This window comes from Chitinophaga varians (genome assembly GCF_014529945.1).
GTDB classification, from domain to species: Bacteria; Bacteroidota; Bacteroidia; order Chitinophagales; family Chitinophagaceae; genus Chitinophaga; species Chitinophaga varians.
The window spans coordinates 1-230686 of record NZ_JACVFB010000008.1 but is presented as its reverse complement, the minus strand read 5'-3'; the positions used below and the strand labels follow the sequence as shown (position 1 = coordinate 230686).

The 230686-nt window shown below is 49.2% G+C and carries 226 protein-coding genes and 2 tRNA genes (1 of these 228 cut by a window edge); 146 read left to right on the top strand and 82 right to left on the bottom strand.

Annotated elements, in window-relative coordinates; all coding sequences use genetic code 11:
- The 5 genes from ICL55_RS32040 to ICL55_RS32020 form a co-directional block, all read left to right on the top strand.
- Positions 1-318, top strand: the final stretch of a protein-coding gene (locus ICL55_RS32040) for a TonB-dependent receptor (RefSeq protein WP_223151668.1). Its footprint begins 2472 nt before the window's first position; 318 of the gene's 2790 nt are visible here — the last part of the coding sequence; the start codon falls outside the window, past its left edge; its stop codon occupies positions 316-318.
- 4 nt (positions 319-322) lie between these two features.
- Entirely contained in the window at positions 323-1075 is a 753-nt protein-coding gene (locus ICL55_RS32035) for a GLPGLI family protein (protein ID WP_188105520.1), read from the top strand.
- Positions 1076-1194: 119 nt separating this feature from the next.
- Positions 1195-1461, top strand: coding sequence for a hypothetical protein (locus ICL55_RS32030; protein WP_188105518.1), 267 nt, complete (start codon positions 1195-1197; stop codon positions 1459-1461).
- A 403-nt stretch (positions 1462-1864) separates the two neighbouring features.
- Complete coding sequence (locus tag ICL55_RS32025) at positions 1865-2404, top strand: hypothetical protein (RefSeq protein WP_169227871.1); 540 nt, start codon at positions 1865-1867, stop codon at positions 2402-2404.
- A gap of 282 nt (positions 2405-2686) precedes the next feature.
- Positions 2687-3223, top strand: a complete 537-nt coding sequence (locus tag ICL55_RS32020; RefSeq protein ID WP_188105515.1) for an AAA family ATPase — start codon at positions 2687-2689, stop codon at positions 3221-3223.
- On the opposite strand, the gene ICL55_RS32015 is transcribed toward ICL55_RS32020, so the two are convergent.
- The gene (locus ICL55_RS32015) at positions 3218-3658 is read right to left on the bottom strand and encodes an acyl-CoA thioesterase (protein WP_223151667.1); all 441 of its coding nucleotides are present in this window, start codon (positions 3656-3658) and stop codon (positions 3218-3220) included. The genes ICL55_RS32020 and ICL55_RS32015 overlap by 6 nt on opposite strands.
- 233 nt (positions 3659-3891) lie before the next feature.
- On the opposite strand from ICL55_RS32015, the gene ICL55_RS32010 reads away from it, so the two are divergent.
- Positions 3892-3976 (top strand) — tRNA-Ser (locus tag ICL55_RS32010).
- Between the two features lie 83 nt (positions 3977-4059).
- Positions 4060-4608: a hypothetical protein gene (locus ICL55_RS32005; protein ID WP_188105513.1), complete on the top strand. Its 549-nt coding sequence runs from the start codon at positions 4060-4062 to the stop codon at positions 4606-4608.
- A gap of 62 nt (positions 4609-4670) precedes the next feature.
- On the opposite strand, the gene ICL55_RS32000 is transcribed toward ICL55_RS32005, so the two are convergent.
- From ICL55_RS32000 to ICL55_RS31990, 3 genes are all read right to left on the bottom strand, one after another.
- Entirely contained in the window at positions 4671-6233 is a 1563-nt protein-coding gene (locus ICL55_RS32000; protein WP_188105510.1) for a DUF6770 family protein, read from the bottom strand.
- A 33-nt stretch (positions 6234-6266) separates the two neighbouring features.
- Entirely contained in the window at positions 6267-7718 is a 1452-nt protein-coding gene (locus ICL55_RS31995; RefSeq protein WP_188105508.1) for a M48 family metalloprotease, read from the bottom strand.
- 456 nt (positions 7719-8174) lie between these two features.
- Positions 8175-8423 carry a hypothetical protein gene (locus ICL55_RS31990; RefSeq protein WP_188105506.1) on the bottom strand — a complete coding sequence of 83 codons (249 nt, stop codon included), beginning with the start codon at positions 8421-8423 and terminating at the stop codon, positions 8175-8177.
- Between the two features lie 853 nt (positions 8424-9276).
- Between ICL55_RS31990 and ICL55_RS31985 the strand changes: the two genes are divergently transcribed.
- The 7 genes from ICL55_RS31985 (at position 9277) to ICL55_RS31955 (ending at position 14369) form a co-directional block, all read left to right on the top strand.
- Entirely contained in the window at positions 9277-9906 is a 630-nt protein-coding gene (locus ICL55_RS31985) for a hypothetical protein (RefSeq protein ID WP_188105503.1), read from the top strand.
- A 186-nt stretch (positions 9907-10092) separates the two neighbouring features.
- Entirely contained in the window at positions 10093-10458 is a 366-nt protein-coding gene (locus ICL55_RS35515; protein WP_343067907.1) for a helix-turn-helix transcriptional regulator, read from the top strand.
- A 347-nt stretch (positions 10459-10805) separates the two neighbouring features.
- Positions 10806-12356: a hypothetical protein gene (locus ICL55_RS31975; protein ID WP_223151665.1), complete on the top strand. Its 1551-nt coding sequence runs from the start codon at positions 10806-10808 to the stop codon at positions 12354-12356.
- Between the two features lie 14 nt (positions 12357-12370).
- Positions 12371-12853: a TlpA family protein disulfide reductase gene (locus ICL55_RS31970; protein WP_188105497.1), complete on the top strand. Its 483-nt coding sequence runs from the start codon at positions 12371-12373 to the stop codon at positions 12851-12853.
- A gap of 223 nt (positions 12854-13076) precedes the next feature.
- Positions 13077-13334 carry a hypothetical protein gene (locus ICL55_RS31965; RefSeq protein ID WP_188105495.1) on the top strand — a complete coding sequence of 86 codons (258 nt, stop codon included), beginning with the start codon at positions 13077-13079 and terminating at the stop codon, positions 13332-13334.
- Between the two features lie 294 nt (positions 13335-13628).
- Positions 13629-13877: a hypothetical protein gene (locus ICL55_RS31960; protein ID WP_188105493.1), complete on the top strand. Its 249-nt coding sequence runs from the start codon at positions 13629-13631 to the stop codon at positions 13875-13877.
- Positions 13878-14108: 231 nt separating this feature from the next.
- Positions 14109-14369: a hypothetical protein gene (locus tag ICL55_RS31955; RefSeq protein ID WP_188105490.1), complete on the top strand. Its 261-nt coding sequence runs from the start codon at positions 14109-14111 to the stop codon at positions 14367-14369.
- Between the two features lie 501 nt (positions 14370-14870).
- Here ICL55_RS31955 and ICL55_RS31950 read toward each other — a convergent pair.
- The 9 genes from ICL55_RS31950 to ICL55_RS31910 all read right to left on the bottom strand — a co-directional run bounded on the left by ICL55_RS31950 (position 14871) and on the right by ICL55_RS31910 (position 27528).
- Entirely contained in the window at positions 14871-17528 is a 2658-nt protein-coding gene (locus ICL55_RS31950) for an alpha/beta hydrolase family protein (RefSeq protein ID WP_188105488.1), read from the bottom strand.
- A gap of 146 nt (positions 17529-17674) precedes the next feature.
- Positions 17675-18964, bottom strand: a complete 1290-nt coding sequence (locus ICL55_RS31945; RefSeq protein WP_188105486.1) for a thioredoxin domain-containing protein — start codon at positions 18962-18964, stop codon at positions 17675-17677.
- Positions 18965-18993: 29 nt separating this feature from the next.
- Complete coding sequence (locus ICL55_RS31940; protein ID WP_188105483.1) at positions 18994-20436, bottom strand: RagB/SusD family nutrient uptake outer membrane protein; 1443 nt, start codon at positions 20434-20436, stop codon at positions 18994-18996.
- Between the two features lie 16 nt (positions 20437-20452).
- Complete coding sequence (locus tag ICL55_RS31935) at positions 20453-23830, bottom strand: SusC/RagA family TonB-linked outer membrane protein (protein WP_188105481.1); 3378 nt, start codon at positions 23828-23830, stop codon at positions 20453-20455.
- Between the two features lie 138 nt (positions 23831-23968).
- A complete protein-coding gene (locus tag ICL55_RS31930) occupies positions 23969-25087 on the bottom strand; it encodes a FecR family protein (protein WP_188105479.1) in 1119 nt (372 codons plus the stop codon).
- Between the two features lie 181 nt (positions 25088-25268).
- Complete coding sequence (locus tag ICL55_RS31925; protein WP_188105477.1) at positions 25269-25811, bottom strand: RNA polymerase sigma factor; 543 nt, start codon at positions 25809-25811, stop codon at positions 25269-25271.
- 193 nt (positions 25812-26004) lie between these two features.
- Complete coding sequence (locus ICL55_RS31920) at positions 26005-26613, bottom strand: dihydrofolate reductase family protein (RefSeq protein ID WP_188105475.1); 609 nt, start codon at positions 26611-26613, stop codon at positions 26005-26007.
- On the bottom strand, positions 26610-27014 hold the full coding sequence (locus ICL55_RS31915) for a hypothetical protein (protein WP_188105473.1): 405 nt from the start codon (positions 27012-27014) through the stop codon (positions 26610-26612). Before ICL55_RS31915 ends, ICL55_RS31920 begins: the two co-directional genes overlap by 4 nt.
- Before the next feature lie 28 nt (positions 27015-27042).
- A complete protein-coding gene (locus ICL55_RS31910; RefSeq protein ID WP_188105471.1) occupies positions 27043-27528 on the bottom strand; it encodes a VOC family protein in 486 nt (161 codons plus the stop codon).
- A gap of 139 nt (positions 27529-27667) precedes the next feature.
- Here ICL55_RS31910 and ICL55_RS31905 point away from each other — a divergent pair, with 139 nt between their 5' ends.
- The 3 genes from ICL55_RS31905 (at position 27668) to ICL55_RS31895 (ending at position 30516) form a co-directional block, all read left to right on the top strand.
- Entirely contained in the window at positions 27668-28663 is a 996-nt protein-coding gene (locus ICL55_RS31905; RefSeq protein WP_188105469.1) for a GlxA family transcriptional regulator, read from the top strand.
- A gap of 14 nt (positions 28664-28677) precedes the next feature.
- Positions 28678-29457 carry a helix-turn-helix transcriptional regulator gene (locus tag ICL55_RS31900; protein ID WP_188105467.1) on the top strand — a complete coding sequence of 260 codons (780 nt, stop codon included), beginning with the start codon at positions 28678-28680 and terminating at the stop codon, positions 29455-29457.
- A 78-nt stretch (positions 29458-29535) separates the two neighbouring features.
- Entirely contained in the window at positions 29536-30516 is a 981-nt protein-coding gene (locus ICL55_RS31895) for a S41 family peptidase (protein ID WP_188105465.1), read from the top strand.
- Here ICL55_RS31895 and ICL55_RS31890 read toward each other — a convergent pair.
- The 6 genes from ICL55_RS31890 to ICL55_RS31865 all read right to left on the bottom strand — a co-directional run bounded on the left by ICL55_RS31890 (position 30463) and on the right by ICL55_RS31865 (position 35275).
- Positions 30463-31035, bottom strand: a complete 573-nt coding sequence (locus ICL55_RS31890) for a dihydrofolate reductase family protein (RefSeq protein WP_188105462.1) — start codon at positions 31033-31035, stop codon at positions 30463-30465. The genes ICL55_RS31895 and ICL55_RS31890 overlap by 54 nt on opposite strands.
- 76 nt (positions 31036-31111) lie before the next feature.
- Positions 31112-31822 (bottom strand): hypothetical protein, encoded by a 711-nt coding sequence (locus ICL55_RS31885; RefSeq protein WP_188105461.1) that lies wholly within the window; start codon positions 31820-31822, stop codon positions 31112-31114.
- Between the two features lie 48 nt (positions 31823-31870).
- Positions 31871-33235, bottom strand: coding sequence for an MFS transporter (locus ICL55_RS31880; protein WP_188105459.1), 1365 nt, complete (start codon positions 33233-33235; stop codon positions 31871-31873).
- A complete protein-coding gene (locus ICL55_RS31875) occupies positions 33225-33833 on the bottom strand; it encodes an isochorismatase family protein (RefSeq protein WP_188105457.1) in 609 nt (202 codons plus the stop codon). The genes ICL55_RS31880 and ICL55_RS31875 overlap by 11 nt, the downstream gene beginning before the upstream one ends.
- 9 nt (positions 33834-33842) lie before the next feature.
- On the bottom strand, positions 33843-34271 hold the full coding sequence (locus ICL55_RS31870; RefSeq protein WP_188105455.1) for a MarR family winged helix-turn-helix transcriptional regulator: 429 nt from the start codon (positions 34269-34271) through the stop codon (positions 33843-33845).
- 176 nt (positions 34272-34447) lie between these two features.
- Entirely contained in the window at positions 34448-35275 is an 828-nt protein-coding gene (locus ICL55_RS31865) for a glycoside hydrolase family 16 protein (protein WP_188105453.1), read from the bottom strand.
- 220 nt (positions 35276-35495) lie between these two features.
- On the opposite strand from ICL55_RS31865, the gene ICL55_RS31860 reads away from it, so the two are divergent.
- Positions 35496-37010 carry a glycoside hydrolase gene (locus ICL55_RS31860; RefSeq protein WP_223151664.1) on the top strand — a complete coding sequence of 505 codons (1515 nt, stop codon included), beginning with the start codon at positions 35496-35498 and terminating at the stop codon, positions 37008-37010.
- Positions 37011-38145: 1135 nt separating this feature from the next.
- Complete coding sequence (locus ICL55_RS31855; RefSeq protein ID WP_188105451.1) at positions 38146-41523, top strand: M43 family zinc metalloprotease; 3378 nt, start codon at positions 38146-38148, stop codon at positions 41521-41523.
- Positions 41524-41577: 54 nt separating this feature from the next.
- On the opposite strand, the gene ICL55_RS31850 is transcribed toward ICL55_RS31855, so the two are convergent.
- Positions 41578-42165, bottom strand: coding sequence for a histidine phosphatase family protein (locus tag ICL55_RS31850; protein ID WP_223151663.1), 588 nt, complete (start codon positions 42163-42165; stop codon positions 41578-41580).
- Positions 42166-42267: 102 nt separating this feature from the next.
- Between ICL55_RS31850 and ICL55_RS31845 the strand changes: the two genes are divergently transcribed.
- Entirely contained in the window at positions 42268-42441 is a 174-nt protein-coding gene (locus ICL55_RS31845) for a hypothetical protein (protein ID WP_188105449.1), read from the top strand.
- Positions 42442-42443: 2 nt separating this feature from the next.
- On the opposite strand, the gene ICL55_RS31840 is transcribed toward ICL55_RS31845, so the two are convergent.
- Positions 42444-43334, bottom strand: a complete 891-nt coding sequence (locus ICL55_RS31840) for an NAD-dependent epimerase/dehydratase family protein (protein ID WP_188105447.1) — start codon at positions 43332-43334, stop codon at positions 42444-42446.
- A gap of 126 nt (positions 43335-43460) precedes the next feature.
- Here ICL55_RS31840 and ICL55_RS31835 point away from each other — a divergent pair, with 126 nt between their 5' ends.
- Together ICL55_RS31835 and ICL55_RS31830 are read left to right on the top strand one after the other, a co-directional pair.
- The gene (locus ICL55_RS31835) at positions 43461-44534 is read left to right on the top strand and encodes a class I fructose-bisphosphate aldolase (RefSeq protein WP_188105445.1); all 1074 of its coding nucleotides are present in this window, start codon (positions 43461-43463) and stop codon (positions 44532-44534) included.
- A gap of 20 nt (positions 44535-44554) precedes the next feature.
- A complete protein-coding gene (locus tag ICL55_RS31830; protein WP_188105443.1) occupies positions 44555-44917 on the top strand; it encodes a VOC family protein in 363 nt (120 codons plus the stop codon).
- Positions 44918-45002: 85 nt separating this feature from the next.
- On the opposite strand, the gene ICL55_RS31825 is transcribed toward ICL55_RS31830, so the two are convergent.
- Together ICL55_RS31825 and proB are read right to left on the bottom strand one after the other, a co-directional pair.
- Positions 45003-46247: a glutamate-5-semialdehyde dehydrogenase gene (locus ICL55_RS31825; RefSeq protein ID WP_223151662.1), complete on the bottom strand. Its 1245-nt coding sequence runs from the start codon at positions 46245-46247 to the stop codon at positions 45003-45005.
- Positions 46248-46259: 12 nt separating this feature from the next.
- Positions 46260-47294: a glutamate 5-kinase gene (proB, locus tag ICL55_RS31820; protein ID WP_188105441.1), complete on the bottom strand. Its 1035-nt coding sequence runs from the start codon at positions 47292-47294 to the stop codon at positions 46260-46262.
- 179 nt (positions 47295-47473) lie between these two features.
- On the opposite strand from proB, the gene bla reads away from it, so the two are divergent.
- The 3 genes from bla to ICL55_RS31805 are packed head-to-tail and all read left to right on the top strand — an operon-like array spanning position 47474 to position 50448.
- Positions 47474-48367: a class A beta-lactamase gene (gene bla, locus ICL55_RS31815; RefSeq protein ID WP_223151661.1), complete on the top strand. Its 894-nt coding sequence runs from the start codon at positions 47474-47476 to the stop codon at positions 48365-48367.
- Between the two features lie 36 nt (positions 48368-48403).
- Complete coding sequence (locus tag ICL55_RS31810) at positions 48404-49084, top strand: response regulator transcription factor (RefSeq protein ID WP_188105439.1); 681 nt, start codon at positions 48404-48406, stop codon at positions 49082-49084.
- A 2-nt stretch (positions 49085-49086) separates the two neighbouring features.
- Positions 49087-50448 (top strand): HAMP domain-containing sensor histidine kinase, encoded by a 1362-nt coding sequence (locus tag ICL55_RS31805; protein WP_188105437.1) that lies wholly within the window; start codon positions 49087-49089, stop codon positions 50446-50448.
- 154 nt (positions 50449-50602) lie between these two features.
- Here ICL55_RS31805 and ICL55_RS35510 read toward each other — a convergent pair whose 3' ends face one another.
- Positions 50603-50734, bottom strand: a complete 132-nt coding sequence (locus tag ICL55_RS35510; RefSeq protein WP_281392647.1) for a hypothetical protein — start codon at positions 50732-50734, stop codon at positions 50603-50605.
- A gap of 445 nt (positions 50735-51179) precedes the next feature.
- On the opposite strand from ICL55_RS35510, the gene ICL55_RS31800 reads away from it, so the two are divergent.
- From ICL55_RS31800 to ICL55_RS31785, 4 genes are read left to right on the top strand one after another with little or no spacing between them, the layout of a single operon-like run.
- Positions 51180-52286, top strand: coding sequence for an efflux RND transporter periplasmic adaptor subunit (locus ICL55_RS31800; protein ID WP_188105434.1), 1107 nt, complete (start codon positions 51180-51182; stop codon positions 52284-52286).
- A gap of 7 nt (positions 52287-52293) precedes the next feature.
- A complete protein-coding gene (locus ICL55_RS31795) occupies positions 52294-55374 on the top strand; it encodes an efflux RND transporter permease subunit (protein ID WP_188105432.1) in 3081 nt (1026 codons plus the stop codon).
- Positions 55375-55379: 5 nt separating this feature from the next.
- Positions 55380-56639, top strand: a complete 1260-nt coding sequence (locus ICL55_RS31790; RefSeq protein ID WP_188105430.1) for a TolC family protein — start codon at positions 55380-55382, stop codon at positions 56637-56639.
- Between the two features lie 4 nt (positions 56640-56643).
- Positions 56644-57198, top strand: coding sequence for an outer membrane beta-barrel protein (locus ICL55_RS31785; protein ID WP_188105428.1), 555 nt, complete (start codon positions 56644-56646; stop codon positions 57196-57198).
- A 70-nt stretch (positions 57199-57268) separates the two neighbouring features.
- Here the strand turns inward: ICL55_RS31785 and ICL55_RS31780 are convergent, their stop codons facing one another.
- The gene (locus ICL55_RS31780) at positions 57269-57724 is read right to left on the bottom strand and encodes a hypothetical protein (RefSeq protein WP_188105426.1); all 456 of its coding nucleotides are present in this window, start codon (positions 57722-57724) and stop codon (positions 57269-57271) included.
- 83 nt (positions 57725-57807) lie between these two features.
- The gene (locus tag ICL55_RS31775) at positions 57808-58896 is read right to left on the bottom strand and encodes an alkene reductase (protein ID WP_188105424.1); all 1089 of its coding nucleotides are present in this window, start codon (positions 58894-58896) and stop codon (positions 57808-57810) included.
- Between the two features lie 88 nt (positions 58897-58984).
- Between ICL55_RS31775 and ICL55_RS31770 the strand changes: the two genes are divergently transcribed.
- The 3 genes from ICL55_RS31770 to ICL55_RS31760 all read left to right on the top strand — a co-directional run bounded on the left by ICL55_RS31770 (position 58985) and on the right by ICL55_RS31760 (position 61103).
- Positions 58985-59863 carry an AraC family transcriptional regulator gene (locus ICL55_RS31770; RefSeq protein WP_188105423.1) on the top strand — a complete coding sequence of 293 codons (879 nt, stop codon included), beginning with the start codon at positions 58985-58987 and terminating at the stop codon, positions 59861-59863.
- A 65-nt stretch (positions 59864-59928) separates the two neighbouring features.
- Positions 59929-60198 carry an ArsR/SmtB family transcription factor gene (locus tag ICL55_RS31765; RefSeq protein WP_168872777.1) on the top strand — a complete coding sequence of 90 codons (270 nt, stop codon included), beginning with the start codon at positions 59929-59931 and terminating at the stop codon, positions 60196-60198.
- Positions 60199-60341: 143 nt separating this feature from the next.
- A complete protein-coding gene (locus ICL55_RS31760) occupies positions 60342-61103 on the top strand; it encodes an SDR family oxidoreductase (RefSeq protein ID WP_188105421.1) in 762 nt (253 codons plus the stop codon).
- Between the two features lie 166 nt (positions 61104-61269).
- On the opposite strand, the gene ICL55_RS31755 is transcribed toward ICL55_RS31760, so the two are convergent.
- Entirely contained in the window at positions 61270-62700 is a 1431-nt protein-coding gene (locus ICL55_RS31755; protein ID WP_188105418.1) for an aminotransferase-like domain-containing protein, read from the bottom strand.
- A gap of 49 nt (positions 62701-62749) precedes the next feature.
- Positions 62750-64189: an aminotransferase-like domain-containing protein gene (locus ICL55_RS31750; protein ID WP_188105417.1), complete on the bottom strand. Its 1440-nt coding sequence runs from the start codon at positions 64187-64189 to the stop codon at positions 62750-62752.
- 94 nt (positions 64190-64283) lie between these two features.
- On the opposite strand from ICL55_RS31750, the gene ICL55_RS31745 reads away from it, so the two are divergent.
- The 4 genes from ICL55_RS31745 to ICL55_RS31730 all read left to right on the top strand — a co-directional run bounded on the left by ICL55_RS31745 (position 64284) and on the right by ICL55_RS31730 (position 66613).
- Positions 64284-64640, top strand: coding sequence for a nuclear transport factor 2 family protein (locus tag ICL55_RS31745; protein WP_188105414.1), 357 nt, complete (start codon positions 64284-64286; stop codon positions 64638-64640).
- 11 nt (positions 64641-64651) lie between these two features.
- Positions 64652-65089, top strand: a complete 438-nt coding sequence (locus ICL55_RS31740; protein WP_188105412.1) for a carboxymuconolactone decarboxylase family protein — start codon at positions 64652-64654, stop codon at positions 65087-65089.
- Between the two features lie 125 nt (positions 65090-65214).
- Positions 65215-66126, top strand: coding sequence for a DNA-3-methyladenine glycosylase family protein (locus ICL55_RS31735; protein WP_188105410.1), 912 nt, complete (start codon positions 65215-65217; stop codon positions 66124-66126).
- Position 66127: 1 nt separating this feature from the next.
- Entirely contained in the window at positions 66128-66613 is a 486-nt protein-coding gene (locus tag ICL55_RS31730; protein WP_246496767.1) for a methylated-DNA--[protein]-cysteine S-methyltransferase, read from the top strand.
- Positions 66614-66959: 346 nt separating this feature from the next.
- Here ICL55_RS31730 and tnpA read toward each other — a convergent pair whose 3' ends face one another.
- On the bottom strand, positions 66960-67421 hold the full coding sequence (gene tnpA / locus ICL55_RS31725) for an IS200/IS605 family transposase (protein ID WP_188105404.1): 462 nt from the start codon (positions 67419-67421) through the stop codon (positions 66960-66962).
- Positions 67422-67683: 262 nt separating this feature from the next.
- Between tnpA and ICL55_RS31720 the strand changes: the two genes are divergently transcribed.
- The 7 genes from ICL55_RS31720 to ICL55_RS31690 all read left to right on the top strand — a co-directional run bounded on the left by ICL55_RS31720 (position 67684) and on the right by ICL55_RS31690 (position 73984).
- Positions 67684-69096: a pyridoxal phosphate-dependent decarboxylase family protein gene (locus ICL55_RS31720; protein ID WP_188105401.1), complete on the top strand. Its 1413-nt coding sequence runs from the start codon at positions 67684-67686 to the stop codon at positions 69094-69096.
- Complete coding sequence (locus ICL55_RS31715; protein ID WP_188105398.1) at positions 69089-70000, top strand: EamA family transporter; 912 nt, start codon at positions 69089-69091, stop codon at positions 69998-70000. The genes ICL55_RS31720 and ICL55_RS31715 overlap by 8 nt, the downstream gene beginning before the upstream one ends.
- 123 nt (positions 70001-70123) lie before the next feature.
- On the top strand, positions 70124-70564 hold the full coding sequence (locus tag ICL55_RS31710; RefSeq protein ID WP_188105396.1) for a GNAT family N-acetyltransferase: 441 nt from the start codon (positions 70124-70126) through the stop codon (positions 70562-70564).
- A gap of 95 nt (positions 70565-70659) precedes the next feature.
- Positions 70660-71220, top strand: coding sequence for an NUDIX domain-containing protein (locus ICL55_RS31705; RefSeq protein ID WP_188105393.1), 561 nt, complete (start codon positions 70660-70662; stop codon positions 71218-71220).
- A 25-nt stretch (positions 71221-71245) separates the two neighbouring features.
- A complete protein-coding gene (gene rlmB, locus ICL55_RS31700; RefSeq protein WP_188105391.1) occupies positions 71246-72052 on the top strand; it encodes a 23S rRNA (guanosine(2251)-2'-O)-methyltransferase RlmB in 807 nt (268 codons plus the stop codon).
- A gap of 108 nt (positions 72053-72160) precedes the next feature.
- Positions 72161-73009, top strand: a complete 849-nt coding sequence (locus tag ICL55_RS31695; RefSeq protein ID WP_188105388.1) for a hydroxymethylglutaryl-CoA lyase — start codon at positions 72161-72163, stop codon at positions 73007-73009.
- A gap of 3 nt (positions 73010-73012) precedes the next feature.
- Positions 73013-73984, top strand: a complete 972-nt coding sequence (locus tag ICL55_RS31690; protein ID WP_188105386.1) for a GSCFA domain-containing protein — start codon at positions 73013-73015, stop codon at positions 73982-73984.
- A gap of 169 nt (positions 73985-74153) precedes the next feature.
- Here the strand turns inward: ICL55_RS31690 and ICL55_RS31685 are convergent, their stop codons facing one another.
- Entirely contained in the window at positions 74154-75611 is a 1458-nt protein-coding gene (locus ICL55_RS31685) for an MFS transporter (protein WP_188105384.1), read from the bottom strand.
- A gap of 141 nt (positions 75612-75752) precedes the next feature.
- Here ICL55_RS31685 and ICL55_RS31680 point away from each other — a divergent pair, with 141 nt between their 5' ends.
- Positions 75753-78017, top strand: a complete 2265-nt coding sequence (locus tag ICL55_RS31680) for a patatin-like phospholipase family protein (RefSeq protein ID WP_188105382.1) — start codon at positions 75753-75755, stop codon at positions 78015-78017.
- An 88-nt stretch (positions 78018-78105) separates the two neighbouring features.
- Here the strand turns inward: ICL55_RS31680 and ICL55_RS31675 are convergent, their stop codons facing one another.
- The gene (locus ICL55_RS31675) at positions 78106-78702 is read right to left on the bottom strand and encodes a MiaE family protein (RefSeq protein ID WP_188105381.1); all 597 of its coding nucleotides are present in this window, start codon (positions 78700-78702) and stop codon (positions 78106-78108) included.
- A gap of 81 nt (positions 78703-78783) precedes the next feature.
- Between ICL55_RS31675 and ICL55_RS31670 the strand changes: the two genes are divergently transcribed.
- The 9 genes from ICL55_RS31670 (at position 78784) to ICL55_RS31635 (ending at position 87046) form a co-directional block, all read left to right on the top strand.
- Entirely contained in the window at positions 78784-79899 is a 1116-nt protein-coding gene (locus tag ICL55_RS31670) for an aminotransferase class I/II-fold pyridoxal phosphate-dependent enzyme (protein WP_188105379.1), read from the top strand.
- Between the two features lie 54 nt (positions 79900-79953).
- Complete coding sequence (locus ICL55_RS31665; protein WP_188105377.1) at positions 79954-82383, top strand: penicillin acylase family protein; 2430 nt, start codon at positions 79954-79956, stop codon at positions 82381-82383.
- A gap of 78 nt (positions 82384-82461) precedes the next feature.
- Positions 82462-82537, top strand: a tRNA-Lys gene (locus ICL55_RS31660).
- A gap of 378 nt (positions 82538-82915) precedes the next feature.
- On the top strand, positions 82916-83122 hold the full coding sequence (locus ICL55_RS31655; RefSeq protein WP_188105375.1) for a DUF6876 family protein: 207 nt from the start codon (positions 82916-82918) through the stop codon (positions 83120-83122).
- Between the two features lie 94 nt (positions 83123-83216).
- Positions 83217-83312, top strand: coding sequence for a DUF6876 family protein (locus tag ICL55_RS35685; protein ID WP_425489549.1), 96 nt, complete (start codon positions 83217-83219; stop codon positions 83310-83312).
- 349 nt (positions 83313-83661) lie between these two features.
- Entirely contained in the window at positions 83662-84078 is a 417-nt protein-coding gene (locus ICL55_RS31650) for an AtpZ/AtpI family protein (protein WP_188105372.1), read from the top strand.
- Complete coding sequence (locus ICL55_RS31645) at positions 84059-84814, top strand: hypothetical protein (protein ID WP_188105370.1); 756 nt, start codon at positions 84059-84061, stop codon at positions 84812-84814. The genes ICL55_RS31650 and ICL55_RS31645 overlap by 20 nt, the downstream gene beginning before the upstream one ends.
- Positions 84815-86062: 1248 nt before the next feature.
- Positions 86063-86323, top strand: coding sequence for a hypothetical protein (locus tag ICL55_RS31640; RefSeq protein ID WP_188105368.1), 261 nt, complete (start codon positions 86063-86065; stop codon positions 86321-86323).
- A gap of 78 nt (positions 86324-86401) precedes the next feature.
- Positions 86402-87046 carry a DUF3667 domain-containing protein gene (locus ICL55_RS31635; RefSeq protein ID WP_223151660.1) on the top strand — a complete coding sequence of 215 codons (645 nt, stop codon included), beginning with the start codon at positions 86402-86404 and terminating at the stop codon, positions 87044-87046.
- Positions 87047-87187: 141 nt separating this feature from the next.
- Here the strand turns inward: ICL55_RS31635 and ICL55_RS35330 are convergent, their stop codons facing one another.
- The 3 genes from ICL55_RS35330 to ICL55_RS31620 form a co-directional block, all read right to left on the bottom strand.
- Entirely contained in the window at positions 87188-88132 is a 945-nt protein-coding gene (locus ICL55_RS35330; protein WP_425489548.1) for a zinc-binding dehydrogenase, read from the bottom strand.
- 103 nt (positions 88133-88235) lie between these two features.
- Entirely contained in the window at positions 88236-88826 is a 591-nt protein-coding gene (locus tag ICL55_RS31625; protein ID WP_188105362.1) for a Crp/Fnr family transcriptional regulator, read from the bottom strand.
- Between the two features lie 12 nt (positions 88827-88838).
- A complete protein-coding gene (locus ICL55_RS31620) occupies positions 88839-89510 on the bottom strand; it encodes an ArsR/SmtB family transcription factor (protein WP_188105359.1) in 672 nt (223 codons plus the stop codon).
- Between the two features lie 73 nt (positions 89511-89583).
- Between ICL55_RS31620 and ICL55_RS31615 the strand changes: the two genes are divergently transcribed.
- A complete protein-coding gene (locus tag ICL55_RS31615) occupies positions 89584-90963 on the top strand; it encodes an alpha/beta fold hydrolase (protein ID WP_188105357.1) in 1380 nt (459 codons plus the stop codon).
- Between the two features lie 94 nt (positions 90964-91057).
- Here the strand turns inward: ICL55_RS31615 and ICL55_RS31610 are convergent, their stop codons facing one another.
- Both ICL55_RS31610 and ICL55_RS31605 read right to left on the bottom strand, forming a co-directional pair.
- Entirely contained in the window at positions 91058-91486 is a 429-nt protein-coding gene (locus tag ICL55_RS31610; RefSeq protein WP_188105355.1) for a nuclear transport factor 2 family protein, read from the bottom strand.
- 490 nt (positions 91487-91976) lie between these two features.
- Positions 91977-92456 (bottom strand): hypothetical protein, encoded by a 480-nt coding sequence (locus ICL55_RS31605; protein WP_188105353.1) that lies wholly within the window; start codon positions 92454-92456, stop codon positions 91977-91979.
- 652 nt (positions 92457-93108) lie between these two features.
- Between ICL55_RS31605 and ICL55_RS31600 the strand changes: the two genes are divergently transcribed.
- Genes ICL55_RS31600 through ICL55_RS31590 form a run of 3 tightly spaced genes read left to right on the top strand, consistent with a single transcriptional unit; the run spans position 93109 to position 94993 of the window.
- Complete coding sequence (locus tag ICL55_RS31600) at positions 93109-93966, top strand: DUF4373 domain-containing protein (RefSeq protein ID WP_188105351.1); 858 nt, start codon at positions 93109-93111, stop codon at positions 93964-93966.
- Complete coding sequence (locus ICL55_RS31595) at positions 93941-94660, top strand: P-loop NTPase family protein (protein ID WP_188105349.1); 720 nt, start codon at positions 93941-93943, stop codon at positions 94658-94660. Before ICL55_RS31600 ends, ICL55_RS31595 begins: the two co-directional genes overlap by 26 nt.
- Positions 94661-94681: 21 nt before the next feature.
- Positions 94682-94993 (top strand): transposase, encoded by a 312-nt coding sequence (locus ICL55_RS31590; protein ID WP_188105347.1) that lies wholly within the window; start codon positions 94682-94684, stop codon positions 94991-94993.
- Between the two features lie 71 nt (positions 94994-95064).
- Here ICL55_RS31590 and ICL55_RS31585 read toward each other — a convergent pair whose 3' ends face one another.
- A complete protein-coding gene (locus ICL55_RS31585) occupies positions 95065-95535 on the bottom strand; it encodes a hypothetical protein (RefSeq protein ID WP_188105345.1) in 471 nt (156 codons plus the stop codon).
- Positions 95536-95609: 74 nt separating this feature from the next.
- On the bottom strand, positions 95610-96104 hold the full coding sequence (locus ICL55_RS31580) for a hypothetical protein (protein WP_188105343.1): 495 nt from the start codon (positions 96102-96104) through the stop codon (positions 95610-95612).
- Positions 96105-96425: 321 nt separating this feature from the next.
- Between ICL55_RS31580 and ICL55_RS31575 the strand changes: the two genes are divergently transcribed.
- The 26 genes from ICL55_RS31575 (at position 96426) to ICL55_RS31450 (ending at position 120953) form a co-directional block, all read left to right on the top strand.
- Complete coding sequence (locus ICL55_RS31575) at positions 96426-96680, top strand: hypothetical protein (protein ID WP_168872813.1); 255 nt, start codon at positions 96426-96428, stop codon at positions 96678-96680.
- Positions 96681-96683: 3 nt separating this feature from the next.
- Positions 96684-97094: an N-acetylmuramoyl-L-alanine amidase gene (locus ICL55_RS31570; protein ID WP_188105340.1), complete on the top strand. Its 411-nt coding sequence runs from the start codon at positions 96684-96686 to the stop codon at positions 97092-97094.
- A 29-nt stretch (positions 97095-97123) separates the two neighbouring features.
- Positions 97124-97537: a hypothetical protein gene (locus tag ICL55_RS31565; protein ID WP_188105339.1), complete on the top strand. Its 414-nt coding sequence runs from the start codon at positions 97124-97126 to the stop codon at positions 97535-97537.
- Between the two features lie 107 nt (positions 97538-97644).
- A complete protein-coding gene (locus ICL55_RS31560) occupies positions 97645-98817 on the top strand; it encodes a DUF2586 family protein (protein WP_188105337.1) in 1173 nt (390 codons plus the stop codon).
- Positions 98818-98849: 32 nt separating this feature from the next.
- Positions 98850-99269 (top strand): hypothetical protein, encoded by a 420-nt coding sequence (locus ICL55_RS31555; protein WP_188105335.1) that lies wholly within the window; start codon positions 98850-98852, stop codon positions 99267-99269.
- A 40-nt stretch (positions 99270-99309) separates the two neighbouring features.
- A complete protein-coding gene (locus tag ICL55_RS31550; RefSeq protein ID WP_168872818.1) occupies positions 99310-99621 on the top strand; it encodes a hypothetical protein in 312 nt (103 codons plus the stop codon).
- Between the two features lie 210 nt (positions 99622-99831).
- Positions 99832-101655 carry a tape measure protein gene (locus ICL55_RS31545; protein ID WP_188105333.1) on the top strand — a complete coding sequence of 608 codons (1824 nt, stop codon included), beginning with the start codon at positions 99832-99834 and terminating at the stop codon, positions 101653-101655.
- A complete protein-coding gene (locus ICL55_RS31540; protein ID WP_188105330.1) occupies positions 101652-102212 on the top strand; it encodes a DUF6046 domain-containing protein in 561 nt (186 codons plus the stop codon). Before ICL55_RS31545 ends, ICL55_RS31540 begins: the two co-directional genes overlap by 4 nt.
- Positions 102205-103479 carry a hypothetical protein gene (locus ICL55_RS31535; RefSeq protein ID WP_188105328.1) on the top strand — a complete coding sequence of 425 codons (1275 nt, stop codon included), beginning with the start codon at positions 102205-102207 and terminating at the stop codon, positions 103477-103479. The genes ICL55_RS31540 and ICL55_RS31535 overlap by 8 nt, the downstream gene beginning before the upstream one ends.
- Positions 103433-103897, top strand: coding sequence for a hypothetical protein (locus ICL55_RS31530; RefSeq protein ID WP_188105326.1), 465 nt, complete (start codon positions 103433-103435; stop codon positions 103895-103897). Before ICL55_RS31535 ends, ICL55_RS31530 begins: the two co-directional genes overlap by 47 nt.
- 4 nt (positions 103898-103901) lie before the next feature.
- Positions 103902-104126 (top strand): hypothetical protein, encoded by a 225-nt coding sequence (locus ICL55_RS31525; RefSeq protein WP_168872823.1) that lies wholly within the window; start codon positions 103902-103904, stop codon positions 104124-104126.
- Complete coding sequence (locus ICL55_RS31520; protein WP_188105324.1) at positions 104123-104416, top strand: hypothetical protein; 294 nt, start codon at positions 104123-104125, stop codon at positions 104414-104416. The genes ICL55_RS31525 and ICL55_RS31520 overlap by 4 nt, the downstream gene beginning before the upstream one ends.
- Positions 104403-104699: a hypothetical protein gene (locus tag ICL55_RS31515; protein WP_188105322.1), complete on the top strand. Its 297-nt coding sequence runs from the start codon at positions 104403-104405 to the stop codon at positions 104697-104699. The genes ICL55_RS31520 and ICL55_RS31515 overlap by 14 nt, the downstream gene beginning before the upstream one ends.
- 41 nt (positions 104700-104740) lie before the next feature.
- Positions 104741-105586 (top strand): nucleotidyltransferase, encoded by an 846-nt coding sequence (locus tag ICL55_RS31510; RefSeq protein ID WP_188105320.1) that lies wholly within the window; start codon positions 104741-104743, stop codon positions 105584-105586.
- The gene (locus ICL55_RS31505) at positions 105583-106068 is read left to right on the top strand and encodes a hypothetical protein (protein WP_188105318.1); all 486 of its coding nucleotides are present in this window, start codon (positions 105583-105585) and stop codon (positions 106066-106068) included. Before ICL55_RS31510 ends, ICL55_RS31505 begins: the two co-directional genes overlap by 4 nt.
- The gene (locus tag ICL55_RS31500; protein WP_188105316.1) at positions 106065-106928 is read left to right on the top strand and encodes a hypothetical protein; all 864 of its coding nucleotides are present in this window, start codon (positions 106065-106067) and stop codon (positions 106926-106928) included. The genes ICL55_RS31505 and ICL55_RS31500 overlap by 4 nt, the downstream gene beginning before the upstream one ends.
- 11 nt (positions 106929-106939) lie before the next feature.
- Positions 106940-107395, top strand: a complete 456-nt coding sequence (locus tag ICL55_RS31495) for a hypothetical protein (RefSeq protein ID WP_188105314.1) — start codon at positions 106940-106942, stop codon at positions 107393-107395.
- 23 nt (positions 107396-107418) lie between these two features.
- Positions 107419-109806, top strand: a complete 2388-nt coding sequence (locus ICL55_RS31490) for a glycoside hydrolase family 16 protein (protein ID WP_188105312.1) — start codon at positions 107419-107421, stop codon at positions 109804-109806.
- A 31-nt stretch (positions 109807-109837) separates the two neighbouring features.
- Entirely contained in the window at positions 109838-110086 is a 249-nt protein-coding gene (locus ICL55_RS31485; RefSeq protein WP_188105310.1) for a hypothetical protein, read from the top strand.
- A 201-nt stretch (positions 110087-110287) separates the two neighbouring features.
- The gene (locus ICL55_RS31480; RefSeq protein WP_223151659.1) at positions 110288-111667 is read left to right on the top strand and encodes a hypothetical protein; all 1380 of its coding nucleotides are present in this window, start codon (positions 110288-110290) and stop codon (positions 111665-111667) included.
- A gap of 216 nt (positions 111668-111883) precedes the next feature.
- Positions 111884-112459, top strand: a complete 576-nt coding sequence (locus ICL55_RS31475; protein ID WP_188105305.1) for an RNA polymerase sigma factor — start codon at positions 111884-111886, stop codon at positions 112457-112459.
- Between the two features lie 79 nt (positions 112460-112538).
- On the top strand, positions 112539-113483 hold the full coding sequence (locus ICL55_RS31470) for a FecR family protein (protein WP_188105303.1): 945 nt from the start codon (positions 112539-112541) through the stop codon (positions 113481-113483).
- Between the two features lie 83 nt (positions 113484-113566).
- Positions 113567-117064 (top strand): TonB-dependent receptor, encoded by a 3498-nt coding sequence (locus ICL55_RS31465; protein ID WP_188105302.1) that lies wholly within the window; start codon positions 113567-113569, stop codon positions 117062-117064.
- A 17-nt stretch (positions 117065-117081) separates the two neighbouring features.
- Positions 117082-118620, top strand: a complete 1539-nt coding sequence (locus ICL55_RS31460; RefSeq protein ID WP_188105300.1) for a hypothetical protein — start codon at positions 117082-117084, stop codon at positions 118618-118620.
- A 4-nt stretch (positions 118621-118624) separates the two neighbouring features.
- Positions 118625-119530 (top strand): hypothetical protein, encoded by a 906-nt coding sequence (locus ICL55_RS31455; protein WP_188105298.1) that lies wholly within the window; start codon positions 118625-118627, stop codon positions 119528-119530.
- Positions 119531-119549: 19 nt separating this feature from the next.
- Positions 119550-120953: a DUF5689 domain-containing protein gene (locus tag ICL55_RS31450; protein WP_188105296.1), complete on the top strand. Its 1404-nt coding sequence runs from the start codon at positions 119550-119552 to the stop codon at positions 120951-120953.
- 30 nt (positions 120954-120983) lie between these two features.
- On the opposite strand, the gene ICL55_RS31445 is transcribed toward ICL55_RS31450, so the two are convergent.
- Positions 120984-123413: a mechanosensitive ion channel family protein gene (locus ICL55_RS31445; protein WP_343067906.1), complete on the bottom strand. Its 2430-nt coding sequence runs from the start codon at positions 123411-123413 to the stop codon at positions 120984-120986.
- 273 nt (positions 123414-123686) lie between these two features.
- Between ICL55_RS31445 and ICL55_RS31440 the strand changes: the two genes are divergently transcribed.
- The 4 genes from ICL55_RS31440 to ICL55_RS31425 all read left to right on the top strand — a co-directional run bounded on the left by ICL55_RS31440 (position 123687) and on the right by ICL55_RS31425 (position 126785).
- A complete protein-coding gene (locus ICL55_RS31440) occupies positions 123687-124037 on the top strand; it encodes a hypothetical protein (RefSeq protein WP_188105291.1) in 351 nt (116 codons plus the stop codon).
- A gap of 305 nt (positions 124038-124342) precedes the next feature.
- Positions 124343-125239, top strand: a complete 897-nt coding sequence (locus ICL55_RS31435; RefSeq protein ID WP_188105289.1) for a pentapeptide repeat-containing protein — start codon at positions 124343-124345, stop codon at positions 125237-125239.
- A gap of 11 nt (positions 125240-125250) precedes the next feature.
- Positions 125251-126018, top strand: coding sequence for an ABC transporter ATP-binding protein (locus ICL55_RS31430; RefSeq protein ID WP_188105287.1), 768 nt, complete (start codon positions 125251-125253; stop codon positions 126016-126018).
- Positions 126018-126785 (top strand): ABC transporter permease, encoded by a 768-nt coding sequence (locus ICL55_RS31425; RefSeq protein ID WP_188105285.1) that lies wholly within the window; start codon positions 126018-126020, stop codon positions 126783-126785. Before ICL55_RS31430 ends, ICL55_RS31425 begins: the two co-directional genes overlap by 1 nt.
- Positions 126786-126858: 73 nt before the next feature.
- Here the strand turns inward: ICL55_RS31425 and ICL55_RS31420 are convergent, their stop codons facing one another.
- Positions 126859-127308, bottom strand: a complete 450-nt coding sequence (locus ICL55_RS31420) for an SRPBCC family protein (protein ID WP_188105283.1) — start codon at positions 127306-127308, stop codon at positions 126859-126861.
- Positions 127309-127614: 306 nt separating this feature from the next.
- On the bottom strand, positions 127615-127857 hold the full coding sequence (locus ICL55_RS31415; RefSeq protein WP_188105281.1) for a hypothetical protein: 243 nt from the start codon (positions 127855-127857) through the stop codon (positions 127615-127617).
- 108 nt (positions 127858-127965) lie between these two features.
- Between ICL55_RS31415 and ICL55_RS31410 the strand changes: the two genes are divergently transcribed.
- The gene (locus tag ICL55_RS31410; RefSeq protein WP_188105279.1) at positions 127966-128904 is read left to right on the top strand and encodes a hypothetical protein; all 939 of its coding nucleotides are present in this window, start codon (positions 127966-127968) and stop codon (positions 128902-128904) included.
- Positions 128905-128992: 88 nt separating this feature from the next.
- Here the strand turns inward: ICL55_RS31410 and ICL55_RS31405 are convergent, their stop codons facing one another.
- The 3 genes from ICL55_RS31405 to ICL55_RS31395 all read right to left on the bottom strand — a co-directional run bounded on the left by ICL55_RS31405 (position 128993) and on the right by ICL55_RS31395 (position 132288).
- A complete protein-coding gene (locus tag ICL55_RS31405; RefSeq protein ID WP_188105277.1) occupies positions 128993-130309 on the bottom strand; it encodes a hypothetical protein in 1317 nt (438 codons plus the stop codon).
- A gap of 52 nt (positions 130310-130361) precedes the next feature.
- A complete protein-coding gene (locus ICL55_RS35610) occupies positions 130362-131747 on the bottom strand; it encodes an aminopeptidase P N-terminal domain-containing protein (protein WP_188105275.1) in 1386 nt (461 codons plus the stop codon).
- Positions 131748-131847: 100 nt separating this feature from the next.
- Entirely contained in the window at positions 131848-132288 is a 441-nt protein-coding gene (locus ICL55_RS31395) for a DUF2147 domain-containing protein (protein ID WP_223151658.1), read from the bottom strand.
- Positions 132289-132453: 165 nt separating this feature from the next.
- On the opposite strand from ICL55_RS31395, the gene ICL55_RS31390 reads away from it, so the two are divergent.
- The gene (locus ICL55_RS31390) at positions 132454-133194 is read left to right on the top strand and encodes an acyl-CoA desaturase (RefSeq protein WP_188105272.1); all 741 of its coding nucleotides are present in this window, start codon (positions 132454-132456) and stop codon (positions 133192-133194) included.
- A gap of 101 nt (positions 133195-133295) precedes the next feature.
- Here ICL55_RS31390 and ICL55_RS31385 read toward each other — a convergent pair whose 3' ends face one another.
- The 3 genes from ICL55_RS31385 to ICL55_RS31375 all read right to left on the bottom strand — a co-directional run bounded on the left by ICL55_RS31385 (position 133296) and on the right by ICL55_RS31375 (position 134692).
- Complete coding sequence (locus ICL55_RS31385) at positions 133296-133754, bottom strand: cold-shock protein (RefSeq protein ID WP_188105271.1); 459 nt, start codon at positions 133752-133754, stop codon at positions 133296-133298.
- Positions 133755-133861: 107 nt separating this feature from the next.
- Complete coding sequence (locus tag ICL55_RS31380) at positions 133862-134137, bottom strand: RNA recognition motif domain-containing protein (RefSeq protein ID WP_188105268.1); 276 nt, start codon at positions 134135-134137, stop codon at positions 133862-133864.
- Between the two features lie 192 nt (positions 134138-134329).
- Positions 134330-134692, bottom strand: coding sequence for a hypothetical protein (locus tag ICL55_RS31375; RefSeq protein ID WP_188105266.1), 363 nt, complete (start codon positions 134690-134692; stop codon positions 134330-134332).
- Positions 134693-134823: 131 nt separating this feature from the next.
- Here ICL55_RS31375 and ICL55_RS31370 point away from each other — a divergent pair, with 131 nt between their 5' ends.
- Positions 134824-135318 carry a hypothetical protein gene (locus tag ICL55_RS31370; RefSeq protein WP_188105264.1) on the top strand — a complete coding sequence of 165 codons (495 nt, stop codon included), beginning with the start codon at positions 134824-134826 and terminating at the stop codon, positions 135316-135318.
- Between the two features lie 51 nt (positions 135319-135369).
- On the opposite strand, the gene ICL55_RS31365 is transcribed toward ICL55_RS31370, so the two are convergent.
- Both ICL55_RS31365 and ICL55_RS31360 read right to left on the bottom strand, forming a co-directional pair.
- Positions 135370-136893 (bottom strand): aminotransferase class V-fold PLP-dependent enzyme, encoded by a 1524-nt coding sequence (locus ICL55_RS31365; protein WP_188105262.1) that lies wholly within the window; start codon positions 136891-136893, stop codon positions 135370-135372.
- Positions 136894-136895: 2 nt separating this feature from the next.
- Positions 136896-137558 carry a DUF4395 domain-containing protein gene (locus ICL55_RS31360; RefSeq protein ID WP_188105260.1) on the bottom strand — a complete coding sequence of 221 codons (663 nt, stop codon included), beginning with the start codon at positions 137556-137558 and terminating at the stop codon, positions 136896-136898.
- A gap of 195 nt (positions 137559-137753) precedes the next feature.
- Between ICL55_RS31360 and ICL55_RS31355 the strand changes: the two genes are divergently transcribed.
- From ICL55_RS31355 to ICL55_RS31340, 4 genes are all read left to right on the top strand, one after another.
- Positions 137754-138791, top strand: coding sequence for a sensor histidine kinase (locus ICL55_RS31355; protein ID WP_188105258.1), 1038 nt, complete (start codon positions 137754-137756; stop codon positions 138789-138791).
- Positions 138784-139461: a LytR/AlgR family response regulator transcription factor gene (locus ICL55_RS31350; RefSeq protein ID WP_188105256.1), complete on the top strand. Its 678-nt coding sequence runs from the start codon at positions 138784-138786 to the stop codon at positions 139459-139461. Before ICL55_RS31355 ends, ICL55_RS31350 begins: the two co-directional genes overlap by 8 nt.
- Positions 139462-139614: 153 nt before the next feature.
- Positions 139615-140220 (top strand): hypothetical protein, encoded by a 606-nt coding sequence (locus ICL55_RS31345; protein ID WP_188105254.1) that lies wholly within the window; start codon positions 139615-139617, stop codon positions 140218-140220.
- Between the two features lie 9 nt (positions 140221-140229).
- A complete protein-coding gene (locus tag ICL55_RS31340) occupies positions 140230-140988 on the top strand; it encodes a leucine-rich repeat domain-containing protein (protein ID WP_188105251.1) in 759 nt (252 codons plus the stop codon).
- An 82-nt stretch (positions 140989-141070) separates the two neighbouring features.
- On the opposite strand, the gene ICL55_RS31335 is transcribed toward ICL55_RS31340, so the two are convergent.
- Both ICL55_RS31335 and ICL55_RS31330 read right to left on the bottom strand, forming a co-directional pair.
- A complete protein-coding gene (locus tag ICL55_RS31335; protein ID WP_188105249.1) occupies positions 141071-141463 on the bottom strand; it encodes a RidA family protein in 393 nt (130 codons plus the stop codon).
- Between the two features lie 129 nt (positions 141464-141592).
- Positions 141593-142162 (bottom strand): Crp/Fnr family transcriptional regulator, encoded by a 570-nt coding sequence (locus tag ICL55_RS31330; protein ID WP_188105247.1) that lies wholly within the window; start codon positions 142160-142162, stop codon positions 141593-141595.
- 138 nt (positions 142163-142300) lie between these two features.
- Here ICL55_RS31330 and ICL55_RS31325 point away from each other — a divergent pair, with 138 nt between their 5' ends.
- Complete coding sequence (locus ICL55_RS31325) at positions 142301-142465, top strand: class I lanthipeptide (RefSeq protein ID WP_188105245.1); 165 nt, start codon at positions 142301-142303, stop codon at positions 142463-142465.
- A gap of 51 nt (positions 142466-142516) precedes the next feature.
- On the opposite strand, the gene ICL55_RS31320 is transcribed toward ICL55_RS31325, so the two are convergent.
- The 4 genes from ICL55_RS31320 to ICL55_RS31305 all read right to left on the bottom strand — a co-directional run bounded on the left by ICL55_RS31320 (position 142517) and on the right by ICL55_RS31305 (position 144749).
- Positions 142517-142963 (bottom strand): GNAT family N-acetyltransferase, encoded by a 447-nt coding sequence (locus tag ICL55_RS31320; protein WP_188105242.1) that lies wholly within the window; start codon positions 142961-142963, stop codon positions 142517-142519.
- A gap of 29 nt (positions 142964-142992) precedes the next feature.
- On the bottom strand, positions 142993-143733 hold the full coding sequence (locus ICL55_RS31315) for a YggS family pyridoxal phosphate-dependent enzyme (RefSeq protein WP_188105240.1): 741 nt from the start codon (positions 143731-143733) through the stop codon (positions 142993-142995).
- A complete protein-coding gene (locus ICL55_RS31310; RefSeq protein ID WP_188105238.1) occupies positions 143730-144452 on the bottom strand; it encodes an AAA family ATPase in 723 nt (240 codons plus the stop codon). Before ICL55_RS31310 ends, ICL55_RS31315 begins: the two co-directional genes overlap by 4 nt.
- A gap of 66 nt (positions 144453-144518) precedes the next feature.
- Complete coding sequence (locus ICL55_RS31305) at positions 144519-144749, bottom strand: thioredoxin domain-containing protein (RefSeq protein WP_188105236.1); 231 nt, start codon at positions 144747-144749, stop codon at positions 144519-144521.
- A gap of 139 nt (positions 144750-144888) precedes the next feature.
- On the opposite strand from ICL55_RS31305, the gene ICL55_RS31300 reads away from it, so the two are divergent.
- A complete protein-coding gene (locus ICL55_RS31300; protein ID WP_188105233.1) occupies positions 144889-145566 on the top strand; it encodes a class I SAM-dependent methyltransferase in 678 nt (225 codons plus the stop codon).
- Here ICL55_RS31300 and ICL55_RS31295 read toward each other — a convergent pair.
- A complete protein-coding gene (locus ICL55_RS31295) occupies positions 145563-146030 on the bottom strand; it encodes a hypothetical protein (protein WP_188105231.1) in 468 nt (155 codons plus the stop codon). The genes ICL55_RS31300 and ICL55_RS31295 overlap by 4 nt on opposite strands.
- Positions 146031-146066: 36 nt before the next feature.
- Between ICL55_RS31295 and ICL55_RS31290 the strand changes: the two genes are divergently transcribed.
- Both ICL55_RS31290 and ICL55_RS31285 read left to right on the top strand, forming a co-directional pair.
- Entirely contained in the window at positions 146067-146564 is a 498-nt protein-coding gene (locus ICL55_RS31290) for a hypothetical protein (protein WP_188105229.1), read from the top strand.
- Positions 146565-146719: 155 nt separating this feature from the next.
- Entirely contained in the window at positions 146720-147235 is a 516-nt protein-coding gene (locus ICL55_RS31285) for a GNAT family N-acetyltransferase (protein WP_188105227.1), read from the top strand.
- Positions 147236-147304: 69 nt separating this feature from the next.
- Here ICL55_RS31285 and ICL55_RS31280 read toward each other — a convergent pair whose 3' ends face one another.
- The gene (locus ICL55_RS31280; protein ID WP_188105225.1) at positions 147305-148792 is read right to left on the bottom strand and encodes a S8 family serine peptidase; all 1488 of its coding nucleotides are present in this window, start codon (positions 148790-148792) and stop codon (positions 147305-147307) included.
- Positions 148793-149090: 298 nt separating this feature from the next.
- On the opposite strand from ICL55_RS31280, the gene ICL55_RS31275 reads away from it, so the two are divergent.
- On the top strand, positions 149091-149597 hold the full coding sequence (locus ICL55_RS31275; RefSeq protein ID WP_223151657.1) for a GNAT family N-acetyltransferase: 507 nt from the start codon (positions 149091-149093) through the stop codon (positions 149595-149597).
- A 32-nt stretch (positions 149598-149629) separates the two neighbouring features.
- Here the strand turns inward: ICL55_RS31275 and ICL55_RS31270 are convergent, their stop codons facing one another.
- Positions 149630-150553 carry an alpha/beta hydrolase gene (locus ICL55_RS31270; protein WP_188105223.1) on the bottom strand — a complete coding sequence of 308 codons (924 nt, stop codon included), beginning with the start codon at positions 150551-150553 and terminating at the stop codon, positions 149630-149632.
- A 106-nt stretch (positions 150554-150659) separates the two neighbouring features.
- Between ICL55_RS31270 and ICL55_RS31265 the strand changes: the two genes are divergently transcribed.
- Positions 150660-151016, top strand: coding sequence for a winged helix-turn-helix transcriptional regulator (locus ICL55_RS31265; RefSeq protein WP_188105221.1), 357 nt, complete (start codon positions 150660-150662; stop codon positions 151014-151016).
- A gap of 87 nt (positions 151017-151103) precedes the next feature.
- Positions 151104-151277, top strand: coding sequence for a hypothetical protein (locus ICL55_RS31260; protein ID WP_188105218.1), 174 nt, complete (start codon positions 151104-151106; stop codon positions 151275-151277).
- 55 nt (positions 151278-151332) lie between these two features.
- Here ICL55_RS31260 and ICL55_RS31255 read toward each other — a convergent pair whose 3' ends face one another.
- Positions 151333-153771 (bottom strand): SEL1-like repeat protein, encoded by a 2439-nt coding sequence (locus ICL55_RS31255; RefSeq protein ID WP_188105215.1) that lies wholly within the window; start codon positions 153769-153771, stop codon positions 151333-151335.
- 119 nt (positions 153772-153890) lie between these two features.
- Between ICL55_RS31255 and ICL55_RS31250 the strand changes: the two genes are divergently transcribed.
- The 5 genes from ICL55_RS31250 to ICL55_RS31230 all read left to right on the top strand — a co-directional run bounded on the left by ICL55_RS31250 (position 153891) and on the right by ICL55_RS31230 (position 156199).
- Entirely contained in the window at positions 153891-154250 is a 360-nt protein-coding gene (locus ICL55_RS31250) for a DUF4180 domain-containing protein (RefSeq protein ID WP_188105213.1), read from the top strand.
- A 53-nt stretch (positions 154251-154303) separates the two neighbouring features.
- Positions 154304-154867 (top strand): hypothetical protein, encoded by a 564-nt coding sequence (locus ICL55_RS31245; protein WP_188105211.1) that lies wholly within the window; start codon positions 154304-154306, stop codon positions 154865-154867.
- A gap of 12 nt (positions 154868-154879) precedes the next feature.
- Positions 154880-155428, top strand: coding sequence for a hypothetical protein (locus tag ICL55_RS31240; protein ID WP_188105209.1), 549 nt, complete (start codon positions 154880-154882; stop codon positions 155426-155428).
- A gap of 3 nt (positions 155429-155431) precedes the next feature.
- Positions 155432-155869 carry a hypothetical protein gene (locus ICL55_RS31235; protein ID WP_188105207.1) on the top strand — a complete coding sequence of 146 codons (438 nt, stop codon included), beginning with the start codon at positions 155432-155434 and terminating at the stop codon, positions 155867-155869.
- Between the two features lie 192 nt (positions 155870-156061).
- Complete coding sequence (locus ICL55_RS31230; protein WP_169227743.1) at positions 156062-156199, top strand: hypothetical protein; 138 nt, start codon at positions 156062-156064, stop codon at positions 156197-156199.
- A gap of 90 nt (positions 156200-156289) precedes the next feature.
- On the opposite strand, the gene ICL55_RS31225 is transcribed toward ICL55_RS31230, so the two are convergent.
- The 3 genes from ICL55_RS31225 to ICL55_RS31215 all read right to left on the bottom strand — a co-directional run bounded on the left by ICL55_RS31225 (position 156290) and on the right by ICL55_RS31215 (position 158309).
- The gene (locus tag ICL55_RS31225) at positions 156290-156577 is read right to left on the bottom strand and encodes a thioredoxin family protein (protein ID WP_188105203.1); all 288 of its coding nucleotides are present in this window, start codon (positions 156575-156577) and stop codon (positions 156290-156292) included.
- Between the two features lie 90 nt (positions 156578-156667).
- Positions 156668-157633, bottom strand: coding sequence for a helix-turn-helix domain-containing protein (locus ICL55_RS31220; protein WP_188105200.1), 966 nt, complete (start codon positions 157631-157633; stop codon positions 156668-156670).
- A gap of 4 nt (positions 157634-157637) precedes the next feature.
- On the bottom strand, positions 157638-158309 hold the full coding sequence (locus ICL55_RS31215) for an ArsR/SmtB family transcription factor (protein WP_188105198.1): 672 nt from the start codon (positions 158307-158309) through the stop codon (positions 157638-157640).
- A gap of 85 nt (positions 158310-158394) precedes the next feature.
- On the opposite strand from ICL55_RS31215, the gene ICL55_RS31210 reads away from it, so the two are divergent.
- Positions 158395-159105: an ATP-grasp domain-containing protein gene (locus ICL55_RS31210; RefSeq protein WP_188105195.1), complete on the top strand. Its 711-nt coding sequence runs from the start codon at positions 158395-158397 to the stop codon at positions 159103-159105.
- 17 nt (positions 159106-159122) lie between these two features.
- Here the strand turns inward: ICL55_RS31210 and ICL55_RS31205 are convergent, their stop codons facing one another.
- Together ICL55_RS31205 and ICL55_RS35325 are read right to left on the bottom strand one after the other, a co-directional pair.
- On the bottom strand, positions 159123-160340 hold the full coding sequence (locus tag ICL55_RS31205) for a TCR/Tet family MFS transporter (protein ID WP_188105193.1): 1218 nt from the start codon (positions 160338-160340) through the stop codon (positions 159123-159125).
- A gap of 159 nt (positions 160341-160499) precedes the next feature.
- Positions 160500-160670 (bottom strand): hypothetical protein, encoded by a 171-nt coding sequence (locus ICL55_RS35325; RefSeq protein WP_246496764.1) that lies wholly within the window; start codon positions 160668-160670, stop codon positions 160500-160502.
- Here ICL55_RS35325 and ICL55_RS35680 point away from each other — a divergent pair.
- Positions 160593-160817 (top strand): GNAT family N-acetyltransferase, encoded by a 225-nt coding sequence (locus tag ICL55_RS35680; protein ID WP_425489547.1) that lies wholly within the window; start codon positions 160593-160595, stop codon positions 160815-160817. The two genes, ICL55_RS35325 and ICL55_RS35680, sit on opposite strands and share 78 nt — an antisense overlap.
- Positions 160818-160821: 4 nt before the next feature.
- Here the strand turns inward: ICL55_RS35680 and ICL55_RS31195 are convergent, their stop codons facing one another.
- On the bottom strand, positions 160822-161160 hold the full coding sequence (locus tag ICL55_RS31195; RefSeq protein WP_188105189.1) for a hypothetical protein: 339 nt from the start codon (positions 161158-161160) through the stop codon (positions 160822-160824).
- 154 nt (positions 161161-161314) lie between these two features.
- On the opposite strand from ICL55_RS31195, the gene ICL55_RS31190 reads away from it, so the two are divergent.
- From ICL55_RS31190 to ICL55_RS31165, 6 genes are all read left to right on the top strand, one after another.
- Positions 161315-161965 (top strand): sigma-70 family RNA polymerase sigma factor, encoded by a 651-nt coding sequence (locus ICL55_RS31190; RefSeq protein ID WP_188105186.1) that lies wholly within the window; start codon positions 161315-161317, stop codon positions 161963-161965.
- Between the two features lie 87 nt (positions 161966-162052).
- Complete coding sequence (locus tag ICL55_RS31185) at positions 162053-162640, top strand: RNA polymerase sigma factor (RefSeq protein ID WP_188105184.1); 588 nt, start codon at positions 162053-162055, stop codon at positions 162638-162640.
- 79 nt (positions 162641-162719) lie between these two features.
- Complete coding sequence (locus ICL55_RS31180; protein WP_188105182.1) at positions 162720-163895, top strand: FecR family protein; 1176 nt, start codon at positions 162720-162722, stop codon at positions 163893-163895.
- Between the two features lie 115 nt (positions 163896-164010).
- Positions 164011-167628, top strand: a complete 3618-nt coding sequence (locus ICL55_RS31175; protein WP_188105180.1) for a SusC/RagA family TonB-linked outer membrane protein — start codon at positions 164011-164013, stop codon at positions 167626-167628.
- A gap of 10 nt (positions 167629-167638) precedes the next feature.
- A complete protein-coding gene (locus tag ICL55_RS31170; protein WP_188105178.1) occupies positions 167639-168988 on the top strand; it encodes a RagB/SusD family nutrient uptake outer membrane protein in 1350 nt (449 codons plus the stop codon).
- A gap of 6 nt (positions 168989-168994) precedes the next feature.
- A complete protein-coding gene (locus ICL55_RS31165) occupies positions 168995-170218 on the top strand; it encodes a TlpA disulfide reductase family protein (protein ID WP_188105176.1) in 1224 nt (407 codons plus the stop codon).
- A gap of 81 nt (positions 170219-170299) precedes the next feature.
- Here ICL55_RS31165 and ICL55_RS31160 read toward each other — a convergent pair whose 3' ends face one another.
- The 6 genes from ICL55_RS31160 to ICL55_RS31135 form a co-directional block, all read right to left on the bottom strand.
- Positions 170300-170752 (bottom strand): SRPBCC domain-containing protein, encoded by a 453-nt coding sequence (locus tag ICL55_RS31160; protein ID WP_188105174.1) that lies wholly within the window; start codon positions 170750-170752, stop codon positions 170300-170302.
- A gap of 182 nt (positions 170753-170934) precedes the next feature.
- Positions 170935-172008, bottom strand: coding sequence for a 3-isopropylmalate dehydrogenase (leuB, locus tag ICL55_RS31155; RefSeq protein ID WP_188105172.1), 1074 nt, complete (start codon positions 172006-172008; stop codon positions 170935-170937).
- A 10-nt stretch (positions 172009-172018) separates the two neighbouring features.
- Complete coding sequence (locus ICL55_RS31150; RefSeq protein WP_223151656.1) at positions 172019-173542, bottom strand: alpha-isopropylmalate synthase regulatory domain-containing protein; 1524 nt, start codon at positions 173540-173542, stop codon at positions 172019-172021.
- 18 nt (positions 173543-173560) lie between these two features.
- Positions 173561-174157, bottom strand: coding sequence for a 3-isopropylmalate dehydratase small subunit (gene leuD / locus ICL55_RS31145; protein WP_188105169.1), 597 nt, complete (start codon positions 174155-174157; stop codon positions 173561-173563).
- Between the two features lie 38 nt (positions 174158-174195).
- Complete coding sequence (gene leuC, locus ICL55_RS31140; RefSeq protein ID WP_188105166.1) at positions 174196-175599, bottom strand: 3-isopropylmalate dehydratase large subunit; 1404 nt, start codon at positions 175597-175599, stop codon at positions 174196-174198.
- 665 nt (positions 175600-176264) lie between these two features.
- Positions 176265-177050, bottom strand: coding sequence for a DeoR/GlpR family DNA-binding transcription regulator (locus ICL55_RS31135; protein WP_246269622.1), 786 nt, complete (start codon positions 177048-177050; stop codon positions 176265-176267).
- A gap of 341 nt (positions 177051-177391) precedes the next feature.
- Here ICL55_RS31135 and ICL55_RS31130 point away from each other — a divergent pair, with 341 nt between their 5' ends.
- The 12 genes from ICL55_RS31130 (at position 177392) to ICL55_RS31075 (ending at position 192041) form a co-directional block, all read left to right on the top strand.
- Positions 177392-180559, top strand: a complete 3168-nt coding sequence (locus ICL55_RS31130) for a SusC/RagA family TonB-linked outer membrane protein (RefSeq protein ID WP_188105164.1) — start codon at positions 177392-177394, stop codon at positions 180557-180559.
- 24 nt (positions 180560-180583) lie between these two features.
- Positions 180584-182131 carry a SusD/RagB family nutrient-binding outer membrane lipoprotein gene (locus tag ICL55_RS31125; protein ID WP_188105162.1) on the top strand — a complete coding sequence of 516 codons (1548 nt, stop codon included), beginning with the start codon at positions 180584-180586 and terminating at the stop codon, positions 182129-182131.
- Between the two features lie 2 nt (positions 182132-182133).
- On the top strand, positions 182134-184386 hold the full coding sequence (locus ICL55_RS31120; RefSeq protein WP_188105160.1) for a glycoside hydrolase family 20 protein: 2253 nt from the start codon (positions 182134-182136) through the stop codon (positions 184384-184386).
- 44 nt (positions 184387-184430) lie between these two features.
- Complete coding sequence (locus tag ICL55_RS31115; protein WP_188105158.1) at positions 184431-185750, top strand: gluconate:H+ symporter; 1320 nt, start codon at positions 184431-184433, stop codon at positions 185748-185750.
- Between the two features lie 21 nt (positions 185751-185771).
- Entirely contained in the window at positions 185772-186236 is a 465-nt protein-coding gene (locus tag ICL55_RS31110; RefSeq protein ID WP_168872885.1) for a RidA family protein, read from the top strand.
- Positions 186237-186289: 53 nt separating this feature from the next.
- Positions 186290-187327, top strand: a complete 1038-nt coding sequence (locus ICL55_RS31105) for a sugar kinase (protein ID WP_188105156.1) — start codon at positions 186290-186292, stop codon at positions 187325-187327.
- Positions 187328-187338: 11 nt separating this feature from the next.
- Positions 187339-188409 (top strand): dipeptidase, encoded by a 1071-nt coding sequence (locus tag ICL55_RS31100; protein ID WP_188105154.1) that lies wholly within the window; start codon positions 187339-187341, stop codon positions 188407-188409.
- Positions 188410-188563: 154 nt separating this feature from the next.
- Complete coding sequence (locus ICL55_RS31095; protein WP_188105152.1) at positions 188564-189460, top strand: helix-turn-helix domain-containing protein; 897 nt, start codon at positions 188564-188566, stop codon at positions 189458-189460.
- A gap of 84 nt (positions 189461-189544) precedes the next feature.
- Entirely contained in the window at positions 189545-189997 is a 453-nt protein-coding gene (locus ICL55_RS31090; protein WP_188105150.1) for a hypothetical protein, read from the top strand.
- A gap of 19 nt (positions 189998-190016) precedes the next feature.
- Positions 190017-190688, top strand: a complete 672-nt coding sequence (locus tag ICL55_RS31085) for a DUF998 domain-containing protein (RefSeq protein WP_188105148.1) — start codon at positions 190017-190019, stop codon at positions 190686-190688.
- A 215-nt stretch (positions 190689-190903) separates the two neighbouring features.
- Positions 190904-191164, top strand: coding sequence for an SDR family NAD(P)-dependent oxidoreductase (locus ICL55_RS31080; protein WP_188105146.1), 261 nt, complete (start codon positions 190904-190906; stop codon positions 191162-191164).
- 73 nt (positions 191165-191237) lie between these two features.
- Positions 191238-192041, top strand: a complete 804-nt coding sequence (locus ICL55_RS31075; protein WP_188105144.1) for an SDR family oxidoreductase — start codon at positions 191238-191240, stop codon at positions 192039-192041.
- A 78-nt stretch (positions 192042-192119) separates the two neighbouring features.
- Here ICL55_RS31075 and ICL55_RS31070 read toward each other — a convergent pair whose 3' ends face one another.
- Positions 192120-192902: a fatty acid desaturase family protein gene (locus ICL55_RS31070; protein ID WP_188105142.1), complete on the bottom strand. Its 783-nt coding sequence runs from the start codon at positions 192900-192902 to the stop codon at positions 192120-192122.
- 284 nt (positions 192903-193186) lie between these two features.
- Here ICL55_RS31070 and ICL55_RS31065 point away from each other — a divergent pair, with 284 nt between their 5' ends.
- From ICL55_RS31065 to ICL55_RS30995, 15 genes are all read left to right on the top strand, one after another.
- Positions 193187-193366, top strand: a complete 180-nt coding sequence (locus ICL55_RS31065; RefSeq protein ID WP_188105140.1) for a class I lanthipeptide — start codon at positions 193187-193189, stop codon at positions 193364-193366.
- Positions 193367-193427: 61 nt separating this feature from the next.
- The gene (locus ICL55_RS31060; RefSeq protein ID WP_188105138.1) at positions 193428-193625 is read left to right on the top strand and encodes a class I lanthipeptide; all 198 of its coding nucleotides are present in this window, start codon (positions 193428-193430) and stop codon (positions 193623-193625) included.
- A 63-nt stretch (positions 193626-193688) separates the two neighbouring features.
- A complete protein-coding gene (locus ICL55_RS31055; RefSeq protein WP_188105136.1) occupies positions 193689-193847 on the top strand; it encodes a class I lanthipeptide in 159 nt (52 codons plus the stop codon).
- Between the two features lie 11 nt (positions 193848-193858).
- A complete protein-coding gene (locus tag ICL55_RS31050; protein WP_169227717.1) occupies positions 193859-194035 on the top strand; it encodes a class I lanthipeptide in 177 nt (58 codons plus the stop codon).
- A gap of 55 nt (positions 194036-194090) precedes the next feature.
- Positions 194091-194291, top strand: a complete 201-nt coding sequence (locus tag ICL55_RS31045; RefSeq protein ID WP_188105134.1) for a class I lanthipeptide — start codon at positions 194091-194093, stop codon at positions 194289-194291.
- A 30-nt stretch (positions 194292-194321) separates the two neighbouring features.
- Positions 194322-194513, top strand: coding sequence for a class I lanthipeptide (locus ICL55_RS31040; RefSeq protein ID WP_188105132.1), 192 nt, complete (start codon positions 194322-194324; stop codon positions 194511-194513).
- A gap of 79 nt (positions 194514-194592) precedes the next feature.
- Positions 194593-194775: a class I lanthipeptide gene (locus ICL55_RS31035; protein ID WP_188105130.1), complete on the top strand. Its 183-nt coding sequence runs from the start codon at positions 194593-194595 to the stop codon at positions 194773-194775.
- Between the two features lie 71 nt (positions 194776-194846).
- The gene (locus ICL55_RS31030) at positions 194847-195047 is read left to right on the top strand and encodes a class I lanthipeptide (protein ID WP_188105128.1); all 201 of its coding nucleotides are present in this window, start codon (positions 194847-194849) and stop codon (positions 195045-195047) included.
- 130 nt (positions 195048-195177) lie between these two features.
- Complete coding sequence (locus tag ICL55_RS31025) at positions 195178-196383, top strand: lanthionine synthetase LanC family protein (RefSeq protein ID WP_188105126.1); 1206 nt, start codon at positions 195178-195180, stop codon at positions 196381-196383.
- Between the two features lie 33 nt (positions 196384-196416).
- Positions 196417-199557, top strand: a complete 3141-nt coding sequence (locus ICL55_RS31020; protein ID WP_188105124.1) for a lantibiotic dehydratase — start codon at positions 196417-196419, stop codon at positions 199555-199557.
- Complete coding sequence (locus ICL55_RS31015) at positions 199558-201756, top strand: peptidase domain-containing ABC transporter (RefSeq protein WP_188105122.1); 2199 nt, start codon at positions 199558-199560, stop codon at positions 201754-201756.
- Positions 201757-201787: 31 nt separating this feature from the next.
- Entirely contained in the window at positions 201788-202309 is a 522-nt protein-coding gene (locus ICL55_RS31010; RefSeq protein ID WP_188105120.1) for a beta-barrel domain-containing protein, read from the top strand.
- Between the two features lie 147 nt (positions 202310-202456).
- A complete protein-coding gene (locus ICL55_RS31005) occupies positions 202457-203659 on the top strand; it encodes a WG repeat-containing protein (RefSeq protein WP_188105118.1) in 1203 nt (400 codons plus the stop codon).
- 20 nt (positions 203660-203679) lie between these two features.
- Complete coding sequence (locus ICL55_RS31000; RefSeq protein ID WP_188105116.1) at positions 203680-205977, top strand: WG repeat-containing protein; 2298 nt, start codon at positions 203680-203682, stop codon at positions 205975-205977.
- Entirely contained in the window at positions 205967-208372 is a 2406-nt protein-coding gene (locus tag ICL55_RS30995) for a WG repeat-containing protein (protein WP_188105114.1), read from the top strand. Before ICL55_RS31000 ends, ICL55_RS30995 begins: the two co-directional genes overlap by 11 nt.
- A 112-nt stretch (positions 208373-208484) precedes the next feature.
- On the opposite strand, the gene ICL55_RS30990 is transcribed toward ICL55_RS30995, so the two are convergent.
- The 4 genes from ICL55_RS30990 to ICL55_RS30975 all read right to left on the bottom strand — a co-directional run bounded on the left by ICL55_RS30990 (position 208485) and on the right by ICL55_RS30975 (position 215485).
- Complete coding sequence (locus ICL55_RS30990) at positions 208485-209996, bottom strand: SusD/RagB family nutrient-binding outer membrane lipoprotein (protein ID WP_188105112.1); 1512 nt, start codon at positions 209994-209996, stop codon at positions 208485-208487.
- 17 nt (positions 209997-210013) lie between these two features.
- On the bottom strand, positions 210014-213589 hold the full coding sequence (locus tag ICL55_RS30985) for a SusC/RagA family TonB-linked outer membrane protein (protein ID WP_223151655.1): 3576 nt from the start codon (positions 213587-213589) through the stop codon (positions 210014-210016).
- 105 nt (positions 213590-213694) lie between these two features.
- The gene (locus ICL55_RS30980) at positions 213695-214876 is read right to left on the bottom strand and encodes a FecR domain-containing protein (RefSeq protein ID WP_188105109.1); all 1182 of its coding nucleotides are present in this window, start codon (positions 214874-214876) and stop codon (positions 213695-213697) included.
- 78 nt (positions 214877-214954) lie between these two features.
- Positions 214955-215485, bottom strand: coding sequence for an RNA polymerase sigma-70 factor (locus ICL55_RS30975; protein WP_188105107.1), 531 nt, complete (start codon positions 215483-215485; stop codon positions 214955-214957).
- A gap of 160 nt (positions 215486-215645) precedes the next feature.
- Here ICL55_RS30975 and ICL55_RS30970 point away from each other — a divergent pair, with 160 nt between their 5' ends.
- On the top strand, positions 215646-216596 hold the full coding sequence (locus tag ICL55_RS30970; RefSeq protein ID WP_188105105.1) for a gliding motility protein GldB-related protein: 951 nt from the start codon (positions 215646-215648) through the stop codon (positions 216594-216596).
- 38 nt (positions 216597-216634) lie between these two features.
- Positions 216635-217459: an alpha/beta hydrolase gene (locus ICL55_RS30965; protein ID WP_188105103.1), complete on the top strand. Its 825-nt coding sequence runs from the start codon at positions 216635-216637 to the stop codon at positions 217457-217459.
- On the opposite strand, the gene ICL55_RS30960 is transcribed toward ICL55_RS30965, so the two are convergent.
- Both ICL55_RS30960 and ICL55_RS30955 read right to left on the bottom strand, forming a co-directional pair.
- Positions 217449-218114 (bottom strand): hypothetical protein, encoded by a 666-nt coding sequence (locus ICL55_RS30960; protein WP_188105102.1) that lies wholly within the window; start codon positions 218112-218114, stop codon positions 217449-217451. The genes ICL55_RS30965 and ICL55_RS30960 overlap by 11 nt on opposite strands.
- A gap of 191 nt (positions 218115-218305) precedes the next feature.
- Positions 218306-218521 (bottom strand): hypothetical protein, encoded by a 216-nt coding sequence (locus tag ICL55_RS30955; protein ID WP_188105100.1) that lies wholly within the window; start codon positions 218519-218521, stop codon positions 218306-218308.
- Between the two features lie 119 nt (positions 218522-218640).
- Here ICL55_RS30955 and ICL55_RS30950 point away from each other — a divergent pair, with 119 nt between their 5' ends.
- Complete coding sequence (locus ICL55_RS30950) at positions 218641-220521, top strand: M1 family metallopeptidase (RefSeq protein ID WP_188105098.1); 1881 nt, start codon at positions 218641-218643, stop codon at positions 220519-220521.
- Here ICL55_RS30950 and ICL55_RS30945 read toward each other — a convergent pair whose 3' ends face one another.
- Both ICL55_RS30945 and ICL55_RS30940 read right to left on the bottom strand, forming a co-directional pair.
- Complete coding sequence (locus tag ICL55_RS30945) at positions 220522-221718, bottom strand: alpha/beta hydrolase family protein (protein WP_188105096.1); 1197 nt, start codon at positions 221716-221718, stop codon at positions 220522-220524. It abuts the gene before it with no gap.
- Positions 221719-221749: 31 nt separating this feature from the next.
- Positions 221750-223030: an OmpA family protein gene (locus tag ICL55_RS30940; RefSeq protein WP_188105094.1), complete on the bottom strand. Its 1281-nt coding sequence runs from the start codon at positions 223028-223030 to the stop codon at positions 221750-221752.
- Positions 223031-223182: 152 nt separating this feature from the next.
- Here ICL55_RS30940 and ICL55_RS30935 point away from each other — a divergent pair, with 152 nt between their 5' ends.
- On the top strand, positions 223183-224244 hold the full coding sequence (locus ICL55_RS30935) for a cytochrome-c peroxidase (RefSeq protein WP_343067905.1): 1062 nt from the start codon (positions 223183-223185) through the stop codon (positions 224242-224244).
- A gap of 4 nt (positions 224245-224248) precedes the next feature.
- Positions 224249-224737: a molybdopterin-dependent oxidoreductase gene (locus ICL55_RS30930; protein WP_188105092.1), complete on the top strand. Its 489-nt coding sequence runs from the start codon at positions 224249-224251 to the stop codon at positions 224735-224737.
- Position 224738: 1 nt separating this feature from the next.
- On the opposite strand, the gene ICL55_RS30925 is transcribed toward ICL55_RS30930, so the two are convergent.
- Positions 224739-228317: a DOMON domain-containing protein gene (locus ICL55_RS30925; protein WP_188105090.1), complete on the bottom strand. Its 3579-nt coding sequence runs from the start codon at positions 228315-228317 to the stop codon at positions 224739-224741.
- A 13-nt stretch (positions 228318-228330) separates the two neighbouring features.
- Complete coding sequence (locus tag ICL55_RS30920) at positions 228331-230496, bottom strand: T9SS type A sorting domain-containing protein (RefSeq protein ID WP_188105087.1); 2166 nt, start codon at positions 230494-230496, stop codon at positions 228331-228333.
- Between the last annotated feature and the right edge of the window lie 190 nt (positions 230497-230686).

Genomic DNA, 230686 nt, shown 5'->3' with positions numbered 1-230686 from the left:
TCAGAAAGGTGGTTTCTCCCCTGGAAATTCCAGATAGAATCAGATGTGATCTGCAATTTCAGGCAGAAGACAAACGTGTTTACCGGTAATAACAACGTGATACAGTGGAATGCTGCCATCGTGAAGAAGTTTGGCAAGAAGGACGCGCTGGAAGTGAGAGCGGCCGCGAAGGACATCCTGAACCAGAACATTGGTTTCAGCCGGTCTGTCAACAGTAACTTCATTACTCAGAACACGTATTCCACTATTGGTCGTTATGGCATGCTCAGCGTGATTTGGAATTTCAACAAAGTAGGTGGTGGTCTGGCTAAAAACTAATCTCATGAGAAAGATTTTTTTGTATAGTGTTTTATTGTTGCTGTGCCATGGTGTGCAGGCACAGCATACCGTTTTCCTGGATAAGGGACGTATTGAGTTTGAGAAGAAGCAGAACATACATGCGCTGCTGGATGAAATGTGGGGTGATGGGGATGGACAAAGCTGGAAAGAGCTGGAGAAAAAGATGCAACCCAAATTCAAGACTTCCTATTTTGATCTGGTATTTAGCGGAAATGTTACGTACTATAAGCCCGGGCGGCAGCTGGCGGAGAACAATCAAATGCGTGAATGGCCGGCCGAAAAGAACGTAGTGTATACAGATCTTGCGGGGCAACATTATGTTGCGCAGAAGCAAGTGTTTGACCGGCTTTTTCTACAGGATGATTCCACGCGTGCCGTGCGATGGAAGATCACCGATGAAACGCGTAAGATAGCGGGCTTCGATTGCAGGAGGGCGAATGCCGTGATTATGGATTCCATTTATGTAGTCGCTTTTTATACCGATGCTATTGTGACCCCTGGAGGCCCGGAGTCTTTTTCAGGGCTTCCCGGGATGATATTGGGACTGGCCTTGCCACATGAGCATATCACCTGGTTTGCCACCAAAGTGCTGGTAGACGAGGTGAAGCCTGAAAGCCTGAAGCCGCCTGCGAAAGGCAAGAAAGTGACCGGTACAGAGTTGACGGATAATATGTCGAAAGCCTTGAAAGACTGGGGGAATTGGGGCAAGGTATACCTGAAAACAGTGCTTTTTTAGCGGACTGTTGCGTTAGGGGCCTTAACAAAATATTATGATAAGGAATTCTTAAAACTGTCGCGGTTGGCCCGGAAAGGCGTCATTTTTGTTTTTTAGCCATCGAACTAAAAATTTTAACCATGGCTAAACAAACCGTACAAGCAGTGAAGAATGAAATCCAGGAACTGGCAATCGGTAATTACAAAAGTTATTCAGAACAATATGAATCAACAGCGCCGGATACATTGATGAGCGTGCAGGAATTGGCGAAAGGATATTGGGATTGCCGGGACTATAAAGAGGTAGTAAGAGATGAGAAACTGGGAATTAGTTTGGATGACTACCAACTTTGGACAAAGGAGGCTCATAGCCAGTTTTTAAAGGCCCATGGCCATTCACTCAACTAGATATTTCTCCGTAGGAGAGAGGCGATAAGTCCAGCATTACCGGGCTTATCGCCTTTTTATTTTTCCTGAAAAATAAATTTGTTTTTGTATTGTTATTCTACTTACCTTCGTAACCCTGAGATATTTTATTTGTTACTTCATAACCATAGCCTCACTACTTCATAACTGATTGCCATCCTCAAGGGCAGGTGTGCTGACAGGCCAGTCGGAACATCTTCAAGAAAACCTTTAGCAAAAAGATACTACTGCTGTCGCAGCGAAAGGAGTAAGCCAGCCTCGTAAGGCGAGGACAGGGATATTTGTCAAGATGATGTGCATTTTGTTACAACAAAGGACCTGAGAAATGAAAGTTTCGCGGCGAGCGGGCAGTGATTGCCGATAACACTTTAAAAACCCAGGTAACATGAAAAAAACACTTTGTTTGTTGATGGTCCTGCTATCAGCGGGACTGGAAGTTTTCTCCCAAGCCACGACCATATCTGCCGACGCCAATTTGTACAATGAGCCGGATCTGGTAACGAAAATTTTTGGCAAGGATAAAGGAGCCTTATACGATGAATTTCTACAGATCTCTCCTGTAGAACAGAAGGCTTTCACCGATGCCTTTCTGGAGTATGAAGATGAAAAACGCCCCTGGCTGGCGGAACGAATCGCTTTACTACGGATGTATAATCAAGAGTTTTCCTGTCTGGATGAAATGAAGATGAACAGTCTGACCAAACAACTCATTAACAATGATCTTGAATTTGGCCGTCTGCAAATGCGTTATTTCCGGCGCATGAACAGAATACTGGGCGCTACCAGGGCTGCTAAATTTTTCCAGATGGACAATTACCTGGAACAGTCTTCCAGAGCGTATCTACAAAATGATCTGCCTTTCATCAAAGCGTTGGAATCAGATCGTCAGGTGTTTTCCAGTGCAAAGCCGGTAACACGTTGGTAAGATGGATATTTACCGCTGACTGTAGTGCAGAAAAGGACTTGTGATCTGTTGTTTTTAACTCACCGTTATTTGTTCCCCCCACCTTTCCCATTATTGTACCCCAAAGACATCATCTAATGGATGATTTGACTTTCGTCCATTGTTTGTTACCTTTATCCCAGGTTCCCGGGGCAGAAGCCCTGGGCTACATTGTTGATCAGGTATCATTATGCCTCTTTTTCTGAAGATGAATAGCCACATCATCATTTAGCCTTCTTTTTTATTTTCCATTTATTTATTGTTATGATCAGACACAACGGGTATGTATTTACCGGTGGTCCGGGTGCGGGCAAAACATCGGTGATTACGGCCCTTGCAGCAAAAGGATTTGCGGTGATACCCGAATCCGGAAGACAAATTATTCAGGAGCAGGTAGCCAGCGGGGGAGCAGCATTGCCCTGGGCCAATAAGGAACTGTTCCGCGACAGGATGCTGGCAGCGGCCCTGCGGGATTTTGAGCAGCAGCCCATTGACGGGCGGCCGGTGTTCTTTGACCGGGGTATTCCCGATCTGATCGGCTATTCGGCATTGGAAAACCTGCCGGTACCTGCGGTATTGCAAACGTCAGCCACTACCCTGCGGTACCATCCGCGGGTGTTTATATTTCCGCCCTGGAAGGAGATTTACCAGGGCGATACAGAACGGAAGCAGGACTATGCCACGGCTGTGGCCACTTACGAGGCCATGCAGACGGCTTATACCGCTCATGGGTATAAGCTGGTGACCGTGCCTTTTGGCAGCGTTGCCGACAGGGTAGCTTTTATTCTGGATAACTTATGACGTCGTTTCGGTGAAGTCCTCGCTGCGGGGGAGGCTCCGGAATTTTTCCATCAGTTCATCCGACAGCGCGGTGAGTTTCCGCAGTTTGGTATCTATCCAGGCGCCGTCTACGTTTACCACGGCCGATTTGATGCCGTCTTTCCGGTATATCTCATGGCGCACAGACCAGCGGGAGCCGTCGGGGCGGCATTTGGTCAATTCGCAGGTGACACGGAGCGTATCGTTGGCGTTGGCCTCCCGGAGGTAGATGGTTTCTTCCCGGAAGAGAATGGGGCCGATGTGCAGCTCCAAAAAATGGCGGGCGTCCATTCCTACTTTCTCGAGCATGGCCAGTCGGGCCTGTGCGGCAAAGTCAGCATAGGCAGAGTGCCGCAGGTGCATATTGGCGTCTATCTGAGACCACATGACGGGTCCTTCAAAGAATATATTGTCCATCTCTAAAATTACGGAAAATGAACATGCCCGCCAGCGGGGCTAATCACTTGTCACTCAGAGTGCTATATAATGCTAAAAATGTATCGGCGCTGAAAGTGATTGCTATGGCTGATTTGACGGTGTTTTGCTTGCTGTTCGGCAGCAGGGGCGGTTGATTCCCGAAATAAATTTTTTAAAAAAGCGGGCAGAAAATTTTTTTTACATCATTCCCTTTTATACATTTGCGGTCTCACGGAGAGTTGGCAGAGCGGTCGATTGCGGCAGTCTTGAAAACTGTTGACTGTAACAGGTCCCGGGGTTCGAATCCCTGACTCTCCGCAAGCTTTAAGCTCTGTTGTTGCAAAACAGCGGGGCTTTTTTCCTTTAAGCGCGATAGTAAATTTTAACCCGAAAATCATATCATGAAAAAAATCTTACCTCTCCTGCTGGTGTTGTTTTCAGCTGTCTTGTTTTCCTGTGGTAAAAAAAGTGACGACAAAGCTTCCCCTGAAGCTGATGCCACCTGGAAACTGGGCGACTACACTTATGTAAAAGGCACCTCGGCGCAGTCATCCTCCCAGGGACCTTCCGACGGCCTGATCACCGCCATCGCTGTGAGCACCGTTGGTACCGGTGGCAGCTACGGAGCTTTCTCCGGTAGCGCGCTCACCATCACCTTTCACGGTCACCTCGGCGAAGGACAATATACCCTCGGTTCGGACGAGATGCTGGCCGCAGACCCCAATAACAGGATCATTGTGATCAACTGCACCGTGGGCACTGCCGTGAATACCGGCGCTGTCATGTACTCCTACGGCGGTACCGCCGCTACTGCCACCGTCACCAGAGACAAAGACGGTAAGTTCCATGTGAGTCTGCCCACCACCACGCTGACCAAGAAACTGGAAGTGCTGGGAGGGATACCATCGGCGAAAGCGAGTTATGAGTTGACCGTGACGAATGCGTATTAAACGTTATCAAGCGATATAAAAAAAGGGATCCCACGGGATCCCTTTTTTTATGTGCAGCTGTGTTACAGCGCTTCTATCGAAAACTGCCTTGACTTCTCTTTTTTATCATATTCCGCTACCAGGATGTGCCCTTCTTTAGCCGGGTAGATAAGGGTTTCTATATTGCCCTTTTTGCGGGGGATGGTGCGCAGTACCTTCTTCGCATCCACCTGATAGAGGGTAATGTTTTTCTGCTCCGTGATGATCAGATACGTCGCCTTCTTCTCGGGAGAGTGGACGCTGTAGTAGGCTTTGTTGTCTGTCATCTCCATGGTGATCTTCGCTGCATAGCCGCGGCTGTTGGCTACGTTAATGCTGTTGTCGAGGGACAGGGCGCCTTCCGGCGTTTGTTTGAGTACCATGGCTTCCCGGAAGGTGAACTTCCGGGTACCACCGAAGCCCAGAAAATACAGCGGCGGTATGATCAGCGGCAGGGTAGCTACTTCGGCTATCACCAGTCCCGTATTCATGGTACGTTTGGCGGCGGTGCCGGAGAAATAGGTGTTGCCGGAAAAATCCTTGAATGACGGACCTGCCGCCAGGAAAGACTTGTTGTGGTGAAAGCGGCCTTTTGTGTTGGTGAGCTCCTTCTGATCTTTCCAGTAGGTATAAACGGGTTTAAGGCTGTCACGGCCACGTCCGTCGACGTTCAGCGTGAACACGCCCATATAACGCCCTTTCGCAATAGAGCGGAGGAAAACGGGCCCTTTCCCTCTGCGTGGGTTAATGATGGTGCCGGACACGAAAGGTTTGCCGGTAGCCGGGTTGTTGGTGAAAGCCAGTACCCGGAGCGGGTTGCCTTTTTTATCTTTCAGGTTGTAACGGGAGATGGTGGTGCTGTCATCGAGGCCGTAACCCTGGATAGCGTAGCCGCCTTCCGCAGTAGGGTCGTTGTGGTGGACCAGGAAGTAAACATCGTGGCCGGATACCAGCATGTTGTAATCGGCTTCTTCGAGGCCTACTCTTTTATGCCAGATCTGGTTGCCGTTTTTGTCGTAGGCATAGAGGAACTTGCCGCGGTCATCACCGAAGAAACAGGCGAAACCTTTCCCGTTAACGTTGCTGACCCGCAGGGATTCTTTCATGCCGCCTCCTCCGATGGAAGACGAAGCATTGTTGAAGTTACCCCTCAGGTCGGTGTTTACCTTGATGGTATTGGTTTTTAGCATTTTTCCGGTAAGGTCGATGAACTGCGTGTATACGGCGAGGTAACCTTTGTTGATCGCCTCTTTTTTGTCCCGCCGGTGGTTGTACGTATAGCCGAGGAGGTTACTTTTCAGATAGGCCAGGCAGAGCACATCCTGCTCAAAGGCCACCGACTGCAGGTCGAGCTTCATCTCCCGGAAGTTCACCTTTCCGATGTCGTTGAGGTTCTCATCCATGATGGTGAGCTTGTAGTTGAACGAGTCTTTGTCGGCCCGCTCCAGCTCTGTGAAGACGAGGTAGCCGACCAGGGCGCCGTCTTGCGTAATAGCGCGCATGGAAGACGAGATTTCATTGCCTACTTCCCGGAATACGCGGGTTTGTGCATGGGTGCTGCCGATGACTGACAGCAGCAGGCCACATGCGATGATAACATGTTTCATGACGGTAGTTTGGGATAAATGATGGGTTACAGTTTATTTTTTTGAAAACGGTGTGGCGAATTCGCAGTACAGGCTGTTGGGGTAGCTGGCCGTAAAAGATTTGGCCGCCGCCTTTTGTTTGTCATTATCGTCGGCATTGGACACGAGGGTATGGACCAGGGATTTGAATCCATGCTCCGCGGGTGTCATGCTGCTCCAGAAAGGCGCCTGCTGCAGGGCGTTGTGGAACGCTTCCAGTTTCTCACGGGGCATTTGCTCGAACATCATTTCCAGCTCGTAGTAGCTGTTGGAGATATATTCCTTGGGTTTTACCGCGATGGCATTGAAGCGGCCCAGTTTCTGGTCCGCGTAGTACAGCCCGGACATCACGTTGCTGAACATAAAATCGTACCAGGGGTCGGTATTGCCGCGGTCTTTCTCCAGGCAGATGCGGTACAACGCCGCCGTCATGTTGCCGTTGCAGTAGATGCTCCAGATCATCATCTTCATGGCTTTGTCCCGGAGGCTGGCGGGGATGGGCGTCAGCGGACCACTGGTCTGTTCGTGCTTCGTTTTGTTGTACCGCTCCTGGCAGTCGGGGTGCGTCTTCAGGGAGTCGGCCAGGCCGGCGGTGGTGGTATTGAAGCTGTAAGCTTTGGCGGAGAGGCCTTTGGTGCGCTTCACCATCCAGCTGTCTTCCACTTGTAACTGATACGCCGCGAAGTATTCCTTCAGCGGTTTCCTCAGCGGCTGCCGGTATTGGATATCGGCGCTGTCCAGTCGCAGGAATACCGTAGGGTCGATACCGATATGGCTGTTCTTCAGCAGGATAATGGCCATAGAATCAGCATCCCCCTCATGATACCGTTGGTGTTTGCTCCTGTCGAAAGAATAGCCCTCAAATACCTTCTTCAGGCGGGTAAAGCGTTCGTACCGGGAGTCGAGCACGGCGTTCAGGGATTGTTTGTATTCGTCAGAAGAAAACCATTCCGCGCGTTTCTTCATGCCCTCCTCCGGATGGCTAAGCGCATTATGCGCCATCTCATGCGCCAGCACCAGCGCCAGTTCCTCCCGGGTGCGCGAGAAAGCCAGCAGCCCCACATTCACCGCCAGGAAGTTGCCGCCGGTAGCATACGCGTTGACAGACGTAGCGCGGTCTATTAGCAGCATCGGGGCCTGCGGAAACAGCTTCGGATTAGCTTTGACAATCTGTTTGACAATGTCATCAAGATAAGAATGGATTTCCGCCTCGTACAGGTAGCCGTCGTTGTCAATGGCTTCCGTCACAAATTCGGTGCGTTCGTTCCAGATATCGCGGTATTTTTTCTGGGTCTCCTTGTCTTTGTAGACAGCAGGGCAGGTCCAGGCTTTCTTCAGGGAGTCTTTCTGCTTTTCGTAATAGGCATGGGAAAGGTCCTGGAAATTGTAAATGGGCTTCGTTTGGGCTACAATACTTTGACAGCACAGCATCAGGGCTGACAGGGTAAGGGATCTGCAGGTTGACATGTTTTTATTTCGTAGGTATTGGGCGCAAAGATATTAAAAAATGGATAGGTTGGGAGTGGAGGGGGAAAGTTAACGGCTTGGACCTGGTGGAGTGGGCTCAAGCCGTTAAATTTAGCTTTGTATCCTGGAAGCTCTTTCTTTTAAGATTTGTGCTTCTCAGAGATATTGGAGCAGTTGATTAAAATGGAGCATAGATATCCCGTAAAGGGCACCAGGGCGACCCACAAGGAACCCCTTGGATGGTAGACGCCTTTTCTTGTTTTATAGGGGAGCCATTAGGCTGGAGAGTGAAAGGCTCCTCCAAATCGCAAACATCTATACGACAGACGTAAATTTTATCGTTTACATTTGATTTAGCTGCATAGGCACCGGCCAAAGTAGTAATCACTGCAATCGCGGATAATAAAACTGTTATCTTTTTCATGATTGTGAACTTTGGAATAATAAAGCAACTAATTAAAATGGGTGATAGACATTCTTTACAGTGCACAGCGTCGAACTGCAAGCTGTAATAATGGTAGATACCTGTTGCTGCCCTACCGGTGCGCCATTAGGTAGAAGTGTTGCATTTAATGCAATATCGCAGACATTATTTTGTAAGTTACAGAGATAGACTTTATCGTCTACATTCGATTTGACTGTATAAGCACCTGCCAAACCAGCGATCGCAGCAATCGCGGAAAATAGAATTGTTACCTTTTTCATCATTTTAAATTTTGGAGTGATAAAAAGTGTCTACTATTTTAAGGGTGTTCGACTTCCCCCTTCAGCTATATGGCATAACGATGGTACCTGTCGATATGTGCACTAGCTCCATGTAAAAAATTTATTGAAGCATTTCCACAAATGAACGAAGTCTGGAATGCTACTATTCAATTCGGCTTTGTCTGGTGGTATAGAACAAATGTGTGCCTGTTAACGATATTATGGCCCTTTAGTTACAGATGAGTACATAGGCTATTTTTGGGGTAAAGATCTAAGTTTGGCAATGTATCTCTTGGTATGCTTCGTGAATCTTTCCGGGTAGTGTTAATAAATGGTAACCTGGTGTAGTGTCTTAAACCTTTTGGTACTTTGGGTTTTATCAAGTACTGATTAATTTTTGTTGGTTCTTTTCGGGATTTGTTCGTCAATTATGCTTTGTTAGTATCGGCTTAAAAGTTACGTCAATTCCCACAGAGATGCAATTTTATCAAGCAACAGGAACCGGCCGCTATTTTTTGTAAGCTGAAAAATGTGAGGGTACTTGGAAGGGGTTAATCTGATTTTTACTGCTCTTCGTTTAATGCTACCGCTATTTTGCGTCCTTAAAAGGCCTTTTTACAAAAAAGAAAAAAAATTTAAAAAATATTTTTTGGATCACATTGATCTTCCTGTATGTCGTTCTGATGAAAATTTGTTCATTTTGTTAGTTTTCCTGATAAATAGAAATTTGAAAAATCAAAATGATTTTTAGTTTATCATTTTTAAAATTCATCTTCTGTAGGCTTTTCTGTATGGAATTTGGAGATGTGAAACCAACCGTTATATTTGCGTTTAACTAAAACTAAAACTGTTTATGAGTAAAGCGCATTTTACTATTGGAGATGTGGTGGATTGTCCATTGCATGATGATGCCAGTGTCATGTTTGTTCGTGGTATCAATACAGAAAGAGAAGAATTGTTGTTGGCTGATGCGCCCGTAGGGGGGCATACCATTTGGATGCATTTCAGAGATGTGGAAGGCATACCACTTACACCTCGTGTATTGCAACTTGCAGGGTTTATGCCTGTAACAGGTAAGAATGGATTGTATGAAGCAGGAAATGGTCTGCGGTTACAGCGCCAGGGAAATGGCTACTACGTGGAAGACGTATATGATGAGTCATCCGAACCACTGGTGATGGAAACAATACACGAGTTGCAACATTATTATACCCTGCTGCTGGAACAGCCGCTGCGTATTAATGGTGTCCACCACCCGATGCCACTGACAGAACTATGTCCTGACGATATGGTTGCATTTTACTACTGGTTTACCTATCAATGCAGCGATGGCCGTTTCGTAGAGGACGTCACCTCCCAGCACCCGCTTTCTGCCATAAGTGCATTGCGCGTGCATGAAGACAGTGGTGTCGTACTACTCAACTGGCAAACGATCTCCTATGATCAATATCTGAGCTTTGATCAGCCCCGGACCGCCAGGTAACTTATTATCGACTCAACAAGTAACAGGCGGGGAGTTCTCTCCCTGCTTTTTGTCTCATAATCCTTACTGCGACTATGATGCAGCCGGTTTCTGTTGCTTAAAAAACTTGGCTTACCTATTGAAAATCCACCAAAAATGTCTTAACTTTTAATTGCGATTGCAACTTTAGAGTAAACCGTATATCGCATGATGTATTGCCAATACCCTCATAACCATCAATTGATGAAACTGACAAAGTTCCAAGAGAAAGCTATTATTAAGACCAAAGCATTCATCGACGAACAGCCCCCAAAAAGAATAGATATACAGCACCTGGTCCACTTTTCTGGTCTTAGTGAAAGCAAACTAACAAAAGGATTTAAAATGCTCTACCACGTAACCATTTATCAGTATCAGCTTGAACGCGCTATGAACTATGCCCGAAAGCTCCTGCAGGAAGATCATCAGGTGAAAGAGGTGGCGATTACTTTAGGGTATAGTACCTCCGGCAGCTTTGCGCGTGCGTTCCATCGTGTGTTTCAGGAGACGCCAGGAGAAGTGAAGTGGCAGTAAGTTACCGGTTTCCGTAAAAAGGTTACGGTTTTTGTTTTCGTGTTGTTGTTGGAAGGAATAGAAGAGTTGATTAATTTGCATGAAGAAAATAACCGTTGAAAGATTATCTCTCATTAAAAAATCAAATTGGTTAGATGGTGTGTTTTTAAATTAATGGAAACCCAAACTTAGCGTTACTTTATTAAAGTTGTTTTTAAATCCCTTTTTGTTATTCACTGCTAAGATGTAACTAACAGTTTAATATTTCCTGAACACCTGTAGATTATTGGGTATTGCCTACCTGACGGAGATGTCATGGATAAAATAATCTATAGTATGCTAGTATGAACAACAAAACCCTAAAAAATATGCAAGAAGCACCTGTATTTGTTTGGAAAAGTGAATCTATTTTGAATCATGTGGCCTTCAAGGAGTTTGTTTGGAAAGATAGGTTTAATAGAACGCTAATTTATTCGTGTGCGATTGCCGTTGTTCTGCAATTGTGTGTGTTTATATATCTTTTCCCAGTGGCGTTTTTTATTAACGCTGACTCTTATCAATACCTTATAAGTGCTTCGCAAAACAGGCTAATTGATATTTATCCAATTGGATATCCAAAGTTTCTTCGGTTGTTTAGTGTGTTTTCATCTAGCGCTGTATGCTTGGTAGTATTTCAGTACGTTTTTGTTCAGACTGGAATTGTATTACTGCTGTTTACTTTGTATTATTTTTTGGCATTGCCAAAGTGGGTGAAGATATCACTGTTGGTGTGTATGGTTCTAAATCCTATTTTTCTATTCATGGCTAATTATGTTTCAAGCGATGCCTTATTTTTAGGTCTTAGTATATATTGGATTTTAATTCTGATCTGGATTTTGAATCGTCCTTCGTGGCGGTTGATTATCGGGCATGCGGTAGTTATTGCACTAGCTTTCATCGTAAGATATAGTGCACTGTTTTATCCTGCTGTTTCATTGGTCATATTTCTGCTTTGCAATGCAGGAATTAGGCAGAAGATAACGGGTGTTTTTTTGATGGCTATTTTGATTGGAGTATTCATTGGAATGACAGGAATCCAGTATAAAAAAATCACGGGGGAATTTCAGTTCTCTCCTTTTTCAGGATGGCAACTTGCTAATAATGCTATTTATGCCTACAAGTTTGTGCGTAAAGAAAATAGAAGAGATCTACCGCCTAAGTTCAAAGATTTAGACAAGGATGTTAGGAATTATATTGATTCAACAAGGGATCTTGCAAGGTTTCCTATGGAAACACTCCGAGCAAACACTTTTTATATGTGGATACCTAATTCCCCATTAAGGATTTATATGAACCATGGATTAAAAGCAGACAGCTCTGATGCAGAGAATTTTAGGAGATGGGCAAAGGTAGGCCCATTGTATGGGGAGTATGGAAGAGAGATTATCAAGGCCTATCCCGAGGTGTTTTTGGGAACGTTTGCTAAAACCAATTTTATAAAGTATTATTCTCCTCCTGTAGAGTTTCTTGGTTTATATGGATTTAGTAACGATACTATACCTGGTATAGCAAAGAGTTGGTTTGGATATAGTAAAAGCGATGATAAAATTATAGGTGAATATAGCAAGAAAACTGTGCGGTTATTTTCCTTTTTTCCTATTGTGTGGGGAGTGATGATTGCTCTCTTTGTTGTGATGAGTACGTCATTTGTTTTTTTGGGAGTAAAGAAAGATGATAGAATGTTATACAATATATGGATACTATTTACTACTTATTTATTATGTAACATAGTATTTAGTGTTTTTGCGTCAGCTATTGCTTTACGATTCCAGATTTTTTCACTCATTCTTTGCATAAGTATGAATTTCTTAATACTAAGTTACATGCTTAAAAAAGGAAGGGAGATGGATAGTCGTAAGGTTGTATATATGAATTATTGATTACAAGGTTTTTTATGAAGCAGATATTCTGGGTTTCTATTATATTCATCTTCTATCAGTGTAAGCAGTATTCACTTACCCCTGTGGTGGGTGACTCGATGCCCTCAATAGATGTATTGTTAATGGATAGTTCTACTGTGATTAACACTTCTAAAATGGAGGGGAAGAATTCATATGTGTTACTTTTCTTTGAGCCAGATTGTCCACATTGTCAAAAAGAAATTGAAAGCATCCTTAAAAATATTGAATCATTTGACAATGCGAAGTTTTGCTTTTTGTCAATTTCCTCTTTTCCCGAAATCAAAAATTTTTGTAAGCGTTATGATATAATCAGATATCGTAATGTTGTGGTTGGTAGGGATACAGCAGCTGCTTATGCCAAATATTTCAGTATTAGGGCTGTTCCTCATACCAGTATTTACACAAGCGATCGGAGATTAAAAAAGATCTTTGCGTCCTCAGTTGACGCAAAAGAGTTAATATCTGCGCTTAAATAGTCTCGATCGGATACTTGATGAAAAAAAATGAATGTCCTTAAGTGGAAAGGAGTTTTCAATCGGATTTGCCAGAAAGCCTATAAACAATTAAATCCTATATGTACAAGTTTAGCTAAATGTAGGTAGTGAAATGGTACCATCAATACTTCGTTTTAGCATAGGGAGTAGTCGAACACCCTTATAAAAAAGTAGACATATTTTAATTCCTTCAAAATTTACAATCATGAAAAAGGTAAAAGTTTTGTTTTCTGCATTTGCAGTGTTGGCATTTGTTGCTGCTGTAGTTGCTGTAAAAGCTAATCCTCAGGATACCATCTTCGTTCCAGATCCATCTGATCCTCACCCCACTATTTGTCCTGTTGCGGTGAATCTGACATTGCTGCCGAATGGTACTCCTGTATCATTAATTGCTACTACAGTTCAGAATGACCCAATCGCTCCGAATTTCTGTTCATTGAGAAGTGTTTATCAACCTCAATAATAGACAAGATAGCATAAGGGGGCTGGCATTAAAGCCAGCCCTTTTTGGTTTTAAATGAATGAAAAATGTCAACCGATATCCATTGGAATATATTTGCAAAATGTTATAGGTTTTAGATCATGTTTGTTAAAAGGAGTTTATAAGCTATAATTAGAGGAGTTGAAATGAGAGGTTTATGCTTTTGTTTGTTTATAGAGTCGTATTGAATATTAAGTTATTCTTGTGTATAAAAATGGATAGGTAAGGGATAAGGAATCGTTGTATTAGATTTTTGTCACATTAAATATATAGGCAATGAAAAAGATAAAAATGCTATTGTGTGCATTTATGTTAGTTATGGGTGCAGCAGGGGTGTTTGCCGCCAAAGCAAGTTTTCTTGATAGAGTTTATACCGTAGATTGGTTAACTAGCCTCTGCACAGTAACTATCAATGCAACTCTACTTCCTAATGGTCAAGGGCAGGATATGGTGGTTACTCTTATTTATGGAAGTCCGGTTTCCATGACTGAGTGCACATTAAGACCTGTATATCCACCCTTTTGAATCTATGACTTACCTCAATATATAATTTTCGAAAAGAGTTTGCAGATATGAATTTTGTTGTAAAGAATTTCTGATTTTTCTCGTGCCATAGGAAATCTGCGATTATAAAAAATGCCCTTGTGGTCTTTGCTTTATATTGAAAGGGGCAAACAATATTACTTTTTAGCCGTCGAGTGATCGGTTTATCCTTATAAAATGATAAAATGTTCTAATCCGTCAAAATTGACAAGTATGAAAAAGATAAAATTCTTATTTTCTGCATTACTGGTAGTTGCATTTGTTGCCGGTTTTTTTGCGCTAGAAGCAAATCCGCAGGATACACTCTTTTTAAAGGATCCCGCGCAACCTAATGCCACTGTTTGTGACTATATGGTGAATGCGACATTGCTCCCACATGGAGCTCCCATACTTACTACGGAGGCTACTATCTTTTCTGGCCAACCTATTGATGCGAATCACTGTACATTTAGGAATGTTTATTCGCCTTTCTAACAGGATAGCATGAGGAGGCTGGCTGGCATTAAAAAGCCAGCCTCTTTTAGTACATTGTCCAGTTCTGAAACAAGTTGACCCCGAAAGATATGTTATGAATGAGTGAATCCCAACTACCCTGTTGGTCCTACATTTGCTATTGCAAATGATCTCTTTTCGGAATATAGGAAATTTATAGGCTATATAGCACTGGTTATGTCATAATATAATATTTGATATGGACTGACCAATTGCGAAGGTGTTTTAGTGTCCGAATTATTTCTCTTGTCAATATCTATCCAATTTGATCGAACTATAAGGAAGACCTTTGGTTTTTGGTGTTGCAAAGTTGTTGTTGGACCCTCCTGGGGTTGGTTTGCTTTGTAACGTCGAATGGCTGGAGGTTTTTAAGCATATCAAGATTTGATACCCATGTTTCGGATTGCCTAAGTTAAATATAGGTTGCAGTGGTCCTCCCTTTAAGATTCCCTATTTTGAGCTTAACGTGGATTTCTTCTTTTTCTAGTCTTCAGTGTTTATCGACTGATTCATCCATGCTGGTTCTGGCGCATCTTTAAGAAAATGATCGAGGTATTCACTTAGACGTTTGGCGAAATCAAGCTGGTTTTCTTTTTTGTTTATTGCGTGAGCCTCTCCTTTATAGGAGATAAGCCAAGCCGGTTTGCCGAGTTTTCTCAGAAGTATAAAGAATGCTCTACTTTGATAGTCTTCAACATTTCTGTCTTCTGGATTGTGAAGGAGTAGTAAGGGAGTCTTAACATTTTTTGCAAAAAAAAGAGGGGAGTGATCTATGTATATTTGAGGATTCTCCTCCGGAGAGTATCCTATTTTCATCTGACCGTATTGCACGTAGTCTATCTTTGTTTGGCCGAATGAACCGAGCATTAATGAAACTGAAGTGAGGTCTGACGCGCCTGCTCCGGAGACAGCTGCGGTTATCGGTCGTTGGATATGTGTGATAATGTAGTCAGTTTCCCAACCCCCTAAACTCCAGCCCGTCATAGCTATTTTTTTGAGATTTACCCAGGAGAAGTTTGATAGATAGTCCATGGAAGTGTTAATGGTACTGAGTATTCCCTCTCCTGTTTTATATGGTGTTGTATTCATATCGGGTCTGAAAACAAGATAGCCGTGGCTGGTATAATATGGGATGTTTAAAGTCCCTGGTGTTAGGTCCGCATTTGGGAATGTGTTTATCTCATTTGTGATCTGGTCATAATAGTAGAATATTATAGGGTACGACCGGGTTGAGTCAAAATTTTCAGGTTTGTAAAGTATGCCCTGGTATTCCCTTCCGACACTATCCGAATAAGTATGAAGCTCGGCAGTAAGCCAATTGTAGTTTTTTTGTGGCTGTATGTTAGATATTCTTTGAAAGGTCTTTAAATCCTTGCTATAAAAGTAATTCGGGGCATCATTGAATTTTTCTTTTTTTACAAGATATCCGTTCCCTGATTTTGCTCTGCAAAAATCAGTTGATGGAAGAGATTCATATTCATAAAAGAATCTTCCTGTTGCATCCTGATTCATTGATAGGGGATTTAAACTGATAGGATTTTTTAAGGAAAGAGTGTAGTACCCTCGGTTCTTTGTTTTTAAATCGAAGGCTTTTAGTATCAATAGATCTTTGCTATTGTAGCTTCTGGTTTTACTCGTAAATCCGTTTTCCGGGTTCTCAATTGGATTGAAGATCATTTTTTCTTTTTTGCCCAAGCCATTGGTTAAGCAAATGGCTTGGTTGGATTGGGCTAGGTCAAAACTCCATATATCATTTACATCACTGATTAAAACTTTGGGTTTGTCGTTCAGCCACCCAACAATCTCGCCTGGTACTCTTCTAGGAGCAGGGTAATCTTTAAACAGGGAAGAGAACATGGCAGAAGAATCTGTATTGCTCAGGCAGATTTCCTTTGCTGATGCAATATTGTAGGAGTAGAATTTTCCTGTTTCTGTTTTATAATAGACCAGAAATTTGTTATCTGGTGAAAATGTGAATTTTTGTAACATATCGATACACTTTTCACTAATAATAGTCTTCTTTCCTGTTTGAATATCGCATATACCATATGTAAAAGTAAAACTATTGTCATTTGCGCCTCTGGGGTCGTACTTTCGGTTGGAAATGTATACACAGTAGCGACTATTGGGTGTCTGGAAGCTATAAGGTTCTATGGCTTCTTCCATTGAAAGGAGCCTGGTTATTTGACTCGAGTGAACATTAATGGATGTAAGATAAAATCGTGGTTTAAAGTTAGGGCCCATCATTCCTCCTTTGAAACGACTTAGTAGATATATATCTTTATAGTTCCATATTTCCGGATTGCTTGCTATTGTTTTTTTTCTTTTTTTCTCCGCTAAATCAAATATCAATAATTCACCATTTGGAGAAAATCTCCAGTTCATTCCTGCCTCTATAACCAAATTTGTATCTATTGTTGGAGAGTATGAGTTGAGTAATTCTTTCGCGGATTGATCTTCTGTTTTATAATACCATATTGCAATACTATCTTTCTTTCTTGAGAAGAAGGATAGCTGTTTTGATTCTTTGTCAAATATCAATTGGCTGGTAGTTGGTCCTTTATATATGTTCTTTATTTTGTAAGTTCCTATTGTTACCCAGGATAATATTTCCAAGCTTGTTTTTTTTTCTCTGGCGACTGTTATGAACGATTTTTTGTCGGGACTTGTGTGAAAGCTCTCAATCGAATCATATTGTAAATAGACGCTTCCTTTTATCGATTCGATAAATAGGCTTTTCTTTTTGGTTTCTATATACATTACAACGGGACTCTCTGACGTGTTAATGATCTCATATTGACCTACATTGGGTATCTTTCTTTCTTTATTTTCATATAAATCGAGAATTAATAGGGTGTCTAATATCTTTCCCATTGCGAATCGGCTGTTCGTTGTAAAACTTGTGCTGTTTAGATCAATGTATTTCCAGTGCCGCGTTTGATCAGTGGATAAGATTACAGTTGTTTTTTTTCCGACAGGATCGTTTGTTACCTGGTAGCAGACGTAATTTCCGTCGTCGCTTATTTTTCCATTGGTTACTGATGGCCAATTGTCCGCGCTATTAAAATCTAGCGAAGGTTTCTGGGCGACGGTGAGTTTAAATACTAAAGTGATGAGGAAAAGAAGGCTGTGTCTTTTCATGGTCATTTTATTTACAGGCAATAACATTCTGATTAGAAGATACAAAAAATTTTTGTTCTTTCAATTGACGTTGGCATAGATATGAGACATTCCAATAGAGATAAATTGAACATTTTGTTGCCTCTGAAATCGCTATTTAGCTTATTTTACTGAAGTTGGTTATCAGTCCAAGTCGGAATCCCTTTTTTCATTTTTTCCAAACATTCTTTGTATGTGTTCGAGTTTTTTTGATCATTTTTTGCTTCTGCCATGTTTAATGCTTTTTCCTCAAATTGGAGCGCTTTTTCTACATGACCTGCTTTGTACAGGACATTAGCATAGGTATCTATGTGAACGTAGTTGGATGGATTTTTCTCCAGATCTTTTTCCATGTATGAAATGGCTTTGTTCAATGCGTAGTGATCATTGCTTCGCTCGAAAAAATAGTACCAGACTACAGCATTTATATCCCTAGATATACCCAGCAATTCCGTTCTTTCTATGAAGCCTTGCGTTACTCGTTTCCAATCCTTTTTTTCTATATAGTAATCAATTTTTCTGAATATAATACTTGCTTTTGCATTCATTCCCCAGTTGCGAGATAATTTATTTTCCAAAGCGGTCCAATTAGGTGTTCTATTTTCTGAGGCACTTTTTTTTATTTCTGGTTCAATGAGATCGCGTCTAATTAGGTAGTTTATCAAATATTCTGATGCTCCTCTTTCGTGGAAGAGGCTGTCCGATTCTTCTTTGTTTCTGTAGATGTAAGAAATAAGGCTGTCTTGAGTTGTATAAAGAGAAGGAAATTCTCTGATAGTCTCCAGAAAATCGGGATTGAGAACTGATTTGATTTCCTTGTTGTCCCAGGTAATAGAGCGATACTTTTGGGCTACTTGCTCAGATGCTGTTTTCTCGTTCAGTAGATTGAGATAATGTGCTAACTTTAGCAGAGACGGCCCCTTCAGTTGTCCTTTGGTGTATTGGGCGTACAGGTGTGTGAAGTTCTCATTGGGATCGATTGCTGCTTTGGAGATTTCTATTATTTTATTTATATTTTGTACACCTTTCTCTATTCCCAATAGATTTCCATCCACGTCAAGAAATAAAAATGTAGGAACCCCAGAAATTTTGTATTTTTTTTTAATTTCTTCTGCGAAAGGATACATTCTTTTTATTGACTCGTTGTCATTTTTACCAGTATCGAGTTGCAGTTTCGTGGAAATGTAATTTCCATTTAATATCTCACTCACTGATTCTTTTGAAAAGACAGGATCCATCATTTTACAGTTAGTACACCACGTAGCGTATAATTCTATAAATATTTTTTTATTTTCCAACTTGGCTTTAGATTTCATTTCTTGGTAGGTCAATCCTTCTATAAAGTTTGTTCCGCTATTTTGGGCCTCCAGAAATTTTGATAATGAAGTTAAAATTATTAGTAAGATATATTTTTTCATGTTTATTGGATTAGTTATTATAAATCGAATTAGTAGCCAGTGTTTTGAGTTAGGTTTTTATTTAATAGCATTTCCACATTTGGCACAGGCAATAGCGACTGGTAAGGTTGCCAAGTTCCTCCTTTGTAGGTTTGAGCCATTTGCATAGTTGCGTCTATCGTACCAGATCGCTTTAGATCAAACCAACGATGCCCCCACTCGCAAAATAGTTCGACCCTTCTTTCCTGCAGAATTTGTGAAGTGATGGTACTTGCTGTGCTGGAGGGAATTGGGGAAAGACCAGAACGTCTGCGTACCGCATTTAGGTCATCCAGTGCTCCGGAAATATTTCCCTGAGCAGCCCGGGCCTCGGCTCGAATTAGATATTGTTCCGCTATTCTGAATACGATACAGTATTCAGTGACACTGCTACTGTTAACATCTGCTTTGTATTTTGCAATAAACGGATAGGATTGCAAATTGGTGTTAAATAGTCCGGTCCAGTTTCGTTTTCTTAGGTCTCCATTTTCAAAGCTGTTCATAAGTGGTGAGGATGCATAGAAGATCTTGTTGCCATTTCCAGGCGCTGAAGTTAATAGATAGACCGCCGCCTCGTCGGTATTGTATCCTGCTTTTACCGGCTGGAGTGCCCAGATGGTTTCCATACTGTTTTTCAGAAATACTTTGTCAGGTGGAAGTAGTGTGTATAGAGTAGTTTTGTCGATTACTGCTGTTGCATATTTTTCCGCTACGGCATAGTTTTTTCTGTAAAGTTCTACCCGAGCCAATAGAGATTGAACAGTCGCCAGATTCGGACGTAACCTATCAACCGTAGTTTTGGAGATTGTGCCATCTAAATAGTTGTCATCCATGTCGCCTAAGGATGTTTCCAAATCAGCTACAATCTGCTTATATACAGCGTCGACGGAGGATCTTTCTATTGAAGCGTTTTTTGTATAGTCCGTGGTGAGAACAATGGGAATGTCTCCATACAGATTGACAAGATAGAAATAATAGAAGGCTCTCAGGAAATAAGTTTCTCCCAGTAGTCTTTTTTTGATGTTGCTGATAGAGCTAGATTTTCCTATACCCTCAATTGCTGCATTTATTGTATATATTCTAGGGTACAGATTGGTCCAGTAATCGCCATTGCCGAAAGATTTTGTGTTATTGTCAGCGGGATCCAGCTGATTCCTATAGTAAGCGAGGTAGTTGACCTTATTTATATCAAACAAGACCAGATTATCTGAGGATAGTTCCATTAGTAAAGAGGTAGAGGTAATCCCTCCTCCAGTAAAATCTGATCCCATCATCGTCGCATATATTCCTGTTATCACAGATGCAGCTGTATTGTCGTTTTGATATACATTGTCACTACTGATGCTGTTTATGGGAGGGTCTATTGCCAAGAATTTCTTGCAACTGCTTGCTTCAGTTAAAAGTGTGAAAATTGTGACTGTAATGATGGCGTATATTGTAAGCTTGTTTTTCATCTGATTGAATGTTTATTTATAACCCAAATTGTATTCCGAATGTGATTGTCCTCAGGGTGGGTAAGTTTAGGAGAGTTTGTGTCTCTGGGTCAATTCCATAGTAGTTGGTGATGGTGAAAATGTTTTGACCAAGAGCATATATTTTAGCATAAGATATTTTGGTTTTTTTTATCCAGCTTTGTGGTAGGTTATAAGATAGTGATATGTTTCTTAATCTAATAAATGAGGCGTCCTGGTAAACGACATCACTCTGCGATAGAGCGTTGTACGAAGCGTTGTTTAAAGTTGAGGGTTTTTGATATGTTTTTTGATCTCCAGATTTCTGCCAATATTGATCCAGTATTACACTTGGGACATTCAGCATTAATCCTGGCGATCTTCCGAACATTGTGTATAAGCCACTGGGACCGACTTGTTTTACAAATTGGAAGAGAAAATCTAAAGTGAAGTTTTTATAGTCAAATTTGTTTGATAACCCTCCAAACCATTTTGGATTCGTGTTTATTATACTTGTTCTGTCGTTTACAAGGCTAGGGGTAGAGGTTGCTTTCCCATCAGCTGTACGATATTCGTAAAGACCTGTTTGAGGATTGACGTCAATAAAGGGAATCACTTTCCTGATATTAACGGGTTCACCTATAACGTAGGTTCTGGCGAGGGTACTTTTTTCCAGTCCGTCGAATCTCGTCAGTACATTTTTATTTGTGGTGAAATTGAGAGAACTATTCCAGCTTAAAGATCGGTTTTTGATGATATTAGCATCTATTTGAAGTTCTAAGCCAGTGTTTTTAATGTTAGCGTTTATATTTTGGTTGATGGTAGTGAATCCGGTTGTATATCCTAGCGGATATCCTATTAGTTGATTGTTTGAATTGTTAATATAGTAGTTGCCACTAAAAAGAATACGATTGTTGTATAAGCCGAGGTCAATTCCTATATTTAGTTTTCGTGTTAGCTCCCATTGCAGATAGGGGTTTGCATGTCCAGTTGGTTGCAGACCAACAGTTTGCTGATACGGGATTCCTGTTGATATATTGTTGTAAAGGGTTAGATATTTGTAATCTCCAATTTGGTCATTTCCTGTTGTTCCATAGGATATTTTAAGTTTACCAAAGCTCAGTGGTTTAAAGTTATTAGTAACAAATTTTTCGTCTCCAAATAGCCACGCTCCCGATGCGGAATAGAAGTTGGAGAATCTATTTTCAGAGCCAAACCTGCTACTTCCATCTCGTCTACCTGAAAGTGTTAGTATATATTTGTCAAGATATCTAAGGTTGAGGCGACTAAATGCTGCATCGTACCTATATGTTGATTGCAATGTACTGTATACAGATAAATTGGATGCGGACTGAATATTGGGAACTAATAGATCACTTGCGAATACCTGACCTATTATTGCAAGTACAGAGTTTTTTGTTTGTTGAAGTGAGGCACCAATTAAGCCATCAAATGCAATATGATTGAAGTTTCTTTTATAAGTTATTTGTGGTTCGATCGACCATGACGTTATAGATTTGTTAGCAGTAATATTACTCCTGACATCAGCCACTATTCCCGGATTGAAAGAAGATTGCGGTACTAGGCCTATTTCAGTACCTTGAACTTTATTGTAATTGAGGGCAGTTTTAAGATCTAATCCTGGGATTATTGTATACGATATTTCAGATGATCCGACTAGATTATTCGTCTTAATAGTGTATTGTCTTTGGAGAATACCAAGGGGGTTGTCAAAGCTATAAGTTCTTAATGAAGGTACATATCCCCAGTTTAAACTACCGTCCCTATTATAAAGTGAGGGGGCGTTGGGAGGAGTGATGAGTGCTTGAGTCATTAGATCCCCATAAGCCAGGTTGTTATTGTCTTCAACGTAGGTGGTTGATATATAGAATCTGAATTTTTGATTATTGGAGGTATGATTGATGTTAGTATGTACATTTACTTTGATGTCAGCAAAATCGCCAGGAAAAACGGTAGTTTCCTTTAGATAACCCCCGCTTACCAAAAATTGCGTGTTGTTGCTTCCTCCTGAAATAGATCCCTGAAGATTAGTAAATCGAGCTGTTTTACCTACCAGTTCTTTTTGCCAGTTAGTTGTTTGTGTTGTGTCCCAAGTTCCATTGATGTCATAGTCGGTTGGTGTTATGCTGGCGTTGTCATTTTTTTTAGCTGTTTTGCGTAATGCTATGTAGTCTTTTGTATTCAGTACGGGTAGGAACTTAGGGACTTTCTCGAAACCGGTTTGAAGATTAAGGTCTACTTTTGTCTTTCCGGATTTTCCTTTTTTGGTGGTGATTAGAATGGCACCATTGGCTGCCCTTGATCCATAAATAGCTGTGGCATCTGCGTCTTTCAGTACAGTAATGCTTTCAATATCGCTGGGGTTTATATAATTCAACGCACTACCAGTCCCTAAAAATGCTGAGGCAGATACCGCAGGAGGAAGGTTGTTGGGACTATAAGGGACCCCATCTACTACAAAGAATGGGTCGGTTCCTTGCGCGAGACTATTTATCCCTTGAATATTGACTGATACCCTGCCGGCTGATACCCCACTTGCCTGTCTTATAAATAGACCCGGGACACTGCCAGACAGCGCAAGAAGCGGATTAGACACTGGTTGATTCGCTATCGTCTCCGCTGTCACCGTCGCCACATTCCCAGTAGTATACCGCTTCGTCGTCGTGCCATACGCAATCACCTGCACCTGGTCCAACGCCGTATTCAGCTGCTTCAGCACCACGTCAACGGATCCCTGTGAAGCTTTTATTTCACGAGACAAATACCCAATATAGCTAAACACTAACACCGCAGCAGCATTTGTCTTCAGAGAATAGGTGCCATCGGGTTTGGTGACCGTACCGGTACCGCCGCCTTTGATGCGGATGCTCACGCCTACCAGTGGTTGGCCTTTATCATCACGTACACTACCTTGTATATACACCACTTTAGTAGAGTCAGGACCTCCGTTATCGAACGTGAGAAAATCAGCGGCGGACAAGTCGGTACGCGGTTTACGCGTCACAACAATAACGTTATTCTCGATAGTATAGGTGAAAGGCTGATTCTCGAAGATCTTGTCCAGGGCCTCGGGGACGGAGTTCTCCATGAGGTAGAGGTTTACCGGCTTGGAGTCGCGGAGGTTGTCAGACTCCACGAAGAAGGAGTAGCCGCTTTGTTTGCGGACGGTCTGGAGGACTTCCCGCAGGGGCGTGTTGGTGGCGGTCAGGGATATCCGTTGTGAATAAACGCTGGCAGTTACCTGCAGGTTGAATAAAAACAAAAATGCGATTAGTTTCATGGCCACTATGATTTTGAGAGCGTGACGGCTCTGTCGGGAGGGGATTTTTCGAAAAGAAATATCCATCCCCACCTTGGTGGGTACTTTATATTCCATATCTTTGTTTGGTTGAAAATTGTGAAAAAATTGTTAGTGCAGTGTTTTTGCGAAATTCAATCCTGCCGGGAGTGTTGCGAGCACTTCCGGTTTCGTTTTAGTAAGCGTTTTTGACTGTGTTAATGCCTTTGGTTGATGTTACTGAACGTTGATTTTTCTTCCGTCAATTTTGAATGTTAGTTTACTTCCCGTTTCAATGATTTTGATGACTTGCAGAAGATTTAGACTTCTCGGGATTTCTGCGTCAAATCGTCTGTTGTTCGTAAGGGTGTTGTTGTAGGTGAAATCAACATCGTACCATCTTCCAATTTGTTGAAGAACTTCTTTTAAAGGGGTACCATTAAATACAAACAAACCGTCTTTCCATGCTGTGACGTCTTCGGCTTTGACTGCCTTTACTTGTAAATCGTTACCAATCAGGGTAGCTTGCTGACCAGGCTGTAGCGGGTGGGTCGTGGATGAGGAGAGGGGGGTGATTTCCACACTGCCCTCTGCCAGTGTAGTAATGTCGGGTTGGTGGAGATAACAGCATACATTGAAATGCGTGCCGGTCACCTTGATGCTTTGTTGCATGCTGGAGACAATAAAAGGTTGCTGGTGATTCTTTGCGACTTCAAAATAAGCTTCGCCAATTAATTGAACCCGGCGCGTAGCGCCTGTAAAAGGTACAGGGTACGTAATACTACTTTCGGCGTTCAGGAAAACCCTGCTGCCATCAGGAAGGACCACCTGGTACTGACCACCTCGGGGGGTGGTGATCGTATTGTACACAGGCCGGTCTCCCGATAGTTTTAATGGTTGCCTGGTGGTATAGTTATAATTCAAAATTCCGGTGTTGTTTTGTTGTGCCACTACGCCGGGCGCCGCCAGAATACTGTCCGGCGTATTGCCCAGCGGCACCTGTGTGCCGTCAGACAGTGTCAACATGGCTTTGTTGCTGCCCGGCCGGATAGCGGCCATCATCTTGTCCTGCACGGTAATGGTGTTGCTCGTCTGCATATACACAGTGTAAGACAATACAGACATAAACGCTACCGCGGCAGCCATCAGATACCAGGCACTCGGCGTTCCATTTCTTCCTATCTTCAACCTGGCCCAGATCAGCCGTTTGATGCTGGCGTAATCTACATTATACGCCACCGGTTCCTGCTGCCGGCAAAGAGCAAGGTACCAGTCTTCTACCAGCGCCTTCTCCTCCGGTGTGCAATCACCTCGCTCCACACGGTCCAATAAATCTTTGGTTTCCTGGTCGCTCATACAAAGTTTTAGTTAGATGAATACATTCACAGTGACTATTTCAAAAGAATGGGATCGGACAGTTTCATAATCTCTTATACCTTTAATACGCGGAACTAATTAGTTGGTGTAATCGAGATTATTAAATCTTTAACTTTTTGTAAACAATGCATTTCGTTTTTACAAATCATTTAGAAATCGACTAGAAGTAACTCAGCTTCGTCCGCAATATTCTAATGGCATTGTGGATCTGCTTACGCACCGTCTCGGTAGAGGTACTGGTACGCTCGGCAATGGTCTTGTAGTCACAATGCTGCTTGCGGCTCAGCTCAAATGTCAGCCGCATACGCTCAGGCAACCGTGAGATCTCCATCTCTATCTGCCTTTGCAGTTCCCGCTCCCGCACCTGTATATCCGTACACTCCGATGCACACACGTGGTGCTTTAAGCTGGACAGATACTTCTCCCGCACCTTCTCCCGACGGAAATTATTGATAATGCGATTACGCAACGTGGTATACAGGAACAACCGCAACGGCGCCGTTTCCTGAATACTGCCATGACGAATTAATGAATGAAAGGTCTCCTGTACCACATCCTGGGAAGAACACTCGTCTCGAAGCATCCGCAATGCATGCCGGTACAGAATCGCCCAATAACGGTTGTAAATCTCTGTGAAACATTCAACGATGCCCTCGTTATAACCGGCAACCAGATCACTATCACTTAATTCTTGGTAGGTCATAATCCATTTAAATGATTGGGGTGGCAGGAATAAATTAAATGGTGCCACTTATAACCAACGAACGACTATCAAAATGACGTGGTTGTAAATCAATTGTTAATTCAAAAAAAATGGGGTAATGGTTTACTATATCGTACAGGGGGATACGAAAAAGAAAACCAGCCGTGGTGGCTGGCTTTCGAAGAATTGAATGTTATGCGACGGGAGCGGGGGACGGTTTTTTGTTCACAATATACCTGAACCAGACTACCCCCGACTTAAACGTTTGCATCTGCTCCAGCGTCATCGATACCTTGTCCGGCCCACCGGAAAACATCGGCATGCCCTGGCCCAACACTACCGGATGCACCCACAGATGGTACTCGTCCACCAGCCCCAGATCACCTAAGGCGCCCACCAGTTGCCCGCTACCATATACCAGGATGTTCTTCTCCGGACCCGGCCGCGGCTCCTTCAACAGCGCCACCACCCGCCGCAGGTCGCCCTTCGCCCGCCGGCTGTTACTCCACGGCAACACGTCCAGCGTCTTCGAATACACGACCTTCTGCGTGGTATTCAGCATCACGGCATAGGCAATATCCTCCCGCGGGAAAAACGAGTCTATCTCCACCTGCTGCCAGTAAGCGGCCATAGCTTCATAGGTGTTCCGACCCAGCAACAGGGTATCAGCCCCGGTCAGATCTCTGGTCAGCCGCTCACTCATATCGGAGCCCCAGCTACCCAGATGCCAGTCCAGCTCCCGCTGCCGGCCAGACATAAACCCGTCCAGCGACAGGTTCATGGATACAATTACTTTCCTCATACTACGTTTAAGGGGTTATTTTGCCGGCGATGACGGGCATAATAGATCTGCCTTCCTAACAATGAACTGGGGATAGATAAAGCCGCGCCCAGCAAAGGGTACCAGGCAGGGCCATAGCCCTTCATGGCAATCATCCCGGCCAGCCACATCACCACCCCGATGATACCCATGGTCCACGTGGCGGCAGAAGCCTTTGACCGCGCAATGGCGGCGGCCAGCCAGGAACCCAGCACCTGAAAAATAAAGCGGTACGCGGTGGCCAGTAACAACAGACCGGCGTCGAACATCGGCACGCCATAGGGAGGATATACATGGGTGACGTGGAAAATATGGTCGGTGCCGACCGACAGGAGCGTGATCACCACCATACCGGTAATAATGGCTAAGATAAGGCGTTTCATATGAGCTGTATTTAACTTGAGATAAGGGTTATTTTCCGTCAAAAGCGTCCTGTAAGCCCTGCATGTCCAGTTTCTTCATCCCCATCATGGCCTGCATGGCACGGCCTGCTTTTTGCCGCTCCGGAGCGCCGAGCAGCTTTCCCAACAGGGTAGGGACCACCTGCCAGGATACGCCGTATTTGTCCTTCAGCCAGCCACACTGACTTTCCTGGCCACCGTCGGCGGTAAGACGGTCCCAGTAATGGTCGGTCTCCTCCTGCGTCTCGGTGGAAATCACAAACGAAATAGCTTCATTAAACCTGAAGTGCGGACCTCCGTTCAGCGCCACAAACGACAGGTCTTCCAGCCGGAAGGTGGCTGTCATCAGCGTGCCCTCAGGCAGTGGTGAACCGGCAGGATAACGGTTGATCCCTCCAACTTCTGCATTTTTAAAGATACCCTGATAAAAATTAATAGCGTCTTCTGCATTGTCATTAAACCACAGAAAAGGTGTAATTTTTTGCTCGTTTTTCATAATTGTTGCATTTTGTGTGTGAACTTTCTACATCAAAGGTATCCCACTGCCCGCTACGCGAAGGGGTGGTATAGAGACATTCATGGGGTACTTTGCGACTTTTTATATCCGTAACTTTAAGCATAAACACCCCGGTTATATGAAACATGTATCCATCCTTGTGCTCAATGACGCCGTAATGGCCAGTATTGTAGATCCTCACATGATGCTCAACGGCGTAAACGGCTTTCTCGAAGATGCAGGTAAATCGCCGGCCTTTAAACTGCAGCTGCTGGGCCTCACCCCCATGGTGAAACAGTACAATGGCCTGTTTAGTGTACACACCGATAAAATGCTGAAAGAGGTAAAACGTACAGACCTGGTTATTATCCCGGCTATCGCCGGAGATTTTGAAGCTACCTTGTACAAAAACAGGGAATTCATCCCCTGGATTATCCACCAATATAAGGAAAATGGCGCAGATGTGGCCAGCCTCTGTTCCGGCGCTTTTATGCTGGCCGCCACCGGCCTGCTCAACGGCCGCGAATGTTCCAGCCACTGGGCCTCGGCCAACCTGTTCCGGCAACTGTTCCCGGAAGTGATGCTGGTCAATGGTCGCATCGTCACGGAACAGGACGGCCTCTTCTCCAGCGGCGGCGCCAACTCCTACTGGAACCTGCTGCTGCACCTGGTGGAGAAATACACCGACCGCGAAACCGCCATCATGGCCTCCAAAGTATATGCGCTCGATATCGACCGCACCAGCCAGTCGCCCTTTACCATGTTCAGCGGACAAAAGAAACACGAAGATGCGCCCATCCGCCAGGCACAGGAATTCATTGAAGCCAATATCCACCAGCGTATCTCCGTGGAAGAGCTGTCCGACCGCTTTGCCATCGGCCGCCGTCACTTTGTACGCCGCTTTAAAAAGGCAACAGACAATACACCTCTGGAATACATCCAGCGGGTACGCATGGAAGCGGCTAAAAAGAAGCTGGAATCCAGCCGCATGAACATCAACGAGGTGATGTATGAAGTAGGATATGCTGATAGTAAAGCTTTTCGTGCTATCTTTAAAAAACTAACGGGCATGCTGCCGGCAGATTACCGGCTGAAATATAACAAAGAAGCAGCGGTGGAAGTCAGCAGACGTTAGTCATTCGTTATATCATGGAACAACTGGGCAGCGGCACTTTTCTGGGTAAAAACAAAGTCAATTATCATCTTTCCGGCATCATCTTATCGGAAACAGTATACCACGCAGCGGTGTCGGAAGAATGGCACCACCACGCCAATCCACACTGTTCTTTAGCGCTGGAAGGCGGCAACCTGGAACATCGTCGCTTTAGCCGGCAGGAGGTGCTGCCGGGTAAGCTGGTCCGCTATGCATCGGGAGAAGAACACCGCAACCTGCAAACGCTGCACCCCTCCCGTAACCTCAATCTCGAAATAGAGCCCGCCTTTTTGACGGCTTATGGCCTGTCAGCATCCACCTGGGACAGCCTGCCGGAGCACGACCTGCAACTGGCCATTCTGAAGTTATACAAGGAATGCACCCTGGTGCCAGGCCATGATACGCTGGCACATTCCATCCTGCTGCAACACTGGGGACCGCCGCTGAAGGCGGGTAAAGGAACGCCCGCATGGGTGGCGCGGCTGCGGCAATTATTACATGATCAGTGGGACGTGCCCCTTTCGCTCGACACGCTGGCGGCTGAAATAGGTGTTCATCCGGTAACGCTCTCCAAATATTTTCCGGTATATTTTAAAGGCACCATGGTGGAGTATCTCCGGAAAATAAAAGTAGGCAGATCACTGGCACTGGTCCGCAATAAAAAACAGTCCCTCACCGCTATCGCGCTGCAATGCGGCTTCTTCGACCAGAGCCATTTTATCCGCAATTTCAAACAATACACCGGCTATCTGCCCGGTGCTTTCCGCAAGTTGTAATTTTCTTCCTTCGCGCTAATCCTGTGCAATTTTGGCTGTCGGCCGAACGGTAGCTTTGTGATACTAATCGATGTCAACATGAAAAAATGGTATGGCCTCATGGCACTTAGCCTGTGCCTGTCAACCGCCTATGGTCAGATGGTCACTCCCGCTGAAAAACAGGCAGTGCTCCGCCAGTCGGCACAGCTGCTGGAACAACACTATGTATATCCTGACAAAGGCAAAACGCTGGCCGCTGCTTTGCTGCAGCAGGAGCAACAACTGACGCAGGGAACGGACAGTGTGGACGTTTTCGCCAGAGCCGTCACCAGTCTCCTGCGTAAAACGGTGAAAGACGGCCACGTATATCTGCGTTACAACCCGGAAATGATAAAAGAGCTGAAAGCACCACCGGCAAAGGGCGACAGCGCCAAAGACCCGTTTCATTACGACGAAAGGGCCGTCAACATGAATTTCGGTTTTATGGAGGTGAAGATATTACCGGGTACTGTCGGATACATCCGCCTGTCGGAGATTAACCTGTCGCCCAATAGTGTGGACGTGCTCAAAGCGGCGATGACATTTGTGCAGCACACCAAAGCGTTGATACTGGACCTGCGCGACAATGGTGGCGGTGGCAGCGCTATCGGTATGGTGGTGGAAGGATATTTTGTAAAAGACGGTACGCCGTTGCTGGAAGTGAAAAGTCGCGATGGAAAAAATGAGGTGATGAAAGCAGCCACGCTGAGCGATACAAAACCTTATGAGAAGCCGTTGTACATCCTGGTGAATAATCGTACTGCCTCCGCGGCAGAAGCCATCGCTTTTGAACTGCAACACCTGAAACGGGCGGTGATAGTAGGACAGCGATCAGCGGGCGGGGCGCATATGAATGATATTTTTCCGGCGAACGATCGCTTCCTGTTGTCGGTGTCTGTTGCGGCGCCGGTGTTTCCGGGCACAGACCATAGCTGGGAGCTGACGGGCGTTCAGCCTGATATAGCGACGGCCAACAGGGAAGAGGACCTACCGGCGGTATTGGGGTTGATAAAAAAGGACCACGATACCGCAGGAAAATGAGGTAGCGCTGACCAGCTTTACGGGCAACTGCTGGTGCAGCTGATGAAAGATAGGCAGGCCTTTGCCGATAGCCATGGGATTAACAAACAGATGAAACTCGTCGATGAGATGTTCCTGTATGAGGCTGGCAGCGAAACTACTTCCCCCGTAGGTGATGATATCCCCTCCGGGGGATTTTTTTAGCCGGGCCACTTCTTCGGTCAGGTTTTCGTTGACGAGGACGGTGTTTTTCCAGCCATGTTCTGTTTGTGTACGGGAGAAGACCACTTTGTCGAGATCATTCATACGATGCGTATATTCGTCGGCGATATCGGGATCACCGGCACGGGCTGTCCATGCAGGAATGAACTGGTGGGCCAGTTTGCGGCCTATCAAAATGAGGTCTACCCGTGCGGTAAGGGCCAGTACATAATCTTTCAGGGGTTGGTCCCATTCACTGACCAGCCAGCCGGTATTGCCGTGTGCATCGGCCACAAAGCCGTCTACACTCACCTGCATCTGAAGTATCAGCTTTCTCATGGTTATGTTTTTGAGGATGCTGATACAAACTTACAGGTTAATAACATTTTTCACCGGGTGTGAATCCGTCAAAACCTTAGAACAGGATGTATTTGGCGTGATAGGTTTCAAATGGCACCAGCGTGTCCATCACCGGCAGCGGCCGGATAGGAATGATGGTGTCTGTATGTTCGGTGGGCCTGTCTTCTCCGTCATAAGCCTCCGTGCTCCGGGTGTAACGACCGGTAGAGAGGTTGTACTGTTCGCTGACGATCAGGCCCTGACCATCGGATTCATTACGGCTGTAACCGATTAATTCAAAGCGCTGATGTTGGTAGCGGTAAAGGTACTCCGCCATGCCGCGCAACAACGATATCCGCACGGTCAGCACGCCTTTGCTAACAAGGACAGAGTCGAGGGTGATGGCGTCATGGGCGCCTTCGCCACCATCCGGTAGTATCGCCGTTTCAGAGGTCGCCGCCAGTTGATGTTGGCCATCGGGCCGGCCAAACAGCACCTGGAGGCGATAAGGCTGTTGGGCGGAGGTGGTATCGTGCATCACCACAACGGAGTCGCTGATATTGTCTTTGTTGAGATCGCCGGTGGCCGCGCAGATAAATACGTTGTAAAGTGTTGGGCCGTCAGGGATGGCGGCAGCTGGTGCTACGCCTGGCGTGTCCACGGGTTCGGGAACTGTCGTTTGTACGGTATCGTTAGTGCCGGTATTTTCCGGGCGGCTATGGCAGCCGGTGGCTGTCATCAGGTATATGGCGGGTAACCAAACAACCAGGGTAATGTTTCGCTTCATCTTATCAGGATCATGATTGATTGCCGCCAAACTAACGAAAATAAATGATTACCGCAATGACAGCTCCCTTTTGCGGCCGATAGTCGGTAATAGCAGCAGTACCATCAACACACAGCTGGCGGTGGTAAACCATACCACGGTATGAAAACTGCTGTCTGTTACCCCCTGATGATAGAGTGTTTTCATTTGTGATCCGGAAACGATGGCACCGATATAACCGAAAGTACGGTAAAGCCCAAACGAAACGCCGGTACGTCCGGCTGGCGCTTCTTCGTGTAGCCATGCCTGGTTGGCAATAGGATTGATGCCGGTGGACAGGCCTACCAGCACCGTAATGCCGATCAACAGGTACATCGGCATGCTGGCGTGAACGAAGAACAACGCCATACAGGCAACGATCATACAACCAATGCCGGCCACGTTTTTTACCAGCAGGCTGTTGTGCCGGGAGATGAGTAGGCCTGCCGCCGCGGACACCAACGACATCGGCAGTAACAAAAGGCCGGTACGTGCAGGCGAGATCTGTTTTACACTTTCCATCCACTGTGGCAGCGAAAACAACATCAGGTACATCACATAACTGGTGGCCATCGCACTCAGGTACACCAATAGCAGCGATGGTTGTTGCACAAATAAACGCACGTCAATGAATGGACTGGCTTGTCTTCGTTCCCAGAGGATGAGCAGTAATAGCAACACGACTAACAACAACGTACCTCCCGGTGAGAACGAACGATGCAGCAGTAACAACAGCAGGTTGAGCAACATGCCGCTGAACAGGAGGATGCCCATGATGTCCAGTTTCTGCGGCAGTTCCCTGATACTGACCGGCACTGTGGCTGGCGTGTCTGGCAACGCACGCGCCAGCCACAGTGATATCAATACCCATGGGATGTTGATGAAGAATATACCTTTCCAGCCAAACGTCTGCGATAGTAAGCCACCCAATACAGGACCCAGTACCATACTGCCCAGGCCCGATACCGCAATGATGCCCAGTACGCCGCCGGGCACGGGTTCGCCGGCTTCGGCGTATTTTCTGTTGACCAGCGCAATAGCAGAAGGGTAGGCGGCGGAAGTGCCCAGGCCCAATAAAACACGGGACACGATGAGCCAGTCGAAAGTAGGCGCTACGGTGCCGGTAATGCCCGCTAGCAGCACCAGCAGGAACCCCAGCTGGTTCACCTTTTTAGGGCTGTACAAATCAGCCAGCCTTCCCATGAGCGGTTGCCCGATGGTGGAGGTGAGATATAATGGTGTGATCAACAGCGCGCCGTCACTGATATTACGGCCAAAAGACTGACAGATGGTGGTCAGCGCCGTGGCCAGCATGGTGGAGTTGAGCGGGTTCATCATGGTGCCCAGCACCAGTGGCGTGATAAACCTGACGGATATACGTTCTTTATTTTTCACGTAAGCTCAGATGATGCAGGATATCTGCGGTGGTACCTGTTTCACCGATACGAGGGAGGATATATTTCAGGCTGTATTCGTGGCAGGCCAGTTGCAGGTCTGTCATGGCGTCGGTGGCAAAGGTGATATTGAATCCGTTTTCGTTAGCGCTTCTGGCGGTGCCTTCTACACCCACACTGGTGGAGACGCCGGCGAGTACAATATTGGTAATGTTTTTCTCGCGCAGGATGCCCAGCAGTGGCGTATTCGGAAAGGCGCTCCAGGTGCCTTTGGTAATGCGGATGTCTTCCGGTTGCACGTTGATTTCCGGAGCGATGTCGAAGAAGCCGGCGGCCTTCATGGCTTCGAGTTGTTGCTGTTGGGCAGCCGGTTCTTTAGGCAGGCCATTGTCGACATCGGCCCGCACCAGCATGGCAGGGGAGCCTATGGGGTTTACGTTGACCACTACCACGGGCAGGCTTGCTTTGCGGAAGCCAGCAGCCAGCTGTGCAGCGTGATGAATAATGTCTTTCGCCGGATGGGCGGTTGGACGCCCATAGACGCCCATCTGCAGGTCGATCAGCACCAGGGCGGTGTTTTTGTCGATACTTGTAATCATGTTTCCGTTTTATTTATAGTCTGCAATTTTGTTGAGCAGCGGCAGTACCGCCGTCAGCAATTTTTTCTCTTCTCTGGATAATGTCTGATCAATGGCTTCCGCCAGCCATTCGTCCCGTTCATGCCGTGTCTTCTCTACCATTTTTTTTCCTTTGGGGGTGATGGTCACGCTCATCTTACGTTTGTCTTCCGGCGATTGTGTGCGGGTGATGAGTCCCCCGGCTTCCAGCGTATTGAGTATCTGTGACATGGACTGGTTTTTTACCTTTACCAGCTCTGCCAGTTCAGACGGAAACATAGCACCCTGTTGATATACATAGGACAGCGTGGACAACTCGCTGAGCGAGAATCCTTCTGTAGAGTATACCTGCTTGCGCAGCCGCTTGTTGAGGTTGGAAATACTAAGACGCAGGGACGAGGCGGTAGCGAAATTGTCCATGTTATATATAAAGTGATTTTATGTAGTTAAATTAATAAGTTTACCTTACAAAATTAATTCGGGAATTTTTATCCACCAAAAAAAATTAAAAACGCAGGTATTCATCTGCCGAAGGCTAAAAAACAAAAAGGTCAGGGTGGAGTGCCCTGACCTTTTTGTTTAATATGTTGATTACATCATTGATACACCTTCACCCAATCCACGATCATCTGCACCGGCAGGTCTTTCGGATTCACTTTACCCACCCAGTTGCCGCCCAGCTGCTGGTCTATCAACAGATAAAAGGGTTGATCATAAGGCCACTGGGAAGGATCTACGCCTTCCACACGGGGATAGGTGAAAGTTTCTTTTCCATTGACGAGGAAAACAATTTTATCCGGGGTCCAGGAGATGCCGAAGACATTGAATTCGCCATTACGCAGGGCTGCTTTGCCGCCGTGGGGCGGTTTTTCTGTCTGTTTCAGGTCGAGTGTATAATAGGAGTGCGTAGTCTGATAGATGATGCTGTCATAGTTAAGATGTTCCATGATGTCTATCTCGCCGTTGCGGGGATAGGCGCCGTATTTATTGTTTTCTGCCAGCATCCAGATGGCGGGCCAGGCGCCCTGCGCGCATTCCAGTTTCGCACGGATTTCTACTTTCCCGTACTGGAAAGCGAATTTCCCTTTGCTCCAGATGCCGCCGGTAAGGAAAGGCCTGGGGTCTTTGGTCGTGTCGGGATTATGGATGCCACGGAGGTACAGCTTTCCGTCTTTCAGGGCGTAGCAGCGGTCGTCGCTGGTCATATGTTTGCCCCAGTCGGCGTGATTGGGCGGGATACGTGTCCATTTGGTCGTGTCCAGCGTAGAGCCGTTGAAGTTATCTTCCCATACCAGTTGCCATGATAGTTGGGCGCGGCCTTCCGGCTGTATATACAAGTGCTGCTGCTTCGCTGTAGCGGGCCGCGAGGTGTTACATGCCGACAAACCGGCCAGCAATGCGGAGAGTAAAAGAATGTATTTCATGGTTCACATTTATCAGGGCTATTAATTTTGTGTTATGAGTGCCTGTTTTTGTAAAAGTATAGTTTTTGTTAACTAAAATAATCACTATTTTTAGGAAAGAAGCAGATAGATACCTGTGTTTTGACTGTCGGTGCCAGTGGACAACTTTTGGAAAAGTATAGATATTTTAAACTTATAATGCGCTTTACCCTATTTCCATAAAACCCAAACCCTCGTAACAATGAAAAAAAATCTGCCAGGAATTTCCTTGTCCTTGCTGGCCATGGTATTGGCCTCCGCATGTTCCAAAAATATGCGGGACGATCTGAAAACCGCTGCCGACGGTAAACTCTCTAATCAGGTGGTCGCTGCCGCAGTCAGCACCGACACTGCCAACATCACCCTGAACTGGGGCACCACCTATCAGCGCATCGAAGGCTTCGGCGCTTTTGCCGGCCGCGCTACACCTTTCTTTGAGTCACCCAAACGTGACAGCATCATGCAGCAGCTCTGGGGCACCGACGGCCTGCAGCTGAACATCGTCCGTGGTGAAGTGATGTACCACTATCCGTTCGACAAAACTACCGGCACGGTCACCATTCAGCCGGCAGGTACCACCATCGACATGGACGCTGCCAGCACCGTCTATCAGGCACTCAACACCAACCAGAAAGCGCAGCTGGCGCAACTCTGGATACTGAAGAAACTGAAAGAGCGCTATCAGGTACCCATTATGATCGCCAGCACCTGGACACCGCCGCTGTCGATGAAAAACAACACCTCTCAGGAGAGCGCTAAAAACTTCAACGGTCTTAACTACAGCTGCTGCTCCACCGACTTCGCCAACTATGTGGCCGGCTTCACCAAATCGCACCAGAACGAAGGCATTAACTTCTACGCGGTATCCCCGAGCAATGAGCCGGAGAACGTGTTCTCCGACTGGCCGGCTTCCTATTGGACCGCTTCACATCTGGGACAATTTATTACCAACAACCTCCGTCCTGCGTTAAATGCTAAAGGACTGAACTCCGTGAAAATCATCTCTTCCGAAAATGCCGCCTGGGGCACGGCCAACAGCTTCCTGTCGGGGATGGACAAAAGCAATGTGGACATCCTCGCTGGTCACGGCTATGTGGAAATCGGAGACCTCATCCTCGGCAAACGCGGGCTGAACCCCAATCCGCAAACATGGAATTATGCTACCGGCAACCGGCCTACCTGGGTAACAGAAGCCTGTGACGACAGTGGCGTATACGATGCTACCATGACCGGCGGTTTGAAGCTTGCCATTAACATGCACAAGTTCCTCGCAGAGTGTAACGTGAACGCCTATGTGTATTGGTTAGGTATGCTGGCTATCCGTAACAACGAATCCCTGATCTGCACCAACGGTGACGGCTCACTGGATTATCCCAAAACCTATGACGTAATGGGACAATACTCCAGATTCGTACATGCCGGTTATTATCGTTTTAACTCCGCACTGGCCAACAACTCCACCCTGAAAGTGTCTGCCTGGAAAGATCCGGTTACCGGCAAATTCAGCGTAGTGATAGTGAACCCCGGTGGCGCTGAAACCCGCACCCGCCTTAAGTTGGCAGGTTTTGCCAGCAGCCAGGTCACTTCTTATCTGACTGCTGATAACACCACTGCTCACTGGCAGCAAAGCGCACCGGTGCCCGCACAGGCTGATGGTAGCTTTGTAGTGGTAGTACCACCTACCAGCGTTATTACGTTCACCGGAACGGCACAATAATATAACGATCAATAAAAACTATAACACCTATAAAACCCATGAAACCCATGAAACCCAGGGCTAAAGCCCTGGGCTACGATGTTGCTCAATTTCTTTAACATTAGCAGCTTATAATTTACGCAGGATAATAATATTGGTCTGATCCCTTTGCGCGAAATCCTCGTAAACGTTGGAGTGCATCATCGAAAGAACCTGAAGAACATCGTAGCCCAGGGCTTTAGCCCTGGGTTTTATGGTTTTATGGTTTTATGGTTTTATGGTTTTATGGTTTTATGGTTTTATGGTTTTATGATTTTATGATTTTATGGTTTCATACGTTTCATGCGTTTCATGCGTTTCACGCGTTTCATGGTTTCGTGCGTTTCATACGTTTCATGATTTCGTACGTTTCATACCTTTCACGCGTTTCATGGTTTCATACGTTTCATGATTTCGTACGTTTCATACCTTTCATGCGTTTCATGGTTTCGTGCGTTTCATACGTTTTATGGTTCCATACGTTTCATACGTTTCATGATTTCGTGCGTTTCATCCGTTTCATGGTTTCACGCGTTTCATGGTTTCGTGCGTTTCATACGTTTTATGGTTCCATACGTCCCATACGTCCCATACGTTTCATGGTTTTACACGCTTTATGCATTTTATACCTTTCATTCATCTCATACGTCTCATGGATTTCATCCGTTTTATAGAATATGAAATCTCTCCATCATCCCCCCATATTTACCTAACGGACACCACTACCCGTTTTTTAACCCGGTTAATATCCGCCTATAAGTCATCAATTTCATGGCAGCTTGTTAATCTGTACTCCGTTAAATTCGTATAGCTGTTGTATGTAGAGAGCATAAATCGAAGATCTGACGCCTGTGATATCAACCAAATAGAATCAATCTGCTCTTGTTTGCCTATACCCGGCTCTCACCGGTATTGACGGGTTACGCTATCCTTATTTCCATTTTCAACCCATAAAAAACCACTTTATGAAATAGAATTTTTCCCTCTGCCAAAGACACCCCGTGTCTATGTCAACCCATTTCCTGCTGCCATGCGCAGCTATTACTGCTATTACACATACTGCTGCGGCATGCTGCCGCGGATAGTAATTACTGTGTCCACATTTTAAACCAATTATATGTCACCTTTATCACGAAAGATAATAACGCTATTGTTATGTCTGGTGGTCGGCTATGCGGCAAAAGCCCAGCAGACGCCGGGACTGCCACCACTTCCGGATCACTGTACCTCTTCAAAAGCCATGCAGGAGCTGTATAAAAAACATCCCGCTTCCCGGCAGGCTGCTGTTAATCAGGAGGCGCAGATTAAAAAGATCATTGCCGGTATGCGCCAGCAGCGGGCGGCGCTGGCCGGCCCTGTGCAATATACTATCCCGGTAGTATTCCACGTCAATGATCCGGTGAATCCTTACAAGGTAACGATGGAACAGGTCCGTTCTGCTATTGATATCCTTAATCAGGATTACAACCTGCTGAACAGTGATTATTCCTCCATTGATCCGCGCTTTATCGGACTGGCGGCCAATCTGCATATCACTTTCCGCTTAGCGGACATTGATCCGCAGGGCAATCCTACCAATGGCGTCACCTATCATTTTAATGACCTGGATGGTCGCTCTCCTGATGGTACGGGCGCTGCGGTAAAGAGCATCTCTTACTGGCCTGGTGAAAAATACCTTAACATCTGGATTGTAAGCGAGGTAGAAGAGAAAGGCGTGTATAACAATTCCGGATGGACTTACCTGCCGGACAACTGGGTGGCTGCCAACCATCTGGATGGTGTTGTTTACAACTGGCGTTATCTGGGCGCTCCCGGTGTGGGCAGCTCTGAAAACTTTCAGCCCAATATGAAAAGGGTGCTGACCCACGAAGTAGGTCACTTCCTCAATTTGCAACATACTTTTGAAAACGGTTGTTCCGCTCCCGGCGATGAGGTAGACGATACGCCACCTACACAGTCGAACTTCGGCGGTTGTAACCTCAATGCCAACTGGTGCGGCGCTGTGGCCAACACAGAAAACTATATGGACTATTCTTCCTGCCCCAAAATGTTCACGGCGGGGCAGAGCGACCGTATGCTGGCGGCTTTGACCAGTAATATCGCGCAGCGAAACAACCTGTGGAGCGCCACTAACCTGGCCGCCACCTTGTTGCCCGATACCGTAAAAAGACTTGTGCCGAACTTCACCCTCTTCAATGAGAGCGATGTCAATAACGGTAGTGTTACGTCAACGGATACACTGAAATTAGTAGGCGGCGCGGTGTTTGCGGTTAGCAGCGGTAACCTGGTAGCCGGTACGCACTTTACGGCACAGAATGTACCTGCCGGCCTGACGGCGCAGATCCAGGTGATCAACAACAAAACGGCTGTACTTACATTTACCGGAGCGGCTAGTCAGCATGCAGCGGCCAACAACACCGACAGCGTAAAAATCACTTTCCTGAATGCGGCCATACAAGGCGGCACGGGCTCACTGTACCGCAACTACATAGTTTTCGGTATTCATTTCATCGATCCGTATAAAATTGTTTATACAGACATGACTGATGTGACGATCACCAGCGGCAACCCATGGCAGTATATTAACTTTGGTGTTGGTGATGCCGAATATGGTGGTTGGTTCGATAGCAACAAACTCCGTTTTGAAACCTATCAGAAATCTGCTGTCTGTGAAGGTACTACCCGCAATATCTCACCGCTCGCGGCCAATACTATCATCGGCGATACTTCCAACTTTGTGGCAGGCGGTGCTTATCCTAATGAACATGATATCTACAGTGCTGCCTATACCAAATGGGCGGGTAAAACAGCTTACATCGGCCTGAAATTTACCCTGAATGGTAAACCGCGTTATGGCTGGATGCGCATCACAGTATCTGCTGATGGCAGCAATTATACCATTAAAGACTACGCCTGGAATAATGCACCCAATGGCAGTATCAGAACAGGCGATGCCGGCAAGGCCACTGTTTCCTGGTCCAGGACAGCTTTCCGGGAATCACTGCCTAATGATGGTGCGCTCCCCGATACCGCCGAAGTGAGCATATTGGGTAATACTTTTGCCATCAGTTCCGGCAACTTCGTGGCCAATACGCACTATACCGTGAGCAATCTGCCTGCAGGGCTGACGGTGCAGCTCAGGGCGCTGAATAATACCACCGCGCGTTTTGCCTTTGTGGGTAAAGCTACCAGTCACGCTGCGGCCAACAGCGGCATGACGACTGTTACCTTCCTGCCGGCGGCGTTTAGCACTCCGCAATCGCCGGACAGTAGCCAGAAACAGCTGAGCATCAGTTTCCGTGATCCTTACCAGATCAAATATGTAGATGTAGATGATGCTACCTACACCATCAATACAACGAATAACTGGTACTACTTCCTCGTGGATAACAACGCCGATGCGGCTTATGGTCTGTGGGCTGATAGTGGTAAACTGCGGTTAGAGACCTATAAGAAACCGATGGTGGCGGTAGGCACTACCAGGAATATTGCCATGTTGGCGGCAGGTACCGTCATCGGTGATTCGTCCAACTTTGTGGCGGGCGGTGATTATCCGCTGGAACATGACCTGACCAACACATCGTATACCGTCTGGAAAGGCCAGACAGCCTATGCCGGATTTACTTTCTCCACCGGCGGGGAAACCTTCTATGGCTGGTTCCGTTTCAAAGTGAACGCCAACGGTAACAGCTATACGCTGATGGACTACGCTTACAATACGCTGCCACGCGGCAGTATCAAAGCGGGACAAACAACATCTGCACCTTCGCAGGATACCGGCTTCCGCGTAACGGATTATTGCACTGCCAGCACGGCATTGAATTACAATAGTATCACACGCGTGCGTTTCGCCAATCTGGACAACAGCTCGCAGTGGGACGGTTACAAAGACTTCACGGCATTATCCGCTACTGTGGCTGCCGGACAATCCTATCCGTTGCAGATCAATCTGGGAGTGGAATACTGGCCGGACATTTCTGTGGCCGTATGGATCGACTGGAACGGTGATAAACAACTTAATGATACCACTGAAAAAGTCTATGTAAAACGCGGCAGCGGTCCGTTTAGCCAGACTATCACGGTGCCTGCCAATGCGAAGACGGGCGCCACGCTGATGCGTGTACGCATGGGCTACGGCAGCAACGTGAAACCCTGTGGCGTGGACGCTTATCAGGGAGAAGTGGAAGATTATAAGATAATGGTGACAGGCGGTTCTTCCCTGATGATGATGAAGGAAGTAACGGACAAACCTAAACTTACTGCTACCAGCCCGTTTGATGACCGCATACAACTGTATTTCCAGTCCATCTGGGAAGGGCCGGTGATCGTGCGGTTATATGGTCTCGATGGCCATATCGTGAAAGAGCAAAGGGAGCAGGTGATCAAAGGCATGAACAGATTACAGGTGAACAGTCTTTCTTCGCTGCCATCCGGTGTTTATCTGATAGATATCTCCCGTGGTTTTGAACGCATCAGCGTGAAAGTGGTGAAGTAGTTCCTGACTGACCAACCAATATAGGGCGTCTCATCAACAGATGAGGCGCCTTTTTTATGAGGCGGATTCCAGGTGCTCCACGCAGTTGAAGAGCGGGCATTCCCATTTGCCGTCTATTAACTCCAGGTGGGTGATAGAGGTGTTTTTCATGGGTGGCGGCGGTGGGAGGTGGGGCAGCAGGTGGGCCAGCATTTGCCGGATAAAGCTGCCGTGGGTCACGAGTATGATTTGTTTTCCTTTTTCTGTGGTGATGAGTTCATCCAGAAAAGACATCCCTCTTTCCAGTACGGAGGCATTAGATTCCATACCGAGGTCCTGCATTTTCCAGTCGGGCCCCCATTTTTCCAGTCGTTCTGCTTCGGTGGTGCCTTCTATCAGTCCGCCGCCAGCTTCGCCGATGCGGGTGTCCTGCCAGATAGTATCGATGCCCAGTTGTTCAGCCAGAATAGCTGCTGTTTGCCGTGCACGGATCAGATGACTGGAGCAGACGATGTCCCATGGTTGACCGGCGAGGCGTGATCCCAGTTTACGGGCCTGTTCCAGTCCTTCTTCATCCAGCGGAATATCGGAATATCCCTGCAGTCGGCCGGCTTTGTTCCAGGATGTACTACCATGACGAATAATTGCAATACGGGTCACCATAATTGTCTGCTCGTTTTTTTAGGGTAGCAAAGATAAACAACAGCAACCGTAAATTCAGGCTTATGAGGCGGAAAGCGCAGGGATATTCCATATTTTTGACATATGGAAACAATGATTATACCCGCTGAGAATAGTCCAAGACCCGAAAATACCGAAACACAGCCGGCAGAGCCGGTCATTATACATGATGGCTCCGGCGGAGCTTTTGAAGGCACGGAAACCGTATCAGAAGAGCGGGAGGATGGGCCGGAGCGGGAGAAGCCCCGGCCATATTGATATTAGTCGCGTTCACTTTGCACGATCGTTGACAACAGGTTGTTGTGTACCGGTAACCAGCCCAGGCTGCGGGCAGCTACGGCCGATACGATACTGTTGGAGCCCAGCCCGAAATGTGCGCCCTCCATACCCCAGCGACGTATCGCTTCCGCTATGGTGATGGACGCTGTTTTACCACCGAAGCCCAGTGATTTGCTGATGGCGGCCGCTATTTCTTTCAGGGAATGAATACCATTTTCTGCATAGTAGAAACTACCGGAGGGTGCCTGCTCCAGCGCCAGCAGGTATAGATTGGCCAGATCTTCAATATGCACATTGGACCAGCGGTTTTCGCCGGTGCCGATATGTACGCCGTGACCCGCTTCCCGCGCGGCTTCCGTTAGCATGGGCACCTGTGCCGAATCTTTTTTGATGCCGGTGCCGGTACCATATATCATGGTCGGACATATCACCACGTAGTGGCCTTCAGCCGCCAGGACGGCCCTGTCTATCGCCACCCGTGCGGCTTTTTCCAGTCGCGGGTTTTTAGGAATAAAAGTAAATGGTTCGATGTTGGCGTAGGCGCCCCGTGCTTTATCGCCTGCAATACTGGAGCCGGAGGTATGGATGAATTTTTTGCCGGTGCCGGCCAATGCTTCCAGGATGGTGGCCACCACATAAGGATCGTCTGCCGAGGCGGTGTTGATCACCACATCTGCCGCTGCCGCTTCCCGCGCAATGACGGCCTCGTCATCCAGTGAGCCGGCGATGGGCTGTATACCTGCAGCCGTCAACGCCGGAAAATCTTTTTCGTTTCTTGCCAGTCCATTGACCCGATAACCAGCATGCAGCAACCGGGCCGCCACGGAGCCACCGATATAGCCGGTGACACCCGTCATGAATATTGTTTTCATCTGTTGTTTACTTTAAAGAATGATGATCAAATACGGTAGAAGCGAGTGTCCATCAGAATTTTCCTGGCGATGTTTTTGTGCGGGATTAAATCCTTACATTTAATCTAACCAAAAAAAGATTCTGTTATGTTATCCTTGGAAAATATCAGTGAGTTGCTGGGTAAAGATAGCGATATACTTTTACAACACGAAAGCAAGACCATCTCCAAAGACATGCTGCATCTGCCCGGGCCGGATACGGTCAATCGTATCTATCAGCCTTCCAGTCGTAACCCGCAGGTGCTGCGGAGCCTGGGACAGCTGTTTAACAACGGCCGGCTGGCTGGCACCGGTTATATGTCCATCCTGCCGGTAGACCAGGGCGTAGAACACAGCGCCGGCGCCTCCTTTGCAAAGAATCCTGCTTATTTTGATCCGGAGAATATTGTGAAACTGGCCATAGAAGGCGGTTGCAATGCCGTTGCTTCTACTTTCGGGGTGCTGGCTTCCGTATCGCGCCGTTATGCGCACCGTATTCCGTTCATCGTTAAAATCAATCATAACGAACTGCTCACCTATCCGAATAAAGCGGACCAGGTGATGTATGGTACCGTGCAGGAAGCGTGGAACCTCGGCGCCGCGGCGGTGGGTGCTACCATCTATTTCGGCTCCGACAATGCCGACCGGCAACTGGTGGAAGTGGCGCAGGCTTTTGAACTGGCCCATGAGCTGGGAATGGCCACCATCCTGTGGTGCTACCTTCGCAACGATGCCTTCAAAAAAGATGTAGACTACCACCTGGCAGCAGACCTCACGGGGCAGGCCAACCATCTCGGGGTGACCATCCAGGCAGATATCATCAAACAAAAACTGCCGGAAGTGAATGGTGGTTACAAAGCGCTCAATACCGGCGCGTCTTCCTATGGTAAACTGGATGAACGTATCTATACGGAACTGACCTCCAATAATCCGATCGATCTTTGCCGTTATCAGGTGGCCAACTGCTATATGGGGCGTATGGGACTGATCAACTCCGGCGGCGCCTCACAAGGTGATGCGGACCTGGCCGATGCCGTAAGAACGGCGGTGATCAATAAAAGAGCCGGTGGCGTAGGACTGATCTCCGGCCGTAAAGCTTTCCAGCGGCCGATGAAAGACGGTGCTGCGTTGTTGAACGCTATTCAGGACGTGTACCTGAATCAGGAAGTAACGATTGCCTGATCATACTAAAATGATAAACCATGACTCCGGAATGTTCGGCTACTATTTTTTCTGTCAGTAATTTAGCAGCGGCTATTAAGTATTATGTAGATACGCTCGGTTTTTCCATCGATTTTGAATATGGGGCGATCGCCGGCCTGAAATACGGCAACGTGCTCTTACAGTTGTCCGGGCCTGATCTGATAGGCAACAGGAACGCCACCGGAGAAGGAAATATGTACATTTTTTGTGATGAAGTAGATGCCTATTTTCAGCAGATCTCCGCTAAAGGTGCGCAGGTGATCGTAGCGCCGGAAGATCGTGCATATGGCATGAGAGATTTTGCCATTAAGGATGCGGATGGCAACATACTGGCATTCGGGACGGAAGCCGTTAAGAAATAAATTATATCAATAAGATATCATTAAGCAGGCTGCCTGGAAGTATAACAGCTTCCGGGGCAGCCTGTTTTTTGTATGTTTAAACAGTTTATCTCACCTGTCCGCTGCCATACACAAACCATTTCTCTGTCACCAGCTTTTCCAGGGCAAAAGGTCCGCGTGCATGCAGTTTCTGGGTGGAAATGCCGATTTCAGCGCCCAGTCCAAATACGCCGCCATCAGTAAAACGGGTGGAGGCGTTAACATATACCGCTGCAGCATCTACGGTATTCAGAAACTGTTCACTGACAATAGGATCACGGGAGATAATCGCTTCTGAGTGGCGGGAAGAAAACGCCTGTATATGCGCCAGTGCAGCGGTTGTATCAGGTACTATTTTGATGGAGCATTGCAGCGACAGGAATTCGCGGCCGAAATCTTCCGGTTGTGCCTGATGCAGATGTGGGTATTGTTGTGCTTCCAGTAGCGCGTAGGCGGCAGGTTCGGCGTAGATGTCCACTTTATATGCGGCCAGCTGCGGCGCCAGCAGGGCGATGAAGCCTGCGGCTACCGGTTCATCTACCAGTACGGTATCGAGTGCATTGCATACGGAGGGGCGTGATACTTTGGCATTGGTGACGATAGCGGCTGCCTGTTCCAGGTTGGCGGAGCGTTCCACATAGGTGTGGCATACGCCGGCGCCGGTTTCGATCACCGGTACGCGGGAGTGCTGTCGGACGAAGTCGATCAGCTGCTGTGAGCCACGCGGGATGATGATATCGATATATTGCGAGGCGGTCAGCATTTCGGTGACCAGCGCACGATCGGTAGGCAGTAGTTGTACGGCGTTTTCATCGGTGTCAAAAACGCGCAGTGTTTCCTGTATGAGCGATACGAGGATGGTGTTGGTATGGATGGCATCGGAGCCGCCGCGCAGCACGCATACATTACCGGAGCGGATACAGAGGGCTGCTACGTCTACGGTAACGTTGGGGCGGGACTCATAGATAACGCCTACCACGCCGAGGGGCACTGTTTTTTTCTGTATCAGGAGCCCGTTTTCGAGATGGTTTTCCAGCAGCAGCTGATTGGCCGGGTCCGGAAGCCGTGCGATGTCCAGCAGACTGGCCGCGAGGCTGCGGATGCGTTGAGCATTGAGCAGCAAACGGTCTTTCTTGGGGTCTTCATCCGGCATCAGGTCCAGATCTTTTTTGTTCTCCGCCACGATAGCGGGGATACTTTCATTCAAAGTACGGGACAGCTGTTGCAGGAGCGCCTGCTTCTGCGCATCGGGCAGGGTACGGATGGATGCCGTGGCCTGCCGGGCCTTCTCTAAAAGGGGCTTAATCGTCATGATACATTACATTTATAACAGCACAATATCATCGGCATGTGCTACTTCTGTGTTTTGAGCTTTGTGATTTGTTTCCAGTATATCGGAAGATATCTTGGCCCTGCCTACGGCAATGGCTATATTATCTTCGTTGATGATCTCTATCACTTCCCCGCATTCAAATTTCTCTAATACCTCTTTCACGCCCACGGCGAGCAGGCTGTGACGCTTCTCCAGCGCCTGTTGCGCGCCGGCGTCGATCAATATCCTGCCGGTAACGAGGCTGCCGCTGGCGAGCCATTTTCTGCGGGCAGGCATGCTGCAGGGCTGCGGCAGACAGAGGGTGCCTGTTTTACCGGCGATGGCGTTGAGGATACCGTCGTTGGTACGGATACCGAAGATCACCACGCGGATGCCCATGCGGGTCGCCAGTCGGGCGAAGGTGAGCTTGGACACCATGCCTCCCAGTCCCAGCGCCGACTTTTCCTTGTCGGCCAGCGATAGCGCCGCTTTATCGATCACGTCGATCTGCGGCACCACCTTGCCTTCGCGGTCCAGTACACCGGCTACGCTGGTGCTGAACAGCAGGAGGGAGGCGCCGAAACCTACCGCAATCAGCGTGGCCAGTTCGTCGTTGTCGGAGAATTTCAGCTCCAGGCTGCTCACCACATCGTTCTCATTGGCGATCGGGATGATATTGTTGGCCCACAGTTCTTCGTAGGTACGCTTCAATTGCAGGAACTGGTCCCTGTTGGAGAAGTGCTGACGTTCGCAGAGGCTCTGCGCCACGGCAATATTATAGGGAGCAAAATAGCGGCTGTATTTACTCAGCAGCAGCGGGTTGCCGATGGCGGCAGCTGCCTTACGCTGACTGATGGTGCCTTCATACTCCTTCATGTATTGTTTGCCTGCGGCCACTGCACCGGAAGACACCAGCACAATATGATATTGCTGATGCAGTTCCGCGACCTGCCGGGCGATGCCGGCTATGACAGTTTCGTCCAGATCACCGTTGGCATGCGTGATAGACGCTGTACCGAATTTTATGACTAGTATTGGTTTGCTCAAAGCCTTTCGTTTTAAAGGCTAAAATTAATATCTGATCCCGGAAATTCTAAATGTAAAATAAAACACACACCCTATTGGCTAAAAAATGTGAACAGCTGGATAAATAACGGTTAAATCAGCGCAATAGAACAGCGGTATTTAAATACCTTTGTCATCCTGACAATTTTTAATCTCTTTTTATGTTCATGCGCCCATTTGCCCGTCTGGCTATCATGCTGATATGCCCTCTCATGTCCATCGCCCAAACAAAAAATACGGTCCCCCTGCAATTTGCTGCTATCAGCGAAGCGGCGAAAGGTAAGGTCGGCGTCTCGGTCTACCTGCTGGAAACAGGCCAGCGGTTTGGCTACAACAGTATCCGGCAATTTCCGATGCAAAGTGTCTACAAATTCCCCATCGCCATGGCAGTATTGCAGCAGGTCGACAAAGGGAAGCTGAAGCTCGACCAGCCCATCAGGGTGCTGCCTTCGGACTATATCCCTCAACAAGGCATCAGTCCCCTGAGGGACAAGTACCCTGCCGGCAATGTGGACATATCGGTAGCGGAACTGCTGCGCTACAACGTGGCCGAAAGCGATGGCTCGGCCTGTGATGTGCTGTTGCGCATTATTGGCGGCACAAAGGTGGCCAACCAATATGTGCATAACCTGGGCATCAAAGACATGTCCATCGCCCTGCCGGAGAAAATACAGGTGCCCAATGAACCGATGCAGTACCAGAACTGGAGTACCCCCGATGCCATGACAGCCTTGTTTAAAAAGTTTTACACGGGCCACGTATTATCTGACAGCAGCTATAACTTTCTGCTCGACCTGCTGGTGAATTCCGGGCCCGGCGCTAAAAGACTGAAAGCCCAACTGCCGAAAGGTACCGTGGTAGCGCATAAGACCGGCACCTCCGGCACGCAAAACGGCCTTACCCGCGCGACCAACGACGCCGGCATCATTACGCTGCCCAATGGTCAGCACCTGATCATCTCCGTATTTATCAGAGACTCCTACGCGGACCAGGAGACCAGGGAGAAGACCATCGCCGATATCGGAAAAGCGGCATGGGACCATTTTGTGCATTAAGAAAGAAAAAATGGATAGCTTTGGCTTTTCTGCATCATGAAGATTTTAGTCATAGAAGATGAAGAACGCGTAGGAGCACTTATCCGCCGCGGACTGGAAGAGCAAGGTTATACCGTTACACTGGCATGGGACGGGGAGGCAGGACTGAAACTGGCGCTGGGCGGCGGTTTTGATCTGGTCATCACCGATATCGTGTTGCCACGTATCAACGGACTTGAACTCAGTCGCGCTATACGGGCAGCCCTGCCGTCCATTCCCATCCTCATGCTGACAGCACTGGGCACTACCGATGATAAGGTAGAAGGCTTCGATGCCGGCGCTGACGACTACCTCGTAAAACCCTTCGATCTGCGGGAGCTGCTGGTGCGCATCCGCGCGCTGCTCAAACGTACCCCCGGCCCGGTGACACCCCAGTCCGCCGTGCTCAGATATGCAGACCTGGAAATGGACCTGCAGACAAAAAACGTTACCCGCAATGGTCAGGAGATCAGCCTCACCCCCAAAGAATTCCGCCTCCTGGAATTTATGTTGCAGAACAAAGAAAGAGTGCTCTCCCGCGCAGAGATAGCGGAGAAAGTATGGGAAACACATTTCGATACCGGCACCAATTTCATCGATGTATATATTAACTACCTGCGCAAAAAGGTAGACAAAGCATTCGACGTAAAACTGATCCATACCAAACCCGGTATGGGATTCATTTTTAAAGCAGGCTGACCATGAAGATCCGTAACAGGCTCACCTTATTGTTCACCGGTATGATAGCAGCCCTGTTGCTGCTCTTCGCCTGGGTAGTCTATGTTTCATACTCCCATGACCGGGAAGATGAATACTACAAAACCCTGCAACAACAAGCGGTTACGAAAGCCAATCTCCTGCTGGACGCGAAAGTCAGCCCCGAAGTATTACAACTGATCTATAAAAACACCGCCGGCTCCCGCTCCCAGGAGGAAGTCGCCGTATATGACACGGCATTTAACCTGTTATACCACGATGCGGTGAACATCGATAAAGTAAAAGAAACCAGGCAGATGATCGAAGAGATCATCAAAAACAGGGAGATCACTTTTCATACAGGACGCCTACAGGTAGTGGGTTTCCTCTATCCTCATAACGGTACCGACTATATCATCACCGCCGCCGCAGAAGATGAATACGGGCTGCGACAACTGCAACATCTCTTTCGCACCCTGGCCATCACCTTCCTGGTAGCAGTGGTGTTCGTGTTCCTGGTAGCACAGTTTTTTTCCCGGCAAGCCCTGAAACCGGTATCTGATATGGTCGACAAGGTGGAAGACATCACTGCCACCAACCTGGACCTTCGCCTCGCCGCCGCCGGCAAAGACGAAATCGCCGAACTGGCGCAGACCTTCAACCGGATGCTGGACCGCCTGGAACAATCTTTCGACGCACAGAAACAATTCGTCTCCAATATCTCCCATGAACTGCGTACACCATTAACCGCTATGATGGCGGAATTGGAGATCACCGCCTCCCGTGACAGGCCCGCAGAAGAATACCGGCAGTCTATGCGCCATGCCATCGCTGACGCGCAACGGCTGGTAAAACTATCCAATAGTCTGCTTGATCTGGCGAAAGCCAGCTACGATCCATCCGAGATCAATTTCCGGGAAATCCGGCTGGATGAAGTATTGATGGATGCACGCAGCGCCATCCTCCAGGCACATCCTGAATATAAAATCAATGTCGTGTTTGAAGAAGCCGACGATGATGACATGGTGTCCGTCAATGGCAACGAATACCTGTTGAAAGTAGCATTCATCAACCTGTTGGAAAATGGCTGTAAATTTTCTACCCCGCCCGAAACCACGGTGACGGTCACCTGGTTCAAAGCACATACCATCCTGCGTTTTGCTGATGAAGGTATCGGCATGTCGAAAGAAGACCTGCCGCATATTTTCACACCCTTCTATCGGGGAGATAACCGCCCCTATGCCGATGGCAACGGTATCGGCCTGTCGCTGGCCCTCAAAATTGTGCGCCTGCACAAAGGGAATATCAGCGTGGTGTCTAAACCGGGGCATGGCACGACCTTTACGGTGGAGCTGCCGCATATTTAGGGTCCCCAGTCCCCAGGGCTGAAGCCCTGGGCTAGGATGTTGTTCAGGCTTTTTCATGGCGATAGGTTTTTACTAATTGAGGATTTTCTGGCCTTGCCATTTCCAATTTCCAATTTCCAATTCCCAGGGCTTACGCCCCGGGCTAGGATGTTGTTCAGGCTTTTTCATGGCGATAGCTTTTTACTAATTGAGGATTTTCTGGCCTTACCATTCTCAATTCCCAATTCCCAATTCCCAATTCCCAGGGCTTACGCCCTGGGCTAGGATGTTGTTCAGGCTTTTTCATGGCGATAGCTTTTTACTAATTGGGGATTTTCTGGCCTTACCATTCCCAATTCCAAGGGCTTACGTCCCGGGCTGCGATGTTGTCAGGCTTTTTCATGGCGATAGCTTTTTATTAATCGAGGTATTTCCTTTCCTTTTACATTCCTTTTTTCGATGTTAAAGGCTGGAGCAATCAGGCTAATGTTTCCAGTGATTAACGCTCCTTTAGGGTTATCCTTTGCTTTAGCACCTGATTCATTACGATACCTGAACAACAACGTAGCCCAGGGCTTCAGCCCTGGGTTGTTGGTTCGTACAAATGCAATACAGCGCATAGAAAAATTCCCATTCATCCCGCGTCTAATGAATTTCTAATAACATTCTAAACCATCTCTAACGGCTGCCTTTGAGCGCGGCACGTACTTTTGCCGCGCTTACTGTAACAGATACACGAAAAACAGATCGTCATGAAAAGGTTTACTGCAGCTTGCGGCGCGGTATTGATGGCTGCGTCCTGTCATCATCCGGAAAAAGAAAAAGAAACGGTAACATGGGAGAACAGGGGAGATACGGTGGTGGTGCCTGCCACGGCTCCTTTATCGGCCAGGCTGCGCCTGTTTACGGTGGCGCAAAAGCCTTACCAGCTGCAATTATTGACCGCCGGCATTGTAAAAGCTATTCCTAATAATTATGCCGAAATAGCGGCCCCTTTTGCCGGCAGAGTGGTGAAGGCGTATGTGCGTTTGGGTGAGAAAGTGAACGCCGGGGCGCCATTGTTTGCTATTTCTTCGCCTGATTTTTATGCTGCACAAAAAGCGTGGTTCCAGGCGAATCAGTTATGTCAACAGGCGGTGCGGGCACAGCGCCGGCAGGAGGACCTGCATCTGCATGGGGTAGGTGCTGCCCGCGATCTGGAAGAGGCCAATACCAACCTGGCGGTACAACGGCAGGAGCTGGAGAATGCGGCGGCGGCACTGAAAGTATTTAATGTCGACCCGCAACAGCAGATACTCGGTGAACCACTGATTGTCAGAGCTCCTATTGCGGGAGAAGTGATCAGTAATAAACTGGTCATGGGACAGTTCCTCAAGGGAGAAGACGGCCCGGTGGCCGTGGTGGCTCAACTGGCGCAGGTATGGATAGCCGGACAGGTAAAGGAAAAAGACCTGCGGTTTATGCATGAAGGCGATGCGGTACAGATGCAGGTGGCGGCGTTGCCGGATACTACTTTTACCGGTACGGTCTTCCATGTGGGGCGTACCATCGATGAAAACACCCGCGCGGCGGATGTGCTGATGTTGTGCAATAATCCTGCGCATCAGCTGAAACCGGGCATGTATGCGAGCGTCAGCTTTAAGGACGCGCCGGAGACAGTTGTGACTGTTCCCGCGCGGGCAATACTGCAGGATAATGACTACAGTTATGTGCTGGCGGAAGTACGGCCGGGGACCTATGTGCGCCGTAAAGTGACTACCGGCGAAACGGCCGGGCAGCAGGTGGTGATTCGCGGTGGCCTGCAACCCGGCGATAAAATTATAGGCGACGGCGCCTTCTATCTCTCAGCAGTAAAATAAGCGGCTTATGAAACAACTGATCGATACAGCTATACAAAAACGTTGGCTGATGGCAACGCTATTTGCTTTACTCGCCGCCGGTGGCTGGTACAGCTGGCGGCAGCTGTCGGTGGAAGCTTATCCCGATATCGCGGATGTTACCTCTCAGGTGGTGACGCAGGTACCCGGACTGGCAGCGGAAGAGGTAGAGCAACAAATTACGATACCCCTGGAACGGGCACTCAACGGTATGCCGGGCATGCATGTGATGCGCTCTCGTTCTACTTTCGGCCTCTCTATGATCACCCTCGTTTTTGAAGATGGGGTGGATGACTACTGGGCACGCCAGCGCATCAAAGAACGGCTGGGCGATGTAACGCTGCCCTATGGCGCTCAGCCGGGACTGGACCCGCTGACATCGCCCATCGGCGAGATTTACCGTTATATCATTGAGAGTGATCAGGTAGACCTGCGGACGTTGACCGATCTGCAAAACTGGGTCATCATTCCTCGTATCAAACAAGTGACCGGCGTAGCCGACGTGACCAACTTTGGTGGCATCACCACCCAGTATCAGGTGGAGCTGGACCCGCAGAAGCTGGAGCAGTACCATCTGCCGTTACATACCGTTACCGAAGCGATCAATAATAATAACAGCAACAGTGGCGGCAGCGTGCTGGAACGTGGTGACCTGGGGTATGTGGTGCGCGGTATCGGTCTGATGAAATCGCTGGATGATATTGGTAAAACGGTGATACAATCACAGCAGGGAGTGCCTCTCTTTTTGCAGGACATCGGAAAACTGCGTTATGGTAACCTCGAACGCAAAGGAGTGCTGGGTTTTACAGATCATCAACGTCACTACAGCGAAAGCATCGAGGGCATCGTGTTGCTGCTCAAAGGGCAGAATCCTTCCAAAGTGCTGGAGGGCGTGCATAAAGCCGTGGAGGAGCTGAACAACGGCGGACTGCCACCCGGCGTGAAAATTCATACCTTCCTCGATCGTACTGCGCTGGTGAATACCACGCTGAATACGGTCACGCATACACTGCTGGAAGGTATGGGGCTGGTGCTGCTGGTGCTCATCGTTTTCCTCGGCAGCTGGCGCGCGGCTTTACTCGTGGCGGTGACCATTCCCCTGAGTTTATTGTTTGCTTTTATCCTGATGCATTTCACGCACATACCGGCCAACTTACTATCGCTGGGCGCTGTGGACTTTGGCATCATCGTGGATGGCGCCATCGTGATGACGGAGACGATGTTGCGGCAGCGGGAAGACCATCCCATGGCGCTGCTGGAAGAAAAAAGCTTTGCCCAAAAAGCGCGGTCGGTGGCGCGTCCGGTATTTTTTGCCACGCTGATCATCATTACCGCTTACCTGCCATTGTTTGCTTTTGAACGGGTTGAAAAGAAACTCTTTACCCCGATGGCTTTCACCGTGGGCTATGCGCTCCTGGGGGCGCTGGCTGTGGCCCTGCTGCTGATTCCGGGCATGGCGTATATGCTTTACCGTAAGCCGCAGAAACTATATCATAATCGCTGGCTGGAGAAGCTTACCAACGGCTATCAGCGACGGATGGAGCGGGTGATGGAACGCCCGCGGCAGATATGGGCGCCGCTGGCGCTGATATTGGGCGCCGCCGTGGTGCTCAGCATAACGGTCGGCAAGGATTTTCTGCCACCGCTCGATGAAGGCTCTATCTGGCTGCAGGTACAGCTGCCGCCCGGCGTATCGCTGGGCAAGGCCCGCGAAATGGCTGACACGCTGCGCCAAAGGACATTGCGGCATCCGGAGGTGACCTATATGATGACGCAGACAGGCCGTAATGATGATGGCACCGATCCTTTCACGCCATCGCATTATGAATGCTCGATCGGGTTACTGCCGTATAAAGACTGGCCTTCCGGTAAGACCAAGCAGGACCTGATCAATGAACTGGCGGCAGACTATGCCGGTATGCCGGGATATACCGTGGGCTTCAGCCAGCCGATGATCGACGGGGTGATGGACAAAATAGCCGGGGCGCATAGTGAGCTGGTGGTGAAAGTGTATGGTAAGGATTTCCGCGAAACACGACGTACAGCCCAAGCCGTGATGGCTACCCTGGCCACCGTGCCTGGCGCGGCAGATCTGGCCATTGATCAGGAGCCGCCGTTGCCACAGCTGCAGATACAGGTCGACAGAGCAGCTATTGCCCGCTATGGCCTCAACATCAGCGATGTAGCGGAGCTGATAGAAGTGGCGGTGGGCGGTAAGGCGGTAGGACAGATATTCTCCGGCGACAGGGTATATGATATCAGCTGTCGTTATCAGGAAGATGCCCGTAACACACCGGAAAAGATTGGTAACCTGATGCTCACCAACGGTGATGGGGTGAAGATACCATTGTCGCAGATAGCGAAAGTGCAGCTGGCCACAGGCGAGAGTACTATTACGCGCGAGATGGGCCGACGGCATCTGACCGTGCGGCTGAACCTCCGCGGCACCGATCTCACCACTTTCCTGCGTACGGCCCAACAGCGGATCGATCAGCAGGTGAAATATAATAAAGACAATATCAGCATCGCGTGGGGAGGACAGTTTGAAAACAGAAACCGCGCCTATAGCAGACTGGCGATCATCGTACCGGTGGCGCTGGGGCTGATGTTCATCTGGCTCTATGCCGCCTTTGGCGTGGCCAGACAGGCAGCGCTGATCCTTACCGTAGTGCCGTTGGCGTTATTCGGAGGCATGCTGGCGCTGAATGTACGCGGTATGACGCTCAACGTGTCATCTGCCGTGGGCTTTATCGCCTTGTTTGGCGTAGCTATCCAGAATGGGGTGCTGATGGTGTCACAGATGAATCAGTTGCGCGGTGAGCTACCCTCCCTGAAAGTGGCGGTGATACAGGCGGCGAAGGACCGTTTCCGGCCGGTGCTGATGACCGCCACCGTGGCGATGTTGGGGTTGCTGCCGGCATCACTGGCCACCGGCATCGGCTCCGATGTACAAAGGCCGCTGGCCACCGTGATCGTATACGGACTGCTGTGTTCCACACTGATCACGCTGTTTGCCCTGCCGGCACTGTATTACCTGACAGAGAGAAAAGGTGTTAACGAAACAAATTGATTTTTATGAAGACAAGATGGCTGTTGTTTTTATGGCTTTTATATAGCGGCATCGTTGCCGCACAGGAAAAACAGCTGGACTTTACCACTTATCTCTCTGGTGTAAGGCAGCACAACCTGGGTTATGCCGCGGAGAAATTTAACATGGACGTGGCAGCTGCCAACGTGCTGATGGCGAAAGTTTTTCCGGACCCGGAAATCAGTGCCGGCGTATTTGACAACGGTCAGCGCAGGATGCAGCAGGGATACGGTGTCAGCAGCAGTATCGGTTATACGCTGGAGCTGGGTGGTAAAAGGCGCGCACGGATAGGCGTGGCCAAAAGCGAGCAGGAAGTGACCCGTTACCTGCTGGAAGACTACTTCCGCAACCTGCGGGCAGACGCTACGCTGGCGTTTTTAAATGCCATGCAACAGCAACGGTTATACGATATTAAAATGGAGGCGTATCAGTATATGTTGCAGCTGGCGCAGGCAGACAGTATCCGCTTCAAAGCAGGCCTGATTCCCGAGGCCGACGCGCGGCAGTCGCGCGTAGAAGCGGGGATGCTGCTCAATGAAGCATTTGGCGTGGCGGCAGATATGAAAACGGCGCAGGTGCAGCTGCATGAGCTGATGGGCGCCTACCGCGGCGATACGCTGACAAGCCCTGTAGGTGATATGGCCCGCTTCGAACGAAAATTTTCGTTGCCCGGGTTGGTCAGTCATGCGCAGGACGAGCGCGCCGACCTGCTGGCGGCCCTGCGGCAAAAAGATGTGTCGGTGAAAACGCTGCAGCTGGCAAAGGCGGCGAGGATGATAGACCTGGGCCTGACCCTCGGGGTTAACAACGCTGCGGTGGTGACTAACGTCGTCGCACCTACGCCGTCGATGAATACAGTGTCGGCGGCGATTAGCCTGCCGCTCAAGTTCTCTAACCGCAACAAAGGAGACCTGCTGGCTGCCAATGCCGGTGTACGGCAACAGGAAACAGTGTATCGGCAAACGCTGTTGCAGGTACAAACGGAAGTGACCACGGCCTGGTTTAGCTACCTCGGCGCCGGCCGGCAGCGGGAACAGTTTGATAACGGTCTGCTGGAAGAAGCCAAACGGGTACTGGAAGGCCGCCGGTACAGCTATCAGCGGGGAGAAACTTCCCTGCTGGAAGTGCTCAATGCGCAGCGCACGTACAACGATGTGCAACAACAATATTATGAAACCATTTATCGTCACGCCTCCGCGCTGGTGGAACTGGAAAGGGCTGCTGCGGTGTGGGATATTCAATTCTGATCGTATGAAAATAACAACAGGTATTTTTTTGTTGCTTTTTGTGGTGGCGGGCGCCATGGCGCAGGAGTTGCCGTCCTTCTCCCTGCAGGTAAAAGCAGGAATGCAACTGCCACGGATATACGGCGCTGATAAAGACAGTATCGCCGGCTATGGGAAAGCCGGATGGATGGCGGGATTGAGCGCATTATCGCCTTTGGGGAAGTGGGTCGCTTTAAAACATGATGCCTTTTTGGTTGTTCAGAAAAACGAATCGCGGCTGGATTTGTTTCCGGTGAGCATCGCGTACCGGAAATACAACCTCGAGGTATTTGGCGGGCCATATATGGGCATTCTGCTGCGGTCCGATAATTATGGCAACGGCAGTATGGACAAGGGGTACGCTACCAAAAATGATTGGGGGTTTACTATCGGCGCCGGTTATACGTTTCGCAAGCGGCTGAGCGCTGAAGTCAGGTATGTACAAGGATTTGCACCATTGGTGGAGAATGCCGGAACGAAAGACCCGTTAAAGGCGCATCGCCGGTATGTAGCGTTTACACTGGGGTATACCTTATTTTGATATTTGGTTATTTTGTTATTGACGCTTTAATGCGATGATGCTGATTTGAAATATCAAAATATTAAAATGTCTAAATAAATACTTTCTGGTATTCGCTTTCAATATCTGTGATATCGATATTGGCAACTTTTTTACCATCGAACAGAAACACTTCCCAGGTATATTTGGGGTCATCGAGATCGATGACAGTGGAGCCACCATCCTGGTGGCGGAACGTGATTTTGCCGCCTTCGGCCGTAACGGATTTGAGTGCTTTGTTCCGGAGAAAGTCCTGGCAGTCGCTGATACAGTTTTCGCTGTCGTTGGCGAGCGCATAAAAACTTTCGTCACCGTTTTCCTGTTTCAGTTTTTCCTGTTTATGGCTGTCAGGTGTATAGAAAACAGCGCAGGGTTCTGAAATCACGCTCACCGCAGCGTGCGCAGGTGGTGCGGTATCGGTGGGTTGGTGTGTGTCAGGCGTATGGTGGCAGGCCATCAGCGCGAGCAAAGCAACGGTCAACAGGCAACGATTTTTCAAACGATACATGGGCGGTTATTTGTTTGGCATATAGGCTTGCGTGGCCCGGTTGTGGGCAACGCAAGCCTTAAAGATAAACAAAAATTGCCAGCTTAGGTAGTAGCGCAGACGGCCATGCAGGGGTAGTCGATTAGCCCTTTGGCGCCGCCTTCGTAGAAAGTAGACTTGTCGGCGGGTACAAAGGGTTGTTGCTGCGTGATGCGCGCCACCAGATCAGGGTTGGAGATGAACGGTCTGCCGAAGGCGATGAGGTCAGCGCTGAACTGTTGCAGTGCATCCTGCGCGGTATCAGCAGTGTAGCCACCTGCCAGGATGAGCCACTGGTGGAACTGTTCCCGCAGCAGGGCAGTAAATGCCGGCGGGATAGGCGGGTGGCCGTTGGTAGACTGATCAGAGAGATGAATAAAGCGGATTTTCATCTTATCCAGTTTGGCGGCCAGATAACAATAGGTGGCGGTTTCTTCTTCGTAGGGAGAGAGGCCGTTCAGCGAAGCGAAAGGCGAAAAGCGCACGCCCACACGGTCGGCACCGGCGATGGCCACCATGCCTTCCAGGATACGGAGCGGCAGCCGGCAACGGTTTTCAATGCTGCCGCCATATTGGTCCGTTCGTTGATTAGCAGCAGGATGAATAAACTGTTCCATCAGGTAACCGTGGGCGGCATGCAGCTCTATGCCGTCGAAGCCTGCTGCCAGTGCGTTACGGGTGGCCTGCATATGCAGGTGGTACATCTCTTCCACGGCTGCTGTTGATAATGCCTCTGGTACCGGTAATGATTTTGTGCCGGCCGGCGTGGAGATAGTGCCCGCTGCAGCGATGGCGGACGGCCCCACCGGTGATAATCCGCCGGGGATGTTCAGGGGATGGCCAATGCGGCCGGAGTGCACCAGCTGTATGAATATTTTACCGCCTTGCTGATGTACCGCATCAGTGACGTTTTTCCAGCTGGCCACTTGTTCCTCACTGTAGATACCGGGAAGGAGGGAGATGCCCATGCCATTGCGGCTAATCACGGTGCTTTCAGCGATGATAAGGCCGGCGCTGGCGCGCTGGGCATAATAACGGGCTACCAGCTCGCTGGGCACGCCTTCCTTTTCTACCCTTCTTCTGCTCATCGGCGCCATCACAATCCGGTTGGCCAGCGACAGGGCCGGTGTGGCTATTGGTTCCAGTAGTTTCATAATTTTTTACTTTGCTGTTGCAAAAGTAGCGGCGCCCGGAACGGTGCCATCGGTACAATCCGGGGATTCTGTTGTAATTTTGGAGGCTATGGGAGAGAGAAACCTGCATATGCCCTTTGAATTGTTTGAGGCAGATATGAGCGAGTGGGAGTCACGCCCGCTGATTTATTATTTTTTTGAGATCATCCATATATGGGAAGGGGAAGGCACCCGCGTGGTGAACCAAAACCGCTTTCCGTACAAGCCTGGCAGCGTGATCCTTTTTACGCCCCGCGATTGCAGAGGCTTTGAAATAACGAAGCCGACCCGTTTTACCTCGGTGCGGTTTTCCGGGAATTTCCTCGAGAAACAACATTCCGGCGAAGAGCGCCGCCGCATCTGCGAATGGCTCAAACAACTGGAGTACGTTTTCTTTCAGCACAACCGGCATGAGCCGGTGCTCATCAAACATACAAATGATTGTAAGATGATTACGGCGCTGATCCGGAACATGGTGCAGGAATATCAGCAACGGCCGCCGTATTATGAGGCCAACCTGCAGCTTTATGTGGCGCTGTTACTGAATATTATTGCCCGCAATGTATCGGAAGAGGTGGAGATGGCCGGAACGGAAGGAACGGAGCCGCTGATTGGCCGGATGATCGCACATATCCGTCAGCATATTTATTATCCTGATCAGTTGAAATTGGAAACACTGGCAGCAAAGTTTAATCTCTCTGTGAATTATATTGGTGAGTTCTTCAAGAAACAAACAGGGGAGAGCATCCAGCAGTTTATGATCCATTACAAGTTAAAGCTGGTGCAATTGCGGATAGAAAACAGCGGACTGACAATCGGGGAGATCGCCGATGAACTGGGTTTTACCGATGAGAGTCACCTGAGCCGGCTGTTCCGTAAATACTATGGTATGAGCCCGGCGATGTACCGTCGTCATAAACTTGCGGAAAAAGCGGGCACTACTGCGTAGTCATCTTCCGAAAAAAAATTCATTGAAAAATTTCAATGTTTCAAAAAAAGCATTACTTTTGTGTCATGGATGTGGGAATTATAGAAAAAGCAGCAAATGCCATAGCCGATAAACACAGATTATCCATTATTATGGAAATCGCCCAGAAGGGCAGCATAGTATGCGGTGATGTTTGTTGTCTTTGTTCCTTGTCGCAGCCTACTGTTTCGCATCACGTGAAGATCCTGGTAGACAGTGGTGTATTGAACTCCATTAAAAACGGACGTATTGTGGAGTTGACGATCAACAAGGAGATGATGAAACAATTATCATTGTTCTTTTTACAATTAAGCTGATTAAAACAGCTTTTTTTATCGGCTAAAACATCGATAGTTTTAAATAAATAAATATCCGATAAAACGAATAGAGACGGGCATCTCTATTTTTTTGCCGGAAAACATTGATACTTTTAAATAAATCAATTACAAGAACCACTAGCATGGACCAGCTTAGAAACAAGACCGCCATTATCACGGGAGGTAACAGCGGTATCGGATATGCAACAGCAACTGAATTTTTGGCGAAAGGAGCAAAGGTATTGATAACCGGTCGGAATCCGGGTGCGGTGCAACGGGCCGTACATGCACTCGGTTTTCCGGCGGAAGGAATAACAGCAGACCAATCTAAGCTGGAGGACTCAAAGAAGCTGGCAGAGTACGCGCGTAGTCGTTATGGTAAGGTAGACATCCTGTTTATCAACGCCGGTATCGCGAAGTTTGCCCCTTTTGAAGGGGTAACTCCGGAGATGTTCGACGAGATCATTGACATCAATTTCAAAGGGGCCTTTTTTACTGCGCAACAGTTACTCCCTTTGCTGAACGATGGAGGCAGTATTGTTTTTCTATCCGCCATTAACGCCTACGCAGGCATGCCGGGCACCACGGTGCTGGCAGCCAGTAAAGCGGCGCTCAACGCTGTGGCCAGAACACTGGCCAGAGAACTGGCGCCCCGTAAGATAACAGTTAATGTAGTGAATGCAGGGCCTATTGATACGCCCCTGATCGAAAAAATTGGTGTCAGCCATGAAGAGGCCGGCGCTATCAGAAATAAAATGACGGCCAGTATTCCGCTGGGACGATTGGGAGAGGCAACAGAAGTGGCCAGTCTGGTGTCCTTCCTCGTATCTGACGAAGCAAGGTTTATAACCGGCGGAGAATATAGCATAGATGGTGGCCTTTTGGTCCACCCGGGAATCAATTAATCATTTTGTTATTTTGATATTTAGTTATTTAGGATAGCTGTTTTACCTGGCAGTTCATAAATAACCAAATATCTAAATAATAAAATATCAAAATGATTCGGTTTTGCTTGCCGGGCGCTGGTCGTGTTTAGTGTTTCACACCAGTGTCCGGCAGCATTTTTTAACCCTACTGCATTTTATGGATCAGTTTACCGATCGTTTTTAGCCCTTCTTCCACCTGTTTGCTCCACGGATTACCATAGCTGATACGCAGACAGTTGTTGTACCGGTTCTGCAATGAAAAAAGGCGGCCGGGGCAGAAGGCGATCTTGTGTTTCAGTGTTTGTTGGAACAGCTCAAATGTATTGATATGGTCTTCCAGTTCTACCCACAGCACACAACCGCCCTGGGGGCGTGTTACACGGGCGCTTTCCGGGAAATATTCACAGATGGCCTGCGCATAACGAAGACTTTGTGTATGCAACAACTTACGCAGGTTGCGCAGATGGAAATCATAACGGCCTATCTCCAGAAAATGTCCGGCGGCCGCATGGGTCAGCGAGGTGCAGGAAATAGCATGGTGATGTTTCATGCGCAGCACCTTGTCTTTGTATTTGCCGGGCATCGTCCATCCAACGCGATAGCCCGGCGCCACTGACTTAGACAGGGAGTTGCACAGCAGCACATTGCCCTGTGTGTCGAATGTTTTGCAGGTAAGCGGGCGCTGTTTACCAAAATAGAGATCGCCATAGATATCATCCTCAATCAGTGCGATATCGTATTTCTCCACGATTTTTACCAGTTCCTGTTTGTGTTGATCAGGCATGCAACAACCGAGTGGGTTGTTGAAATTGGTCACAAACAGACAAGCTTTGATTTTATGCCGCGGAATGGCTTTGTCGAGATAGTCGAGGTCCACGCCGGTGATAGGATTGGTAGGCACTTCCAGCACTTTGAGGCCGAGGCCTTCAGCCAGCTGCAGTGCGCCGTAGTAGGAAGGACTCTCCAGCGCAATCGTGTCTCCCGGTTGGGTGGTGGCGGTGAGGCAGAGGGTGAGTGCGTCCATGCAGCCGTGGGTAGTGACCACATCATCGGCCGTATATACTTCGCCCCATCCGAGCGACAGCCGGGCGATCTGATTGCGGAGCAGTTCGTTGCCCTGCAATGGTTCATACCCGATGCCGCCAGCCTCTTGTTCGCGCAGGGCGTGGACCACTGCCTTGGCCATTTTAGCGGAAGGGAGTACGCTGACCGGCAGCGTGGCGACAGAGAACTTCAGGATATTATCGTTGGTGATATGACTGAATACTTCCATCACCATATCACTGACGGTGACATCGCTGGCTGGTTTTCGTACAGGCGCGCACGTGCCCGGCATGGGCGCCATCCGGCGTGCGTTGCGGCAGATATAGTAGCCTGATTTGGGGCGGGACTCTATCAGTCCTTTCCCTTCCAGATGATAATATGCCTGAAAGGCGGTCGTCAGGCTGATGCCCTGTTGTTTGCTGAGCATGCGTACAGAGGGCAGTTTTTCCCCCATTTTCATGACGTCTTTTTCTATCATCTGTTCTATTTTATCTGCAACCTGCAGATACAGATGGTCGGCAGTCTTGATCATAACCCTGAAAATCTGATATGCTCCAAAAATACAAAATGTAATCTGATATTTATCTGCGGCCGTCCAGTTGCTGGCGTATCAGTTTACCGATCGTTTGCACGGCCCAATGCTGATCATCGTCAAACGGATTGGCGTTAGACAGCCGCAGGCAGTTATTGTACTGCTGCTGGCTGGAAAACAGGCTACCGGGCGTGAAAGCGATTTGCTGCTGTAGTGCTTTGCGATGCAGCTCCCAGCCGTCGACTTTCGGCGGCAGCACCACCCACAGGCTAAGACCGCCTTCGGGACGGGTGAGCCTTGTGTCGGCCGGGAAATAATGTTGTATGGCGCGGCTGATCTGTGCCTGTTGTGTGCGGAGCGCCTGCCGCAGCGGTTTTAGATGGAGGTCCATCCGCTGCTGGTCCAGAAACCGTGTCAGCACCAGTTGAGGCAGCAGCCCGGTGGCGGCGGAAGACATGAACTTCAATCTCGCCAGTCGATCATGATGGCGCCGGCTGATGATCCAGCCTATCCGCAGGCCGGCGGCAATACATTTGGAAAAAGAGGAGCAGTACAATACCAGATCTGCGCGGTCATAACTTTTGATGGTACGCGGCCGCTCCGCGTTGAAGTGCAGATCGCCGTAGGCATCGTCTTCGATGAGCGGGACCTGATATTGTTCTATCAGGCGTGCCAGCTGCTGTTTGTGGCGGTCCGGCATGCAGCTGCCCAATGGATTGTTGTAGTTGCTGATGATGAGGCAGGCCGTTACCTTCTGTTTCTTAAAAGCTGTTTCCAGCTGCTCCAGACAGATGCCAGTAACCGGATCGGTCGGTATTTCGAGCGCTTTCATGCCCAGGTTCTCGATAGATTGCAGCAGTCCCACGAACGTCGGTGATTCAATGGCGATGGTGTCACCAGCTTTGGCCACGGCGCGCAGGCAGATGGTGGCCGCTTCGATGGCGCCATTGGTGACGGTGATATCTTCCGCCGCCACGCTGCCGCCCCATGCCAGCGACAACCGGGCGATATGCCGCCGTAGCGGCAGGTGACCGTCGATATCACCGTAAGGGATATACGTATTTTTCTCTTCACGCGCGGCCTGCCGTAATGCTTTATTGAGCTTGGCCACCGGCAGCAGGCTGATATGCGGCGACGCGCCTATCAGCGACACGATGCCTTTGATGGCCACCGTATGGCGCACCAGCGATACCCGCTCGCTGACTTTCACCAGCGCAGGCGTGCGTGATGGCGCCGATATCTCCGGTAGCTGCGGCAGCTGCTGCCGGGAATAACTGACGTAGTAGCCCGATTTCTCCCGTGCTTCCACCCAGCCTTTTCTTTCAAGATGTACATATACCTGCAGGGCCGTGCTGATGCTGATGCCATGTTCTGCATGCAGGCTGCGCACCGACGGCAGCTTGTCGCCGATACGATAGGTGCCGTTGATGATCATGGTTTCAATCTTATCAGCCAGCTGCTGGTATAAAAAGTCTTTCCTGTTGTTCATCTCCCGAAAATAAAATCTGTTATGGTTAAAAGTAAGCAATTCTGTATCTGTTCTGGTGTCTTTTTTTGTGATTATTTTGTGCTAATCATTGCTTATGAACACTACTATCCACACATTAGCGCAACAGTTGGTGGCCCTTTGCCGGGAATGGAAGTTCCTGGAAGCGCAGGAAACATTATTGCATGAGGACTGCCTCAATATAGAGGCCGACGGCCGCGTGGTCCACGGACGGGAAGCCATTATGGCCAAAGAGAAAGCATTTCTTGACAACATTGAAATCATCCATCTGCTGGAAATATCTGATCCGGTGGTGGCAGCCGGATACTTTGCGGTACAGTTTCACTCAGAGCTGACAGTAAAAGGTATTGGTCGCCGTTCGCGTAACGAGATCATCGTCTATGAAGTGAAAGACGGCAAAGTCATCCGGGAACAGTTTTTTTATCATGTGTAAATCAAATCGGCATGGAATCCAGGATGGACGTTTCGAAGCTATTCCCTGCAGGCTTTCAGGCGATGTTGGGACTGGAGGAAGCACTTAAAAAAAGCGGCATTGATAAAACATTATATGCACTGATCAAGATAAGAGCGTCGCAGATCAACAGCTGTGCATTTTGTATCAATATGCATACCCGTGATGCGCGTGCGGCCGGAGAAACGGAGCAACGCATCTATTGCCTGAATGCATGGCGGGAGGCGCCTTTTTTCACGGAGAAGGAGCGCGCAGCGCTTGCGCTCACAGAATCAGTCACACTCCTGGCCGATACGCACGTGCCTGACGAGGTATTTTCCACCGCTACGGCTGTCTTCACTAAAGAAGAGATGGCTGTTGTAACCATGGCCATTGTGGTGATCAACGCCTGGAACCGTATTGTCGTTACCTCTCGCACGGCGGTCGGTTAGTGACACCGTGATGTCGGGTGTAGTTATTTAGAAGTCTCCACGGGCAGGAGCTTCTAAATAACGACGCCAAAATGACAAGAATCGGGTGGTGTCTGTGATTGGTTTCAGTAATTTTGCAAATGACCATGCAAAAGATAAAGATCCCGGTGAATGACCCTGCCAACTTCTCTTTTCAGGAATGCCTGCATTTTCTGGGCAGGTCCGACAAAGAGTGTTTGCATTATATCGTTGACGGAAAGTTGCGCAGGATGTTACTGGCAGGAGGAGAGCCTGTGGTGGTGGAGATTGCTCCCGCCGATGATGCTGCTTATCTTGAAGCGACGGTACTGGCGCCGGTAGATACTTTTTTCCCGGAGGAAGACATACAGGATTTTGTTACCCGATGGCTTCACCTGGATGCTGACCTACGCGATTTTTATGATTACACGCAGACAGACCCGCTGCTGCGCGGACTGGCGGCTGAATACCGCGGCCTGCGCCTGGTAGGCATGCCCGATTTGTTTGAAGCCATCACCTGGCCTATTATCGGTCAGCAGATCAATCTTTCCTTTGCCTATACGTTGAGGCAGCGTTTTATTCATCACTTTGGTTATCATGAAGCCGTTAACGGAACAGATTATTATCTTTACCCGCATCCTGCCGTCATCGCTTCCCTGTTGCCCGAAGCGCTGACCCCGATGCAGTTTTCCCGCAGTAAAGCATTGTACCTTGTTGAGACGGCTAAAGTGATGGCCAGCGGGCAACTGACAGCGCAGACAATGGCTTCACTGGACTATACCGCCGCACGCGACCTGCTGGTGGCATTGAAAGGAATTGGTAACTGGTCAGCCAACTATACGCTGATGAAATACAGCCGCTTTCCGCAGGCGGTACTGCTCGAGGATGTAGGACTACAAAACGCCATCCGGCAACGGTTGCAGCTGCCAGCTAAACCATCGATGGCACAACTGCAGGAATATGCCCGGCCCTGGCAACAACATGCGGCATACGCCATCTTCTATTTGTGGCGCTCTTTATTACCCCCATTAAATGTTTGATATGGAAGCAGCATTATCACATCTTCGTATAGATACTCCCGTTGGGCCACTGCTGATTAGTGGCACCGATACATATATACAAGCCGTTAACTTCACCGAAGAAGCAGCCACAGCTTTCCCTCAGCCACCACACCTGCTGCTCGAATGCGCACAACAGCTGCATGAATACTTCGCCGGTGACCGCAAAGTATTTGAACTGCCCATTCAGCAACCCGGCACCGATTTTCAACAAACAGTATGGGAACAACTGACACGCATCCCTTTCGGTCAGACGATCTCCTATCTGCAACTGGCCCACCGTATCGGTAATCCTAAAAGCATCCGCGCCGTAGGCACCACCAACGGTAAAAACCAGCTGGCCATCATCGTGCCCTGTCACCGGGTAATCGGCGCCAACGGCATGCTGGTAGGCTATGCCGGCGGATTGTGGCGCAAACGCTGGCTACTGGAGCATGAGCGGCTGGATTTGTTTTCGGGGTTGATGTGAATGAATTGAACCCATATCCCGTAACCCAGGGCTGAAGCCCTGGGCTAAGATGTTATTCAGGTTTCTTCGAGTGGGGTATGCTATCATTTATGTAGCGTAGCGTTGTCGGTTGCAGTCTTTGCCCCGGGGATTTTGAATGCTTGTCTTTGTCAATGATCATATTAATCCATTCCATTCAAATTTTGAGCATTATGCATAACAGCATCCTGGTTTCATGATCTCAGATAAAAGTCATTCTTTATAAATGATTGAATTCCTAATCCTAAAGAAATTGAATAACATCTTAGCCCAGGGCTTTAGCCCTGGGAACCTGGAATGTTCGGAACGTTCTCCAACGAATTAGGAATCAAAGCAAGGGTTTAAATGAATGAGAAGCATCAAGAGGCATTTTATAGTTATCCAGTATTGTTTTGTACTCATCCTGAAATGATTGTCGTTGATGGTGCTTTTCCTGATTCCGGATATAGCGGGTTACTACCGGAACATGTGACAACGAATAGGAGAAAGCCCCATATCCCTCTTGCCACCTGAATGGCTTGGGCAAAACGTAATGGTCATTAATCCAGCGAGCGGAACTGCCTTTAACGGACTGCGTCAACGACGCAACTGACTCCACAGGATTCATGCGAACAAGTATATGCACGTGATCGGGCATGCCATTGATAATTAGACATGAATGTGATCTGTTGTTGATGATACCTGCCATATACTTATACAGGTTTTGCTTAAAGCTGTTATCAATTAATGCGGCGCGGTATTTCACTGCAAATACAATTTGCAGGTGCAGTTGGGTAAAACAATGGCTCATTGGGGTATGATTTATTTTATGGTGAATGTATGCGTTTTTTATCACCGATCCTCCGAAAACCTTATTGGGCTCCGGTTTGATTTCAAAAGAATCGATCTTCGACTTCAGTTTTAGGGTTGTTGATATACCCCGGGGATTTAGCTGCGGAAATCTGATATGCTCAAAAAACACAAAACTGAATCTGTTTTAATACCTTTTTTATGTGCAATTTTGAGACTTGAAAAAGTTGAACCTATCCATTCCCGTTTAAACCGCCTATATAATGAAGCTTCAGGAAGATTTAAAACATACGGACCGCCTGTTACAGTTGACCAAAGAATTCAGCAGTAAATTTTTATCCTCACTCGACCGGCTGGCGGCAGACAAGGTGATTGACATACCGGTGAGGCAGACGATACCTGCGGAAGGTGTGGGCGGCGTGGCGGCACTGGAACTGTTCCGGCAGCAGTATGGCAATGCTATCACAGCGGCCGTGGGGCCGCGGTACTGGGGTTTTGTAACGGGAGGCGTAACGCCGGCGGCCCTGATGGGCGACTGGCTGGCGGCTACCATGGATTTGAATTCATCAGATAAAGGCTCTGCTGCTTTTGCCATAGAAACAGAAACCATTGCGCTGCTGAAACAGCTGTTTGGTTTGCCGGATGCATTCCTCGGTTGTTTTGTAACCGGCGCCACTATGGCCAATTTCACAGGCCTGGCGCTGGGGCGGCAATGGCTGGGGCAACAACGGGGTATCGACATTGGCAAACAGGGGATGGCCGGATTACAGGATTTACAGGTCGTTTCCTGTGTGCCACATTCCAGTGTCACCAAATCGATGGCCATGCTGGGCCTGGGCCGTGATAACGTGGTGAAGATACCCGCGTTGCCCGGACGGGAAAGTGTAGATATCGATGCGCTGCGCACCTATCTGGAATCCCGCAAGGGCCAGCCGGTGATGTATGTTGCCAGCGCAGGAACTGTGAATACGGTGGATTTTGACGATATCGCGGCTATCGTGGAACTGAAAAAACAGTATCCTTTCTGGTTGCATGTAGATGCCGCCTTCGGCGGATTTGCGGCCTGCAGTGAGCACTATCGTCATCTGCTGAATGGCTGGGAAGAGGCTGACTCCATCACCATCGATGCACACAAGTGGCTGAACGTCCCTTACGATGCTGCCATGATTTTCTCGCGGCATCCGGCATTGCAGGTGGAAGTGTTTCAGAACGCAGGCGCCGCTTATCTGGGTGATCCTGCAGAAAATTTCAACTTCATCAATCATGTACCGGAAAACTCACGGCGGCTGCGTGCTTTGCCGGCGTGGTTTTCGCTGATGGCCTATGGTAAGGATGGCTACCGGCATATCGTGGAAGAGAATGTGGCGCAGGCGCAACAGCTGGGCGATCTGCTGGCGCAGCATCCGGCCTTCCGGTTGTTATCGCCGGTGAGGATGTGTGTGGTGTGCTTTACGCTGAACGTGCCGACTGATGAACAGGAAGAAACGGTGGACCGCTTCCTGCATGCGCTCAACGCTACCGGCGTGGTGTGCATGACACGCACCGTTTACGCTGGTCAGCCGGGCATCCGCGCCGCACTGGTGAACTGGCGCACGACGGCCAACGATGTACAGTTGGCCTATCAGACCATGAAAGAAGTTGCTGCTACCATTTTGAATCTACATACATATGCGTAAACCAAGCACCAATGCTTATATCGCATTGGCTATTGTAAGTATCTTTTGGGGAACCACCTATCTGGCATCACGAATCGGTGTCAGACATATCCACGGAATTATGCTGGCGGGTATTAGGCAGGGAACTGCCGGTTTGCTGCTCACTGGTTTTTTCCTGTTGAAAGGATATAAGCTGCCGGAGAAAATTGTACTGTCCAAACTCTTTGTAATGGGCCTGTTGATGCTGGTGGGCAGCAACGGACTCATGACATGGGCCATGCAGTATATTCCCAGCGGGCTGGGAGCGGTGATCAGCGCTACCGTACCGATCTGGATTACCATCTTCAGCTATTTCCTGGTGAAGAAAACCCGTATCAGCATACAGTTGCTGGTGGGCATGTTACTCGGATTTGCCGGTGTGGCGGGGATCTTCTACAATTATTTGTCGAGTCTCATGAATCCTGATTTTCGCTTCGGCATTATGTTGTCCATCTTCGCGTGCATTTGCTGGGCACTGGGTTCCGTGCTAACAGCCAAGTGGGCCTTAGGGGTGAACTATCTTTTCGGCGCCGGTTTTCAGATGCTGTTCAGCGGTATTGTGATGCTGTTGATTGCCACCGTGTTCATGGGGCAACAGTTCTCCGCGGAGAGTTTCACGGCAGAGTTGTGGGAAAGCCTGTTATACCTGATACTGATAGGATCTATTCTCAGTTATTCGGCTTATGTGTTTACACTGAATAATCTGCCGCCATCGCTGGCATCTGTATATGCGTATATCAATCCGATTGTGGCCGTGCTGTTGGGATGGATGCTGTTGAAAGAGAACCTGACCTGGCTGATGGGCCTTTGCAGCCTCGTGACGGTCGGTGGCGTGTATCTGGTCAATGACGCGGTTAATAAAAGCAAACGCCAACAACTGCAATAAATATTTAAGGTAGAAGTTAAGTCCGATGCTCGCCCCGGTTTTTACCGGATGAGCATCTTTTTTTTGTCCGATGAAATGCGCTAAATTTAAGGCAGGTTATCCCGCAAACATAAATTAGATCTTATGGAAGTTGTCCAGGCATCAGCCATGCATACCAACGAAGTAGCCGTATTATTCGATGCATACCGCAGCTATTTTGATCAGGCGCCTGATTTCAAAGGGGCGCTGGCTTTTATCAGCGAAAGATTCAAACAGGAAGACAGCATTATTTTTGTGGCTTTTGACAAAGACGAGATCGTGGGTTTTGCCCAGTTGTATCCGTTGTTTACCTCTCTGGGCATGAAGCGGGGATGGCTGCTCAACGATGTGTATGTGTTGGAAGAGCATCGCGGCAAGGGTGCCGGTGGCGCGCTGGTGGATGCTGCCGTGGAATATGGCCGGAAAACAGACGCCGCCTGGGTGATGTTACAGACTTATGTAGCGAACAACGGCGCACAGAAACTTTATCAATCCAAAGGCTTTAAGAAAGATACCAACTCCTTCTATTTCTACCTGACGCTCTGATTATTTTGTTATTTTGTTATTTCGATATTTTGTTATTTTGGTCATTGCTGCTTTAACGATGAAGCATATTAATAATAAAATAACTAAATAATTAAATGATCAAATATAATAATCCCTGGACAATACATTCCAGCGAGGTAAGATATGATAACAAATGGATTCAGGTGATTCACCATGAAGGGTTAAACCCGGCTGGTGGCCCCGGCATTTATGGAGTGGTACATTTTAAGAACCTGGCCATCGGTGTGGTCGCGTTGGATGATCAGCAGAACACTTACCTCGTGGGGCAATATCGTTTCCCGTTGAAAAAATTCAGCTGGGAAATACCGGAAGGCGGTGGTCCGCTGGGAGAATATCCGCTGGATACAGCGAAGCGGGAGCTGTTGGAGGAAACAGGCCTCGTCGCCGGGCGCTGGGATGTGATCTGTGAGCTGGCGGTATCCAATTCCGTGACGGATGAAACAGGGGTGGTGTTCCTGGCACGGGAGCTGGAACAGAGAACAGCAGAACCGGAAGATACAGAAGAGTTGTTTGTGAAAAAATTACCGTTTGAAGAAGTTTATCAGATGGTTAAAAACTATGATATCACAGATGCCATCTCCGTGGTCGCTATACAGAAAATAAAGCTGATGATGCTGGAAGGGGAGCTGGATTGACAGAAAAAGCGTTTCTTTGCAGCAAATGGAAAGAAAATTTAACGCTTTCAAAGGTGAAAGAAGACCAGGTGGGCCCAAAAGGCCTGCCAGCCCGCGTCCGAAGCAGTCGTCGCTGATTATTGGCCGGCAACCGGTGATGGAAGCCCTCAACAGCGGCAAGCCGATAGAACGTATCTATATGCTGCGCTCCGCCACCGGCGACATTATCCCTCAGATCAAAGAAAAGGCCCTCGCCGGTAATATTCCCATCAATGTAGTGCCGGTAGAGAAACTCAACGGCCTCACCCAGGCTAATCACCAGGGTGTTATAGCCCTCACCGGCCAGGTTACCTATCTCGATTTACAGGATGTGATCTCTCATGTGATTGAACAGGGAGAAACACCTCTCTTTCTTATCCTCGATGGTATTACGGATGTCCGTAATATCGGCGCCATCGCCCGCAGCGCGGTATGTTGCGGCGCACAGGCCATCATTATCCCCGATAAAGGCATCGCGGCCCTCAACGAAGAAGCCATGAAATCCTCCGCCGGCGCGCTGGAGAAAATAGCGATCTGCCGTGTGAACAGCCTCCTGAAAGCGATCGATACCCTGCATCTCAATGGTATCAAAGTCCTCTCCAGCGAAATGGAAACAGCCATCAAACTTTATGACTGCGACCTCCGCGAGCCGGTGGCCGTGATCATGGGGTCTGAAGACAAAGGCGTATACCCTGCACTCGTCAAAGCATCCGATATATTATTCCGCATACCGATGGCGGGCAATTTTGAATCGTTCAACGTATCCGTGGCCGCGGGAATCATCCTTTATGAGGCCATGAAACAGCGCAGTTAATTACGAATTGCGGATTACGAATTACGAATTGGGAATTCTTTGTAAGTTTGGGTATACTATTTACTAAAACACCGCAGTTCGTAATTCGTAATCCGTAATTCGTAATTGATGAAACTAGTCGAATGTCCGCGTGATGCCATGCAGGGATGGCACAGGATGATCAGCACGGAAGAAAAGGTCAACTACCTGCAGGCGCTGCTCAAAGTTGGTTTTGACACCCTTGACTTTGGCAGTTTTGTATCTCCCAAAGCTATTCCGCAGATGGCAGACACCCGCGAAGTGTTGTCCCGCCTCGACCTGTCGGCCAGCAAAAGTAAACTGTTAGCTATCGTGGCGAATGTAAGGGGCGCAGAAGACGCGATGGTTCACGAGGAAATCAACTACCTCGGCTTCCCGTTCTCCGTGTCCGAAACATTTCAGCTGAGAAATACCAACAAAACCATCGCTGAGTCGCTGGAACAGGTACAGACCATGCAGGAACTCTGTATCAAAAACGGTAAAGAACTGGTGGTATACATCTCCATGGGCTTCGGCAATCCTTATGAGGACCCCTACAGCCCTGAGATCGTGTTACGCTGGGTCGACGAAATGGCGAAAATGGACATCACCACCATCTCCCTCGCAGATACAGTAGGCGTAGCCAATCCGGAAGTGATCACCAGCCTGTTCCGGCAACTGATACCGGCCTATCCCCGCGTTGAATTCGGCGCGCATTTTCATTCTGCCCCCCACAACTGGCAAGAGAAAGTGCAGGCCGCCTGGGAACAGGGATGCCGGCGTTTCGACAGTGCTATCAAAGGAATTGGCGGATGCCCGATGGCTAAAGACGAACTGGTGGGTAACCTGTCTACAGAAAATATGATCTGGTTCTGTCAGCAGCACCAGGTGCCGCTGACCCTCGATATGACCGCCCTGCAGGCCGCCCAGCAGCTGGCAGACGTGGTGTTTAAAGATTAACACATGCAATTTCACCTGAGTTTCCCGGTAGATACCATAGCGCCGGGCATTCAATATACCGATAAGATCATGCTCATGGGCTCCTGTTTCGCAGAAGAGATAGGGGCCAAACTGCAGGAGCATCGCTTTAATACCCTCCTCAATCCACATGGTATTCTCTTTAACCCGTTGAGCCTTACCCATGCACTCACTACCTACCTGGACGGCAAAGTGTATACCCGGGAAGATCTCTTTCAGCATCAGGACACCTGGCACAGCTGGGACCACCACAGCCGCTTTTCCGGTACTTCCCCCGAAGCGGTGCTGGAGCAGATCAATACCGCACAACAGGCAGCCATGCAGTCGCTGGAGCAGGCCGACTGGCTGGTGCTGACATTAGGCTCAGCTCACGCTTATTTCCTGAAAGAAGGGAGCCACCTGGTGGGCAACTGCCACAAGGTGCCGGCAGCGAGCTTCTACAAAAGACTGCTCACCGTGGAAGAGATCGTGACAGCCCTCGATAACATGATGCACCGGCTGTTTTTCCGCAACAGAAAAGTTAATATACTCTTCACCGTTAGCCCGGTACGGTATGTCCGTGATGGCGTGGTGGAAAACAATCTCAGTAAAGCGGTACTGCTACAGGCGGTACATCATATGGTGAACAAGTTTTCCCGCCTCTGGTATTTTCCGGCTTATGAGCTGGTGATCGATGACCTGCGCGATTACCGTTTTTATAAGGAAGACATGGTGCATCCTAATGAAACGGCTGTCAATTATGTGTGGGACCATGTGGTGAAATCTGCTGTCCATAGCGGCAGTCAGCCTTTAGTGCATACTATTGCGGAAATCAACAGGGCGGCTCAACACCGGCCATTTAATCCGGAGAGCAGCCAACACCAGCAGTTCCGTCGTACCTACGCCGCGAAAGTAAAACAGCTGATGCAGGCACACCCGTACCTGCATCTCAACGACCTCCACGATTTTTTTATTTAGATATTTAAATATTTGGTTATTGTGATTTACGGATTTCCTGATTTACGAATTTTGGAATGTCGGGGATTATAGTGCGAAGACAACAAAAAATCAAATGATATAATTTAAGGTAGTCTCCTCTTTGGTAAACCCCGAAATCCCAAAATTCGTAAATCAAGAAATCCGTAAATCAAATTTCCGCATTCTTATTGTCTTTCATATATACCAGGCCTATCGCGAAACAGATAACAGCCACGGCTATAGGATAAATCAATCCGGCCAGGTGATTGCCGGTTTTGGTGACCAGGATAGTGGAAATGGTGGGTAACAGTCCACCGAAAACGCCGTTGCCGATATGATACGGCAGCGACATCGACGTATACCGTATCCTGGTAGGGAACATCTCCACCAGAAAAGCCGCGATGGGCGCATATACCATGGTCACGAACACCACCTGTACAAAAATCAGGAGCACCAGCATGGCCATGCGTGTATTGTCCACCGTTAGTTCCGATTTGCCTTCGCTGATACGGAGCACGCTGCCGTCAGCATAGGTATGCACCTTGGTGGTATGCTGCACAAATTGACCTGCGTCATTTTTGGACTGGTTGCTTTCAATCTTATACAGTTCCGTCAGTTCCGTTTTCTGTTTCACATCACCGATGGTGTCCATGGCCTTGTAGATCGGATAGTAGGCCAGTGCTGCGATGAGCATACCCGTCAGCATGATCTTTTTCCGGCCGATGCGGTCGGACAGCGACCCGAAGTAAATAAACAGCGGTGTGCCCAGCAGTAGCGCCAGCGCGATGATGATATTAGATTGCACAAATTCGATGTTCATCGTTTTCTGAAGAAAAGAAAGCGCATAGAACTGTCCGGTATACCACACCACGCCCTGCCCCATCGCTGCACCGAAGAGGGCTATCAGCACCAGTTTCAGGTTTTCTTTATTGCCAAAGCTTTCTTTGATGGGATTAGCCGATGTTTTGCCCTCTTTTTTCATCTGGATGAATAAAGGGGATTCCTGTAAGCGAATACGGATGTAGTAAGACATGATCACCAGCAAAACGGACAACAGGAAAGGGATACGCCAGCCGTAGTTGTTAAAATCGGCCGGGGTCATCACAGTACGGGTGATCAGTATCACGGCCAGTGACACGAACAGTCCGAGGGTGGCGGTGGTCTGAATGAAGCTGGTATAGTAGCCGCGGCGATTGTTGGGGGAGTGTTCCGCCACATAGGTGGCTGCTCCGCCATATTCGCCACCCAGCGCCAGGCCCTGTAATAAGCGTAGCAGCAGCACCAGCATGGGGGCCAGTACGCCGATGGTATGGTAACTGGGTATCAGGCCGATAGCGAAAGTAGAGCCGCCCATGATCAACAGGGTAAGGAGGAAGGTGTATTTACGGCCTACCAGGTCACCGAGCCGTCCGAAAACGATGGCGCCAAAAGGCCTGACGATGAAGCCTACAGCGAAAGTAGCCAGTGTGGCGATATACGCCAGTTCCGGATTGCTGGGCGGAAAGAACTTTTCCGAAATAATGGCCGACAGGCTGCCGAAAATGTAGAAGTCATACCATTCTATCAGTGTACCGGCAGAAGAGGCCATGATCACCTGCCAGATAGTTTTAGTCCCGGTTTGTTGCATTATGCGAATTTTTAAGCGATGGGTTTTTTGGGTTGTCGGTTGAAGGGAAAAAGATAGGAAATAATTATTATGGGTGCAAGTGTTGGCACCAGAATCTTAAACGGAATAAAGCCTTATCTTTAATTACAGCCGCAATAAACTATGATGAACCAGGGACAGTTATTACATTTCAGCAGACTATTTTTTGCATTTTTATTCGGACAGTTGTTTTTCTGCACGGGCCTGCAGGCGCAGCAGCCTGCCCATAACGGGCCTAAGATCGGGCTGACGCTCAGCGGCGGTGGCGCCCGCGGGCTCGCACACATCGGCATTCTCGAGGCCATAGACAGTGCGGGGCTTAAAGTCGACTATCTCACGGGAACGAGCATGGGTAGTATTGTAGGCGCACTCTATGCCATGGGCTACTCCGGCGATTCCATCGAAGCCGTGGCCCGGCGGCTGGACTGGAACAGCTTATTTACCAATCAGCCGGTGTTGACAGATATTTCCTACGAAGAAAAGAACGAGTACAACAAATATATTATCGAGATACCTTTTGAATACGGCCGTCCGAAGCTGGCCTCCGGCGTTATCTCCGGAGAAGCGCTGTGGCTGGAGCTGGCGAAGCTCAGCTGGCCGGTGAAGGATAAAAAAGACTTTTCCACATTTGATATTCCCTTCAAATGTATTGCCACAGATGTGGCCACCGGCCAGATCGTTACGCTGGACTCAGGAGAGATTGTCACGAGTATGCGTGCCAGTATGGCCATTCCCTCCATCTTCACGGCCGTGAAAATAGGGGACCGTAAACTGGTGGATGGCGGCGTGGTGCGTAACTTCCCCGTGATCACCGCCAAGGATATGGGCGCCGATATCGTGATTGGCTCCAATGTAAGCGGGGGACTGCGTAAGGCCGAACAGCTGGTCACTCCTTTTGATATCCTGTACCAGCTGGGTTTTTATAAAGATGCCGCTGATTTTGAAAAAGCCCGTAAGCTGTGCGACATCTATATCCCGATCAGCAATGAATTGGAAAACTATTCCGCCGCAGCCTTCAACAGTGTAGACTCTATCATCGAGATTGGTAAAAGGAAGGGACGGGAGATGTATCCGGTGTTCAAACATCTGGCAGACTCGTTGAATGCGCACCTGGCAAATGTGAACAGATTGCCCTTTTCGGCCGATGTGGAACTGAGCAGCATTCATGTGTCGGGGTTGGTACATTCTGATGAGAAGTTTTTCCTGCAAAGGCTGCATCTGAAGCCTGGCGGCTGTTACAGCAACGCGCAGCTGCGCGAAGCCATCCAAAGGGTATATGGCACCCGCTTCTTCAAACAGATCACCTATAACCTGCATCCGGAAGGATATGGGCAATACAGGATGGAGATCGCAGCGGAAGAAAACCCGCTGACATACGTGAAGTTTGCCATCAACTATAACACGCTTACCGGCGCCAGTGCCATCCTTAACCTCACGCAACGGAATTTTATCGTGCCTAACTCCCGTTCTTTTGTGAGTGTGGCCGTCAGTGAAAACCCACGGCTGGAAGCTCAGTACTTCAAGTATCTGGGACGCAGCCGTAGCTTTGGTTTTGGGCTGGGTGCCTATTATGAAAACACGGCCCTGACGTTTTATGATGAAGACCTGACCAAGATGCAGCCTTATCGCAATAAATACGCGAATGTAGACATCAACCTGCAATATTCTCCCAGCGGTAACATCGCTTTCGGCGCGGGTACACGTTGGGAATATATCAAATACAAACCGCAGTACTCGCCTTTTGTGGAAATAAGAGGCAGTACCAATCAGCTGAACAGCTATGCTTTTCTGGGTGTGAATTCGGTGAACCGGAAGGTGTATCCTACCAGCGGGCTGCTGCTCAACATAGAGGGAGGGTTCATCTACAACCAGCATTCCGGTATTAATGTTAACAATAGCGGTTTCCCGCTGGACCTTGACAGTGCTGGTGTCCGGTTCAATAACTATCAACGGCTGCTGGTCAATGCAAAATATTATGTGCCGCTGGGGCGGAAATCAGCTTTACAGTTTAATGGTAATCTGGGATGGAATTTTAATTATAACGAATCCGTGGTGAGTGCTTATGTGGTAGGCGGGATGAACGATGTGATCCGCAACCAGGTGCCGTTCGTGGGGGTGTTTGAAGGGGAGGTGATGTCTTCAAAAGTAGCGGCGGTGCAGGCTGCGTGGCAATATGAAATTATACGGAAGTTTTATGCGATACCCAGAGTAGGAGCAGCTTTGTATAACAGCAGCCTGATTGGCGCCCAAAGCACTTACAGCGGGTTGACGGGTTACGGGCTGGGAGCGGGTTACGCCAGTTTCCTGGGGCCTATAGAAGCCACGATGATGTACAGTGACCAATCGGGTAAGCTGAAGTTTTATGTGAACCTCGGGTTTAATTTCTGATTTTTTTCATTTTGATATTTTGATATTTCATGGGGTTCTTTCCTTGCAACAACCCGGTGAAATATCAAAATATCAAAATAAAAAAATGCTAGTGCATGCGGTCGCCGCGCACTTCAATATTTTGCAGGATTTCGGCTTCCATTTTCAGCCATTCCTCCCATCTTTTGCGCACTTTTTCTTCCGGGAAATATTCATTGGCCAGATCGATAAATAACCTGTAGTGGCCGGCTTCGGAGATCATGAAGCGACGGTAGAATTCGCGCAGGTATTCGTCTTCCAGTCCTTCGCTGAGGAGGCGGAAACGTTCACAGCTGCGGGCTTCGATGAGGGCGAAGATCAGCAGGGCATCGAGGAAGGCATCATCAGCGCTGCCGCCTTTGACGCGGTTGTCCATGAGGGCGTTCACATAATCATCTTTCCGTTGTTTGCCCAGCGGGAGCCCTCTTTTCTTCATCTCGGCCAGTACCTGCCGGAAATGTCCCCATTCTTCCGTCACGATAGGTGCCAGTTCCTGTACCAGTTTTTCTCTTTCCGGATTGCGCTGGATAAGGGAGATGGCGGAGGAGGCAGCTTTCTGTTCACAGTAGGCATGGTCCGTGAGGATATCCTGCAGAGAAATAGCTGCGAGATTCACCCAGCGGGGGTCGGTAGGTAATTTTAATCCGAGTATGGATACTTTGCTCATGTTTTCGCTTTCTGGTATTGGTTATTTTTGTGGTGCGAAGATAGTATTGAATCTGTTAATTTGCTAAAAGCCCATTTGTATATGCACAGAAGTCCAGAGCCCTTTTTATTGCAACCGTTGTTACAACGGCGCGAACATCATTCCTTCCGGGAGTTGCGGTTACCGGGTCAACTTGTAGATTTCTGTTCCAACGATTATCTGGGACTGGCGCGTAGTGCGGCTTTACAGGAAAAGATAAGGGAGTTGCAGCAGGAGCGGCCGGTGTCGCACGGCAGTACCGGTTCGCGGTTGCTGGCGGGCAATTATCAATGGATCAATGATGTGGAGGCGGATTTAGCGGCTTTTCATCAGGCCGATGCCGCGTTGATTTACAATTCCGGTTATGATGCTAATCTGGGCCTCTTTTCCTGTGTGCCGCAGAAGGGGGACACCGTGGTGTATGACCAGCTGGTGCATGCTTCTATCCGTGATGGCATGCGTTTGTCCAACGCGCAGACTTTTTCTTTCCGGCATAATGATATGGAGGATCTCCGTAAAAAGATCAACAACGCGGGTGGCAACTGTTTTGTGGCGGTGGAGTCAGTTTATTCCATGGATGGTGATATGGCGCCGTTGCAGGCCATTGTGTCGTTGTGTGAAGAATATGGGGCGCACCTGATCGTGGATGAAGCCCATGCCACCGGTGTGGTGGGACCAAAAGGCGCGGGCCTGGTACAGGCATTGGGGCTGGAAGACGCCTGTTTCGCGCGGGTGCATACCTTTGGAAAAGCGGTCGGCTGCCATGGCGCCGTGGTGTTAGGTTCTGCCACGCTGCGGGATTATCTGATCAATTTTTCCCGGTCGCTGATTTATACCACGGCCTTGCCGCCTTCGGCCATCGCCGCCATACAGGCGAGCTACAGCCTCTTTCCTTACATGGACGAGGCCCGTGAGCAACTATCGGCGCTGGTCCGGCATTTCCGCACCGGCGTACAATCGTTGACGTTATTGCCCGGGGATACGCCTGTTCAGGGCGTTTTGACAAAAGGCAACGAGCATACCCGTACCATTGCCGCGATGCTGCAATCGGCCGGCCTGGATGTGCGGGCGATACTGCATCCTACGGTGCCCAAAGGTGAGGAGCGGCTGCGGATCGTGCTGCACAGCTTTAATACCATGGAGGAAACAGACCTGCTCATAAAAGTCTTATTGCATTAGCTCGTTTGATGAAAAAATAGCGTATTTTACATATATACATCCGAGCTACTATTTATGAGAATCATCCCAGCAGTTATCACCGCAGCCGTTACATTATCGCTTACCTATGCGCTCAGCAACAAAATAGGTGTGCTTCCCCCGATGGGAAAATTGTTAAGCCCGCAGACCGGTTTCTGGCAGAATGCAGAAGTGATAGGAGAGCGGCCACATGAGAACATGGTGCTCCCCGGTTTGACCGGTAAAGTGGAAGTATGGTACGATGATCGTGCCGTGCCGCACATCTTTGCGGAGAACGAGGCGGATGCCTACTATGTGCAGGGGTATGTTACCGCGCGTGACCGTCTCTGGCAGATGGAGCTGCAGACTTTCGCTGCCGCCGGCCGGTTATCGGAGGTGCTGGGGCCTGGCCTGGTGAAATATGACAGGGGTAAGCGCCGCGATGGGATGGTGTATGCCGCAGAGAGGTCGGTAGCGGTGATGGAAACGGATCCTGCCACCAGGACAGCCATCCATTCGTATGCCGACGGGGTGAACGCCTATATCGCCCAGCTCACGCCCGCCACGCTGCCGGTGGAGTACAAGATCCTCGATTATAAGCCGGAAAAGTGGGACGTGATCAAATCTGCCCTGCTGTTAAAGTATATGTCAGCCGATCTGGCCGGGTTCTGCAATGACCTGGAATATACCAATGCCCGCCGGCTGTTTTCCATGGCTGATTTCAACCTGTTATATCCCGATTTTCAGGACACCTTATATCCGATTATTCCCCGAGGGACGCCTTTCGCAGCCGCTTCTGCCAAAGCAGTGGCGCCGCCCGACAGCGTGTTGGCCATCGATGCGGCTTTTATGAAGTTTAAACAGGACAAGCCTGATCCGGCCAATGGCAGCAACAACTGGGCCGTAGCCGGCAGTAAAACCCGCTCGGGCGCCCCCATTCTCTGTAGCGACCCGCACCTCGGACTCAGCCTGCCTTCCCTCTGGTATGAGGTGCAGGTGCATACCCCGGATATGAACGTCTACGGCGCCTCCCTGCCGGGCGCTCCCGGTGTGATCATCGGCTTCAATGATCACATCGCATGGGGTGTTACCAACGGAGAAGAAGATGTGAAAGATTATTACCGGATGCAATTCCGCAACGGTAAAAAAGAATACCTGTTCAACGGCAGCTATCGCGCGGCAGACCTGCGGGTAGAGGCCATCAAAGTGAGAGGCGGCGCTACCGTTTATGATACCGTGGCCTACACCGTGTTTGGCCCGGTAGCATACGATAATACCTTCCCTGAAAAGATAGCCGGGCAGTCTTTCCTCGCCATGCGTTGGAAGGCCCTGGATTCCTCCAATGAGCTGCGTACCTTCTACCGCCTCAATAAAGCCCATAATTACGACGACTATCTCGATGCGCTACGTACCTTTACCTGCCCGGCGCAAAACTTCGTATTTGCCGATAAAGCGGGCGACATCGCGATCTGGCATAATGGGCAGTACCCGTTACGCTGGCAGGACCAGGGTAAATGGATTATGCCGGGCAGCGACAGCACCTACGCCTGGCAAGGGTATATCCCCCATGCCGAGCTGCCACATATCAAAAATCCGGAACGAGGCTTTGTCAGCTCCGCCAATCAACGGCCTACAGACAATACCTATCCTTATGTGCTGTATAGCGCCGAATATGATCTGTTCCGCGGCGAGCGGATCAACAACCGGCTGGGTGAGATGAACCAGATCACACCGCAGGACATGATGACGCTTCAGAATGATAACAAAAACCTGTTTGCCGCCGCAGCGATGCCACTTATCCGCAAACATATGGATACCGCCGCGCTCACCGATGCGCAGCGTCCTTACTGGCAGCTGTTGACGCAATGGGACTGTGTCGCTTCTCCGGACAGCAAAGCGGCGACAATTTTTAATGCCCTGTGGGAGCATCTGTCAGATACGATTTTCCGCGATGAACTGGTGCCGAAAGATTCCACCATATTAGCCATGCCGCAGTCTACCACTACCTTGCTGATGTTGCTGCGTGACAGCGCCGTGCACTTCGTGGACAATATCAACACGCCGCAGAAAGAAACATTGTCAGGCCTGGTGTTTGGCTCTTTTACCTCCATCACCAAAGAAATGGCGGAATTGAATAAAGCCGGTAAACTGGAGCTGGGCAAAGCCCGCGGTACTAATATCCGTCACCTTACCCGCGTCATTCCCGCCTTCAGCGCCATGCACCTGAATACCGGCGGCGGAAGACACATCGTTAACGCCACCAGAGACACCCACGGCCCTTCCTGGCGCATGGTGGTGCAGCTGTCAGATAAGACAGAAGCCTATGGTATTTATCCCGGCGGACAAAGCGGTAATCCCGGTAGCCCGTACTATGACAACGCGGTGAATGACTGGGTAGCCGGTAAATATTATCTGCTGCACGTGTTCGACCAGCAGGAAAAAGATGACCCGCTCATCCGCTACAAGGTGGTGTTTACAGGCAAATAGGAAAAATTTTTAGAAAAGTATTTGGAAGAAAAATATTTATTCCTATCTTTGCACTCCGTTAAACAAACGGGGTGTTAAGATTCCGTAGCTCAGTTGGTAGAGCAATACACTTTTAATGTATGGGCCCTGGGTTCGAGTCCCAGCGGGATCACCACTAAATCATCAAAGGAAATTAAAGCCGCTTAAATCGTAGGATTTATGCGGCTTTTCTGCTTTTGGTGTGAAAAGATAAATCATATCAAACGAATCTGAAAGGATACAAAAAAGGATACAGTAAAAAAACTAAGTTTACTGTATCCTTTTTTCTGGTAGATGCTTATCAGTAAAGGGTTTTAGGACTTGCAAACCGAAACAAACCAAACAAAACCCAAACATCGGACCATAAAACTTTATGAGTTATAAAAGTAAGTCAAGATTTATCAATTCTTTTTCATCTTCGCTAGGATAACAAAAATCCTGATGGTAAAGCTACGAGCTGCTCGCAAAAATATAGGCCCTGTTCCTAATTCTTTGACAATTAAAACGTTAAATTATGGAACAGAAAAGAATTACCGCAAATACCGATGCTGTCAATCGTTTAATGGGATTTACAGGAACGAGAAATTGGTACCAGCATGGTTTTGCCGGAAAGCTGCTTATGGATGGCTTACGGGAACTGCGGGATGTCTTTTCATATTACTGGCTGATAGATGATATTTTGTTACTTACAATTGCGCTATCTGAACCATTCCAAGTATGAAAGTTGGGACGGATATGGGAAGCGGAAGAAGGAAAAGAAGAGCTGGACCTGCTTGCTGTTTTATACTTACCCACGATGACGGTAATGGAAGAGTATATTTCAACATGAGTATTCTTACAGTGATTTCGAGGCAGATATTGTAAAACTGTATTTCTGTAATAATGTGCTGATGCTTCCATCAGAGTATTGATTATAGGGAAGCTTCGGCCCTCTTTTATTACAATATAAATTAAGCTCTTCGCCCTGCAAGCATTGATATTTGTTACTTTTTATGTATATTGAAACCATTATTATTTTCTGATTTGCTTGAATGAAACATTGAAAATCTATTCATAATAAGAATAAAAAGCTTGAATGAATTGTATCCCTATTTATAAATCAACCGAGAGCCAAGCTCACTTCTTTCAGTTATATTTAACGAACCTTTTCGAGAGGACGTGCTCAAATACCAATATTCCCTTATTGCTCGTTTCTCAAACTGAATTTATATGAAAAACTGTGTTTTATTAGACGCATTGCTAAAAGAATACAAACAATAAATGAGAGTTGAATTTGATATACCAGACGAAAAAGTTCAGAACCTAAGCCCCAATGGCAAGAGTGCACTCATACAATATAGCAAGAAATTGACTGAGGATATAGTCGATGAAGCTTCTCGTATTGAAGCAAGTAGGCGCAGTCCAGATACAAACACTGAGATTACCGCTGCAATCATTAATGATGCCGCTCATTATTCCAGAAGGTTCGTTCCTAAGCCGACAAAAAGTAAGTGGACTAAGATAATTCAAATTGCTTCCTTTGTCGCAACCATGATAGCAGGTGCTATGCTTGGTAGTATATTAGATACTACCAAAGTCAAGACACTAAACGAAATCATATGGTTCCTTATTGTGTTTTTACTTGCAATAGTATCGGCAGCTTATCTAATTTTTAATAATGAGAGCAATGGACAATAGAGATATATACAAGGAAAAATTGACACCATCGGCGAAAGTAGCATTGGAGGAAGCTGCGGAAGAGGTGTCCAATAAAATTTTTGATAGGGCAATTGAAATTGCTCAAACTAGAAAAACCTTTGAGCAAGAAATTTCACTTCGGGATATTATTGAAGCAAAGGAACAGTTTTTGGATTTCAGGATAAAACGGGAAAGGTCTGAATATCTTAGAAGGAAGCTATCCTTGGTGATCTCGTTCGCTGGCGCTTTTTATGCACTCGCCGGAATGCTTATTTATCTGTTTCAGAGTAATAAGTTTGACCTGAAATCTGATTTAGGCCTACTCGTCTCAGGAGTTGGGGTTTTAACGATGCTTTCTGCAGCCATATATGTGTTACTGATGTATAAAAGGTCAGTTAATGACAATCGCGAGCAAAGAATGGTGGAATCATTCGATTTAAAGACAAACTATGACATAGTTAATAGATGGCAGATAATAGAGAAACTGGCTGGGTCAATCATGATAAAGCAAGGGCTTTCAGTAAACAATGTTAGGTCAATTAATTCGATAATTAATTTCTTATCATCACTATTCGCCAACGATAAAGATAGTATTATTATGTTAAAGAGACTTCTGTTGGCTCGGAATAAAATCGTCCATGAAGGATATCAGCCATCGCGCTCGGAGAAAACAGAGTTAATTAATTTTTCCAATTCTATGATAGAGAAGTTGGAAGACATGCAAAAAAGCAGATAGTTTTTCCTTCTTTGAAAACGTGCTTAAAAGCCAGCGACGCCATAAGGCGCCACTGGCTTTTAGATTTAATCCGACTACATTCTCTGTTTTTTTCCGTTTTTACTGGATACGCTACTTTCTCATAAAGAGAAAAGGGAATGCCATCCCTGTATTCGATGCCAACGCACAGGCTGCTGCCCAACATGCCCAATCGCCTTGGCCACCATCTACCATTCCTCTCTAACATCTACCTTTATGGGTCGGTAAGAACACAGGTCCCGTTTTTCAAACACTAAAGCTAATAAAAGCCACCCGCCCGGAATATGAACGTCTTCGCCTCCGGTTGGGTAAAAAATCTCCACCGGCGCTTTTGCCGGCCCTTCCCAAACGTTGCAGGCGCCAGTCGTATTCCTTTGCTCAAAGCTTTCACTATCCGCTTATGCTGCTTATCCGACGCTCTAGTTTGAAAAAAATGCTACCAGTGCCTCTTTCAAACCATCCCCAAAGATGGTCTAGTCGCTCAGTCATTCCTATGGTATCCATGAGCGAATTGGCTACCTGAACAGCAAATGGCCTAGTAAGTGCCCGGTACCGGAGACAGCGGGTAGGTAGGCTTGTCCCAATCGTTCGCTACCTGAGTAAATCACCGGGATTGACTAGGACATGGTTGCAGGGTTTCTCAGGTAATACAAAGCCATATCAAAAGCGTGTATGCTTTACCGTTCCAATTAGCAATATAATTAATACTCGTTTGTGCTTATTTAGCAAGGGTTTTCGTATCTTTGTAATGTTGAAAAGTTCTTTTAATCCACTACAAAATAAGCTAATCCAGAAGGATACAAAATCGGATACACTAGCTTAAAAATCCTTTGAAGATAGCGGCAATTAAGCCTTTGATATAGTCCCAGCGGGATCACAGAAATTCGAGAAGCCTGCGCGAGAGCGTAGGCTTTTTGTTTTTTTAGTCGTGTGTTTAGTCGAGTTCCGGCATAACCGCTATTTCTTTTTTGTTCTTTATACAGGTTAACGCGCTTTAATGAGTGTACGAAAAACTATATAGAAATTCACCTCCCATCGGCACCATTACATCATCCTGTTATTCTCGTAAGAATGCCTTGCAAACGCCGCCCGCTGAGATCATGGTCAGTAATTTTATCTAGCCTGTTTTTTGTCAGCAGGCCATGGCCGGGTTACTTTTCATCGTAAGCTTTAAGATCGCCATGAATTTACACTCAAGTGTAGGGCTTTACAAGAAAAAAGTCAGGATTTTTGGCGGAAATCCAGATTATGAGCCTATCAAGTACTGACACTAATGATCTACTGAAAAGAAAAAGCCGTATTCAGGGAATACTGGTTGGATTCCTGGTACTGTGTATGATAATGATTGTATGTGTTTTGATGATTAAAGAGAAGAAGGTGGTGTATATCGCCCCGATGTTTTCATTGTCGCTGGTCTTTTTCCCTTTATTTCAACAGCTGAAAGCTATTAAAAAAGAGCTGCAATCCCGTGCAGCTGATTCCGCTAAATAATTTTTTACGATGAATTGCAAGTCATGTAATGCGGCTGTTGCTGATAAGTTTTGTGGACACTGTGGCAATCCGATCGCATTGAAGCGAGTAGATAGCCATTATATCATTCATGAGGTGCAGCACGTGCTGCATTTTGAGAAGGGAATATTGTATACGATCAGGGAACTGTTGATACGCCCCGGAGTAAATATCAGGAGGTTCCTTACAGAAGACAGGAGCCGGCTGGTGAAACCGGTCATTTTCCTTGTCATATGTTCGTTGCTGTATACGCTGATTACCCATTTCTTTCATATCGAGAAGGACCATTACGTAAGCGACGCTATACGGTACGAAACCTTTGCTGCCCTCACCACATGGATAGAAGGGCATTACGGCTATGCCAATATCATCATGGGTCTTTTTATCGGCGCCTGGTTGAAATTGTTTATGCGCAAAAGCGCGTACAATTATTATGAAGTACTGATCATGTTATGTTTCGTGATTGGCACGGGGATGTTGATATATGCGTTGTTTGCACTGGTGCAGGGTATCAGCGGGAAAAATATGAAGCTGACATCGGAAGTGGTATCGCTGTTATACAGTATGTGGGCCATTGGTCAGATATTGGGCGGGAAGAAAATAAAGGGATATGTTTTGTCACTGGTGGGTTATATATTAGGCATGGGATCGTTCTGGCTGGCAGTAGAATTGTTGGCCTGGATAATAGATCGGTTCAAGGATTAATATTGCGCAGTCATCCCGGCCACGAACGGCGGCAGATACGTTTCTGATATTCTTTTCCTGGAAGAGGTTTTTCAGTAAAGGATTTAAGATCCTATGAACGCTTATTGTTTCACCTGGCTATAGAACGACAGCTTCAACATCTTACCTGCTGCCGGAATTTTCCACATACAGTACAATCTTACCATCCACTCGCTGCTGTATTAGTTTGTCAACGGCTTGCGATATACTGCTCCAGGGCAGCTCGCTGTCTATAGGTGTCTGGAGGCTTCCGGCTTTCACCATGGCGGCAAGACGCTCCAGCGATGGCGTGCTTGGATACATGGGTTCGCGCCCCAGCCATATGCATTGTATGCGATGTAACGGCCATGCAGCCGAGCGGACGTTTATGCTCGTAGCCTGACGTGCAGAGTTGCCAAAATTGACGCAGATGCCGTTACGCGTCAGCGTAGTGAGTGCAGTGGCCAGGATGTCACCGCCTAAAGAATCCCAGATTATATCATATTCGCCGGCGTTTTTGGCTTCGTCTATATTCTTAAAAACAGTGACTGTATTGATGTTATCTGTTTCCAGTTGATGTGCCAATTCTGTACGTCTGCTTATGGCAAATACTTTTGCACCAGCCATGGCAGCCAACTGACACGCAAAACGCCCAACCCCGCCCGCTGCACCAGTTATCAGAACACGTAGGTGTTGAATATTACCGCTGGCTTCCAGGCAGTCCAGGGCTGTAAGTCCGGCTATCGGCAAACAAGCTGCCTGTGCATCCGTAAGGGCTTCCGGAATTTCAGCCATCAGCGCACCGGGGGCCACAAGATACTCCGTCCACGATCCCTGCGGTATGTAGCCAAACACGCGCGTACCTGCTTTGGGGGTGCTGCCATCCTCGGCCGCTTTTACTACAATGCCCGCAAAATCCCATCCTGGTATATAGCTTTTTGTTGCTGCCAGCGCGGTACGGGTTTCGCCTTGATTGAGGGTAAAGGTGTTCACTTTTATCGGTGCCTGATGGGGAGAAGGGGTAGGTAGGGCCGTCTTTCGAATCGCTAAGCCCGGAAAGGTATTGGGTGTAGTGAAAATGGCTTCCATCTCCAGTTCCGTGGGCGAAAAATTATTTTTCATATAGCTTATTTTTTGCCCAAACTACAGAGAGACCGCAAAGGAATTGTTGATTTGCATCAACAAATAACTCCTACTTATTTGTACTTCTCAATCTGCTTAACGTCTCTTTCGTTATCCCGAGATAATTGGCAAGGATATGATGCGGTATTCGCAGAAACAGCTCCGGGGAAGTTTGGATGAGCCGCTCATACCGGATTTGGGGTGTTTCATAGTAAGACGCTACCAGTCGCTCCATTGCATAACATGCCGTGTGTTCTGCCAGATGTCTGCCTGCTTTCTGCCATGAAAAAGAGCTGTCAAATAACTTCAGCATGCGGTCAGCATCCATACAGATCAAAGTGGTTTTCTCAACGGCAATGATATCCATCTCGCCCGGCTTTTGCGTCATAATACTTACATAGTCTGTCACAAAATCATGCTCAATCGCAAAGTCAAATGTGCGTTCAACTCCGTTAAGATTTTTTACCCATCGAAAGCAACCTTGTAAGATAAATCCGATTGTTTTACATTGTCGGCCTGCTCTGTGAAAATATTCCTTTGTATCAAATTGTTTGATATATAATAGCTCATTCAGTAACTCCCAGTCCCGCTCCTCAAATGTTGCCAGTTTACTTAAATATGATTTTAGCGGCGCGTAATCTGACAGGTTATCAGTATCCATGAATGTAATTTTCTAACCAAAATACTCCTGTATCTTTTTTTCTCCCGTAGCAGTAATGATAACGGCCCTCGAATGCCGTGTTCTCCTTATCCAGTCGCCCTCCAACATGAGGTCCAGCAAGGCTGCGCCCAGGGCGCCGGCGATATGATAACGCCTTTCTGTCCAGTCGAGACAGGGCCTTAAAAAGATGCGACGCTGTTGCCGGACCTCCGGCAAATTAATGCCTAATTGCAACAACCATTTTTCCCCTTTGGAGGTCAGTTCAAAATTATTTGCTTTACTGATGATCACCCGTTGTTTCAATAAACTATCGGCGATGGCAACGCCTGTTTTTCCGGCCAGGTGATCATAACATGTTCTGCAATGGGCCACCGCTGCATGGTGCTGATGGCTGACCATCTTTTTTTGTTTTTCGTTGGGGATAAGATGCGCAATGGCTTCTATGGCATAAGCCACCTCCTGCCTGGAAAACCGGTAGTACCTGTGCCTGCCTTGCTTTTCGGCGACCAGTAAGTCTGCCTGAACGAGCTTGCTGAGGTGCATGCTGATGTTCTGGGGGGAGGTATTGGTGCTGATGGCCAGTTCTGTGGCAGAATACGCGCTGCCGTCCAGCAATGTCCATAAAATGAGCGCCCTTACCGGGTCACCAATCAGGGTGGCGATCTGACCGATTTGTGTTTCCATGGTCATTCATAGTTAAGTTCAGAATGAAGTATTAAAGATAATGCTTTATCACCTTTGATAGCAAAATGAGTATATGAAGAGGGGTATCATTTTACTATTCCTGACTTTTTTCTATCAGATCAATACACATGCACCATCAAAAGATACACTGTTTATGAAGAGCTATGCTGTTTTAAAGACTGCCAGTCATATTCCGGGGTTGAATATTGCTTTGCTGGAAGCAACGCCCACCAGGATGTCGACTGATTATCCGGTACTTTTTATTCACGGATCTTCTTTCCCGTCAGCGCTGGCCTTTGGTTTCAGGATGAATCACTATTCCTGGATGGACCATTTGGCAGAGAATGGATATCCGGTATTCGCCCTGGATTTTCCCGGCTACGGCCATGCCGATCGTTATCCGGAGATGCTGACCAATACGGTCACTGATGCACCGCCGGGGAGGGCCACCAGCGTTTATCTGGACGTAGACAAGGCGGTGGACTTTATTTTAGAGAGAACGGGAAAAGACAAAGTGTATTTAATCGGCCATTCCTGGGGAGGATCTGTGGCGGCCCTGTATGCCTCCAGGTACCCGGATAAAATTGCAAAGCTGGTTTTATTTGCCGCTATCACTGCCAGACAGGATACTTCCCTTCCTGAAAAAATCACGCAACCTTATGAAGCGCTGACGCCCGCCCAGAGAATAGCGGACATGAGAAGCCTGACGCCTGCCACAGCGCCATGCCGGCTGGCGCCGGAGATTTTTGATACCTGGGGAGATATCTGGTTGCAATCTGATCCCCTCGCGGCAAAATACCAGTCAGACAGTGTGCGGTTTCCTGCTGGTCCTTCGGCGGACAGAGAAGCGCTATTACATAATATCGCTTACTACCATCCGGAGGAGATACGGGTCCCTACGCTGATCATCAGAGGGGAATGGGATACTTACCCCGACAACCAGGATGCGGAGAAACTTTTTGTGTCACTCAAAAATGCACCACAGAAAAAATATGTGGTCATTGAAAAGGGAACGCATGTGATGCACCTGGAAGAAAGCCGGCTGCAGCTGTATACGGAGGTGACTCATTTTCTGCAACAGGGCCAACAAACCGGCAAACACGCTGTAGCCGTTATTTTCGAGGTCATCCCCGCCGATGGGCACAAGCAGGAGTACCTGGACATTGCGGCCGCCCTCAGGCCTCAGCTGGAAAAAATAGATGGATTTATTTCTATCGAACGCTTTCAGAGTATTTATCATCCTGAAAAAATACTGTCGTTATCCTTTTGGGCAGATGAGAAGGCGATTGAAGCGTGGAGAAATATGGAAATACACCGTGCGGCCCAGTGGAAAGGCAGGCAATATGTGTTCAAAGACTATCGCCTGCGGGTGGCACAAGTGGTGCGGGACTACGGGATGTTTGACCGGCAGGAAGTGCCCGTTGACAGCAGGTCTTTTCACGGGAAAAAGTAGTATGGTCACCGATAAAAACCAAAGCCGCTTACATCATGGGACGTAAGCGGCTTTGCGGTTCGGGTATACAACGGATCTAAAGTGATGCATTTACTCAGGCCATTCTTTCCTGAATAGGCTTCAGTTGGTAAGCCTTGTAAAAGAACCTGTCGGCTTCATGCTGATCTGCCGCGAAATTGACCACTTCCACAATTTTACCATCCTTGATTTTCCACAGCAGGCACCACAACATATCTACGTTGTTGCCGTCTTCGCGGGTGCTCCAGCCACGGTGGCAATCAATGACGTAGTGGTCGTTTACGCCCAATACGATGGGGTCTGCCTTGAATCCTGATTCGCTGAGCTTTGAGAAGTAGGCCAGTACTTCTGTGATACCTTTTTTAGTGCCGCTCATGGGGTGATGTCCGGGAATCGTCCATGTTACGTCTTCTGCCACTACTTCTTTCATGGCTTCGGCGTCAAACTTGCTGTAGGCGTCAAAAAATTTACCGATGATCTCGAGATTAGGGTGTTGTTGGCTCATGGACAATTTGTTTTTCTTCAGATAATGAGTGTTGATAGTTTACATAAAGATCTGACAAATAATATTTATTTGTATATATATGGAGATGAAATCACATAAAAGTAATTTTTGCTGGTAGAAAAGTGTGCTGAAAATGTCGAAAAAAGACGTGCTTATTTATGGGGGCAGACTATGTTTTTTGAGCAAAAAAACAGGGTAGATAATTTGCCTGAAAAACATGGGTGACAGGTGCCCGCTGAAATAGCGTGCAGAGATGGTTGGAAGTTGCGAAATGATGTCTGGTAAGGTGTTTCGAAGGAACGCTCCGATTGTTTTCTTATTTGTAATTACCTGCTAATAATTACAAACAAGAAAACAATTTTTTTGTATGTTTATATCGGTGTGGAAAAGCTGTTTCAATAAAAATATTACTACGCAAAAACAATCGTAAGGAAAGACGTATCTTGTACCTGTAACCTCAAAAATATGTGGCAAATGAATAGTGAAAATATCAGGAAACAACCAGTTGCAATTGACCTTTCAGTTCTTTTATCTTTTCTTGAACGGCCTGTTCAGCTTCGTCCAGCACAGTATCAAGATCCCGTTTCTTTTTGCGGTCATCCAGCTGGAACTGTAATTCCGCCAGACGGCGGAGAATTACCGAAAGATATGCCTCGTTCCTTATGAGCTGCGCGATTTGAAATTCGCGCCAATACGAGATGATTTGTTTTTGAGCTTCTACTAATTCCCTTAAAGTCTCTTTCTCTTTGTCGTTTGTAGCATCACTGCCTGTTGTTTCATGAAAAGCTTCAGACACGGTTTTGCCTACTATGGCCGCGGCTTTCTCTTTTGTTTCCTGCTCGATGTACTTCCTGTTAAACAGATAGTTGAGATTCTGTCTCGACATGCCAAGCATTTCAGCAAATTCGTTTACCTGATAGTCGCTTGATTTAACAAGTTTTCTGAGTGTATCGCCTTCGTTTTTTGACATTGTTTTTCAAAAAAAATGGGTAAATAATGAGACAAATATATTTTGTCAAACGACAAATATTCTTTTACTTTATACTGTCAATTAATTAGATAATGGTTGGCGCAAATGTAGTCAAAAAAAGGAAAGTTCGTTGATTAACCCCCATTTTGATACTGGTCGAATGTAAAAGACATGACCATTCCGTGTAAACCCTCATTTTTAACCTTCAAACTCCTTTATCCCAAAGACAGCAGACAATGAATACAAGTGCTATGTCAGACAATTTAGAGGTTTCCACAGCAGCCCGGACGCATCCGTTTTTTTGACGTCCACCATCCCTGCCGTCAGGAAATACCTGCTTATCCTATAATGAAACCCGCCGGCAGACATGTCGGACACCCTCATGGATACATGCATAATATTATTTGTTAACCCGGTTGGAAAACCGCAAAAATTATACAGGATGCAAGCCTGAATGCACAACTGCACGGAGCGCATTTTTTGAATGCCGCCCCGACAATAATTCAAAGCAAATATTAACTATACCTGCCCGCCCGGAGATTCCTGATGGAATGTCCGGATACCGGCACTTTTGAAACAAGAAGTTGAAATAGACAGTGCAGGCGTTACCTATAGCCGGCACCGTGATTGTTTGATTATAAACCAATATTCAATGGCACGACCAATTGCAGAAGGGTTGATGTATTTTCCCATGGACGTGGATCTCTTTGACGATCCCAAGTTGTTGATGGTAGAAGAGGAGCACGGTATCCAGGGAGGATACATTGCCCTCAGATTGTTATGCTGGATTTACCGGCAGGGATACTATACGAACTGGAATAACGAGATGTCCTACATCTTCGCCAAACGTATCGGTAATGCCGTTACCGGCGCACTGGTAACGGCGGTGGTACATACACTGGTGAAAAGAGGCTTTTTTGATGAACGCATGTATACGGAGTTTGCTATTCTCACCAGCAAAGGCATCCAGAAACGCTGGCAGAAAATTATCCGTGACGCCAAACGGAAGGCCGTGATTAACCCCTTACATAACCTTGTCGAAGACCTGGATAGCGACGAGACGGCATTTCTTCCGGAAGAAACCATGGCAGCCACGCCATTAATGCCACAAAGTAAAGTAGAAGAAAAAAAAGAAGAGGAAAATAAGGAATATCCATATGGCGGAGCCGCATCGGTAAATACAAAAACGACGGCCGCTACAGCGGCCATGCCTCCCCCCGCCGCCGCGTGGCCCCCCTCCGTTAGTCCCACCCTGGAAGCCGTGCAGCAGTTTTTCGCCGCCGCCGGCGCCAACCGCGAAATGGCCAATAAGTTCTGGAACAAATGGGAAGGACTGGGATGGGTGCAGGGCTATACGCCTATCCGTAACTGGACCGGCTTTGCCAATAATTTTATTGCTAATTATCACTTCAACGAGACAAAATATGCAGCATCCGGAAAAAAGAACAAATCAACTCAACAGCCTGCAGGAGTTATTACCCCAGGTGTCAGGAAGTTTGGGCAACTCTGAGCTGAATAGCGCCCTCAGTAGTGGTGATCAACCAACGGTATCTCCTTATCATCAACAGCCTGCTGCCATGCAATGGGACAGTCGTACTTTATTCAATTTTATATTAACGCGTACCCAGGTAGTGCCAGACGGATTTAAGGTAGATGATATGAACCGGGAAGCGGTAAAAGCCCTGTGCTGTTATTTTACAGACGATCCGGCTTTCGAGGCCATGGCCGCCGACGGACAATCGTGGAAGCTCTCCAAAGGGCTGCTCCTGTTTGGAAACGTGGGGACGGGCAAAACAACCCTGATGCGGGCGTTCAATAAAAATCCCCGCCGCTGTTACCAGGTGGTGAATTGCCGTCGCCTCAGCGCCTTGTTTGCCGAGCAGGGACATGATATGCTCTACCGATACAGCAGTCCGGTACCGTTGCCTACGGCGGCGGATACTTTCTATCATCGGCACGCCGGTATCTGCTTTGACGACCTCGGAACGGAAGAACTAAAGAAAAATTACGGTAACCAGGTAAATGTGATGGCCGAAATCATGCTCAACAGATATGATAACCAGCAAACGCCCTGGCATCATACACATATCACCACTAACCTGACAGCTGCTGAAATTGAACAGTACTATGGTACCCGTGTGAAATCCAGGATGCGGGAAATGTTTAACATGATTACCCTTGACGGAGAAGACCGCCGCAGGTAACCAGGAAAATAGCTTAGAAACATGAGAGGACAACAATCGCTCTTCAATAGCTTTGTGACCAAGCAGGAGGAGAAAACAGTAAGAAAAGGACGCTCGGCAGATATGATCGCCTTACGTGATGAATGTTTGCTATACAGGTATTATTACTACATCAAGTTGCAGGGTAGGAGGTACGATGTGGCTATCCAGGAGTTATCAAAAGAATTCTGGGTGAAGGAAAGTAATATCATTTACCGCATGCAATGTAACACCAGCCGGCTGGAACAGATCATGAAACAGGAGCAGCCGGCTATCAAACAGTTGCGGCAGCAATACCCCTGGTGGACCTGGTGACGGGAGGCAGAGGGTATAAAAAAAGGGACGCAGTAGGCTGCGTCCCTTTTTTTATATCATCAATTAAATGATCATTTCCCTTTTTCCTCTATCCTGATATTACCGTCGTCAAAATTAGTGTTAATGGAGATATATTCATTACCACGGACTACGTCGGCGAGTACCGAATTTGGGTTTTTAGGCGCAAATTTTTTGTCAAAAAATGTTTTGTAGATCTTGGCCAGATAATCCTTATTTCCATATATGAGCACCTCACCGACCAGTTTGGTCTCAGGATTAACCGCATATCGGATGTTAAGGTTCACCCGGCTGCTATCTGTAGCGTCGTTAAAATATTGCAGATAAGTTCCTTCTACAATCAAATCCGGACGATGAATGATAATCAAATTAAATAACTTGGTTACTTGTTCATTTAATACAGAAGCCTCCTTATAAGAAACGCCAATGAGCTTGTTGTTAATAGTTTGTGCGTTTACGTTACTGCAGATGAGTACAAACAATGCGGCCAACATAAACCGGCATATCACAGAATAAATTTTCATTTTAACTAAAAATTATATTTAGTAAAGGTAATGAATAATTTATTAACAATATGTATGCCGTTTTTATGGAATGTTTACGCCCGAAACAGAAAATCCGCCGCCGGACGGGATGTGGTGCTGCCAGGGAGTGTTGCCACGCTCTCTTCAAAGGTTAGGCTATACGATAAAGATCTTACCCGGAAGGTATCCTTTCTGTCTGCGGTCTCTATTTTGGTCCGCACGAGCGGTGCACAGCTGCCGTTGCTCCACCCTTGTAATAACTGATGAAGTTTGGTTTCGATTTCGTAGTAGTCCAACGCGGTCTGTTTGTCGATAAAATCGGTGCTGCCACTTTTAGTGACCGAAAAAGCCAGTTTGCAGCTCAGTATACCGCTGGCCGTTTGTTCACGTTGCGCCAGGTTTTCAAATTCAAAAGTGGTGAAATCAATAAATACACAAGGCCATACATCCGGTTGTCCTTTGTAGTTGTCCAGCTGTTGTAATTCCGGAAAGACACCTTTTATTTCAGGAATGTTGGTGGTGATGCGCGTTTCCAATGCTGCATACATGTTTGCGAATAAACTGTTCATTTTTGCTGATTTAAGTATTTAATAGGACAGTATTTATCCTGGTGATAAATCATCTGTTTAATAACAGCAAATTTCCATGGAATAAGCCTCTTTTTGAAACGCGCTTTTAATGATTAAACAATCTCTTGTCAATGATTATACAATGATTGTTTAATCATTGTTTCCCGATTTTTTAAGTGCCCGGATAGGTTGTTTCTTTGTATTGTTAATCACCTGTAACGATAACAGGCACCCCAAAAAAGAACCGGACATAGTACATAAGGTGTAAACAAAAAATGGGGACATGATGACGAATGTGAAACTGATAATAGTGAGCACCGTATGGAACTACTGAATATATTATTACAAATTGATCCTGCCGGGAATATCTGGCAGCGGCTCGGCGATCAGGCCTTTTCGATATTAGTGCTGGTGGTAATCGCCAGGATATTATGGAAACGCCAGATCAAACTGGAAGATCGTCTTACACAATATCTGGATGAAGACAGAGATAAGATGATGGGCGTTATTGACAACAACACCAAGGTGATGGAGCGGCTGGAAGAAGTACTCGACAGTAATCACCCCAAAATGTGAGCGATGAGACGCATTGATTTTATTGTCATCCATTGTACGGCCACCCCGCAGGATACTAAGCCAGCTGCCATTCAGCAGTACTGGAAACAACAATTAAAATGGAAAAGTCCCGGCTATCATTATCTGATAGACAAGTTCGGCGCTTCCATTCAGTTAGCAACGGAGGACCGTATATGCAACGGTGTTGCCGGGCATAATGCCTACAGCATTCACGTTAGCTATATCGGTGGCGTAGACGCAGCAAACAAACCGTTGGATAACCGGACAGACGCACAGCGTAAAACCATGAGAGAACTTGTATCCCGTTTAAAGCAACAATACCCCGAAGCGCGGGTGCAGGGACACCGGGACTTTCCATTTGTTAAAAAAGCATGCCCCAGTTTCGATGCACGCAGAGAATTCGAAGATTTATAAACCCTATACCTATGTCTTTTTGTAAAAAAATGAGATTGAAAATCAAATGGGCTTTACAGCAGTTTGATGAGCATATAGACGAATATGCGACAGAGGCGCTGCGCATCACAAAAGCTGTGAAGCGTGCACTGGAAAGCCCATTGGCAGATGTCCTGGAGACCATCATCCCCGGAGATACGGATACCCTGCTGAAGAATAAAATATTGCAGGCGCTGGAAACAGGTATTCATACCCTCAGCATTGTACAAACCTGCCAGCAGCAACCTACGGTAGAGGAGAAGCTGATTTGTTTTGTAACAGAGCTCAGAAAAACATCTCCGGCCTTACAGGAAGCGATATTGCAAAAGCTGCAAAGCATAGTGTTACGTGAGCTGGATGGCAATACCAAAAAACAACACCTGTACGATCTGTTCAGCCAGGCTAAATACAGCAGCGTCAAATAACAATTTCAACATCCATAAATAACTGCATCCTGCCAGCAAAAAAACACCAAAGGAGGTGATTGGACAAGTGCGGATGTAAACAAGTACAATGATTAAAATAGACTAAAATGGGATTACCAAAAGTAGAAGTTAAATTAGGAAATGGCAACCTCGGTAGAAGTGTTGCAACTGCTGATGGTGTAGCAGGACTGGTACTGACCGGTGTAGCCGCCACCGGCCTTCCGTTAGGCACGCCAAAAGTTATCTTCAGTTTAAACGACGCGGAGAACCTGGGCATCACCAGCGCCGGTACCAACGCCAGCGCATACCGCCACATTAAAGAGTTTTATGACCTGGCAGGTGAAGGCGCAGAGCTGTACATTATGCTGGTGGCCGATACGGTGACGCTCACCCAAATGGCCGATCTGGCAGACGCCAACAGCGCTAAAAAACTGCTGGACGCCGCACAGGGCCGTATCAGATTACTGGGCCTCACCAGAAAACCGGCTGCCGGCTACACACCGGTATTGACCGACGGTATCGATAAAGACGTACTGGACGCCACTACCAAAGCACAGCAACTGGCACTGGCATTCGCCGCCCAGTACAAACCCGTTCGCATCCTGATTGAAGGCCGGGCAGTAGATACGGAAAATATCGCCCAGTTAAAAGATCTCCGCACTCTTTCCGCCAATCATGTAGGCATCGTGATCGGTAGTACTGTGAACGATGCAAGTGCCTCTGTAGGCCTGGCATTGGGCCGTGCTGCGGTGATTCCTGTACAGCGCAACCTGGGCCGCGTAAAAGATGGCGCTTTACCCGTACTGGAAGCTTTCGTGAACACCAAAAAAGTAGAAGATTTTACTGCTGCTGATCAGGTGCATGACAAAGGATATATTTTCCTGCGCGCATTTGTTGGCCGCTCTGGTTATTACTTCAATGATGACGCTACCTGCGCTCCTGCAACGGACGACTATAGCCAGCTGGCACTGGGCCGTGTGATCGACAAAGTGACCCTGCTCTGCTATCAGACGTATCTCGAAGAACTGAACGATGAAATAAAAGTAGATGCACAAGGCAGAATCAGCGTGCCGGTGATCAAGTACCTGCAGGGTAAAATCGAAAACGCTGTCAACACTGCGATGGCAGAAGAAATCAGCTCCTTTAGCGCCTATATCAATGCTGACCAGAACGTTATCAGCACGGGTAAAATCACGATCGCTGCATCTGTTGTTCCGGTAGGATATACCAAACAGATTGAAGTGTTGCTGGGCTTTGAAAATCCTGCGCTGAACAAATAAATCTGATTGTATAATATTTAAAAGTCTAAAATATGTTTGATAGTAAAGAATGTACCTGGGCCAATATGAAAGTGGTGGTAATGGGACAGGAGTTAACCGGTATCAGGGGCATTAAATACAAATTGTCGCAGGAAAAAGAACACCTGCATGGCGCTGGCGACGAGCCCATTGGCATCCAGCGTGGCAAACGCACCTACGAAGGGGAGATCAAATTGCTGAAGTTTCAGTTCGACCGGCTGGTGGACATCGTTCGCCTGGCCCAGGGAAGAGATCTGCTCGATTTCAGTGGCGACATCGTAGTGGCTTATGTGAAAGAAGATGGTTCCCTGCCACGTACCGATCTGATTAAAGGTTTCCAGTTTAAAGAATTTGAGAAAGGCTGGGAACAGGGTGCCAAATTCATGGAGATCACCCTGCCTATTATTTTCATGGGCCTGCAGCAGAATATCTAATCATCCATTTTGAGTATTCATCATTATCAATATTAAAATCATGACAATAGAAAAAGCAGTAAAGATCACAAATGAGCACATTCAGGCCTGGAAAGAAAAGTATAAAGATGTCTTCAAACTGACTGCTGCTGATGGTAAGGTCGGGTATTGCAGAAAGCCCAACAGGGACGAAGTGAGCTATGCGATGACACTGATTTCAGGTGATCCGCTGGCATACCACGAAACAATTTTGAAAGCCACCTGGTTGGGCGGTGATGAAGCGATAGTGGAAGACAAGTCCTATCTCTACGGTTTGGGCGCACAGCTGGACAAGCTGCTGGATGCAAAAAAAGTAGAAGTGGAAAAGCTCTAAGCGAGGCGTCCGGCGATTTTGAAAGTAATCCGCTGGGTTATATACAAACGCTGTTTGAATATTATTTGCCGCAGGTAGACACCTCGCAGCTGACAGATGCGCAATGGGCGCAGAAGTTCGCGCAACTGCATGATATAAGGCAAAAAGAGTTAAAAGGACAGTCCATCAGATAAGGGCTGATCTGAAAGTAAAGTAAAAAAGAGTAACGATATGAGCGTAGGATTTGGAGAGATGAACGAAGCTGCTATTGCTGCGTTTGGCAAGGTGTCTGATTGGCAGCGAAAGGTGATTGCCAACAATGGCACCATGAGCATGTCCATCGGGGAAATTCAGAAAAAGCTGGAGAAGATAGAAGCCTTACGCAACAGTTCCAAATCCATGACCTCAATTGTTGCACTGGATAGGGTAAAGGCTGGTTTGCAAGGCAGGATCGACAGCGTCAATACATTCAGCAGTACCATCAATGAACTGAATAAGGCTACTGCTGCCGCCAGTGAGATGGCGACGTCACCTGCCCTGTCAGGCCCTGCTGATGCGGCCGGAGAAGGGGGAAAGAAAAAAGGAAAACTGGAATTCGATTTCCCGGCCGATAAAATTATCAGTGGGGCCTCCAGCCTTCTCAAAATGGGCATGGACATCCAACAGACGGAACTGGCGTTTAAGAAGTTCACCGGAAATGCAGCAGACGCCAAGGGAATGATTGCTGACCTACAGGGCATGGGAGCCAGCACACCTTTCAGGACCAATGAACTCATTGCGAATGCGCAGGGGTTAATGGAGAATGGGGTGGCGGCCAAAAATGTGATCCCCACTTTAACAATGCTGGGGAATGTCAGTGGCGGCAACAAAGAGAAAATGGCCGAGCTGGTGAAGACCTACGGTAAAATCACAGAAACCGGTAAGCTCACTTCGGAAACGGTGAAGGAATTGACAGCGGCAGGATTTAATCCGCTGGAGCAAATCTCGGCGAAAACCGGTATTGAAGTGGAGAAGCTGGAGAAGCGCCTGAAGGCCGGAAAAATTTCAGCGGAACAACTGACCACCGTGATGGCAGGTACCGCTTCTGGTAACGGGGCCTTTGCCGACGGCATGAAAGAACAAAGCGAGTCTGCCACGTCCAGATGGGAACAGTTTAACGACATTTTGCAAACTGCCCAGACAACGATCGGATCGGCGTTATTACCTATTGCTACCGACTTTATTAACAACGCCTTGATTCCAATCGCTACCTGGTTGCAAACCGCGGCGGTATGGGTCTCTGAAAACTCCACCTGGCTGGGCGTCCTTGCTTCCATGATCGGAAGCCTGGTGATCGCCTATAAATTATGGGAGATGGGACAGGCGGCGGTGAATTTTGTTATGAGCATTAGTACTGTTGGTCTGATAGTAGGAGGTATCATTGCTTTGGTGGGGGCCGTTATTTATTGCTGGAACACTTTTGCCGGATTCAGAGGCATGATACTGGGCGTATGGGAAGGGCTAAAAGGTCTCGCCATGCTGATAGGGCATCTCGTCATCGATAGTATAATGGGAATGGCGAATGGCATAACCGGGATTATTAAGACGATCCAACTCATGCTCAAAGGTGAATGGAAGCAGGCCTGGGAAGCTGGAAAAACAGCTGTCTCCGATCTGACAGGGTTCACTGCTTTAAGAAATGCTGCTGATAATGCTGTAAAGATCGGTTCAGCCGTTAAAGATGGATTTGAAAAAGGCGCGGGCGCTCCCAAAATAAAACTGGGCAATCCGCTGGGAATTCCAAAGGTGCCGGAAGGCTTTACCGGAGCCGGCAATACGGCCAGTGGTGGAAAAGCCGATAGCCCAAAAGCGCTAAGCGGCCTGAACACGGCGAAAGATAGGGCAGAAGGTATTACCGGTGGTGGTAACAAGAATATTATCATCAACCTACAGAAATTGTTTGATAACATCAATATCAGCACCACCCAGCTGAGAGAAGGAGTGAACGACGTGGAGCAAATGGTAACAGAAGCCCTGCTTCGTGTATTAAATAGTGCAAACGCCATCAACATATGACAAGCAAGCTACTTTTAGAGAAATACTTTAAAGATGTCTGGAATTACAATCCACCACCTTTTGATATCATACATAAGCCGGGTAATCCAACGAAAGGAGGTAAGGCCTCGTCTTATTATGGAAGGGAACAGTTCGGCCGACCGTATTTTATGCCGGTAAGTCTCGGCCCCAATCCATCGGGACCGGCATTACAACTTCGTAATCCTGTTATAAAAATATCCGGCCGCAAAACAATTGTGGAAACATCCATGGTAAATAGCATCGGTACCGTAAAAGAGCTGATTAGCAGAGAAGATTACAAAATTAATATTAAAGGAATTATTGTCAGGGAAGATAATATGTTTCCTATTAATGAAATCAAGGAGCTTGATGACTACTACAAGCGAAATACGGTATTGTTTCTCAGAAGTGTGTTGACAGATCTTTTTTTGGATAAGGGGCAGGTTGTCATGACAGACCTTACCTGGCCCGAACTCGTGGGAATAGAGAACGTAAAGCCGTACGAAATAAATCTGGTTAGTGATAGTCCCTTTAAACTTTTTTTAGATAATGTTTAAACTTACCTGCAAAATACGAATAGGTCAGCACTTCTTCACGGACGTAAATGAAGTGAAAGTAAAAAGGAGTATTTATTCTTTCGTAGATACCGCCACTATACGGATCCCTACTTCTGCCGTGCTGTATAAAACGGGCGAATTGACTACCGCATCAATACTTGAACCAGGAGATAACACCAGAAGTGGAAAATCTGCTTTTTCGGAAGAGGTGATGGAAAGAGCGGCAAGAAGAGTGGCGGAGAAAACAGGATCGTTCTTTAAGGTCGGAGATGCAGTGGAGATATGGTTAGGCTATGATGATGAAAATGAACTGGAGTTTGAGGGTTTCGTAAGCAGAATAGATTTTACCACACCCTGTGTGATCGAATGCGAGGGGTATAGCTGGCAGCTACGAAACAAGGTAATTACACAGGAATTTCCGGCCTTGAAGAAACTGCAGGAATATCGTGAAAAAGATCCTACATACGAGAACCCGCCTAAAACGACCGTTAAGGACGTACTGAATTTCATCCGTCAAGGTACGGATATCGTGCTGAGTGATAAGATCCCAAATATCCCACTTGTAAAAATGAGCTTCAATGGTGAGACAGGATTGGAAGCATTGGAAAAATTGAAAAGAGAGGCTTTTGTTACCATCTATTTCAACGGGCCGGAATTATATGCCGGGTTGAAGGATTTACAGCCAGGGAAACAGGCCGTCCGTAACGAGAACAGAAAATGGACGGGGAAAAGGTTTGAACCCCTGAAATATAAGGAGATCAAAGACCCTGTGAGGTATGGTATTGGTTTGAATCTTGTCAGCAGCGAACAATTGAGATATAGGAAGGCCATTGATGCCCCCTTAAAGGTGAGAGTGATCCATTTTACCAATAGAAACGTTGCAGAAGAGGTGACAGTTGGCGAAAGGGGCGACATCAGGACGTTTTATGTACCCGATGTGGATCCGGACAAAGAGTTGAAAGGGCCGAAGGGGTCGAAAGAGTTGAAAGGTTTGAAAGAAGTGGCGCTCAAAAGACTGAAAGAGTTAAGTTATGATGGTTATGATGGGAAAGTGACAGCCTTTCTGCAACCATTTTCAGCACCAGGGTTTGCCGTATCATTAAGGGATAGAAACTATAATGACCGGGATGGTGTATATGTGCTGGATAGTACGGAGGTAACCTTTGGTACCGGTGGCGCCAGAAGGGTTTGTGGAATTGGGGATAAAATAAGTAAGAAAGATGAACAAACAACAGGCACAACTGGTACAGGGGCTAAGAAAGCTTAGTCAAACACATGCTACCATTATTCCGGCAACGGTACTTGAAGCGGATGAAAAAGCCGGCGTGGTGGACGTACAGCTGGCTACCGGACTACAAATTGCCAATGTCCGCCTGCGTTCCGTTGCGGGTGCGCATGACGGGATAGCGGCTATCCCGCCAAAAGGCTCCAGTGTTTTGATCGGCCGTATCAATGGCAGCGATGACTATGTCGTCATCAGCACCGAAAAAATTGAAAAGGTAAAATACAACGCTGATAAAAAATACATGGAGTTTGACAAAGATGGTTTGTTGGTCAGCAATGGTAACGACACCCTGAAAAAGTGCCTGGATGACCTGCTGGATGAAATCGTGAAAATCTATGCACCCATGAACAAGGCGGCGTTTGTTGCTATCAAAGATCGTTTATCCAAAATTCTAAAATAATACCATGCCACTGAATAAAAGCACATTAGCCGCAGATATTAAAAAGGTATTCAAAGATGTAAAAGATGCAGACGCTGATGAAGAACAGAGCCTGGAGATGTTTTGCAGCAAATTGGCGGAAGCGGTGGATACCTATGTGAAAACCGCGCAGATTAATTACACGGCCGGATTAACGGCGCCCCCTAATGGGGGACCGGTAACAGGCGTTTTTAACGGTCAATTATCATGAAAGATATATTATTTAATAAAGACATCGATCTGGATATCAGCAATGAAGACCTGGTCATCGGCTTTAGCACGTTGCAACATCAGGAAATGCTGCTGATCAATAACAAAGGGTCCTTTAAGGAATTTCCGACAGTAGGCATAGATGCCTTCGGTTACCTGCAGGACAACAACATTGGCGATCTGCTGCGCGAATTGGAAATGCAGTTTGTGGAAGATGGTATGTTGGTAAGATCAGTGGATATTACCGATAAAGGGGAACTAAACATAGACGCAGTATATGGAAACAGTTGATATAAAACCGCATCAGTGCCTGTTGGATATCGCCATGCAGACAAAAGGCGGGATAGATACGCTCTTCGAGTTTGCCAATACGAATGAACTCAGTATTACCGATAATCTGATACCTGGTAAATATTTACTGGTACCGGACGTGGAGGTGACTAATAAGAGAGTATTTCAATATTTAAGGGATAACAGGATCTTCCCCGCCAATGCGTTTACCGCTGAGGACGACGCGGCTATAAAAGGCGGCATCGGGTATATGGGAATACAGATTGATTTCCGGGTAAGTTAAAACCAGACGCAGAAAAAGAGCGTAACAGAACAATATTTATTATGGCAAGAACAATAACTGAAATACAGGAAGATATCATCGGCAGGGTGAAGACATCTGCTACCTTAGCGGGCCTTACCAGTACCAGTAAAACAGCCATCTGGCGCATGTGGACATATGTGGTGGCCGTTACTGTGTGGGCGGTGGAAAACCTCTTCGACCAGCACAAGAACGAAGTGACCAGCCTGATTGATGAACGCTCCCCGCATCACCTGCGGTGGTATGCCAACAAAGCTAAAGACTTTCAGTATGGCGCCGAACTGGTACAGGACGAAGACTACTACGATACCACAGGACTGACAGAAGACCAGATCAACGCCAGAAAGATTGTGACCTTCTGCGCGGTAGTGGAACAAACCAGGGGCTTGAAAATGAAGGTGGCTAAAATGAGCGGAGGCGATCTTGCCCCATTAACCCTGACAGAACTGGACGCTTTCGAGGAATATATGCAGCGCATTAAAGATGCCGGCGTCAATCCGCTGATCGTGGAAAGCCGCGATGCAGACAGCCTCAAGCTCTCACTGAAAATTTATTACAACCCGCTGGTACTGGATAAAGACGGCGTCCGCCTGGATGGCGCTGACTCCGAGCCGATACTGAATTGTATTAAAACCTACCTCAGGAACCTGCCCTTTAACGGCGTATTCGTACTGTCCTACCTGGTAGATGCTTTACAGAAAGTAGATGGTGTGGTGATCCCGCACATCGTACAGGCACAGGCCAGTTACTCTGATGTGCCGTTTACTGCCTTTGACGTGAAATACAGTCCGGATGCAGGTTACCTGAGAATAAAATCGCCGAAGGACGATCTGCATATTGAATACCTCCCTCAAAGTGTAATTATATGAGCAGGATTTACGAAATAGACTTCCCCAAACTGGTGAGATTACTCATGCCTCCCCAGTTGCGCAAGATGAGACATGTGGCATGGCTACTGGCGTTGTGCAATCCGGTGAACTACTTATATCAGCAGTTCAGACGTAACCGGGACGCCAATCTTTACCGGTTAAAAATAACGCCACAGGTAGTATACCTGGAAAGACTTTTAAACGACCGGTACGACATTTCGCTGAGAAGGATTAAAATCAGGGATGGTATGATCTACGAACCGGTTTATCTCTATCAGGAGATTGAACAGAAGCCGGTCTATCTCTGGCAGGAATCCGAAAACAAGCCGCTGTATCTGTACACCGAAGAGGAGGTGGGCAGCAACCCCGTGAGTTTTTATGTGTTCACCCCGCGTAACCTGTCTTTTGACGAAAACGAGATGAGCGCTTTAATCAATAATTACAAATTAGCTGGTAAGACTTATAAAATACAAAGAGCATGAACAGAGTAGAAGAATTAACAAACCTTGGCGGATTCCCGATGACCCAGTATACGCTTGACTTTATGCAGAAGTCTTACCGCGAATCGCTGGGAGCACTGGCCCGGCTGGTAGGTAGCGCGGTAATAGTGTCCGGAATGGAGGATAATGGTAATACTGTGGCGAATGGATGGATCAGTTATAATGGTGAACTGCTGCCGTTTATCGGTGGCGCCAAACAATCCACCTGGATTGTGGAAGAGCTGAAAGAACCCCGGAAATTTGCCGATCTGGTGGACCGTAATGTATATTTTACCAGACAGGCGCGCTTTGCTGCCGGTGGAATCGCCTACAGCAGCTTACAACGAATAGATACCCTGCTGGGATTAAAAGGCACCATCGCCTCGCTGGAAACCAGGCTGGGACAACGCATCGACAATGTCTGGAAAAGAGGGGATGTGATAGAAGTGGATTGCAGTAAAGCCTATTTACAGGCCAATTTCGATAGTTCCGGTTTAGGTATCAATGAAAGGACCGGATGGGCTATCTGTAACGGTGCAAACGGCACCAGAAACCGCGGCGGCCGATTTGCTGTAGGATACGATCCTACCCAGCTGGATTATAACGATCTGGGAAAATTGGGCGGTAAGGACTGGGTGTCCCTGACGGCAGACCAGAACGGCCCGCATAGCCACAATTATACCGCCGTACGGTATGACAATGAAACCTGGGGTGATGGTGCAGAGGAAAACAAATATGGCCCCGGATGGTTACTAAGTCAGGGCAGGCTCGGTAACAACAGCACCACGTCTGTTTCCGGATACGGCTCTCCGCACGAAAACCGTCCACCGTTTTTCGTTACCCTGTGGATTATGAAACTTTAAAGGAAATTATTATGGCCATTCAATCAAGAAATAAACTGAAATCCTGGTTTCAGACGGGTGCATATCCAACACAGGTGCAATTCTGGGAGTGGTTGGACAGTTTTTTACATAAAACGGAAGACCAGATCGGGATCGATAATATAAGCGGGTTGCGACAGCTGCTGGCAGCGAAGGCAGACCAGGAGGCGTATGCCACGCTGTATCAACTGCTCCAGGAAACTATCGCCCGCACGGCTAAAATAGTGCGCACCGATATTACCAGCCCTATGTCCGACAAAGATTTAAATACCCTGTATCCCCAGGCCGCCAAAGGTACACAGGTGATTTGCCCGCAAATTACCGGTGGTGGCGAATTGTATGAGAAGTACGACGACCAGAACGATAGCTGGTTCAGGCTCTACATGACAAAGGGAGCGAGCAACAGTCCGGGCGTAATCATGAACATGGAACTGAATAATTTCGTTTAACCGACACTGTTAAAAGTTGTAATATGAATTTTGAGCTTAAGAAAATCAATTGGATACCAGGTAAAGAAGCTACGCAGTTGCAGGTGATGACGCTGAAGGTCCGTGAAGCAAAGGCCGCTGATGAAGAGCGTAATTATACCACTATCAGCAAGGCATTAATGGTATTGCCTGATGGTACAGTGTTTAATCCGCCGGTTATCAATAACCTGAAAAGCGGGGAGACCTATGTTTTCAGACTGATCAACAATGATCCTGCCGGAGGGAAGCTGGATATGGTGTTTAATGCACCCACTGAATTTAAAACGGCAGCCATTCAGCAGAAATATTATCATAACTCAGAACTGATTTATAGTAAGCCTGGCGGCAGCTTCAGAGATGCTATGCTGCCAATGAAAATCGGCGCGTATTATTCATTGGAGTATTCCATGAATGACTGGTTCGGAAATTTTACGAACTGTAGTTCCAGTGGCAGTACGGTAAAGGTGCTGGATAGTATCGGCGTGAAAGTGGTGAAGAAAGGAGATGGTGTCATTGTGCCCATCACCCTGGCGGATATCACCAGTAACACCGGAAATAAATATTATTCCATTGGCGTGCACTTTTATGTGGCGGCGGCAGATTTGCCTGCTACCGGTGAATGGCCGCTCATTTCGGCAATGGCAAGTGGTGAAAACGGGATATATGTGTATGTAGACTGTGCAACACGTAAAATTCGGTGGAGGCACAAAAGTGCTGCAGCAACGGAAGAGATCATCAGTAGCGGGACTATTACCCCCGACAGCTGGAATAAAATACTGGTGTTTCGGGCAGTGGACCCTGCACAGTCCAAAATGTGGCTGAACTATGTGGACACATCTACCGGGCAATTCACCAATGCTTCTGCCTTTGTGGATACCGGTCTCCATAACCTGGAAATTGGCAATAAAACGGTGGATAACAGTACTGTCATGAGTGCGGTGGGCGGAGTATTCAAATATGTTTATTTCACGGACGTCATCATGGACGGGAATATAGCCGGGAAGTACCAGGATCCCCCTTATCCTGCCGGTATCCTGGAAGACTATAACAATCCCGCCAATAAATACAGGATACTCCGGAAAAATATGATCGTCCTGGACAACAATCGCATTGTATGTACCGTACCGCCCGACGCTCCGGTGGGCCGCAAGAAATTTTACATAGAAAACAGCACCGGCGTAACGACGCCGATGGACATAGAGATATTGCCCGATGCAAAGGCATTGGCCCCAATTGTGGCTGATTTTGAAAACAATCCCACGGAGGCCGGACGTACCGTCGTCAACGCATTTTACCCGATGGCAAAGGCCTGGGGCGGCGCCAACGGCGGGGTGGCCCCTGAAAATATCTATCTGCAGGATGGCCTGTTGGTGTTTGAGGCACATGGTGATTCGTACGATGGGGAGTTGCAGGGTTATAACAGAGACGGCAGTCCCAAAACCCATGACATCCCCAATGACCCGCAGTACGGTAGTCTCTGGACGACCAGAGTCGGTGCAGTGATGTCTACGAAGGAATATTGCGGCTATGGCAGCTATAGGATCACAGCGAAGTTACCGGAAAATATAGGCGTAGCACCCGCCTTCTGGACTTTCCACTACGGGGAAGTATATCCGCAGGACCCACGCTATGAACAGCTGCTGGCACAGGGTTTACACCGACAGGGAAGTTATGGCGATGGTTATTACATCGTTGAAAACAACGAAATTGATATTGAGCTGCCCAGTCATAATGCTATGTATGTTTTCGCTACCGTGGCCGAAATGCTGACGCCTAACTACAACATCGTGTGGAATGGTGAACTGGTGGCCGTTGCCAGTGATCCGGACTTTTCCAAAAACGGGACGTGGAAACTCATAAATGCCGCGAAACCCAATCTGCCGGAGAGCTGGGTGAAGGTCAATGATGAAATACAACGCCTTCATCAGCCTACCAAAACAAATATGAAGTGCAACAACTGGAAAGGTGAGCTGGGCGGCGGTAACGGCTTTACATTTGGCACCGATCCCTTCCAGGATGAATACCTGGCCATGCTGACCAGCCTGGATAAAAATGTGTGGGACGGTGAGTTCCATGAGTTCCGGTTCGACTGGTATGCCAACAAGGTCGAGTTTTTCGTGGATGGTGTAAAGGTACAGGTGAATAATCATTTTGTGCCGGATGTGCCAGGCAGATGGACCGTAGGGCTGTGGTTCCCTTCCAAACCGGACCGCAATGAACCCTGGAAAGTAGACCCGCTGGGCGCATGGGCTGGCCCTGTGGCAAACTGGAGATATCAGAAGATGCAGGTAAGCCGTTTGTCTTTTGATCCGTTTACGGATGCTGTGGCCGGTGGCGCCAACCGGTTAGTAGGAGAAACCTATCCTTTTGCCGGCTTTAAACAATTTGTATAATACTGTTAACCCCTTTTTAAAATATTGAGTAATGAAAAAACTATCAGTAGAGATCTTGCCAAATAAAGTAATTCATGCTAAATGGGAAGAGCCCTATTATAACGCGCTCGGAGAAATGGTCGGATATGGAAATCCGATGCGTCGTGCCCTGACGCCCGATTCATTGGCAGACAGGGCATTTGTGGAACAGGAAGGCGGAGAGCTGGAGGCTTATGCAAACATTGCCTGGAAAGACCTGCCGCTGCCCGCGCCGGCAGAAAACGGTGGCGCCGGAATGTAATCGTTGCAGCCAACTGATGGTTAATGTTATCCCTTTCAATGTACTCTAAATAATTCAGCCTGCACTGATCATTCATCCACGGAGAAAGATGATACCGGTTGGCTGTCTCAATAAAAAAATATGGCTTTACAAAACAGAAACAGGCTTAAATCCTGGTTTGAAACAGGAGATTACCCCACCCAGCAACAATTTTGGGATTTGATGGATTCTTATTTTCATCTGACCGAAGACCAGCTGGCCATCGATAATGTAAACGGGCTGCGGGCATTGCTGAACGCTAAGGCCGACCAGGAAGCTATCGCCAATCACGTGGCTAATCAGAACAATCCGCACGGTGTGACAAAGGCACAGGTAGGCCTGGGCAATTTGCCCAACGCCGTGTCTGATGCTACCGACCAGAACAAATCTGATGTACTGGCTACAAGCGCGGCGGTATACCAGTTGGCCGACAACATGAAACAGCAGGGCAATTCACTCAGATCTGAAATGGACGAGAAACTGCTCACAAAAGCGGACCTGGACACCGCCACCGGTAAAATACTCATATCGCAACTGCCGGACGCCGTTTTAGGCAATGTGAAATTCAAAGGCTTTTATGCTGCGGTAAAGAATCTGGTCAGCTCTTCGGATACTACCATTGATGGTAAACCATTACCAGCTGCCAGTGCTGCCAACCTGGGTTGGTATTTTCTGATCAACGAAGCCGGTAACTACAATGGCGAAGCCTATAAAACCGGCGACTGGATCATCAGCAACGGCAGTAGCGGTTGGAAAAAAGTGAGTAACACCGATGCGGTGGTTTCAGTGAATAATAAAATCGGCGCCGTTGCACTGGATAAAACAGATGTGGGACTAGGCAATGCAGACAATACAAAGGACATAGATAAACCCGTTAGCACTGCCCAGCAAGCCGCACTGAACCTGAAAGCGAATAATGCGGAGGTAGTCCACCTCACGGGCAACGAGACCGTAGGAGGCGAAAAAACGTTCGGTAATTTTGCTTTCTTCAATTCCTCTATCGCTTTAAGTAAATCTGGTGGCTATAAAAATACAGGCAGCGGATATGCCATCTATGGCAGTAATGCCGGACTGGCCATTAAAGACTCTGCCTTGTCTTACGACAGCTATCTAAAATTTTCCAATACAGGCGCCCGGACATTTAACTTCCCCGATAAAAGCGGCACGATTGCTTTAACAACGGATCTCCCGGCTTACGAAGAAGGGACCTGGACGCCTACTTTCGATACCTCTTCGTCTCCGGATTATAAAATATGGAGGTTTGACCAGGCCAGGTATGCAAGAATCGGAAAGATAGTGGTGATCACACTGGAAATTTTATTACAACGTTTTCAGGTGACCTCCGGTCTGCATCTCCTTATTTTCAAAGGATTGCCCTTTGTGCCTGCATCAACTTCATTACGCGGATTTGATAATGCCAGCTCAGGCCCGGATACCAACATAAAACGTTATGCAGATGTTACAAGCATCAATTTCATCAGGTTTTGGGATACCATATATAATACGGCAAAACAGGATGATGTGGTATGGATCAGACATTTGCATACCTATATGAGCATTTAATGTGAGAGGGGATGTGTAGCGATGAGAAGGCCTGCGGGGTAGGGGCCTTCTCTTTTTGTGTTTGTACCTATCAACCTGCCGGGTGTTTTCTTAACGAAAGCATAATATTACCGCAATAAACCGCACCCGTATTGAAAATCCCGTGGTGACGGAATGCGGTCTCTCCGCATCCCTCCGGCATTTGAAATAAAAAGATGTTTACTTTGTGGCAACTTTATGAGCGCCAGACGTACAACTGCCATGAATGATACCGACCTTTTGCTTCGTATCCAATGCTCCGATATGAAGGCATTCGATTTGTTGTACAATCAATACTGGCATCCCTTGTTCAGCTTCGCCAATAAACTGCTCCGCTCTTATGATGATGCACAGGATATCGTGCAGACGGTATTTGTTTCCATCTGGGAAAGGCGCGATACCATCACCATACAGCAATCCCTCGAGAGTTATCTCTTCCAGGCGGTACGGTTTCAGTCAATTAAGAAACTGGAATCACTGCTAAGTTCACCCGAACAGATCGACCGGATTCAGGAAGACCTGCTGCCGGTATTTGACGGTATCCTGAACCGTTTACAGGAGCAGGATCTGTCCAGGCAAATACAAAAGGAAATAGCCGGGCTTTCTCCCCGCACCCGCGAAATTTTCCTGTTAAGCAGACAATACAAACTCAGTATTGGCGAGATCGCGCTGAAACTGAGCATCTCGGAACAAACCGTTAAGAATCAGCTACACATTGCCTTGAAGGCCTTACGGCATAGCATCGCCCTGGTGCTCATCTTTTACGCCAATTAATTTGGTAACAATTCCTTAACCTGCTTTCACCGGTACTACCCATCCGCTTTCAGCACATACTAATAGAGAATCGACTATTATGATGCAGCTGCAGCGGTTAAAAAACATTGTCAGTAATTATTTGTCCGGCCAGTCTTCAACAGAAGAAAAAGCTATCGTTGAGCACTGGTTCAGGGAGGCGAAGGAGGCATCTGATAAAGATACCGACCATGGGCAATACAATGAGAGAAAGATGATCGCCTTACGAAATATTAAGGCTGCTATTCAAATGAACCCCGGAAAACAGTATCGTCTGAGATGGGCCATGGCAGCTTCTGTAATCAGTGTCATCTTCGCGGGGTATTTGTTCAGAAATAACCTCCGGAATATCATGGGTGCGCCGGCCATGTATACCGTGGTGACCAACCAGCACCAGGTCCGGGAAATAATATTGCCTGATAGTTCCGTGGTGGTATTGAATGTCAACAGCCGGCTTCGTTATCCCGAAAAATTCAATAGCCACAGAAATGTTGAGCTCAGTGGGGAAGCTTTTTTCGACATCCGTAAGAATTCCACGGCGGCGTTTACCGTAAAAGCATCACATCTGGATGTGAAGGTATTGGGAACATCATTTGTGGTGTCAGACGATCGTGCCACTGAAACAGCCCGGGTGACGGTTAAAACGGGACGTGTTCAGGTAGTTGTTCCGGATGCGCGGCAGGAACCGCTTTCCATATTGTCAGCCAGCCAGCAATTTACGTATGCCGTTCGGCGCAGGGAAGGAAAAACAGAAAGGGACGTCGCTGTTAATACTGAATGGACCTCGCAATTGCTGGTATTCAGAAATACGCCATTAAGAGAGGTGTTTGCAGCCATGGAAGGAAGTTTACAGGTGAAGATCGTTTCCCGCAACGAGGAAATTAACAAGCGCACTTTTACCGGATCTTTTTTGAAAGAGGATGACATAGCCGGAATCCTCAACATCCTGTCCCTTTCTTATGGGCTGAAAATAAAGCAAACTGGTAACCTGATCGAGGTGAACTAATTCCGATACATATAAGAACGAAAATTTTTTAAATCATGATCAATGATGGAGGGGAACTTATGCCCGTAACTAAACGAAAAAAAATGAAAAAAGAGATGGTCATTCACATTTACCGGATGTTATGGAAGAGAGAATATTTACTCCTGTTGCCTTTGTTGCTGTTGTTTGCTGTATTGGGTTTCGGGCAGGATGGCGTCGGAATGGCAAAATATGATATTTCATTTTCAGAGAATACACTGGAAGAATGTATCGATGTACTGCAAAAACAAACCGGTATGCGGATCTTTTACGAGGCGTCTGAAGTAGATAAAGTAAAGAGGCGATATACCAGGAGTTTCCGTCAGGCGACATTAAAAACAATTGCTGGTTATTTGCTGGACAATACTTCGCTGGCATACAATATCGTGGACAATAAAAAGATGGTGATAGGCAGAAAGCTGCCTGCTGTGGATACACATACGCAACATGAAACAGATGCTTCGGGTGAAGCATATATCATCAAAGGCCGCGTAGTGGATTTTGAAACCGCTGCGCCATTGGCCGGTGCTTCTGTTAAGCTGGATGGTGCATCCAGGTCCACCGTCAGCGATAATAAAGGGTATTATGCCATTAGCGGAGTGAAGGCCGGCGAATATACGTTGCAGGTAACGTATATCGGCTACTCGTCTTTTATGGAGCCGGTCCGGCTGAGTAATAGTCTCACCTACGACGTGCGTATGCAGGCCGGTGGTGGAGCGTTGGGAGAAATTGTGGTCAGCGCGGCCGGCAGGAAAGTACATAACGTAGCGCATACCACCGACAGGAAAGTATTGGAGAGCATCAAAAGCGCGCAGTCAGTCGTGTCGGGGATTTCCTCCCAACAGATTTCCATGAGCGCCGACCGCAATGTGGCCGAGGTGGTGAAGAAAATCTCCGGCGTAACGGTAAAAGACGACAAATTTGTCATCATCCGCGGGATGAATGAGCGATACAACCTGACCTACCTCAATGGCAACATCGCTCCCAGTACGGAGCTATACTCCAGGGCTTTTTCGCTGGACCTGCTCCCGAGCAGGATCATCGACAGGATCATGGTATACAAATCTCCGGCACCCGATCTGATGGGCGATATGACGGGAGGCGCTGTCAAAATATTTACCAAAGATGCAAAAGCGGTAAAACATTTTGATGTAGAGCTGCAAATGGGATATCGGCCAGGTACTACTTTCAATGGTAAATTTATGACCTATCACGGGAGCGGTACGGATTTCCTCGGTTTCGACAACGGCGTCCGGAAATTGCCTGCTACTGTACCGGGCTATGGTGACTTCACCAGGGCCGGCATTTCCCAGAAAGAGTACGCGCAAAGCTTCAGTCCTTATCTGCAATATGGTTACAAGACGGCGCTGCCGATGCTGCAGTTGACGGCCAATTACTATAATACATTTAAAATCGGCGGTAAAAGTCTGGGTATGCTGAGCTCCCTGAGCTATAAGACAGAAAGCCAGCAACTGGATATAGATCGTGCTGCCAGTTTTTGGGGAAGCGATGGCAACGGCAGGCGCACCCATGAAACGACCCGCGAATCCCAAAGTATGGAAACCGTGCAGCTGAACCTGCTACAGAATTTTACCTATAAGCTGCGGGATAGTAGCCGGCTGTTTTTTAAAAACTATTTGTTGCAACAGGGACAGGCTACTACCGTGGTACGCACGATTAAAAACAACCAGTATGTGGTGGGTGATGCAACAACAGATCTGACGCACCTTACCGGTGTAAACTGGAAGGAGCAGACCTATGGTTATAATGTATACGAACGCAATATCATTTTAGGGTATACCCAACGATTTTTATACGCTGCCAACTTCGGCGGGGAGCATTATTTTACAAAAGGTAAACAGCTGCTGGAATGGAACCTGGGCTATACCTTCAGTCGTCAACTGATACCAGACCAGCGGGTGGTCCGTTTTAATCAGAACCGCCAGGACGGAGGAGGCGCCAGAGGATTCGGACAAACAGAGGACCTCGGCTGGGTGGCTTCTTACCGGTACATCAAAGGTCCTGACGATATAGAAAACAGAAATAATAATCTGGAACGGGGAATGATATCGCGCACCTGGTCGCGGAACAATGAAAATGTTTACAACGGTGCTGTTGACTATACCCATAAAATAATGCCCTGGATGACCGTTAAAGCCGGTACCTATCAGCAATGGAAGTCAAGGGTGTTATTTCGCCGCGCCTATACCCTGAACGAGGGTGATCTGAACTCCGCCGGCTATCCGGAAAACGCGAATGCTACCATCGGGAGCAATGGCCAGTACATGGATTTCAACAAGGTATTCTTCACAGAGCAGGACCTGGGAAAAGTCTGGAGCACAGATTATCTGAAAGACGATGGCAGCGCGCTGAAAGTGTTTGACCGTACCAGCGGTAGTGACGCCTATACCGCCACGGAACAGCTCAACGCCGGTTATGTAGCGCTTAGTCTCCTGCCGCTGAACGGTAAGCTGGATATTTATGGTGGTGTGAGAGTGGAATATGACCGTCAGCAAGTAGCAGGCGCCATACCTGGTTCTAATCAGGGCAGCATCAACTATCCTGTATTGGTAGATAATAAAACCACTGACTATCTTCCTTCGGTAAACATCAGCTACCGGCCTGTTCAGCAGTTGGTGGTCCGCGCAGCATACGGAAAAACCGTGAACCGGCCGGAGTTCCGGGAGTTATCGCCCTATAAGGAACTGGACCAGCTGAACAATCAGACGGTGCAGGGTAATCATCTTTTAAAACCAGCCAATGCTACTAACTATGATGCGCGCATAGAATGGTATCCCCGGAACAACGATAAGGCAGAGACATTCAGCGTGGGCGTTTTTCATAAAGAACTGACCAGCCCTATCGAAAGAATGATTACGCGCAATCTCTATTTCGGCGGCCCTGCCAGCATCAGTTTTGGCAATGCGGATAAAGCAGTCGTACAGGGAATTGAAATCGACCTGCGTAAAAACCTTGGATTTATCCCGGCACCCTTTTTTAGGAATCTTTCCTTCATCGGTAACCTGAGCCTTATCAAAAGCGAAGTAAATAAAAGTCTTGATACTTCCGTGCTCAGAAATCCCGATCCTGCGATGAACCCGCATTATTCCCGACAGCTACAGGGACAGGCGCCTTATGCATTGAACCTGGGCTTATATTATGACAATGCAGGTACAGGAACTAAACTGGCGCTCTCCTGGAATAAGATAGGCCCACGTATTTATGCCGCGGCCAACGGCGCGCCATTCAGCGTGAAATACCAGGGCACGGTGCCGGTGGTGGTACAAGGCAACCAGGGAAGTCTGATAGAACTGGAACGGGAGGCGCTGGACCTGGCGTTGACACAGCGTATCATCAAAAGCCTGCAGGTCAAGTTCAGCGCCCAGAATATCCTCAATCAGCCGGTCCGGATGGCAGAGGATGAAAACTTTACCTACAAGTACGAAAAAGCGCGCATAAAGCGCACCGGTGATGCCTATCAAAGTGATACCGATGGCGACATGATCAGCAGTGAATATAAACCCGGCAGCCATTTTATTTTATCGGTGACCTATTCGTTTTAACATTCAATTCCATCTACATGAAGTATAGCATCATACATCAGTTAACAGGACTGTTACTGGGGAGTTGCTTATTGAGCTCCTGTTATAAAACAGATAATTTCAAAAACACGCTGGATACCTTACCGCAGGTAAGCTATCAGACAGGATACAGCTATCGCGCCAGTTATACCGTTGGCGATACCATGACTATAACAGGCAGACTACAGCCTAACAATGGGCTGAAGATAAAGATTGGTCAGGAGGATGCAGTGATTGTGGTGGCAGACAGCCTTCACTTCAGGCCTTTCACCGGCGACAGTGCCAACATCCCCATGGATTGGGTGAAAGTGCTGATAACGGATAACATGGGCTCCGGCGCCAATATTCCGGTAACCATTACTTCGGGAGGACATACCATTAACGCGGCAAGTATCAACATCTATGGACGCTATGGCGAAGGCAGTTTTAAAAAGGGACTGTCACTTGCGGTACATGCTGATGTGACCAGCCCTTACAATGTATTCCTGCATTGTGTCAATGGGAAAGGAGACCTGTACTTTTATGAAGTTACCACCGGTAATCTTCAGCATATTAAGAAAGATGGTACCACCGAAACGCTGCTGACAAACGAACAGTTGACCGGCGGATTGTATCATATTAAAACGTTTACAGCCGGCGGAGTGAATCCACAGGGAACAAAAGCCTGGGTATCCGTGCAGACAGATACGAGCTTCATTTTTGCGGAAGCCGACCTGGCTGCTAAAACCGTCAAAGTATTAAACCATACCCACACCTATACCGCTCCTTATTCAGGCGAAATCGGGCAGGTGAATGTGAAGGTGAAAGCCATCTACCCTGACAGCAAAGGCAATGTCTTTGTGGTGACGCCCGGCCTGCTGTGGGGACAGGAAAAGGATTATGGCGCCGTGGCAAAATACAACAGTGCAGATGGTATGTTGAGTTATCAGTTCCGGACAGGCATGTCGCCGGCGGAGCTGCCGGGAGTGGACATGAGTGATCCGGAGAATCCTTATACACCGGTATTGCCGCTTATACTGCCGGATGAATCAGTGATGTACGTACCGGGTTACAACAAACTAATGCTATACGATCTGCAAAGCAGGGCAATGATCAAAACGGTAAAAATACAGGGAGAGCAGACAGGCATCTTACCTAACAGTTACACCGGTGCTTTGAGTGGTGTCAGAATTAATTTCAACAGTTACCTGGGAAACAACAGTGCTCCGGAAACCGGTTTCGGCTTTTTACCCCGGCCGGGCCGGAAGCTGATATTCCTGCTGTATCAGTATCTGGATGGAAAACCATTAGGTATGGGCAGTGGGAATATGGCACCGTTGGTAGGCGGCCCCAAATGGATGGCCTTTGATTTTACAGAAGACCGTACCTATCAATATGCACCGACAGCCGATTTGTCCGGCTTTGCCTTTGAACCTTTTGACGCGCCCGGTAAACCGAGAAGCATATTCTCTGATCAGTTGCTGAATTACGATGAGGAAGGTCATTTGTATGCCACCGCCGATGGACGTAAAAAAATTGTAAAGACCATTTTAAAATAACATCATGAGAACACGTTTCTATGTGCTTGTCGGGTATTGTATGGTGATGCTGATATCGGCCTGTAATAAGGAGATACAGCCGGTGGTGCCCGAAAACGGGAATAGCAGCAAAGCGAATTTTTATTCTTCTTCCGATGTGCTGGCATTATATAATATGGGAGGCATCGGGTTGTTTGTGGATGTTCCGGTGGTGAAAAGAAGTGGAATGATTCCTTTTTTAAACCTGAGTTCCAGCCCGCAAAAACTGGAATATCCCACCGTATACAGTTCGGTGCCGGCCATTGTGTATACCAGTTTTAGGGATGGTGCGCATCAATTCCGGTTTAACTATATGGTCCCCGATACTGCTACTACGATGGAAGGTATCCTGCCCAACAGGATGCTGATCGATAGTGCCGTTACGCTTAATCGCGGTGCGCAGGCGCTGTTTTATCTCGCAGATAAACCGTTGACGGCAGAAGAGCAGGAACCCGCTTTTCAATTACTCCGGGTACAATTGAATGGAGCTTCCCAAACCGATACCAGTATGGTTGCGCTTTATATACTGCATCAGGCGCCAGATGCAGGGCCGCTACGTTGCCGCAGCGTATCGCGCGACGGCAGTCTGAATGAGGCGAAAGTGCCGGGGATACTCACCTACGGACAAGCCACCGATATCATCCTGTTCAATACTAAAGAGGCATCGAACGGACTTTTGGGCCTGCGTTTCTACGATGCCGTTACGGGGCAGGAGCTGATAAATACTGCCGTGCCGGCCAATGGAGGACATGGTTATGTACTCGCTGTACAGGGCTTTAAAAATACTCATCAGTTTAAAGTACCGGTTGGTATAAACCAGGACAAAACTATTAACTACAGCACCAGGACCGTTACAGCCAATCTGCGTACCGGCTTAAGACAACTGTGGTAATCAGGTAAAATTGATATCAATGAATTATATAACATACAACAAGATGCTGTCAGTGCTGGTCATTACATCCTTTCTGTTTGCCGCCTGTACGAAGACCGACGCACCAGACCTCAGTCCCGCCGCCTTTGGCGCCAAAACCATCAGCATTACCCAATTGAAAGCCCTGAGCGTAGCTGCGGAGGTACGTTTGCCGGACGGGGCCGACGGCAAACAGATAACAGGCGTAGTGATTTCTGACCGGGAAGGAAAGAACACCGATCCCAAAACCATTATCCTGCAAAGCGATGGTCAGGATACTGCAGGGATCGTGGTGCTGCTGGATTCCATCTCCCCTTTTAATCCCGGCGATTGGGTGGCGATCAACGCCTCAGGCCAGAAGCTGCAGCGGCAGCACGGAGAGGTGGTCTTAAAAGATGTTCCGCTTTCCCGTATACAGCATATCGGTAAAGGTATCGTGAAAATTGTATCCGTTTCAGTGGCGGAGGCAGTTGCCAATGCCGACAGATGGAACGGTGCGCTCGTCCGCTTTTACGATGGCAGCTTAACAGGCGGCGATGGTAAATTCAGTGGCATGCTGAGTTTTAGGGAAGCGGATAGCAGTGCTGTTGTCCAATCGCAGGTGATGCCGGGGGCGGCGTTTGAAAACACTGTCTATCCCACAGGGATCAGCACCTTTACCGGTATTTTAAGAAACAATGAAAACAATCCCTATATACAGGTCCGAAATGCTGCCGATGTCAATAGTACATCTGTTACCCGTATGGTAACAGACGAGATGAACATCTACGGCATGAATAATCAGCTTTATTGGGAGAATCCGAATATTACCACTGGTAGTTCCATACTTGAAACAGGGGTGTCGAGGTATACGGTAAAGGATATTGTCGGTAATTTGCCCGCCTTCGCATCAGACGCGGGTTTCCTGCCTGCTAAAAGGAGCTACCTTTATCTTATCCTGAAACAACCGGCATTTGTCTGGGACCTTAGAAGCTCATTGGAGCTGACAACGCAACCCGGTATTAAGGAAATCCGCGTCACCTTTGCAGGAAGCAACTTCACCGGTTTGATGACTAAAAGTGGCAATGACAAGATCATCGTCAATCCGTTTAACCCCACAACGGATAGTTTCAAAGTGGCTTTGCACTATACTATTGGTAGTTATGTGACCGATACCGTCTCTGCGGCCTATTCGGAAACCGGCAAACTATATACCGCGGTATTCCGTGTACCGGCGAGGCGGGAACTATTCAGGGCGGTATCCGAATCAGATGCCTATTGGTACAAGACATGGGTCGACGAGTTCCTTCAGGAGCCCAGGTTCAGCATCGTTAATTATTCTGACCGCGTTGATCCCAATCAGGACCCATGGGCATTGCCGGCATCGGCTCCTATTATTATTACTAAAATAGAATATGGGTATTAGAAGGAACTAAAAACACCTGATGCGGGGTGGTCACCCCGCATCAGCCGTACCCTGCTGATCTTGCGGGAAAATATGCACATCCTGTTGGGGGAAAGGAATAACAATGTGATGCTGGCGGAATGCCTGGGTGATAGCGGCAATCAGGTCGCTTTTAATGTCGACGGCTTCTTTAAGGCTGCGCACCCAGAACAGCAACTGGATATCAATCGAACTTTGATTAAACTCTCTGAAAAGTACCTTAGGTGACGGGGTGGTCAGTATCCGTTTGTCCTGATGAAGGAGCGTTGTCAGGACCTCTGTGGCTTTGTCAAGGTCTGTGTCATAGGATACGCCTACTGCTATCGTCATTCTGCGTTTATGGCCGTTGGCGGTCCAATTGAGCAGATGGGCCGTCAATAAGTCTCCGTTCGGCATGATAAGATCGGCCCCATCCCAGGTGGAAATGGTACTGCTGCGAAAACCAATTGATTTTACGGTCCCGGATTGTTCTTTGATATCAATGATATCTCCTACGTTAATGGGTTTCTCGAATGCGATGATCAGTCCACTCACCAGATTGTTGACCAGCGACTGCAGGCCTAAACCGACGCCTACTCCGATGGCGCCGAGAAACAGGGCTACGCGGTTCATCGGAATACCTGCGGCGGCGAAGGCAAATAATACACCAAGGGTGATAATGGAAATTCGAATGAGTAATATCCAGCTGCCCAGACCCACCCGCGCCTTTGCGGCGGTGCCGCTGGCAGAGAAACTTCTGTCGGAAGCAAAGAAAGAGACGATCCTGGATATAATAACAGACAGCATGACTATGGCCACAAACAAGATGATGTTGTTGATAGTAAAGGTAAATTCTCCTACCTGCCGCTCTGCGGAAAGGAAGGCCTGGAATGGGTCGGTCATTAATTTGAAGGCGTAGAAGTTGCGGCCAAATAATACGCACCAGCCAATAATCAGCAGGAGATAGAAGAGTGGATGGGCGCGGTTTCCTACCTTCTGGAAATTGATATACATAGATGCCGGCTCTGAAACGGTGTATACAATAGTACTTACTTCCAGTGCTTCATTGATAATCCGTACTGTCCAGAGAAAAAGGATGGCGATGACAGCATTAAAATATCCGCTTGTCAGCAATGTTTTAGACAAATTGTAACGCCCGGTCAGGTTGGCCACGATGGCAGCCAGTTCCAGTAAGATCATCAGGCCAATGGCGTAAACGATCCATTGCTCTTTCAGCGCAGCTCTGTTACGTTTAGACAGTGCCGAAGTACCCAGTGCTATTCCGGCGAGCGCCAACAGCAGCATCAACCAACGCTCCGGCCGGGATGCCTGTAGTATCAGGTTGTCCAGACAGGCCAAAAAGAACAATGCCAGCAGAGACAGCCAGAAACGCATCCAATACCGGCTGATAAAGCCCCGAAAAACAAAAGCCAGTGAAAGGGCCGGCAGCGACCAGCACAAACAGGTAAAAAGAAACGGTTGCGCAACAAACAGAAATTGGAATAAACTGAGTACAACAATGATTGCCGATAACAGCGGAAACCGGAATAACAATCTGTTTTCGGTTTGTGTGTAGGCTGATTTGGCGCTCATTGTCTTCAGCGTGCTAATATAAAACGTAGCGAAACACACCAGGAGAAGGGTTATGAAGACCTTGCCCTTATTATCGGCAACATAAAATTGAAAGGTTAACAATGTTTTCTCCCGGGAGTAATACAAAATTTCACGTAATGACCTGGCCTCCCGTGCCGGCTGCCATAAGGCGGGAAACTCGCTGTCAAAAGTTTTGGCGTAAATAGCCAGCTGGTAATGCTCTATTTCTTCCATTTTAGTGTTGATGTCAAACAACAACGTATTGGTGGGTTCCCGTAACTCCCCAATGCTAATAGTGGCCTGTTTCAGTAAACTGTCTATGGGAGCAAGTCCATGGGCAACAGTTCTCATCTTTTTGATGTATTTGACCAGTTGGGCCGAATCGTTAGGGAATGTAAAAATGGCAGGATCGGTAGATAATGAATCCAGTTCATAGGAGAAAGAGGTCAGATTGGTATGGTGTCTGTCCAATACCGTCTTTATCGCTGTCACTTGTTTTTGCAGAACGAGCAACAGATTGTAGGAATTGGTAAGGTTGCGATATGATTGGGCGCTGCCCCTGTTGGTGAATATACCGTCTCCCGCCAGCTCCGACCATGTTTTTATCTTCTGCAGGGAACTTTTCATGTGGTTGGTGTCGATGCCTGCCCGCAGGTAGTTTTTGGCCCGCTGGAGTATCCTGTTGGTTTCGTCAAAGATTTGTTCCTGACGATGCGCAACCTTCTCTGCCGCAAATGCTTCAACTGACTTTCTCGATGCTGATTTTCCAAATTGCTTTAGCCCCTCTACAAAACCGGAGGCAGTGCTGTCGGCTTTTTGTTTTTCACTGCGGTGGGTAGTATCCTGTTGTTGGGCATAACAAGGAATCACAGTTAGTAAAAGGCATACAATAATACAACAGCCACAAAAAGACAGGCCAGCGGATAGATATGAAAATTTGCGCATGGGGAATTGGATCTGTAAGGTTCGGTTTTCTCAATTTGGTACTTTAAGATAATAAAAAACAGCAAAATTACGGCTCCCGGGGCATGCTGCCTCTGGCCGGATATCGGTCGCTGCGTTTGGAGGCCCTGTTCTCCTCAGTTATCAGGTGGATGCACTACGATTGTGAAACCATAAAAAGCATTATTTTTATAAAAAAAGATGAAACAACTATTTTTATTGCTGGTGCTCACCGTTGCAGGCCTGGTAACGAAAGCCCAAACCTCAAAAGAACTGATTGGAAAATGGAAACTGGTGAAGGAAACGAAAGACGGAGTAGTCACAGAACCCAAGGATACCTATCAGGTATTTGTGGAAGGTGGCGTTTTTCAGGGGATCAACGGCAGCAAAAGCCGTAAGGGGTCATGGACATTGTCACCAGAAAATGACTACCTCACTATTAAAATCAGCATCATCTCACTGAAGTTTAAGGTAGAGTATTTTGATGCCAGGAAAAGAATCATCAGTAACGATAAGACAGGTACGCTGGAGTACGAGAAAGTATCCGATTAATATATGATTATTATGACGAGGACGGCTTGGTACCCCTCCGATTCATAAACGGCTATAAGCAGTTGTTCGATACGGCTGGCAGGAAATTTCCTGCCAGCCGTCTGTATTTTATAACGGGCCTTACCAAAAGCAGGAGCGGGGCGGTGAAAGTATTGAAAATCTAAATTGTTAAAAATCAACCTTATACAACCAGTGGTTGTTAAAATACAACCCTAAGTAGCGGTTATACAACCAAGAGGAGCGGCGTTTTTACCGCTTCTGAAAAAGAACCCAAATATCTTTGCTGTATCGAAAAAAACAAATCAATGGAAACTAAGATCATCGGTAACAAAATCGCCCAGGCACGCAAAGCAATCAATATGTCGCAGGCGCAACTGGCTCAGCAGCTCTTCATCAGTCCGCAGGCTGTCGGGAAATGGGAGCGGGGTGAATCGATCCCGGACATTATTACCATGAACCGGGTGGCGCAAATGTTGGGGGTGGACCTCAACTATTTCTCGGAGCATTTCCAGTCGGCCACCGCTGATGCTGTAGCCAGGGAATTTTTGGAGGAGCCGGCAGCGGAGTTGCCACCCGCGAAGCCGGAAAATAAACACAGCTGGAACATGTCCATGGGCAACTGGGTGGATGCTGACTTTTCCGGGTTGAAGCACCTGCATGAAAAATTCAGTTCCTCCAACATGCAGCGCTGCAAATTCATCGGGTCGGAGCTGTCGGAGTTGCTTTTAAAAGGCAATCATATCGTTAGCTGCGATTTTTCCGGTTCTGATATCAGCAACAGCCATTTCCAAAGCTCTCATCTGGACACGAATATCTTTAAGGACTGTTCGCTGAAAGGGGCGGAGTTTTCCGGGAGCCATATTAAAAGCTGCAATTTCTCCGGGACGGATCTGACCGGGGCAACTTTCAAATCCAGCAGTTTTCAGAAAAGTACGATGGTGAATGCCATCCTGAATGGTACTTCGTTTATTCGCTCTTCTATCACCGATCTGGTGTTTGAAGGGGTGTTAGCGGACTGTTCTTTTGATAACTGTGCCTTTTCGAAGGTGACCTTCCAGAACACCATCCTGACAAATACATTCTTTAAATGCAGAAGCCTGAAGCAACTTCGGTTCGTTGAATGCCAGGCTGACCGCATAACGTACGAGTTTCTGAAAAACGGAAAAGCGGACGTCAGTGGTATCACATTGTTAACAGCATAGCAAACAATCACATGTCACAAAATGGAAACGCGATCTCTGTAAAGGGATTAAAAAAGTCTTACAAGAATCTCCCTGTGCTGACAGGCGTGGATTTAGAGGTAAAGAAGGGGAGTATTTTCGCGCTGTTGGGCACTAACGGGGCCGGCAAAACGACGATCGTCCGGATACTGGCCACGCTGCTGAAACAAGACAGCGGGAAGGTCACTGTCAACGGATTTGATGTAACGTCACAACCTCAGCAGGTGCGGCAGTCGATCAGCCTGACCGGACAATTTGCCGCGGTGGACGAGGTATTGACCGGGCGGGAGAACCTGTTGATGATGGCCCGGCTGCGGCATCTTCCTCATCCGGACCTGATCGCCGATAGCCTGCTGCAACGTTTCGGCCTTACAGACGCGGCCCATCGCCGGGCATCTGGTTATTCCGGCGGTATGCGCCGCCGGCTGGACATCGCCATGAGCCTGGTGGGCAACTCACCCGTGATATTCCTCGATGAGCCCACCACCGGCCTGGACCCCGAAGGCCGCCTGGAAGTATGGAAGATCATTGAAGAGCTGGCCGGTAGCGGTACCACGGTGTTTCTGACCACGCAATACCTGGAGGAGGCCGAACAGCTGGCCGACAGGATCGCGATCCTTCACAAGGGCCGGATCATTGTGAATGATACGCTGCAGGAACTGAAGAAATTGTTCCCGCCCGCCAAAGTGGAGTACGTTGAAAAACAGCCGACGCTGGAAGAAATTTTTCTCAATATTATTGGCCAAAAAACTGAAATATAATGGAAGCAATAAGAAACAATTATCTCGCAGACATGGGCGTGATGCTGGGTCGTTCCATGCGCCATGTTTTTCGCAGCATGGACACTATCATTACCGTTACCATTATGCCGATAGCCATGATGCTGCTGTTCGTGTATGTATTGGGGGGCGCTATCCAGACAGGCACGGATAATTATGTGAATTATCTGTTGCCCGGTATACTACTGATCGCCGTGGCCAATAGCATCGGCTATGTATCTTTCCGGCTGTTTACCGATGTGCAGCGGGGCATATTTGAACGTTTCAACTCCATGCCCATTGCGCGTTCCGCGGCGTTGTGGGGACATGTGCTGACCTCCCTGGTGTCTAACGTGATGTCTGTCACGGTGATTGTACTGGTGGCGCTGCTCATGGGGTTTCGTTCACCCGCCGGCGTGCTGTCATGGTTGGCTGTGGGCGGTATACTCGCCATGTTCACCCTCGCGCTCACCTGGGTGGCGGCGATAGCCGGATTGTCTGCCAAATCAGTAGATGGCGCCAGTGCTATTGCCTATCCTATCCACTTTCTGCCACTGGTCAGCTCTGCGTTTGTGCCCACTAAGACGATGCCTGCCGGCGTTCGTGCTTTTGCGGAAAACCAGCCATTGACCCCGATGGTGGAAGCGATACGCGCACTGTTGTCCGGACAGCCGGTTGGTGGCGAGATCTGGCTGGCACTCGCCTGGTGCCTCGGTATTATGCTCGTGGCTTATGCGTTGGCCATGCGGGTATACACGAAACGGGCATAGGTCATAAAATAACGAAAGCCACATAAATCATTGGATTGATGCGGCTTTGGTGTGATAAGTACTTTCCTGAAAATCATGCATCCGGTATCTCGGGCTCCACTAATTTCGCCAGTTTCTCCAACGATTCCTGCCAACCCAGATAACACATCTCTACAGGGATGACAGCGGGAATTCCTTCCTGTGTAATTTTTATTTCTGTGCCGGCTATTGTTTTCCGAAGCGATACGGTGGTCGTCATTTCTCCCGGCAGGTTGGGATCTTCAAATTTATCGGTGTATTTCACCAGCTCTCCGGGCTTCAGTTCCAGGTAAGTGCCGCCAAAAGAATGGCCGTTACCGGTAGTGAAGTTGTGGAAAGAGGCGCGGTGTTTACCACCTGCTTTTGCGTCCAGTTCATGAACGGTGCAGAGGAAGCCATAAGGAGGCAGCCAGGCAGCGAGGGCCAGTGGTTCGATAAACGCACGATATACTTTCTCCGGAGTTGTCTTCAGGACTCTGTGCAGTGAAACAGTATTGTTTGACATGAGATATGTTTTTGGTTTCCTACTCATGTGGCTTTTCGGTTCCGCCCGTTTTTGAAATGGTTGCTGCTCCATTTATTGGCTGTTGATTTCAGCACAACAAAGATGCTAAGAAGATAGCATTTGGAGGGAGGCAGCGTAGGACAATTTAGCGGGCTGTTTGCGACATAATTGGAGGACGTTGCCTTTTTTAAGACAACGTCCTCCTTATATTAATTGTTTAACTGCAAAGAAGCCGGACCGAATTCTTCAGTGATGAACAAACATTAATCGACAGTGATCTTTTTTCTGTATCCGGTTGATACGGCTTCAAATCCCCTGGATCCTCACAAAACAACCGTTTTGTTCCCAGAACCACTGCCGGTTGATGCCCACATATCCGACAACGTTACTTCCTAATACCGCCACGGCTGTTTTGTAATCGGGATTTTGGGAGATCATCTCCATGCGGGCGCTCATTTCCGCCGCGGTGGTAGGGTATCCCAGCTGATGGGTTAAACCGGCGAGGGAGGTGGTATCATCGATATTAAAATCCCGAATAATGACTTCCATGCAGGATCGTTTTTACAGGTTAACGAATGAAACGGAAAGGTCGGACTTTCTGCTAAAAAATCGGCTAAAGGGATATTTTATTATCTTACGGTTATCCTAAATATATCTATGAAACAAATATTACCGCTTGTAGCATTATTGTTTGTATTAAATGCCTGTACCAGCACAGACCGCACGCTCGACATCCCCAAGGTTGTCAGTACCTCCAGAACAACGGAGCACCAGCAAATACCGGGAACAAGGATTTTCATGGTGATACCAAAAGGGTATACGGTTTCCGGGACCACTATCAGAAAAGCAGATGGAGCGGATATCATGTTGATAGAGTCACGGGGACGGGCACTTGATAAGGAGAAGGACCTGGCGATGGCGCCAAAAGAGACCCCTGCGGCCGTGACTTTTTTCCAGAAAAACTTTATGCTAAATGATCATCTGGCCAATATCCAATATGGAAAAGTCAGAAAACAAAAAGTAGAGAAGATAAGCTTAGTGACGGGTGATGATAGTTTTTTGGTGGCGGCGTTGTGTGAAATGCCGGAAAATAATACGGTCGACAGGGAGGAAATTGTCAATGCACTAAAGACAATAATAGTTGATAAGTCCGTCAAGCTGGATGATGCCGCTTTAAGGAATTATACCCTTGATTTTACGCGTTCCGCTTTTCAGTTTAGAAAAGATGCTGCCGGTGTTTTTTATTATACGGAAGATGGTAAAGGGGATGCTCAACATAATGTTGTAACAACAATGGGCCCGCTGCCGGCCATGCCACGTGTAGAAGACATGAAAACTTGTGCCAGAGCGCTTATGAAGCGGGTAGAGGCTGTGGTGGTCGTAAAAGCCCGGACAGAGAAAGTGGTCAGCATTCAGGGAAAGCCTGCTTATGAGATCACGATGAACATGGAACTGGATGGTACCTCCCAAAACGTGTATCTGTTGGTGTTAGGAAATACGCAATCTGCTGCTTACTTTTTAGGATATATTGATGATGACAAACCTGCGTTATGGAAAGAATGTAAAGAACTGGCCCAAACTTTTCAGCTTAAATAAACCAATAAACAAATAAACCAATAAACAAATAAAGAGAAACCCCTTGCAGACAAGCGTTTGCAAGGGGTTTCTCTTTTAGGTCATCTGTTTATTTACCAGCTCCTGCTTTGATCAGGTCTGCCGGTGTAATCTGGTTGCTCAGCAAATAGCCGAAAGCGTCCCATCTTTTCTCCGGCTGTCCGGCGGGAGTTTTAGCATCGATATAGTTTTTGATCAGCTCCTGGCCATAATTGTAGTTGATCACATAACTACGGTTTTTGCGGATGAACTGTAATCCTTTTCCGGCTGCCTCCTGATTGAGCAGCGTGTAATTCAGCAACCACTGCACGGCGGAGGAATCGTTCATGGTACCGTTCAGCATGCCCCTGGCTACCTCATTACGGGCGTAATTGAGACGGCCTTTGATGTCCAGCGCCTTGAAATAGGTGGTGATGCCGGTAGTATCGAGGCCGGCCAGCGGCAGCAATACATTTTTGGTATAGGTAGTTTTCTCTTCACCAGGGAACGCCAGTTCAATGCCATAGTTGGCGCTGCCTTCTGCAATCAGCGACTGTGGGCTGAAGAGCGGATACAGGGATATTTCTATCCAGCCTTTGTCGTGGTACAGGTTTTTTTCCAGCAGCATATTGTATACATGGTGACCGGGATAACCTTCATGGCAGCCGAGGTCGATGGCTTTCTCTATAAAAATGCGGAGATCGGCGCTCACCTGGATAAGGCTCTGGTATTTTCCTTTGTACCAGTTGTAGCCCATCCAGGGCTTGCCGCTAACGTATTCCAGCGTAAAATTCTCAGAAGGGGGGAGCGGGTAATGCTGCAAGGTGCGTTTGCGCGCTTCGGCAATAGCTGTTTTAAAGACGGTGTCCAGTTTGTCCGCCGGGATAACGAAGCGGTTGGCCAGTTGCTGAAAACGCGCCGCTACCGGTCCTTTCCCGGGCAGGAGGCTGTCCAGCTCCGAGATAAGCAGCTGATAATGTTCTTCCGGGTATACGGGAGCTACTGCGCCGAACAACTCTTTGGATTCTTCGTCAAATGATTTGTATTCACCGGAGAATATGCGGATACGCCGACCGAAAGCGGTGAGCTGCTGCGTGATCCAATTGGCGCGCACGCGCAGCGTATCATTGGTGGTGGTACCGGCGATGTCATGCAACGCCTTTTTGAGCGTGTCCACTGCTGCGAGGAAGCTGTCTTTCGGGAACGAATCCTTTTTGGAAGCAGGCTTCAGGGAGTCTGGTCCGTAGTAGGCGTCCACAAAATCGGTATCATATTGACCGATATTCAGTCCGAGGCGCACGTACTGTTGTGCCAGCTGGTCCAGTTGTTGTTTCTCGTGGTCCTTTTCCCTGCCTGTATTGCAGGCGAATAATAATAGGAGCGGCAGCAGCCACAGGGTATTTTTCATGTATAAACGTGTATTTATAAAGTAGCCCGGGATGTTAGTCCCGGGCATGTATTTAAGCGATGAGGTCTTCGATTTCGGTCGCGGTCTTAGCGAAGGGGCGTCCGAGGATGCGGCTGCCGTTGGCGGTGATCAGGAAGTTGTCTTCCAGCCGTACGCCGCCGAAATTGTCGTAGGCGGCCAGTTTATCATAACAGATAAAATCGCGGTGTTTACCTTCCGCTTCCCAGGCGGCGTTGAGGAGGGGATTGAAGTAGATGCCCGGTTCTATCGTGAACACAAAGCCTTCTTCCAGTTCGCGGCCGAGGCGGAGCGACTTTAATCCGAAGTCCTTACTTTTCTTCAGTTCATCTGTATAGCCTACATATTCTTCGCCCAGGCCTTCCATGTCGTGGATATCGAGTCCGAGCATATGTCCGAGGCCACAGGGGAAGAAGAGCGCGTGGGCGCCTGCTGCCACGGCCTCTTGGGCATTGCCTTTCATCAGGCCGAGGGAGATCAGTCCGGCTGCGAGTTGTTCGCAGGCCAGGAGGTGAACGTCTTTAAAACGGATGCCGGGCCTTACAGCATCAGCGGCGGCTTTATAGGCGTTGTATACGATGTCGTAGACTTCCCGCTGGGTGGTGGTGAATTTTTTGTTCACGGGATGGGTACGGGTAAGATCGCCTGCATATCGCATGGTGTTTTCGGCGCCACAGTCGCAGAGTACCAACTGGCCGTCGCGGAAGGCCGTTTTATGCGGATGGTTGTGCAGGAACTGCCCGTTGGCCGTCAGGATAACGGGAAAGGATATATTACCGCCGGCAGCGATGGCCACGGCCTGCAGCCCACCGGCGATCTCCGTTTCGGTGACACCGGCAGCGGCCAGTTCCATGGCTTTGAGCTGCATGTCTATCGTGGTATTCACGGCGATCTCTATCTGCGCTATTTCTTCGGCCGTTTTGATGGCACGCTGACGGATGACTGCTTTTATTAACGTAACGGATACACGCTGCGCTACCGCTGCTGCCGGAATATCCAGCCAGGCGGAGAGCTTCAGGGTATGTTCCGGCCGGTAGGGTGGCAGGAAATGTACCGGCCGTTGTTGCTGTACGGCCTGCGCCAGAAAATTTTCCAGCTGCGACAGCGGTCTTATGTCTGTCACCCCTGCGCGGGAAGCCGTTGCTGCCAGCGAATCTACGGGGCCTGTCCACATGATCTCTTCCACGGTGGCTTCATTGCCGAATAATATTTCCCGGTTATTATCAATGTCCAGTACAAATGTGAGTCCGGGCCTGTCGATGCCGATGAAATACAGGAAGGCGCTGTCTTGCCGGAAAGGATAGATATTATCCCGGTAGTTCATGCCGCTGTCGTCATTGCCGGGCAATAAAATAATACCGCTGCCCAAATCAGTTTGCAGCCGGGTTCTTCTGTTGGTATAAGTCTCCTTTGAAAACACTTGGTGATGATTTAAGAGCGTTAAAAATAATCAACAATTACCGATGATGGATAAATGGGTTAAAATGGGCACAGAGGAGGTTAATAATTGCATAGGTGCGCTATGGCCGCGTGAATATTGCGGTCCTGCCCAGCAACGGCGTACCGATGTATCCTCTGAGTTCCAGTTTATCCCCTTTCAGCGTCATGATACTGCTGTATGTCTTGCCACTTTTAGGATCGTAGACTTCACCGTCTACCCATTTCCCTTTTTCAAATTTGAAGCCGGTCAGTATCACCAGGTTCATAATAGAACGCTCCCGCAGTTTGGCATCTTTGTTTTTGGTGTCCTTCCTGGGCGTTTTTCCATCTGCTTCGTACGGGTCTTTCATCCATACCAGTTTACCGTAATATTTTCCGGAAGACTCGTAAATCTCCACTTTACCGTCTTTTTCCGGATTAAGCCATTGTCCGTTGATAGCGTTGGATGATTGTGAAAATCCTGCCAGACTGGCTATGCATAACCCTAATACCAATGTCAATTGTTTCATATGTTTCATCATTGCTGTAAAAATTAGTACCTGATTTTTTTTGAAGATAGCTATTTACCGTTTTCTTAACAACTAAAGGGCTACATTTACCATCTTACTCATTGGATAGCGCTTTATATTTTCATTTATTCTACTGGCATATTTGAGATTTATTTCCCGCTTAAAAAAATTTCAAATATGGTGGTATTCATCTTTTTCGGTGCCGTCTGGTACCTTTCGTTATTTTCGCAAACGTTTTTCCAGCACAGATATGCAGCACATGGGGCATTTACCATGAGTAAAGGGTGGGAGCGGTTTTTCTTCCTGTTTACTTATATCACGCAAGGCTCGTCATATATGAGTCCCCGGGCTTATGGCGTGATGCACAGGTTGCACCATGCACATACAGATACAGAGTTGGACCCGCATTCGCCTTCCAACTCGTCCAATATTTTTTCGATGATGTGGAGCACAAGAACAGCCTATCAGCAGATTCTTCACAATACTGTGGAAGTGGAAGACCGCTACACCAAAAATCTCCCGGAGTGGAGATGGTTTGACAGGTGGGCCAATAGTACGCTTTCCCGGTTGTTATGGGTAGCTGCTTATGTGTTGTTCTTTGTTGTATTTGCCACCAATCCGTGGCAGTATTTGTTGTTGCCGATTGTGGTGACGATGGGGGCTTTTCACGGGGCCATTGTTAACTGGTTTGCACACAAATATGGTTATATCAATTTCCGGTTGAGGAATACGGCCATGAACCTGTTATTCGTGGATGTATTAATGTTGGGGGAGTCCTATCATAATAACCATCACAAACATCCATCTTCTGTAAACTTCGGACAGCGTTGGTTTGAGGTGGACCCGGTATATCATGTCATCCGGTTATTGTCTTACTTAAAGGTCATCCGGCTGGCTTATCAGCCCAGGCACGCCTGAAAATACGGAAGCCGGATAACAACATTTATACCTGTAGTTCGGTATAATATTGTCAACTGGCTTCTGGTAATCTCAGGTTTATTTCAATAAATACGGATGGTTCAGAGGGTGCTTTTGGTACCGGGACCAACTTTCTTCACCGCCGTGGCGTTGTAGCCTTTGGCGTTTCTCTCCCGGATGAAAGATACTTTGTCTCTCTCTTTTACAGGTTCGGACACCTCATTAATATGGAAGAATATACTTTCCCTGGATTTATCGTCCGTAATGAATCCAAATCCTTTGGCGGTGTTAAAGAAAGTAATCATACCTGTTCTGATGGGGTCTTCCGGAGGCCGTGGGGTGGCGCCGATCACGATGTCTTTTGAATCTATTTCCGTTTTCCGGGTTTCTCTTGGAGGAGTGTCAGTAAGGTTGCCGTTTTCATCGACATACGCCAGCATGTCTTCCAGGCTCTTGCCTTTGTCATTATTCAACTTTCGCTCCTTCATTCTTTGCGCCTTGTCTTGTTTCGCTTTCGCTTTTTTGTTTCTGTTTTCTTTTTTGGAAAAAGAATCACCCATATTGAACTGGTTTTAGTTAAATCGCATTATTGCGTAATTGCCCCTTCAGGTTATGTTGACATAACCTGTTGTCGAAATCTGTTTATTAAAAGGAAAAGGACTAATAATTAGTACCTGGACCTTGGGAAGCGTTCTCTTTCAGTTCTGGGCCGGGCCTCATTAACAACGATCGCCTGTGAATCGACAGCCGTACCGTTCAGGTCGCTGATGGCGCGTGTAGCCTCGCCGTTATCCGGCATTTCCACGAAACCAAAGCCTCTGGAGCGGTCTGTGTAATTGTCCATGATTATTTTAGCATTCTGTACAATACCAAAAGGGGAAAACAGGGCTGTCAACTGCTGTTCAGTTGTCTGGCTGCTTAAATTGCCAACGAAAATGTTCATGAGTGTAAAATTTAAAACATGAGGAATATGGCAGCTGGAAAAGCGAAGACTGAGGAAGAAAAGAATTGATCCAGACTAAATCAGAAGAAGCTGCAGGCAGGAGCCTTGTAATTGGCCAAAGGTAGGCTTTAAATTCAATAAACCTGGTATTATTTTAAGCATCCGGCCGTTTGGTGGCTGCAAACAGTTGGTTCAGGGCTTAAAGTATTCTCTTGTAAGATACATCTGCAGGACTTTCTTTAAAAGGGCAGTATAGAAGCCGGGATCAAAGTCGTTTTGCTGAACAACACTTCGATTGAGATGAAATTCGGATAAAATTACACTGGAGGTCAGTCGCTGCGTGAAAATCCTGTAAACACAAAGTCCCGTCCAGCTTCGGGCGAAATAGAGAATGTTATCTAATACGAATATATCCCACTTCTCGTCCATATCCCTGGCGAAAAATCCTTTTTCAAATAGACCGAATTCATTGATGGATATTTCAATATCAAGTCTGTTAGTGTCAAATGTGTCCGGGAAGGATGCTGCTATTTCCTGTTTTCGGGCCTCTGTCATGATAACTGTAGGTTCTTTTTTATGGGTAATAGGGAATGGCGTACGGTCGTTTACGGTGGTAATCTACGAAAAAAACCTATTTTCAGGTACAGATACCTTGTACCCATTATCTATACCTATATCATAAAAAAATGGAAGATTATTCACCTACTTTTGAGAAAGCCCATGCCACTGCCCAACGTCTGATGAACGATGAGTTTTTCTTTGACGTATTATCGGAGACAGCGCCCTTCGGCAGCGATGACGGCGCCGACGCGTATGCTGCATTTGCAGCATGGCGGGCAACAAACACCACTAAGAGCCCGGTATTGTTTATCCATAAACAAATTGAGACCTGGGATTATCCGGAATTTGATATACAGGAAATAGCTTATGAAAAACTGGCGCCTTATCTGGCGCAAAGCGATATGGCTTACCGTTATATGTCTGGTATCAATGCTGCCATCGTGGCTGTTGCCTTCGGGCAATTGTACCTCGAAGGCAAAGTAGATGGCGATGTAAAACAGCTGGCAAAGGTTGCTGTGGAAAGAGAGTTACTGCCGGAAATACTGGCATTGTGGGATGAGTACATAGCAGAACGGGAACGGGGGCTGAACAAACTACTGGCGGTGCTTCAGCGGGTTTAACAGCAACAGGGTACAACTTCCTGTCAGATAGAAATTGTACCCTTTTTTGTTTTAGGGAAGATGCCAACGGGTAATATCAAACCAGCTCAATACCTGCTGTGGTGGCTTTTTTATGGCTATTTCCCGGAAATGATATTCATTAGACGCCGGATCGTAGGTGTAGTCTCTTTCCCACAGTTTTACATGAAGAATGGTAGCTTCAATAGCGTCCAGTATAGAATGAATTTCACGATTAGACATGGTGGGGTGAATAGATAATCTCACCCAGCCGGGTTTATGCGAGAGGTCTCCGGAACGAATAGATTGCCGGATGGCGTGCGACCAGTCTTTGTCTACCCGGAGCAGCATGTGCCCATAAGTGCCGGCACAGGAGCAGCCGCCGCGTAACTGGATGCCGAAACGGTCATTGAGCAGGCGCACGATCAGGTTGTAATGCACGCCGGTCACCATAAAAGAAACAACGCCCAGTCGCTGCGTGGCCTGCGGTTCCAGCACCTGTAACTGCGGTATGCGCGCCAGCCGCGGCAGGATGATGGCCAGCAGCTCTTCTTCCCGCTGCCGGATATGCTGCACCTGCATCTGCTCTTTCAGCCGTATACACATCGCCGCTTTGATACTTTGCAGGAACGGAGGCGTACCGCCGTCTTCCCGCTGTTCAATATTGGGAGTGTAATCATGCTCGTGCCACGGACTGGTATAGTCTACCGTACCGCCGCCCGGGTGATCGGGAATGGTATTACGGTAAAGCTGTTTGTTAAAGATCAATACTCCCGGCGTGCCGGGACCGCCCAGGAATTTATGGGGTGAAAAATAGATGGCATCCAGGCCGGCCCCGGCTTCCTCCGGATGCATGTTGACATCGCAGTAGGGCGCTGCACAGGCGAAGTCCACGAAACACCAGCCACCATACTGATGAATCATTTTCGCGATGTCATGATAAGGTGTCAGGATGCCGGTCACATTGGATGCGGCGGTAACTGCCGCTATTTTAACCGGACGGTCCTGATACTGTTCCAGCAGCGTGTTGAACTGCTGCAGGTCTACGTTCCCATCGGCGTTATGCCCGATTATTTCCACGGTGGCAATGGTTTCCAGCCAGCTGATATGATTGCTGTGATGTTCCATATGTGTGATAAATACCACCGGCCGTGCTGTTTCATTGCGCAGGCGGTAGTGCAGGTAATCCGCAGCGCGGACGGGTATCCGCAAGCCTAATATCCTTTGTAGTTTGTTGACGGCGCTGGTCATACCACTGCCGCAGAAAAGCAGCACATCATCAGGCATGGCGTTAACATGTGTTTTGATGATATGCCTGGCTGTTTCATAGGCTTCCGACATATACGTGCCGGTAACGATGGTATGCGTGTGGGTGTTACCGGCAAACGGCAATACCTCCTGCCGGATCATGTTTTCAATGGGGCCGTAGGCGCGACCGCTGGCGGTCCAGTCGGCATAGATAATTCGTTTTTTCCCGAAAGGGGAATGGAAAATCTGCTGCTGGCCAATGATATGGCTGCGGTAGACAGCGAAATAGTCTTCCAGTCCGCTTTCGCAGGGCATGGGATAGGAGGGCATGACTATTTGGTTTTAGCCGTATTGGAAAATTTAAACATGGCGTGCGGCGCTTTGGTAAAATGCTCATGGAAGAAAAGCGAAGCCAGGACCGGTAGGGCGATGAATAATGCCAGTATGGCCAGCTGTCCGCCGGATACTTTCTGGATAGCCTGTCTCTTGCCGGGTTCACACACTTCACCGGGACAATGCTGCACGGCTTTCTTAAAGAAAAGCGGATAGGCAAGGCATCCCAGACAGATGCCGAAGGCGGCCTCAAAAAACAGAAAACACAGGCATATAAAGCATATCAGGGCGGTGATAGGGCTGTAGGCGTTGATAATCAGGAAGAGGTAAAACATGGAGGCCGACAGTACCACGCCTATGCTCCAGGCAAACCGTTTCTGTGGCGCGCCTACATATTCCGGTACCTGGTTGCGGACGATCAGCCGCCCCAGTATCAGCGAAGGGGCCAGGCGCGGATTGATAAACACCCTGATCAGCAGATCGAGCAGGAAGAGGGAGATCACATATTTGAGCATCACAAAGTTGCCATCAAAAGCGATAAACATCAGGGAGGTATAAGTGGCGAGGAAAAAGATGCCTGCTGCGGCCCTGATCTCCCGTTCATTTAATACCGGAATATCATAACCGTCTACTCTTTCGCCGAATTGGATAAACTTGTTCATGTTTGTTAAGGTTGAATGTAAATGTTTGGGTATGGTGTTGCCGGCGATATAAAATTAGGTACCAGGGCCGGTTACCGTTGCGCCATGTCAACAAACAGCGGGTTGTGGTAAACAAACGACAGGGTTGGGGCAGGCACGGGGAGTAATTAGGAGATAGGAAAATATTTATCGACATTTATCCTGTTAAATAACAAGATGAAAAGACTGTCAGACATACGACGATATGAATTGTACCGGTGGCTGGTACCAGCTTTCCTGCTGTTAAATATTTTACAGGACCTGGTACAGGGCGAAAGTAATTTTCCGCTGAGGGTGGTCAATGAAACCTGGCTGGCCATCTATATATCGGTGATCAACTACCGGCTGTTGGAACATGCTCTGCCCAGGCTGAGCTGGAAACGGGCGCTCTACGGTTTCCTGGTGCTGCTGTCATATGTATTTGCCTATTCTATAGGAATTTTCCTGTGGCGTGCCTTCGGGGTCACCCTGCATATTTTTACGCCATTGGGTAATCCTATTCCTATGGAGGACCGGCTGGGCGCACTGATTGGCTACAGTATAGCGGCGGTGGCTTTCTTCGCCATCGTCCGGCATCTTTTCAATTATATTAAATTAAAACAAGATGCCCAGCAGCTGCGCATCGTCAGCCAGCAGGCGGAATTGAATTATCTGAAATCGCAGACCAATCCTCACTTTTTATTCAATACCCTGAATAACATCTATTCGCTGGCACGCGATAAATCTGACCTGGCGCCGGAATCTATTCTGCGTTTGTCCAAGATGCTACGGTATATGCTATACGAAACCAGCGAGCCTTATATCGCGGTGGAAAAGGACCTGAAGATTATCGACGACTATATCGCTTTGGAAAAGCTTCGTTATGATGATTCCCTGCGGGTCAATTTTAACCATGATCTGGAAGATGTGAAACAGGCATTGCCTCCGTTGTTGCTCATCCCGCTGGTGGAGAATGCCTTTAAACACGGCGCTTCTGAAACAAGAGAACGCCCTTTCGTAGATATCCATCTCTCTATAAAAAACAGACAACTGCTTTTTGTGGTAAAAAACTCCACAGGAGAACCGGCAGGAGATGGCAGTTACAATACACAGATCGGCCTTTCCAACCTGCGGCGGCAGCTGGAACTGCTCTACACCGATTATCATCTTGACGTACAAAGAGGTGATTATGTCTTCACCGCCACATTGAAAATTAATCTGGCAAGCCATGTCTAAAATCAAATGTATCGTCATAGAGGATGAACCACTGGCGGCGAAGGTGCTCACTGACTACATCTCGCAGGTGCCTTTCCTGGAACTGCAACAGGTGTTTAAAGATGCGTTGCTGGCATCCGAATTCCTGTCGGCGCAGCATACGGACCTGATGTTTCTCGATATTCATCTGCCTAAACTGAAGGGGATGGCTTTCCTGAAAACGCTCGTGGACCCGCCGGCGGTGATTGTGACCACAGCCTACCATCAGTATGCGGTAGAAGGTTTTAACCTGAACGTAACAGATTACCTGCTGAAGCCTTTTGAATTTGAACGGTTCTTAACGGCAGTGAACAAGGTGAGGGCGGAACAAAAGAAGGCGGTGGTGGAAGAGCGGGATTTTATTTTCGTAAGTGTACAAAAGCGCCGGGTGCGGATACCGTTTTCAGAGATATTGTATGTAGAAAGCCAACGGGAATACATTCGTATTGTAACCACCAAACAGGAATACATCTCTAAAATGGGCACCAGCGAGATCGAAGAGCTGTTGCCGGCACGTACGTTTAAGCGGGTACATCGTTCTTTTATCGTGTCCGTCAATAAAATTGAATCTTATACCGCCGAAGAAATATTGATGCATGGCACATCTATCCCGATCGGAAGAGGGTATAAAGATGTGATCGATGAACTGTGATCCAAAAGAACCTACTGGTTTACCGGTAGAAAAAATACACATTTTGCAGGTATTGGTACAGCCCAGAACTGTACTCAGTTTTGTAATTGACTTCATCCGGTGATATATGACGGATTATATTGCCAGTTATTGATAAATCCAAATAAAGAAGCTATGCATTGCTGTATCCGGCGGATATGTATGGTGGCGGGGCTCCTGGTGGCCGGCGCTTCCGGCGTATCTGCCCAAAAAACACCTGAATACATTTTCCCCACCGCTGCTTTTAATGAGGCTGAAGTGGCCAGTCAGATGGAAGACGGGAAAGCCACTATTCAGGGGCTGGCCAAACTGAAAAAGAAAGGGCGGACCTATTATCCCTGGCAGGGGGACCGTATCCAGCTATATCCCGTAACCCCTTATCTGACCGAGTTCCTGGAGCTGCAGAAAAAGTACCGGAAAGGTAAAAAGGTGGCTACCATGAGCAATACGGTGTTCAGTTATCACATCGAAGGGAGGGTGATAGATGAAAACGGCCATTTCGAATTCAGGGACCTGAAACCAGGCAAATACTACATCGTAACCTGGATAGACTATGAGAAAAGTTATCAGTATCAGGTGCAAACCGGCAGGGAAACAGCGTATAACGGCTATGGGAACATAGTATATTCCATACCTACCTACACCTCGTATACCTATAAGTATGCGGTAGAGCAGGAAGTGTCTGGTATCGTAGACGTAACCAGTGACGGCAAAATGTCAGCCGTGATCTCTAACGATTAAGATAGTATCATGAAAAAAAGCTTCATCCATCTCTCTATATGCCTGTTATTGACGGCTCAGGCGGCCTTGGCACAAAACGTCAAAATGCGGGACGAAAATTTCAAAAAAGCACTCATCGAACAAGGAGTCGACCTGAACGATGATGGCGAAATCCAGGTGTCAGAAGCCCTGAAAGTCACGAAACTGTATGTCAACAAGTTCCACATCAACAACCTGTATGGTATCAAAAGTTTCGCTAACCTGGAGGAGTTTGGTTTTTACGACAACGAGATCAGGGACGCCGATCTCTCCGGGATGACCAAACTAAGGGCCGTCTATGGCTGGAACAATCAACTGCAAAGCCTTAACGTAAAAGGCTGTACGAACCTGGTGACGCTTTATGCGCCATACAACAAACTCTCCGCCATAGACCTGAGCGGCCTGCCGAAGCTCAAAGAGCTGCAACTGAACAACAACACCATCAATGTGGGGGATGTGAGTGGGCACCCGTTACTGGAAGAGTGTCAGCTGAACGACAATATGATGACTTCCTTCCGTTTCAAAGGCTCCAATGCCATCAAAAAATTGCGGCTGGACAACAACCTGTTGGAGGAGTTGAACGCCACGCCTTTAAAAGATCTGGAGGAATTGAGCGTGTACAAAAACAGAACAATGACCGTATTGAAAATATACGGGCTCCGGAAACTGAAAGAGCTAAGCGCTGATTTCTGCTCGCTGAACAACCTGAATATGAGCGGGACGGTTAATCTGACTAAATTCACCTGGTGATATTATTTAATCATTTAGTCATTTAGTCATTTAGTCATTTCTCCAAATGAAAAAATGACTAAATGACTAAATGAAAAAATCCCTACATCACTACGGTGGCTTCAAATTCTATATTTAACGTCTCAAAAAGTGCGTTAACCTCCATCAGCGTCACAGCTGTTTGTACGCCGTGTTTGGCCGCCCATTCCTTATATGCCTCAAAGCAGGTATTCACAAATGTTTCAGAAGACGTCGTGTAAACGGTGAGGCGTACAATGCCGCTACAGGCATATCCTGCCAGATGAATCACCTGTTCCAGGTTTTGCAGCGCAATATGCAGCTGCGTCTGCATATCAGCGGATGAGGAGGTGCCATCCGGAAGTACTGCCGCCTGCCCGGCGCAATAAAGCGTGCCGTTTGCCTGTTTTACTTCCACTGCCTGTACATAACCGCGTTCGTTCTGCCAGGTCCAGGGATTAATGATTCTTTTCTCCATGATGTAATAGTTTGATATGGGCCATAGAAGCGGCGCCACGATTAAAAAAAGTATACGCTGCAAAAGTGGGCAGCGCGTCTTTTTTTTCGTGTGACAAACCTCACTATTTTGAAACGGCCGAAAATAAGGCTAGGATGATTGCCCCAGTCGGCTGAGGGTTTCGCGGGACACGCCGAGGTAGGAGGCCAGCAGCGTTTTGGGAACGCGCTGCAGCAGTGCCGGATATCGCTCCAGCAGCTGCTCGTAGCGCTGTTTGGCGTTGGAGGTGAGGAAGGAGAGTATGCGGCGCTGTGAACCGATATGGCCGCCATTGGCTTTCTGCAGAAAAAAATGTTCCATCTTTTGAAGGCCGGCGCACAGGCTCCTGTATCCTTCCAGGGTGAGGCAGTATACTTCCGTGTCTTCCAGGCATTGCAGCGACATGCCGGCTTTGGTTTGCCGGAAATAAGCTTCGTAGTCGCTTTCCCACCAGTCTTCCATGGCAAAGGAAACAATGTGTTGTTTCCCGGTATCATCATGATAGATCAGGGTTAACAGTCCTGAAACAACAAAATAGGAATACCGGACACTTTCACCGGTCTGAAAGAGAAACTCCTTTTTCTTTGCGCTTTTGACGGTGAAATGGCTGTTTACAAATGCAAACTCTTCGTCAGTCAGGGAGACTATTTTTTCGATATGTTGCCTCAGCTTTTCCTGCATGGGAGAGATAAGATAAGCCCCAAAGTTAACGGTATCCGCGGCAGCAGAAAAATCCCATTTTTACGGGATACAATGGCGGGGAATTATGATGTAACTTAATAGTGCACTCGTTTCTCTAATGTCTCAAATTGAAAAGCCATGAAAAAGAAAATGCATTTGCAAAAGCTCGTTTTAAGCAAGAAAATTGTAGCGCGATTGAACACGCTGCAAGCAGGAGATGTGGCAGGTCGCCGGATGTCTGATCCGCTGACGGAAAATCCCTGTGACCCCGTACACAGCATGCTTTGCTCCCGCGGTTGCTAAGGGGAATTTAATTTCCGGGGTAACAACGCATTACCCCGGAAATACATCCAACTATGCTTTCCACCAGTTGTAATAATGGTGATCATTGTCCACTTCAAATCCTGTTTTGGGGTATAACTGATTGCCGATAGCGTTGGTTTTTTCTGTTTCCAGCAGCAGGCCACAGGCGTTGGTTTCATCGCAGAAAGCTTTGCAGCGGTCGATGATTATCACCGAAATGCCGCGGCCTCTGTAATGGGGGTCAACAAAAAGATCGCTCAACAGCCATTGACGCTCGAGCTTTTTGTAATGAAAGAGGGAGTAGAGCTGGGCAAACCCTACGGCTTTACCATCTGCCAGGGCCAGGAAGGTATCTGATTCTCCGTTGGCTATCCTTTCCCGTAAGAAATTTTTCCCCTTTTCGAGGTCTGACGGCTGACGATAAAAAATGCGATAGCTGTTAAACAATTCCGCGAATTCGTCGAGATGTTCCATCCCTGCTTTTACAATTTGTACCATTTCTTATGATTTAGTGTTTGAGTTATCCGTCATCTTACCTCCATCGACTCATTCCAATAGTAACCGTCGGGGGTGGGCCGCTGGCCAAATACGGCCGTGCCTACACGAACAATGGTAGCCCCTTCTTCAATAGCTGTTTCCAGATCGCCGCTCATGCCCATGGAAAGCTCGTCCATGGCCACGCGGGGAATGGCGGCGGTAATGATCTGCTGCTGCAGTGATTTCAGCAGTCGGAAACACTGCCTTACTTTTTCGGTTTCTGCGCTCAGCAGCCCGATGGTCATCAGTCCTTTTATCTGCAGCGTGCTCAGATGAGATACCTGTTCCACCAGCTGTAGGGCACCCTCCGGCGCGATACCGAATTTGCTCTCTTCTCCGGAAGTGTTCACCTGTATCAGCACATCCAGCTGCCTGTTCTCCGCAAGCAGCCGCTGGTGCAGTTTTTCTGCGAGATCGAGGCGGTCCATCGACTGGATACAGGTGACATCATATTTCAGGAGATCTTTGATTTTATTGGTTTGCAGATGTCCGATGAAATGGTTTTCATGCGGGACTGCTTTTAAGGCCTCGTATTTTTCTTTCAGCTCCTGTACCTTGTTTTCTGCCATCAGCCGGTGTCCGGTACCCAGCGCAATTTTGATCCGTTCGGCGGGTACGGTTTTGGTGGCCAGCAGCAGTTTGACGCTGCCGGTGCTCCGCCGACTGTTGATACAAGCCTGTTGTATTCTGTTGTTGATTTTTTGGAGATTGTATAATATTTCCTCACTCATGCGTCCACATTTTTGGCTGTTGTCTCCAGCTGGGCAATCAGTGCGGCTTTTACCTGGGTGAAAACATCGTCTTTGGCTTCTGCGAAGGAGATGCCTGTTTTCCGTTGTATATGCCGCATATGCTCCGGAAAGCGGGACAACAGCGTATCGTAATAGATGTTTAACTCCGCTGTGGAAGGCATCTCAAACGGAATATTGAGCTGAAACCTTCTGATGAGCGCTTTGTCGATAATATCCACGTGGTTGGTGGCGCAGAGCAGCAGCGCTTTCTCGGGGAAATAGTCGATCAGCTGAATGAGCGTATTGACAAGGCGTCTCATTTCCCCTACGTCGCGGTCGTCGTTGCCGCGGGCTTTCCCGATCTGGTCGAACTCATCTAAAAATAACACCGCTTTTTCACGGGCTGCCTTGTCGAATACCGCTTTGATGTTCTGAGAAGTTTCTCCGATGCGGGCGCAGATGATATTGCTGAGATTCAGGATGAACAACGGTTTGCCCAGTGCGTGAGCGATCGCTTTGGCGGTGGTGGTTTTACCGCAGCCGGAAGCGCCGTGCAGCAGTATTTTATTATTGACCGGAAGGCCATACTGCTGTAATGCTTCCACGTAATAATGTTCTTTGATCAGCTGTTCGATGGCTTTCCTTTTCTCTTCATGCAGGAACACCTCATCCAGCCGGGTGGTTTCTTTGTCCGTGATAATAAGATCGTAAATGTTCATGGCGTCGGCAGGCAGTTTTGATGATGAGCAATGCTCCTGATGGTGCCGGACCATCAGGAGCTTTTATTACTTCAGGTCGTCAATAGACGCCCCAAAGTTAATGTGTAGCACGTTTCCGTTGGCTAAAACCAGTGCCGGAACGGATTTTACACCTGCCGCTGCTGCCTGCCCGATCTGTGATTTGTCCGTGCCCAGGTGAATAACCGCTACGGTTTCCTTCGGAATCAGGTTTAAAATATCTTGTTCTGCGCTAACGCATACAGGACAACCTGCATGATAAAAAACTGCTTTTGCCATGATGTACGGATTGTGTTAATTGCATAATTGCGACCCAAAGGTACCGGGTTGCTGGGGGAGGTGTCTGGTCCAGATTCCATAAATGCAGGTGGTCCAGTTTTTTTAAAAGAGTAACTTAGGTACTTTAAATCTACCCGTTATGAGTGAGGGCAACCGTATCATTGCTTCCTGGCATGCCAATGCAGATCAGTGGATAGCGACTATCGATCATGGAGAAATAGAATCCCGGATACTTGTTACCAACGAGGCGATTGTCCGCACGATAACCAGCTACCCGCTGGTGTCGGTACTGGATATCGGTTGCGGCGAAGGGTGGCTGACGCGTGCGCTGCACAACAAAGGCCTCAGGGCCTCCGGCGTAGACACGGTAGCGGCATTGATCGGCAATGCGCTGGAAAAAGGCGGAGGGACCTATGAGGTGGCCAGTTTCCAGGATATCGCCACCGGAATGTACACGGTAGACAAAAAATTTGATGCGGCGGTTATCAATTTCGCGCTGCTGGACCAGACCGACACGGAAGCATTAGTGAAAAACATCCGCAGGGTGGTGGCCGACAACGGGCTGCTGTTTATCCAGACCCTGCATCCGCTGGTGATTGCGCGGCAGGAGCCTTATATCTCCGGATGGAAGGAGGGCAGCTGGAACGGGATGAAACGCGAATTCGTACAGCCCTATCCGTGGTATTTCAGAACGCTGGAAGACTGGATACGGTTGTTTACAGAAGCAGGCCTGACCCTCCAACAATTAGCGGAGCCGGTACATCCGGAAACACAGGCGCCGGTATCAGTGATATTTGTGTTGCAGGTATCTGCCTAAAAAAAGATATTGTCTCTGTTACAGCGCCAGTGTGGTCCATAGGTAGATCTTTGTATACGCCCCGAAACCACTTCCCTTGTTTTATCCGCCTTGTTGCATTTTGGGCAAATAGCGCTGCCGGCACCGTCTGTTGCGACAGGCACAGGAATAGGAAGCGTAAGGCGCAAGGTGTCTGTTGTATTAGTCAGATTAATATGCTGAAGGTACATCTCAGCGTCCATACCAAATTCAGTATAGAGAATATCTACCTGCTCAGGCCTGCGGTCAAAGATCGTAGATATGAATTCACCCTGCCGGGTAATGTTGCTCCTTCCGATAACTTTCCCTTTATTTTTCAGGACGATCTGAGAAAGTGATGCTTCATAATCCTTAGGTTTGTTGGTGTCCAGACGGCCGGAAATTACTTTTTTGCCGGGCGGCGTTGTTGGCAGGAACAGGAGTATAAACAGGAGGCGGTAGATCATATTTCAAATTTACCAAATAAATTTGCGTAGGAAACCATGCTGATGAATAATCTGACAGCGATAACAGACAAGATAAAACGGGACTGGCAGACGGCCAGAGAGGCGGTGCATTTCGGAACGGCGTGCCCTTTTCTTTTGCGGTGCAGTTTTGACGAAGGATGGTGGGAGGAAGCCACGATGAAAGATTTTCCCGCTTCGGCTGCTGAACTGCTACAGTTTTGGAAAATATCCGCACAGGCGGATTTATTTAAGGACGAAACGTACGGTCAGTGGGGGGTGGTTATATATTCACCTGCCGCCACGCTGGCAGAAACAGCCCGGCAGCGGGCTATCCGAAGTCAGGACATCCTCGCGGATGACCTGGTGTTCGGCGGTTTTTATGGTGATACCGAATTACTGATGGCCGACGGTCGTGGCGCTATTTATGTTTGTCTGCCGCTGTATGCCCGTGCTGACTGGCCCCGGGTGGCTGATTCCCTGCAAGACTTCCTGCTTCGGTTATACCACGCACAGGGCGCAAAATATTGGGAGTAATTTTTTCTTACCTTTGTCGAATGCTGGATATTGTCATAGCGTAATTGCCGGCGCTCCGCCGGTAATTGCATACGCACTTTTTAAGGAAAAACATTTATACACACCTGTTATGCCTGGTTGGTCCAACGAGGCATCAGGATAATTATTATCCGGCAATGAATACAAACACATATATCCTCCGAAAAGAAAAAATATCCGATATCCCACAAATTGATACCGTAACCAAAGCGGCTTTCCTCTCTGCGGCCCATGCCAGCGGTACCGAACAGTTTATCATCCGCGCACTGCGGGCCAGTGGGCAACTAACCCTGTCGCTGGTGGCGGAAGAAAACGAAACATTGATAGGCCATGTGGCCATTTCTCCGGTGGAGATATCTTCAGGCGAGCCCGGATGGTTCGGACTGGGCCCTGTATCTGTTCTCCCGGAACGGCAGGGGACAGGCGTTGGTTCGGCACTGATCAAAGCGGCGCTTGCGGAGTTGAGACAGTTGGGCGCCAAAGGCTGCGTGGTGCTGGGAGAGCCGGCCTATTACGGACGGTTTGGTTTTAGAGCAGACGCCGGGCTGCTGTATCCCGAAGCGCCGGCAGAATACTTTCAGGTATTGGCTTTTGAGGGAATAGTGCCTACGGGCACGGTGCAGTATCATGCATCGTTTTATGCAACAGAATAGGCAGAAAGAACAATTTATAGTGAGCAACAACCCGCTGTGTACAGCGGGTTGTTGCTTTTATAGACGATCTCAATAACGTCTGGCGGTGGCTGATAAGCCGGTTGCCAGCAGCGATTCTATCGCCGCCTTAATATTAGGGAGCGGCCCTATGTGGCCGCCGGTGCCTTGCGGTGAACCGGTATTGATCAGCAAATTACGTATAGCCCGTGGCGATAGTACCGTGCCGGTGCGGGCTTTATACCATGATTGCACGGCCACCACGGCCGAGGCCACAATGGGCGTGGCGGAGGAGGTGCCGGAGAAGCCGTTGGCATAGGTGGCATTGGGGCCTCCATTATACAGCGTGCCGTATCCTGCGCTGGTCACCGACCAGTCGCCCCAGCCCTGTACATGTACCGGGCTGCCATAGGTGGAGAAGCTGGCTTTGTTCTGCTGCGATTTAGTACCGGCGCCTACGATGATGGCGCCATTGTCGCCCCGGGCGCGATAGCTGGCGTAGAAAGCGCCGTCGAGGTCCTGGTTGCCATTGCCACCGGCAGCCACGATGACAATACCGGAATCGGTGGCGGTTTTGGTAATGTCCCATACCGCCTGGTTGTAATCGGCCGGAACATATTGTCCGCCCTGACCGCCCGTTTGCATTTCATACAGGAACACGTCTCCGCGGCGTAACCGCCGCAGACCGGCAGCGATGCCGGCAGGCCTGCCAGCTACCCGTTCCGAGATAACGTACACACTGTCGGCGCCATACACCAGGCCGGTGACGCCAAAACCATTGTTTTTCGCCGCCAGTATGCTCACCACCGCGGTGCCATGATCTTTATACTGATCATCCGGTGGCGGCAGCACTTCCAGGTTACGGCCACCGATCAGGTCTTCATGGTTTTTGTTGTAGCCCCATTCAATGTCAGCGATCCGGATACCGGAGCCGGTAACGCCGATAGACCAGGCATAGGTGGCATTGATACCACGTATGGAAGGATTGTTGGCGTCAATAAAGTCTTTGTAGTACTGCTGACCGGTGTAGTCAGGCGTGGGAGGCGGTGGCGGGGTCACCGGTTCAATAGCCGCATACTCCACGATGTCCAGCTGTTCAAAACTGTTGGCCAGCTTCAGCACTTCCGCCGGAGAGAGGCCAGGGGCTTCTTTTACATATAGCAGCCCTCTGAAAGCGTAGCGGTTGAACGCACCGGGTGCCGGTGCTGCCTGACGTCCCTGCTTCAGTGCCGTTTTCTCCTCAGGGCTGAGCGGGATGGCCTGTTCATACGTATACGCCTGTACGTCGCCGGCAGTGGCGCTCCAGGTAGTGGCGGCCGTTGGCGCCTGCCGCGCTGCAAATACGGGTTGGTTTTTTTCTACATCCTGAATGGCAGCGGCCCTGAACTTTACGAGCAGCCGGTACTCGTTTACGCCGGGCAGCAGATGGTTCTGGCCTTTCAGGCCGACGGCCTGTTGCACGTTGTCAAGGGGTTGGTCAGCAGGAAGGTCCTGTACTTTTTTGGTACATCCTGCCATACTAAGGCTTAAGGCCAGGATGAAACTTAATCGCGATTTCATGTTGGTTTTTTTTATAGGTTGAACAAATAAAGAATAGACACGGGTTTCCTGCGCTGGATACCTACAGCGGGTTTATCAGGATGACTTACGGTACAGATATGTTGACCTGATAAGTATGGACGTATGGAAGGTGGTAAAAAAGTATAATGTACCTTTGGTAATAGTTGGTGGGTGCTGTAAGGACTGTATTGATCTGATGGTTATTCGACTGAGTAATTACCTGGATGAATATACGAAATTTCCACCAACCACCAAAAGTGACATGGTAACTATTGCCAACAATATAACACCCATTAACATGCGTATATTATATAAGAACGACACTATTCTCGTCCGTGAATTTTTGCCGGAAGACCTGGACTTGTTCCTGGCCCTGCTGGCAGATCCGGAAGTGGCGCGGTACCTGCCTCCTAATACGCCGGAACGTTACAGACAATTATTCGCAGTGGCGCTGGAAGATTACCGTAAAGGATTATTCAGCCGCTGGGGTATCTGGGATGCGGTGACCAACGACTTTATAGGCACCTGCCTCGCAAGGCCTTTTGTGGAAGTACCCGGTCAACTGGAAATTGGCTATACGCTGGCGAAGGCATACTGGGGGAGAGGGATTGCCACGACCGTGAGCAAAGCGCTGGTAGCGTATTGTTTTACGCACACCAGTGCCCGCGATGTGGTAGCGCTGACACATCCGGATAATATTGGTTCACAGAAAGTATTGGAGAAGGCCGGCTTCAGCAGGGCGCCGCATAATATTGTGCGCGACCAGAAGGAAGCAGCTTATTTTGTGTTGCATCGGCCGGCATAAGTACCGGCGGAACGGATCGTTCCGCCGTACATTTATTGCAGTGCATTGCGTAGGAAAGCCGCGGCCTCCCGTTGTGCTGCCCGCGCTTCCGGCAGCAGTGCCGGCATGAGGAAGAACGGATGGATAGTGCCCGGATACAGTGAATAATGGACCGGTACACCGTCTTCCGTGTATCGGTCTGCCAGCTGTCTGCCGTCATCGCGCAGTGGATCACATTCTGCTGCAATAATCAATGCTGGCGGTAATCCCCTGAAATTGTTTTGGATCACGGATGCCCATGGATGACGGGCATTTTCTTCATGGCCGGTGTAAGACTGCCAACAGTGCTGCATCGTCTGGCGGGTGAGGTGATACCCTTCTGCATAGGTGATATAGGAATGGGTGTCGAAGCTGGCATTGACGGGAGGGTATACCAGCAGTTGTGCTGCGAGGGCAATACCCGCCTCTCTGGCGCGCAGCAGCGTCGCGATAGCGATGTTGCCACCGGAGCTGTCGCCGCCAATAGCGATACGTTGTGCGTCTATATCAAGGGAGGCGGCATGGGCCTGTAACCATAACAAGGCGTCAAAACCATCATCTATAGCCGCGGGAAATACATGTTCGGGTGACAAACGATATTCTACTGAAACGACGGTGACACCTGATTGCGCGGCAAGATTCCGGCACAGCCAGTCGTGCGTGGCCACGCTGCCACGTACCCATCCGCCGCCGTGGAAATAGAGCACGGCCGGCCGTATCCCCGGTCCAGGGCGATAGATCGTAACGCTTACATTCGCGTTGACCTGCCGTTGCACTACCTGTGCAATGGCCGTCTTTTCCCCGCTCCACACCGGCATCGCGTCCAGTGTTGCCTGCCGGAAAGTCGCTATTGTTGCCGGTGTGGAAGCGCGGTGGGTATTTACGCTTTCCAGATAAGCCTGTACATTTGCATTGACCTGCCTGTTGTATGTCTGCATAGAAAAAAATTTATGCAAAGTTGTGGCAGGCAAGAGTAGTAATTCGTCTTATACTTTTAAGTGTGATACTTACTTTTAGGAGAGTATCGTTATTTAACAACCTGATATGCCTGAATTTATTGTAGATAACAAGGTTTTTTATAATCCGGTGGAATATGCGCTGCATCATATCGGTGGTACCTGGAAGATACCGATACTGTGGAGGCTGCGGGAGAAAGTGCTGCGTTATGGGGAGTTGAAGAGTGAAATTCCACATATCACGCATAAGATGCTCACCACACAACTGAGGGAACTGGAGACATTGGGCATGATTGAGCGGACCGTTTTCCCGGTAGCGCCGCCAAAGGTAGAGTACCGGATAACGGAGAAAGGAAAGGAGGCCCTGCCGGTAATAGAGATGCTGATACAATATGGCTTTGATCTGATGCGAAAGGCAGGGATCGATTATCCGGAAACAAAATAAACGGAAATGCCCCGGCCCGCTGCGGCTGGCACAGATTTGGGGTTTATCATTCCATACGGATTCTTTCACTCATAAAAGCATGTTGTGATGGATAAAGAAAAGGATGTAACCGAACGACCAGATCCCCCGTTTTCCAAAGACGATTTATTGGGTACAGAAGGAGAATCAGATTTTACGGAAGAGCAGGCCGAAAAGCCCGCTACTACCGATGATACACAACAACAAAGTCCTCCGGAATCCGATTCAGAGAAAAAAACGTGATGGGGTATCTGATCATAATGGGAGGGCCGCCTGATCAGGCGGCCCTTTGTATGTTTTATTCGGGAATATCGAGTCCGGCGTCGCGTGCCTGTTGTTCATACTGTTTAGCCCGGACTTCGTCTTTAACGTCTTCATTGTAGAGATACATACGGCGTAGCTCCAGAAGCGCGTCCTCCATTCCGAAGTCCACTGCTTTCATATAGTGGGAGAGCGCTTTACGGGCGTCGGGTTTCACGCCAAGCCCCAGTTCATACAACCGGGCCATGTTGAACGCACAATATTCATCTTTATTCTTAATACCGCTGCGATAAGCATCTACAGCGCTTTTATAGTCTTCTGCCACTTCAGAGAGGGTGCCTATATAGTTATAACAGTCGATCCCAAACCTGCTCGCATATACGAAATGTTTCAGTGCCTGGTGATCGTCTTTCGGCACTTTGATACCTTCATAATACAGCATGCCGAGGTTATAATTGGCATGGGGTATATGCTGTGAGGCGGCCTGCTGGTATAGTTCCAGCGCTCTGCGGATGTCCGGCGAAGTACCGATACCATGTTGGTAACAGTTGCCCAGCCCGTTGGCAGCATGGGAGGAGCCGGCGGCAACACCACGGCTGTACCAGTCAAATGCCGCCATGTCATCGATATAACCGTCGATGGTCTCATAGAGGAAACCCAGGTCATTCATAGCGTCTTTGTTGCCTTTGCCGGCTGCTTTTTTATAGTAGCGGATGGCATCTTCGTATTGTTGTGCATCCAGCGCGTCAGCACCTTTTTGATACAGGAGATCGTCGGGAATGTCATCGCCGGCCAGTTGTATAAGAACGCTCACTAGTTCATCTGAATAACGGTAACGGTTATCCGTAATGAGGATGGCAGCAATATCCGCCGTTGTCAGCTGCGTTACCTCACTTTGATGGGTGATGGAGAAAACGCCCGCAGTATTCACCGCGATGGTGTGCCAGTCGCCGTTATCCTGCCACACGATCTCCCGGGCAATGGTATCGTAAACCGGTGGAATGATCTTGTTGGCTGAGATATAGATGCCCTGTTTGCCATCCTGGTTGATAATACAGGCGTATCCGGGAATCGGGTCGAGGCTGATGGGGGAGAGCGGTACCTGCCAGCCATGGGAAACGGACCATATACCGCTGTTTGCGCCCTGGCGTACCACAAGGGCATCACCTGTTATCTCCTCCAGTTCGTCATACATCACAGGAAGCAGCTCTTTCCCGTCTGCCGTGAAGAGGCCATAGCGCGGCTGTGGTTTCCGGCGAACAAACTGAAATAAGGTGCCTTTGTTATAACTGCCAAACGGACTTACTTCGTCGATACTGTCATCGCCTATGCGGGTAAATGACGGGGTGTAGTAATGCCTGACATGGGTCTCCACATGTCGGGCAGCGAACAGGTTTATATCGGAATAATAGAGCAGTTCTATGTCCTGGGTAAATGCAAAAGGCAGGAACTGATGACCTGCTGCATCGATGACGCCATAGCGCCCTTGCCGGCAGGCGGCATACAGCAGCGGTTCTTCAGAAAGCACGGAAACATCTTCATAGCCTGTGCCGGAAATAGGTGCTCCGGGGAGCAACAAATAAAATTGTTCGCCCGACTTTACCAGGGCGTGGCCATTTGTTACGTCGTCGGCCATGTCATAGACCAGCCCGGAAACCAGTTGTCCCTGCCGGTTTACGTAGCCCCATTTACCTCCCCGGTTAACGACCGCGAAGTCCTCATGCTCCGGAAAAATAAATACTTCGTCGTATTCGGCGGGAATCACCACTTCGCCATGAATCTTTAGTCCCGTAAAGCCATTTTCGGTAAATGCTTCCTGGTCGGAGTCTTCTTCCACAGGCTCGTAATAGCCCGACCGGATGACGTTCCAGCCGTGGCGATAGGCGCTGGTACTGAAAAAATCCCGGAAGGTTTTGAAGTGATAAGGGTTCTGTTGTACATCCGGGCATTCGTTGAGCAACAACGGGTCGTTGGCAGCTATCGCTGCTTCGATGGCTGCATTGGTGTTCCGGATCTGCTCCAGCAGTTCGGCGGCCTGCGCTTCGTGGGGCTCGTCGCTCATGTTGAATACGTCCCACGCGTCGAGGTGAAAGCCGGTATACGCGATTTTTTTATCGAGAAAGTCGAAGATCTGTTGTTTGTCGCTCCGGAACGCTGCCGGATCATCGGTCAATACCTCCGCATGGGTATCGATAAAATCGTATAGCCTTTTCAGTGCAGTAATACCTTGCGGCGCACCGGCATAGATACCGCCGTTTTGGCCGTTATAGGCGGGCGTGCCCAGATAAGGGTTGTCGGCAAACAGCGGATGAAGAAAGAAGGGAAACTCATATTTCCATTCCATCAGCGTGATGCTGTCACTATCATGACTGCCGATGACAGGTAATATGCTTTCAAGAGAGCCTTCCGCCGGAACGTCCGGTACGGGGCGGTTTACCTCGTTGTTCAGGTTGTACAGGTAGATACGGTGCGACATGACACAATTATTTTCTTTCAGGCACAGAGGTGCGGCTGGTTAACAGAGGAGCAAGTTGCGTATTTTCGGGCATCTTCCAAAAAAAATCTATCTTGCTATCTGTTAAAAAGTAAACAGAGATGACCCTGGCCATTCATGAAACCGGCACTGTACGCATTGCTGAAGTGATTTCAGACAATATACTGATCAATAACCCCGACGAAGCCTTGCAGCTGATTGTGGATGTGCACTATCAGGATTTCGACAAGGTGATCATACACGAAAAGAATATCATCCCCGACTTCTTTGACCTGAAAACCGGTATTGCGGGTGAAGTGCTGCAAAAATTTATCAACTACCATATGCAACTGAGTATTGTTGGTACTTTTGAAAAGTACCCCGGAAAAAGTATCCGTGATTTTATTTATGAAAGCAACAAAGGCCGCCACATCAGCTTTATGCCAACCGTAGAGCAGGCCCTGGAGAAGCTGGGTAAATAGGTTGCCTGGTGATCAGATTTTAGCAGGAAGGGTATAAAAACAAACGATCGTAAATGGACCATCAGGATACTTCTGAAAAACACCACAAATTTTTAATGGAGATACATTTCTCCGGGAAAGTGTACTATACTGTTCAGGGCGCAGATATGTCGGACGGCTCCTATGATGATAAATGGCTGATAGACGCGGCAAACAACATACTGCTGTTTGTTTCTCCGGATGACCTGTACGCAGCCATTTTACAGATGGATGAACCATTTGATAAAATAGAGATGCAGACGTGGGCCGTTGAGAGGTTGGGTGACTATGAACCATACGCTGTGTTGGACCTGGACTTGCTGGAGAACGCCGGGTTACAGCCGGTGAGTTGGGAACTGCTAAGAGATATTTATACCACCTTAGGGCTGGTGAAAGATTATGTTATTCAGGTAGATGATCAACCAATGGTGTTGCTGTTTGAAGAGGGTGTTATCTGGTATTTTATTGACTATCTCGGTGATTATGTTGTCTGGGGTAAAAAGAGGCCCGCGAAAATAGGGATAGATACCCAAACACTGTTTCCCGTCTTGAAAACACTGTATACCCAGCTGTCAGAGAAGATCAAAATTCATGCGTAATCCCTTTGCTATATGAAGAAAAATACAGCCGTAGATAAATTGTCGATGTCTGTGGGGAAACACCAGGCAGGTAGTCCTGTATTGACCCGGGAAGCTGATCAGCTCTCGATTGTATCCTCATTTTCGCCCGGCAGAATCATCACACTGGCAATCATGATAACATTATTGTTGCTCTGTAGCTGGCGTATTTCGCAGACCCGGACAATAGGAATAGACTGGTTCTTTTATCCTGCCATGTTGTTGTTCCTGGTTGTTGTTTTGTGGATTGATCTGGATGCCGTGAGCAGCGTAAGTATCAACCTGAAAAGCAAAGAAGTGATCGTTCGAAAACTCAACCCGCTGAGGAGACTATTTCTTCCATCAGAACAACGTTTTTATGTCCATGATATCCAGATGATCAGGAGAAAAAAATCTACGCTCCGGATGCCGTACAATGTGTGGTATATGTCAGCGGTGCTCCATAGCGGGAAAAAATCAGCGCTGGCTGTTGCGCGGGAAGAGAACCATCTGGAAAGGATTACAGGGGTACTGAATGAAATGATCAACGGAAATAGAAAGTAAAATATGAGACGCTCGGGATATCAACGGTGGAAGGAGTGGGCAGACGATAACAGGGCGGTGTTTCATGTGGCGATAGTCATCTCACTGATGGTTTTGTCTTGCTACGGAAGTCTCCGCCATGCACATAAAGTCGATATGTTAAAGCATCATCATAAGGTGGTGGAAGGAACGGTGATGGGCTTCTCTCTTCCCAAAAGTCCCGGCGTGAAACTGTTATACTATTTTTATGTTGATGGAAAACTATATCAGCATGAGCAGGTCGTTGAGGGCTTATCTACGCTGCGTTGCCGTCTGCTGATCGATAAACGCCTTCCTGTTGTTTACGAAGAAGGAGATATTGACAACAACCGGCTGTTGGTGTTTTATGAAAATTTCAAAGAATTCTCCATCCCGTATCCGGATAGCCTGAGTTGGATAGAAAGACCGTTGGATGAACCATAGCCGGCAAAACCTCTGAAATAAAAATTGCAATACCGGTCATTGCCTTACTGCTGATCACCGGCAGTTACCATTAACACTAAATAACATTCCGCTTTTCAATCTGGCACACTTTTATCATGATTACCTCCAGGAACCCGAACTGCTGCAGGGTTTGAGGGAACCGCCAATGCATCACAACAAAAGTTTATGATTATGAAGACGTTAAAGTTTATCGTCATCGCGCTGGTGTTGGTGGGAGGATTAAGTAGCTGCCTGGTGGTCCATGACCGCCCGGGATATTACCACCGCCCGTATTACCATCATCATCACTATGGCCACTGGTACAGGTAAAAAAAACGGGAGTACCGTGACCGGCTCCCCCGTATTTAACCACCTTTTTTTCTTATGTTTTCTGAATAAACAGAAACCAACCATTGATACTTATAGCTTGCCGGACAGCGCTGATCCCAGCGCTGTTTTTAAATCGTGCTCAGACAAAACGCCGGTATGGCGCCATATTTCCTGGTTATCTTGTATGAGCACCAGGGTAGGCACGGCCATAATATGGAAACGGCTTGCCAGGTCTTCTTCCTGATCAATATCAATACGGCTGACACGCAGCTGATCGCTCATGTTTGTTTCCACCGTGTTAACGATAGGCGTCAGTACTTTGCAGGGATAACACCAGTTAGCAAAGAACTGTAATAAAGTGGCGTGTTGCTGGCTCATATCATCTTGTTTTTATACCAGCAAAATTAGGCAGGGGAGCGGGGTGGATCGTGATACGTTCCGCCGGAGTTTTGGTACAAACAACAGTTTTTAGTGGCTGTGATGCCGATGCCCGTTGCGATACTGCATCGGGGTGATGCCCGTCTGCTTTTTGAAGAACCGGCAGAAATAGGATTGATCAGTGAAATTGAGGTGGCCGGCAATATCGGCAATGGTGTGATTACCCTGAATCAACTGTGCTTTGGCTTCCGTGATCAGTTGCCGGTGAATAAAGCTGCTGGCCGATTGGCCCGTGATTTCTTTGACGGTGTCGTTCAGGTGATGCGGATTCACAAACAATAGCTTAGCGTACTCAGATACCAGTTTGTAATCCTGGTAATGTTTGGATACCAGGTTCTTAAAGGAGGCGACCAGCTGTTCTTTGCGGGGCATATGGGTATCGCCTTCGCTGTGCTGCGTCAGGAATATCCGTTCTGTTTCTATCAGCAATACATTGAGGTACAGCCGTACCAGCAGGTCATCGTTAAATGTCTGCCGGTGGCAATATTCTTTTCTTAATTTGTTGAACAAGCCTGCTACCATGTCCGTTTCCGCAGGAGCAAGGCGGATAAAAGGTTTTTTATCATGCTGGAAGAAAGGGTACTGATGCAGCTTGACCTGATTTTTCAGGCAGAGCAGGAAATAGTCGGCGTCGAAGATGCAGTGGTAACCGGTGACGTCTTCGCTCCAGTGGTGGATGGCATGCAGCTGGCTCTCCGGAATAAAGTACAATACGCCCGGCCCGAAAGTATAGGTATGATAACCAATGGTTTCCTGTACACTGCCGCCTGTCAGCAATACCATGGAGTAAAACTTCCGGCGGGCGGCGGAGAAAGTGTTGTTCTTGTGCAGGCGCTTCAGCTGTTCCAGCGTGGCGATCTCCAGAAAATTACTGGTTTGTTTTTGTGCAATATTATCGCAGGCCTCGCAGAAAGAGTGCTCAGTACTGGACAGGTATTCCTGTTTAAAATCGTGCGGGTTGTTTACTTCCCGAAAAGCATTTTTTAGATAACTCATCTCCTTACATTGTCATGGCGGTAGGGTATCCTCTCAGGGCCCAGTCCATGTATCCTTCATCAAATTTTCTGGCTTTATAGCCGTGTTGTGTGAGCAGGGTCACGGCCTCTTCTACCAGCATGCAGAGCGAGCCGCGGCAGTAGGCCACGATCTCCTGTTTTTTGGACAGTTCGCGGATACGTTCCTGCAACTGGTCCAGCGGAATGGAGATCGCCTGGTGGATGTGTCCCCGGTGATATTCATCTTCCGGCCTTACGTCCAGCACAATCACATCACCGGCCTGTACTTTCTCCAGTAGCGCTTCGGCGCTAATGGCATCACCGTTGTGGAAGCCTTTGCGGTACTGATCGATTGCTTTTTTTACTTCGGTATTATGCGCCATGCCCAGCTCCCGCAGGGATGTCCAGGCGGCGTATACATTCTCTCCGGTCAACTGATAGTAGATGTAATTGCCTTTGCGGCTGATGGCTACCAGTTGCGCATTTTTCAGTACCTGCAGGTGCTGGGAGGTGTTGGCGATGGTCATGCCCGTATAGCGGGCGATGGTCTCTACCGTGAAAGGTCCCTGCGCCAGGAGGTCGATGATCTCCATGCGATGTGGGTTGCCCAATGCTTTCGCGGTTTTGGACAACTCCGCATACACTGTGTCCTTGAATTTTCTCGCAGCTGTTTTCATACGCTGCAAAAATACGGAAAATTCAACTATTCAATAATTTTATTGAATAGTTGAGGTTGTGTTTGCTTTGTCCTACCTTACGATGATGTTACCGATACTACTAATGCCGGAAAAGACGGACGTGGAGCTGGAAGCGGTGGCCGCTGCATGGGAGAGCAGGGGCGGGGAAGTGCGCCGCCTGGGCAAATACTGGGTCCGTGATGAAACGATCGCCGGACGGCCTGTTGCTGTATATGGCAACCAGGCTTTTGCTTTTGTATTAGCACAACTGTATGGCGCTGAACTGCTATCGCCGGATGATACGTTGATCACCCGGTTGGGTGCCCGTTGGCGTAAACGGACCATCTCGCTGCGCGAAGCGGGCGCGCTCAGGGAGGCAGACTTCCCGGTTTTTGTAAAACCCGTTGTACCAAAAATATTTAGGCCCGGCATCTTTGATACATTGGCCGATTTCCGGGAGGCGCTGGGCACACTGCCGCCGGAGGAAGCGGTGATGATGTCGTCCATCGTCACGCCCATTACGGCGGAAGTCCGCTGTTTTGTGCTGAACGGCCAGGTGAAAGATATGGCGCTATATGAAGGCGCCGCCGACCTTACCGCCGGCGAGGCTTTCGTCAACGATTTCCTGCGCGATCATGCCGGCGACCTGCCGGCCGCCGTTGTAGTGGATATCGCCTGTTCGCCGCAAACAGACTGGTTTGTGCTGGAATTCAACGCCTGCTGGGGCGCTGGCCTCAATTCCTGTGAGGCTGCGAAGGTGATAGATTGCATCACCGCAGCGACGGTACCGCTCTGAAAGGGCTATACGAAAAATTAGGGCGCCGCTTTGCGAAAACCTTTCAACAACAAAATCAATCCGCCTACCGTCATGATGGCGGCGATGAGATAAGGCATGCCGGGGAAATACACCGGCGACGTGCGTGCGGTGGCCCAGGCGAAACTGCCGGTCAGCACCGGTGGCGCCAGCAGGGTGGTCAGTCCCATCAGGCTGCCCAGCGCTCCCTGCAGCTCGCCCTGCTCATTGTCGGGCATGGCGCCGGCCACGATGCTCTGCATGGCGGTGCCCTGTATGCTGCCGGCAATGTAAATAACAAGGGCGGGCAGCAATACCCACTGCCATCCGGCAAAAGCAAACAACAGATAACCGGTGGTCATACATATCAGCCCGATAATGGCCATCTGCCGGTCGCTGAGCCGGTTGGTCAATACCCCCACCAGCCACGTTTGAGACAGGATGGACAATACGCCCACAAAGGCCAGTGAATACCCTACCAGCTGATTGCTCCACCGGAATTTTTCGATGGTGAAGAATGCCCACACGCTCTCCATGCTATGAGTGGCGAACGATACCAGCAACATAGACAGGATCAGTGATTTGACCAGCGGGAACCGTGTCAGGTGCCGCAGGGCGCCCAGCGGATTGGCCCTTTTCCAGTCAAAAGCCCGGCGGTGCACCACCGGCAATGATTCTGGGAAAAAGGAATACCCCAGCAGAAAATTGAAGAAGCTAAGCGCTGCTGCTGCGATAAAGGGCACGTGCGTACCCCACCGCCCCAGTGACCCTCCCAACACCGGTCCGATGATGAAGCCGAGGCCAAAGGCGGCATTAATCAGCCCATAATAGCGGGTACGGTTCTCGTCGGTGCTGATGTCCGCCACACAGGCGGAGGCAACGGCGTAGCTGGCGCCCGTGATGCCAGCGATGGCGCGGCCCACAAACAGCCAGGTTATATTGGGTGCAAACGCCAGAAACAAACAGTCAATGGAAAAGCCTAACAGGGACGATAACAACACCGGTCGTCTGCCGTAACGGTCGCTCAGGCCGCCCAATACCGGGGCAAACACAAATTGCATGGCGGCATAGGCGAAAGCCAGCCAGCCGCCGTAACGGGCTGCCGTGCTGATATCGGCATGAAGCAGCTCGCGAAGCAGCTGCGGTAGTACCGGAAAAATCAAACCAAAGCCGGCAGTGTCTATCACTACCACCAGCACGATAAATAGCAAACGGGAAGGATGATATGCAGATTGCATATGGATACAGGAGTAAAAGTTGAAACAAATAAATACGAAAAAAGGCGCCCGGCAATAGGAGGGCCGGGTTGGTAACAGGCAGAATGCCTGCGGAGTGGGTTGTAAAGAGTTATCTCATAGCGGCAAAGTTAGCAGGAAATTATCTTCCTCCAAAAAACATTACAGGGTATTTATCTTGTTATAAGCAGGGTTAACTGTTTCCCAGGTAAATCCCGGATAAAAGCGCAGTACCCGGCCACTCCCATGAACTACCTGTGGTTCATCGGAGTATCGCCGGAAGGGCAGCAGCAGGGAACCGGCAGCCGACTGCTTCAGCACGTGGTGATGCATGGCCGGCGCCCGGTTTATCTGGAAACATCTATGGTAAACAATGTCAATTGGTACACAAAAAGAGGTTTTGAGGTATATCAGACCTTACCGTTCGGGCATGGAGACCTCTACCTGTTAAGAACAGGAGCGGTGATGCCTGAAAAATAACGGGTCAGTTCACCTGTGTATCCCCGGGATAATACTGTCTATTTTTTTCTTCTCTCCATTTCACGAACATAATGTGTTGAACAAATTCCAAAAACTGGTAATCATCTACCAGCATGTTGAGGGTCAATCCTTCCGGGGAGCCGGTATCTTTTATACGGGCTTGTTCAAAACGGGTTAGTTTCTCCTGTAAGGCAGCGGTAAGGGATTTGACCAATTCTGGAAAGACCTGGAACGTTTCCCGCATAATACGTTGGCCCATAGGAGTTTGTTTCAGCTCCTGGATACGCTGATGTGTTAAAGGGGGCAGGGTGACGTCGGTCTGCGGAATTTTTCGGCCTGTCATCATTGTTTTAGTTTGCGCTTTCGGTTATTCGGGTTAATAGTCAGGCTTTTAAGGGCCTGTTGATATGGATTAGAGTGCGGATTTCATAAAAGGTTACAAAATGTTCCCATTTTTTGTAACTTATTTTCACTTTAACCATCTAATAACTATCTGAATGAGTATTATTCAACCTATTGAGACACTTACTGACAATGAAATTATCGCCAGGGTGCTGGCCGGAGAGAAACGGTTATATGAAACGCTGATGCGTCGGTACAACGCCAGTCTGTTCAGGATCGGGATGTCTTTCCTGAACAATGATATGGACACGGAGGACATGATGCAGCAGACGTATATCAATGCCTATCAGCACCTGGACAAATTCCGGCAGGAAGCTGCATTTGCTACCTGGCTTAAGAGGATTATGATCAATGAGTGCCAGCAACACCTGAAAAAGGCAAAGCGGGGAGCCAGCGAGGATATTTCAACGGTGGAGCAAGGTCAGGATATTGCCAAAACTAAAACGCCTGTGGACGCCGTCATTAACAAAGAATTGGGCGAAGTGCTGGAAAAAGCACTGCTGAGTATCCCGGAAAAATACCGGGCCGTTTTCGTGCTGCGGGAACTGGAACAACTCAACGTGGCCGAAACGGCCAAAGTGCTCGATATCTCGCGGGTAAATGTGAAAGTCCGCCAGATCAGGGCCAAACTAATGCTGCGCGAACACATCTCCAACTTCTACAAAAACGATGTAGTATTTCCGTTCCACCTCATCCGGTGCGACAGGGTTGTCAACAACGTGCTCCGGAAACTGGACATCGAATAAAGTCAATATATTTTACCAGGGAAGACCGGCGTTCAGCGCCGGTTTTCTTTTTTTGGGGACCACGGGAATAATACGTACTTTTCATCTATGCAATACGATCGTGACATGGAAAAAGGGATGCTGCTGGAGGTTTCAGAAGGAAACCAGCAGGCATTTACCGCGTTGGTAAAAACATACCGCCGCTACGTATATACGGCCGCGTTAAAGCTGCTGCACCAGCCACCGCTGGCCGAAGAAGTGGTGCAGGACGTATTCCTGAAGGTATGGCTGAACAGGACCGTTCTGCCGGAAGTGGAACACTTCTCCGCCTGGTTGCTGGGGGTGGCCCGCAATACTATTTACACGGCCTTCCGGCGTTCCCTGAAAGATAAACTGGTGCCGGTAGGCATACCTGACGATGTGCTGCCTGCGAATGACAATACAGAAGATCCCTTGCTAAATAAAGAATATACCGCGTTGCTGGAAAAAGCCATCGCACGGCTTCCGCTCCGGCAGCAACAAACTTACCGGCTGATTCGTCAGGAAGGCCATAAACGTACTGAAGCCGCCGCCATCATGGGAGTCTCTCCCGAAACTGTCAAATTCAACCTGGACGAGGCGAACCGCAAAGTGCGGGCTTACTGCCTGGCGCAGCTCCCATTAGGGGCATTACTACTCCTTTTGAACATCAAATAAAAAAATTTGATGCCCACCCCCCCAAGGTATTTATTTAAGAAGACTATTATGTTGGATGCAGCTGCATCATTTGCAACATATGGAGGAAAGGGTTGTCATACTATACCAGAAATGCCTGAATGGCATCGCCACTGCGGAAGAAAAGCAGGAATTGGCGCTGTTGCTGGAAAATCCGGCAAATGAGGCGCTGGTGAAATCCTGTATTGACACCCTGTTGACTGCTGATCATGCGCTGGAAGACCTCCCTGAAACAACGATGACCTCTATATTACAGGCAATTTTCGAAGCAGGAGAAACACCGGCGCAACCTGGGAGAAGACGCATGGCCGTTATAGCCCTTTGGACGGGATGGGCAGCCGCCGCAGTGCTGGCGATAGTAGCGGCAGTTTGGTGGCTGCGCCCGGTGTCTCGACCTATGCAGCATCCCACAATGGCAGCTGCTACCACCTTACCGGTGCCGGGATACAATAGGGCCACACTCACCCTCGCCAACGGGGATGTGATGCAGCTGGACAGCGCAGGTCACCAACAACTTAGTCAGGGTGCCACTACCGTACAACAAAGGAAGGGGCTGTTGTCCTATACGGCTACCGCCAGCGCGCATACCGCTCCTCCTGGTTATAACACCCTTACCACGCCCAGGGGCGGCCAATTCAAAATAATATTGCCTGATGGTACCACCGTATGGCTCAATGCCGCTTCTTCGTTGCATTATCCATTGGCCTTTACAGACAACGAACGGCGGGTGGAGGTGACAGGAGAAGCTTTCTTTGAGGTTGCTCCCGATGCGGCAAAACCTTTCCGGGTTACTGCCAGAGAACACATGGAAATCACCGTTCTGGGTACCAGCTTTAACGTGAACGCCTATACGGATGAAACGGTGGTCCGGACCACATTGCTGTCGGGCGCCGTGAAAGTCAACCGGAATAACCATACCGTGCGGCTGCAGCCGGGACAACAGGCGGTTGCGGAAAATGAAGCGCTCCGCGTCAGCACGGTGCCGGACGTACAGCAGGTGGTGGCCTGGAAGAACGGTGTCTTCGATTTTAACCAGGTGCCGCTGACGGGCGTCTTACGCCAACTGGCACGTTGGTATGATATAGAAGTCGTTTATGAACACACGATACCGGATATTATGTTTTGGGGAAGAATGGGCAGGGACCTACCCCTGCAGGATGTATTGCTGATACTCGAAAAATCGCAGGTGCATTGCCGCCTGGAAAACAATGGAAAAAAACTGATCGTAGCACCGTAAAACTGTAACACATATCGGCCAAAAAATAACGCCCCGGCGCGCAGAGCGGTAAGCCGGAAGGGAATCTCTATACCAATCAAAAACCAACCATCAACCAACAACCAGTATCGCGTTTATGACAGTCAATCACACCAAAGCTCGCCCGGGCAAAGCCAGTTGCAGAAAGCTGCTTATGCTCCTGTTGATGACGGTGGCCATTCATTTTTCGCCACCACTAAAGGCCCAGACGGTTACCGTCAGGGTTGCTAACCAACCATTGGATCGGGTACTGACATCTGTGGAAAGACAAACCGGCTATACGATCGTGGCCAACTACGACATTATCCGCAATTCCCGTCCCGTCAGTATTACTGCTCAACAAATGCCGCTGGAACGTTTCCTGTCGGCCGTCCTGAAAGAACAGGGCCTCGATTATTTTATCCGAAGCAAGACCATTACCATTACAACCAAAACCACTCAAAATCTGCGGGGCGCAGTGGCATTAGCCCCCGGCCATGAGGTGACAGGCACGGTGACAGACAGCGCCGGCCTGCCTCTGCCGGGAGCCAGCATTGCCGTAGCAGGACGACCGGGGTTTGCTTCCACGGACAACGCCGGGAGATTTAAGATCCAGGCCGTTTCTGGTGAAACGCTGCAGATCACTTTTGTAGGCTACCAGCCGGTACGGGTGAAAGTCACTACCACCAATCATCACATGGGGGTCGTTATGCAGCCCGTTGCCTCGCAGTTAGGGGAATATGTAGTGGAAGTGAGCACCGGCTACCAGAAACTGAAGAAAACACAGCTGACCGGTGCCTTTGCGACGGTAGACCGGAAGACATACCTGCAAAATGTCCCCGTGGCCGGCAATATCGTGGAGAATATGGAAGGACGCATGGCAGGACTGATGCTGAACATGAACCAAAGCGGTGGCACCGGCGCCGGCCTGTTCACCATCCGGGGTATCTCTACTTTCCAGGCCATCAAAAAGCCACTGATCGTTTTGAATGGTTACCCCACAGAGATCGATATCGAAACTATCAATCCCTATGATATTGAATCGATCACGATACTGAAAGATGCAGCAGCCGCTGCTATCTATGGCGTGCGTGCTTCTAACGGCGTAGTGGTGATCACCACTTTAAAAGGTAAGGAGAGCAAACCACAGTTTCACCTGAATGTTGCCCTGAGCCTCAAACCGCGCCCTGACTACAATAAGCTGAACTTCGCCAAAGGAAAGGAGTTTGTGGACTATGAAATAGCAAGATCGTTCAATATCATTGAGACATCGGAACTTACCAAAAAAGTGATCGACGAGTCGCACGGGACTTACACACCGGTATTCAGCGCTGCCGACGATGTATATCATGGGCGTATGACAAGGGAACAGGCGGATAAACTGCTGGAGCCCTATGCCAACTACGATAACACCGCCGATTATAAACGTCTGTTCCTGCAAAACCAGTTGCTCCGCACCATCGATTTCAGCCTTAGCGGCGGTAGCCGCCAGGCAACTTACTTCCTCGGCATCAACCGGGTAGACAACCAGCGGGGGGAAAGGTTTTCGAGCTTTGATAAGACCAACATCAACTACAGGGGATCGTTTGAATTCATGAAGATCTTTAATCTCGATGTACAGAGTATATTTTCCACTATCAATGATAAAAGCGTACCCATACCTGACTATACCTGGTTGCGCCCTTACCAGCGCTTCCTGGATGATGACGGAAAGCCGCTCCCGACCATGCTTTCCCCGTACTACAGAAGTTTCTACGGAGCGGACGGCCCCTATGGAACGATCAGTGCTAAACGCAATGCGGACAATATTGCCATGGGGCTGTATGATATGTACTATTATCCTTACCAGGAAATGTTTGAATCCAGTTCCCAATCACGCCAGAATATCTATCGCCTGCAAGGAAATTTGCGTGCCCGCGTGCTCCCGGGATTGCAGCTGGAAGTGGGTGGTGTGTATGAAAGACAACAGGGCAATCAAACAAATTGGGCCTCTGAAAATGCCTACCAGACGCGGGTAATGCTGAATTATTTTGCTGAAAAAAGAGCGGGAAGTGACCGGCCCGTCTTCCGTATCCCGCAGGGAGGCGTTAATAAAGTAACGGAAAGCCTCATCGCTGCATACACCATCAGGGGACAGGCTTCCTACAACAAACGGCTGGGCAGCCGTCACGATCTGTCTTTCCTGTTGGGAGGAGAAGCCAGAAGATTGACCACTTCCAGCCGTCTCAATACTGTTTTTGGGTATGATGGCAACACTCTTTCCATGAAGCCGGTGGATATGACGTTGATGAGCAACCAGTACTCATCCCCTTACTATACGGACGTACTGGTCCCTTCATGGGGGTATATGCAGGACAATACGTCCTACGGTGATTTTTTCTCAGAGAGTTATCAGGATGACCGCTTTCTATCCGGATATGCCAACGGCGCCTATACCTACGACGAACGTTACAGCGTTACCGGTAGCCTGCGGGTAGACCAGTCGAACCTTTTCGGGAGTGATCCCCGTTACCGCTATACGCCTTTATGGTCTGCCGGTTTTTCGTGGAATATGCACCGGGAAAAATTCATGCCGCACTGGCCCTGGGTCGATGAATTAAAATGGCGGGTAGCCGCTGGTTATAATGGTAACATCATCAAACTGAGTGGTCCTTATACTATTTTGGGCGCTTCGATCAATAGCACGATACCTAACCCTGTGGTGGGGTACAATATCCGGACGTTGCGGAATGACCAGCTGCGCTGGGAGAAAACGCTGAACTATAACATTGGGCTGGATTTTGCTTTCCTGCAACGCAGGGTGTATGGCAGCATTGATTATTACATCAAAAAGGGAATGGATATTTTTTCCCCGCTCGCCATCGACGCTACCAAAGGAATGGCCAATGCGCTGGTCAATAACGCCTCTCTGATCAATAAAGGTGTTGATATCAGCCTGAACACCGTCAATGTTAACCGGAAACGATTCAGATGGGAGACGCAGCTCACCGGCTCATTCAACCGCAGCGAGGTGTTAAACGTGTCCAATCAATTTACCGGCTTTGCCAATTATGACCGTGTCACCAGGCCGGAGAATATGGTGGGATATCCGCTCAACGCCGTGTTCGCGCACGATTATCTTGGGGTGAATGATAAAGGCCAGCCTACCGTACGCGGAGAAGATGGTAAGCCAGTGGTGCTGTCAGGGTCGCCCAAGAGAGACGTGCCTTTTTCAGCGCTGAAATACATGGGTCAGACGACGCCACGGTATGTGTTGGGCATTAGTAACCGCTTCGATATTGGACAGGTGAATTGTTCCTTTCTGCTGATGTACTATGGTGGTCATGTGGCCCGTGTGGCCCCGCCTTACCTGTACGCCTACCGGCCATCTGTTGGAGTGAATAACTACTGGAAAAAGCCCGGAGATGAAGCCAATACGATGATGCCGCCCTTTTTCCCTCCCGATGCATCGCCTGATTACTGGTACGTGCTGACAGGTTATCAATATGGCCAACAATACTTCCGTAAGATGGATTTCATTGTATTGCGTAATGTAACAGTGGGATGGGATGTGGGCCAGCGGCTGGCCAAACGGCTGGGACTGATCAGCCCCAGAGTGGCCTTACAGGTACAAAATCCGTTTAAATATACTTTCAGCGGCAACGATATAGATCCGGAAACACTTGGTCTTTCCTCCGGTCAACCGGGGCTTCCTGTGGTACCGGCATATACGTTTTCATTGAATGTTAATTTTTAAAATGATGGTAATGAGAAAGTTTTTCCTGTTCCTGTTTTTCGGAGTGACATTGCTCTCCTGCAGTAAATTCCTCGACGTAAAACCCAAAGGCGTGATCATCGCCACTACCATCAGTGACTATGAGGCGGTGATGAATGATGCCATACATGTGGCCTCCTTTGGTAACAATGATCCGCGGATGGTAACCGACGACGGGCTCAACTTAACTTTGTCCCCACAGGGACAGATGTCCATTCAGAGCAATCTTTATTTCTGGCGTCCCTATATCAACATAAGCGCGGAGAGTCCAGCCATATGGCTGGACTACTACCGGCGTATTGCTAACCTCAATGTGGTAACGGAAGGAGTGATGCAGGCGGAGAACGGCACGGAGAAGAAAAAGAAGCAGTTGTACGCTGAGGCCATGGTATACAAGGTGTTTTGTTACCTGCATTTGTTGTCTTACTTCTCACCGGCCTATGATCCGCAAACAGCCGGCAGCGTATATGGCGTACCATATGTCACCTCCACGGATATCAGTCTGCCTACACCACAGCGGCCTACACTGGAGGCCTTCTGCCGTCAGTTGACAGGTGATATCCTCGCAGCCATTCCCGATCTGGAGGAAACAGCAGTGAACAACACCAGGGTGACCACTACCGTGGCCTATGCCATGTTGTCGAGACTGTACCTGTATATGCAGGACTATCCGCGTGCGCTGCAATATGCTGATGCGGTGATAAAAAAAGCCAACGGAAAGGTGCTTAATTACAACGAGTACTCTAAACAGGTGCAGCTGCCGCACACCAACAGCAGCCCTGAAGAGATATTTGTCCGTTACTATGTCAATAGTCGTTTCCGGTACTCCGACGATCTTATTCAGCAATTTGATACCGCTGCGGACCTGCGTATCCGTTTCTTTACAAAGCGCTCCGTGGCAGGCAATCCCGCAGCACTCGTGAATAACGGTATGATGGACTACAACCCCAATATGGGCATTACCTATCCGGAGATAGTACTGACGAAAGCGGAATGCCTCGCCCGGCAGGGGGCGGTAGATGACGCAATGAGGGTGGTAAACCAGGATCTCCGGGTCTATCGTTTCCCACCAGACAAATACCAACCGCTGGCGGCTACCACAAAAGAAGAAGCGATTACGGCTGTCCTCTCCGAAAGGCGCAGGGAGCTGGCGCTAAAGGGAACGCGCTGGATAGATATGAAGCGGCTGGACGTGCAGAAGCGTATGCCACCGGTAAAACGTATAGCCGCTGACGGTATAACGGTGCTGGCAGTACTGGAACCGGGCAGCCCGCGCTACACGTTCCAGATACCGTTGCAGGTACAAGCATTCAATCCAACTATGCCATTAAACAAAGAATAATTTTTTATGAAGATCAACAAAAACATACTGTTCCTGATGGGTATGACATTGTCTGCATTGGCAGCGCCAGGCCAACAACCATACCATGTCACCGGCCGGATGCCGGGCGTGCCGGATGGCACCAAAGTATACCTGCTAGATTATTTCGGGGAGAAGAAAAAAGACAGGTTGGATTCTGCTGTTACCAAAGATGGTTCCTTCGTGTTGCAGGGGAAAAAAACGTGGGGGATGGTACGGCGCTGTAACATTCTGGTAGATTGCGAACCCGGCAATCTGATAAAAAGCAAACAGGTGGGTCTGTTTATGGGAGATGAAACGGTAACGATCAGCGCGCCGCATATCGACAGCGTACCAGCATATTACTACACTCGCGGCGGTAACATAAAGTATGTGGCGATCACCGGCGCAGCAGAGCAGGCGCGCTACGAGGCGTTTAAAGCGGAGAGTCAGCAGCAGCTGGACCGCGCGGAGGAGTTGCGGCTACAGTACAATAAAGAATTCCATGTGCCTGCCGCAGAAGGCGTCTTTAACACCGCGCAGGGAATGGCGATGATGCGGGAGTTAAGAGCGCTGAGAGCAAAGATCAATGCGAGGAAGATCGATTTTATCCGTCAATACCCACAGTCGACCATAGCTGCTTTGTTGGCTTATGAGCTCATGGTGTCTGCCCGTTCAAGGTATACCATAAAGGAGATTGATGATATCATGGGTAGCCTGAATATTCCCCGGCCGGCAGGTGCACAGATCATAAAAAAACTGGATGCTGCCGCTGCTGATGCAAAGGCGACAGCGAAAGGCGTACGGTTTATCGATTTGCCATTAACAGATCAGCGAGGCAAACCGGTACAGCTGTCGCAATACGTGAAACCGGGGCAATACACACTGCTGGAATTCTGGTCTTCGCATTGTGGTCCCTGCAGAAACCAGATACCTCACATGCGTCATCTGAGTGAGCTGGTCAGTCAGAAAGATTTTAGCATCATCAGCATCTCTATTGATGAAAAAGATGCAGAGTGGAAGAAAGCATTGCGGGAAGAAAAAATGCCCTGGACACAGCTGTTGGACAAGAAAGGGTCCGAGGGGCCAACGGTCACGCTTTACAAGATAGAGGGCATACCACATTCCGTATTGGTGGACCCACAAGGATATATCGTGGAATCCAGGATAAATGGCGCGGAACTGGATGTGGTATTGAAAGAGCTACTGGGTGAAAAGATCACGACGTTTTAGATTTAGGTTTCGATTTAGTATAGTTAACCCCAAGGCTTAACGGTACCAACCCCGGACTTCTGCCCGGGGTTTTGTTTTATACTATGCCGGCATAAAATCAAAAGCGCCTTTACGCAGATTGACACCAAATTCCAGGTATGCTTTCAGGCAGTCGAGGAAGTTGGCCCAGCCGAAAGTATTTTGAGAGAACCATTTCAATCCTTTTTCATCCAGTGGCAGTTCACCTTCAGTAACAGTGACAAGCGTGCCGCCACTCTTAGTTGGCGCCAGTCCTATTTTCACCCAGGTCATGTGACCCGAAGCGCCTTCCCATTCAAAATGGATTTCTTTGTCCTGTACGATTTTCTTTACCGGGATATCATAATTCACGTTTTCTTCGGCAAACCGCCATACTACGGTTTCTCCTTCCACCATCCGGCCGCTGCCGGAGGCGAGAAAATAATTGCTCATTTTCTGTGGATCAACGATGGCGTCAAAGACTTCCTGTGGCTGCTTGGCCATCTGCATGGATGCGGAAATGATCAATGGTCCCATAAGATATGTTTCTCGCAAAGAAAACAAAGGGAGCAAAGAAACCAAAGAAAAAGATAGGAAAAGACAGAAAAAGGATAAAAGTAAAAGAGAGCAAAGGTAGAGGCTGATCACCCCCCTTTGCTCTCTTTTATCTTAAAATATCATCCTTTGCGTTCTTTGCTCCCTTTGTTCTCTTTGCGTGACTAGATACGCTGTAGTACTTCTTCGCCGATGGCGTCAGTGCCTTTGATCATATCGGCCGGCGTTTGTGCGTTGGCGATATCGCGGGTGCGGAAACCGGCTTTTAATACCTGGTCTACCGCGCTGATCACGGCTTCTGACTCCGCTTTCATGCCGAAAGAAATATCCAGCAGCAGGGCAGCAGAGAGGATAGACGCCAGCGGGTTGGCCACGCCTTTGCCGGTGATGTCGTGCGCAGAGCCATGGATAGGCTCGTATACGCCGGTGCCATCGCCTACGGAAGCGGAAGCCAGCATGCCCATAGAGCCGGCAATCTGGGACGCTTCGTCGGTGAGGATATCACCAAAGAGGTTGGCGGTGACTACCACATCGAAACGGCGCGGGTCTTTTATCAGCAGCATGGCGGTAGCGTCTACGAACTGATGTTCCACTTCCACGTCAGGGTATTCCGGCGCTATTTTCTGTATCACTTCACGCCACAGCCGGGAGGTCTCGATCACGTTGGCTTTGTCAACGGAGCAGAGTTTTTTGCGGCGGGTGCGGGCAGCTTCGAAGGCTTTGCGGGCAATACGCTCTACTTCAAAGCGGCTGTATTCTGCGATGTCAAAGGCGGTATCGCCGTTGTTTTTGCGGCCTTTGTCGCCAAAGTAGATGTCGCCGGTCAGTTCGCGGAAGAAGAGGATGTCGGCGCCTTTCAGGATTTCTGGTTTGATGCTGGAAGCGTCGAGCAGTTCGTCAAACAGTTTGATGGGGCGCAGGTTAGCGTAAAGGCCCAGTTCCTTGCGCATTTTCAGCAGCCCTTGTTCCGGCCTTACTTTGGCGGAAGGGTCGTTGTCATATTTCGGGTGGCCAACGGCGCCGAACAGGATGGCGTCGGAAGCGCGCATTTTGGTCAGCGTTTCATCCGGCAGCGGGTTGCCGGTGGCTGCTATGGCGGCGTGGCCTACGAGGGCTTCGTCATAGGTGAACGTGTGGCCAAAGCGGGCAGCGATTTTGTCGAGCACTTTTTTTCCTACGGCCGTTACTTCCTGTCCGATCCCGTCGCCGGGAACAATTAAAATATGTTTGGTTGCCATGATAATGATATCAGATTAAGTTGAGCATTTTCTGGGTGGCCTTGATGGCAGACACGGTCTGATCACTGTCCAGTCCTCTCGTCTTGAACTCCTTGTTCTGGAAGCTCCAGGTAATGATGGTTTCGCACAAGGCGTCGCTCTTACCGCCGGGAGGGATGTGAACGGAATAGTCGGTGAGTACCGGCAGTTCCTGTTTTTTCTTTTTGTAGACTTTTTTCAGTGCATTCATGAAGGCGTCGTACTGACCGTCGCCTTGTGCATGTTCTTCAAAAAGTTCCCCTTCCACCGATATCCTGAGCGTCACAGAGGGGTGGAGGTTTTTGGAGTGGGTGAGCACATAGTTTTCTATTTTCACCTTTTCCTCTATCCGGCTGCTGTCGAGGATGTCCGAGATAATATAGGGGAGATCTGCCTGGGTTACGACTTCCTTTTTATCGCCCAGTTCGATGATGCGTTGGGTGACCTTTTTCAGGTTGGCGTCCGACAACTGTATGCCCAGCTGGTGCAGGTTGTTTTCGATATTGGCTTTGCCGCTGGTTTTGCCAAGGGCGTATAGGCGTTGACGTCCGAAACGTTCCGGCATCAGATCGCTGAAATACAGTTTGTTTTTTTTGTCGCCGTCGGCATGGATGCCGGCCGTTTGTGTGAATACATTGGCGCCTACCACCGGCTTGTTGGCCGGGATGCGGATGCCGGAGAAGGTTTCCACGAGTTTGCTGGCGCTGTAGAGTGATTTTTCTGACACGGCTGTTTTAACGCCGGGCAGAAAATCGTTGAGTACCGCGATGGCGCTGGCGAGCGGTGCGTTGCCGGCTCTTTCACCCATCCCGTTGATGGTAAGGTGGATGCCATGTGCGCCGGCTTTCACGCCTTCGAGCACGTTGGCGGTGCCCAGGTCGTAGTCGTTGTGGGCGTGGAAATCGAAATGCATTTGCGGGTATCGTTGTACGATATCGCTGATGTATTCCTGTACTTCGCCGGGGGTGAGTACGCCGAGGGTATCCGGCAGCATCACCCTTTTTACGGGTTGGTGTTGCAGGAAATCGAGATATTGATATACGTAGTCGCGGGAGTGGCGCATGCCGTTGCTCCAGTCTTCGAGGTATATGTTGCAGTCCAGTCCTTTTTTGCGGGCGAGGGCGATGACTTCGCTGACGTCCGCAAAATGTTCGGCCGGTTTTTTCTTCAGCTGATGGGTGAGGTGGTTGAGCGATCCTTTGGTAAGGAGGTTCATGACCTTGGCGCCGGCCTGCAACATCCATTGTACAGACACGTCGCCGTCAACGAAAGTGAGTACTTCCACTTTGTAGAGCAGGTCGTTCGTTTTCGCCCATTGGGTAATGGCTTTCACGGCCGCCAGTTCACCTTCCGACACGCGGGCGGAAGCGATTTCTATCCTGTCCACTTTTACTTCTGTGAGCAGGACCTGGGCGATGGTCAGTTTTTCCGAGGGCGAAAAGGAGACGCCGCTGGTTTGTTCACCGTCGCGGAGGGTGGTGTCCATTATTTCAATGTAGCGCTGCGGTACTGGCATAAGGCTGAATAATTATCGTTAATACATACTCTTCGCGGCGAAGGTTTTGATATCTTCTTTCATGGCCTGCAGATAGTCGATATCATCATAACCGTTGGTCATGTTGTGTTTTTTGTAACTGTTGATATCGAATGTCTCACTTTCTCCGGTAGCGGAGATGGTGATGGTCTGTGCCGGGAGGTCTACCACCAGTGCCGCTTTAGGGTCGCTTTCGATGGCGGTGAAGATTTTATGTAAGAACTCCGGGCTTACCTGTACCGGCAGGATACCGATGTTGAGCGCGTTGTTTTTGAAGATATCGGCGAAGAAGCTGGACACTACGCAGCGGAAGCCGTAGTCGTAGATAGCCCAGGCAGCGTGTTCGCGGCTGGAGCCACTGCCGAAGTTTTTACCGCCGACCAGTATTTTACCGGAGTAGATCGGGTTGTTTAAGACGAAATCATTTTTCGGAGAGCCGTCGGCGTTATAGCGCCAGTCACGGAAGAGATTATCACCAAATCCTTTGCGTTCGGTCGCTTTCAGGAAGCGGGCCGGGATGATCTGGTCGGTGTCCACATTTTCAATCGGCATCGGCACAGCTGTGCTTTTCAGTACCGTAAATTTATCGTAAGCCATGTTGTTGTTTGTGTTTGATGGAGGGTGACAGAAAAAGATCAGATCAGTTCACGCGGGTCGGTTACCACGCCGGTTACAGCGGCAGCTGCGGCTACCAGCGGGCTGGCGAGCATGGTGCGGGAGCCGGGGCCCTGGCGGCCTTCGAAGTTGCGGTTGCTGGTGCTGACAGCATACTTGCCGGCCGGAACTTTATCGTCGTTCATGGCGAGGCAGGCGGAGCATCCGGGTTGGCGCAGCTCGAAGCCGGCAGCGGTGAGGATGTCGAGGATGCCTTCTTCGCGGATCTGTTGTTCTACGATGTGTGAGCCCGGAACGATCCAGGCGGTCACGCCGTCCGCTTTTTTGCGTCCTTTTACGACGGAGGCGAAAGCGCGGAAGTCTTCGATGCGGCCGTTGGTGCAGCTGCCGATGAATACGTAGTCTACTTTTTTGCCCAGCATAGGCTCCTGTTCCTGGAAGCCCATGTATTGCAGTGATTTTTCGTAGCTGGCAGCGCTGCCGCCGGCTTCCTGTGCCACGGGGATGCGTTGGGTGATACCCATGCCCATACCGGGGTTGGTGCCGTAGGTGATCATCGGTTCGATGTCGGCGGCGTTGAAGGTATATTCTTTATCGAAGGTGGCGCCTTCTTCCGTTTTTAATGTTTTCCAATAGGCGAGCGCGTTATCCCAGGCAGCTCCCTGCGGCGCTTTTTCGCGGCCTTTGATATAGGCGAAGGTGGTTTCGTCCGGGGCGATGATACCGCCGCGGGCGCCCATCTCGATGCTCATATTGCAGACGGTCATACGGCCTTCCATGCTCATTTGCTCAAACACCTCACCGGCATATTCCACGAAGTAGCCGGTGGCGCCGGCTGCGGTAAGCTGGGAGATGATATAGAGGGTCACGTCTTTGGGCGTAATGCCCTTGCCGGTAGTACCGGTAACGGTTATACGCATTTTTTTCGGTTTCTGCTGCATGATGCACTGGGAAGAGAGCACCATTTCTACTTCGGAAGTACCGATACCAAAGGCGATAGCGCCGAAAGCGCCGTGGGTGGAGGTGTGGGAGTCACCGCACACGATGGTCATGCCCGGCAGGGTGATACCGTTTTCCGGTCCTACCACGTGTACGATACCGTTGCGGGGATTGCCCAGTCCCCAGTGAGAGATACCATATTTAGCGGTGTTGGACTCCAGCGCTTTCAGCTGATTGGCAGAGAGCGGGTCCTGTACCGGCAGGTGCTGGTTGATAGTGGGCGTATTGTGATCTGCTGTTGCAAAGGTTTTTTCGGGGAACATTACGCTCAGTCCCCTGTTTTCCAGTCCCAGAAAAGCTACCGGGCTGGTTACTTCATGAATGAAGTGACGGTCAATAAACAACACATCAGGACCGTCTTCAATTTTCCTGACCGCATGCGAATCCCATACTTTGTCAAATAAGGTAGCGGGTATTTGGCTCATTTTCATAATTTTAAAGGTAGGCGCTAAATTCTTAAAAAATATCCAGATATTCTTATGATTGTCATATTTTTTCTAAAAAGAAGTGTAAATAGATGATTATTGTTTGGCGGGGAATTGCTTTGTTTTTAATTTAAAATGCTGATTTTCAATGGAGTAAATAAATTACAGCGCATGACAAAAGCGGTAATAATGACTTATTGGGGTGCATATAATTGTCATTAAAATGTCATTGAATAAATCGGGCTACGTATATACGGCCCCGGTAGGATAACGGTATCAGCTACACGATAAAATGGCCGCCGGAGAATTTTAACCCTATAATAAAAGGACATCGAAATCTATGCATCCCAATTTCCCAGGGCTGAAGCCCTGGGCTACGTTGTGTTTCAATTCCTATCTAATAAGATTTCTGAAGTGGAGGCTTTACGCCGGAAGGACTTCGCTACCAGCTGGTAGTGAAGTGAATGAAATAATGATATTGGGAAAAGACCGGAGATCTTTATTCCGCTGGAGAGTCCTGCGCTAAAAGTATTATTCAGTTTTCTTTGATGAGAAAGCAGTTATTCAACCTGAACAACAGGATTCTTCCTGAGAAAGAAATTGAAACACAATGTAGCCCGGGGCTTCAGCCCTGGGGACCGGAGAAATGCGGCATTAACACAGGTTTATAATATCTCCAGATTTTTAGCTTTATATCCCTGCAACGCTTCGCTGCCGGCAGGAAGTTCGGTGATGAGGTAATGTATATCCTGCAAATCGGCGATTTTCATTTTCATGGAGCTGTTGAGTTTTTCCGATATGGCGAGGATGGCCACTTTATCGGCCGCTTTGATCATGGCTTTTTTTACCTGGATGGTTTCCCAGTCGGCATCGGTGAGGCCGTTGACCGGGTCAATGGCGTTGGTGCCGATGATGCAGAGGTCAGCTTTGATATTCGACAGGTATTCAAATACTTCACCGCTGACGGTCATCTGGCTGTAGGCGGATATCTGGCCGCCGATCACGATGGTTTTGATCATGGGCTTGTCCAGCAGTTCCACGGCCGACAGTACATTGACGGTGATAAAGGTGGCCCGCAGAGAGGGCGGTATTTTTTTGATGAACTCACGGATGGTAGTGCCGCCGCCGATGAGCACGATCATGTCATCGCGCAGCAGTTGCAGCGCTTTTTCAGCGATCACCAGTTTGTTGGTCTGCGCGTAGGTCTCCGATTCGTGGCCATAATGATAGGCGATGGACATGGCGCCTCCTTTGATCTTCACCACTTCCCCGTCGTCCGCCAACTCGTTCACGTCCCGGCGGATGGTGTCTTCAGAAACATTGATCAGGCTTACCAGTTCGCTGTAGGTAATACGGGTGTGGATGTTTACCTGCTGAATGATAAGCTGTTTCCTGGACTTTTTAGTGAGGGAAACCGGGGGTATCTGGTCCTGAGTGTTCATACTATCCATAGCGTCTGATAAATTCAAAGGGTGATGATAGACAAAAAAACGGGCATATGCAAAAAACGCACCGCTCCTTTTTTGCATGGCCATAACATGGGTCTGCGACAAAAATAACAGAACCGACAGAATTTTGCACTTTTGGAAGATAAATAATTTTTCTGCACTTTTTGTATTGATTTAAATATTTGATAATTAATATTTTGTGTCAATGATAGCGAATTGTTATCCTGATTTTTTGCATATTGACCGCAAAATAGTTGCAAATAATTTGCAGTTTTCGCAGGAATCCCTATTTTTATCCCTGTAATTTCCGCATTATTCGAAGAACTAACTATCAACCAAACCACATGATGAAACATATCATAACAGTGGCCAACTTTCCGAAGATATTCCTGCCACTTCTGGGCCTGTTATTTTCTGTCTGTAGCTATGCCCAGTCTGATCTGGTATCGGGAACCGTCACCAGCGCAGGCGACGGACAAAAAATCATCGGCGCCTCCGTGTCGCTCGTCGGCGCAAAAGGCGTTGGCGCCCTGACCAACGAAGCCGGTCAGTTCTCTATTAAAATACCTTCTTCCGTTACCGGCGAACTCACCCTCGCGGTTACCTTCGTAGGGTATGACCGTAAAGAGGTAAAGGTGTCCAGAGGACAGTCCAACATCAACATCCAGCTGGCCACCAACACCAAAGCATTGGGAGAATTGGTGGTGACCGCACTGGGCATCAAAAAAGAGAAAAAAGCACTGGCCTACGCTGTAACCGAAGTAAAAGGCAGTGAATTCACACAGGCCCGCGAAATCAACGTGGCAGACGCACTCACCGGTAAAATAGCCGGTGTGAACGCCTCCAGCCTCGCCAGCGGCCCCGGTGGCTCCAGCCGCGTGATCATCCGTGGCAACGGCTCCCTCAATGGTGACAACCAACCGCTGTACGTGGTAAACGGTATGCCCATCGACAATACCACACAAAGCACCCTCACCAGCGGCGCCTCCAATGGGCTCAACTACGACCGCGGCGACGGTATCGCAGGTATCAACCCTGATGATATCGAATCCATCACCGTGCTCAAAGGCGGCCCGGCAGCGGCCCTCTACGGCGCCCGCGCTTCCAACGGCGTTATCCTCATCACCACCAAAAAAGGCGTGGCACAGAAAGGGATCGGTGTAGACTACAACACCACCTACACCCTGGAAACACCGTCCATTATTCCCGACTGGCAATATGAGTACGGCTCCGGTGAGAAAGGCAAAAAACCAACCACCAAAGCGGAAGCTATCGCGGCAGGCCGCCTCTCCTGGGGACCGAAAATAGACGGCAGCAACGTGGTCCAGTTCGATGGGGTGGAACGCCCTTACGTGGCACAGAAAAACAACATCAAAAACTTCTATAACACTGGTAACACCTTCACCAATACACTGGCGTTCTCCGGCGGCAACGAAAACACAAAATATCGTGTATCCCTGTCCGATATGAACAACCGCAGCCTGGTGCCCAGTCAGTCGCTCAACAAAAAAATAGGTTCTGTCAGCATCGCTTCCAACCTGGGCAAACGTCTCTCTATTGAAGCTTACGCTCAGTACAACGTGGAAAAAGCTAAAAACAGAAGCAGCGTTTCCGACGCTCCCGGCAACGTGAACTGGGGTACCTATATGATCGCCAATACGGTAGATATCCGTAACCTCGACCCTGGCTATGACGCCACTGATAAAGAAGTGGAATGGAACCCTTCCGGTTTCGCTTCCAACCCCTACTTTGTAGCTAACCGCTTTCGTAACAACGATGACCGCAAACGCTTTATCGGTAACGCCAGCATCAAATACAACCTGCTGGACAATCTCTTCGTGCGCGGTCGTGTAAGCCATGATTATCTGAACATCAACTACACCGGTATTGTACCTACCGGTACGCTTTTCGCTCCGAAAGGCCTCTATCAGCAGTACAATACCATCGCCACCGAAACAAACGGTGAGCTGACCATCAACTACCAGGGCAAACTGAGCCGCGATCTGGCCATCACTGCCATGGCTGGTGGCAACAGACGCAAATCCATTTCTGACGGCACAAACCTGAACGGTACCGATTTCTTCGCGCCCGGTTTCTATGACCCGTCCAACGTGGTAAGCCTCAACACCACCAACGTCAACCAACGGCAGGCGACCAACTCGCTGTTCGGCTCTGTGGACCTGTCATTCAAAGACATGTTGTTCCTGACCGCTACCGGCCGCAACGACTGGTTCTCTACTTTGTCGCCGCAAAACAACAACATCTTTTATCCTTCCGTAGGCGCCAGCTTCCTGCTGTCTGAAGCAGTGAAAATGCCTTCCTGGATCAACTACGCCAAAGTACGTACGTCATGGGCACAGGTAGGCGGCGCTACGCCACAGCCTTACATCCTGCGCCAGACTTACTCCGTGCTTTCCGGTGGCGGCCACCTCGGTCAACCGCTGCAAACACCTACGCAGACAACCTCTCAGGGTAGCGGCTCCGGCCTGCTGCAGGCACCGAACCCGAACCTGAAACCGCTGCTCTCTACTACTTTTGAAGCCGGTATCGAAGCTCGCATGCTCAATAACCGCTTGTCTGCCGACATCACCGTGTATAGCCGCAAAACAACCAACGATATCATGCAGGCGGCCATCTCTCCGGCATCAGGGTATAACTTCGCCATCCTCAACGTAGGCGAAATGAGCAACAAAGGCGTGGAAGTATTGCTGACCGGTGTGCCCATCAAGCAGAAGAACTTCTCCTGGGACATCAGCTACAATATGGCCTATAACAAAAACGAGGTGCTGAAACTCACCGAAGGCATCAACAGCCTGCAGCTGGACGTGAGCGTTAACAGCTACGCCTATATTTTTGCGGAAATCGGAAAAGCTTACAGCACCATCAAAGGTTTTAAAGTGCTGAAAGATGCCAGCGGCAATACCGTATATGATAAAGCAACCGGCTATGAAATGCGTACCGGCCTGACCGACCTCGGCACCGGCGTGTCTCCTTTCTCCGCTGGTATCACCAACAACTTTACCTACAAACGTTTTAACCTGAGCTTCCTGATCGATGGTAAATTCGGTGGCCACGTATATTCCGCTACCAACCTGTATGCTACCCGCTTCGGTCTGAACAAGATCACCCTGCCAGGCAGGGAAGACGGTCTCACTGTTACCGGCGTAGATCAGGACGGTAAACCGTTTACCAAAACATTTACCTACGCTACCGGTCTGCAGGCGTACTACGACAACTACAAAAACCTCTCTGAGAAATTTGTATACGATGCCAGCTTTATCAAGCTGCGTCAGGTAGTACTCAGCTACAATATTCCGACGAAAGTGTTTGCCTTTGCGAAACTGCAGGGCGCTACCGTTTCTTTCGTAGCGAGGAACCTGTTTATCCTGTATAAGAATGCGCCTAATATTGATCCGGAATCAACCTTCAGCAACTCCAATGCACAAGGCTTTGAAATGTTCGGCGTGCCCCGCACCCGGAGCTATGGCGTAAACCTTCAGGTAAAACTTTAGTTCATTCTTAAAATTGATCCGCTCATGCAACGTATTGCCAGATATAAATTCATTTTGCTCTTAGGAGCCGTGTTGGGGCTTGCTTCCTGTGATAAAGATTTTGAAGCGCTCAACGTCAACCCGAATGCCTCCGAGAAACCCAATATCGATTTGCTGTTCACGCAAAGCCTGCTGAAAGGGAATCTGCCATTGGACCGCGCTTATTTCTTCACTTCTTACCTGCATAGTGGTACCTATATTCAGCACTATGCCATCGCTAAAGAGATGGCAGGTTCCGGCGCCGGCGATAAGTATGCCGTAAATGATTTCTATCAGAGCTTCTACTACCGCAACATCTATACGAACACGATGACTACGCTGGCAGAGATCATCGAAGCAGCGCAGGCGCCGGAGAATGTGAACAAACTGGCGGTGGCCCGCCTCTGGAAAGTGCTGCTCATGCAGCGTATCACCGACCTGTATGGAGATGTGCCTTACAGCGAAGCCACCCGCGGTAAATCCAACCTGTTCCAGCCTAAATACGATCCACAGGAAGATATCTATGCCGGTCTGCTAAAAGAAACGGAAGATGCCATCAAATCTTTCGATGCTTCTAAAGCTACTTTTGGCAACGCTGACCTGATCTATAAAGGCAACATTGCCCAATGGAAAAAATTCGGTTACTCGCTCATGCTGCGCCTGGCCATGCGCACCACTCGCGCTACCAGCGCCAAAGTGATCGCCAAAGACTGGGCACAGAAAGCAGTGGCCGGCGGTGTGATCACCGACGCCGCAGACAATGCGGTGGTGAGATATTCCAACGGTCCGCAGACCTATAACAACAATCCCATTGCCTTTGAGCTGGTAAACCAGGACTATGTGCCTTCCTCCAAAGGCGCCAGTAATCAGGAGTGGGGCAAGTTCAGCAAAACGTTTATCGATTTCCTGAAAAACCATAATGATCCGCGGCTGGGCGTGGTGTCTGTAGTATGGACCAATGGCAACCCGGACACTACCGCTGCTTTGCAGAAGGGGATGGCCAACGGTACTGATGTGAAACCAGCTAATCCTGCTTCTTATTCAGAGCCTAATCCTGCTACCATCCTGAACTACGCTTCCCCGCTGCTGGTGATGACCAATGCAGAGATGAACCTGCTGCTCAGCGAAGTGGCGCTGCGTGGCTGGAGCGCCGGCGATAAAGCACAGCTGTATGCCAACGGTGTTACCGCTGCCTTGCGCAACTGGGGCCTGTTTGGTGCTGCCGGTACCATCGCACCGGAGCGTATCAGTCAGTATGTGGCGGATAATGCCCTGAATGTTGGGGGCACTTTCGACGCACAGATGGAACAAATCCATACGCAGTTCTGGGTAGCGCTGCTCCTCGATGAACAGGAAGCTTATGCCAACTGGCGTCGTACCGGTTATCCGGTGCTGGTGCCGGTGAATTATACCGGCAACGTAACAGGCGGCACTATCCCGCGCAGACTGCCTTACTCTCAGACAGAGCAGGGTATCAACGGGGCCAACTACAACGATGCCGTAAAGAGACAAGGACCTGATTTATTAACAACCAGAATGTGGTGGGACAAATAATCATGAAAAGAGTATTCCTGTTTTCTGTACTCATAACGGTTCATACATGCCTCCTCGCACAAGGGAAAAGGGTTGCCGCTCCGGCAGCCCTGATCCCTTTACCGGTGGCCAGCTCCTGGACAGCCGACAGCGCTTTTATTACCGCCCACGCGGCAATAAAGGCCATGCCCGGCCTGGAGCAGGACGCAGCGTTGCTGAAGTCGTATATGCAGGCCGTTAGTGACCGTCCTGTAAAAGGGCGTGTAGTCGCCACAGTTAGTATGGGCATTGATTCGCTGGCGGTAAAGCAGCCGGAAGGTTATCTGTTGCAGGTAACGCCGCAGCAGGTGAAACTGACAGCGCATGATGCGGCCGGCATCGGCCATGGTATTGCCACGCTGCGGCAGCTGTGGAAGCCTGCGGCCGGCGGGGGAGTAGTACTGCCGGGAGCGATGATCGCGGATTATCCCCGCTTTGGTTACCGTGGCATGCACCTCGATGTAGGGCGGCATTTCTTTTCGGTAGACTATATCAAAAATTTCATCGATCAGCTGGCGTTATACAAGTTCAATAATTTTCACTGGCATCTTACCGATGACCAGGGATGGCGCATAGAGATCAAAAAATATCCCCGGTTGCAGGAAGTGGCCGCCTGGCGCGACCAGACCATGATCGGGCATAAGAAAGAGCTGCCGCATCGTTTCGATGGTAAAAAATACGGCGGCTACTATACACAGGAACAGGTGAAAGAAGTGGTGGCCTACGCTGCTGCGCGGCATATCAATGTGGTCCCGGAGATAGAAATGCCGGGTCACGCACTGGCCGCCATGACGGCTTATCCATCGCTGGGCTGCACGGGCGGCCCTTATAAAACCGCGCAGTTCTGGGGCATCTTCGATGATGTGTTCTGCGCCGGCAAAGACAGCACTTTCCTCTTTTTGCAGGATGTGCTGGATGAAGTGATGGCCTTATTCCCTTCTTCGTATATCCATATCGGTGGCGACGAATGTCCCAAAGTGAGATGGAAACAATGTGCTGCCTGTCAGCGGCGGATGAAAACAGAACACCTGGAAGATGAAGATGCGTTGCAGAGTTATTTTATCCGCCGTATCAGCAATTATGTAAACAGCAAAGGCCGCCGCATTATCGGCTGGGACGAGATCCTGGAAGGCGGCCTGGCGCCTGGCGCCACCGTTATGAGCTGGCGTGGTGTGGAAGGTGCGGTGATGGCTGCCCAACAAAAGCAGCAGGTGATCATGACACCGGAAGATGAATTGTATTTTGACCATTATCAGTCACTGTATCCGGAAGAACAGACTGCCGCAGCCGGCTATACGCCACTGGAGGCGGTATATGCTTATGAGCCTCTGGTAGCTGCCGGCGATACGGCATTGTTGCCTTATATCGCCGGCATCCAGGGGGGCATCTGGAGCGAATACCTGTCTACAGAAGCAAAGGCCAACTATATGATCTATCCCCGGTTGCAGGCAACGGCCGAAAGGGCCTGGTCGCCGGCAACCGTGAAGGACTACAACCAGTTCACACAACGGCTGGCTACGTTGACGGGGAACCGTTATACTACCTACCAGGAGATCAACTACCGGCTGGACAGCCTCGGTCGCGGAAGCCTGTATGTTACGTTACACGCGCATCAGCCGGAAGCGGTGATTCGTTATACCACCGATGGTCGTGTGCCCGTTGCCGGTAGTCCGGCATACAAGGGCCGTATCCATATTACCCGCAGCGCTGTATTGCAGGCGCAGCTGTTTGTACAGGGAAAACCGACAGGCCGGCTGTTCCGGCAGGCATTCGACGTGCACAAAGCTACCGGGGCGCAGGTGACACTGCTACAGCCGCCCAATACCAAATATACCGCTGCGCCTTCGTTGCTGGTGAACGGCATCGCCGGTACGCATCGTTTCAATGACGGGCAGTGGCTGGGCTTCTCCGCCCGTGACCTGCAGGCTGTCGTGGACCTGGGCAGCGTACAGGAAATAAAGCAGGTGGGAGCGAATATACTCAACTATCACTGGCAGAAAATGTGGGCGCCCGTGTCACTGGTGTTTGAACTATCTGCCGATGGTAAAAATTTTGAGCGTATAGCCGTTGCCGATAGTTTTCCGGTAAATGGTATTAACCACGTGCGGTTGGCCGTAAAGCCCGTACAAGCGCGATATATGAAAGTGACGGCCGTCAACAAAAACGTGATTCCGGCCGGCGAATATGGCGCCGGCGGCAGAGCGATGTTGCTGGCAGACGAAATTATTGTTAACTGATGCTGTGCGTATTGATTCCACGTTAGCATTACATTTTATACGGCATGGCATTTTTGATTGTTGTTTTATGCATACTGTTGCTGATGGTGCTGGTAACGCTCGCCAAATGCAATGTGTTTGTGGCTTTTCTGATCGTGTCTGCGCTGGCAGGCTGGTGGCTCGGTATGCCGCTGCAGTCCATCACCGGCGCCATGCAGAAAGGCATCGGTGACACGATGGGAGGGCTACTGATCATCATTATTCTGGGCGCCATGCTGGGCAAGCTGGTAGCGGAGAGCGGTGCGGCGCGACAGATCGCGCAAACGCTGATTCGTTTATTCGGTACACGTTATATCCAGTGGGCGTTGCTGGTGGCTGGCTTTATCATCGGCATCCCGTTATATTATGGTGTAGGTTTTGTGTTACTCGTTCCTTTGATATTTTCTGTGGTCTACCAATACAAGCTGCCGGCGGTATATATCGGGTTACCCACGCTGGCGGCTTTGTCTGTCACCCACGGCTTCCTGCCGCCGCATCCGTCGCCGGTGGCGCTGGTGACACAGTTTCATGCCAATATGGGACTGACACTGGTGTATGGCCTGATCGTGGCTGTTCCGGCCATCGTAGTGGCGGGACCGTTATTTGCCCGTTACCTGAAGAATATACCTGCGTCGCCTTCGCCACTTTTTCAGTCGCAGGAAACGCAGCCGCAGGCTTTACCCGGAGCAGTGAACAGTTTTTTAACGGCCTTGTTGCCGGTATTGTTGCTCGTTATTACCACCGGGTTGTTACATACCACCCCGGTGAATTCGCGGCTGCACGGCTTTCTCTCTTTTGCCGGCGACGCATCGGTGGTGATGTTATGTTGTTTACTGATCGCCACTTTTTCGCTGGGCATTGCGCAACGGAAGTCTTTGAAAGACATCATGCACATCTACGCCGAATCGGTGAAAGACATTGCCATGGTGATGCTGATCATTGCCGGGTCGGGTGCGTTAAAGGAAGTACTGGCCGGTAGCGGCGTGAGTGCGCAGATAGCCATGGCGATGAGTTCCTGGCATATCCCGGTGCTGGTGCTGGGGTGGCTGATGGCCGCCGTGATCCGCGCCAGTATCGGTTCTGCTACCGTGGCCGGTCTTACCGCTGCGGGCATGATGGCGCCATTCATCGCCACCGGGCAGGTAGACCCTAACCTCATGGTACTGTCCATCGGTGCCGGCAGCCTGATGTTTTCCCACGTCAACGATGCCGGCTTCTGGATGTTCAAAGAGTACTTTAACATCAGCATAAAAGATACCTTCCTGTCGTGGTCTGTGATGGAAACCATTGTGGGCATCATGGGCCTGCTGGGGGTACTGGCGCTCAACGCGCTGATGAGTCATTAAGCATTTATTAAACCAGAATATATGGAAAACAAAGCAGCAGAAAAATTAAAAGCATTAGGGCTGGAATTACCACCGGCACCAACGCCACTGGGCGTATACAAACCTTTCCTGATCGACGGGAAATATCTTTATCTGTCTGGTCACGGGCCGGTGCAACAAGATAAGTCGCTGATCATCGGCAGAATTGGCAGCGAGATGGACATGGAACAGGGTAAACTGGCTGCACGGCAGGTGGGCCTGACCATGCTGTCTACCATTAACACGCACGTAGGACTGGAGAAAGTGAAACGTGTGATCAAAGTGCTGGGCATGGTGAACTGTACACCTGAATTTGAACGCCATCCTTATATCATCAATGGTTGCAGCGAATTGTTTGCCGCCATCTGGGGCGAAGAAAACGGTATCGGCGTACGCAGCGCTGTGGGCTTCGGTTCCCTGCCCGACAATATCCCGGTAGAGATAGAAGCTTTGTTTGAATTGTACTAAGATGGCTGTAGCAGATGCCGGGGAAAACATTATCTTTCCCTTAAAATTTGGATATGCAAAAGCGGGATGGAACAACAGCAGTCAGATTGGCGGCTTTCGGTGAATTTCTGCTGAGGCTTCACAGCAACAGCGGTAAACGTTTCGGTCAGTCAGACGGATATATTCCTTATTACGCCGGCGCGGAGGCTAACGTATGCGTACTGTTGTCACGCCTGGGTATGTCTACAGAGTATATCACCCGGGTGCCGGACAACGACCTGGCCATAACGGGACTGCAACACCTGAGAGGGCATGGCGTAGGCACCGGAAGGGTAGCCTATGGCGGCGACAGGCTGGGGTTGTATTTTACCGAATCCGGCAACGGCATACGCCCCGGGCGTGTGATCTATGATCGTGCCGGTTCATCCTTCGCCACTTTGCAGCCGGGAGATATCGCCTGGTCATCTGTATTGGCAGACATCGACGTGTTTCACTGGTCCGGCGTGGCCGCCGCATTATCCGCCAGCAGTGCCGCCGTTTGTGGGGAGGCGCTGGAAGCGGCGCGGGCAGCGGGACTGACCATCTCGTCAGATTTTAACTACCGTGCCACGCTCTGGAAATACGGGCAGCACCCTTCCGCGGTGATGCCGGCGTTACTGCAACACAGCGATATGACCGTGGCCGATCTGGACGCCGTGAACGTATACTACAACATTGAAACAGATAAACAGCTTTCCCCGGAGAAAAGATTTGAACAGTGTTATGAGCAGTTGCGGCAACATATGCCGAAGCTGAAAACACTGGCGATGAGCTTCCGGAAAGTACAGGGTAACCAGCTGGTGTATTTCGGGGCGCTCGCACAGGGCGACCAGTATTATTTTTCAGAAGGATTTACTGTTCCGCAGGTCACCGACCAGATAGGCGCCGGCGATGCCTTCACCGCAGGTATTTTGTTTGGTGTCATGAACCAGTACCCGCCACAGCAGATCATCGATTTTGCCGTGGCCTGTGGTACGCTCAAACAGAGTATTCATGGCGACTGGGCGCTGGTGAATGAACGGGAAGTGACCGACCTGATGGCCAACGGCCCTTCGGGAAGGATAGTACGATAACTACTTTTATTATGTTTACGATTGATGCACACCTCGACCTCAGCATGAACGCCCTGGAATGGAACAGGGACCTGCGGCAGCCGGTACTGGCCATCCGCAGCCGCGAGGCAGAGTTACAGGATAAACCAGACAGGGGCAGGGGCGTAGTCGCTTTCCCCGAACTTCGCAAAGGCAACATCGGCCTCGTTGTGGCCACGCAAATAGGACGTTATGTAGCGCCGGACAACCCTTTGCCGGGCTGGCATTCGCCCGAGCAGGCCTGGGCGCAGACGCAGGGCCAGCTGGCATGGTACAAAGCCATGGAAGACGCGGGTGAAATGGTGATGATCAAAGACCTGTCAGCCCTGGAACAGCATATCGCCCTGTGGAACGATGGTACGCCTCCTGACAACAAACCCATTGGGTACATCCTGAGCCTCGAAGGAGCCGATTCACTGGTGACATTAGACTACCTGCACCGGGCATACGAAAACGGCCTCCGCGCAGTAGGCCCCGCTCACTACGGGCCCGGACGCTATGCCAACGGCACCGATGCTACCGGTCATCTGAATGAACAGGGGCGCCAGCTGATCCGGGAGATGGAAAAGCTGAACATGATACTCGACGCCACCCACCTTTGCGACGATGCCTTCTGTGACGCTATGGACATCTTCAACGGCGCCGTATGGGCCAGCCATAACAACTGCCGCGCACTGGTAGATCACAACCGCCAGTTCAGCGACGAGATGATCAAAATACTCGTTCAGAAAGGCGCTGTCATCGGCGGAGCGCTGGATGCCTGGATGATGGTGCCCGGATGGGTACGCGCGCAGTCCACCCCTGAAGGCATGCACTGCAATCTCGAAAAACTCATCGACCACATGGACCATATCTGCCAGATAGCAGGCAACTCCCTGCATGTAGGCATCGGTACAGACCTGGACGGCGCTTTCGGAAAAGAACAGTGCCCTTATGACCTGGAAACGATCGCTGACCTGCAGAAGTTGCCGGATATGCTGTCTGCAAGAGGCTACCAGGCAGCAGATATTGAGAATATCATGCACGGGAACTGGTTACGGTTCCTGCGTAACGCATGGAAATAACGCACGCGGATAAAAATTTTATTACAGAGCGAAGCCGTAAAGGCTTCGCTCTTTTTGTTTTCATTCATCCGTCGGCAACCAACTGTAAATAGTAGCGTCTTCTTAAAGAATATGGTTAAATTGGTGCACTGCACGTAGAAAAACCTCAACTAATATGAAAAAAACAAACTCCCCCATACCCTATTATGGGGAAATAAATGAACTGCTGGCTGCATTGCCACTCAGCAACCGCACGCAGCATCCTGATTTCTACTGTCTGCGGCTGATCAAAAATGCAGACAGTGTTTATAAGCCACCTTTCCGGAGAGGGTTCTATTTCATCGCATTAATGACCAATGCTGCCAACACAAAAATTGAGTATGTCGACACAAAGGTCGATAATGTAAAATCCATGCTGGTCGTACAGTCTCCCGATCTGCTGTATAGCTTTTACCGGGATTCGGGAACAGAAGGGTATATCATTTATTTCAAACAGGAATGTTTTGATTATTTTAAACCATCGTTTCAGCAGGAGTTTCCTTTCTTCCATCCTACGCAAACGGATATACTAACACTGACGAAAGACAAACATAAAGCGCTGGTACCCTATTTTGAAGATGTTTTTACGGCCTATGAGCAGGCTGCCGGTAATACGCAACGGATGGCCAGCCTGAAGTTGCTGGTGTTACTGTATATGCTGAAAGACCACATGGCATTTGCGCAATGGCAGGACCGCCTGGTGACGCCGCAGGAGCTGCTGTTCCGGAAGTTCACCGCACTGGTGAATAATAACTATGTAGAAAAGAGGACGGTCGATGAATATGCCCAGCTATTGCATATCACCCCTAATCATCTCTCTCAGGTGATCAAATCGGTTTCCGGAAAAAATGCACTGTCTCATATCAATGAACGGGTTGTGACGGAAGCCAAATCATTGATCCTCTATACCAAATTTACCATGGCTGAAATAGCCTATCAATTGAACTTTTCCGACCCGGCTAATTTCGGCAGTTTCTTTAAAAAACAAACCGGCATTACACCCCTGGAATTCCGTGGCAACAGTTATCAATGAAATCAACAATTCAGGCCATGATTTGAACCATCAGAGGCTATTGCGGTGTGCTACTTTTGTTCCATCAGTTTAAAACAAAAAAATATGGAAAACAAAAGTAATGATCAGACAGCCGCTCAGGCAACCCATTCCAATACAGGTATTCGTTCACTGGAGCCACTTATCGGGACGTGGCAATTAGGGGGTGATACATCCGGCACGGTACAATACCAATGGCTGGAAGGGGGATTCTTTATACTGCAGCGTGTAGATATGAAGCTGTTTGGAAACCATATTGTATGCCTTGAGGTGATCGGGCATATGAAGCCGTTTGGCCAGGAAGCCGACGAGCAAATAAGATCGAAAGTCTATGATAATGCCGGCAATACATTGGACTATGTGTATGAGCTGGAAGGCAATACGCTCACTATCTGGGGCGGAGAAAAGGGCTCACCGGCTTTTTTCAGGGGTACCTTCAATGAAGCAGGGGATTTCAACAGTGGTGAATGGGTTTACCCTGGTGGCGGTTATAAATCAACTATGCAGAAAATCCAATAACCTTCAACGTTATCACATCATGGCAAAGAAATTATTGATCACCAGGCCTGTTTCAAAGCCCCAAATAATATTGTCAAAAATTTCCGTTGTTACCGGGCTGCTGTATGTGTTCCTTTTACTGCTGTTACACTTGCTGGAGCCTGAGTTTGATCCTTCCTGGCGCTTTATCAGTGAGTATGCACTGGGTAAATTTGGCTGGCTGATGAATCTTGTTTTCCTCTCCTTTGTGGTGAGTAGCATCAGCTGTGGTCTGTCGGTTTTTCCACAGGTGAAAACGATATTGGGCTATATTGGGCTGGTCATTTTAGCTATTGGGGCTGTTGGTATTTTCCTGGCGGCAATATTCAATACCGATCCCATTACAACGGAGCAGGACCAGTTGACATTTAGCGGGAAGATGCATTTTACCGGTGCCTCACTTGACTATACCCCATTGGCGATGTTATTGCTGGCGTTTAGCCTAGGACGGACTATAGACTGGAGGCCTGTACGCAAAAAGCTGTTGGTAGCTGCCGCTATTCCTATCTTGCTCACCATTGTTTTTATGGCATCTATGCCGGCAGATTATAAGTTTGGTCCGGGTGTGTATACCGGTTTAATTGGCCGGTTCCTGTTTGCCTCCTACCTTGTTTTTATATTAATAGTGGGGTCCCATATGCGTACGCTGTACGCGGCCAGTTCAAATCGATAGCAGTACCTGAATCATGTAAAAATAAATCCCGATGGTCTCCACCGGGATTTTTCGCTTTGGGAGAATTTCATTTGACCCGAACTCGTGCGGTGCTCAAAAAACAGTAAAATGTATCTGTTTAAACGTAATCTGTATCCGTTTCCCTGCTGTTGTTGAAAGTAACTTTGTTGAGCCGGGAGAAATTAATACTTACAGACAGTTTAAAATGCTTCAACATGGAAAATTTACTGAATCATAAAACGGCCATTATTACCGGCGCCAGCAGAGGTATTGGATTGGCTACCGCCAAATTATTTGCGAAAGAGGGTGCTAACGTTATTTTGACAGCGTTGCACCAGTCGGAGCTGGACGCCGTAGTAAAAGAAGTCGCTGATGCCGGCGGCAGGGCTATAGGGTTAGTGGCTGACAGCGCAGATCCCCAGGCTCCGGGAATGGTGTTTGCCAAAGCTATTGAAACTTTCGGGCAGGTGACCTGAGTAAATCTATCACAGGCCGGGTGCTTACCGTTGATAAAGGCGCTTACATGTAACGACTAACAGCAAATAAAATATGAAGACAATATTTATCACCGGTGCCTCCACCGGTTTAGGAAAGGCTACAGCTCAATTATTTCAGTCCCACGGGTGGAAAGTGTATGCCACTATGCGCAATACCGAAAAAGGGGAGGAGCTGGCTACTCTGGAGAATGTAACGGTGATGGAACTGGATGTTACCAATCCGAAGCAAATTAACGAGGTAGTTGGAAAAGTTATCGCAGAGAGTGATGTAGATGTCGTGTTCAACAATGCTGGCTACGGATTGGCTGGTCCTCTGGAAGGCATTCAGGACGAGCAGATGGTGGAACTGCTGAATACGAATCTGCTTGGCGTGATCCGGGTGACCAAGGCTTTTATCCCCTATTTCAGAGAAAAGAGAGGTGGTTTGTTTATTGCTACCACTTCGCTGGCAGGGTTGATACCTGTTCCATTTAATTCTATTTACAATGCTTCCAAAACGGGTGTGGAAGGCTGGTCGGAAGGAATGGTGTTTGAGTTAGGGCTATTTAATATTGGTATTAAAACGGTCGCTCCGGGAATCATTAAATCCAATTTCAGGGAGAATGTAAAAATAGCATTGGTGGAAGACTACATGGGAGGCTTCCAGAAAGGGATGAAAGCAATGGCTTTTGACAGCTTTTTCTCTACGTCAGAAGAAATTGCGACGGTTGTATTGGAAGCTGCTACAGATGGCAGGAAACAATTGACCTATGTTGCGGGCCTTGATGCGCAAAAACATTATGACAAAAGGCTTGAGCTGGGGAGAGAAGATTATATAGCATATCTCAGAGAGCAGATTGTAGAAAAAGTAGGATAACACTAAGCCACAGTAGATAGTGTTGTAGTACGTATCCCTGACAGTGCCCGCTGTCAGGGATTTTTTTTGCCTTTGGTCTTAAAATGTCTGTTTCTTCTCCAGTTCGGGCAGTACGGCATCTATGCGCCTCGCCAGTTCCGGCAATTTAATAGTCGGCACGGCAGGAAACAGGTGATGTTCAAGATGATAGAACATGCTGAACGTCAGCTTATTTTTCCAGGTGCCTCGTTGCGTACGGGCCAGTTCCGGTGATTCGGTGGTATCGTGATGGACCGTCCATACGGCAAAGAAGGCCATGAGGCATTCACCGGTGAGCATGACAATTATATGGTAGAGGAGAAAATGGATGTCGAGGAGTATAATGGTGGTGGCAAACATCGCAATGGCGCCTAGTTCCAGCAGGGTATTGCGCACATATTTTTTATTGGCCTGCCGTATCGTGACCCGATGGATATGAAACATATGTACCGGGCCGTAGAGGATGGCCCCATACCAGCTCATACCGGCGGATTTACCTTCATAGTCTTCGTCAGACAGGCAATATTTATGATGACGGATATGATTATACTTGACGGCATGCATGGAGGCCATCATGAGGATGCTGTTGAGAAAGAGAGACAGCCAGGTCAGTCGTTTATGGGTGCCGAGTGACTGATGGAAGCCATTGTGCACCTGCCTCAGGGCCGTCAGGAAAAAGAAGGCGGAAAATGGGAGGGCGGCGACGTAATACCCTTTCCAGGCCAGTGCCCATGAAGCCATGAGCCAGGGGATGGTCAGGTTGTTTTCAATCAGCATTTCGGGGACGGTAAGATGCCGGAGGTCTTTCCATGTCACTTTACGTTGAATGTCAGTGTGGTTCATCGGATACAGGGTTATATGCCACAAAGGTAAGTCATCCCCAAGCAGGTTGATCGGTTATCTCTCAAAATCCAAAGAATCCGGGGTAAAATTTGTTTTTCTTGATAAATTATTTATCTTCAAAAAATCAAAGTCTCAAAATAGCCGGTTACTATATGTCTATGTTCAACTTATATAAATCTGAATCTGCCAAATCCCTTCATCTTTAACGCAATACGCTGAAAATCCGCCCCATGGCGTTACTGCTTGGTTAAAGACAGGGGAGGGCCTTATGAAACTATTCAGTTATGAAAAAGAAAACAATTGACCTGGCGAAAAAGCTGACCCTCGCCAAAGCTACAGTGGCTACCCTGACCGTTAAACAACAGGTTGGATTAAAAGGTGGCAGACTTTCCACTAATTGCGATACTTATGACCCACAATGGACCTGCGAGTCACATCCCCGTCCTACGAACGTTTGCATGTAGTGATAGCTGTTAACCCGGCTTCAACGATGGTAAAACCCGATTTAACCCGTAAATCCCTGGTATGAGAAAAAAGAAAATTGCCCTCGGCAAGAAATTGTCCCTGAACAAGGCTGCTATTTCCACGCTCACACTGCAACAGCAGGCTGTGGTAGGCGGTGGGCCTTTTACCGTTATGCCGCGTTGCATAGAAACGGTTGTCCAAACCTGTATCACGTACATGCCCGGGCAGGACCAATGCTACATCTGCCCTGAAGCTTAATTTTTAACCCGGAAAATACCCCTCTTGCACAGAGGGGTATGACCTCCCTCAAATCAACTACATATGAAAAAGAAAAAAATCACGCTTAGTAAAAAGCTGCTGCTGAAGAAAGATGCAGTGGTGGAATTGACCGTATTGCAACAAGCAGGTATTGGCGGTGGAATGCCCAAAACATGGAAAACCACCTGTTGCTCCCAGGATACACTCTGCGAACTCTGCTAAGTCCTGTTTTTATGAAAAAGAAAAAAGCGATTCTCCGTAAAAAGCTGTCGTTGAAGAAAGCAGTGCTGGTAACGTTGGGCGCGCCGCAAATGACCGCACAGTCAGGCTACTCCTGTGTGACCTGCTGGACTGTCTGCTGCCTCACCGTTCCGGAGACTTACTGCGTAACTGATTGCACGGTAGCTTAATCCTTCATCTTTAACCCGGAACTGATGTACCTGTTCCTCCTGTAATCTTCCTCTTATGAAAAAGAAACAATTGACACTCAGCAAAAAACTGTCACTGAAAAAAGATGCTGTTGCAGCGCTGAATCCGCAACAGCAAGCCAAAATCGCCGGTGGTATGCCCAGAACAGAGTTTAGTGTCTGCTGCTGGGAAACCAATGAAGCAACTTGTCCGGATGGCTGTGTGGTATGGACCACCCGTGGATGTGGACGCGCTTAGTGCATATACTCATCTGTAAACTTTCGCATCATGAAAAAGAAACAACTCATACTCAGTAAGAAACTGTCACTGAAAAAAGATGCCGTTGCTGCCCTCAATCCGCAACAGCAAACCAAAATCGCCGGTGGTGTTCCTGTGACCTGGTGGAGCGCCTGCTGCCAGAATACGCACGAGGTGACCTGCCCCGAAGGCTGCGTTCGGACATCTCAACCAACAGTGTAGAATTTTAGAAACCCGGACATACTATCGGCTGTATCCGCGGACAGCAGTGACCTGTGTCCACCCTCAAACCTCCATAATCATGAAAAAGAAAACACTTCAGCTGAGCAAAAAACTGCTCCTCAAAAAAGACACCGTTGTTACACTGAGCCAACAAGACCAGGCAAAACTCGCCGGTGGTGGCCCTCTCACCTGGTGGAGCGCCTGCTGCGTGGAAACCAATGAAGTAACCTGCCCTGAGGCTTGCGTAAGGAACACCCGCTAAGCACCTCGCAGCTGAACATCCGCCCCACGGCTATAGACAGGGGAGGGCCCTCATTTTTTCTATCCACCATTATGAAAAAGAAAAAAATCGATCTCGGCAGAAAACTGCTGCTGAACAAAGAAACTGTCGCCTCATTAAACGTATCCCAGCAGCAGCAACTGGTGGGAGGTGTGGCTACACGTGATATCATCTGTCTGGATGAAACAAAAGTCATCTCCAGCTGCAGAGCTACACGTCCGTCGCCTAACTCACCCTGCTGCCAGATACCCTGATGGTAAAAGGGTATCGGTCACCGGATGACCAGGGAAACACTCCTGCATGAGCACACCCGAGTCTCCGTTCTTTTCCCAACAGGGAAAGCCCGTCTTTCCCTGTTGTACACCACTAAATCTCTGCTGCCAAATGAATAATACCGCCACTCAGTTAAGATACATCTATCATGACATGATTCCCGTGTTACGGGAACGTAAATACGGAGCCGACTATAACACCAGCCTGTTCAAAGGACCCTGGGGCGCCCTGTTGTTCATGTTTTATTACGAGCAGTATGCCGACGATCAGGCAGACAATGCCACCGCACTGCTGGAGGAGCTATATGCTGAATACGCACCGGAAAATGGAGACAACTACTCCTTCTGTAACGGCCATACCGGCCCGTTCTGGCTGCTGGAGCACCTGACCCGCCACGAATTCCTGGACCTCGATATCAATGAACTGGCTTCAGACTTCGTTACCGCCACGATTATGCAAAGCAATTTCCATCTGGAACACCAAAACTACGACTTCCTGCACGGCAGCTCCGGTATGTGCAATTTCCTCCTGGGATTTGCCAGTCGCCCCGATGTGGCCGCCCACCTGGAACATTTTGTACAAACCCTGTGGAACAAAAGCGTCATGACCGACAAAGGCAGAAGCCTGCCTTTCTTCTATACCCATGACCAGCCGGAAGGCATCTTCTGTAACTCCTTCAGCCTGGCCCATGGCTCCTGCTCCCTGCTGATTATTGTAGCAAAAATATACCAGGCCGGCATCGCACAGGAACTGTGCCACCGCCTGATCTCAGAAAGCATTCCGTTTATCCTGCAACATAAGAATGCTTTTACCGATGATTCCCTTCACGCCCTGTACCCGGCTATTCTGGACGGTAAATCCACCCAGAGCCGCCTTTCCTGGTGTTACGGCGACCTGAACGTGGCCATGATGCTGTGGCATTGTGGTAAACTGTTCAACGAGCAAACATGGAAAGATGAAGCACTGCATATCATGCGCTATAATATGCGCCGTGATACCGACGAAGCGGCCGGTATCATGGACAACTGCCTGTGCCACGGCACCGGTGGTATCGCTGCTTTCTACCGCAAATTCTGGTTTGAGACCCGGGACGAAGCTTTCCTGCAATGTGCCAACCACTGGCAGGAGAAATCAGTTGAAAAAATCGTTTTCCCGGAAGATCATAGTAAACACGGGATTAAAATGTGGCTGGGAAAAGACAAACAATGGGAATATGCCTGGGACCTGCTCGACGGCAGCAGCGGCGTAGGACTGGCTTTGTTATCACAACTGCACCCGGAGCCTTTGCCCTGGGATGAGTGCTTTCTGCTCTCCTGAAAATTATTTTAATCATCTGCAAAAGGAACTACTATGGCGTTATCGCATACAGGATTTTTCCTATTAAGAAGCCCGCTATACCCGGTGAACAGGTATCGTGATGTGTTGGAGGACAGCCTCCAGGAGCTGGCAGACAAGAACCCGCTGTTCCTGTATGCCCTGTGTATCGCCTCCGGCGACCTGCTCAAAGAGCTGGAGAGGTTCCTCGCTGACCCGGCATCCTTCAACAAAAAGAAGACCGACAAGCTGCGTAAATCGCTCTACAAATACTGGGTGCGCGCCTGCTCCCGCAGTACGCCCTATGGCCTCTTCGCCGGCTGTACTACCGGTACCATCGGCGACAGCACCCGGCTGCTGCTCAACGATATGAAAGACGCCTATCAGTATGTGCGTCTCGATATGGACTACTACACCCGTATCTGTAATCATATCAGCCAGCAGCCGGACATCAGCATGGCATTACGCTACTACCCCAACAACAGCCTCTATAAAACCGGTGATAAATACCGCTACGCGGAATATACCATCAATAACAACCGGCGCAAATATCTGCTCACCGCCGTGGAAGATTCGGTGTTTATGACCGCCATCATCCGCGAAGCTGCCGCCGGCCTCACGATTGCACAGATCGTACAGGTGATACATGAGCAAGACCCCTCCGTGACGGAAGAAGAAGCCACCGGCTTCGTCCGTGAATTGATCGAATCCCAATTGCTCATCGCAGATACAGAGCCCCGGATTACAGGTGAAGACAACCTGCAATCCCTCACAGACCGCCTTTTATCCATCCCCGATGCCAGTACTTTCCGCGACGCGCTGCTTTCTTTGCAGCAGCTATTCCGGCAACAGGACTTTGAACGGTCCCGGCTGGCCGCCATACATCAACAGTGCGAAGCTGCTTTCCCCGTCAGCATCCCCAAAGACCTGCTGCAGATAGACCTCTTTAAAACAGCACAGCAGTGCCAGTTGAGCGAAACACTGGTCAACGACGTGTTGTCGCAGATCCATCGCCTGATGGCCCTCTGCCTCGGCTATACGAAAGGACAAACGGAAATGTCGTCTTTCATGACCCGTTTCATGGAACGCTACGAATCGCAGGAAGTACCGCTCAACCTGGTGCTGGACGGCGAAACAGGCATCGGCTACGGCGCTGCCATCGAAAACACCGTACACGCCCCCTTCGTGGAAGATGTGGCAGGAGCCCCCGGCACAGAAAATCAAACCGTGAACTGGTCGCCGCTGCAACAGCTCGGCCTCGACAAATACGAACAGTTCCTGCAACAGGGCCTCACCGAAGTGGCCATCACCGACGAAGACCTGCAAAAACTCGGCGATCCGGAAACGGTGCCGATGGCCCGCAGCTGCTACCTCTTCGGCAGCCTGCTGGCATCTTCTGCGGAAGCTGCCGACAACGGCGACTACCGCTTCGCGCTCAACTCCATGGGCGGCCCGTCAGCCGCCAATCTGCTCGGACGCTTCTGCAACGGCGATGAGGTGCTCACAGAAAAAGTGAAAGCCATCCTCGACGAAGAAGCCGCCGCTTTCCCGGACATCATCATCGCCGAGGTGGTACACTTCCCCGAAGCCCGTGCGGCCAACGTGCTGATACGGCCCACCCTGCGGCCTTACGAGATACCCTATATCGGCGTGGCCGGCACTCCGGAAGAATTCCGTATACCCGTCTCCGATATCATGGTGTCTGTAAGACAGAATGAAGTCATCCTCAGAAGCAAACGGCTCAATAAGCGCATCCTGCCCCGCCTGAGCTCCGCCCATAACTACGGCTTCAACAGCCTGCCCATCTACAAATTCCTGTGCGATCTGCAGCATCAGTCACTGATCTCGTTCCTGCACTGGGACTGGGGCGTGTTCACGAATCGTAAGCGCGTGCCCCGCGTAGTGTATAAAAATATTATCCTCAGCAGGGCCACGTGGACGCTCACCGCCAAAGAAGTAGAGCATCTGGGCGAAGACGCGGAAGCTAACCGGCGTTTCTTCGATCAGTACCGCGAGCAACAAAAGATGCCGGATAAAGTATTGCTCGCAGAATCGGATAATGAGCTGCTGCTGGACCTCACCGCTCCGGCTGCCATAGGCCTGCTGATCGACCACGTCAAAAAAATGTCGTCGGTAAAACTGAAGGAATGCCTGCTGGCCGAAGAAAGCGGCATCGTGCGGGACACGGCCGACGGAGCATATGCCCATGAAGTGTTAATACCCATGCGCAGTGTGCCCGTGGCGGAAAAGCCTGCTGACAAGCCGCGGCCTGCCATGGCCACTGCAGCGTCGGTGCAGCTGCCGGAACGTAGCTTTGCACCCGGCAGTGAATGGCTATACGTAAAAGTATACTGCGGCTACCGCGTGGCGGAAGAACTGCTGGCTACCTGGTTTGCGGAACACCTGCCGCAATGGCAGGAAGATGGGCTGTTTGAAGCGTTCTTTTTCCTCCGCTACGGCGACCCGCAGCCGCATATACGCCTCCGCTTCCGCAACAGCCGTCACCCCGGTCACAACGATGAGATCCTGCACCGCATCCAGACAGGCTTGCAGCCGATGGTAGAAAACGGACAGGTATCTAAAATTCAATGTGATACCTATATCCGCGAATTAGAACGTTACGGCGCGGCTACGATGGAGATCAGCGAACAGCTGTTCAGCGCCGACAGCCTCGCGGTACTGGGAGTGGTCAGTATGCTGGAAGGAGCGGAAGGAGAGAGCTATCGCTGGCGGATGGCCCTGCGGGGAACAGACATGCTGCTGGAAGATTTCGGGCTCACCCCCACAGAACGTAAACAACTGCTGGCGGGCCTGCGCGAAGGTTTTGCGTCCGAATTCGGCGGTGCTAAAGTACAGCACAAACCGCTCAACGATAAATACCGCAAACACCAACAGGAAATCGCTTCTTTCCTGCGTGCAGAAAACGACGAGACCAACGAAATTTCAGATGCGGTGGAATTCTTCCGTCAACGGTCGGCCATTACCGCCCCGCTGGCACAACAGATACGGCAGCATTACCAGAACGATAACCGCTATTTCGATATCCTGGCCAGTCATATTCATATGTTCCTCAACAGAATATTTGTGGCCAAACAACGCAAACACGAAATGGTCATCTATCATTTTCTGGAGAAATATTATTTATCACAACTGGCGATGGAAGCAACACTGAAATAAATGGCTTTTACTACATACAGACAACTGGACGCGATGGACTGCGGGCCTACCTGCCTGCGGATGGTGGCCAAACACTACGGCCGCGAATATCCGCTCGACTACCTGCGCGAACTGGCCAATATCACCCGGGAAGGCGTAAGCCTGCTGGGCATCAGTGAAGCTGCAGAGAAAATAGGATTCCGCACCAACGCTGTGAAGATCACTTTCGAACAACTGGATGAAAATGTGGAGCTGCCCTGTATCCTGCATTGGAACCAACAACACTTCGTAGTGTTGCCTCCGCAGGACTACAACCGGCATAATCCCAAAGACAAAATACTGGTGGCAGATCCGGGCCATGGCCTCGTAAAAGTGGATAAGGAAACGTTCCTCCACTGCTGGCAAGGCAATCAAAATCATGGCGTGGTACTGATGCTGGAGCCGGGGGAACAGTTCCACCGGCAACAGGCGCCGGAACGCGCTGCCACCGGTTTCCGCTTCCTGTTTGGTTACCTGCGCCCGTACCGAAAGTACGTGGTGCAGTTGTTTCTTGGACTGATACTGGCCAGCATCCTGTCACTCCTCATGCCGTTCCTGACACAGAGCCTGGTGGACTATGGTATCAACCGTCACAACGTACATTTCGTCTATCTGGTACTGATATCCCAACTGGTGCTCTTTGCCGGGTCCACGGCCATAGAAATGATCAGAAGCTGGATACTGCTGCATATGAACAGCCGTATCAATATCAATATCATTTCCGACTTCCTCATTAAGCTGATGAAACTGCCGATCCGCTTTTTCGACAGCAAGATGATCGGAGACATCCACCAGCGCATCGGCGACCATACCCGTATCCAGAATTTCCTGACCGGTACCACCTTATCTACCTTGTTCTCTTTTGTGAACCTGCTGGTGTTTACCGTGGTGCTGGCGGTGTACAGCGTGAAGATATTGCTCGTGTTCATCCTGTTTAGCGTGGCAGCCGTCACCTGGATCTTCTTTTTCCTGCGCCGCCGTAAAGCATTGGACTACCGCCGCTTCCAGCGCATGAGCGATAATGAGAACGTGCTCTTTGAACTCATCACCGGTATGCAGGAAATTAAACTGAACAACTGTGAAACCGCCCGGCGCTGGGAATGGGAACATGTACAGGCCGGCCTGTACCGGATCAACGTGAAAAGCCTCGCGCTGGGACAATATCAGCAAATCGGGTCCGTGTTTTTTAATCAGCTTAAAAACATCCTGATTTCGTTTATCAGTGCCCGTGAGGTGATGAATGGCAACCTGACCCTCGGGATGATGTTGTCGGTGAGTTATATCATCGGGCAGATGAACAGCCCGCTGGACCAGCTGTTGGCGTTTATACAGTCTGCCCAGGATGCCAAAATGAGCCTGGACAGATTGGGAGAAATACACAACCGCCAGGAAGAAGAAAAACGTGACCTGGCCATACCACCGCCGTCATCATCCGATGGCAAAGGTGATATTGTGCTGGAAAACGTATCATTTCAGTATGGCGGCGCGAAGTCGCCTTTTGTGTTACAGGACATCGATCTGGTGGTCCCGGAAGGAAAGGTGACCGCTATTGTAGGCACCAGCGGTAGCGGTAAAACAACGCTCATGAAACTGCTGCTGCAGTTTTACGAGCCTACCGCCGGCCAGATCAGGGTGGGAGACCTCTCCCTGCAGGACCTGTCGCCCAAATGGTGGCGCCGGCAGTGCGGCAACGTGATGCAGGATGGATTTATTTTCTCCGGCAGCATCGCCAAAAACATCGCTATCAGCGATGAGACCATCAACAACGAAAAACTGGTACATGCCGCTGAAATGGCCAATATCCGCAGTTTTATCGAAGACCTGCCCCTGGGCTATCAGACTAAGATCGGTAATGCCGGCAGTGGTATCAGCGCCGGCCAGAAACAACGTATACAGATTGCACGTGCTATCTACAAAAATCCGCACTATCTTTTCTTCGACGAAGCTACCAGCGCGCTGGACGCCAATAACGAACGCGTCATCATGGACAACCTGGAGCAGTTCTTCCGGGGGAAAACGGTGGTGGTGATTGCCCACCGCCTCAGTACCGTGAAACATGCAGACCAGATCATCGTCCTGGACCGGGGCCGCATCGTGGAAACCGGTACGCATGCCACACTGACCGCACAGAAAGGTAATTATTTTGAACTGGTAAAAAACCAACTGGAACTGGGAGGATAATGTTATGCCGGAAAATAAACCGATAAAACGTTTGAACGGCCATGCACTGCATTCCTCCCTCACCGAGGTGAGGAGTGAAGAGGTGCAGGAAATTATGGGCAAGATGCCGCCGTGGATGGTCCGTAGCGGTATCACGATGATCGCCGTCATGGTCGTGCTGGCCCTCATCGGGGCCTGGTTCTTCCGTTACCCGGACGTGCTGCCCATGCCGGTCAGGGTAACGCCGCAGGAACAGTCCTTTATGGTACAGGGGCATATCCCCGCCGCTGACGCATGGCGCGTGAAAGCGGGTCAACAGGTGATGTTGCGCCTCACCGCTTTCCCGTCAGACACCTATGGCCTGCTGCCCGGTACCGTGAGCGCGGATGCCGTAGCGGAAACAGACAGCAGTTTCCTGGTAGAGGTAAAACTCACCCAGGGCATGTTGTCCACCTCCGGGAAACAGATCCCGCGTCAGCCGGTGCTGACAGGGACCGCTGAAATTATGACAGATGACAGAAGCCTGTTGCAAAGAATACTGGGCAAAGCCCTGGCGCCCCTGATGACGGATTAATCCGCCATCAGGGAGCGTTTAGCCGTTGTTGTATATCTTTTGTAGATCAATTTTTTAACCGTTTGTAGATGTCATGTAGCCCCTGAAAGTTGGTGGAAATCCCCAAAGTTTGTCATCTTTGTGACTGTTTAACCAGAGCCTGATCGGATGAAAAACAAGATTTTACTGATTGTATGTTGCCTGTTCGCGAATGCCGTTGTTGCCCAACAACCTGTTGTTGCTTTTGTTCCTGATAAAGATATCCGTGACATCGGCCTGTTTACAGAAGGCCTGGCCTGGGCGCTGACGTCGGGAGGTAACTATGGTTATATGGATACCACCGGTAAAATGGTCATCCGGCCACAGTTTAAGGAAGTCGGTATTTTCCACGAAGGCCTGGCCATCGTAGGGCAGTCACTGAACGGTAATATCCGTTATGGGTATGTGAACCGGGAGGGCCGCATGGTTATTCCCTGCCAGTATGAAGATGCGCACGATTTTTCCTGCGGCCGGGCGGCCGTCAACAAAAAAGGCGTCTGGGAATATATCGACCGCCAGGGAAAAACGGCCCTTGGTCCCGCTTTTGTCCGTATAGACACCATCATCGATAAAACCTACAACGGTGCCTATAATCAAATAAAACCCCGTCCGCTTCCCTTTCGTAACGGCCGCCTGCCGGTGCGCAAGGGAAAACTATATGGTTACGTGGACACTTCCGGCCACTGGGTGATTCCTCCTGAATATGTCTGGGCCCGCGAGTTCTCTGATGGCGTAGCTGTGGTGTCGGGGTTGGAAAAAGTGAGGGACAGTCTACCGGATAATGATGAACTGGCGCAGCTATACAATAAATTGCCTGCCGGAGAGCCGGAATATACCTCCCATGTCATCGACAGTACGGGCAAGCTGCTCTTTACCACGGCAGCAAAGGGGCTGGAAGAATTTGTTGACGGGGCCGCCCTCTTCTACCAGGAGGAGAAATGGGGGTTGATGGATAAAAAAGGAAATATCCTGATAAAACCAACATTTGATGACCGGCCTTACCCTATCTCCGGCGGCGTGTTTTTTACGCAGGTGAATGGTCAGGCGGAAGGTAACCGTGACGGCTATCTGCAGATGTATAATACTGCCGGACAGCCCATCGGCAAAGCCTTGCTCTGTGATACCGAAGGCCGCTGCATATATGATTCCCACCGCGCTTTCTTCGGAAACCTGATGGCGGTACAGGTGGAAAACAAATGGGGCTTTATAGACACCTCCGGCAAAATGGTGATACCACCTGTTTACCATAAAATATCAGATTTCGCGGAAAGCCATGCGGCAGTGAAGACAGCCGAAGGAATCATACAGGTACTCCGTCATCCCCTTAAATAAGATCAGAACTCATTGTTAATATGAAGCATACAACACTCGTGGCCCTGTTCACGGCGGGCTTGCTCTCGCCGGCTGCCACCACTTTTGCCCAAACACCGCAAACAGCCGGCTACCTCGACCGCTTCGAGGGAGAGTTTGCCAAAATACAGGTCAACGGCCACCAACAGCTACTGCACCGGAGCGGTAAAGTAACCGTGGATAAGCTGGAACAGGTCAGCTACTACCGGATTGCATCGGCGGTGAAGAACGGCGCCTATGGCGCTATAAATCGTAAAGGGGATATCATCGCCCCCTTCCGTTATGATGCTGTACGGGTATTCGGTGAAAACAAAAAAGATAATCCCGAAGAAAATTATTGCCTGATCACCATCAAACTGCAAGGCAAAACAGGCGCGGTAGACAGCCTGGGCAATGTCTTATGCCAGCCGGAATACAGTGATATCGCTGTACTGACACCTAAAACTTTCAGCATAAAGAAAAACGGCCTGTATGGCTGGTGTGATATGAAAACCGGCAAAGTATTGCAGGAACCGAAGTACGAGGAGGTATCTCCGTCGTATGTGCCTGACCGTGCCATCCTGATCAAATCACAAGGCAAATTCGGCCTGGCGCTGGAAGACGGCACTGTACTGGTCCCACCGAAATACGAACGTTTCATCGGCTGGAACAATAACGGACAGCTGTTCAGCTATTATGTGCCAGGTGGAAAATGCGGCCTGATAGACCGGCAGGGGAAGATACTGACACCGGCTGTTTACGACGATATCACAGAAGGACCTGCTGATAATCTTGTAGCGGTAACGCAGCAGGGCAGGATCGGCCTGCTGGACGTGGCCACCGGTAAGCTGAAAATACCCCTGCAGTATACAAAGGTTTCCCGCATGGGACCACTCTTTCAGGTGTGGAAAGGAGCGCTTTGCGGACTGACAGATACTACTGGTAAAGAAGTGGTCCCTGTTACCCATACAGAAATCCGCATGTATGATAGCAAAGGCAGTAGTATCTTCGGCGCCTTGCCTTTGCCATTGGCCTATGCACCACCTTATTACGTAGTGGCGAAAAAAGGCGATGCCGCGGCTTTGTACGATGCATCCGGTAAACAACTGCTGCCCTTTGATTACACAGATATCGGCGTGCTGCCGATCAATGATAAAGTATATGTAGTACCGGTAAAAGGTACCCTGTGCGGCGTGGCGGATTTCTCCGGTAAGTTGCTGGTTCCGGTACAGTTTGAGGGCCTGGCCACTAAATATGGTATGAGCAATTATGATGACGATGCGGCCGGCGTGGAGAAGAATAATTTCATCAGCGTGATGAAAGGAGAAAAAACAGGGCTGTTTAATATCGTCACTGGTCAATTGGTGATTCCGGCCACCTACAGCAATATACGCTGGCAGAATGCCGAGATGCTCCGTCTCGAACAGGGCGACAGTTCCGCCCTCGCTGATAAAACCGGTAAGATACTCCGCCCGCTCACGCGCTACGGTGCTTTCGATGCGGTGAGCCCCAACCTCATCGTGGAAAGGCGTTATACTGATGATAACGGTATTACGCTGCTGATCAATAAACAAGGGCAGATATTATATCAAAACAAATCCTGGGAGTTTGCTGCGTCCTCCTACAACCGCCTGCTGGCACCGGATTCCAACAAAACAAGGCCATTGCAGTTCAATAGCGGGTTGCTGAAGGTGAGGGCCAATGCCCATGAAAACCAGTTTGTGGACAGCACCGGTAAACTGGTGGTATTCGATCAATACACCTACGTGGGCGATTTCAGTAATGGCGTGGCGGTAGCCCTCAATCAGGAAAAACGCGTGGGTATCATCAACATCAACAAAAAAGAAGTATATCCGTTGGTGTTAGATGACATGGCCTCTGCGGATGATGAGCTGGTACAAATGAAACAAGGCAATAAAGTGGGACTGCTGCGCAAAGATGGTTCAGTATTGCTGCCGCTGGAATATGAAGATATCAACAGGATTTATGATACCTCGCTTTATATCGTAACCCGTAATGGTAAAAAAGGCGTACTGAACGCAAAAGGGAAAGAGCTGTTACCGGCGGACTACGATGAAATCCGCTATAATAAAGACACGCAGTTCTTTGACGTCACCAAAGATGGCAAAGAAGGCATGATGTCCATTGATGGCACCGCCATCGTGCCGCCTGTTTATGATGATCTGGAGCAGAATCAGGACTGGGGCACTAATTCCCGGTTCCCGGTACTGGTAAAAAAGGGTGAATGGTATCTGTATCTGGATGAGCAGGGGAACTCATTGCCCTGGCGCGCTAAAAAGAAGAAAGGTTATGGTGAATAAAAAAGTATTGACCGGCCTGGTCGTCTTGTTATTGACAGGACATACGTTGCTGGCCCAACAGCAGGGCTCTGTTTTTACGAACGGTTATGCACGCATCGTCGCAAAGGAAAAGAGCTGGTTTGTGGATACTGCCGGACAAAAGGCATTCGATAAGATAGAAGCGGTCTATCATCCGGTAGACAGTGTTAGCGGACAAAGTATCTTCTCTAATACAGATCGCAGTATGGCGATTGTGAGTAGCAACGGTAAGAAAGGACTGATCAACGATGAAGGACAGTGGGTGTTGAAACCGGAGTACGACAAGCTGGAGGTTAAATTCAATGTTTATCTCGAGGTGCACAAACAGGGCAAGATGACCTATGCGGATACATGGGGCAGGCTGCTGTTACCATTACAGTTTGAAAAAGTTGGTATACTGGATGATGATCGTTATGATGTGAAACAGCAGGGGAAATGGGGCATTTATGATGTGCGCCGGCAGCAGCTGGTCATCCCCGCGGTATATGACGAGTTTGATTATTGCGGCGGCTGCGGACGAAAGAGCGATTATCTCTACGCCAAGAAAAACGGTCAGTGGGGCATTGTCAGCGCTACCAATGAAGTACTGGTGCCTTTTGCCTTTGAGCACAGTCACTCCATGATGCGCAGCGATGAATGGGTATGCAGCTTCAAACAGCATGGTAAAGAAGTAGTGGTGAATATTCCCCGGAAAAAAGTATATGCGGGACCGTTATACAGCGAGATGGAGGTGATCGGTGACGGCATGCTGAAACTGAAGAAAAACGGCCGTTTCGGGTTGATCAACCGCAACGGGGAGCAGGTGCTCGATTTCATATACCAGGATATTTTTGACCCCTATGGCGACTATGCCAGCGGTCCTTATCTCACTGTCAGGAAAGATGGTAAAACCGGGATTGTCAATATGGACGGGCGTGTTATCATAGCGCCTATCCTGGATGAAGAAGTATCCTGCACGGATGATTACATTATTGCGGCAAGAAATGGCCTGTACAATGTGTTCGACAGTACCGGCAAACCATTGCTGCCGGAAGATTACAACGAAATCGAGCCGATGAGGTCTGCCGGTGGCGGTCCTCTTTTCGCCCTGAAACAAAAAGCACTGTACGGATTTTTTAATCCGGTGAACGGAAAGGTGATAACCCCTGCGTTTCATGAGGTAGACATGATCACGTCCGGTGCAGGTAAAGGGCTGATACAGGTCGTTTATCAGGAAAAGCCGGGATTGTACAAAACAGACGGTACACTGATACTGCCGGTGAAGTACAATAGCTATGAGCTGTTAACGGACCACCTGCTATCTGTCAGGACCGGCACGGGCACCGGCGTCTTTGATGCCGGTAGCCAGGAAGAAATCATCCCGGCAAAATTTAAATATATCAATCCTATTGCGCCGGATAGCACGCTGTTGAGCGTTACTATGGAAAATGAATCCGGTGACCTGGTGTATGGTCTTTACGGTGTGAATGGTAAAGAACTGGTGCCGCCGGTATATACATCCATCGGCCCACTGAATAAAGATCAATACCTGTTGGTGAAAGACAAAGAGACGTCCATCTTTTCGCTGGCCACCGGTAACGTCACGCGGCTGCCCTATACGGATATTGTTCCGGCCCATGTGGCCAATACCCTGATCGTATCAGACGGTCGTCATGCATACCTCTGGAATGTAGTAGCGGCGAAGGCGATATCGGCGCCTTTTCCGTTGGTGAAAAAGTATCAGGATGATACCACACTGTCACTTCCTATTGGTGAGTTTGGATTTGGCGTGGCGCCGGTCACGAAAAACGGCAAAATGGGGCTTATCCATGCAAATGGACAGGAAGTGGTGCCGGTTATTTACGATGGCGTGCAGATACTGCAACAAGGCGTGATATTACTGGTAAGGCAAAACGGCAACGCCTGGAAGTACGGTTACGCAGATACGACCGGCAAGCTGTTGGTGCCCCTCGAGTATGACTATAACGTGAACGGTTATATCTACGATTATGAAGACAGTACCTGTCTGCCTTTGTATAAATCTGAAGATAATTATACCCGTACCTACAAAAAAGGAATGGCCGGTCGGGATGGGAGGGTCATCATCCCTGCGCTTTATGACAGGATATTTGTCGGTAAAAACAATACCGGTTTCCTGGCGGAGAAAGCAGCGCGTTTTACTATACTGGATGCTACCGGTAAGGCTGTCACACCAGAGCAGTTTAAAGAGGTGATGTTGCCGCCGACTGATCATCCTTATGCTGAAACGGGCGTGTTGGCTTATCCCTTATTATGCCGGAAGAACGAACAATATATATACTTGTTACGCAATGGAAAAACGTTGCCGTTGCAGCTGACCGGCGTGGTGCCATTTAATCCGGACACGAGTGGATGGTAGCGAATGGATGAGCGTAAAAAGAGAACCGCCGTGGTGTTGGACCCACGGCGGTTTTCTTTTTAGGGAGATGATTATTTTTTGTTCCGGGGCTGAAGCCCCGGAGCTACGATGTTTATTGTTTTTTATCCCACCATACTTTAGAGAGATAGGTGTCGCCCTGGGATAACCCTTTTACAGCCTGCTGATAGTTCCCGGTGTTCAGCAGTGTTTCCAGCGAGGAATACACCGCCCTGCGCGGGATGGTGCCGTTGGTGGAACCCTGGTTGGGACCGGGCGTCAGTACCGGATAACCGGTACGGCGCCATTCTGCAAAGGCCTCGTAGTCGCGGCCGAACAGCTGTATCCATTTCTGGGTCATGATTCTCTCCAGTTGCTGTTCGGGGGTGAGGCCTGCAAAAGAAAACTCTGCATCGATGTAAGCTTGCGGAATGGTGGTGATATTATAAGGTTGCATGGCCATCGCTGCTTTGATGCCATCCTGATAGAATTTTTCTGCGTCGGCAGGTGCTGCGCCCCAGCCCATCAGTGCGGCTTCTGCTTTAAAGAAACACACGTCGGCATAGGTGAACACATAGCAGGGAATGGGCGTGGCCAGCGTTCTGTTGAAATAGGTGGTTGTAGACGCCGTGGAGTAATCATCCTTGATGATGCCTGCCAGTAGTGCGTCGGTCAGCGCTACGCCGATACCACGATATACGGGCGTGCCGCTATTCCTGGAGTTCACCGTAGGCGCTGCAATGAAAGGCAGCCGCGGATCTTTTTTGTTGTTCAGTGTGTTCACAAACGCGCTGGCCAGGTATCGCAGATCGGGGCTGCCGGAGATGAACTGCGCCAGGATGGGATGCGCGTTGGTGGTCTGTGCATCATTAAACGTAGGTACGGCAGCGTTATCTTTATTGTCGGTGAATAATGGTCCGCTCATGGCTTCCCGCACGGTTTTTTCGGCGAGTGTTGGCGAGGCGTATTTGAGACGCATGCCTAAACGCAGTTTGAGTGAGTTGCCGAATTTTTTCCAGCTGTCGATACTGCCTTTGTAGAAGAAATCGGCGTTGCCATAGGAGGCATCGCTGGTATTCAGTTTGGCGATGGCGGCATCCAGATCGGTGATCAGTTGTTTATAGATAGCCTCCTGGCTGTCGTACACCGGTTTGTTGTTCACATTGCCGGCATCTTCGGTGGTCTGTGAAAACGGTACGTCGCCGAAGAGGTCTGTGAGCCGCTGCCATACGTAGATCTCCATGATGCGGGCGATGGCCAGTTTGGTGCGGCCGGATGGGTCCTCTTCTTTGCCTTTGAGCGCCTGATTACGTATCTGCCCCAGATTGCGCAACAGTGTATAGTGGGCGGCCCACATATTGTTATCAGGCTGCTGAATATACCGGGAGGTGGGTGCTACCAGGCCACCAGCCCAATATTGCACCCAGGAGCCTACTTGTATATTGGCTGTTTCGGTACCTTCCGCAAAGGCGGCGTCTTTCTGTACTTTGGAGAGCAGAATGGCCGCGTCTATATTGGTAACAGAAGTGGGCGGCGTATTCAGGTCGTTGAAGTTCTTGGTGCAACTGCCGAGGGTAAGGCTTCCCAGCAACAGGGCGGCATATATGGAACGGGTATATGTTTTCATCTCTTTTCTTTTTTTGATTATAAATCCAGGCTCAGGTTGATACCAAAGTTCCGCATCATGGGCAGCGCAGTTGATTCGAGGCCCAGAGAGGAGTTGTTGACATTGAAACCGGAAGCTTCGGGGGAGAAACCATCTGTTTTACGCTGGAAGTAGAACAGGTTGCGGCCATAGATACCGATGCCGGCACGTTTGATGATTTTGCCGTTAAACAGCCGGGCGGGCAACTGATAGCTGAGGCTGATCTCCCTCATGGCGATGTAGCTGGCGTCGTTCATCATCTCTTCTGATACCACATTTTCTTTGTCGCTGGCGACCACGTTCCAGTAGTCCTGCGCTTTTACGGCCATGGTATTGGTTTTACCGGTGCTTACCCAGTTGCCGTTGTTGTCTTTGGCTGCAATTACGCCGCTGGCCACATAACTACCGTCACGGCCGGCGAGGGTCTTTTTAGTGGTGCCATAAATAAGCTCTTCGCGGTTGCTCTGGGAGTATACCATGCCACCCTGACGGATGTCTACCAGTGCGCCGAGGGTAAAACCTTTATAGCGGAAAGTGTTGGAGAAGCCACCGGTCCAGTCGGGCAGTGCGTTGCCCAGTTCGGTCAGCTGCCGCCCTTGTGTACGCAGCGGGAGGCCGGTATTGGGATCTATGAGGCGATTGCCGTTTTCATCTTTGAGCCAGGCAAAGCCGGTACCGATCATGGTGCCAAAAGGTTTGCCGGGTGCGGCGATCACGTTGATGCCCCGGTCGCTGCCCAGCACAAACGTTTCTACGCCGGTAGTGAGCGATACCACTTCATTGCGGTTGCGGGAGAAGTTAAACGCGCTTTCCCAGGTAAAGCCGTTGGCCAGTTTCAGCGGTGTACCGCTGATAGATACTTCGATGCCGCGGTTACGGATTTCACCGGCATTGATGCGGCGTGCTTCAAACTTACTGGATGGCGGCAGCGGCACATCGAGGATTTGATTTTTCGTAGCGGCGTTATAGTAAGTAAAGCTGATGCCTAAACGATTATTAAGCAAACGCAGATCTGTACCCACTTCCACAGACGTGGTGAGTTCGTTTTTCAGGTTAGGGTCAGGTATCACGGAGGTGAAGTAACCCAGTGGCTGGCCGCCATGGGTGAACTGATCGAGGCTGTAGGTGCCGGTCAACTGGTAGGGATTACCAGAGCTGCCTGCCTGTGCCACGGAGCCGCGGAGTTTCCAGTAAGTGAGCAGATTGCTTTTCAGGTGGAGCATATCCGTCATGATAACGCTGGTGCTCACGGAAGGGTAGAAGAAGGAATTGTTCTTTGCCGACAGGGTGGAAGACCAGTCGTTGCGGGCAGAGAAATCCAGGAACCAGTAGTCGCGGAACGACAGCTGACCGAAGCCGTACACGGAATTGATTTCAGATTCCTGCAGGTCAAAAAGGTAGGAGTTCGTCAGCGTATTGTTGATCACGTGCAGATCGGGCACAATGAATTCTTTGCCGGTGTTGCCGGTCATGCGGTAGAATTTTTTCTGGTGGCTGCTGCCGGCATTCAGGCCCAGTGTAAAGTCTTTATTGAGTGGCAGGTTAGCATTGAGCAACACGTCGTAGTTATCTTCTCTTACCCGCAGCACTCTCTCTTCGATATCGCCGTTTCTGTTTTGGCTCTGATAGGTGCCTTTGGCGCGGTAGCGCAGGCGTTGTTCGGTGTAAAAATCGGTACCGCCGCGGGCTGTCAGTTTCAACCATTTGGTGAAGTCGTACGACAGGCGGAGCATGCCCAGCACCCGATCGCGCTGGTCGGCATTGTAAGTTTTGTTGATGGTCCAGTAGGGATTGGCGGTGGAACTGTTGGTGGCGTAGGTTTTCTCCAGTCCGGGTGTAACGCCGCTATAGCCGAGCTGTTTGGCTACATCCGCCGCGGTCCAGGCATAGTCCGCAAGGATAGACATGGGCATGCTGCGTGGTTGGCTGATAAACAGATAAGCCGGGTTGTCGGACGCATCGGAGAGGGTGGGCCTGTTTTTTCCTTTCTGGTTGATGTAGTTCATCTTCGCATCCAGTTGCAGTTTAGGTGTGATGGATGCTTGTGCGCGGAGCGTAAAAGTATTTCGGTCCAGCGTATTGGAAGGCACGTAGCCGTCTACGTGTGTATTGGAATAGGAAAAACGATAGTTGACCTTTTCGTTGCCGCCTTCGGCGCTGATATTATTGACGAGTTGTTTTTCCTGGTTAAAGAATTGTTGGTAGGTATTAGGTTGTGGGGTGAGGTGGAGGATGTTGCCCCACTGGTCTTCGTATTGCTGGCCTTCCATTTTAGGGCCCCAGCTGCTGCGGGCGATACGATCACGGCCTGCGCTCATTTTAGGCATCCCTTTTAATCCCTGAGCTTTAGCCTGTTCCATGGTATATATCTTACCGTCGGTGGCGCGGAAGTGGGTAAAGTCTCCGTTGAGGCCCTGGCCGTATTCATCCTGGAAGTCGGGTGTCACGAGGGCGTTGCCGATGGAATAGTCGCTGCTGAATTTGATGCCGATGCCTTTACGGGAGCTGCCGGATTTGGTGGTGATGAGCACTACGCCGTTGCTGCCTCGCTGGCCGTATAAGGCGGCGGCGTTGGGACCTTTGAGGATGGAGATACTTTCGATATCGTCCTGATTGATGTTGGAGATACCATCGCCATAGTCCACACCGCCGGTGCTGCCGGCTGCGCCGATGTTCTGGTTGTCCAGCGGTACCCCGTCCACTACATACAGCGGCTGGCTGTTGCCCTGGAGGGAGTTGTTGCCACGGATAACGATTTTGGAAGAACCACCGGCGCCGGAGGCAGGGCGACTTACCTGTACGCCGGCTACTTTACCGGAGAGGGCATTGGCCACGTTCACTTCCTTGCCTTCGGACAGATCGGCGCCTTTCAGTTCTGCTACTGTATAACCGAGGGATTTACTTTCCCTTTTGATGCCTAACGCTGTCACCACCACTTCTGACAGGCCTTTGGAACCTTCGCTCATCTTCACGTTCAGCTGGGTGCTGCCGCCGGGTTCGAGGCGTTGTTTGCCATAGCCGATGAAAGAAAACAACAACGCTTTGGCGCCGGCGGGCATTTGAATGCTGTATCTGCCGGTGCCGTCGGTAACGGTGCCTTTGGTGGAACCTTCTACCGTAACCGTGACGCCGGGCAGCGGCACATCTTTTTCATCCGTCACCTTACCGGTAATGAGGGTGTCTGCTGCCAGGTGGGTGGCAGGCTGCTTTACCGGCGCTTCTTTCAGGGAGATGGTTCGGTCGATGATCTTGTACGCCAGCGGTTGTCCTGCGAGACATTGGTCCATGACGGTGGTGATGTCTGCATCTTTCACCTGTACATTGACCTTACCTGTTTTTTTCAGCAGGTCGTTGTTATACAGGAAATAGTAGCCCGTCTGCTGACGGATGGCTGCAAACACCTGCTCCAGGGGTGCCTGCTGCATAGACAGGGTGATTTTTTGTGCATAGCCGGTAGCCGACACGCTCAGTGCTGCCAGCAACAGCAGGATGGCGGTCAGGTTGGCCGCCGCCCGGATTTTTACAGGCAAAGGGAATGGCATACCCCGCCGGCAAGCGGAAATAAATCTTTTCATCATCGGTTTGAATTTTAGATTAATAGCGGTTATGTCCCGTTAATTTTGGCATTTCAGTGTTGTTCTTCATTACAGGTATTGTTGATTCGCGTGTACTCGTTTGCGTTATAGGCCTACGCTGACTTTACGGCCCTGGATGTCAAAGTGGGCGCCACTTACATAATTCAGCATCTCCAGTACTTGTGACAGTCTCGCCTGCCGGCTGATGTTGCCGCTGATTTTTCTGGCAGGCAGCGGCCCTTTGAATTCCAGCTCCAGGTCATACCATCGGGCCACCTGTTCCATGATATCGCGGAAATCATCGTCTTTAAAATAAAAGATACCTTCTTTCCAGGCAATGGCTTTTTCGGTGTCGGCATAGGTGATGGACACCTGCTCATGCGCTACGTTGGCTTGCTGGCCCGGCGTCAGCTGCCAGGAGCGTTTGCCGGGCAACTGTACTTTAACAGCTCCGCTGACCAGCGTGGTTTTTACGGTATGGTCATAAGCTCCGATGTTAAACTGTGTCCCCAGCACCAGCACATCTACACCGTTGACGGCCACCTTAAAAGGCTGATGCGCATTGGCGGCCACTTCAAAATAACCTTCGCCGGTGAGGGTTACTTTCCGCTCGGCGCCGGTAAAGTGGACCGGGAAAGTGAGGGAAGACGCGGCATTGAGCCACACCCTGGTACCATCTTCCAGTGTCAGCTGATATTGACCGGCCCTGTTGGTGGTCAGTGTATTGTATAAACCGGCGGTGGTGCTGTCGCCGGCATCGGCGTACACCAGGCTGCCATCGCCGCGACGGATGGTGGTGCCATCGGCTTCGGTGATGGTATTACCGCCCTGTGTGCCCAATGCCACGGTTTTACCGTTGCCCAGCTGCAATACGGCCTGGTTACCGCCGGGCAGCACGTCGTTGTGGAAGGTATGTGACTGGTCGGCTATAATACGCGTGTCCGTGGGCTTGTCTGGCCGGGGGTACAACAGCACCACGCCGGTGATCACCGCGGCGGCGGCGCTGGTCCATGCGGCCAGCTTTATCCATATCGGCTTGCGGACGGCTGGTGCCGGGGATACGCGGGCCTGCACAGCCTCCCAGTCGGCCTGCACGTCGATCGTTTCCTGAAAGGCAATGCCGGCGGCCAGTTGCTCCGGGTCCTGGAGGGAGCGGTATAGCGCCTCATGGCGGGGATCTGCTGCCAGCCATGTCTGTAGCTGCTGCTGTTCTGCGCTGGTGGCCTCTCCGCGCAGACATCGCAAAATCAGTGCGGCATAATCAAAGGTATCGTGATGTTGGTCCATGTGGTCGTCTCCATGATAAAGAAACGTAACGGCAGAAATGGGGTGACAAGCGGGAGAAATTTTTTTTGAGGGAAAGGGTTAGAGGAAGAACAGGCTGTAAATTTCGGGGTTCAGCCGTTGCCGTAACAGGTGCAGGCCTCTCTTTTTCTGCGTCTTGACGGTATTGATGCTGATATTCAGCTGATGAGCGATCTCCTGATTTTTCAGTCCATCTATATAACCAAGGCGGATGATTTCCTGACAGGCTTCAGGAAGTGTCTGTAATACACGATTAATTTCTCCCAACACTTCAGACCGGATCATGGTCAACACCACGGTGGCATCATCGGTGGGGGGAGTGGACTGTGAGGCGACAAACTTCTCCACCACCTTTTCATGGCGCAACAGGTTCAGACAGGCGTTACGGACGGTGGTGTACAGAAAGTTTTTGATGGCTACCGGATGTGGCGCCACCTGCGCACGTTGTCCCAGATAGCTTACAAAAGCTTCCTGTGCAATGTCGCGCGCCTGGTCTTTGTCTCCCGTAAACTGGAAGGCAAAATAACATAGCCGCGGATAATAGGCTTTAAAAAGACTGGCTGGTTCCAGTGTGTCTGACTGCATAGACATATTCGCTCCCTTTCTTATCTGGTTACTAATATAGCGCGATTTCGGGCAGCGCCGGTACCGGCACCTGAATATATAACGCAGTGGTAACTTACACATAAAATCGCAAAAAGTAAACAAATAGCCATTATCTTAGGGCCGCAAACAACAAGTACCCCTTTTTATGAAATCTATGCCCATTATCCTGGCAGTATGCTGGCTCTGCATGACTGCATCTGCACAAAAGAAGGCCCCCAATGTTATCACCGCAGATATTGATAATTTCTGGAATGCCTATGACAGCATCTGCTCTACAACCGATAGCCTGAAACAGTTGCAGTATATCAAAACACAGTACATCGATAAAGGTACGCCCGGCCTGCATGCCTTTATGAAGGTCAGGGAAATTACAGCGGAAGAGTGGGTGAAATGTATCCGCCACTACCCGAAGTTTTGGGGGTCTATACGGAGCAATACCGATAAGGTCAAAAAACTGGCGCCGGAGTTCGGCCCCGCTATTGACAAACTACGGGAACTATATCCTGCATTAAAGCCGGCAAATATCTATTTTATCATAGGTACACTGCGTGCCGGTGGCACTACACTGGGCGATATGGTGCTGATTGGCAGCGAGCTGGTAGCTGGTAACGCTGCTATAGATATCTCTGAATTTCAACCTGGAAAACAGAAATACCTCCGGGACTACTATGTCACAGACCCCCTAAAAAACGCGCTCCTGCTCAATATTCACGAGTATGTACACACGCAACAGCGCTGTGCCGGTTATAACCTGCTTTCACAGGCAATCTGTGAAGGTGCGTGTGATTTTGTGACGGAGCTGGTAACGGGGAAAAAGATACCGCTTCGTTACATGGACTATGGCACTGCCAACGCAAAAGAGGTCCGGGAAAAGTTCATCGCGGAGATGTACAATCCCTCCTTTGACGGCTGGATGTATAACGTAGCATCACCCAATACGCCGGTCGGAGACCTCGGTTATTATGTCGGGTATGCTATCTGCAAGGCCTATTACCATCGACAAAAAGACAAAAAAGCTGCCGTTCGTCAGATCATAGAACTGAATTATAGTGACAGTACGGCGGTAACACGGTTTTTCAAAGCTTCCGGCTACTAATACTTATTTTAGCATTTTACAAGTCGACCTGTTTTTTTATGAAGAAATTATTAGTCAGCGGTCTGTTACTGGGCAGCATCCTGGTGGCAAAGGCCCAACAGACCCCGTTTGCCCTTGGCGTAACCGATAAAATAACCTCGCGTGAACTCGGAGAATCCAGAACATTGAATATCTATCTGCCGGAAGGCTACAGCAAAGACACCGCTACCTATCCGGTGGTTTATCTGCTGGATGGCTCGGCCAATGAGGATTTTATACATGTGTCAGGATTGGTGCAATACCTGACCATGATCCGTTTTATGCCGCCGGTGATATTGGTGGGTATCGCTAATGTGGACAGGAAGAGAGATTTTACTTTCCCGACCACGATTGCGGAAGATAAAAAAGCTTATCCCACCACCGGTGGATCGGCGAAGTTTATTGATTTCCTGGAGAAAGACTTGCAGCCTTATATCTCAAAGCATTATCGCGTAAGGCCCAATCGCACGCTGGTGGGGCAGTCGCTGGGCGGTCTGCTGGCTGCGGAAGTGTTGCTGCGCCGTCCTTCGCTCTTTGAACAGTACGCCATTATCAGCCCCAGTTTCTGGTGGAATAACGAGTCACTGCTGGCGGAAGCGCCGGTGCTGCTGCGCAACAATCTGAAGAAGCCGGTCAGCGTATACCTGTCTGTAGGAGAAGAAGGGGCTATCATGAAAAATGACGCCACCCGTTTTGCCGGGATACTGGCAGCGGTCAGCCCGCAGCTGATGGATGCACGTTATGTGCCCATGCCGGCGGAGAACCATCTCACGATACTGCACCGCACCCTGTATGGCGGCCTGGACACGCTGTTTCATAAGATGGTGCCGCCTGCTAAGCAATAATATAATCTTTCAGTACTACCGGCACATAGCTGTTGTCTACATACAGCACCGGAAAGATACCGTTGCGGTGCTGTATGTAGTCACACGTTACTTTGTCGAGCGTACTGAAATCGAAAGATCTCAGATAGATCTGATGCCCACCTGTAAAAGAAGCAGGAAGAGAGTAAGTCTGCATGTTGACCCCTACCTGTGAGGCGCGTAACAGCCGCGCTACCGTTCTGTCATCCGGGTTGCTGGTGTCAGACGGAATATTGCCCACCCGTTCGGAGATGTTTTGCAACAGGGCAGTGTCCCAGCGGGTATCGCTGGTGCTGAAAATACCGTAGTACAACTGTTGCTGTTCATTGGATTTGATGATCTTAGCCAGACAGACGGGTTTTTGGGAGATGTTTTCCAACACCTGTTGTTTCCCTTTTCCGGAGATGATCACAAACAGCGCAACACCGGCCATCGTGATCAGTCCTGCCGTCAGCCCGTAGCCGCTTTGCAGCAGCCTGCCTTTGTTCAGCAAATAAAGCGTAAGACCGCCGACAACGATCAACAGGGTCGGTAATAGTAACGACTTGTTACCGGAAGTAAAGTGTGCGTAGTTTTTTTTCCAGTCGGTTTTCTTTTCAAGATGTTCCAGTTTGGTGACATCATAATGTGCCATCATGAGGGTAGGCGTTTTTCATTTCGGGTGAATAGTAATAAAGTAAGGTTTCCTGTCTATAGTGATCCACTTACAAAAAAATTGGGTTAATCGGCCGGTCGTATCAAGTAATGCGTAAAGATAAAGAAAGTCCGGCAGTTGAACATCAACTGTGGGAAACGAAATAAAAAAATACCTAAAAACAAGGAGTGTGGTCAACTGCCCAGCACTACTTCTATCGCAGCACCCAGTTCTGCGGTTTCCGGCGTTTCATTGTCAGTATCTTTCTCAAACCAGATATCAGCGCCGTCACTGTCTTGTTTCCTCACTAACTGCATCGCCTTATTGGGCAGGGATACCAGGAAACAGTCGGCCGACTCCTGCGAAACGGCGACCAACTGCCCATGGTAGTCGATATGAAATGTACTCATGGTAGGTCGTTTTACGGAATAAACCACAATCATTATGCCCGTATACCGGTGAGCGGACTGAACAACACTGTTTTTTGAGCCAACTTTTCCTATTTTTAAGCCTGCAACAATTCAGGCTTATGAAAAGATGTTTAAACGTCCTGTTATTACTGGCTGTTACTACGATGGCAGCACAGGCACAACAACTGTACGAACCCCGTAATATCAGGAAGGCGTATGAGAATAAAACCCGCTCCCGCAGCGGTAATCCCGGTCCCAATTATTGGCAGAACAAAGGACGGTACGATATCCATCTTACCGCCCATCCTCCTTCTCCGGTGGTATATGGCAGGGAATCCATCACCTATATCAACAACAGTCCGGATGCACTGGAAACGCTTGTGCTCGATCTGATTGGAAATCAACACAAGCCGCAATCACCCCGCACCGGATACGTCAGCAAAGATTATTTGTCTGCCGGTATGGTCATCGACACCCTGGTGATCAATGGCAAAACGATAGCTTACAACAATGATAACGGTACCGTAGGCACGGTATCGCTGCCAACGCCGCTGGCCTCGAAAGACAGCCTGCAACTGCAGATCAGCTGGCACTACGAGCTGTCCGTGGAAAGCGGACGCGAAGGTATCATCGATAGCACCACTTATTTTCTCGCGTACTACTATCCGCGTGTAGCCGTATACGACGACTACAACGGATGGAACATGCTGCAGCATTTCGGCCGCGCAGAGTTCTACAATGATTTTAATGACTACAAGGTGGCTGTGAAAGTACCGAAGAACTTTGTGGTATGGGGCACCGGCAACCTGTTGAATGCTGCGGAAGTATTACAGCCGGAGTATGCGTCCCGGCTGAAAACATCCTACGGCACCGACTCCGTCCTGCACATCGCTACCCGTGAAGAGATGCTGGCCGGAAAAGTGACCCGCCAACAGGAATGGAATATCTGGAAATTCAGCTACAATGATATCGTGGATGTAACGCTGGGCCTCAGCAACCATTATGTATGGGACGCTGCCAGCGTGATGGTGGACAGCGCTACCCGTCGCCGCTCCAGCATACAGGCGGCTTACAACGATACGGCATATGATTTCCGCCATTCGGTGAACTTTGCGCACACCGCCCTGTCCTATTTCTCGCATCACTGGCCAGGCGTCCCTTATCCCTATCCGGTAATGACTGCCTTCCAGGGATATGCGGACATGGAATATCCCATGATGGTCAATGACGGCTCGCTGGGACAGGACCTCGACTTCGCGCAGCTGCTACAGGACCACGAAATGGCACATACCTATTTCCCTTTTTACATGGGCATCAATGAAAGCCGCTATGCTTTTATGGATGAAGGATGGGCTACTACGTTCGAATACTTCGTACGCATACACGAAAAAGGAAAAACCAGCGCAGATGATTTCTATAAGAAATTCCGCGTGGCCCGCTACATCGGCGACCCGTCTGCGGAAGAAGATCAGCCTGTCATCACCATGTCCAACCAGGTGAGCGGTGATGGCTACTCCGTTAACTCCTACGGTAAAGCATCGTTGTCTTACCTGGCAATAAAAGACCTGCTGGGGGATGCACTGTTCCGTAAATGCCTGCATACCTACATGGACAAATGGCACGGTAAACACCCCATTCCGTGGGATTATTTCTATTGCTTCAATGCAGCAGCCGGACAGGACCTCAACTGGTTCTGGCAGAACTGGTTCTTCAGCAATAACTATATCGATCTGAAACTGGCCAATGTGGTGACAAAAGGAAAAACAGCCACGCTGCATATCGATAACGAAGGCGGCTTCGCCATTCCGTTTGACGTAGTGGTAACGTATGCCGATGGTACCAAATCCACGGTACATCAGACGCCGGCGGTATGGAAGAAAAATCCGCGTACGCTGCAGCTGTCAGTGCCGGTGAATAAAGCCGTAACATCCGTTACGCTGGACGGCAACCTGTTTATGGACGCTACGCCGGATAACAACACGTGGAAAAACAAACGGTAATTATCTTTTTCTGATCATCGCCGGGTAAACGGGCGTACTATACGTCAGCGAATCTTTACCGGTGATATTCACAAACAAAGCGGTAGTGCCTTCGGGTGCTGCCGCTTTTATTTTTTGTCCGTTGATCGTGGCGGGTGCGCTATGCCACTGCCGTTGCTGCCAGTTGATGGTATCAGCAGTATAGCATACCACTGCTTTGGCGGCTTCATATCCCGCCGGCAGCGTTATCACTAGTTGACCGTCTTCTGCGGTCGCCATGGTGAATTTCGGCAGTGCTGCGGTGTCTTTCACTACTTGTCGCGCGAAAGCAAATATCTCCGGCTGCTCCCACTGATGGCCATGTTTACTGGTGATGGTCAGGGATTGCAGCCGCGGCCCCTGGCCCATGAAGGCGGTCCGTTGCCAGATATCCAGTGGAAACGCCGGATCGTTGGTGCCGGTCGCCCAAAGGGCAGGCGTCTTGCTGTTGTTCAGATATACCGATGGGTCCCATTGCTGTTGATAGGTCTCCAGCTGTCTGGGCGTCATGGCATCGAAATGAATTTTAAAACCGGGAGCGGTGGTGTTGTAGAGATAACCGCAACCATACACCGGAATGGCAAACGCGAAACGGTCATCCAGCCCGATGACGGTGGCGGTGATCACGCCGCCCCAGGAAATACCGTGTATGCCTATCTGTTGGGGATTAATTTCTTTAAATGACCGCAGCAGCGACATCGCTCTGCTGACATCGGCTACGGCATGATAGTACCACTGTTCTTCTTTGGCCAGTTCTATATCGCCGAAAGTGGTGATGCGGGGCGGACCGCCATAGGTATGCGCCGGCCGGTTGGGATGGCTGCCCAAAGGCAGATGACCTTCCAGGTCCATGGCGATAGCAGCGAATCCATGATCTACCCAGGCTTGCACCCAGGCGGGGAAGGCGGTGCCACCGCCGCCGTGTACACATATCACGGCAGGCCATCCTCCCGGCGGCGGTGTGCCGGCAGGCGTTTTATAATAGGCGAAAACCCTTGTCGGATTTGATTTGTAGAGCAGTCCTTCGTAGAAGAAGGAACGGAAACCAGGTACCTGGCAGGAATCGGCGGGATAGGTGCGGGGTGTCTCACGCAGGCGGGAGAGGTCCCAGGGAAGAGAACTTTGAGCAGCCGCAAAAAGACTGCTCAAAGTCAGTATGCATAACAGGAATTTTCTCATAACACTAAAAATAGTGCAGGATTCCGGTTATTTATAATTTGATAAATTCTACTCTGCGGTTGTTGGCCTTGCCTATTTCGGTGTTGTTATTGTCGATAGGCTGTGTTTTACCTTTACCGTCAGTTTCCAGGCGGGCCACATCGATGCCGAAGTCTTTGCCGAGGGCCGTCTTCACCGCGTCAGCGCGGCGTTTGGACAGGTCCAGGTTCAGCTTGTCGTTGCCATCTGCATCGGTATGGCCAACGATTTTTACTTTAACGGCCGCATTTTCTGAGAGCACATTGGCGATATCTTTCAGCGCACCGTAGGACTCCGGTTTGATCTGATCGCTGTTGGTATCGAAGAGGATACCATGGGAGATGAATTTGCCTTCGGTCATCAGTTTGTTGCGGGTATCGGGCGCGCCTACGGCCAGGGTGATATTACTGATGTAAAAAGTACCATCGTTTTTGTCGTAGTCGGGAGCGTACGCTGCAAATGCGAGGGTGTTGAGTACGGCGCCGGCATCCAGTGCACGCGGCAGGTCCAGTATCTTGGTACTGTCAAGGTATACGCGTACCCGTTGTTTCTGGCGCCAGAGCGATAACCGTACATAGTTTTTCTTCGGTACGTTGAATACCGGCAAGCCATTGATGGTATTGCTGCCGATCACGTTGGACGAATAACTGAGGAAACCATCGCCGGACGATTTAGGCGCTAAACTCACCTTAAAGGAAGGAGACATGATATGATCACCATCGCCCAGATCGAATTTCTCGTTAGCGTCGCTGGCCTTTAACACGCTCACCGTCAGCTTACCGATGCCTGCAATGCCATTGCTGGCCATGACATCTACCTGTAGGGTGAAGTTGTCAGGCAGATTGCTGGTCAGATATTCCGGGTAGAAAATGCCGTCCTGTTTGATCGCCAGCCATTTGCCGGGACGGTTGCTTACCGTCACGATTTCTGCGCCGGAACGGGTGTTCCACTGGCCGGGGAACTCGCCCACGGCATCCTGCGCGAAATTCTCGTGCATGATGATTTTTTCTCCCGGCACAAAATCAAACCGGGAATAGGATTTGATGTCCGTGTTCACAGGGCCGCTGGTATTGGCTGCCGGGGCGTTGTTAACCGTTTCTCCGGAAGAGGAAGTGCTACCGGCGTTAGTGGTGCCCTGATCGCTTTTCTTTTTGGGAGCGGTAGCGTCGTCAATGGTTTTGTCAATCTTCTCATTGACTTTCTGCTGTACTTTATTTTTGATGCGGTCAAATAATTGGGCCTGTGTAGTACTTGCTACGGCACAGATACCGAGCAACAGAATTGCCTTTTTCATGATAACAACAATATGGTTTCTGAAATAATGGATAAAATGCCCTGCAAGGTACGTTGGTAGAACATACATTCCGCAGGGGGCGTGTTATTTTTTCCCGAAGTTACGGTTTAGGGAAACGTTGACCGCTTTCTGTTATATTTACCGGTAAAAAAGTGTTGTCCCGTAAAGCGATATTATCAGGACTGTTGCTGATGATGGTGATCATGACGGCGCAGATGCCCGCCAGCCGGGTGCCTGTGCCGGTAACCCTGTCGTGGCCGGACTATTTTGGCAACCGGGTGTTTTTGCCCGCCGGTAATCCGGTTACGGAAGATGGGATAGCGCTGGGACGGCGACTGTTCTATGAAAAAGCTTTGTCTTCCACCGATCAGATGAATTGCGCCACCTGCCACCAGCAGGCAAAAGCTTTTACCGATGGCAAACGTTTCAGCGCCGGTGCCGACGGGGTGCTGCAACCCCGCAATACCATGTCACTGGCCAATTTGCTGTGGGTACGGCAGCTTTTCTGGGACGGCCGCGCCGCCAGCCTGGAAGAGCAGGCGGTCACGCCGCTCACCGCTGCGCACGAAATGGGCCAGTCGCTGGAAGTAGCTGCTGCTAAACTGCAAAGGCAACGGCGCTACCCGGCACTCTTCCGCCGCGCGTTTGGGTCCGACAGCATTACGGGCGACCGCATCGTGAAAGCCCTGGCGCAGTTTGAACGCACGCTTATTTCGGCCAACTCCCGCTATGATCAATATTTACAGGGAAAATACCAGCCGTCAGTTGCTGAAAGCAACGGTATCACGTTGTTCTATGCCAACACGGATACGGCGCGGGGTATCCGCGGGGCAGGCTGCGCACACTGCCACGGGGGACCTAAAACATACAGTGACCTGTTTCATAACAACGGGCTGGACAGCCTGCCCGCGGATGCCGGCCGACAGCTGATCACGGGACAGGCTTATGATAAAGGCCGTTTCAGGGTGGCTACGCTGCGTAATATCGCCCTCACGGCGCCATATATGCATGATGGCCGCTTCCCCGATCTGGAAAGTGTGATCGATCATTACAGTGAGCACGTTGCGCACAGTGAAACACTGAGCCCCTTTTTACAACAGCCGTTGCGCCTCACCGGCCGGGAGAAAAAAGACCTGCTGGCTTTTCTGCATATGCTCACCGATTCAACCTTTATCACTGATCCACGTTTTTCCAATCCTTTTAATAATAATTAAGTCGATGATAAAAAACTGTTTTTTAGGACTGCTGCTGCTCATGGGAATCAACGCCATAGCTCAACAAAAGCCGGTGGTGAAAGTATCCGGAGAAGTGGCCCGTCCGCTGACGCTCTATCCCGAAAACCTGCGCCAGATGAAACGTACCACTGTTTCGCTAAAAGACCGTGACGGTAACGATCATGCCTATACGGGGGTACCTGTCCAGGAAATTCTGGAACAGGCGGGTGTCACTACCGGCAAAACATTAAGAGGGGAGAATCTCAGCAAATACCTGCTGGTACGGTGTGCTGATGGCTATGAGGTGCTGTTCTCACTGGCGGAACTGGACAGCAGTTTTACCGACAGAGTGGTGATACTGGCAGATGAATCCGGCGGACAACCGCTGCCCGCCGGAAAAGGGCCTTTCAGATTGGTGGTGCCCGGAGAGAAAAAGCCTGCCCGCAGCAGCTTCCAGGTAACGGATATGATTATACGGTTCGCTAAGGATTGAGTTATTTTTCTACGCCAAATTCTACTTCATTGGCCCAGTGCACTTTCCAGTCAGGATGAAAGGCACGCGCATTCAGCTTCGACACGCTCCGCTCTTTGGCCAGCTCCATGCAACTGCCGGGAGCACCGTTGTCATTTACGCGAAAGGAAAGCTTTATCCGCTGGCCTTTGTCTACAGCGGCTTTCACGTCGGGTATCTCACTCCACGGGATCGCGCATTCGGTGATCACGGTATTGCCTTCCCGCCGGATGACCAGCTTACTGTTGGCCACAGCCCCTTCTTTGTCCGACTTAGGTTGCCTCGGAAAGAAATGTTTTCGGTTAAGCCCCGGTACCAACAGCCGCCACATCTCCGTACCACCGCCATATTGCGCTGCCACCGGGTTAAAGGCATATTCATAGTCGGTGCATTTGTAGCCGGTAAAGCGCGGCATGGTACCAGGCGGATTGGCCAGCATACCATCTTTCCCTTCGGGAATAACGTTGAAAGCCAGCAGCACGTTATCGTACGAATACCCGAGGCCTGAGTTGTCGGGCGTTACGGGGTTCTTCTGATAGGTGTAATGCCGTACGCCTGCGGGCCATACCAACGGCTGTTTTATCTCCTTCAACACCGGCGTGATGGTAACGCCGGCGGGTAAACGCGGTATTGCACCCACAATGTGGTGGCCCCAGGCGCCATATACGCCTTTCCAGTTGCCGCGGGTGTCAAAATCCTCTTTCACAAAGATGCTGTCGGATGACGGCTGATCAAACATCAGCGCGGCCAGCTTGGCCGTATACCACCAGGCATTGCTGTGCAGCACAATGCGCACATCGCCTTCCAGCCGCAGCACTTCCCAGGCGCCGCCCCAGAGATTGGTAAGCGTACGACGGAACAGATTTTTGCCGGTGGCATGATCATACACTTCCAGCCGGGCGGAAGATACCCGCAGCGCCGGCAGGTACAGCGCTACCTGCGTGGCTTTCGGCAGATGGAGGTCCAGCCCGAAAGCATTGGTGTTGTCACCGCTCTCCCAGTAGTGCAGGATACGCTCGTCGCTGCCGGGCAGCTGCAAAGCGCCTGCATCGGTGGGAGGCACACTGTTTTCTTTGGTGATAAGTGATTGCTGCATGTCCAGCACATAGGAGGTATCGGGATAAAAGAACTCGTCATCCGGCCGTTGCGCAAAACGGTACGTGCCGGGATGAGGCGTACTATCGGCCACTTTAGCGGCGAAATAAAAATAATGATCATCATAGGCAAAATATCCGTTGGCATATCCGTTGGCGTTAGTATCAAAGTTTTTGAACGGATACCAGGCGGCTTCTGTGACGCTCACGGTGGCAGCGCCTTTGCTACTGACCGTCTGCGGCAACGCCTGCTGCCAGTCGTCCAGCCGGCCATCTACCTGAATGTTTAACCGCGAGACCACATTCACGTGCATATCTTCATAATGCGTGGCCATCCCGTCTGTGCCGGCATCGAAATGCACGGAGAGGGGATAGGTGTTGTTGGCAGCCGCCACTCCGCCCGTGATCTGCACCGGGACGGTACGGGTTTCGTGTGGTGCGAGCAACACGGTGTCTGGCACTGTTACACGCAATCCCTGCAAAGCCACTGTGAGGTGCCCTTTCACGGGACGGTTGAGGATATTGGTCAGCTGCAGCCGCATCACCGGCGACTGTGAGATGCGGGCGGTCATGTCTTTAGCGATAATCTCCACCGGCTCGTAACCTTCTATGCGTGCGTTTTTTAACGCGGCCAACAGCTTGGCGAAGGCGCCTTTAGTCCCGTCGGTACGCAGGTAATAACCCTGACTATTGAGCGGTATGGTCAGCTGACCATGCTCCGCAAACAGCTGATTACCGTAGAAATCATACAGCCGGATATAGGAAGCTGCCGGTAGTACCATACGGCCGCCACTTAACGGACGATACTGTTGCAGCAGTTGTTGCAGGCTGTCAGCGGTAGCACTGCCGGCAGCCAGGGCTGTTCTTATTTGTTCTTTGTCGGCCATTTCCGGTAGCCCCCTTACGCCGCGGAACAACACTCTTTCCGGGCCAAAGGCCTCACCAATATCTCCGGAGATGACAGCGGTGCCGTCATCAGGATTTTTTTGTCCGTCAAATACCATGATCCACGGCAGCCCGTTCGGAAACAATAACCGGTTGAAGTTGCGCTCACCCACCAGGTGCTGTACGGCGCCCAGTGCGGCGGCCTGTGACCAGGTGTCGGGGATACGCGTGATTTCTCTGGTGCCCTCCGGCGTGCGTACTTTCTGCGTGAAATGTTCACTGCCGCGGCCGCCGGTGTACATGTAACCGGCGTATATGCCCATGGACCGGTCATAACCGGAGGACCGGTTGGTGGCTATGGTGAGGCCTATACGATCATCAGTATTGCCTACCCAGCTTTCGGTGTCCCAGATTTTTACACGGCCTCCGGGCGATTGGCGGTTAACCCACTCCGGATAAAGGGCCGGCGTTTCAATGCCCTGATAGTGAATGGAGCAGAAATCGAAAATGGGCAGGAAGGTCATTTTACCATCGGCGAAGAGTTTGTCCCACGCGTTGGAATTGGAATCGCCGCCGCCTACCAATACGTCGGCGCCTTTCTTTCGTGCATCCAGCACCGCTTGCGCCATGACGGTATATATCTCGCGGTAGCGCAGAATGTCTGACTGCCAGCCGGAGATGGAAGCGCCTTCCCAGGGCTCGTTCCACAATGATACCGCGGTGACTGGCCCCTTAGGCCATCCATACTGCACGCACAGGCGGTTGACGAACAGCTGGAAGTCTGCATCGGAGCCTGGCGCCCATACATAGTCCTGCTTGGTCTTTTTCATCACACGGTTGGAATCGAGGAAGGAGCGGGGCATGCCCAGCGGCAGGGGTGCAGTGCCGGCGCCAAACATCAGCAACACTGTGATGTTCTTCGACTGGTATTCTTTTATTTTGGCGTCCAGTTCCTGCATCTTCTGCGTATAGTCGGGCGCGGTAGTAGGCGTATAATCCACGCCCATCCGGATAGCCTGCACGCCTATACGTTGCAGAAAATCGGCGCCCATGTCATCGAGCGATTGTTTAGGATACTGTAACCGTTGTGGGTTAGCGGCGAAGGTACGTACCAGGCTGGTCACCATGCGGCGGCCATAACGCCCAAGGTCCATCACCAGGGCATACCCGCCAAAGCGGGCGGGTATGCTGGGTAAATGTTCTATGTTGACGTAGCCACCAGCGGGGATGTCCACTTTCACCGGAACACGGGCCACTTCTCCCTGGCGGATCATTTCGGGCAACCATATATCGCCGGGGAGGCCACGGGTACCGTAAGGAATCAGTTCAATACTGCCGGTGGCTACCAGCGGCTCGTTGAGCCGGTTCACCACCTGCAGGGTGTACGAAGGTTGTTCTCCGGGCCACAACACATTAGTCGGGCAGGAGGCGCGGACCACGCTCACGTCATAGTCGTAATGCCGCTGATTGTTTTTCACGCCCAGCACCTGCTCGTAGTGGACCCAGTCGGCAGGCGCTTTCATTTGTGCCATACCGTTATACCCGCTGCTGACCAACAGCCCGAGTATCCATAAATATTTCATTCTTTTTTTCTTTTTATAGCTTGATGAATTTCTGCTGCCCTACCACCTTGCTACTGGCGGCATCGGTGATGCGCAACACGTAGGAGCCGGGCATCAGATTGGCCACATCGGCAGTGATAGCGCCGGCGCTGGCTGCCTGCATGGTTTTTACGGTTTTACCGGAGAAATCAAAGATGTCGAGTTTAAACCCTTTCGATGCGGTTTGTTTCAGATCGATATACAGTGTTTTGTCCACCGGATTAGGAAACACCCTGAAGGCCGCGTTAGTATTACGGGTGAGCGTAGCTGATGCCGCAGTGGTGCTGTCTGTCGTGGGCGGCGGCGGTGCCGGTGTCCAGCGGTAGAGCACTACTTTGTTGGCGTTGTAATCATCTTTGGTGATAAGATATTCCCCGGTGGTACGATGATACGCTTTGATGCCATACTGTGAATCCACGTCGTTGCCCACATACACAGCAGGGTTGCTGGTGTTCATCGTGAGTACCAGTGCGCCGGTGCTCAGGTCAAATACGTCGATATCCGGGATGGCATAGTACCCCACAAAGAGATAGTTGCCGGCGGCCGACATGGACTTGGCTTGTGCGCGGCTCAGCGTGATCACCAGATTGGGCGTACGGTTACCGGTTTTCCAGCCACGGTACACTTCTATTCTGTTACCAATCAGCGTCCAGTCGGTATGGCCGCCGGCCAGTACCATCATATCACTGGCGGGAACATATTCTATACGGTTCAGCCGTGCGATGGAAGTGGGGGTGGGCGTGGATATCACCGGTCCATAGATAGGTTTGCCATTAGCGGCAAAACCTGTCAGCGGATAATGCTGAATGGCATTGGTTTTATCCTGCGATATCCATACATCGCCGATGGAGTCGAGGCAGAAGCCGTTGCGCACCTGGCTGATAGTGTCCATGGGTATAGCGATATAACCATCAGTAGATTCATTAAAATAATACCGATAAAATACATCGGCGTTCTGATTGTTGGCGATGAGTATCTTATGCCCGTTTACATTGGCTAAATGCCCGAAGTGTTCGCCCCGGCCGTGGTCCGTCATCTGTATGCGGGCGTCCAGCGGATAGCGGTAGGGATCTACGGTATTGGCCACGTAGGCGCCGCCATCGGTACCGGTATAGGAATAAAGGATATTGCCGCTGTAGAAATAGGTGCCGTCGCTGCCGGCATCGGCGGAGGCATTACCTTCGAAGTTCATCGCCTGCAGGGTCCATTGCAGGTTACCGGCACTGTTGTAACAATGGATATCGGTAGCACCGTTGCGGCCCAGGTCCCAGGTGCCTCCCCATGGATTGTTGAGCACATAGAGATTGTCCGCTGCATCACGACCGATGCCCACCACACGAGTGAAACGTTTGTCGCCCACGGTGCCGCGGAGGGCGGTGGACTGGTTAAGGTAACCACCCTGTACGCCGAAGGTCCCGGATAGTACAGGCGTTCCCGTTAGGTTGCCATAAATCTTGATCTGCATGTCTGGCCCCTGGTCGCCAATCAGCAATTGACCACGGGCACTGTCGGCATACAGGGCCGATGGCCTTGCCGTAGTGCCCAGTGTAATCACCGGGCCGGCTACGCCGGTGGTGTCAAAACTGGCCACAGTGCCACTGTTGAGCTGCGCTACCCACAGATGGCCGCTACTGTCGATAGCCAGCGCGCCCGGCGTGGCCACCGACCATTGTCTGATGGCAACACCACCAGTGGTAAATACTTTGATCATATTGTTGACCAGATCGCTGGTGTATACACGCCCATAGGACACCGCTATGCCCGGCACGGCGTCGTTGGCGCCGGTATTAACGGTGAAAAGCAGGTCGCGTACTTTGGTGGTACGGTTGTAACGCCCCACTTTGCCGTTGTTGGGCGTCTCCTGGGCGGTGAAGATATAAGTGGCATCGCCACCGATAGCGCAGCCCTGCGATTCTTTGTTGCCACCCATGGAGCCCAGGGTATTGCCGTTCTGATAGATACCTATGTTTCTACCTTTTTCGTCCCAGCCGGAAGCGGTATAAATCACGCCCTGGGGAGACACCCACATGGAGCGGGCACAGTTGCCTACGTGTTTGTTGACATCAGAGAACGTGTTGCCCATCCAGGTGGTGATATACTGGCCCTGGCTGCTGGCATAGGTGAGCAGCAGGCCTGATAATACGGTAAACGTTTTTTTCATATTGTATGGAATTTTGTCTCGCAAAGCGCGCTAAGTAAGAAATCAAGATCGCAAAGGAGTTCTTTCTCCGGACGCTCTTAAATTGCCTTCTTGGGCGCTCTTCGTGAAATGAGTGGGAAAAGGGTTTTTTATATTCTTAATTTCTACTTTCTTAATCTTTCTTTGTTATTCTTGATCTCTGTTTATCATT

Bases quoted from the DNA above. Each gene is read 5' to 3' on its own strand.
- ICL55_RS31375 (WP_188105266.1), bottom strand. From the start codon at position 134,692: ATGACAGAGGCCCGAAAACAGGAAATAGCAGCATCCTTCCCGGACACA.
- ICL55_RS31760 (WP_188105421.1), top strand. From the start codon at position 60,342: ATGGACCAGCTTAGAAACAAGACCGCCATTATCACGGGAGGTAACAGC.
- ICL55_RS35510 (WP_281392647.1), bottom strand. From the start codon at position 50,734: ATGAAAAAGCCTGAACAACATCCTAGCCCAGGGCGTAAGCCCTGGGAA.
- ICL55_RS31920 (WP_188105475.1), bottom strand. From the start codon at position 26,613: ATGAGGAAAGTAATTGTATCCATGAACCTGTCGCTGGACGGGTTTATG.
- ICL55_RS31255 (WP_188105215.1), bottom strand. From the start codon at position 153,771: ATGTCGCACCGTATCTACCTGTACAACCTGAACAACGAGGTAAACCGC.
- ICL55_RS31605 (WP_188105353.1), bottom strand. From the start codon at position 92,456: ATGTCAAAAAACGAAGGCGATACACTCAGAAAACTTGTTAAATCAAGC.
- ICL55_RS31355 (WP_188105258.1), top strand. From the start codon at position 137,754: ATGAAAAGACTGTCAGACATACGACGATATGAATTGTACCGGTGGCTG.
- ICL55_RS31220 (WP_188105200.1), bottom strand. From the start codon at position 157,633: ATGAGTTATCTAAAAAATGCTTTTCGGGAAGTAAACAACCCGCACGAT.
- ICL55_RS31335 (WP_188105249.1), bottom strand. From the start codon at position 141,463: ATGGAGAAAAGAATCATTAATCCCTGGACCTGGCAGAACGAACGCGGT.
- ICL55_RS31520 (WP_188105324.1), top strand. From the start codon at position 104,123: ATGAAAGATATATTATTTAATAAAGACATCGATCTGGATATCAGCAAT.
- ICL55_RS31965 (WP_188105495.1), top strand. From the start codon at position 13,077: ATGAAAAAGGTAAAAGTTTTGTTTTCTGCATTTGCAGTGTTGGCATTT.
- ICL55_RS31150 (WP_223151656.1), bottom strand. From the start codon at position 173,542: ATGCCAGTACCGCAGCGCTACATTGAAATAATGGACACCACCCTCCGC.
- ICL55_RS31500 (WP_188105316.1), top strand. From the start codon at position 106,065: ATGAACAGAGTAGAAGAATTAACAAACCTTGGCGGATTCCCGATGACC.
- ICL55_RS31110 (WP_168872885.1), top strand. From the start codon at position 185,772: ATGGAAAACAAAGCAGCAGAAAAATTAAAAGCATTAGGGCTGGAATTA.
- ICL55_RS31840 (WP_188105447.1), bottom strand. From the start codon at position 43,334: ATGAAAACAATATTCATGACGGGTGTCACCGGCTATATCGGTGGCTCC.
- ICL55_RS31060 (WP_188105138.1), top strand. From the start codon at position 193,428: ATGAGAAAAAAGAAAATTGCCCTCGGCAAGAAATTGTCCCTGAACAAG.
- ICL55_RS31455 (WP_188105298.1), top strand. From the start codon at position 118,625: ATGAGAACACGTTTCTATGTGCTTGTCGGGTATTGTATGGTGATGCTG.
- ICL55_RS30970 (WP_188105105.1), top strand. From the start codon at position 215,646: ATGAAATCTATGCCCATTATCCTGGCAGTATGCTGGCTCTGCATGACT.
- ICL55_RS31470 (WP_188105303.1), top strand. From the start codon at position 112,539: ATGATGCAGCTGCAGCGGTTAAAAAACATTGTCAGTAATTATTTGTCC.
- ICL55_RS31450 (WP_188105296.1), top strand. From the start codon at position 119,550: ATGAATTATATAACATACAACAAGATGCTGTCAGTGCTGGTCATTACA.
- ICL55_RS31710 (WP_188105396.1), top strand. From the start codon at position 70,124: ATGGAAGTTGTCCAGGCATCAGCCATGCATACCAACGAAGTAGCCGTA.
- ICL55_RS30995 (WP_188105114.1), top strand. From the start codon at position 205,967: ATGGTGAATAAAAAAGTATTGACCGGCCTGGTCGTCTTGTTATTGACA.
- ICL55_RS31480 (WP_223151659.1), top strand. From the start codon at position 110,288: ATGGATTCTTATTTTCATCTGACCGAAGACCAGCTGGCCATCGATAAT.
- ICL55_RS31615 (WP_188105357.1), top strand. From the start codon at position 89,584: ATGAAGAGGGGTATCATTTTACTATTCCTGACTTTTTTCTATCAGATC.
- ICL55_RS31715 (WP_188105398.1), top strand. From the start codon at position 69,089: ATGCGTAAACCAAGCACCAATGCTTATATCGCATTGGCTATTGTAAGT.
- ICL55_RS31135 (WP_246269622.1), bottom strand. From the start codon at position 177,050: ATGGATAGTATGAACACTCAGGACCAGATACCCCCGGTTTCCCTCACT.
- ICL55_RS31405 (WP_188105277.1), bottom strand. From the start codon at position 130,309: ATGAAAAATACCCTGTGGCTGCTGCCGCTCCTATTATTATTCGCCTGC.
- ICL55_RS31170 (WP_188105178.1), top strand. From the start codon at position 167,639: ATGAGAAAGTTTTTCCTGTTCCTGTTTTTCGGAGTGACATTGCTCTCC.
- ICL55_RS31670 (WP_188105379.1), top strand. From the start codon at position 78,784: ATGCACAGAAGTCCAGAGCCCTTTTTATTGCAACCGTTGTTACAACGG.
- ICL55_RS31285 (WP_188105227.1), top strand. From the start codon at position 146,720: ATGAATACAAACACATATATCCTCCGAAAAGAAAAAATATCCGATATC.
- ICL55_RS31435 (WP_188105289.1), top strand. From the start codon at position 124,343: ATGGAAACTAAGATCATCGGTAACAAAATCGCCCAGGCACGCAAAGCA.
- ICL55_RS31340 (WP_188105251.1), top strand. From the start codon at position 140,230: ATGAAAAAAAGCTTCATCCATCTCTCTATATGCCTGTTATTGACGGCT.
- ICL55_RS32035 (WP_188105520.1), top strand. From the start codon at position 323: ATGAGAAAGATTTTTTTGTATAGTGTTTTATTGTTGCTGTGCCATGGT.
- ICL55_RS31310 (WP_188105238.1), bottom strand. From the start codon at position 144,452: ATGAACATTTACGATCTTATTATCACGGACAAAGAAACCACCCGGCTG.
- ICL55_RS31730 (WP_246496767.1), top strand. From the start codon at position 66,128: ATGGAAGCAGCATTATCACATCTTCGTATAGATACTCCCGTTGGGCCA.
- ICL55_RS31525 (WP_168872823.1), top strand. From the start codon at position 103,902: ATGCCACTGAATAAAAGCACATTAGCCGCAGATATTAAAAAGGTATTC.
- ICL55_RS31735 (WP_188105410.1), top strand. From the start codon at position 65,215: ATGCAAAAGATAAAGATCCCGGTGAATGACCCTGCCAACTTCTCTTTT.
- ICL55_RS31000 (WP_188105116.1), top strand. From the start codon at position 203,680: ATGAAGCATACAACACTCGTGGCCCTGTTCACGGCGGGCTTGCTCTCG.
- ICL55_RS31540 (WP_188105330.1), top strand. From the start codon at position 101,652: ATGACAAGCAAGCTACTTTTAGAGAAATACTTTAAAGATGTCTGGAAT.
- ICL55_RS30965 (WP_188105103.1), top strand. From the start codon at position 216,635: ATGAAGAAATTATTAGTCAGCGGTCTGTTACTGGGCAGCATCCTGGTG.
- ICL55_RS31085 (WP_188105148.1), top strand. From the start codon at position 190,017: ATGGCAAAGAAATTATTGATCACCAGGCCTGTTTCAAAGCCCCAAATA.
- ICL55_RS31175 (WP_188105180.1), top strand. From the start codon at position 164,011: ATGACAGTCAATCACACCAAAGCTCGCCCGGGCAAAGCCAGTTGCAGA.
- ICL55_RS31025 (WP_188105126.1), top strand. From the start codon at position 195,178: ATGAATAATACCGCCACTCAGTTAAGATACATCTATCATGACATGATT.
- ICL55_RS31230 (WP_169227743.1), top strand. From the start codon at position 156,062: ATGAAGACGTTAAAGTTTATCGTCATCGCGCTGGTGTTGGTGGGAGGA.
- ICL55_RS31345 (WP_188105254.1), top strand. From the start codon at position 139,615: ATGCATTGCTGTATCCGGCGGATATGTATGGTGGCGGGGCTCCTGGTG.
- rlmB (WP_188105391.1), top strand. From the start codon at position 71,246: ATGGAAAGAAAATTTAACGCTTTCAAAGGTGAAAGAAGACCAGGTGGG.
- ICL55_RS31675 (WP_188105381.1), bottom strand. From the start codon at position 78,702: ATGAGCAAAGTATCCATACTCGGATTAAAATTACCTACCGACCCCCGC.
- ICL55_RS32015 (WP_223151667.1), bottom strand. From the start codon at position 3,658: ATGGACAATATATTCTTTGAAGGACCCGTCATGTGGTCTCAGATAGAC.
- ICL55_RS31465 (WP_188105302.1), top strand. From the start codon at position 113,567: ATGAAAAAAGAGATGGTCATTCACATTTACCGGATGTTATGGAAGAGA.
- ICL55_RS31295 (WP_188105231.1), bottom strand. From the start codon at position 146,030: ATGATCTACCGCCTCCTGTTTATACTCCTGTTCCTGCCAACAACGCCG.
- ICL55_RS31040 (WP_188105132.1), top strand. From the start codon at position 194,322: ATGAAAAAGAAACAACTCATACTCAGTAAGAAACTGTCACTGAAAAAA.
- ICL55_RS31985 (WP_188105503.1), top strand. From the start codon at position 9,277: ATGAGTAAAGCGCATTTTACTATTGGAGATGTGGTGGATTGTCCATTG.
- ICL55_RS30925 (WP_188105090.1), bottom strand. From the start codon at position 228,317: ATGAAATATTTATGGATACTCGGGCTGTTGGTCAGCAGCGGGTATAAC.
- ICL55_RS31810 (WP_188105439.1), top strand. From the start codon at position 48,404: ATGAAGATTTTAGTCATAGAAGATGAAGAACGCGTAGGAGCACTTATC.
- ICL55_RS31105 (WP_188105156.1), top strand. From the start codon at position 186,290: ATGCAAAAGCGGGATGGAACAACAGCAGTCAGATTGGCGGCTTTCGGT.
- ICL55_RS31225 (WP_188105203.1), bottom strand. From the start codon at position 156,577: ATGAGCCAGCAACACGCCACTTTATTACAGTTCTTTGCTAACTGGTGT.
- ICL55_RS31415 (WP_188105281.1), bottom strand. From the start codon at position 127,857: ATGGAAGTCATTATTCGGGATTTTAATATCGATGATACCACCTCCCTC.
- ICL55_RS31350 (WP_188105256.1), top strand. From the start codon at position 138,784: ATGTCTAAAATCAAATGTATCGTCATAGAGGATGAACCACTGGCGGCG.
- ICL55_RS31795 (WP_188105432.1), top strand. From the start codon at position 52,294: ATGAAACAACTGATCGATACAGCTATACAAAAACGTTGGCTGATGGCA.
- ICL55_RS31855 (WP_188105451.1), top strand. From the start codon at position 38,146: ATGTCACCTTTATCACGAAAGATAATAACGCTATTGTTATGTCTGGTG.
- ICL55_RS30980 (WP_188105109.1), bottom strand. From the start codon at position 214,876: ATGGACCAACATCACGATACCTTTGATTATGCCGCACTGATTTTGCGA.
- ICL55_RS31080 (WP_188105146.1), top strand. From the start codon at position 190,904: ATGGAAAATTTACTGAATCATAAAACGGCCATTATTACCGGCGCCAGC.
- ICL55_RS31245 (WP_188105211.1), top strand. From the start codon at position 154,304: ATGGACCATCAGGATACTTCTGAAAAACACCACAAATTTTTAATGGAG.
- ICL55_RS31755 (WP_188105418.1), bottom strand. From the start codon at position 62,700: ATGATCAAGACTGCCGACCATCTGTATCTGCAGGTTGCAGATAAAATA.
- ICL55_RS31875 (WP_188105457.1), bottom strand. From the start codon at position 33,833: ATGATTACAAGTATCGACAAAAACACCGCCCTGGTGCTGATCGACCTG.
- ICL55_RS31300 (WP_188105233.1), top strand. From the start codon at position 144,889: ATGAGTGAGGGCAACCGTATCATTGCTTCCTGGCATGCCAATGCAGAT.
- ICL55_RS31990 (WP_188105506.1), bottom strand. From the start codon at position 8,423: ATGAAAAAGGTAACAATTCTATTTTCCGCGATTGCTGCGATCGCTGGT.
- ICL55_RS31160 (WP_188105174.1), bottom strand. From the start codon at position 170,752: ATGGGACCATTGATCATTTCCGCATCCATGCAGATGGCCAAGCAGCCA.
- ICL55_RS31685 (WP_188105384.1), bottom strand. From the start codon at position 75,611: ATGCAACAAACCGGGACTAAAACTATCTGGCAGGTGATCATGGCCTCT.
- ICL55_RS31580 (WP_188105343.1), bottom strand. From the start codon at position 96,104: ATGAACAGTTTATTCGCAAACATGTATGCAGCATTGGAAACGCGCATC.
- ICL55_RS31585 (WP_188105345.1), bottom strand. From the start codon at position 95,535: ATGAAAATTTATTCTGTGATATGCCGGTTTATGTTGGCCGCATTGTTT.
- ICL55_RS31425 (WP_188105285.1), top strand. From the start codon at position 126,018: ATGGAAGCAATAAGAAACAATTATCTCGCAGACATGGGCGTGATGCTG.
- ICL55_RS31895 (WP_188105465.1), top strand. From the start codon at position 29,536: ATGAAAAAATGGTATGGCCTCATGGCACTTAGCCTGTGCCTGTCAACC.
- ICL55_RS31265 (WP_188105221.1), top strand. From the start codon at position 150,660: ATGCCTGAATTTATTGTAGATAACAAGGTTTTTTATAATCCGGTGGAA.
- ICL55_RS31260 (WP_188105218.1), top strand. From the start codon at position 151,104: ATGGATAAAGAAAAGGATGTAACCGAACGACCAGATCCCCCGTTTTCC.
- ICL55_RS31180 (WP_188105182.1), top strand. From the start codon at position 162,720: ATGGAGGAAAGGGTTGTCATACTATACCAGAAATGCCTGAATGGCATC.
- bla (WP_223151661.1), top strand. From the start codon at position 47,474: ATGTTCATGCGCCCATTTGCCCGTCTGGCTATCATGCTGATATGCCCT.
- ICL55_RS31205 (WP_188105193.1), bottom strand. From the start codon at position 160,340: ATGCAATCTGCATATCATCCTTCCCGTTTGCTATTTATCGTGCTGGTG.
- ICL55_RS31015 (WP_188105122.1), top strand. From the start codon at position 199,558: ATGGCTTTTACTACATACAGACAACTGGACGCGATGGACTGCGGGCCT.
- ICL55_RS30960 (WP_188105102.1), bottom strand. From the start codon at position 218,114: ATGATGGCACATTATGATGTCACCAAACTGGAACATCTTGAAAAGAAA.
- ICL55_RS35325 (WP_246496764.1), bottom strand. From the start codon at position 160,670: ATGCATCACCACGTGCTGAAGCAGTCGGCTGCCGGTTCCCTGCTGCTG.
- ICL55_RS31420 (WP_188105283.1), bottom strand. From the start codon at position 127,308: ATGTCAAACAATACTGTTTCACTGCACAGAGTCCTGAAGACAACTCCG.
- ICL55_RS31885 (WP_188105461.1), bottom strand. From the start codon at position 31,822: ATGAAGCGAAACATTACCCTGGTTGTTTGGTTACCCGCCATATACCTG.
- ICL55_RS31975 (WP_223151665.1), top strand. From the start codon at position 10,806: ATGCAAGAAGCACCTGTATTTGTTTGGAAAAGTGAATCTATTTTGAAT.
- ICL55_RS31560 (WP_188105337.1), top strand. From the start codon at position 97,645: ATGGGATTACCAAAAGTAGAAGTTAAATTAGGAAATGGCAACCTCGGT.
- ICL55_RS31570 (WP_188105340.1), top strand. From the start codon at position 96,684: ATGAGACGCATTGATTTTATTGTCATCCATTGTACGGCCACCCCGCAG.
- ICL55_RS31185 (WP_188105184.1), top strand. From the start codon at position 162,053: ATGCAATACGATCGTGACATGGAAAAAGGGATGCTGCTGGAGGTTTCA.
- ICL55_RS31590 (WP_188105347.1), top strand. From the start codon at position 94,682: ATGAGAGGACAACAATCGCTCTTCAATAGCTTTGTGACCAAGCAGGAG.
- ICL55_RS31865 (WP_188105453.1), bottom strand. From the start codon at position 35,275: ATGAAATACATTCTTTTACTCTCCGCATTGCTGGCCGGTTTGTCGGCA.
- ICL55_RS31050 (WP_169227717.1), top strand. From the start codon at position 193,859: ATGAAAAAGAAAAAAGCGATTCTCCGTAAAAAGCTGTCGTTGAAGAAA.
- ICL55_RS30975 (WP_188105107.1), bottom strand. From the start codon at position 215,485: ATGTCTATGCAGTCAGACACACTGGAACCAGCCAGTCTTTTTAAAGCC.
- ICL55_RS31850 (WP_223151663.1), bottom strand. From the start codon at position 42,165: ATGGTGACCCGTATTGCAATTATTCGTCATGGTAGTACATCCTGGAAC.
- ICL55_RS31120 (WP_188105160.1), top strand. From the start codon at position 182,134: ATGAAAAGAGTATTCCTGTTTTCTGTACTCATAACGGTTCATACATGC.
- ICL55_RS32000 (WP_188105510.1), bottom strand. From the start codon at position 6,233: ATGAAACATGTTATCATCGCATGTGGCCTGCTGCTGTCAGTCATCGGC.
- ICL55_RS31860 (WP_223151664.1), top strand. From the start codon at position 35,496: ATGAAAAAAAATCTGCCAGGAATTTCCTTGTCCTTGCTGGCCATGGTA.
- ICL55_RS31240 (WP_188105209.1), top strand. From the start codon at position 154,880: ATGAAGAAAAATACAGCCGTAGATAAATTGTCGATGTCTGTGGGGAAA.
- ICL55_RS31115 (WP_188105158.1), top strand. From the start codon at position 184,431: ATGGCATTTTTGATTGTTGTTTTATGCATACTGTTGCTGATGGTGCTG.
- leuB (WP_188105172.1), bottom strand. From the start codon at position 172,008: ATGGCAACCAAACATATTTTAATTGTTCCCGGCGACGGGATCGGACAG.
- ICL55_RS31930 (WP_188105479.1), bottom strand. From the start codon at position 25,087: ATGAGCGACCAGGAAACCAAAGATTTATTGGACCGTGTGGAGCGAGGT.
- ICL55_RS31035 (WP_188105130.1), top strand. From the start codon at position 194,593: ATGAAAAAGAAAACACTTCAGCTGAGCAAAAAACTGCTCCTCAAAAAA.
- ICL55_RS31510 (WP_188105320.1), top strand. From the start codon at position 104,741: ATGGCAAGAACAATAACTGAAATACAGGAAGATATCATCGGCAGGGTG.
- ICL55_RS31305 (WP_188105236.1), bottom strand. From the start codon at position 144,749: ATGGCAAAAGCAGTTTTTTATCATGCAGGTTGTCCTGTATGCGTTAGC.
- ICL55_RS31610 (WP_188105355.1), bottom strand. From the start codon at position 91,486: ATGAGCCAACAACACCCTAATCTCGAGATCATCGGTAAATTTTTTGAC.
- ICL55_RS31055 (WP_188105136.1), top strand. From the start codon at position 193,689: ATGAAAAAGAAAAAAATCACGCTTAGTAAAAAGCTGCTGCTGAAGAAA.
- ICL55_RS32005 (WP_188105513.1), top strand. From the start codon at position 4,060: ATGAAAAAAATCTTACCTCTCCTGCTGGTGTTGTTTTCAGCTGTCTTG.
- ICL55_RS31680 (WP_188105382.1), top strand. From the start codon at position 75,753: ATGATGAACCAGGGACAGTTATTACATTTCAGCAGACTATTTTTTGCA.
- ICL55_RS31365 (WP_188105262.1), bottom strand. From the start codon at position 136,893: ATGCCCTCCTATCCCATGCCCTGCGAAAGCGGACTGGAAGACTATTTC.
- ICL55_RS30940 (WP_188105094.1), bottom strand. From the start codon at position 223,030: ATGAAAAAGGCAATTCTGTTGCTCGGTATCTGTGCCGTAGCAAGTACT.
- ICL55_RS31530 (WP_188105326.1), top strand. From the start codon at position 103,433: ATGAACAAACAACAGGCACAACTGGTACAGGGGCTAAGAAAGCTTAGT.
- ICL55_RS31650 (WP_188105372.1), top strand. From the start codon at position 83,662: ATGAGAGTTGAATTTGATATACCAGACGAAAAAGTTCAGAACCTAAGC.
- ICL55_RS31960 (WP_188105493.1), top strand. From the start codon at position 13,629: ATGAAAAAGATAAAAATGCTATTGTGTGCATTTATGTTAGTTATGGGT.
- ICL55_RS31280 (WP_188105225.1), bottom strand. From the start codon at position 148,792: ATGAAATCGCGATTAAGTTTCATCCTGGCCTTAAGCCTTAGTATGGCA.
- ICL55_RS30945 (WP_188105096.1), bottom strand. From the start codon at position 221,718: ATGAGAAAATTCCTGTTATGCATACTGACTTTGAGCAGTCTTTTTGCG.
- ICL55_RS31065 (WP_188105140.1), top strand. From the start codon at position 193,187: ATGAAAAAGAAAACAATTGACCTGGCGAAAAAGCTGACCCTCGCCAAA.
- ICL55_RS31805 (WP_188105437.1), top strand. From the start codon at position 49,087: ATGAAGATCCGTAACAGGCTCACCTTATTGTTCACCGGTATGATAGCA.
- ICL55_RS32030 (WP_188105518.1), top strand. From the start codon at position 1,195: ATGGCTAAACAAACCGTACAAGCAGTGAAGAATGAAATCCAGGAACTG.
- ICL55_RS31250 (WP_188105213.1), top strand. From the start codon at position 153,891: ATGACCCTGGCCATTCATGAAACCGGCACTGTACGCATTGCTGAAGTG.
- ICL55_RS31645 (WP_188105370.1), top strand. From the start codon at position 84,059: ATGAGAGCAATGGACAATAGAGATATATACAAGGAAAAATTGACACCA.
- ICL55_RS31785 (WP_188105428.1), top strand. From the start codon at position 56,644: ATGAAAATAACAACAGGTATTTTTTTGTTGCTTTTTGTGGTGGCGGGC.
- ICL55_RS31690 (WP_188105386.1), top strand. From the start codon at position 73,013: ATGCAATTTCACCTGAGTTTCCCGGTAGATACCATAGCGCCGGGCATT.
- ICL55_RS30990 (WP_188105112.1), bottom strand. From the start codon at position 209,996: ATGAAAACATATACCCGTTCCATATATGCCGCCCTGTTGCTGGGAAGC.
- ICL55_RS31275 (WP_223151657.1), top strand. From the start codon at position 149,091: ATGCGTATATTATATAAGAACGACACTATTCTCGTCCGTGAATTTTTG.
- ICL55_RS31950 (WP_188105488.1), bottom strand. From the start codon at position 17,528: ATGAAAAGACACAGCCTTCTTTTCCTCATCACTTTAGTATTTAAACTC.
- ICL55_RS31385 (WP_188105271.1), bottom strand. From the start codon at position 133,754: ATGGGTGATTCTTTTTCCAAAAAAGAAAACAGAAACAAAAAAGCGAAA.
- ICL55_RS31330 (WP_188105247.1), bottom strand. From the start codon at position 142,162: ATGCAGGAAAAGCTGAGGCAACATATCGAAAAAATAGTCTCCCTGACT.
- ICL55_RS31395 (WP_223151658.1), bottom strand. From the start codon at position 132,288: ATGATGAAACATATGAAACAATTGACATTGGTATTAGGGTTATGCATA.
- ICL55_RS30920 (WP_188105087.1), bottom strand. From the start codon at position 230,496: ATGAAAAAAACGTTTACCGTATTATCAGGCCTGCTGCTCACCTATGCC.
- ICL55_RS31505 (WP_188105318.1), top strand. From the start codon at position 105,583: ATGAGCAGGATTTACGAAATAGACTTCCCCAAACTGGTGAGATTACTC.
- ICL55_RS31925 (WP_188105477.1), bottom strand. From the start codon at position 25,811: ATGACCTACCAAGAATTAAGTGATAGTGATCTGGTTGCCGGTTATAAC.
- ICL55_RS31575 (WP_168872813.1), top strand. From the start codon at position 96,426: ATGGAACTACTGAATATATTATTACAAATTGATCCTGCCGGGAATATC.
- ICL55_RS31565 (WP_188105339.1), top strand. From the start codon at position 97,124: ATGAGATTGAAAATCAAATGGGCTTTACAGCAGTTTGATGAGCATATA.
- ICL55_RS31130 (WP_188105164.1), top strand. From the start codon at position 177,392: ATGATGAAACATATCATAACAGTGGCCAACTTTCCGAAGATATTCCTG.
- ICL55_RS31360 (WP_188105260.1), bottom strand. From the start codon at position 137,558: ATGAACAAGTTTATCCAATTCGGCGAAAGAGTAGACGGTTATGATATT.
- ICL55_RS31005 (WP_188105118.1), top strand. From the start codon at position 202,457: ATGAAAAACAAGATTTTACTGATTGTATGTTGCCTGTTCGCGAATGCC.
- ICL55_RS31915 (WP_188105473.1), bottom strand. From the start codon at position 27,014: ATGAAACGCCTTATCTTAGCCATTATTACCGGTATGGTGGTGATCACG.
- ICL55_RS31165 (WP_188105176.1), top strand. From the start codon at position 168,995: ATGAAGATCAACAAAAACATACTGTTCCTGATGGGTATGACATTGTCT.
- ICL55_RS31075 (WP_188105144.1), top strand. From the start codon at position 191,238: ATGAAGACAATATTTATCACCGGTGCCTCCACCGGTTTAGGAAAGGCT.
- ICL55_RS32020 (WP_188105515.1), top strand. From the start codon at position 2,687: ATGATCAGACACAACGGGTATGTATTTACCGGTGGTCCGGGTGCGGGC.
- ICL55_RS32025 (WP_169227871.1), top strand. From the start codon at position 1,865: ATGAAAAAAACACTTTGTTTGTTGATGGTCCTGCTATCAGCGGGACTG.
- ICL55_RS31935 (WP_188105481.1), bottom strand. From the start codon at position 23,830: ATGGAATATAAAGTACCCACCAAGGTGGGGATGGATATTTCTTTTCGA.
- ICL55_RS31955 (WP_188105490.1), top strand. From the start codon at position 14,109: ATGAAAAAGATAAAATTCTTATTTTCTGCATTACTGGTAGTTGCATTT.
- ICL55_RS31325 (WP_188105245.1), top strand. From the start codon at position 142,301: ATGAAAAAGAAAATGCATTTGCAAAAGCTCGTTTTAAGCAAGAAAATT.
- ICL55_RS31905 (WP_188105469.1), top strand. From the start codon at position 27,668: ATGAAACATGTATCCATCCTTGTGCTCAATGACGCCGTAATGGCCAGT.
- ICL55_RS31410 (WP_188105279.1), top strand. From the start codon at position 127,966: ATGAAACAAATATTACCGCTTGTAGCATTATTGTTTGTATTAAATGCC.
- ICL55_RS31620 (WP_188105359.1), bottom strand. From the start codon at position 89,510: ATGGAAACACAAATCGGTCAGATCGCCACCCTGATTGGTGACCCGGTA.
- ICL55_RS31870 (WP_188105455.1), bottom strand. From the start codon at position 34,271: ATGGACAATTTCGCTACCGCCTCGTCCCTGCGTCTTAGTATTTCCAAC.
- ICL55_RS31765 (WP_168872777.1), top strand. From the start codon at position 59,929: ATGGATGTGGGAATTATAGAAAAAGCAGCAAATGCCATAGCCGATAAA.
- ICL55_RS31070 (WP_188105142.1), bottom strand. From the start codon at position 192,902: ATGAACCACACTGACATTCAACGTAAAGTGACATGGAAAGACCTCCGG.
- ICL55_RS31900 (WP_188105467.1), top strand. From the start codon at position 28,678: ATGGAACAACTGGGCAGCGGCACTTTTCTGGGTAAAAACAAAGTCAAT.
- ICL55_RS31750 (WP_188105417.1), bottom strand. From the start codon at position 64,189: ATGAACAACAGGAAAGACTTTTTATACCAGCAGCTGGCTGATAAGATT.
- ICL55_RS31440 (WP_188105291.1), top strand. From the start codon at position 123,687: ATGAAACAACTATTTTTATTGCTGGTGCTCACCGTTGCAGGCCTGGTA.
- ICL55_RS30930 (WP_188105092.1), top strand. From the start codon at position 224,249: ATGATAAAAAACTGTTTTTTAGGACTGCTGCTGCTCATGGGAATCAAC.
- ICL55_RS31720 (WP_188105401.1), top strand. From the start codon at position 67,684: ATGAAGCTTCAGGAAGATTTAAAACATACGGACCGCCTGTTACAGTTG.
- ICL55_RS31535 (WP_188105328.1), top strand. From the start codon at position 102,205: ATGTTTAAACTTACCTGCAAAATACGAATAGGTCAGCACTTCTTCACG.
- ICL55_RS31210 (WP_188105195.1), top strand. From the start codon at position 158,395: ATGTTACCGATACTACTAATGCCGGAAAAGACGGACGTGGAGCTGGAA.
- ICL55_RS31460 (WP_188105300.1), top strand. From the start codon at position 117,082: ATGAAGTATAGCATCATACATCAGTTAACAGGACTGTTACTGGGGAGT.
- ICL55_RS31545 (WP_188105333.1), top strand. From the start codon at position 99,832: ATGAGCGTAGGATTTGGAGAGATGAACGAAGCTGCTATTGCTGCGTTT.
- ICL55_RS31100 (WP_188105154.1), top strand. From the start codon at position 187,339: ATGTTTACGATTGATGCACACCTCGACCTCAGCATGAACGCCCTGGAA.
- ICL55_RS31390 (WP_188105272.1), top strand. From the start codon at position 132,454: ATGGTGGTATTCATCTTTTTCGGTGCCGTCTGGTACCTTTCGTTATTT.
- ICL55_RS31745 (WP_188105414.1), top strand. From the start codon at position 64,284: ATGAACACTACTATCCACACATTAGCGCAACAGTTGGTGGCCCTTTGC.
- ICL55_RS31430 (WP_188105287.1), top strand. From the start codon at position 125,251: ATGTCACAAAATGGAAACGCGATCTCTGTAAAGGGATTAAAAAAGTCT.
- ICL55_RS31910 (WP_188105471.1), bottom strand. From the start codon at position 27,528: ATGAAAAACGAGCAAAAAATTACACCTTTTCTGTGGTTTAATGACAAT.
- ICL55_RS31970 (WP_188105497.1), top strand. From the start codon at position 12,371: ATGAAGCAGATATTCTGGGTTTCTATTATATTCATCTTCTATCAGTGT.
- ICL55_RS31555 (WP_188105335.1), top strand. From the start codon at position 98,850: ATGTTTGATAGTAAAGAATGTACCTGGGCCAATATGAAAGTGGTGGTA.
- ICL55_RS31790 (WP_188105430.1), top strand. From the start codon at position 55,380: ATGAAGACAAGATGGCTGTTGTTTTTATGGCTTTTATATAGCGGCATC.
- ICL55_RS31740 (WP_188105412.1), top strand. From the start codon at position 64,652: ATGGAATCCAGGATGGACGTTTCGAAGCTATTCCCTGCAGGCTTTCAG.
- ICL55_RS31780 (WP_188105426.1), bottom strand. From the start codon at position 57,724: ATGTATCGTTTGAAAAATCGTTGCCTGTTGACCGTTGCTTTGCTCGCG.
- ICL55_RS31830 (WP_188105443.1), top strand. From the start codon at position 44,555: ATGACTCCGGAATGTTCGGCTACTATTTTTTCTGTCAGTAATTTAGCA.
- tnpA (WP_188105404.1), bottom strand. From the start codon at position 67,421: ATGAGCCATTGTTTTACCCAACTGCACCTGCAAATTGTATTTGCAGTG.
- ICL55_RS31665 (WP_188105377.1), top strand. From the start codon at position 79,954: ATGAGAATCATCCCAGCAGTTATCACCGCAGCCGTTACATTATCGCTT.
- ICL55_RS31195 (WP_188105189.1), bottom strand. From the start codon at position 161,160: ATGACAGGCCGAAAAATTCCGCAGACCGACGTCACCCTGCCCCCTTTA.
- ICL55_RS31800 (WP_188105434.1), top strand. From the start codon at position 51,180: ATGAAAAGGTTTACTGCAGCTTGCGGCGCGGTATTGATGGCTGCGTCC.
- ICL55_RS31825 (WP_223151662.1), bottom strand. From the start codon at position 46,247: ATGACGATTAAGCCCCTTTTAGAGAAGGCCCGGCAGGCCACGGCATCC.
- ICL55_RS31775 (WP_188105424.1), bottom strand. From the start codon at position 58,896: ATGAAACTACTGGAACCAATAGCCACACCGGCCCTGTCGCTGGCCAAC.
- ICL55_RS31020 (WP_188105124.1), top strand. From the start codon at position 196,417: ATGGCGTTATCGCATACAGGATTTTTCCTATTAAGAAGCCCGCTATAC.
- ICL55_RS30985 (WP_223151655.1), bottom strand. From the start codon at position 213,589: ATGAAAAGATTTATTTCCGCTTGCCGGCGGGGTATGCCATTCCCTTTG.
- ICL55_RS31890 (WP_188105462.1), bottom strand. From the start codon at position 31,035: ATGAGAAAGCTGATACTTCAGATGCAGGTGAGTGTAGACGGCTTTGTG.
- ICL55_RS31045 (WP_188105134.1), top strand. From the start codon at position 194,091: ATGAAAAAGAAACAATTGACACTCAGCAAAAAACTGTCACTGAAAAAA.
- ICL55_RS31475 (WP_188105305.1), top strand. From the start codon at position 111,884: ATGAGCGCCAGACGTACAACTGCCATGAATGATACCGACCTTTTGCTT.
- ICL55_RS31940 (WP_188105483.1), bottom strand. From the start codon at position 20,436: ATGAAAAACAAGCTTACAATATACGCCATCATTACAGTCACAATTTTC.
- ICL55_RS31090 (WP_188105150.1), top strand. From the start codon at position 189,545: ATGGAAAACAAAAGTAATGATCAGACAGCCGCTCAGGCAACCCATTCC.
- ICL55_RS30950 (WP_188105098.1), top strand. From the start codon at position 218,641: ATGAAAAGATGTTTAAACGTCCTGTTATTACTGGCTGTTACTACGATG.
- ICL55_RS30955 (WP_188105100.1), bottom strand. From the start codon at position 218,521: ATGAGTACATTTCATATCGACTACCATGGGCAGTTGGTCGCCGTTTCG.
- ICL55_RS31600 (WP_188105351.1), top strand. From the start codon at position 93,109: ATGGCACGACCAATTGCAGAAGGGTTGATGTATTTTCCCATGGACGTG.
- ICL55_RS31125 (WP_188105162.1), top strand. From the start codon at position 180,584: ATGCAACGTATTGCCAGATATAAATTCATTTTGCTCTTAGGAGCCGTG.
- ICL55_RS31490 (WP_188105312.1), top strand. From the start codon at position 107,419: ATGAATTTTGAGCTTAAGAAAATCAATTGGATACCAGGTAAAGAAGCT.
- ICL55_RS31705 (WP_188105393.1), top strand. From the start codon at position 70,660: ATGATCAAATATAATAATCCCTGGACAATACATTCCAGCGAGGTAAGA.
- ICL55_RS31485 (WP_188105310.1), top strand. From the start codon at position 109,838: ATGAAAAAACTATCAGTAGAGATCTTGCCAAATAAAGTAATTCATGCT.
- ICL55_RS31550 (WP_168872818.1), top strand. From the start codon at position 99,310: ATGACAATAGAAAAAGCAGTAAAGATCACAAATGAGCACATTCAGGCC.
- ICL55_RS31695 (WP_188105388.1), top strand. From the start codon at position 72,161: ATGAAACTAGTCGAATGTCCGCGTGATGCCATGCAGGGATGGCACAGG.
- ICL55_RS31315 (WP_188105240.1), bottom strand. From the start codon at position 143,733: ATGAGTGAGGAAATATTATACAATCTCCAAAAAATCAACAACAGAATA.
- ICL55_RS31945 (WP_188105486.1), bottom strand. From the start codon at position 18,964: ATGAAAAAATATATCTTACTAATAATTTTAACTTCATTATCAAAATTT.
- leuC (WP_188105166.1), bottom strand. From the start codon at position 175,599: ATGAGCCAAATACCCGCTACCTTATTTGACAAAGTATGGGATTCGCAT.
- ICL55_RS31235 (WP_188105207.1), top strand. From the start codon at position 155,432: ATGAGACGCTCGGGATATCAACGGTGGAAGGAGTGGGCAGACGATAAC.
- ICL55_RS31995 (WP_188105508.1), bottom strand. From the start codon at position 7,718: ATGTCAACCTGCAGATCCCTTACCCTGTCAGCCCTGATGCTGTGCTGT.
- ICL55_RS31835 (WP_188105445.1), top strand. From the start codon at position 43,461: ATGTTATCCTTGGAAAATATCAGTGAGTTGCTGGGTAAAGATAGCGAT.
- ICL55_RS31370 (WP_188105264.1), top strand. From the start codon at position 134,824: ATGGAAGATTATTCACCTACTTTTGAGAAAGCCCATGCCACTGCCCAA.
- ICL55_RS31290 (WP_188105229.1), top strand. From the start codon at position 146,067: ATGCTGATGAATAATCTGACAGCGATAACAGACAAGATAAAACGGGAC.
- ICL55_RS31320 (WP_188105242.1), bottom strand. From the start codon at position 142,963: ATGGTACAAATTGTAAAAGCAGGGATGGAACATCTCGACGAATTCGCG.
- ICL55_RS31770 (WP_188105423.1), top strand. From the start codon at position 58,985: ATGGGAGAGAGAAACCTGCATATGCCCTTTGAATTGTTTGAGGCAGAT.
- ICL55_RS31270 (WP_188105223.1), bottom strand. From the start codon at position 150,553: ATGCAGACATACAACAGGCAGGTCAATGCAAATGTACAGGCTTATCTG.
- ICL55_RS35515 (WP_343067907.1), top strand. From the start codon at position 10,093: ATGATGTATTGCCAATACCCTCATAACCATCAATTGATGAAACTGACA.
- ICL55_RS31030 (WP_188105128.1), top strand. From the start codon at position 194,847: ATGAAAAAGAAAAAAATCGATCTCGGCAGAAAACTGCTGCTGAACAAA.
- ICL55_RS31380 (WP_188105268.1), bottom strand. From the start codon at position 134,137: ATGAACATTTTCGTTGGCAATTTAAGCAGCCAGACAACTGAACAGCAG.
- ICL55_RS31215 (WP_188105198.1), bottom strand. From the start codon at position 158,309: ATGAAAACAGCTGCGAGAAAATTCAAGGACACAGTGTATGCGGAGTTG.
- ICL55_RS31625 (WP_188105362.1), bottom strand. From the start codon at position 88,826: ATGGATACTGATAACCTGTCAGATTACGCGCCGCTAAAATCATATTTA.
- ICL55_RS31095 (WP_188105152.1), top strand. From the start codon at position 188,564: ATGAAAAAAACAAACTCCCCCATACCCTATTATGGGGAAATAAATGAA.
- leuD (WP_188105169.1), bottom strand. From the start codon at position 174,157: ATGGCTTACGATAAATTTACGGTACTGAAAAGCACAGCTGTGCCGATG.
- ICL55_RS35330 (WP_425489548.1), bottom strand. From the start codon at position 88,132: ATGGAAGCCATTTTCACTACACCCAATACCTTTCCGGGCTTAGCGATT.
- ICL55_RS31190 (WP_188105186.1), top strand. From the start codon at position 161,315: ATGAGTATTATTCAACCTATTGAGACACTTACTGACAATGAAATTATC.
- ICL55_RS31495 (WP_188105314.1), top strand. From the start codon at position 106,940: ATGGCCATTCAATCAAGAAATAAACTGAAATCCTGGTTTCAGACGGGT.
- ICL55_RS31655 (WP_188105375.1), top strand. From the start codon at position 82,916: ATGGAACAGAAAAGAATTACCGCAAATACCGATGCTGTCAATCGTTTA.
- ICL55_RS31515 (WP_188105322.1), top strand. From the start codon at position 104,403: ATGGAAACAGTTGATATAAAACCGCATCAGTGCCTGTTGGATATCGCC.
- ICL55_RS31845 (WP_188105449.1), top strand. From the start codon at position 42,268: ATGGAAACAATGATTATACCCGCTGAGAATAGTCCAAGACCCGAAAAT.